The organism is Salinimicrobium flavum, assembly GCF_042684505.1.
GTDB classification, from domain to species: domain Bacteria; phylum Bacteroidota; class Bacteroidia; order Flavobacteriales; family Flavobacteriaceae; genus Salinimicrobium; species Salinimicrobium flavum.
Genome location: NZ_JBHULT010000006.1, coordinates 461,374 through 692,059 on the forward strand (window position 1 = coordinate 461,374; position 230,686 = coordinate 692,059).

At 42.0% G+C, this 230,686-nt stretch carries 209 protein-coding genes and 5 tRNA genes (2 of these 214 running past the window's edge); 125 read left to right on the forward strand and 89 right to left on the reverse strand.

What is annotated here, in order from left to right; translation table 11 throughout:
- The 7 genes from dusB to ACFSTG_RS05500 all read right to left on the reverse strand — a co-directional run.
- Positions 1–623: the 5' portion of a tRNA dihydrouridine synthase DusB gene (gene dusB, locus ACFSTG_RS05470; RefSeq protein WP_380749319.1), read on the reverse strand. 370 nt of this gene lie to the left of the window's left edge; 623 of the gene's 993 nt are visible here — the first part of the coding sequence; its start codon is at positions 621–623; the stop codon falls past the left edge of the window.
- Between the two features lie 664 nt (positions 624–1,287).
- The gene (locus ACFSTG_RS05475; RefSeq protein WP_380749322.1) at positions 1,288–3,714 is read right to left on the reverse strand and encodes an outer membrane beta-barrel protein; all 2,427 of its coding nucleotides are present in this window, start codon (positions 3,712–3,714) and stop codon (positions 1,288–1,290) included.
- Between the two features lie 125 nt (positions 3,715–3,839).
- Positions 3,840–6,806 (reverse strand): glycoside hydrolase family 3 N-terminal domain-containing protein, encoded by a 2,967-nt coding sequence (locus ACFSTG_RS05480; RefSeq protein WP_380749325.1) that lies wholly within the window; start codon positions 6,804–6,806, stop codon positions 3,840–3,842.
- A 22-nt stretch (positions 6,807–6,828) separates the two neighbouring features.
- Positions 6,829–8,073: a C40 family peptidase gene (locus ACFSTG_RS05485; RefSeq protein ID WP_380749328.1), complete on the reverse strand. Its 1,245-nt coding sequence runs from the start codon at positions 8,071–8,073 to the stop codon at positions 6,829–6,831.
- 37 nt (positions 8,074–8,110) lie between these two features.
- The gene (locus ACFSTG_RS05490) at positions 8,111–9,721 is read right to left on the reverse strand and encodes a glycoside hydrolase family 10 protein (RefSeq protein WP_380749331.1); all 1,611 of its coding nucleotides are present in this window, start codon (positions 9,719–9,721) and stop codon (positions 8,111–8,113) included.
- A gap of 78 nt (positions 9,722–9,799) precedes the next feature.
- On the reverse strand, positions 9,800–10,624 hold the full coding sequence (murQ, locus tag ACFSTG_RS05495; protein ID WP_380749334.1) for an N-acetylmuramic acid 6-phosphate etherase: 825 nt from the start codon (positions 10,622–10,624) through the stop codon (positions 9,800–9,802).
- A 5-nt stretch (positions 10,625–10,629) separates the two neighbouring features.
- Positions 10,630–11,901 carry a sugar MFS transporter gene (locus tag ACFSTG_RS05500; RefSeq protein WP_380749337.1) on the reverse strand — a complete coding sequence of 424 codons (1,272 nt, stop codon included), beginning with the start codon at positions 11,899–11,901 and terminating at the stop codon, positions 10,630–10,632.
- Positions 11,902–12,156: 255 nt separating this feature from the next.
- Here ACFSTG_RS05500 and lepA point away from each other — a divergent pair, with 255 nt between their 5' ends.
- The gene (gene lepA / locus ACFSTG_RS05505) at positions 12,157–13,953 is read left to right on the forward strand and encodes a translation elongation factor 4 (RefSeq protein WP_380749341.1); all 1,797 of its coding nucleotides are present in this window, start codon (positions 12,157–12,159) and stop codon (positions 13,951–13,953) included.
- Positions 13,954–14,025: 72 nt separating this feature from the next.
- Here the strand turns inward: lepA and ACFSTG_RS05510 are convergent, their stop codons facing one another.
- Both ACFSTG_RS05510 and ACFSTG_RS05515 read right to left on the reverse strand, forming a co-directional pair.
- Positions 14,026–15,957 carry a cation:proton antiporter gene (locus ACFSTG_RS05510; protein WP_380749344.1) on the reverse strand — a complete coding sequence of 644 codons (1,932 nt, stop codon included), beginning with the start codon at positions 15,955–15,957 and terminating at the stop codon, positions 14,026–14,028.
- Between the two features lie 115 nt (positions 15,958–16,072).
- The gene (locus tag ACFSTG_RS05515; RefSeq protein ID WP_380749347.1) at positions 16,073–18,100 is read right to left on the reverse strand and encodes a cation:proton antiporter; all 2,028 of its coding nucleotides are present in this window, start codon (positions 18,098–18,100) and stop codon (positions 16,073–16,075) included.
- A 158-nt stretch (positions 18,101–18,258) separates the two neighbouring features.
- On the opposite strand from ACFSTG_RS05515, the gene ACFSTG_RS05520 reads away from it, so the two are divergent.
- The 6 genes from ACFSTG_RS05520 to ACFSTG_RS05545 all read left to right on the forward strand — a co-directional run bounded on the left by ACFSTG_RS05520 (position 18,259) and on the right by ACFSTG_RS05545 (position 26,638).
- Positions 18,259–20,043, forward strand: coding sequence for a cation:proton antiporter (locus ACFSTG_RS05520; protein WP_380749350.1), 1,785 nt, complete (start codon positions 18,259–18,261; stop codon positions 20,041–20,043).
- Positions 20,044–20,148: 105 nt separating this feature from the next.
- A complete protein-coding gene (locus ACFSTG_RS05525) occupies positions 20,149–21,009 on the forward strand; it encodes an MBL fold metallo-hydrolase (protein WP_380749353.1) in 861 nt (286 codons plus the stop codon).
- A gap of 7 nt (positions 21,010–21,016) precedes the next feature.
- Entirely contained in the window at positions 21,017–22,696 is a 1,680-nt protein-coding gene (locus ACFSTG_RS05530; protein WP_380749356.1) for a S8 family peptidase, read from the forward strand.
- 2 nt (positions 22,697–22,698) lie between these two features.
- On the forward strand, positions 22,699–24,531 hold the full coding sequence (locus ACFSTG_RS05535) for a M1 family metallopeptidase (protein ID WP_380749359.1): 1,833 nt from the start codon (positions 22,699–22,701) through the stop codon (positions 24,529–24,531).
- A 92-nt stretch (positions 24,532–24,623) separates the two neighbouring features.
- Positions 24,624–25,007, forward strand: a complete 384-nt coding sequence (gene rnpA, locus ACFSTG_RS05540; protein WP_380749362.1) for a ribonuclease P protein component — start codon at positions 24,624–24,626, stop codon at positions 25,005–25,007.
- Positions 25,004–26,638 (forward strand): S41 family peptidase, encoded by a 1,635-nt coding sequence (locus ACFSTG_RS05545; RefSeq protein WP_380749365.1) that lies wholly within the window; start codon positions 25,004–25,006, stop codon positions 26,636–26,638. The genes rnpA and ACFSTG_RS05545 overlap by 4 nt, the downstream gene beginning before the upstream one ends.
- Here the strand turns inward: ACFSTG_RS05545 and ACFSTG_RS05550 are convergent, their stop codons facing one another.
- The 4 genes from ACFSTG_RS05550 to ACFSTG_RS05565 form a co-directional block, all read right to left on the reverse strand.
- Complete coding sequence (locus ACFSTG_RS05550) at positions 26,639–27,079, reverse strand: GNAT family N-acetyltransferase (protein ID WP_380750801.1); 441 nt, start codon at positions 27,077–27,079, stop codon at positions 26,639–26,641.
- An 8-nt stretch (positions 27,080–27,087) separates the two neighbouring features.
- On the reverse strand, positions 27,088–27,519 hold the full coding sequence (gene rpiB, locus ACFSTG_RS05555) for a ribose 5-phosphate isomerase B (RefSeq protein ID WP_380749368.1): 432 nt from the start codon (positions 27,517–27,519) through the stop codon (positions 27,088–27,090).
- 520 nt (positions 27,520–28,039) lie between these two features.
- A complete protein-coding gene (locus ACFSTG_RS05560) occupies positions 28,040–28,282 on the reverse strand; it encodes a DUF2007 domain-containing protein (protein ID WP_380749371.1) in 243 nt (80 codons plus the stop codon).
- 29 nt (positions 28,283–28,311) lie between these two features.
- Complete coding sequence (locus tag ACFSTG_RS05565; RefSeq protein WP_380749374.1) at positions 28,312–28,473, reverse strand: hypothetical protein; 162 nt, start codon at positions 28,471–28,473, stop codon at positions 28,312–28,314.
- Positions 28,474–28,687: 214 nt separating this feature from the next.
- Here ACFSTG_RS05565 and rnr point away from each other — a divergent pair, with 214 nt between their 5' ends.
- From rnr to ACFSTG_RS05585, 4 genes are all read left to right on the forward strand, one after another.
- Positions 28,688–30,892, forward strand: a complete 2,205-nt coding sequence (rnr, locus tag ACFSTG_RS05570; protein ID WP_380749377.1) for a ribonuclease R — start codon at positions 28,688–28,690, stop codon at positions 30,890–30,892.
- A complete protein-coding gene (locus ACFSTG_RS05575) occupies positions 30,870–31,559 on the forward strand; it encodes a head GIN domain-containing protein (RefSeq protein WP_380749380.1) in 690 nt (229 codons plus the stop codon). Before rnr ends, ACFSTG_RS05575 begins: the two co-directional genes overlap by 23 nt.
- 41 nt (positions 31,560–31,600) lie before the next feature.
- Positions 31,601–32,317 (forward strand): LysE family translocator, encoded by a 717-nt coding sequence (locus tag ACFSTG_RS05580; RefSeq protein WP_380749383.1) that lies wholly within the window; start codon positions 31,601–31,603, stop codon positions 32,315–32,317.
- A 129-nt stretch (positions 32,318–32,446) separates the two neighbouring features.
- The gene (locus ACFSTG_RS05585) at positions 32,447–33,211 is read left to right on the forward strand and encodes a hypothetical protein (protein ID WP_380749386.1); all 765 of its coding nucleotides are present in this window, start codon (positions 32,447–32,449) and stop codon (positions 33,209–33,211) included.
- 190 nt (positions 33,212–33,401) lie between these two features.
- On the opposite strand, the gene ACFSTG_RS05590 is transcribed toward ACFSTG_RS05585, so the two are convergent.
- Both ACFSTG_RS05590 and folB read right to left on the reverse strand, forming a co-directional pair.
- A tRNA-Cys gene (locus tag ACFSTG_RS05590) sits at positions 33,402–33,472 on the reverse strand.
- Between the two features lie 79 nt (positions 33,473–33,551).
- Positions 33,552–33,908 (reverse strand): dihydroneopterin aldolase, encoded by a 357-nt coding sequence (gene folB, locus ACFSTG_RS05595; RefSeq protein WP_380749389.1) that lies wholly within the window; start codon positions 33,906–33,908, stop codon positions 33,552–33,554.
- Positions 33,909–34,041: 133 nt separating this feature from the next.
- Between folB and ACFSTG_RS05600 the strand changes: the two genes are divergently transcribed.
- The 4 genes from ACFSTG_RS05600 (at position 34,042) to ACFSTG_RS05615 (ending at position 36,893) form a co-directional block, all read left to right on the forward strand.
- A complete protein-coding gene (locus ACFSTG_RS05600; protein ID WP_380749392.1) occupies positions 34,042–35,721 on the forward strand; it encodes a glutamine--tRNA ligase/YqeY domain fusion protein in 1,680 nt (559 codons plus the stop codon).
- 129 nt (positions 35,722–35,850) lie between these two features.
- Positions 35,851–36,222 (forward strand): YtxH domain-containing protein, encoded by a 372-nt coding sequence (locus ACFSTG_RS05605; protein WP_380749395.1) that lies wholly within the window; start codon positions 35,851–35,853, stop codon positions 36,220–36,222.
- A 7-nt stretch (positions 36,223–36,229) separates the two neighbouring features.
- Positions 36,230–36,673, forward strand: a complete 444-nt coding sequence (locus ACFSTG_RS05610; RefSeq protein ID WP_380749398.1) for a phage holin family protein — start codon at positions 36,230–36,232, stop codon at positions 36,671–36,673.
- Positions 36,660–36,893, forward strand: coding sequence for a DUF6327 family protein (locus tag ACFSTG_RS05615; RefSeq protein WP_380749401.1), 234 nt, complete (start codon positions 36,660–36,662; stop codon positions 36,891–36,893). Before ACFSTG_RS05610 ends, ACFSTG_RS05615 begins: the two co-directional genes overlap by 14 nt.
- On the opposite strand, the gene ACFSTG_RS05620 is transcribed toward ACFSTG_RS05615, so the two are convergent.
- The gene (locus ACFSTG_RS05620) at positions 36,890–37,912 is read right to left on the reverse strand and encodes an SPFH domain-containing protein (RefSeq protein WP_380749404.1); all 1,023 of its coding nucleotides are present in this window, start codon (positions 37,910–37,912) and stop codon (positions 36,890–36,892) included. The genes ACFSTG_RS05615 and ACFSTG_RS05620 overlap by 4 nt on opposite strands.
- A gap of 75 nt (positions 37,913–37,987) precedes the next feature.
- On the opposite strand from ACFSTG_RS05620, the gene ACFSTG_RS05625 reads away from it, so the two are divergent.
- A complete protein-coding gene (locus tag ACFSTG_RS05625; protein WP_380749407.1) occupies positions 37,988–38,665 on the forward strand; it encodes a hypothetical protein in 678 nt (225 codons plus the stop codon).
- A gap of 54 nt (positions 38,666–38,719) precedes the next feature.
- Here the strand turns inward: ACFSTG_RS05625 and gltX are convergent, their stop codons facing one another.
- Positions 38,720–40,243: a glutamate--tRNA ligase gene (gene gltX / locus ACFSTG_RS05630; protein WP_380749410.1), complete on the reverse strand. Its 1,524-nt coding sequence runs from the start codon at positions 40,241–40,243 to the stop codon at positions 38,720–38,722.
- A gap of 123 nt (positions 40,244–40,366) precedes the next feature.
- Between gltX and ACFSTG_RS05635 the strand changes: the two genes are divergently transcribed.
- The 5 genes from ACFSTG_RS05635 (at position 40,367) to ACFSTG_RS05655 (ending at position 47,595) form a co-directional block, all read left to right on the forward strand.
- Positions 40,367–43,636 (forward strand): hypothetical protein, encoded by a 3,270-nt coding sequence (locus tag ACFSTG_RS05635; protein ID WP_380749413.1) that lies wholly within the window; start codon positions 40,367–40,369, stop codon positions 43,634–43,636.
- On the forward strand, positions 43,617–44,048 hold the full coding sequence (gene ybeY, locus ACFSTG_RS05640) for an rRNA maturation RNase YbeY (protein WP_380749416.1): 432 nt from the start codon (positions 43,617–43,619) through the stop codon (positions 44,046–44,048). Before ACFSTG_RS05635 ends, ybeY begins: the two co-directional genes overlap by 20 nt.
- A 13-nt stretch (positions 44,049–44,061) precedes the next feature.
- Positions 44,062–45,933 carry a tRNA uridine-5-carboxymethylaminomethyl(34) synthesis enzyme MnmG gene (gene mnmG / locus ACFSTG_RS05645; RefSeq protein WP_380749419.1) on the forward strand — a complete coding sequence of 624 codons (1,872 nt, stop codon included), beginning with the start codon at positions 44,062–44,064 and terminating at the stop codon, positions 45,931–45,933.
- Positions 45,934–45,985: 52 nt separating this feature from the next.
- On the forward strand, positions 45,986–46,840 hold the full coding sequence (locus ACFSTG_RS05650; RefSeq protein ID WP_380749422.1) for a class I SAM-dependent methyltransferase: 855 nt from the start codon (positions 45,986–45,988) through the stop codon (positions 46,838–46,840).
- A gap of 230 nt (positions 46,841–47,070) precedes the next feature.
- Positions 47,071–47,595, forward strand: a complete 525-nt coding sequence (locus tag ACFSTG_RS05655) for an OmpH family outer membrane protein (RefSeq protein WP_380749425.1) — start codon at positions 47,071–47,073, stop codon at positions 47,593–47,595.
- Between the two features lie 49 nt (positions 47,596–47,644).
- Here the strand turns inward: ACFSTG_RS05655 and ACFSTG_RS05660 are convergent, their stop codons facing one another.
- Complete coding sequence (locus tag ACFSTG_RS05660; protein ID WP_380749428.1) at positions 47,645–48,043, reverse strand: DoxX family protein; 399 nt, start codon at positions 48,041–48,043, stop codon at positions 47,645–47,647.
- A 5-nt stretch (positions 48,044–48,048) separates the two neighbouring features.
- A complete protein-coding gene (locus ACFSTG_RS05665; RefSeq protein ID WP_380749431.1) occupies positions 48,049–49,197 on the reverse strand; it encodes a DNA polymerase III subunit in 1,149 nt (382 codons plus the stop codon).
- Between the two features lie 71 nt (positions 49,198–49,268).
- Between ACFSTG_RS05665 and ACFSTG_RS05670 the strand changes: the two genes are divergently transcribed.
- The 3 genes from ACFSTG_RS05670 to ACFSTG_RS05680 all read left to right on the forward strand — a co-directional run bounded on the left by ACFSTG_RS05670 (position 49,269) and on the right by ACFSTG_RS05680 (position 53,094).
- Complete coding sequence (locus ACFSTG_RS05670; RefSeq protein ID WP_380749434.1) at positions 49,269–50,453, forward strand: phosphoglycerate kinase; 1,185 nt, start codon at positions 49,269–49,271, stop codon at positions 50,451–50,453.
- Positions 50,454–50,514: 61 nt separating this feature from the next.
- Positions 50,515–52,092, forward strand: a complete 1,578-nt coding sequence (locus tag ACFSTG_RS05675) for a lytic transglycosylase domain-containing protein (RefSeq protein ID WP_380749437.1) — start codon at positions 50,515–50,517, stop codon at positions 52,090–52,092.
- A 24-nt stretch (positions 52,093–52,116) separates the two neighbouring features.
- Positions 52,117–53,094: a DUF4837 family protein gene (locus tag ACFSTG_RS05680; RefSeq protein WP_380749440.1), complete on the forward strand. Its 978-nt coding sequence runs from the start codon at positions 52,117–52,119 to the stop codon at positions 53,092–53,094.
- Positions 53,095–53,154: 60 nt separating this feature from the next.
- Here the strand turns inward: ACFSTG_RS05680 and tatA are convergent, their stop codons facing one another.
- Positions 53,155–53,355 carry a twin-arginine translocase TatA/TatE family subunit gene (tatA, locus tag ACFSTG_RS05685; RefSeq protein ID WP_380749443.1) on the reverse strand — a complete coding sequence of 67 codons (201 nt, stop codon included), beginning with the start codon at positions 53,353–53,355 and terminating at the stop codon, positions 53,155–53,157.
- Between the two features lie 113 nt (positions 53,356–53,468).
- Between tatA and ACFSTG_RS05690 the strand changes: the two genes are divergently transcribed.
- Genes ACFSTG_RS05690 through rfbD form a run of 7 tightly spaced genes read left to right on the forward strand, consistent with a single transcriptional unit; the run spans position 53,469 to position 60,876 of the window.
- Entirely contained in the window at positions 53,469–54,338 is an 870-nt protein-coding gene (locus ACFSTG_RS05690; protein ID WP_380749445.1) for a M23 family metallopeptidase, read from the forward strand.
- Between the two features lie 3 nt (positions 54,339–54,341).
- Positions 54,342–55,832 carry a GH3 auxin-responsive promoter family protein gene (locus ACFSTG_RS05695; RefSeq protein WP_380749448.1) on the forward strand — a complete coding sequence of 497 codons (1,491 nt, stop codon included), beginning with the start codon at positions 54,342–54,344 and terminating at the stop codon, positions 55,830–55,832.
- 17 nt (positions 55,833–55,849) lie between these two features.
- Entirely contained in the window at positions 55,850–57,619 is a 1,770-nt protein-coding gene (locus ACFSTG_RS05700; protein WP_380749451.1) for a DUF6909 family protein, read from the forward strand.
- Positions 57,606–58,628 carry a dTDP-glucose 4,6-dehydratase gene (gene rfbB, locus ACFSTG_RS05705; RefSeq protein ID WP_380749454.1) on the forward strand — a complete coding sequence of 341 codons (1,023 nt, stop codon included), beginning with the start codon at positions 57,606–57,608 and terminating at the stop codon, positions 58,626–58,628. Before ACFSTG_RS05700 ends, rfbB begins: the two co-directional genes overlap by 14 nt.
- Complete coding sequence (gene rfbA / locus ACFSTG_RS05710) at positions 58,625–59,482, forward strand: glucose-1-phosphate thymidylyltransferase RfbA (RefSeq protein ID WP_380749457.1); 858 nt, start codon at positions 58,625–58,627, stop codon at positions 59,480–59,482. Before rfbB ends, rfbA begins: the two co-directional genes overlap by 4 nt.
- Positions 59,483–60,031 carry a dTDP-4-dehydrorhamnose 3,5-epimerase gene (gene rfbC, locus ACFSTG_RS05715; RefSeq protein ID WP_380749460.1) on the forward strand — a complete coding sequence of 183 codons (549 nt, stop codon included), beginning with the start codon at positions 59,483–59,485 and terminating at the stop codon, positions 60,029–60,031.
- Positions 60,028–60,876 (forward strand): dTDP-4-dehydrorhamnose reductase, encoded by an 849-nt coding sequence (rfbD, locus tag ACFSTG_RS05720; RefSeq protein WP_380749463.1) that lies wholly within the window; start codon positions 60,028–60,030, stop codon positions 60,874–60,876. Before rfbC ends, rfbD begins: the two co-directional genes overlap by 4 nt.
- A 5-nt stretch (positions 60,877–60,881) precedes the next feature.
- On the opposite strand, the gene ACFSTG_RS05725 is transcribed toward rfbD, so the two are convergent.
- The gene (locus ACFSTG_RS05725) at positions 60,882–61,541 is read right to left on the reverse strand and encodes an SRPBCC family protein (RefSeq protein ID WP_380749466.1); all 660 of its coding nucleotides are present in this window, start codon (positions 61,539–61,541) and stop codon (positions 60,882–60,884) included.
- Positions 61,542–61,717: 176 nt separating this feature from the next.
- Here ACFSTG_RS05725 and ACFSTG_RS05730 point away from each other — a divergent pair, with 176 nt between their 5' ends.
- Together ACFSTG_RS05730 and ACFSTG_RS05735 are read left to right on the forward strand one after the other, a co-directional pair.
- Positions 61,718–62,707: a UDP-glucuronic acid decarboxylase family protein gene (locus ACFSTG_RS05730; protein WP_380749469.1), complete on the forward strand. Its 990-nt coding sequence runs from the start codon at positions 61,718–61,720 to the stop codon at positions 62,705–62,707.
- A gap of 75 nt (positions 62,708–62,782) precedes the next feature.
- A complete protein-coding gene (locus ACFSTG_RS05735; protein ID WP_380749472.1) occupies positions 62,783–63,556 on the forward strand; it encodes a glycosyltransferase family 2 protein in 774 nt (257 codons plus the stop codon).
- On the opposite strand, the gene ACFSTG_RS05740 is transcribed toward ACFSTG_RS05735, so the two are convergent.
- Positions 63,548–64,792, reverse strand: a complete 1,245-nt coding sequence (locus ACFSTG_RS05740) for a phenylacetate--CoA ligase family protein (RefSeq protein WP_380749474.1) — start codon at positions 64,790–64,792, stop codon at positions 63,548–63,550. The genes ACFSTG_RS05735 and ACFSTG_RS05740 overlap by 9 nt on opposite strands.
- A gap of 154 nt (positions 64,793–64,946) precedes the next feature.
- Between ACFSTG_RS05740 and purD the strand changes: the two genes are divergently transcribed.
- Positions 64,947–66,221 (forward strand): phosphoribosylamine--glycine ligase, encoded by a 1,275-nt coding sequence (gene purD, locus ACFSTG_RS05745; RefSeq protein WP_380749476.1) that lies wholly within the window; start codon positions 64,947–64,949, stop codon positions 66,219–66,221.
- Here the strand turns inward: purD and ACFSTG_RS05750 are convergent.
- Positions 66,213–66,443 carry a DUF6341 family protein gene (locus ACFSTG_RS05750; protein WP_380749479.1) on the reverse strand — a complete coding sequence of 77 codons (231 nt, stop codon included), beginning with the start codon at positions 66,441–66,443 and terminating at the stop codon, positions 66,213–66,215. The genes purD and ACFSTG_RS05750 overlap by 9 nt on opposite strands.
- A 40-nt stretch (positions 66,444–66,483) precedes the next feature.
- On the opposite strand from ACFSTG_RS05750, the gene ACFSTG_RS05755 reads away from it, so the two are divergent.
- The 3 genes from ACFSTG_RS05755 (at position 66,484) to ACFSTG_RS05765 (ending at position 69,198) form a co-directional block, all read left to right on the forward strand.
- Positions 66,484–67,407, forward strand: coding sequence for a DUF6427 family protein (locus ACFSTG_RS05755; RefSeq protein WP_380749482.1), 924 nt, complete (start codon positions 66,484–66,486; stop codon positions 67,405–67,407).
- A 132-nt stretch (positions 67,408–67,539) separates the two neighbouring features.
- Positions 67,540–68,151, forward strand: a complete 612-nt coding sequence (locus ACFSTG_RS05760) for a DUF4254 domain-containing protein (RefSeq protein WP_380749485.1) — start codon at positions 67,540–67,542, stop codon at positions 68,149–68,151.
- A 9-nt stretch (positions 68,152–68,160) separates the two neighbouring features.
- Positions 68,161–69,198 (forward strand): glycosyltransferase family 9 protein, encoded by a 1,038-nt coding sequence (locus tag ACFSTG_RS05765; protein WP_380749488.1) that lies wholly within the window; start codon positions 68,161–68,163, stop codon positions 69,196–69,198.
- Positions 69,199–69,221: 23 nt separating this feature from the next.
- On the opposite strand, the gene ACFSTG_RS05770 is transcribed toward ACFSTG_RS05765, so the two are convergent.
- Positions 69,222–70,274: a 2Fe-2S iron-sulfur cluster-binding protein gene (locus tag ACFSTG_RS05770; protein ID WP_380749491.1), complete on the reverse strand. Its 1,053-nt coding sequence runs from the start codon at positions 70,272–70,274 to the stop codon at positions 69,222–69,224.
- A 93-nt stretch (positions 70,275–70,367) separates the two neighbouring features.
- On the opposite strand from ACFSTG_RS05770, the gene ACFSTG_RS05775 reads away from it, so the two are divergent.
- The 20 genes from ACFSTG_RS05775 (at position 70,368) to ACFSTG_RS05870 (ending at position 88,946) form a co-directional block, all read left to right on the forward strand.
- Positions 70,368–71,852 carry a DUF5687 family protein gene (locus tag ACFSTG_RS05775; RefSeq protein ID WP_380749494.1) on the forward strand — a complete coding sequence of 495 codons (1,485 nt, stop codon included), beginning with the start codon at positions 70,368–70,370 and terminating at the stop codon, positions 71,850–71,852.
- 12 nt (positions 71,853–71,864) lie between these two features.
- Entirely contained in the window at positions 71,865–72,596 is a 732-nt protein-coding gene (locus ACFSTG_RS05780) for an ABC transporter ATP-binding protein (RefSeq protein WP_380749497.1), read from the forward strand.
- 150 nt (positions 72,597–72,746) lie between these two features.
- Positions 72,747–75,284, forward strand: coding sequence for a type IX secretion system periplasmic lipoprotein PorW/SprE (gene porW / locus ACFSTG_RS05785; RefSeq protein WP_380749500.1), 2,538 nt, complete (start codon positions 72,747–72,749; stop codon positions 75,282–75,284).
- An 18-nt stretch (positions 75,285–75,302) separates the two neighbouring features.
- Complete coding sequence (locus ACFSTG_RS05790) at positions 75,303–75,707, forward strand: bactofilin family protein (RefSeq protein WP_380749502.1); 405 nt, start codon at positions 75,303–75,305, stop codon at positions 75,705–75,707.
- The gene (locus tag ACFSTG_RS05795) at positions 75,661–75,897 is read left to right on the forward strand and encodes an AtpZ/AtpI family protein (protein WP_380749506.1); all 237 of its coding nucleotides are present in this window, start codon (positions 75,661–75,663) and stop codon (positions 75,895–75,897) included. Before ACFSTG_RS05790 ends, ACFSTG_RS05795 begins: the two co-directional genes overlap by 47 nt.
- Before the next feature lie 6 nt (positions 75,898–75,903).
- The gene (locus tag ACFSTG_RS05800) at positions 75,904–76,296 is read left to right on the forward strand and encodes a DUF6168 family protein (RefSeq protein WP_380749509.1); all 393 of its coding nucleotides are present in this window, start codon (positions 75,904–75,906) and stop codon (positions 76,294–76,296) included.
- A gap of 106 nt (positions 76,297–76,402) precedes the next feature.
- Positions 76,403–77,524, forward strand: coding sequence for a F0F1 ATP synthase subunit A (gene atpB / locus ACFSTG_RS05805; protein WP_380749512.1), 1,122 nt, complete (start codon positions 76,403–76,405; stop codon positions 77,522–77,524).
- A 58-nt stretch (positions 77,525–77,582) separates the two neighbouring features.
- On the forward strand, positions 77,583–77,759 hold the full coding sequence (gene atpE / locus ACFSTG_RS05810; protein WP_380749515.1) for an ATP synthase F0 subunit C: 177 nt from the start codon (positions 77,583–77,585) through the stop codon (positions 77,757–77,759).
- An 89-nt stretch (positions 77,760–77,848) separates the two neighbouring features.
- Positions 77,849–78,349, forward strand: a complete 501-nt coding sequence (locus tag ACFSTG_RS05815; RefSeq protein WP_380749518.1) for a F0F1 ATP synthase subunit B — start codon at positions 77,849–77,851, stop codon at positions 78,347–78,349.
- 4 nt (positions 78,350–78,353) lie between these two features.
- On the forward strand, positions 78,354–78,911 hold the full coding sequence (gene atpH / locus ACFSTG_RS05820; protein WP_380749521.1) for an ATP synthase F1 subunit delta: 558 nt from the start codon (positions 78,354–78,356) through the stop codon (positions 78,909–78,911).
- Positions 78,912–78,951: 40 nt separating this feature from the next.
- A complete protein-coding gene (atpA, locus tag ACFSTG_RS05825; RefSeq protein ID WP_380749525.1) occupies positions 78,952–80,532 on the forward strand; it encodes a F0F1 ATP synthase subunit alpha in 1,581 nt (526 codons plus the stop codon).
- Between the two features lie 30 nt (positions 80,533–80,562).
- Entirely contained in the window at positions 80,563–80,901 is a 339-nt protein-coding gene (locus ACFSTG_RS05830) for a four helix bundle protein (protein WP_380749528.1), read from the forward strand.
- 30 nt (positions 80,902–80,931) lie between these two features.
- A complete protein-coding gene (gene atpG, locus ACFSTG_RS05835; RefSeq protein ID WP_380749531.1) occupies positions 80,932–81,792 on the forward strand; it encodes an ATP synthase F1 subunit gamma in 861 nt (286 codons plus the stop codon).
- 134 nt (positions 81,793–81,926) lie between these two features.
- Positions 81,927–82,442, forward strand: coding sequence for a hypothetical protein (locus ACFSTG_RS05840; RefSeq protein ID WP_380749534.1), 516 nt, complete (start codon positions 81,927–81,929; stop codon positions 82,440–82,442).
- A gap of 35 nt (positions 82,443–82,477) precedes the next feature.
- Positions 82,478–83,932 (forward strand): oligosaccharide flippase family protein, encoded by a 1,455-nt coding sequence (locus ACFSTG_RS05845; protein WP_380749537.1) that lies wholly within the window; start codon positions 82,478–82,480, stop codon positions 83,930–83,932.
- Between the two features lie 31 nt (positions 83,933–83,963).
- Positions 83,964–84,398 (forward strand): dUTP diphosphatase, encoded by a 435-nt coding sequence (gene dut, locus ACFSTG_RS05850; protein WP_380749540.1) that lies wholly within the window; start codon positions 83,964–83,966, stop codon positions 84,396–84,398.
- Positions 84,399–84,548: 150 nt separating this feature from the next.
- Positions 84,549–85,559, forward strand: a complete 1,011-nt coding sequence (locus ACFSTG_RS05855; RefSeq protein WP_380749543.1) for a sugar phosphate nucleotidyltransferase — start codon at positions 84,549–84,551, stop codon at positions 85,557–85,559.
- Positions 85,560–85,576: 17 nt separating this feature from the next.
- Positions 85,577–86,947: a tetratricopeptide repeat protein gene (locus ACFSTG_RS05860; protein ID WP_380749546.1), complete on the forward strand. Its 1,371-nt coding sequence runs from the start codon at positions 85,577–85,579 to the stop codon at positions 86,945–86,947.
- Positions 86,947–87,726, forward strand: coding sequence for a DUF4292 domain-containing protein (locus ACFSTG_RS05865; RefSeq protein WP_380749548.1), 780 nt, complete (start codon positions 86,947–86,949; stop codon positions 87,724–87,726). The genes ACFSTG_RS05860 and ACFSTG_RS05865 overlap by 1 nt, the downstream gene beginning before the upstream one ends.
- Entirely contained in the window at positions 87,723–88,946 is a 1,224-nt protein-coding gene (locus ACFSTG_RS05870) for a murein hydrolase activator EnvC family protein (protein ID WP_380749550.1), read from the forward strand. Before ACFSTG_RS05865 ends, ACFSTG_RS05870 begins: the two co-directional genes overlap by 4 nt.
- 134 nt (positions 88,947–89,080) lie before the next feature.
- Here ACFSTG_RS05870 and ACFSTG_RS05875 read toward each other — a convergent pair whose 3' ends face one another.
- Both ACFSTG_RS05875 and ACFSTG_RS05880 read right to left on the reverse strand, forming a co-directional pair.
- Complete coding sequence (locus ACFSTG_RS05875) at positions 89,081–89,596, reverse strand: acyl-CoA thioesterase (RefSeq protein ID WP_380749553.1); 516 nt, start codon at positions 89,594–89,596, stop codon at positions 89,081–89,083.
- A gap of 219 nt (positions 89,597–89,815) precedes the next feature.
- Positions 89,816–90,748, reverse strand: coding sequence for an HU domain-containing protein (locus tag ACFSTG_RS05880; protein WP_380749555.1), 933 nt, complete (start codon positions 90,746–90,748; stop codon positions 89,816–89,818).
- A gap of 95 nt (positions 90,749–90,843) precedes the next feature.
- Here ACFSTG_RS05880 and dprA point away from each other — a divergent pair, with 95 nt between their 5' ends.
- Positions 90,844–91,944 (forward strand): DNA-processing protein DprA, encoded by a 1,101-nt coding sequence (gene dprA / locus ACFSTG_RS05885; protein ID WP_380749558.1) that lies wholly within the window; start codon positions 90,844–90,846, stop codon positions 91,942–91,944.
- Here the strand turns inward: dprA and trpS are convergent.
- A complete protein-coding gene (trpS, locus tag ACFSTG_RS05890; RefSeq protein ID WP_380749560.1) occupies positions 91,941–92,909 on the reverse strand; it encodes a tryptophan--tRNA ligase in 969 nt (322 codons plus the stop codon). The two genes, dprA and trpS, sit on opposite strands and share 4 nt — an antisense overlap.
- 74 nt (positions 92,910–92,983) lie before the next feature.
- Between trpS and ACFSTG_RS05895 the strand changes: the two genes are divergently transcribed.
- The gene (locus ACFSTG_RS05895; RefSeq protein WP_380749563.1) at positions 92,984–93,724 is read left to right on the forward strand and encodes a lysophospholipid acyltransferase family protein; all 741 of its coding nucleotides are present in this window, start codon (positions 92,984–92,986) and stop codon (positions 93,722–93,724) included.
- Here ACFSTG_RS05895 and ACFSTG_RS05900 read toward each other — a convergent pair.
- The 3 genes from ACFSTG_RS05900 to recA all read right to left on the reverse strand — a co-directional run bounded on the left by ACFSTG_RS05900 (position 93,721) and on the right by recA (position 96,895).
- On the reverse strand, positions 93,721–95,010 hold the full coding sequence (locus ACFSTG_RS05900) for a hypothetical protein (RefSeq protein ID WP_380749566.1): 1,290 nt from the start codon (positions 95,008–95,010) through the stop codon (positions 93,721–93,723). The genes ACFSTG_RS05895 and ACFSTG_RS05900 overlap by 4 nt on opposite strands.
- Position 95,011: 1 nt before the next feature.
- The gene (locus tag ACFSTG_RS05905) at positions 95,012–95,554 is read right to left on the reverse strand and encodes an RNA polymerase sigma factor (protein ID WP_380749569.1); all 543 of its coding nucleotides are present in this window, start codon (positions 95,552–95,554) and stop codon (positions 95,012–95,014) included.
- A 327-nt stretch (positions 95,555–95,881) separates the two neighbouring features.
- Positions 95,882–96,895, reverse strand: a complete 1,014-nt coding sequence (recA, locus tag ACFSTG_RS05910; protein WP_380749572.1) for a recombinase RecA — start codon at positions 96,893–96,895, stop codon at positions 95,882–95,884.
- Positions 96,896–97,263: 368 nt separating this feature from the next.
- Between recA and trhO the strand changes: the two genes are divergently transcribed.
- The 6 genes from trhO to ACFSTG_RS05940 all read left to right on the forward strand — a co-directional run bounded on the left by trhO (position 97,264) and on the right by ACFSTG_RS05940 (position 103,874).
- Positions 97,264–98,295 carry an oxygen-dependent tRNA uridine(34) hydroxylase TrhO gene (gene trhO, locus ACFSTG_RS05915; protein WP_380749575.1) on the forward strand — a complete coding sequence of 344 codons (1,032 nt, stop codon included), beginning with the start codon at positions 97,264–97,266 and terminating at the stop codon, positions 98,293–98,295.
- A gap of 122 nt (positions 98,296–98,417) precedes the next feature.
- Positions 98,418–99,572, forward strand: coding sequence for a PSP1 domain-containing protein (locus ACFSTG_RS05920; RefSeq protein ID WP_380749578.1), 1,155 nt, complete (start codon positions 98,418–98,420; stop codon positions 99,570–99,572).
- Positions 99,565–100,053 (forward strand): gliding motility lipoprotein GldH, encoded by a 489-nt coding sequence (locus tag ACFSTG_RS05925; protein WP_380749581.1) that lies wholly within the window; start codon positions 99,565–99,567, stop codon positions 100,051–100,053. Before ACFSTG_RS05920 ends, ACFSTG_RS05925 begins: the two co-directional genes overlap by 8 nt.
- A 13-nt stretch (positions 100,054–100,066) precedes the next feature.
- Positions 100,067–102,391: a penicillin-binding protein 1A gene (locus tag ACFSTG_RS05930; protein WP_380749584.1), complete on the forward strand. Its 2,325-nt coding sequence runs from the start codon at positions 100,067–100,069 to the stop codon at positions 102,389–102,391.
- A gap of 89 nt (positions 102,392–102,480) precedes the next feature.
- The gene (locus ACFSTG_RS05935; RefSeq protein WP_380749587.1) at positions 102,481–103,179 is read left to right on the forward strand and encodes a CoA transferase subunit A; all 699 of its coding nucleotides are present in this window, start codon (positions 102,481–102,483) and stop codon (positions 103,177–103,179) included.
- A gap of 41 nt (positions 103,180–103,220) precedes the next feature.
- On the forward strand, positions 103,221–103,874 hold the full coding sequence (locus ACFSTG_RS05940; protein WP_380749590.1) for a CoA transferase subunit B: 654 nt from the start codon (positions 103,221–103,223) through the stop codon (positions 103,872–103,874).
- A gap of 65 nt (positions 103,875–103,939) precedes the next feature.
- On the opposite strand, the gene ACFSTG_RS05945 is transcribed toward ACFSTG_RS05940, so the two are convergent.
- The 6 genes from ACFSTG_RS05945 to ACFSTG_RS05970 all read right to left on the reverse strand — a co-directional run bounded on the left by ACFSTG_RS05945 (position 103,940) and on the right by ACFSTG_RS05970 (position 108,914).
- Positions 103,940–104,302, reverse strand: a complete 363-nt coding sequence (locus ACFSTG_RS05945; protein ID WP_380749593.1) for a DUF6616 family protein — start codon at positions 104,300–104,302, stop codon at positions 103,940–103,942.
- A gap of 142 nt (positions 104,303–104,444) precedes the next feature.
- Positions 104,445–105,158, reverse strand: coding sequence for a 3'-5' exonuclease (locus tag ACFSTG_RS05950; protein ID WP_380749596.1), 714 nt, complete (start codon positions 105,156–105,158; stop codon positions 104,445–104,447).
- The gene (locus ACFSTG_RS05955) at positions 105,112–106,296 is read right to left on the reverse strand and encodes a serine hydrolase domain-containing protein (RefSeq protein WP_380749599.1); all 1,185 of its coding nucleotides are present in this window, start codon (positions 106,294–106,296) and stop codon (positions 105,112–105,114) included. Before ACFSTG_RS05955 ends, ACFSTG_RS05950 begins: the two co-directional genes overlap by 47 nt.
- 12 nt (positions 106,297–106,308) lie before the next feature.
- A complete protein-coding gene (locus ACFSTG_RS05960; protein WP_380749602.1) occupies positions 106,309–106,785 on the reverse strand; it encodes a methylated-DNA--[protein]-cysteine S-methyltransferase in 477 nt (158 codons plus the stop codon).
- Positions 106,778–107,854 carry a CNNM domain-containing protein gene (locus ACFSTG_RS05965; protein ID WP_380749605.1) on the reverse strand — a complete coding sequence of 359 codons (1,077 nt, stop codon included), beginning with the start codon at positions 107,852–107,854 and terminating at the stop codon, positions 106,778–106,780. The genes ACFSTG_RS05960 and ACFSTG_RS05965 overlap by 8 nt, the downstream gene beginning before the upstream one ends.
- 79 nt (positions 107,855–107,933) lie before the next feature.
- A complete protein-coding gene (locus ACFSTG_RS05970) occupies positions 107,934–108,914 on the reverse strand; it encodes a lipoate--protein ligase (RefSeq protein ID WP_380749607.1) in 981 nt (326 codons plus the stop codon).
- 184 nt (positions 108,915–109,098) lie between these two features.
- Here ACFSTG_RS05970 and ACFSTG_RS05975 point away from each other — a divergent pair, with 184 nt between their 5' ends.
- Positions 109,099–111,273 (forward strand): S9 family peptidase, encoded by a 2,175-nt coding sequence (locus ACFSTG_RS05975; protein WP_380749610.1) that lies wholly within the window; start codon positions 109,099–109,101, stop codon positions 111,271–111,273.
- 70 nt (positions 111,274–111,343) lie between these two features.
- Here ACFSTG_RS05975 and ACFSTG_RS05980 read toward each other — a convergent pair whose 3' ends face one another.
- The 10 genes from ACFSTG_RS05980 to hemA form a co-directional block, all read right to left on the reverse strand.
- The gene (locus ACFSTG_RS05980) at positions 111,344–111,811 is read right to left on the reverse strand and encodes a hypothetical protein (RefSeq protein WP_380749614.1); all 468 of its coding nucleotides are present in this window, start codon (positions 111,809–111,811) and stop codon (positions 111,344–111,346) included.
- Between the two features lie 76 nt (positions 111,812–111,887).
- Positions 111,888–112,208, reverse strand: a complete 321-nt coding sequence (locus ACFSTG_RS05985; RefSeq protein WP_380749617.1) for a hypothetical protein — start codon at positions 112,206–112,208, stop codon at positions 111,888–111,890.
- 69 nt (positions 112,209–112,277) lie between these two features.
- Positions 112,278–113,243: a porphobilinogen synthase gene (gene hemB / locus ACFSTG_RS05990; protein WP_380749620.1), complete on the reverse strand. Its 966-nt coding sequence runs from the start codon at positions 113,241–113,243 to the stop codon at positions 112,278–112,280.
- 56 nt (positions 113,244–113,299) lie between these two features.
- Positions 113,300–114,202, reverse strand: a complete 903-nt coding sequence (gene hemF, locus ACFSTG_RS05995) for an oxygen-dependent coproporphyrinogen oxidase (RefSeq protein ID WP_380749623.1) — start codon at positions 114,200–114,202, stop codon at positions 113,300–113,302.
- Entirely contained in the window at positions 114,199–114,699 is a 501-nt protein-coding gene (locus tag ACFSTG_RS06000) for a DUF6973 domain-containing protein (protein WP_380749625.1), read from the reverse strand. Before ACFSTG_RS06000 ends, hemF begins: the two co-directional genes overlap by 4 nt.
- A gap of 1 nt (position 114,700) precedes the next feature.
- Positions 114,701–115,729 (reverse strand): uroporphyrinogen decarboxylase, encoded by a 1,029-nt coding sequence (hemE, locus tag ACFSTG_RS06005; RefSeq protein ID WP_380749627.1) that lies wholly within the window; start codon positions 115,727–115,729, stop codon positions 114,701–114,703.
- A gap of 34 nt (positions 115,730–115,763) precedes the next feature.
- Positions 115,764–116,291, reverse strand: coding sequence for a transposase (locus ACFSTG_RS06010; RefSeq protein WP_380749629.1), 528 nt, complete (start codon positions 116,289–116,291; stop codon positions 115,764–115,766).
- Positions 116,292–116,401: 110 nt separating this feature from the next.
- Entirely contained in the window at positions 116,402–117,115 is a 714-nt protein-coding gene (locus tag ACFSTG_RS06015; RefSeq protein WP_380749631.1) for a uroporphyrinogen-III synthase, read from the reverse strand.
- 35 nt (positions 117,116–117,150) lie between these two features.
- Positions 117,151–118,071, reverse strand: coding sequence for a hydroxymethylbilane synthase (hemC, locus tag ACFSTG_RS06020; RefSeq protein WP_380749634.1), 921 nt, complete (start codon positions 118,069–118,071; stop codon positions 117,151–117,153).
- On the reverse strand, positions 118,068–119,327 hold the full coding sequence (gene hemA / locus ACFSTG_RS06025) for a glutamyl-tRNA reductase (protein WP_380749636.1): 1,260 nt from the start codon (positions 119,325–119,327) through the stop codon (positions 118,068–118,070). Before hemA ends, hemC begins: the two co-directional genes overlap by 4 nt.
- Before the next feature lie 200 nt (positions 119,328–119,527).
- Here hemA and ACFSTG_RS06030 point away from each other — a divergent pair, with 200 nt between their 5' ends.
- The 6 genes from ACFSTG_RS06030 (at position 119,528) to ACFSTG_RS06055 (ending at position 125,634) form a co-directional block, all read left to right on the forward strand.
- Positions 119,528–120,430, forward strand: a complete 903-nt coding sequence (locus ACFSTG_RS06030; protein WP_380750804.1) for an AraC family transcriptional regulator — start codon at positions 119,528–119,530, stop codon at positions 120,428–120,430.
- A 94-nt stretch (positions 120,431–120,524) separates the two neighbouring features.
- On the forward strand, positions 120,525–121,556 hold the full coding sequence (gene hemH, locus ACFSTG_RS06035; protein ID WP_380749639.1) for a ferrochelatase: 1,032 nt from the start codon (positions 120,525–120,527) through the stop codon (positions 121,554–121,556).
- Positions 121,557–121,669: 113 nt separating this feature from the next.
- Positions 121,670–122,218, forward strand: coding sequence for a CopD family protein (locus tag ACFSTG_RS06040; protein ID WP_380749641.1), 549 nt, complete (start codon positions 121,670–121,672; stop codon positions 122,216–122,218).
- A 44-nt stretch (positions 122,219–122,262) separates the two neighbouring features.
- Positions 122,263–123,717 carry a sensor histidine kinase gene (locus tag ACFSTG_RS06045; protein WP_380749644.1) on the forward strand — a complete coding sequence of 485 codons (1,455 nt, stop codon included), beginning with the start codon at positions 122,263–122,265 and terminating at the stop codon, positions 123,715–123,717.
- A gap of 6 nt (positions 123,718–123,723) precedes the next feature.
- Entirely contained in the window at positions 123,724–124,506 is a 783-nt protein-coding gene (locus ACFSTG_RS06050) for an enoyl-CoA hydratase/isomerase family protein (RefSeq protein WP_380749646.1), read from the forward strand.
- A gap of 54 nt (positions 124,507–124,560) precedes the next feature.
- On the forward strand, positions 124,561–125,634 hold the full coding sequence (locus ACFSTG_RS06055; protein WP_380749649.1) for a PA0069 family radical SAM protein: 1,074 nt from the start codon (positions 124,561–124,563) through the stop codon (positions 125,632–125,634).
- On the opposite strand, the gene ACFSTG_RS06060 is transcribed toward ACFSTG_RS06055, so the two are convergent.
- The 3 genes from ACFSTG_RS06060 to ACFSTG_RS06070 all read right to left on the reverse strand — a co-directional run bounded on the left by ACFSTG_RS06060 (position 125,631) and on the right by ACFSTG_RS06070 (position 127,599).
- Entirely contained in the window at positions 125,631–126,299 is a 669-nt protein-coding gene (locus ACFSTG_RS06060; RefSeq protein WP_380749652.1) for an HD domain-containing protein, read from the reverse strand. The genes ACFSTG_RS06055 and ACFSTG_RS06060 overlap by 4 nt on opposite strands.
- Positions 126,300–126,322: 23 nt before the next feature.
- The gene (locus tag ACFSTG_RS06065) at positions 126,323–127,054 is read right to left on the reverse strand and encodes a lysophospholipid acyltransferase family protein (RefSeq protein ID WP_380750807.1); all 732 of its coding nucleotides are present in this window, start codon (positions 127,052–127,054) and stop codon (positions 126,323–126,325) included.
- A 134-nt stretch (positions 127,055–127,188) separates the two neighbouring features.
- Entirely contained in the window at positions 127,189–127,599 is a 411-nt protein-coding gene (locus tag ACFSTG_RS06070; RefSeq protein WP_380749655.1) for a BrxA/BrxB family bacilliredoxin, read from the reverse strand.
- Between the two features lie 164 nt (positions 127,600–127,763).
- On the opposite strand from ACFSTG_RS06070, the gene ACFSTG_RS06075 reads away from it, so the two are divergent.
- Positions 127,764–128,498: a tellurite resistance TerB family protein gene (locus ACFSTG_RS06075; protein ID WP_380749658.1), complete on the forward strand. Its 735-nt coding sequence runs from the start codon at positions 127,764–127,766 to the stop codon at positions 128,496–128,498.
- A gap of 14 nt (positions 128,499–128,512) precedes the next feature.
- Here the strand turns inward: ACFSTG_RS06075 and ACFSTG_RS06080 are convergent, their stop codons facing one another.
- Positions 128,513–130,801, reverse strand: coding sequence for a TonB-dependent receptor (locus ACFSTG_RS06080; RefSeq protein ID WP_380749661.1), 2,289 nt, complete (start codon positions 130,799–130,801; stop codon positions 128,513–128,515).
- Positions 130,802–130,901: 100 nt separating this feature from the next.
- On the opposite strand from ACFSTG_RS06080, the gene ACFSTG_RS06085 reads away from it, so the two are divergent.
- Both ACFSTG_RS06085 and ACFSTG_RS06090 read left to right on the forward strand, forming a co-directional pair.
- The gene (locus ACFSTG_RS06085; RefSeq protein ID WP_380749664.1) at positions 130,902–131,555 is read left to right on the forward strand and encodes a metal-dependent transcriptional regulator; all 654 of its coding nucleotides are present in this window, start codon (positions 130,902–130,904) and stop codon (positions 131,553–131,555) included.
- Positions 131,556–131,561: 6 nt separating this feature from the next.
- Complete coding sequence (locus tag ACFSTG_RS06090; RefSeq protein WP_380749667.1) at positions 131,562–132,383, forward strand: ZIP family metal transporter; 822 nt, start codon at positions 131,562–131,564, stop codon at positions 132,381–132,383.
- 177 nt (positions 132,384–132,560) lie between these two features.
- On the opposite strand, the gene feoB is transcribed toward ACFSTG_RS06090, so the two are convergent.
- The 3 genes from feoB to ACFSTG_RS06105 all read right to left on the reverse strand — a co-directional run bounded on the left by feoB (position 132,561) and on the right by ACFSTG_RS06105 (position 135,695).
- Positions 132,561–134,660: a ferrous iron transport protein B gene (feoB, locus tag ACFSTG_RS06095; RefSeq protein ID WP_380749670.1), complete on the reverse strand. Its 2,100-nt coding sequence runs from the start codon at positions 134,658–134,660 to the stop codon at positions 132,561–132,563.
- A 3-nt stretch (positions 134,661–134,663) separates the two neighbouring features.
- Positions 134,664–134,894 (reverse strand): FeoA family protein, encoded by a 231-nt coding sequence (locus tag ACFSTG_RS06100; protein ID WP_380749673.1) that lies wholly within the window; start codon positions 134,892–134,894, stop codon positions 134,664–134,666.
- Between the two features lie 135 nt (positions 134,895–135,029).
- Positions 135,030–135,695 carry an SCO family protein gene (locus ACFSTG_RS06105; protein WP_380749676.1) on the reverse strand — a complete coding sequence of 222 codons (666 nt, stop codon included), beginning with the start codon at positions 135,693–135,695 and terminating at the stop codon, positions 135,030–135,032.
- Positions 135,696–135,848: 153 nt separating this feature from the next.
- Here ACFSTG_RS06105 and rseP point away from each other — a divergent pair, with 153 nt between their 5' ends.
- Positions 135,849–137,222, forward strand: a complete 1,374-nt coding sequence (gene rseP / locus ACFSTG_RS06110) for an RIP metalloprotease RseP (protein WP_380749679.1) — start codon at positions 135,849–135,851, stop codon at positions 137,220–137,222.
- Positions 137,223–137,541: 319 nt separating this feature from the next.
- Here rseP and ACFSTG_RS06115 read toward each other — a convergent pair whose 3' ends face one another.
- The 4 genes from ACFSTG_RS06115 to proC form a co-directional block, all read right to left on the reverse strand.
- Entirely contained in the window at positions 137,542–137,826 is a 285-nt protein-coding gene (locus tag ACFSTG_RS06115; protein WP_380749681.1) for a GIY-YIG nuclease family protein, read from the reverse strand.
- Between the two features lie 40 nt (positions 137,827–137,866).
- Positions 137,867–137,940, reverse strand: a tRNA-Asn gene (locus ACFSTG_RS06120).
- A 139-nt stretch (positions 137,941–138,079) separates the two neighbouring features.
- Positions 138,080–138,153 (reverse strand) — tRNA-Asn (locus ACFSTG_RS06125).
- Between the two features lie 173 nt (positions 138,154–138,326).
- A complete protein-coding gene (proC, locus tag ACFSTG_RS06130; RefSeq protein ID WP_380749684.1) occupies positions 138,327–139,133 on the reverse strand; it encodes a pyrroline-5-carboxylate reductase in 807 nt (268 codons plus the stop codon).
- 319 nt (positions 139,134–139,452) lie between these two features.
- On the opposite strand from proC, the gene ACFSTG_RS06135 reads away from it, so the two are divergent.
- Positions 139,453–141,006: a M20/M25/M40 family metallo-hydrolase gene (locus ACFSTG_RS06135; protein WP_380749687.1), complete on the forward strand. Its 1,554-nt coding sequence runs from the start codon at positions 139,453–139,455 to the stop codon at positions 141,004–141,006.
- 48 nt (positions 141,007–141,054) lie between these two features.
- Here ACFSTG_RS06135 and ACFSTG_RS06140 read toward each other — a convergent pair whose 3' ends face one another.
- From ACFSTG_RS06140 to ACFSTG_RS06150, 3 genes are all read right to left on the reverse strand, one after another.
- Entirely contained in the window at positions 141,055–141,591 is a 537-nt protein-coding gene (locus tag ACFSTG_RS06140) for an HD domain-containing protein (protein ID WP_380749690.1), read from the reverse strand.
- Between the two features lie 106 nt (positions 141,592–141,697).
- The gene (locus ACFSTG_RS06145; RefSeq protein WP_380749693.1) at positions 141,698–142,072 is read right to left on the reverse strand and encodes a hypothetical protein; all 375 of its coding nucleotides are present in this window, start codon (positions 142,070–142,072) and stop codon (positions 141,698–141,700) included.
- 13 nt (positions 142,073–142,085) lie between these two features.
- Positions 142,086–143,024 (reverse strand): DUF1028 domain-containing protein, encoded by a 939-nt coding sequence (locus ACFSTG_RS06150; RefSeq protein ID WP_380749697.1) that lies wholly within the window; start codon positions 143,022–143,024, stop codon positions 142,086–142,088.
- 168 nt (positions 143,025–143,192) lie between these two features.
- Between ACFSTG_RS06150 and ACFSTG_RS06155 the strand changes: the two genes are divergently transcribed.
- Positions 143,193–143,264: transfer RNA gene (locus tag ACFSTG_RS06155), tRNA-Arg, on the forward strand.
- 74 nt (positions 143,265–143,338) lie between these two features.
- Here the strand turns inward: ACFSTG_RS06155 and ACFSTG_RS06160 are convergent.
- From ACFSTG_RS06160 to ACFSTG_RS06180, 5 genes are all read right to left on the reverse strand, one after another.
- Positions 143,339–144,031, reverse strand: coding sequence for a potassium channel family protein (locus tag ACFSTG_RS06160; protein WP_380749700.1), 693 nt, complete (start codon positions 144,029–144,031; stop codon positions 143,339–143,341).
- Between the two features lie 4 nt (positions 144,032–144,035).
- Positions 144,036–145,817: a TrkH family potassium uptake protein gene (locus tag ACFSTG_RS06165; protein WP_380749703.1), complete on the reverse strand. Its 1,782-nt coding sequence runs from the start codon at positions 145,815–145,817 to the stop codon at positions 144,036–144,038.
- Positions 145,818–145,827: 10 nt separating this feature from the next.
- Entirely contained in the window at positions 145,828–145,980 is a 153-nt protein-coding gene (locus ACFSTG_RS06170) for a hypothetical protein (RefSeq protein ID WP_380749706.1), read from the reverse strand.
- 88 nt (positions 145,981–146,068) lie between these two features.
- Positions 146,069–146,746 carry a response regulator gene (locus tag ACFSTG_RS06175; protein WP_380749709.1) on the reverse strand — a complete coding sequence of 226 codons (678 nt, stop codon included), beginning with the start codon at positions 146,744–146,746 and terminating at the stop codon, positions 146,069–146,071.
- Positions 146,739–147,821 carry a sensor histidine kinase gene (locus ACFSTG_RS06180; RefSeq protein ID WP_380749712.1) on the reverse strand — a complete coding sequence of 361 codons (1,083 nt, stop codon included), beginning with the start codon at positions 147,819–147,821 and terminating at the stop codon, positions 146,739–146,741. Before ACFSTG_RS06180 ends, ACFSTG_RS06175 begins: the two co-directional genes overlap by 8 nt.
- 223 nt (positions 147,822–148,044) lie before the next feature.
- Here ACFSTG_RS06180 and ACFSTG_RS06185 point away from each other — a divergent pair, with 223 nt between their 5' ends.
- Genes ACFSTG_RS06185 through moaA form a run of 9 tightly spaced genes read left to right on the forward strand, consistent with a single transcriptional unit; the run spans position 148,045 to position 154,597 of the window.
- Positions 148,045–149,244 (forward strand): molybdopterin molybdotransferase MoeA, encoded by a 1,200-nt coding sequence (locus tag ACFSTG_RS06185; RefSeq protein WP_380749715.1) that lies wholly within the window; start codon positions 148,045–148,047, stop codon positions 149,242–149,244.
- 10 nt (positions 149,245–149,254) lie between these two features.
- On the forward strand, positions 149,255–149,593 hold the full coding sequence (locus ACFSTG_RS06190) for a winged helix-turn-helix domain-containing protein (protein WP_380749718.1): 339 nt from the start codon (positions 149,255–149,257) through the stop codon (positions 149,591–149,593).
- A gap of 9 nt (positions 149,594–149,602) precedes the next feature.
- Complete coding sequence (locus tag ACFSTG_RS06195) at positions 149,603–150,334, forward strand: sulfite exporter TauE/SafE family protein (protein WP_380749721.1); 732 nt, start codon at positions 149,603–149,605, stop codon at positions 150,332–150,334.
- A gap of 3 nt (positions 150,335–150,337) precedes the next feature.
- Positions 150,338–150,922, forward strand: a complete 585-nt coding sequence (gene mobA / locus ACFSTG_RS06200) for a molybdenum cofactor guanylyltransferase (RefSeq protein ID WP_380749724.1) — start codon at positions 150,338–150,340, stop codon at positions 150,920–150,922.
- Complete coding sequence (locus ACFSTG_RS06205; RefSeq protein ID WP_380749727.1) at positions 150,906–151,139, forward strand: MoaD/ThiS family protein; 234 nt, start codon at positions 150,906–150,908, stop codon at positions 151,137–151,139. Before mobA ends, ACFSTG_RS06205 begins: the two co-directional genes overlap by 17 nt.
- 3 nt (positions 151,140–151,142) lie before the next feature.
- Positions 151,143–152,237 carry a molybdopterin-synthase adenylyltransferase MoeB gene (gene moeB / locus ACFSTG_RS06210; RefSeq protein ID WP_380749729.1) on the forward strand — a complete coding sequence of 365 codons (1,095 nt, stop codon included), beginning with the start codon at positions 151,143–151,145 and terminating at the stop codon, positions 152,235–152,237.
- Positions 152,230–152,673, forward strand: a complete 444-nt coding sequence (locus ACFSTG_RS06215) for a molybdenum cofactor biosynthesis protein MoaE (RefSeq protein ID WP_380749731.1) — start codon at positions 152,230–152,232, stop codon at positions 152,671–152,673. The genes moeB and ACFSTG_RS06215 overlap by 8 nt, the downstream gene beginning before the upstream one ends.
- 3 nt (positions 152,674–152,676) lie before the next feature.
- On the forward strand, positions 152,677–153,588 hold the full coding sequence (gene moaCB, locus ACFSTG_RS06220) for a bifunctional molybdenum cofactor biosynthesis protein MoaC/MoaB (protein ID WP_380749734.1): 912 nt from the start codon (positions 152,677–152,679) through the stop codon (positions 153,586–153,588).
- Position 153,589: 1 nt separating this feature from the next.
- Positions 153,590–154,597, forward strand: coding sequence for a GTP 3',8-cyclase MoaA (gene moaA, locus ACFSTG_RS06225; RefSeq protein ID WP_380749737.1), 1,008 nt, complete (start codon positions 153,590–153,592; stop codon positions 154,595–154,597).
- 1 nt (position 154,598) lies between these two features.
- On the opposite strand, the gene ACFSTG_RS06230 is transcribed toward moaA, so the two are convergent.
- Positions 154,599–156,335, reverse strand: coding sequence for a hypothetical protein (locus ACFSTG_RS06230; protein WP_380749739.1), 1,737 nt, complete (start codon positions 156,333–156,335; stop codon positions 154,599–154,601).
- 335 nt (positions 156,336–156,670) lie between these two features.
- Between ACFSTG_RS06230 and ACFSTG_RS06235 the strand changes: the two genes are divergently transcribed.
- From ACFSTG_RS06235 to ACFSTG_RS06290, 12 genes are all read left to right on the forward strand, one after another.
- A complete protein-coding gene (locus tag ACFSTG_RS06235) occupies positions 156,671–158,914 on the forward strand; it encodes a molybdopterin-containing oxidoreductase family protein (protein ID WP_380749741.1) in 2,244 nt (747 codons plus the stop codon).
- Entirely contained in the window at positions 158,911–159,444 is a 534-nt protein-coding gene (locus ACFSTG_RS06240) for a 4Fe-4S dicluster domain-containing protein (protein ID WP_380749744.1), read from the forward strand. Before ACFSTG_RS06235 ends, ACFSTG_RS06240 begins: the two co-directional genes overlap by 4 nt.
- A gap of 12 nt (positions 159,445–159,456) precedes the next feature.
- Positions 159,457–160,416 carry an NrfD/PsrC family molybdoenzyme membrane anchor subunit gene (gene nrfD, locus ACFSTG_RS06245; RefSeq protein WP_380749747.1) on the forward strand — a complete coding sequence of 320 codons (960 nt, stop codon included), beginning with the start codon at positions 159,457–159,459 and terminating at the stop codon, positions 160,414–160,416.
- Positions 160,417–160,426: 10 nt separating this feature from the next.
- Entirely contained in the window at positions 160,427–160,957 is a 531-nt protein-coding gene (locus ACFSTG_RS06250; protein WP_380749749.1) for a YeeE/YedE thiosulfate transporter family protein, read from the forward strand.
- Between the two features lie 18 nt (positions 160,958–160,975).
- On the forward strand, positions 160,976–161,566 hold the full coding sequence (locus ACFSTG_RS06255; RefSeq protein ID WP_380749751.1) for a YeeE/YedE thiosulfate transporter family protein: 591 nt from the start codon (positions 160,976–160,978) through the stop codon (positions 161,564–161,566).
- 63 nt (positions 161,567–161,629) lie between these two features.
- A complete protein-coding gene (locus ACFSTG_RS06260; protein WP_380749754.1) occupies positions 161,630–162,244 on the forward strand; it encodes a rhodanese-like domain-containing protein in 615 nt (204 codons plus the stop codon).
- Positions 162,245–162,271: 27 nt separating this feature from the next.
- Positions 162,272–162,883, forward strand: coding sequence for a rhodanese-like domain-containing protein (locus ACFSTG_RS06265; protein ID WP_380749757.1), 612 nt, complete (start codon positions 162,272–162,274; stop codon positions 162,881–162,883).
- A 133-nt stretch (positions 162,884–163,016) separates the two neighbouring features.
- Positions 163,017–163,517: a RidA family protein gene (locus ACFSTG_RS06270; RefSeq protein WP_380749760.1), complete on the forward strand. Its 501-nt coding sequence runs from the start codon at positions 163,017–163,019 to the stop codon at positions 163,515–163,517.
- Positions 163,518–163,687: 170 nt separating this feature from the next.
- Positions 163,688–164,275: a lipid-binding SYLF domain-containing protein gene (locus ACFSTG_RS06275; RefSeq protein ID WP_380749763.1), complete on the forward strand. Its 588-nt coding sequence runs from the start codon at positions 163,688–163,690 to the stop codon at positions 164,273–164,275.
- A 963-nt stretch (positions 164,276–165,238) separates the two neighbouring features.
- Entirely contained in the window at positions 165,239–166,468 is a 1,230-nt protein-coding gene (gene sqr / locus ACFSTG_RS06280) for a type III sulfide quinone reductase, selenoprotein subtype (protein WP_380749766.1), read from the forward strand.
- A 25-nt stretch (positions 166,469–166,493) separates the two neighbouring features.
- Positions 166,494–166,799 (forward strand): TusE/DsrC/DsvC family sulfur relay protein, encoded by a 306-nt coding sequence (locus ACFSTG_RS06285; RefSeq protein WP_380749769.1) that lies wholly within the window; start codon positions 166,494–166,496, stop codon positions 166,797–166,799.
- 15 nt (positions 166,800–166,814) lie between these two features.
- Positions 166,815–167,291, forward strand: a complete 477-nt coding sequence (locus ACFSTG_RS06290) for a DsrE/DsrF/DrsH-like family protein (protein ID WP_380749772.1) — start codon at positions 166,815–166,817, stop codon at positions 167,289–167,291.
- A gap of 556 nt (positions 167,292–167,847) precedes the next feature.
- On the opposite strand, the gene ACFSTG_RS06295 is transcribed toward ACFSTG_RS06290, so the two are convergent.
- On the reverse strand, positions 167,848–168,624 hold the full coding sequence (locus tag ACFSTG_RS06295; RefSeq protein ID WP_380749775.1) for an SDR family NAD(P)-dependent oxidoreductase: 777 nt from the start codon (positions 168,622–168,624) through the stop codon (positions 167,848–167,850).
- An 89-nt stretch (positions 168,625–168,713) separates the two neighbouring features.
- Positions 168,714–172,286 carry a metallophosphatase gene (locus ACFSTG_RS06300; protein ID WP_380749778.1) on the reverse strand — a complete coding sequence of 1,191 codons (3,573 nt, stop codon included), beginning with the start codon at positions 172,284–172,286 and terminating at the stop codon, positions 168,714–168,716.
- Between the two features lie 165 nt (positions 172,287–172,451).
- Here ACFSTG_RS06300 and ACFSTG_RS06305 point away from each other — a divergent pair, with 165 nt between their 5' ends.
- The 11 genes from ACFSTG_RS06305 to ACFSTG_RS06355 all read left to right on the forward strand — a co-directional run bounded on the left by ACFSTG_RS06305 (position 172,452) and on the right by ACFSTG_RS06355 (position 191,664).
- Positions 172,452–175,238, forward strand: a complete 2,787-nt coding sequence (locus ACFSTG_RS06305; protein WP_380749781.1) for a helix-turn-helix and ligand-binding sensor domain-containing protein — start codon at positions 172,452–172,454, stop codon at positions 175,236–175,238.
- Positions 175,239–175,478: 240 nt separating this feature from the next.
- Positions 175,479–178,592 carry a SusC/RagA family TonB-linked outer membrane protein gene (locus tag ACFSTG_RS06310; RefSeq protein WP_380749785.1) on the forward strand — a complete coding sequence of 1,038 codons (3,114 nt, stop codon included), beginning with the start codon at positions 175,479–175,481 and terminating at the stop codon, positions 178,590–178,592.
- A gap of 11 nt (positions 178,593–178,603) precedes the next feature.
- Entirely contained in the window at positions 178,604–180,127 is a 1,524-nt protein-coding gene (locus ACFSTG_RS06315; protein ID WP_380749788.1) for a RagB/SusD family nutrient uptake outer membrane protein, read from the forward strand.
- Between the two features lie 11 nt (positions 180,128–180,138).
- On the forward strand, positions 180,139–182,316 hold the full coding sequence (locus ACFSTG_RS06320) for a hypothetical protein (protein ID WP_380749791.1): 2,178 nt from the start codon (positions 180,139–180,141) through the stop codon (positions 182,314–182,316).
- Between the two features lie 11 nt (positions 182,317–182,327).
- Positions 182,328–183,266 carry a hypothetical protein gene (locus ACFSTG_RS06325; protein ID WP_380749794.1) on the forward strand — a complete coding sequence of 313 codons (939 nt, stop codon included), beginning with the start codon at positions 182,328–182,330 and terminating at the stop codon, positions 183,264–183,266.
- Between the two features lie 83 nt (positions 183,267–183,349).
- Positions 183,350–184,432, forward strand: a complete 1,083-nt coding sequence (locus ACFSTG_RS06330; protein ID WP_380749796.1) for a glycoside hydrolase family 16 protein — start codon at positions 183,350–183,352, stop codon at positions 184,430–184,432.
- A 47-nt stretch (positions 184,433–184,479) separates the two neighbouring features.
- Entirely contained in the window at positions 184,480–185,919 is a 1,440-nt protein-coding gene (locus tag ACFSTG_RS06335) for a glycoside hydrolase family 30 protein (RefSeq protein WP_380749799.1), read from the forward strand.
- A 17-nt stretch (positions 185,920–185,936) separates the two neighbouring features.
- The gene (locus ACFSTG_RS06340; protein WP_380749801.1) at positions 185,937–187,682 is read left to right on the forward strand and encodes a cellulase family glycosylhydrolase; all 1,746 of its coding nucleotides are present in this window, start codon (positions 185,937–185,939) and stop codon (positions 187,680–187,682) included.
- A 53-nt stretch (positions 187,683–187,735) separates the two neighbouring features.
- Positions 187,736–190,024, forward strand: a complete 2,289-nt coding sequence (locus tag ACFSTG_RS06345) for a glycoside hydrolase family 3 N-terminal domain-containing protein (RefSeq protein WP_380749803.1) — start codon at positions 187,736–187,738, stop codon at positions 190,022–190,024.
- Between the two features lie 12 nt (positions 190,025–190,036).
- Positions 190,037–190,804, forward strand: a complete 768-nt coding sequence (locus ACFSTG_RS06350; RefSeq protein WP_380749806.1) for a glycoside hydrolase family 16 protein — start codon at positions 190,037–190,039, stop codon at positions 190,802–190,804.
- The gene (locus ACFSTG_RS06355) at positions 190,801–191,664 is read left to right on the forward strand and encodes a glycoside hydrolase family 16 protein (RefSeq protein WP_380749808.1); all 864 of its coding nucleotides are present in this window, start codon (positions 190,801–190,803) and stop codon (positions 191,662–191,664) included. Before ACFSTG_RS06350 ends, ACFSTG_RS06355 begins: the two co-directional genes overlap by 4 nt.
- A gap of 409 nt (positions 191,665–192,073) precedes the next feature.
- Here the strand turns inward: ACFSTG_RS06355 and ACFSTG_RS06360 are convergent, their stop codons facing one another.
- Positions 192,074–192,523, reverse strand: a complete 450-nt coding sequence (locus ACFSTG_RS06360; RefSeq protein ID WP_380749811.1) for a nucleoside deaminase — start codon at positions 192,521–192,523, stop codon at positions 192,074–192,076.
- Between the two features lie 38 nt (positions 192,524–192,561).
- Here ACFSTG_RS06360 and ACFSTG_RS06365 point away from each other — a divergent pair, with 38 nt between their 5' ends.
- Complete coding sequence (locus ACFSTG_RS06365) at positions 192,562–194,340, forward strand: 1-deoxy-D-xylulose-5-phosphate synthase (protein WP_380749813.1); 1,779 nt, start codon at positions 192,562–192,564, stop codon at positions 194,338–194,340.
- Between the two features lie 24 nt (positions 194,341–194,364).
- On the forward strand, positions 194,365–195,378 hold the full coding sequence (locus ACFSTG_RS06370) for a DUF3078 domain-containing protein (protein ID WP_380749816.1): 1,014 nt from the start codon (positions 194,365–194,367) through the stop codon (positions 195,376–195,378).
- A 34-nt stretch (positions 195,379–195,412) separates the two neighbouring features.
- Here the strand turns inward: ACFSTG_RS06370 and ACFSTG_RS06375 are convergent, their stop codons facing one another.
- From ACFSTG_RS06375 to ACFSTG_RS06405, 7 genes are all read right to left on the reverse strand, one after another.
- Positions 195,413–198,217, reverse strand: a complete 2,805-nt coding sequence (locus ACFSTG_RS06375) for a T9SS type A sorting domain-containing protein (RefSeq protein ID WP_380749819.1) — start codon at positions 198,215–198,217, stop codon at positions 195,413–195,415.
- 55 nt (positions 198,218–198,272) lie between these two features.
- Positions 198,273–199,613 (reverse strand): deoxyguanosinetriphosphate triphosphohydrolase, encoded by a 1,341-nt coding sequence (locus ACFSTG_RS06380; protein WP_380750810.1) that lies wholly within the window; start codon positions 199,611–199,613, stop codon positions 198,273–198,275.
- Positions 199,614–199,737: 124 nt separating this feature from the next.
- The gene (locus tag ACFSTG_RS06385) at positions 199,738–199,893 is read right to left on the reverse strand and encodes a hypothetical protein (protein WP_380749822.1); all 156 of its coding nucleotides are present in this window, start codon (positions 199,891–199,893) and stop codon (positions 199,738–199,740) included.
- Between the two features lie 19 nt (positions 199,894–199,912).
- Positions 199,913–202,339, reverse strand: coding sequence for a ribonucleoside-diphosphate reductase subunit alpha (locus tag ACFSTG_RS06390; protein WP_380749825.1), 2,427 nt, complete (start codon positions 202,337–202,339; stop codon positions 199,913–199,915).
- Positions 202,340–202,465: 126 nt separating this feature from the next.
- Positions 202,466–203,443: a ribonucleotide-diphosphate reductase subunit beta gene (locus ACFSTG_RS06395; RefSeq protein WP_380749828.1), complete on the reverse strand. Its 978-nt coding sequence runs from the start codon at positions 203,441–203,443 to the stop codon at positions 202,466–202,468.
- A gap of 391 nt (positions 203,444–203,834) precedes the next feature.
- Positions 203,835–205,094, reverse strand: coding sequence for an OmpA family protein (locus ACFSTG_RS06400; RefSeq protein WP_380749831.1), 1,260 nt, complete (start codon positions 205,092–205,094; stop codon positions 203,835–203,837).
- A gap of 177 nt (positions 205,095–205,271) precedes the next feature.
- Positions 205,272–205,841 (reverse strand): DUF3109 family protein, encoded by a 570-nt coding sequence (locus tag ACFSTG_RS06405; RefSeq protein WP_380749834.1) that lies wholly within the window; start codon positions 205,839–205,841, stop codon positions 205,272–205,274.
- 128 nt (positions 205,842–205,969) lie between these two features.
- Here ACFSTG_RS06405 and ACFSTG_RS06410 point away from each other — a divergent pair, with 128 nt between their 5' ends.
- A complete protein-coding gene (locus tag ACFSTG_RS06410) occupies positions 205,970–206,545 on the forward strand; it encodes a MarC family protein (protein ID WP_380749837.1) in 576 nt (191 codons plus the stop codon).
- On the forward strand, positions 206,542–206,739 hold the full coding sequence (locus ACFSTG_RS06415) for a hypothetical protein (protein WP_380749840.1): 198 nt from the start codon (positions 206,542–206,544) through the stop codon (positions 206,737–206,739). The genes ACFSTG_RS06410 and ACFSTG_RS06415 overlap by 4 nt, the downstream gene beginning before the upstream one ends.
- Positions 206,740–206,788: 49 nt before the next feature.
- On the opposite strand, the gene ACFSTG_RS06420 is transcribed toward ACFSTG_RS06415, so the two are convergent.
- The 6 genes from ACFSTG_RS06420 to nirK form a co-directional block, all read right to left on the reverse strand.
- Positions 206,789–208,381 carry a S41 family peptidase gene (locus ACFSTG_RS06420; RefSeq protein ID WP_380749843.1) on the reverse strand — a complete coding sequence of 531 codons (1,593 nt, stop codon included), beginning with the start codon at positions 208,379–208,381 and terminating at the stop codon, positions 206,789–206,791.
- A complete protein-coding gene (locus tag ACFSTG_RS06425; RefSeq protein WP_380749846.1) occupies positions 208,378–208,809 on the reverse strand; it encodes a deoxycytidylate deaminase in 432 nt (143 codons plus the stop codon). Before ACFSTG_RS06425 ends, ACFSTG_RS06420 begins: the two co-directional genes overlap by 4 nt.
- Positions 208,810–208,916: 107 nt before the next feature.
- Positions 208,917–209,507, reverse strand: coding sequence for a HupE/UreJ family protein (locus ACFSTG_RS06430; RefSeq protein WP_380749849.1), 591 nt, complete (start codon positions 209,505–209,507; stop codon positions 208,917–208,919).
- 428 nt (positions 209,508–209,935) lie between these two features.
- Positions 209,936–210,559, reverse strand: coding sequence for an SCO family protein (locus ACFSTG_RS06435; RefSeq protein WP_380749852.1), 624 nt, complete (start codon positions 210,557–210,559; stop codon positions 209,936–209,938).
- 3 nt (positions 210,560–210,562) lie between these two features.
- On the reverse strand, positions 210,563–211,345 hold the full coding sequence (locus ACFSTG_RS06440; RefSeq protein WP_380749855.1) for a formylglycine-generating enzyme family protein: 783 nt from the start codon (positions 211,343–211,345) through the stop codon (positions 210,563–210,565).
- A 19-nt stretch (positions 211,346–211,364) separates the two neighbouring features.
- Entirely contained in the window at positions 211,365–212,837 is a 1,473-nt protein-coding gene (gene nirK / locus ACFSTG_RS06445) for a copper-containing nitrite reductase (RefSeq protein WP_380749858.1), read from the reverse strand.
- Between the two features lie 483 nt (positions 212,838–213,320).
- Between nirK and ACFSTG_RS06450 the strand changes: the two genes are divergently transcribed.
- Complete coding sequence (locus ACFSTG_RS06450) at positions 213,321–214,349, forward strand: chemotaxis protein CheB (RefSeq protein WP_380749861.1); 1,029 nt, start codon at positions 213,321–213,323, stop codon at positions 214,347–214,349.
- Between the two features lie 8 nt (positions 214,350–214,357).
- Here the strand turns inward: ACFSTG_RS06450 and ACFSTG_RS06455 are convergent, their stop codons facing one another.
- From ACFSTG_RS06455 to ACFSTG_RS06465, 3 genes are all read right to left on the reverse strand, one after another.
- Complete coding sequence (locus ACFSTG_RS06455) at positions 214,358–214,726, reverse strand: response regulator transcription factor (protein ID WP_380749864.1); 369 nt, start codon at positions 214,724–214,726, stop codon at positions 214,358–214,360.
- A gap of 112 nt (positions 214,727–214,838) precedes the next feature.
- A complete protein-coding gene (locus ACFSTG_RS06460) occupies positions 214,839–215,969 on the reverse strand; it encodes an ATP-binding protein (RefSeq protein WP_380749867.1) in 1,131 nt (376 codons plus the stop codon).
- An 86-nt stretch (positions 215,970–216,055) separates the two neighbouring features.
- Positions 216,056–218,908, reverse strand: coding sequence for a CheR family methyltransferase (locus tag ACFSTG_RS06465; RefSeq protein WP_380749870.1), 2,853 nt, complete (start codon positions 218,906–218,908; stop codon positions 216,056–216,058).
- A gap of 476 nt (positions 218,909–219,384) precedes the next feature.
- On the opposite strand from ACFSTG_RS06465, the gene ACFSTG_RS06470 reads away from it, so the two are divergent.
- From ACFSTG_RS06470 to ACFSTG_RS06485, 4 genes are all read left to right on the forward strand, one after another.
- The gene (locus ACFSTG_RS06470) at positions 219,385–220,041 is read left to right on the forward strand and encodes a DUF4331 family protein (RefSeq protein WP_380750813.1); all 657 of its coding nucleotides are present in this window, start codon (positions 219,385–219,387) and stop codon (positions 220,039–220,041) included.
- Positions 220,042–220,066: 25 nt separating this feature from the next.
- Positions 220,067–220,618: a DUF4331 family protein gene (locus tag ACFSTG_RS06475; RefSeq protein ID WP_380749873.1), complete on the forward strand. Its 552-nt coding sequence runs from the start codon at positions 220,067–220,069 to the stop codon at positions 220,616–220,618.
- Between the two features lie 76 nt (positions 220,619–220,694).
- A complete protein-coding gene (locus tag ACFSTG_RS06480; protein WP_380749876.1) occupies positions 220,695–221,987 on the forward strand; it encodes a tetratricopeptide repeat protein in 1,293 nt (430 codons plus the stop codon).
- Positions 221,988–222,003: 16 nt separating this feature from the next.
- Positions 222,004–222,462, forward strand: a complete 459-nt coding sequence (locus tag ACFSTG_RS06485) for a hypothetical protein (RefSeq protein WP_380749879.1) — start codon at positions 222,004–222,006, stop codon at positions 222,460–222,462.
- Between the two features lie 91 nt (positions 222,463–222,553).
- Here ACFSTG_RS06485 and ACFSTG_RS06490 read toward each other — a convergent pair whose 3' ends face one another.
- The 4 genes from ACFSTG_RS06490 to ACFSTG_RS06505 all read right to left on the reverse strand — a co-directional run bounded on the left by ACFSTG_RS06490 (position 222,554) and on the right by ACFSTG_RS06505 (position 224,431).
- Positions 222,554–223,357, reverse strand: a complete 804-nt coding sequence (locus ACFSTG_RS06490; protein WP_380749882.1) for an anti-sigma factor — start codon at positions 223,355–223,357, stop codon at positions 222,554–222,556.
- A gap of 3 nt (positions 223,358–223,360) precedes the next feature.
- The gene (locus ACFSTG_RS06495) at positions 223,361–223,891 is read right to left on the reverse strand and encodes an RNA polymerase sigma factor (protein ID WP_380749884.1); all 531 of its coding nucleotides are present in this window, start codon (positions 223,889–223,891) and stop codon (positions 223,361–223,363) included.
- 208 nt (positions 223,892–224,099) lie between these two features.
- Positions 224,100–224,181: transfer RNA gene (locus tag ACFSTG_RS06500), tRNA-Leu, on the reverse strand.
- A 1-nt stretch (position 224,182) separates the two neighbouring features.
- The gene (locus tag ACFSTG_RS06505) at positions 224,183–224,431 is read right to left on the reverse strand and encodes a GIY-YIG nuclease family protein (RefSeq protein ID WP_380749887.1); all 249 of its coding nucleotides are present in this window, start codon (positions 224,429–224,431) and stop codon (positions 224,183–224,185) included.
- A gap of 238 nt (positions 224,432–224,669) precedes the next feature.
- Between ACFSTG_RS06505 and ACFSTG_RS06510 the strand changes: the two genes are divergently transcribed.
- The 6 genes from ACFSTG_RS06510 to serS form a co-directional block, all read left to right on the forward strand.
- A complete protein-coding gene (locus ACFSTG_RS06510) occupies positions 224,670–225,611 on the forward strand; it encodes a ribose-phosphate pyrophosphokinase (RefSeq protein WP_380749889.1) in 942 nt (313 codons plus the stop codon).
- A gap of 209 nt (positions 225,612–225,820) precedes the next feature.
- Positions 225,821–226,480 (forward strand): 50S ribosomal protein L25/general stress protein Ctc, encoded by a 660-nt coding sequence (locus ACFSTG_RS06515; protein ID WP_380749892.1) that lies wholly within the window; start codon positions 225,821–225,823, stop codon positions 226,478–226,480.
- 154 nt (positions 226,481–226,634) lie between these two features.
- Positions 226,635–227,270, forward strand: coding sequence for an aminoacyl-tRNA hydrolase (gene pth, locus ACFSTG_RS06520; protein WP_380749895.1), 636 nt, complete (start codon positions 226,635–226,637; stop codon positions 227,268–227,270).
- A gap of 9 nt (positions 227,271–227,279) precedes the next feature.
- Entirely contained in the window at positions 227,280–228,218 is a 939-nt protein-coding gene (locus ACFSTG_RS06525; RefSeq protein ID WP_380749898.1) for a bifunctional riboflavin kinase/FAD synthetase, read from the forward strand.
- Complete coding sequence (locus ACFSTG_RS06530; protein WP_380749901.1) at positions 228,208–229,527, forward strand: HTTM domain-containing protein; 1,320 nt, start codon at positions 228,208–228,210, stop codon at positions 229,525–229,527. Before ACFSTG_RS06525 ends, ACFSTG_RS06530 begins: the two co-directional genes overlap by 11 nt.
- A gap of 75 nt (positions 229,528–229,602) precedes the next feature.
- Positions 229,603–230,686, forward strand: partial view of a serine--tRNA ligase gene (gene serS, locus ACFSTG_RS06535; protein WP_380749904.1) — the 5' portion only. It continues 188 nt past the right edge of the window; only the first 1,084 of its 1,272 coding nucleotides appear in the window; the start codon lies at positions 229,603–229,605; its stop codon lies beyond the right edge, outside the window.

The following is a 230,686-nucleotide window of genomic DNA, read 5'->3' on the forward strand; positions in this document are numbered from 1 at the left end:
TCAACGTCTCCGTTCCCAAAAATGGGGATATGCATCCGCGGATTGTTCTTTACTTCGGAAATAGGCGTCCAATTGGCCTCCCCCTTGTACATCTGCACGCGGGTACGACCGTGAATGGAAATTGCGGCGGCTCCCACATCCTGAAGCCTTTCGGCAACCTCCACGATCTTTATAGAATCACTGTCCCAGCCCAGGCGGGTTTTTACCGTCACCGGAAGCTTGGTATGCTTTACCATGGCTTCGGTCAGGGAGACCATCAGCGGAATATCTTTTAAGATCCCGGCACCGGCACCTTTGGAAACCACTTTTTTCACGGGGCAACCAAAGTTTATATCAATGATATCTGGTCCCGACTTTTCGACGATCTCTACCGACTGCAACATGGATTCCAGGTTGGCCCCGAAGATCTGGATGCCCACGGGACGTTCTTTTTCGTAGATATCCAATTTCATGACACTTTTGGCGGCATCACGAATAAGCCCTTCCGAAGAAATAAACTCGGTATAAACAACATCAGCGCCGTGCTCCTTGCAAAGGGCGCGAAATGGCGGATCGCTCACGTCTTCCATTGGTGCCAGCAACAATGGAAATTCTCCTACATCTATGTTTCCTATTTTAGCCAATTCAATTGTTTTTAAGGCTGCAAAAATAATGAATTTCAGGGAACTACAAGAAAAGTAAGTTATCGAAAGAAAGTTATCTCAAAGAGGTGGTGATCAAAGATTTCAAACAGAGAGCAAAGAGATTAAAAATATTGTGTACTGTCATTGCGAGGAGGTTGGAAACCGACGAAGCAATCTCCTTCTTTATAAGCGAAAATAATTTCACGCAAAGGCCGCAAAGGTCTTTCGCAAAGAACGCAGAATTTTTCCGCCTCCCCCCGCCTAACGGCAGGCAGGCTTTTAGGGTTGGGGCAAAACGGAAAAATTTTGGTGCTTGGAATTTGGAATTTACTTTTTCCCGCAGATACCGCAGATTTTCACAGATCAATTTTTTAGCCTTATTTCATACAAAGGGACGCAGAGGTCATAGAATTACTGTATTCTGTCATTGCGAGGAGGTTGGAAACCGACGAAGCAATCTCCTTCATTACAAACGAAAAAATTTCACGTTAAGACCGCAAAAATTTTCCGCAGAGGGCACAGAAAGTGATTACAATTGGAATTTGGTGCTTGTAATTTGGAATTTACTATTTCCCGGAAATCCCGCGGATTTTCGCAGATCGCAAAACCTCAAAGAATCAGGTTATAAAATATATTATACAGTATACCTTATACCTTATTCATTTTAAAGCCTATCCCTCTCCTCTGCATTAATAGCCCTTTGATTATCGCTCAACCTGAAATTCCCGAAGTTGTATTTAAATCCTACGCGCACATAGCGGCTCTCGGGTTCGGCAAAAAAGCCATTATCCTGGTTGAGATAACGGGAAGTCATCCAGGTATTGGTTTGATCTAGGATGTCTTCAAGGTTTAGGGTGATCTCAGCGCGGTTGTCCCAAAGGGTCTTTCTGAAACCAATGGACAAAGTGGTCATGGGGTCTAAATTATAGGAACCGGTGATCCAGTCTGAAACATGAGTGAAAATGAGTTCTCCCGAAAAGGTCCCGTCCTTTGAAAGGATAAAACTGTTGTAGAGGCTTGCATAGTATGCATCGATCTCATTGGTGACCTCGGCATTATTACTTTCCAGAGCCAGGAATTTCTGCTCTTCATGAAATACAGAGCCGTAAAATGAGGCATACCACCAGTTGGCAACAGAGCGGCCATGGCTGATATCCAGTCCGTAGGAAGTGCTTTCCAGAAGGTTTACCGCTACCCGTCGCAGGGTGAAATTGTTATTGTCCTGGAAACTTAAGGTGTGCGGATAGCCGCCGTTATCCCTGTAATAAAGATCGAAGAAATACTGATTTTTAAGGCTGTAGCTTAAAGTGAAATTATCGCTGATGGCCGACTCCAGATCTGGATTACCCGAGTTGTAGTCATACTCATTAAGGAAATACCTGAACGGGTTGAGGCTTCCATAACGTGGGCGTTGTATCCTGCGGCTATAGTCAAATGACAGGCTGTGATCTTCAGAAATCGTATGCTGTAAATAGAATGTTGGAAACAGGTCAAAATAGTCGTAACTGTCTTCCTGCTGCATAGACCTGGAAAACCCTTTCCGGTCGGTTAGCTCTCCCCGTAATCCTGCCTTTACACTCCATTTTTCCCATTCACGGGCAAGACTTATATAACCTGCGTAAATATTTTCATCATAGGTGAACTGGTCAGAAAGCTGAGGATTGTAAACTGTCTCTCCTTCAGTGGAGTCAAAGAACTGTATTCCGCTGAGAGAACTGATTATTGAAGCCTTAGCTCCCGTTTCAAAACTTGTTTGTCCCAGAGGGGTCATATAATCAACCTGCCCGGTGAAGATGTTGATCTCCTGCATGGCATCTGTATAGAACCTGTTGGAATTAATAAAGATATCCCCTGTTTCGTAGTTTGAAGTGGCCACATCCTGAAGCCTGTCCTGTTCATACCTTGTAAAATGGGCTTTTGCAGAGATCTGTGCCCCCGGTTTCTCAAAGAGGTGTTTATACTCCAGGTCAAAAGCAAGGTTCATGAGATCTTCTTCCAGCTCACTTACGGTGGTAAAATAATCTGGAGAGAACTGCTCATTCCCCTGCCCCATTTTGGTAATAGTCGTATGTACATTATTATCAAAGGTCTTGTTCGGGGAAAGGGTGAAATTTGATGAAAAGCTCAGGATGTTCTTGTCATTAAGGTCGTAATCAAGGATCAGGTTTGCGTTATGAGCATCTGAGCGGGTGGTACGGTCAAAATCTGTTTCCCACCGGGAGATCATAGTCCCGTCATCATTTTTGAAGTTAATGTAGCTCTCATCTTCCTTGAACTCTTTCCTGGGGGAATAGCTGTAATTAGCAAATAGATTCAGTTTGTCTGTCTGGTGGTAATGGCTGGTCCCAAAAGTATATTTGGGATAAATTGCCTGGGTATAGGCCATATTGACATTCCCTTTATACCCGGTGGAAATAGCCTTGGAAGTGACAATGTTAAGGATGGCTCCCCCTTCGGCATCATACCGCGCCGGTGGAGTAGTAATTACTTCTATGGACTTTATATTTTCTGCGGAATAGTTCTCCAGCAGGGTTTTAAGATCTGAAGCTGATAGCTGCACCTTGCGGTCATTGATATATACCTGCACCCCCTGGTTCCTTACCTGAAGGTTGTCATTCGCCACGATCACTCCCGGCGTTTTTTTCAGGATGTCCCAGGTCTGGCCGCTGGAAAGACTGGTGTTCTCCACATTGAAAACAAGGCGGTCAACCTCTCTTTTGATCGATGGGTTCTTGTAGTTAATGGAGACCTCATTAAGACTGGCTGCTGTTTCCTTGAGCACCACAGCGGGGATCTTTTTGTTTGAAGGGACTTCAATTTTTCGTAGAAAATCTTCAAAACCTACAAAACTTACCTTGAGCAGATAAGGATCTTCCTGAACTTCTTCGAGCCTGAAGCGTCCATCTTCAGCTGAAACCGCTCCTTTATAAACGGTGGTGGAATCCTGAGCATTCAGAAGGATCACATTCGCGAAAGAAACCGGTTTACCGGCTGTATCTACTACCTTTCCTTCTACGGAATGTTGTGCAAATGCTGAAACTGAAAAAAGAAAGAACGCAATAAATATTGGGGGGCAGTAATATTTAATCATTTAATTGGTTGGTTAGTGCCTGATAATGTTAACAAAATCAAACAAATATAGGTTTTCTATAAATAATTAAAAATTTATCGGGAATTTCTGCTGCTCCTGCTGCTAATTTTTTATTCCCGTGTTTTCTAATGCGCCTCCTGTTTCTCCTTATGCGCTGCAATGGCATCATAGAGCACCTGTTGTATCTGGGTTCTGGTGTTAAGTTGGTAGAGACGTTTGTTCTCCCGGCTGGGATAAACCCTGTTGGATAAAAAGATATACAGTAAATTATATTCCGGGTCCATCCACACCATAGTACCGGTGAAACCGGTATGCCCAAAACTTGCGGGGCTGGCATCTTTTGCAGTATTGCTGTTCACCCCCTGGTATTCTAAATAGGGCTTATCAAACCCCAGAGCCCTTCGGTTCTCATTTTCGGGAAACTGCACTTTGGTGAATTCTTTGACGGTGGCTTCCCTGATATACCTCTTCCCGCCGTACTCGCCCCCGTTAAGGAACATTTGCAGCAGCTTTGCGAGGTCATTGGCGTTAGAGAACAGTCCCGCGTGGCCTGAAACCCCGTTCAGCATAATGGCTCCTTCGTCATGAACGGTACCGTGAATGGGTTCATGTCTGAAAAAAAAATCATTTTCTGTAGGAACTATTTCAGTTGCAGAAAATGAATTTGATGGATTGAAGGTAAGGCTCTTGGCACCCAGCGGATCGTAAAATTTGTCCCGCAGGTACACATCAAAATCCTCGTTGGTGATGTTCTTGATGACTTCAGGAGCGAGGATGAAGAAAAAATCTGAATACACATATTTTTTTTCCTCCTGTAAAGGAGATTTTCTGATGGCTTTCCTGATCTTTTTCGGGTAATTCCTGTGAAGGTACATCTCATCAGTGATCTTTATGGGATAACGTGCAGATGAATCTTTTTTAATGGTCCACCACCGGTAGCTGTTGTTCTTCCGAAGGGTGTTTTTCCAGAAGGGGATCCAGGGTTGCAGCCTTCCCTGGTGGGCCAGGATATCACGATAAGGGATTTCAGCCTTATTGGAACGCCTGAAGTCCCGTAAATGGTTGGCCAGGGTCTGGTCAAGTTCAAATTTATCCTCGTCATATAACTTCATGAGCACCGGCATGGTCGCCGCGATCTTGGTAACAGATGCCAGATCATAGAGATCCTCTTTCTTTACGGCAATGGTGTCGTGATAAACATGCTCTCCGTAAGCCTTGTAAAATACCACTTTTTGATCTTTAGCAACCAGTACTTGTCCCCCGGGAATAGCCTTCATTTCAATGGCCTGCTGCATTAGGGAATCAATTCCCGCGCTCAACACTTCGCTGTCCATGCCCGCTGCCTCCGGAAGGGTGTAGCTGAGCCTGTAACCTCCCGATACTTCTAACCCATCTCCCGACTTAAACTTCCCTCCCACGCTCACCGGAAGTTTCCCATTAGCACCTATACCTCCAAAAATAAGCTGTGCCACCTTTTTTTCAGTCATTTCTGAATTCTGGTAAGCCACAATAAGACCCGGTGCATTCTCGATATTATCGATTTGGTCAAGCACGTAAGGGTTCTTGAAAAATGCGATTATACTGTTCTCTTCATTGGAAAGGGAGGAAATTAATTGCAATACTTCCAGGGAGAACTTCATGGTATTCCTGGGATATTTGCTGTCATCATGGATCCCCGTGATCACCAGGTCATACTCCGTTAGATCTTCCTGCAGTTCTTTTATATCTGAAGAATCGGCTTCTGCCTTTAATTGGAAATGTTCGATGCGGGTATAAAGCCCAAGGGTCCTCTGAAATTCGGTTCGGGATTTCGCACCAATTGAAACCGAGGCGATCTTTAAAGGTTCCAGGTCCTTTACCGGCAGTAACCCCTGGTCATTTTTAAGTACAGTGAGTGAAGCTGCAACAAGTCTTTCGTATAGTTCCTCTGCCGCCGGGGAATTAAGCTTTTTTTCCAGCCTTTTGTCACTGGTTTCCGTGTATTCATTAAGGCCAACCCACTGCTTAACTGCAAGCACCTTTCTTACTTTTTCATCAAAAGCTGCCCTGGAAATTAATCCCTCTGAAATGGCTTTTTTTACCTCTTCGATCGTTCTGGGAACATCTTCGGTGAACTCCAGCAGGTCATTTCCCGCCAGTAACGCGTCTTTATCTACAACCCCCGGGAGATTCCCTTTGGTAACCCCCTTCATGTTCATGGCATCTGTCACGATAAGGCCTTCGAACTGCAGATTTTCCTTCAGCAGTGCGGTAATAATGGGTTTGGATAAGGTGGAAGGTACACCGGTAGGATCAAGTGCGGGAATATTCAAATGGGCCACCATCACTCCTCCTACTCCGGCTTCAATTATTCTTCGGAAAGGATACAGTTCCAAAGAATCGAGCCGTTCTACCGACTGGTTGATCTGCGGAAGGGCGTAATGGGAATCTGTATCTGTATCTCCATGCCCCGGAAAGTGCTTGGCAGTGGTAAAGACCTTGTGATCTTGCATCCCCTTCATATAAGCAATAGCCTTCCCTGAAACATTGTACTTATCTTCCCCGAAACTCCTGAAATTGATCACGGGATTAGCGGGATTATTGTTCACATCAACCACGGGTGCGAAATTTATATGCAACCCGGTAGTTTTTACCTGCTCTGCGACCTCAGCTCCCAGTTCATACAATAGTTTATCATCCTGGATCGCCCCCAAAGCCATCTGGAATGGGTAACTAATGGTATTCTTAAGGCGCATGCCAAGGCCCCATTCAGCATCAATAGCACCCAATAATGGCACTTTGGAAGCTTCCTGATATTCATTCATTAGCTTTACCTGGCTTTCAGGATCTCCCTGGAAAAAAATGAGTCCGCCTATCTTCTGCTCTTCGATAAGCTTCAATATCTCTTTTTTATGTTTATCACCCCTGTTGGAATAGGCGGCGACCATGATGAGCTGTCCTATTTTTTCTTCCAGGGTGAGGGTGTTCATTACAGAATCAACCCATACCCCATCCCGGTGTTCCAAAAATTCAGGTTGGGTAACACTCTGTGCCTGCAGCACTTCTAAGGTTGTTAAAGCTGTGAAAGCAAGAAAAAGGAACAGGTTTTTCATCTTAAACAAATGGGGGTTAATTTTACATTCTTGGGACGGCGGCAGTATCTTTCTCAGTTTTTGCAGCCATAAAAAGGTCGCTGCGCTTAAGTAAGGTCAGGTTGGGATCATCCACCCCCACAAGTCTCTTGGTCCTGAGGTAACGCTGGTAATTAAAGTCGTCATAATCTTCGGCATTTTTGTCTACACTGCTAATGTGAACATTGCCCGATGAATGGATGAACTTGTTATCCCCTATCCACATGCCCACATGAACCACTTTTTCCTTAGTGGAATCTGTAGCGGGTGTTCCAAAGAATAACAGATCCCCCGGTTTCAGATTTTCAAAGTTCCTTAGCGAATCAACTACCGTTCCCGTATGCACCTGCTGGGAAGCATCTCTGGGGATCACCATCCCGTTCATAAAGAAGATGGTCTTTGTAAAGCCACTGCAGTCCACTCCTTTTGGGGAAGTACCGCCCCATAAATACGGTAGGCCCATAAGCTTTTTGGAAGTCTGCACCAGGTCTTCCTCAGACTGGTCTACGGACTTGATCCATTCCTCATAAAGCTGTGCCTGTGCCTGCGGAATATATGCTGTTCTGCCATCAGGATATTTTATTTCAAAAAATCCGTTTTTGCGACCCGTCAGTTCAAATATGTTCCCGGCAACCACGTCTGATACGGTCCCTGATTGAGCCGAAGGAGCTTCATAAGCCTGCCCGAAGGGTTCAAGAAAGATCACTTTTTCAGCAGCTTTCCATGCGGCAAGTTCCTTTTGGGTCAATCGGGTGATTCCTCCGTGGTCTACCCATGCCAGGTATGCATCGGGGGTTTGTACCAGGTACCAGTCCCCGTCCTGCTTGAGCACCTTAAGCGGTGTGCCCAGGGTGGCCTGCGTAGCAAGCTCTGCAGAATGCGCAGGATTAGACCTTATGTTGGCCACAGAAGTTCGCACCAGGGCAACTGTCTTGTCTCCAAGGTCTTTTGAAGGGAGCATTTGAATACTGTCTGAATAATTAATTCCGGCAGATTCCAGTTTACTTTTCAGGGAAGCTACTGCCTCAGGTTGATTGGATTCTCCCCTCAGAACGTATTCCCCATCTCTTGCTATGCCTTCCACATTAAACAGAGCCACCCGTTTATCGGGGATCTGTTCCTGTTTTACTTCAGCAATAAAAATTTCGGTTTCATTTTCCTTTTCCGCTTCCTCTTGACCATTCTTACAACCGATGAGAGCTAGTGCTGTGAAGAGGGCTAAAAAAGCTGATTTTTGAAAGTTATTCATACTATATTATTTTTTTGAGGTCCACTAAACGAATCCGCTATAACGGCTTTTCGATAAATTCACTTTGGTTTCCCGACCTATCCACGGCAGTTACCCCTACATGGGTCAACCCGTCACCCGAAGGTTCCCTGGGTAAACTAAGGGTCCTGGCGTTCCTGCCAAGGATCCTGTATTTCCAGGCGCCTTTATATTTGTAATGTACCACCCACCGAAAGATATCCTGTTCCTCCTCATGGTCCCAGCTTAGATTCACCAGGTCTCTGGTCAATTCCAGCTCAACCTCAGGAGCTTTTGGAGGCACCGGGTTTAGCCACGGACTTTCAGGAATAAGGGCCTGTCTTTTATAGGCACCATCCAAAATTCCGGAGGAAAGTTTAGGATATTTCAACAACGGGCCTATGCTCCAGTGAATACTTCCTTTACTTTCAGGCAACATCCCCCGGGTGATCATGATCTGGCTGATGGTCTCAATTAGATTGGGGTCATCCCCGCCAAAATCAATGTTGATACCCGGCCATAAATGTCGCTGTTGATGGTTCTCATTTTCCCACCAGCCCAAAAGGACCGGGAAACTTTGAGCCGTTTGACTTATCTTCCAGTACAACTGCGGGGAATAATAATCAATCCAGCCTTCATTAAGCCACAGCCTCGCGTCTGCATACAATTCACTGTATTGGTCCATCCCGTTGATTGTTTGAGGATATCCCGGCCTGTATATCCCAAAAGGACTGATCCCAAACTTTACCTGGGGTTTTTCGGCCTTTATCTCTTTATAGATCCTTTCCACAAAGTGGTTCACACCTTCTCTTCGCCAGTCATCACGGGCAAGGGTACCCCCATTGTTTTTATACGTAGTGTAACTGGCGGCATCAGGGAAGTCTGCCCCTTTATTATAAGAAGCGTAAGGATAAAAATAGTCATCAAAATGTACGCCGTCTACATCATATCTCTTAACAATGTCCATTACCACAGCCGCGGTATGATCCTGGGTTTCCTTTTTGGAAGGGTCCATCCACCACATTCCGTTCTTCAGCTCCACTACAAGTTCAGGTTTATTGCGTACCGTAGAGGCCTCTGTAATTATTCCACCGGTGGAATGATGCGCCCGGTAAGGATTTAGCCATACGTGTAATTCCAGTCCGCGGTCGTGGGCTTCCCTGATCCAGAACTGTAAAGGGTCATAAAAAGGCTCGGGGGCTTTTCCCTGTTCTCCTGTCAAGAAATAGGACCAGGGTTCGAGCTCACTCGGATATAAGGCATCTGCCTGTGGCCGTACCTGGAAGATCACCGCATTGTAGTTATGCTGTTGCAGGAAATCAAGAAGGGCTATAGCTTCTCTTTGCTGTTCTCCCGCAGATAGACCGGGTTTACTGGGCCAGTTGATGTTTGCGACAGTAGCGATCCAGGCAGCCCTGAACTCCCTCATTACATAGGGCGTGTTGTTTTTACCTTTCTTACCCGGAATCTCTTCCTTTACCGGGGGTTCGGGTTCAATTACTTCGGGAGTGGCCGCGATCTCCTCCACAGGTGTGGTGGCCGTTTCAGTAATCGGTTTGCTTTCGGTGACCACAGGTTTAGAGGTAGAGCATCCACTCCAGTAAAGAGTGGAGACAAAAAACATTAAAAAAAGCAGCTTTCTTTTCAGCATAAATAATCGTTCTGTTGCAGGGGTTCTAAGTACCCGGAAGTATAACCTTTTCCCGCGGAAATTAGTATAGCTCAAATGTTAATCCCGGGAATTATTTTTATAGATCTCAAGGACCTTTCGCACACTTTTATATTCAGAAAGAAGGGTCTTTGCAAGATGTTCAGAAATATGGAGCTCTTCCATAAGCATTAGCTCTCCCCTGCTTACCAGTTTCTTATTGGAAAGCTGCATGTCTACCATTTTATTCCCTTTTACCCTGCCGAGCTTTATCATAACCGCAGTAGAGATCATATTCAATACGAGTTTTTGAGCGGTGCCCGATTTCATCCTGGTACTTCCGGTAACGAACTCGGGACCCACCACGATCTCAATGGGAAATTCGGCAGCCTCGCTAAGAGGGGAATTCTCGTTATTGGTGATACAGGCCGTTATGAGCCCGTTAGCCCGGGCATCCTTAATTCCACCTATCACATAAGGCGTGGTTCCCGAAGCGGCTATCCCAATAAGCACATCATTCTTTGAAATATTATATTCCCGGAGGTCTTTCCAGGCTCCCGACTCATCATCTTCGGCATTCTCAACTGCCTTTCTAAGGGCAACATCTCCCCCGGCTATGAGCCCAATTATAACATTATCAGAAACCCCGAAAGTGGGAGGACATTCTGAAGCATCCAAAACCCCTAACCTGCCGCTGGTGCCTGCACCAATATAAAAAAGCCGGCCGTTGTGAACAGCGATCTGCTCCACCACCTTCTCTACTACCTCTTCGATCCTTGGGATCACCTTTTCAATGGCCTCAGGTACTTTTTTATCCTCTTTATTAATATTTTCAAGCAATTCCCTGGTGCTCATCATTTCCAGATGATCATAAAGGGACGCCTGTTCTGTGGTTCTCTTGTTCATAGATTTTATAAAGATTTGATCTTGTAACCTTTCACCGCAAAAAACAAGATGTATAAATAACAGGGGATAAGAATCCAGTAAGCCTGCTGCGGATCCAGTATATCTGCAAGATAACCATAAACGGGCGGGATCAAAGCTCCTCCGGCAATAGCCATGATGAGAAATGAAGAACCTATTTTGGTGAACCTTCCCAATCCTGCAAGAGCCATGGGCCATATCGCAGGCCAAACAAGGGCGTTAGCCAACCCCAGTAACGCAATGGATAAAACAGATACAAAACCATCTGTGTAAATGGCGACGAGGCCAAAGACCAGTCCCAAAATAGCAGAGGTTTTTAATGCATTTTCCTGGGTGATAAAACGGGGAATGGTAAAGATCCCTACCACATATCCTATGATCATTGCAGAAAGGGTAATACTGGCGAAGAATTTTGCATCCACCAGTGGTATCCCGTGAGATTCATTTGCATAGGTGATAATTGTATCCCCGGCAATAACCTCAACCCCTACGTACAGGAACAGCGCCAGGGTTCCCAGAAAAATATGAGGGAACTGGAAGATACTGGTCTTGTTCAAATTTGACTTGGCCAGTTCTTCATCTTCTGCGTCTGCATCTACTTCAGGCAGGGAAGAGAAATATACCAGGCCGGCAAGAATAATAAGTATGGCCATCATAACCAGGTAAGGATCGATCACCCGTTGAGCCAATTCATCTAAAGCGGCAGATTTTTCAACCCCCGAAAGAGCCTCAATGGTCTCTCCAATATTATCCGCAGAACTAAAAAGAATTGCCCCAAGGACGATGGGTGCCAGTACTCCCGCCACTTTATTACAGATTCCCATAATACTGATCCTTTTGGCTGCACTTTCCGCAGGACCAAGAACCACCACATAAGGATTTGCTGCAGTTTGCAATAAGGCCAGGCCGGTACCCTGCACGAAAAGTCCTAACAGGAAGATCTCATAAGTTCGCGAATACGCTGCCGGAATAAATATCACGGCTCCTACAGCCATTACCAGCAGACCGAGAGACATTCCTTTCTTGTACCCGGTTTTCTGCAGCACCCATGCAGAAGGAAGGGCCATTACGAGGTAGGAAATATAAAAAGCCGTCACCACGAAATAGGATTGGAAATTGTTTAGTTCACAGGCGATCTTTAGATATGGGATAAGGACAGAGTTAAGCCAGGTGACAAAACCGAAAATAAAGAACAAAGCTCCAATAATGATGATGGATCGGTTTGTGCCCGATCTGGTGGTAGTCTGGGTATTTTCCATAAGCCCCGGGGGAGGAATTAAATGCTTAAAAAGCAGGTTCGTAAATCTGCTCCCAAGATATACAATTCTTAAATAAAGCATAAATGAAGATCGAATATTTTAGGCTTTGCGTATTTTATAGAAGCTCATTAAAAAAGCCCGAAGATGGAACTTTGGGACTAAAGAATATTTCCTTTAGCGCCCCTTAAAAAAAACTATATTTGTACCTTTTAAAATCTAATTTCCTTTATGGAAATTTTATCCTGGAATTGACTTATGAAGAACATTCGGAATTTTTGCATCATTGCCCATATTGACCACGGAAAAAGCACCCTGGCAGACAGATTACTGGACGCTACAGGATCTGTAACCGATCGTGAGAAACAGGAGCAACTGCTGGATAGTATGGATTTGGAGCGGGAAAGAGGTATCACCATCAAGAGTCATGCGATCCAGATGGACTATACCTATAAGGGAGAGCAATATATTCTGAACCTTATTGACACCCCGGGACACGTGGATTTCTCCTATGAGGTTTCACGTTCTATTGCCGCCTGTGAAGGCGCCCTGCTGGTGGTTGATGCGGCACAAAGCATACAGGCACAGACCATTTCAAACCTGTACCTGGCCCTTGAAAATGACCTTGAGATCATTCCGGTTCTTAATAAAGTCGACCTTCCCAGCGCCAATCCTGAAGAAGTGACAGATGATATCGTAGATCTTTTAGGATGTAACGCTGAAGATGTTATTCCTGCGAGTGCCAAGACCGGTCTTGGGATCGACGAGATCCTTGCCGCAATAATTGAAAGAATTCCTCCACCCACGGGGAAAGTTGATGCACCTTTAAGAGCTTTGATCTTTGATTCTGTTTATAATCCTTTCCGCGGAGTCGAGACTTACTTCAGGGTGATCAATGGTTCGATCAAGAAAGGCCAGAATATAAAATTTGTAGCTACAGGTAAAAATTATTTTGCAGATGAAGTTGGGACTTTAAGGCTGAAACAGTTTCCGAGACAGGAAATAAAGACCGGAGATGTAGGTTATCTCATCACCGGGATTAAAGAAGCTAAGGAGGTCAAAGTGGGAGATACCATTACCGATGCAAAACATCCTACCACCGAAGCTGTTCCTGGATTTGAAGACGTGAAGCCCATGGTTTTCGCGGGAATCTATCCCGTAGACACAGAAGATTACGAAGACCTTCGCGCCTCTATGGAGAAGCTGCAATTGAATGACGCTTCGCTGGTTTTCACTCCTGAAAGTTCTGCGGCACTGGGATTTGGATTCCGTTGCGGGTTTCTTGGAATGCTGCATTTGGAGATCATTCAGGAGCGATTGGAAAGGGAATTTGATATGACCGTTATTACCACGGTACCTAACGTTTCCTATCATGCCTTTACCCATAAGAACAGGGATCAGGTGATCCTGGTAAACAACCCTACAGATCTTCCAGAACCTTCAAGCCTGGACAGGGTGGAGGAACCATATATCAAGGCTACCATCATCACCAAATCTGATTTTGTAGGGCCTGTAATGTCCCTTTGTATTGAAAAACGCGGACAGATCACCAATCAAACCTACCTCACCACAGACCGGGTGGAATTGTCATTTGACATGCCCCTGGCAGAGATCGTATTTGACTTTTACGACAGATTAAAAACTGTTTCCAAGGGTTATGCTTCCTTTGATTATTCTCCAATAGGCATGCGTGCCTCTAAACTTGTGAAGGTAGACGTACTACTGAACGGAAACGTGGTTGATGCTCTTTCTGCACTTTTACACGTTGACAATGCCTACGATATTGGTAAGAAAATGTGTGAAAAGCTGAAGGAACTTATCCCAAGACAACAATTTGATATCCCTATTCAGGCAGCCATTGGTGCCAAGATCATCGCCCGGGAAACGGTTAAAGCGCTGCGTAAGGATGTTACTGCAAAATGTTACGGAGGAGATATTTCCCGTAAACGTAAGCTGCTTGAAAAGCAGAAAAAAGGGAAGAAGAGAATGAGACAGGTAGGGAACGTAGAAATCCCGCAGGAAGCTTTTATGGCCGTTCTTAAACTGAACGACTAATTTTTTAAGAAACAAGAGTAAAGAATCAGGAAGCAAGACTTTGGAACTGCTCAAAAACACCACTCAAAAATGTCATTTTTGAGTGGTGTTTTTGATTTCCCTCTTCTGCTTTTTATCTTCTTTTTCGGGCTCCAGGTTTTCTACTGCTTCGTCAAAATTTTCCTTGGTTTCTCCTTTATTTATTTCTTTAGTGATCTTTTTACCTAAATAAACGAGTTTGGAGCCGTCAGGGATCTCTACTTCGGCACTGTGGGAAGGTATGATCCTTAAACTTCCATCTGGGGTCTTAACGAAGAGGGGGATTATTTCGGGATCTGTCTTGGATATCTCCAGCAGACCCTGGTAATGTTCTTTACTGTTGAGCCTGGATTCATGGATCTCGGCATACTTACGGGCTACCTCAGAGAGTTTAATGTAATCATCTGTATGGGAGAATAAACCTTCTGCAGGGTTTACTTCAGGGTCGTTCATTTCATCTGAAGAAATGAGCCGGAAAGCTCCTTTTTCTCCGAATTGCTTCTGAAATTTTGCAATGGCTGTTCTGTTAATATCACTGTTACCAGTCATTGCCATTAGATAACCTACATCGTTCAACTCAATATTGTTCATTAGATCATCCTGGTATACACTGCCTTCTATGGCTTCCAAACCAAGATCTTTAGCCTTTTGGATATTATCTGAATTATTATCGACAAGTACTACGTGCCTTCCATTTTCGTGCAGGTACTTCCCTATAAGACGTGAACTGGAAGAAGCTCCAATAATGAGAATTCCTTCGGCATTTTTAATAAATACCCCCACCAGCCGGGCAAACAATCTGGCTGTAGTAGCGTTTAAAAGAACCGAGAGCAATACGATCATAAAAACCAGAGGAGTGATGTATTCTGCACCGGGAACACCCTCACGGGCGAGCTTTAATCCGAAGAGGGAAGCAATACCCGCGGCCACAATACCCCGGGGTCCAACCCAGCTGATAAAAGCTATTTCATTAACCTTCAACCCGGAATTTATGGAACTAAGTATGACCCCTACCGGCCTAATCACAAGTACAACCAATCCAAAAAGGATCAAAGACTTCCAGTTGAAGATAAGAAGCAGTTCATCAATTTCAATATTGGCTGCCAGTAATATAAACAGGATAGAAATTAAAAGTACACTCAGAGATTCCTTAAAATACAGAAGTTCCTTTATGTTCGGGAGTTTCTTGTTCCCCATAACCATTCCCATCACCACCACGGCAAGCAAGCCGCTTTCATGAGCAAAAATGTCTGCCAAAACAAAAACCCCTAACACGGTTGCAAGGGTAAATACGTTCAACAGGTAGTGAGGAATAATGTTCCTTTTTATGAGCAGCGCCAGGATATGGGCAAAGGTGAAACCAAAAGTAAACCCAAACAAAAGGATCTTACCGAATTCGATCAATGCCGTCCTGGTAAAGTCCTGCCCCCCTTCAACTCTTATGAACTCATACATAAGAACTGCTATAAGTGCACCAATAGGATCTATAAGGATTCCTTCCCATTTAAGGATGGAGGAAATGTCTTTTTTGAGAGGTATATTCCTGAGAATGGGAGAGATCACGGTAGGCCCGGTAACAATGATCAGGGAAGAAAATAAAAATGAAATTTGCCAGGTAAATCCATAGATAAAATGTGCAGCGAGCCCGGCCCCTAAAAAGGTCACAATCACTCCAACACTTATAAGTTTTACGATGACAGGTCCAATATTTGCCACTTCACTTCGGCGTAAGGTAAGGCCCCCTTCGAAAAGAATAACCGCAATGGCGAGGGAAACAAAGTAAAAAAGACTTTCACCCGGAAAGACACCTTCTGTACCATTCCAGATTGGCTCCAGCCATTTGGTGCCGTCATCTGAAATAAGTGTGGAAACAGGTCCAACAACAAGTCCGATTAAAATTAGGGGTAAGATGGCCGGGGTTTTGGTCTTCCATGCCACCCACTGGGCAAATATTCCTAAAATTACTAATCCTGCTAGTTCTAACATTCAACTCACTTCTAAAATGAGGGTGAAAGTTAGCCTTTTCTGAGATAAAAACCGTAAAGTGGCCTTAATAACTAACCTCACCTAATAAATCACCAGGACCTGAACTTTTAAGCACTTAAGGATAAACAATGATCCTGCTTTTGTCGAAGAAGTATTTTTCCAGTTTTGCGGGGATGGTAGGCAAAATGTGCTGAAAAGATGTTGAACCTTTACGAGCCGAGACTAAAACTACTATATCGTCCTCCAGCATATCCTTACCAAGGATAAGAAAATCTTCCCAGGCAGAGAACTTTTTATAGGTGACAGGAGAATCTGTTTTCAATTCTTTTAATTCCTTTTTTATTTCTTTTTCTGTCTCTGCCGTACAGTTGATCACTACCGGTACACTAAGTTCTTTTGACAACAGCTCGATCTTATGGATCCACAGGCGAAATCCCTCCTCCTTTTCAGCAAGTGGGGGGACAATCAAAAAGATCCTTTTATGGGTTCCCAGGGGCCGGCTGAAATAAGTTACAAAGGAAGTTTTTTTATTGGCAGAAATGATCTTTTCCATCTTTTTGCCAATGAGTTTATCCATTAGTCCCTTTTGTGTAGGCCAACCCAGAATGATGAGATCTGCAATGATCTCTTTTGACTTTCTGGCAATACCTGCAGCCACATTGTGATCTATGGCAGCAAGGACATTTACAGGGGTTTCTGAGGCAGAGGCCTGTCTAACGAAGTCTTCCAGCTTATCTGTTGCCCTGGCTATATTTACCTCGGCTTCTTCATTATTGGGAACTACAGAGAGAATAGAAATGGGGTTTGGAGAACTTTTATCCTTTATGAGAATTGCGAACTCGAGCAGCTTATCAAAGTTGAGAATATTTGCTATTGGAAGAAGTATAGCCTCGCTCTTATATGCGTCTGATTTTTTAACTTCAGCAGCATCGATTTCTGTTGACTCTGCCACCAGTTTCTTAGCTGCCCTCTCTGTGGCAAGAGTCGCCACTATTGAGGTTACCAGAATAAGAATAATTGTTCCGTTAAGAATGTTCTCGTCAATGATCCCCGCATTGTAACCTACAATGATCACTGCTAGTGTTGCTGCCGCGTGGCCACTACTTAATCCAAAGATCACTTTTCTTTGGGACGAGCTATACTTAAATACCAGCTGGGTAAAAAAAGCAGCCAGCCATTTTCCGAAGAGAGCCACAAGACTCAAAGTACCTGCAACAATAAGGGCCATGGGTCCGCTAAAGATCACGCTAATATCTACCAGCATCCCAACGCTTATTAGAAAGAACGGAATAAAAAGTGAATTCCCAATGAATTCTATCCTGTTCATAAGTGCAGAAGAGTGGGGTATAAGACGGTTAAGGCCAAGCCCGGCGAGGAAAGCCCCAATTATAGGTTCGACCCCTGCCAGTTCGGCCAGGAAAGCAGCAATAAAAACTACCGAAAGGACAAAAATATAATGGGAGTGTTTTTCATTTTCCATTCTGGTAAAGAACCACTTGGCGATCCTTGGAACGATAAGGAATATGATCGCCGAGAATATGGCAAGGGAGATGATTAGCCGCTGCCAAAAAGCCATATCCAAAGTACCTTCATGATTCCCCATGATTACCGCCAGGATAATAAGTACAGCAGTATCTGTTAGAATAGTACCTCCCACTGTTATGGCTACCGCTTCATTTTTTGAAACTTTCATCTTGCTTACGATAGGATATGTAAGAAGGGTATGGGTAGCGAACATACTGGCTGTTAAAAAGCTGGCGTTGAAGCCATATCCAAGCAGGTAGTAACAAACGGGGAAACCAATGCCCAGGGGTAAAATGAACGTAAAGAACCCAAAAAGAAAACTTTTGTTCCGGTTCGCCTTGAACTGATTCATATCCAGCTCCAACCCCGCGATAAACATAATATACAACAATCCTATGGTCGAGAAAAGATCTATAGCTGAGCTCTGTTCCAGAAGACCTACCCCATATGGCCCGATAACGATCCCGGAAATGATCAATACGATGATCCCGGGAATATTGAGCCGCCTTAAAACGATTGGAGATACAAGGATAATAAGAAGAATGAGAGCGAACACCAGAACAGGGTTGGACAATGGAAGTTCAAACTCATGATACAGTATATCTAAAAATTCGTTCATTCTTACTCCTTTTAAAATGTGATTCACAAAAATAAAAGAAATTGCATCTGAAAAGGATAAACTCTGAAAAATCTATTATTTTTAAGTAATTTTTATAAGATACACCAGCATTTAATTACTTCTGAAGAAGAATTCAGAATCACCTATTAGTCGTTTCCATGGAAGAATTCAACATTTTAAGCCTGCTCATTATCCTGGCGGGAGCATGGGTGGGAGGTACAACTGCAAAACGTTTAGGATATCCTCCCATTTTGGGGGAATTGGTAATAGGGATTATCCTGGGACCTGCCATTCTGGGTCTACTTGAAACTTCGGAAATGATATCGGTCCTGGCTGAAGTAGGTATCATTCTACTTATGGTTTACATTGGAATAGAGATCAACTTCAGGGACCTTGGAAAAGCATCCTGGCCCGGATTACTGGCTGCTATAGGAGGTTTTATTGTTCCTTTTGGGATGGGGTATTATACCATCAAGTACTTTGGCGGAACAGATCTGGCTGCCCTTTTTGTAGCTATAGCTGTAGGGGTCACCTCTCTCGCCACCAAAAGCCGGATACTGGTAGACCTTAAACTGCTAAACACCCGAATCGCATACGTTTTGATGGCCGGTGCCTTAATTTCTGATACCCTCGCCCTGGTCATTTTTGCAGGAATGCTGAGTTTCGTAGACGTGGGAAGTATAGATGCCCTGGGACTCATCTGGGTTGCCGGAAAAGCCCTTTTATTCTTCGCTTTTACCGCTCTTGCGGGTTATTTTCTCTTACCGGTACTGGGAAAGTTTTTAAGTGAAAATAAAATTAAGAACCGCACCTTTCATTTTACCTTGATCCTCATCATAGTATTTGGGTTCTGTGAACTTGCAGAATTGGCGGGTTTGCATAGTATTTTGGGGGCATTTATGGCCGGTCTGTTCATTAGAGACGGGGTTTTCAACAGACAAATATCAAAGGAGATCAACGATATTTTCCATGATATATCAATAGGATTTCTTGCTCCCATCTTCTTCGTTTCCGCAGGATTCCATGTAACTCTTGAAGTTTTTCAAACTGACCTGCTACTACTCACCACAATTGTCCTGGTCGCTATGGTGGGTAAAATTGTGGGAACTGCAGTATTTTACCTGCCCAGTGGTTTTGGATGGCGTGAAGGGATCACTGTGGGAACCGGAATGAATGGGAGAGGAGCGGTTGAGATCATCATAGCGGGAATAGGTTTGGAAATGGGTATAATCTCTGCTGAAATTTTTTCGATCCTGGTATTCATGGCTATCTTCACTACGCTTAGCGTACCTTTATTGCTAACCTGGACGACAAACTGGCTGCGTAAAAGAGGGGAGCTCATACACCAGGAAAGCAGGACCGGCATTTTAATTCTGGGAGCAAATCCTTTGGGACTTTATCTTGGGAAACATTTAAGGGACCAGGATGAGGTAACATTCGTAGATTCCAACAGAGATCTGGTAGAAGAAGCAAAAAGACAGGGATTTGAGAGCTTTTATGGAAATATCCTTAAGGAAGAGACACTGGAGACCGCAAAAGCCTATGAGAAAGGAACATTTATAGCTTTGACCGGAAATAACGAGATCAACTTACTTGCGGCCCAACTTGCGCATGATGCCTTTTTTATTCCACAAAATATCGTGCTCTTCGCTCCGCAGGAAGGAGGGGCAGGAGTAGAACTTCTTGATAAGATCAAGGCTTCTTCAATGTTTGCCAGTAAAACCGAACTTGCCCCGTGGATCTTTAAAATAAGAGCGGGGGATATTGAAGAACAAACAGAAAAGGTAGAGAAACTTATTACTACCAGGAAGTGGGTGAAACAACACCAGCTAGGAGCAGATAAGATCCTGCCGCTTTTGATCATGGATCCTGAGGAAAATAAACGCCCCTTCCATTACCACGATGAAATCCAGCCCGGCGAAAAAGTTATATATTTACGCTGAAACCTGTGAAATTGCTGAAAGTTTTGTTAAATGCAATTGTTGCGTCTAATAAGCGTCGCATTTTGAAAAAAGCTTTTAGTATTTTGCACCTTCAGAAAAAAAAGAATGACATTATATCCAATTGAAGCCGGGAATTTTAAGCTCGACGGGGGTGCCATGTTTGGAGTGGTACCAAAATCCATCTGGAATATAACCAATCCCGCAGATTCCAATAACATGATCGATATTGCTGCCACCTGTCTCCTGATTGAAGACGGCGAGCGTCTTATACTTATCGATACGGGAATGGGAGATAAACAAAGTGAAAAATTCTTTGGTTACTATTACCGGTGGGGTGATGATTCACTGGACAAGTCACTTCAAAAACATGGATTTCACCGTGATGACATCACAGATGTTTTCATGACCCATCTTCATTTTGATCATTGTGGTGGAAGCGTGCAGTGGAACAAAGACAGGACTGGTTATGAACCGGCTTTCAAAAATGCAAGGTTCTGGAGCAATCAGGAGCATTGGGAATGGGCAACAAAACCCAATGCCCGTGAGAAGGCTTCTTTTTTAAAAGAAAATATCCTGCCAATGCAGGAAAGCGGGCAGCTTCAATTCATAAACCGTACGGGGGCAACCTATCAGGACGAATCTGAACTTGGTTTCGGAATTCTTTACGTAGACGGGCATACCGACAAGCAGATGATTCCACATATCAATTTCAAAGGTAAAAAACTGGTTTTTATGGCCGATCTTTTACCAACGGCAGGACACATTCCCCTGCCATTTGTAATGGGATATGATACCAGGCCCTTATTAACCCTTTCTGAAAAAGATGCCTTTCTTAAGAGGGCAGCAGATGAGAATTTCTTTCTTTTCCTGGAGCATGATGCCCATAATAAAATAATTACCCTGAAACACACCGAAAAAGGAGTGAGATTGGATCAAATACACACTTTTAATGAACTTTTTAACTAGATAAATTATGAAGATCCCAGTTTTTAAACCATTCCTCATCGCCGGAATGGCCATGGCGGTAGCAGGTTGCAGCAGTTCTGCACCTACCATTGTATCTACCCCTATAGAAAATATAGATACCATGCCTCTCAAGGTCACAGATCTCACCGAAACCGAACTAAAAGGTTGGGGCGGAGCAGACCTTGTTGAAGACACCATTCCCGGAATGAGCGTTGAAAAGGCTTATACCGAGATAATAAAGAATACTAAAGGGAATAAGGTGATCGTCGCAGTGATTGACAGTGGAGTTGATATCACTCACGAAGACCTTGATGCGGTGATCTGGACCAACGAAGATGAGATCCCAAACAACAATAAGGATGATGACAGGAACGGCTATGTAGACGACATTCATGGCTGGAACTTTTTAGGAGATGCTGTTGAGGAGAACATGGAATATACAAGGATCCTTAAGAAGTTGAAACCCAAGTTTGACGGAGTTCCCGTAGCATCTGTAAAACCTGAAGATAAAAAGGAATTTGAGCTGTATAAAAGAGCCAAAGCCGAATATGACAAGGAATACAATGAAGCTCTGGGGATGAAGAACCAGTATGAAGGTATTCGCCAACAGTTAGAAATGGCACATAAAGCGGTTTCTGCCAAACTGGGTAAAGAAGATTATACCTTGGAAGAACTTCAGGCTATGGAAGCCAATACTGAAGAAATGCAGCAATATAAAGCATTCCTTACCCAGGTGATGACCAATATTAAAGGAAGTATTCCTGAGTCTATGGTCCAGCTTGATGAGGCCATTGATTATTTCTCCGGAAGACTTAATTCCCACTTCAATCTTGAACTTGATGGTAGGGCTGTTGTGGGTGATGACCCTGATGATATCAATGATACTAATTACGGAAACAATGATGTAACGGGACCTGATCCAAAGATGAAGGATATAAAACACGGTACCCATGTCGCAGGGATCATAGCTGCAGAGCGTGACAATAACATAGGTATCAAAGGAGTGGCTAAAAATGTTTTGATCATGCCTATTCGTGCAGTGCCTGACGGTGATGAATATGATAAGGATATTGCTCTGGCCATAAGATATGCAGTAGATAACGGAGCACAAATCATCAATACCAGCTTTGGAAAATATTTTTCTACCCATCCAGAATGGGTGAGAGATGCCATTAAATATGCTGAACAACATGATGTTCTCATCGTGAATGCAGGAGGTAATGAGGGTCTTGACCTTGATACCAATACAGTATATCCTAACGATCAGGATGTGGAGAATCCACAGGAATTTGCTGATAATTTCCTTACGGTAGGTGCTCTTAGCTTCACTTACGGATCAAATATGATCGCATCTTTCTCCAACTACGGAAAAAATAATGTGGATGTATTTGCACCGGGAACCCAGATCTGGTCAACTACCCCTAATAACGGATATGAGTTCCTTCAGGGTACCTCAATGGCTGCTCCCGCTGTTGCAGGTATTGCAGCACTAATACGTTCCTATTACCCAAAACTTTCCGCAGAACAGGTGAAAAAAGTGATCATGGACAGTGGTCTTAGCTCAAGTGCTACAGTGGTAATTGGAGGAGATTCCTCGAATACCAAAAAATTCAGTGAACTTTCTACCTCCGGAAAAATGGCAAACCTTTATAACGCCTTTATATTGGCAGATAAATTATCAAAATAATTATGAGATTAATACTGTTAACCCTAACCTTTCTATCAACCTTAATTGCCGGGGCTCAAGGCAATAATTCCTATTGGCAGCAACATGTAAAGTATGACATGAATGTGGATATGGATGTGAATAATTTCCGGTATACCGGGGATCAGGAACTGGTGTACACCAATAATTCACCTGACACCCTTCACCGTGTATTTTATCATCTTTACTTTAATGCTTTCCAACCCGGAAGCGAAATGGATGTTCGCTCCAGGACCATTCAGGATCCTGATTCAAGGGTAGGGGACCGTATCTCCAATCTCTCCCCTTCACAGCAGGGTTACCTTAAGGTAAATTCACTAACCCGGGAAGGAGAACTCCTGACTTATGAAGAAGAGGGTACCGTACTTGAGGTGGAACTTGATAAACCCATCTTACCCGGAGAAAAGGCCACTTTTAAAATGAAGTTTGCCGGACAGGTACCTGAGCAGATAAGACGTTCGGGAAGGAACAGTAGTGAAGGGGTTGCCCTTTCCATGGTACAGTGGTTCCCAAAAATGGCAGAATATGATTTTGAAGGCTGGCATGCAGACCCATACATTGGAAGGGAATTTCACGGAGTTTGGGGTGATTATGAAGTTAAAATAAGTATCGATAAGAACTATACTCTGGGAGCTACAGGAGTTCTTAAAAATGCCAATGAAATTGGCCATGGTTACCAGGATGAAGGAATGAAAGTACCCAACAAAAAAGGGGATAAACACACCTGGCATTTTAGTGCTGAACAGGTGCATGATTTTGCCTGGGCGGCAGATGATGAATATATTCACGACAAGATCACAGCAAAAGACGGAACAGTTCTTCACTTCCTGTACAAGGATAATCCGGAAATTAAAGAGAACTGGAAAAATTTGCAGTCAAAGACAGAAGATCTGTTACTTTACTTTAATGAGCACATTGGGCCATACCCCTGGCCTCAATACTCTGTGATCCAGGGAGGAGACGGAGGTATGGAATACGCTATGCTTACTCTTATTACCGGAGAAAGGAATTTTGGCAGCCTTGTTGGAGTGACTGCCCACGAAATGGCCCATGCCTGGTTTCAGCATTTAATGGCAACCAATGAAAGCAAGCACGAATGGATGGATGAAGGTTTCACCAGTTACATTTCAAGTCTGGCTATGAATGAGGTAATGGACCAGAATAAAGAAAACCCTCACGAGGGTTCTTACCGCGGTTATTTCCAGTTGGCCTCATCAGGAACAGAACAACCACAAACAACCCATGCTGACAGGTATACCTATAATTTCGCATACGGTGCAACCGCATATTCAAAAGGGGCGGTTTTCATGGCTCAGCTAGGATATATCATTGGCCAGGAAAACCTTAAGAAAACAATTAAGAGGTACTATAATGACTGGAAATTCAAACACCCTACCCCAAACGATTTCATAAGGGTGGCTGAAAAGGTTTCAGGGGCAGAACTTGATTGGTACCTAATGGACTGGACCCAAACAACCAACACCATTGATTATTCCATCATGGATGTGGAAGAAGAAGGAACCGGCACAAGGATCACCCTGGAAAGAAGAGGAGAAATGCCAATGCCTGTGGAAGTCGCTGTTAATTACAGTGATGGTTCCTCAGACCTGGTCTACATTCCGCTGCAAATGATGCGTTGGGAAAAACCGGCAGAAGAAGGTACAGAGAATAGGGTGGTAAAGAATGACTGGGCCTGGGCATATCCAACCTATTCCTTCACACTTGAAAAGGAAAAAGCCGGGATCACTTCCATAGAGATCGATCCTTCGGGCATTATGGCCGATGTGGACCGGGAAAATAACACTTATACTCCCTGATCTTTGAAAATTTGATTTTAAGGCCTCTTCTGTTTCAGAAGGGGCTTTTTTGTTTGGAAGAAATATACCCCTGAATTTTCTATTTTTACGACATGAACCAAAGCTTTGGAAAACAGGAAAGATTAAAGAGCAAGATCCTTATTGAAAAGCTCTTTTCAGAAGGAAGATCTATTAAAAAGTATCCTTTACTGCTCCTGTATCTGCCCATCAAAGATTCAGCGGAAGGTCAAAATCAAACAGGGGTATCTGTCTCTAAAAGGAATTTTAAACGAGCCGTTGACCGCATGCATTTAAAAAGGTTAATGCGTGAGGCTTTCAGAAAAAATAAGTATCTTGTTAACAGTAACTTGGAATCTTCATACGCTTTTATGTTCATTTATATCGGCAGGGAAAAGCTTACCTATTCCCAACTTTTTACCCGAACCGAAGAACTGTTGAAAAAGCTGGTACAAACCGAAAAAGATAGGCTGCAATGAAAAAGAAATATGTCAAAAAGATCGCAGTATTAGGTACCCTGCTGGTACTGTTTCTGGGAACGTCAGGATTTAAAACCGATTTTTTCGAGATCGCGAAACAAATAGAGATCTTCACAACCCTTTTCAAGGAACTCAACATGAACTATGTTGATGAGACCAATCCTGCCGAATTGATGGATACGGCAATAAACGCTATGCTGCAAGATCTTGATCCGTACACCCATTACTGGAACGAGCAGGAGGTACAGGCTGCCAGAATCAACAATGCCGGGGAATATACCGGGATAGGGGCCACTGTGGGTATTAAAGAGAACCAGATCACGATTGTAGAACCTTACAAGGATTACCCCGCAGATAAAGCCGGATTAAAAGCCGGAGATGAAATTATCAAAATAGGGGAGGTAACGGTAGCAGATTTTAATGAAGATGCAGGAGAACTCCTAAAAGGAGCTCCTAACACCAAGGTGCAACTCACTTATAAAAGACAGGGAGAAACAAAGACCACTGTCCTTACCCGCGGGGAGATCGAGATAAAAGCCGTTCCTTTTTACAAACTTCTGGAGAACAATACGGGCTATATTGTACTTTCTCAGTTCAACCGAAATGCTTCAGCTGAAACTTTACAGGCCTTAAAGGATCTTAAAGGACAGGGAGCTGAAAAGATCATCCTGGACCTACGCGGAAATCCCGGGGGATTACTTTCCGAAGCAATAAATGTTGCAAATATTTTCATTCCTGAAGGCGAACTTATCACCAGTACAAAATCTACTGTTGAAAAATACAATCAAACCTTCTTCACAACCCGGAAGGCAATAGATCAGGATATCCCAATTGCAGTTCTTATAAATGGCCGCAGTGCATCTGCAAGCGAGATCGTAGCAGGAGCACTGCAAGACCTGGATCGTGCGGTTGTTATAGGGGCGCGCAGTTTTGGAAAAGGTTTGGTTCAACGACCTAAAGACCTTACCTATGGTACACAGTTAAAGATCACCATTTCCCGGTATTACACTCCCAGCGGCAGGTGCATCCAGGCGTTGGATTACCAGAACAGGGATGAAGAAGGAAACGCGGTACGCTTTTCTACCAGCGATTATAATGAATTCATGACCCGTAACGGAAGAAAGGTCTATGACGGCGGTGGGATATCCCCAGATGTTCAAATGGAAACTTCAGAATTCAGCAACATCACCAACGCGATACTTCAGCAGAATGCCATTTTTGATTTTGCAACTAACTATTATTATTCACATGAGTTGGATTCTCCGGAAGATTTTACCTTTTCAGAAAAGGATTTTAACCAATTCAAGAAATTCCTTGCCTCGACAGGTTTTGAATATAAGACCTTTACCGAGAAGCAATTGGAAGAATTGAAAAAAGCAGCAAGTTATGATGGTTTTGAAGATGAGATTGCGGGAAGTTATGGAGAAATTCAAAAATCCATTGATGCCTCAAAAGAAAAAGCTATTAATACCAAGAGGGCAGAAATAACAGGTCTTTTAACCGATGAAATAATCAAACGTTATTTTTACAAAGAAGGTTTGTATGAGTATTACGTACAACACAATCCTGAGATAAGAACGGCTCATGAGTTACTTAACAATCAGCAGAAATACAGGGATATCCTTCGCTAATTAATTTTTCACCATAGCGATATGGGGAATACCATCTTCCAGATAGCCTTCCCCGGTTTGCATAAAACCGTGACTTTCGTAAAATTTGGTCAGATAGGTTTGAGCGGAAAGTTTGATCTTTCTGGTATCGAACCTTTTTTCTATTGCTTCTATGGAAGCCTTCAAAATTTCATGTCCAAACCTGTTTTTCCGGCTCTGGTTTTTAACTACCACGCGACCAATGGCAGCTTCAGAAAAATAGATCCCGGGAGGAAAGATCCGCGTGTAGGCAACAAGTTGATCACCTTCAAAACCCAGCACGTGCAGAGCTTTTTCATCTTTACCATCTATATCCTGGTAGACACAATCCTGTTCCACTACAAAGACTTCAGCCCTTAATTGTAAGAGTTGATAGAGTTCATGGAGGCTGAGCTCCTCAAAGGTCTTAATGCTTATTTGCATCATTAAGTTTACTTAGGGTCTATCTTACCTACTCTTCTTATATGTCTTCCACCATCAAAAGCGGTGTCAAGAAATACCTGCACCATTTCCAATACCTGGTGTTTGGAAGTATAACGAGCTGGTATACTTAAGATATTGGCATCGTTATGTTCCCTGGCTAATTGAGTGATCTCTTTATTCCAGCACAAGGCAGAACGCACCCCCTGATGCTTGTTTGCAGTCATATTGGCACCGTTCCCACTCCCGCAGACGATGATACCATAATCTACATCTTCGGAGACCACGTCCCTTGCTACCGGATGCACAAAATCTGGATAATCAACACTATCCTCTGAATCTGTACCGTGATTGATCACTTCATGACCCTGGGCTTTCAGATATTCTGTAATAGCAAATTTATATTCGGTTCCTGCGTGATCGTTGCCGATAGATATTTTCATAATGAGTGGTTTAAGATGTCCACAAAGGTAGAAAATAGGTATATCAACTTCAATTTTTACGATTGTTAATTAAATGTTACAAAACCTTAAAAATCAGGCCTTCTTAAAACTAACAATCCTGTTCATAAAATTGAACCAAAAATTAAAAATGAAATTTGGTTTATTCGTTTAAATTATCAATAGGCACTAATATCTGAGAGTATCAAATTTTTAAATCTTCTTTTTTGGAAAAGTTTTCAGCAGGCATATCCCGATTATGAACAGAACATTTTTGTTAAAATTTAACGTTTTAATATTCACATATCATTATGAACAGTTGTTAAGAAAGTCTTAATGTATTTTTAAAATCAGGCTCTTACGTATTGTACAACCTGTTCATAAATTGTGGTTGGGATCCTTATTCAATACGACCCAAAAATTATCCTGAAAAGTTATGCTACATATTAACAGACTATAATACATCACCATTTAATTTTTTAAATAAGAAAGAAAATGAAATAAATAATATAGCTGTTAACAACTATACGATCTTTAAAGGAGATGAGGTATCGTTAAGAGAGTCTAATATTTCTTTTGCCTGTTCAATGTCGCGGGAGTGAACTTTTAAGTGTATCCCCCCAATAGCATTTGAATAGAAGGGAAAAACCCCTACCATGGTTTCGTTCTGAAAGAAGTATTGTATTTCTGCCTGGTCCAGAAGAAGTTTGAGCACAGCATATTCATGTGGAAAAGTAAAAATGGCGATGGTAGTAAAATCTTTCATAGCAGGGCTGTTGCTATTAAAGATACTAATTATTCAGCAGAAAAACCGAAGGAAAGATCATCTTCAAAATGCTCAGAAGATTCTGAATAAGAAGGGTTATTAAGGCTGTAATTGATATAGGTGACAAAACTTAGTATCCCTATAACGAAAATCAGAACGAAGATCAATGTTATTTTAGTTGATTTCCTCATATCTTAGTTAAAGTCCGGTTTAGCTTCGGAACCTAAAATTATGAACTAAATTAATCTTTTTTTAAGAAATATGAGGTATTATGTTAAATTTTTCTAAATAAAATGGTGAAAATGATTTTTTGAAGGAACCTAAGGGTAGGTATTAAATGAAAAATAACATGTGAATTCAACAGATGTTATTATTATGCCTTAATTTTATAGCTTAATAGTTCAAATGACAAGAAAGAAAAAAACAAAGAAAACTCAAGTCCTGGAAAATGTTACCCAATCTATACTGGGAATACTTCGAAAGAATTCAGGAAAAACTTATAATTATAAACAAATCGCTTCCATTCTGGGAGTAGATGATCCATCCAACCGTAATAAGATCATTCGTACCCTTGCTCAGCTTGCCGCTAAGAAAAAGATTGAGGAAGTTGAAAAAGGAAAGTTCACCCTGGTTTCCAATGTAGATTATTATAAAGGTTTTCTGGATATGACCACCAAGGGAAGCGGGTATGTTGTTGTGAAAGACCTGGATGACGATGTTTTCATTCCTGCCAATAACCTTAACAAGGCCTTTGACGGGGACGAAGTGGAAATCTATGTCTACAAACGCAGACGAAATAAAAAACCTGAAGGTGAGGTTACCCAGGTTCTCAACCGTAAAAAAACCCGTTTTGTAGGAGTTTTACAACTCAAGGAAAATTTTGGTTTTGTTTCAATCCCCGAACCAAAAATGTATACCGATATTTTTGTTCAGAAGAATAAGATAGGAGAGGCTAAGAACGGCGATAAAGTGGTGGTAGAAATGGAAGAATGGCCTGAAAAAGCTGATTCCCCTTTCGGAAAAGTAGTTCAGGTTCTTGGTACTCCGGGTGAACACCATACCGAGATACATGCCATTTTGGCTCAATATGGACTTCCGCATGAATTCCCATCGGAAATTGAAGAATTTGCCGATAAACTCGATACTTCCATACAGGAGGAAGAGATCAAAAATCGTAGGGATATGAGAGATATTCTCACCTTCACTATTGATCCTCACGATGCCAAAGATTTTGATGATGCCCTTAGTTTTAGGGAACTTGAAGATGGAATTTTTGAAGTGGGTGTTCATATTGCCGATGTTTCTCATTATGTGAAACCAGGAACAATACTGGATGAAGAGGCTTTTAATCGCGCCACTTCAGTTTATCTGGTTGACCGGGTAGTTCCTATGTTACCTGAGGTGCTATCAAACAATGCCTGTTCTCTGCGCCCTAATGAAGAAAAATACACCTTTTCTGCGGTTTTTAAAATGAACGAAAAGGCTGAGATCCTAGATGAGTGGTTTGGGAGAACCGTAACTTATTCTGATGCACGGTTTGCCTATGAAGAAGCGCAGTATATCATTGAAACGACGGCAGGAGAAATCCCGGCCGATATTTCCCTTACCAATGAGCCCTACCAGGCCCAAGACTCAATAGTTACCGCTATTCTTCAAATGGACGATATGGCCAAGATCATGCGGAAGAGAAGGATGAAAGAAGGGGCTATTTCTTTTGATAAGGTGGAGGTGAAATTTGATCTTGATGAGGAGAATGAACCCGTTGGTGTGTTCTTCAAAACCTCGAAAGATGCCAATAAACTTATTGAAGAATTCATGTTGCTTGCTAATAAAAAAGTAGCAGAATTCATTGGAAAACAGAAACCTAAAAAGACCTTTGTCTACAGGTGTCATGATGATCCAGATGAGGAAAAATTGTTTGCGTTAAAGACCCTTGTAGGTAAATTTGGCCATGAACTTAACATAAAGGATCACAAATCTATTAGTAAATCCCTGAATAAACTTCTCGAGGATGTACAGGGAACCAAGGAGCAAAATTTAGTTGATACCCTCACTATTCGTACTATGAGCAAGGCGTACTATAGTACAGAGAACATTGGCCATTATGGACTGTCCTTTAGTCATTATTCCCACTTTACTTCTCCTATCAGAAGATATCCCGATGTAATGGTCCACCGACTTTTACAGCATTATCTGGAAGGAAAAAGTACGGTGAAAGAAGAAGAATATGAAGAAAAATGCCAGCACAGCAGTCAGATGGAAAGTCTTGCTACCAGTGCAGAACGGGATTCTATAAAATATATGCAGGTTAAATATATGCAGGAACACAATGACCGGGAGTTTCTCGGCGTTATTTCAGGTGTTACTGAATGGGGTATCTATGTGGAGATCATTTCCAACAAATGTGAAGGAATGGTCAGGCTGAGGGATATCAGGGAGGATCATTTTGATTTTGATGAAGAACAATTTGCCATTGTGGGCAGAAAGACGAAAAAGGTCTATCAGCTGGGCGATGAAGTCTATATCACGGTTAAAAATGCTGACCTGGTCAAACGCCACCTTGATTTTAATTTAATCGGAAGTAAAAATGAAGTTGAAGAACAGAACTAATCGCTTATTTTTTATAACTATAATTCTTACTGCTTTTGTTAGCCTGCAGGTTTCTGCGCAGGATGTGGTTAGGGAATTAAAGGATTTCAGAGAGGTAAAAACCTTTAACGGGGTAGAAGTAATTGTCATTCCTTCTGAAGAGAACAGGATTGAGATCAGCGGTCACAGCAAAGAGAAAGTGAAATTCGATGTTGTTGATTACCGTTTGGAATTAAGGTTAAGCCTGGACAATATCTGGTCAAAAGACAATACCGTGATCACCGTGTATGGGAAATCCATCGAGACCATTGATGCCAATGAAGGATCTATTGTAGAGACCAGGGGTGTTTTGGAGGGGAAGATTACCATCATAAGAGCTCAGGAAGGGGCTGCGGTTTTTGCTGAAGTAAATTCCGAAAATGTAAAATCCCGGGCAATTTCAGGCGGAAAAATAACCCTGAAGGGAAAAGCCAGGGAACAGGAGGTAGAGATTAACAGTGGCGGCCATGTTTATGCGCGCGACCTTAAAACCCAAAATACAACTGTGAGTGTTAGTACTGCCGGAAGAGGTGAAGTTTATGCCAGTGAATATGTAAAGGCAACAGCGAAACTGGGAGGTATTGTAGAGGTTTTTGGAAACCCTGCCGAAGTGGATCGCAAGACCAGCCTGGGAGGTAAAATTTTATAAGTGAAGTAAAATATTACCTTTGTGAAAATTCAAATTTCCTGATGTTTCAAGATATACTGGCTGCCATACCCCTGGGATTTTTCCTTGCTTTCTTATTGGGCCCGGTATTCTTCGTTCTTTTGGAAACGGCTGCTATAAAGGGCTTCAGAGCTGCTCTTTCATTTGATGCCGGAGTCATTTTTGCCGATATTATTTTCCTGATAATCGCCTATTTAAGTACCACAAAATTGCTTAACAGCATCAAGGATGACCCGTCACTTTTTATTTTTGGGGGAGGTATCCTGGTTACTTACGGAATCATCCAGTTCATCCAAACCAAACCTGTCTTACAGCATGAGGAAGTACCCGAAATTCAGAAGCTGAATAAACGGGATTACCTGGGGCTGGCTGCAAAAGGTTTTTTATTAAACTTTATAAATATTGGGGTTTTAGGTTTCTGGCTGGGGCTTATCATTGTCTTTGGACCTCAAATGGAAATGGAGACCAACCGTATTTCGATATTTTTTGGAAGCGTGTTAGGTACTTATCTGGTGGTGGATATTTTCAAGATCCTGGCTGCCAAAAAGTTGAATCGTAAACTTACACCTACCCGTATCTACAGGGTTAAAAAAGGCATCAGTATAATTTTAATGGTCTTTGGGATATTCCTTGTGGGACAGGGATTGGTTCCCCAGGAAATTAATCAGTTACAGGAGCAGATAGACAATATTACCCCCGAGAATTCTTCTAACGGAGTTTCTACATCAATATGGAAGTAGATTCATTCAAGGGTAATCCTTCCGGTCATTCCAAGAAATAATGGGATTGCTCTCAATACTTATGTAAGTCTCTTCTTACACTATTTCAATCTTTTTTCTATCTTTCCGAAGAAATTATAATACAAAAAGATGCTCCTCAATAATAAATTCCTGCTACTGTTAGGGTTCTTTTTCTTTTCCCTGCAATCGTATTCTCAAAAAGATATTCTCGACTACATAGTTAAGGATAAAGATACGTTCTATGGGGCGATAAGGACTAACGGGACCCAGAACAGATTATGGTTTTATCACAGGGTTACCGGGGAGGACGGAAAATCATTTATAAAGGAAGAGAAAATTTCAAAGAAAAAAATCAGGACCTTTAGAAGGAATGGGAAGATATTTCATTACCGGGAGGGAGAATATCAAACCCTGGTACGGGTCATCCCCGATTATATAGTGACCAAAGAAAATGACACGGTATATGGAGAGATAAAAACCAGTTTTTTTATGCAAAAAAGATTCCTGTTGGATAAAAAAGGGGAAAAGCATCCAATAAAATCAGATGTGGTTTCAGCCTACTCAGTAGACAACAAAGTTTACAAGCTGATAAACGGCAGTTTCTGCAGGTTGATCCTTGAGGGACCGGTATCCCTTTATTACTTTATTCAGGGCAATACAGGCTCAGGGTTAGAAATGAGCTTTAATGCAGATCTTTCGGGAGTTTATATTCATAAAGGGGAAGAATTTCAACGGGTCTTTAATTCCGGTTTTTATCCGGTGACCGAAGCTTTATTCGGAGATAACCTGGAGCTTATGAAAAGGATCGAGGAAAGGGAGTTTACGATAGATAATATTTACCTGGTTACCCAGATATATAACAGGTATCTGGAGGAGAAAAAGGCATCTTTATAGATAAATCGAGGGAGCGTGGCGATAAATAGTACTGTCTCAAAAGCTTATTCACATCAACCTGTCCCGACGCTTCGGGATTTTAAGGTTCTCATTGAAAAGGAAATTCTAAGGAATCAAATCTCAAAACGTTTCCCGAATCAAGGTACCTGGTATATTAAATAAAAAAAGCCCCTTAATAAGGAGCTTTTAGAGGCATCGAGCGGATTCGAACCGCTGTACAAGCTTTTGCAGAGCTCTGCCTAGCCACTCGGCCACGATGCCATTATTTCAACGGAAGGCAAATGTAATAAAATTTCTTTTTTCAGGCTATCTTTTTCAGGAGCATTGAAAAAATTGAGTATTAACGGCTCTTAGACCTTCTTACAGTGACCATTTCCACATTTCCGCCAATTGGTGGATTGATCTTCGAAACATCTACCGTTACTTTCTGTACGATAAGCAATTCATTCATGACCCGGTCCAGTATCCTTTCTGCTACTGTTTCCAGTAATTTTGAGCGTATTGCCATTTCCTCCTTCACGATCTTGTTAAGGTGAACATAGTCAATGGTATCTTTTAAAAGATCTGTCTTCGCAGATCTTGAAAGGTCGCCCTGCACTTTCAGGTCTACCCGGTAATCACTGCCTATTCTACCTTCTTCATCAAGACAACCGTGGTAGGCAAAAACCTTGATATTTTTAAGTCTGATACTTCCCATGTTCAAATTTTATGCGAAGATAAAAACAATTAAGGACAGAAAGGGAAGAGGCGGGCCATTAATGATGTATTTAGACAGCCAATTGATCTTTATTTTCTTTAATTTTGGACCCTTAAAAGTATAACCGGTTATTATGGCGGAAGAAAAGAAATCTCTCAATTTCATTGAGCAGTTAATAGAGGAAGATCTTAGAAAAGATTTTAAAAGGGAGGAACTGCAGTTTCGTTTCCCACCGGAGCCAAACGGATATCTCCATATTGGTCATGCAAAATCTATTTGTCTCAATTTTGGGCTTGGATTGAAGTACGATGCCCCGGTAAACCTTAGGTTTGATGATACCAATCCAATCAAGGAGGAGCAGGAGTATGTAGATGCCATCAAGGAAGATGTGAAATGGCTGGGTTTTGAATGGTCTAAAGAATGCTATGCCTCAGATTATTTTCAACAGCTGTATAACTGGTCGGTAGAGATGATAAGAAACGGGGATGCTTATGTAGACAGTCAACCTTCCGCAGCAATAGCCGAACAAAAAGGAACCCCCACCACTCCGGGAAAGAACAGTCCTTACCGTGACAGATCAATTGAGGAAAATCTGGAACTTTTCAGGAAGATGAAAGATGGAGAGACTACTGAAGGGGCCCATGTTTTAAGAGCTAAGATTGATATGGCTTCCAAAAATATGCTTATGAGAGATCCTATAATGTACAGGAGCCTTCACAAAAAGCATCACCGTACAGGGAGTGATTGGATGATATATCCACTTTATGACTGGGCACACGGTCAAAGTGATTACATAGAAGGCGTGACACATTCATTCTGCACCCTGGAGTTTGTAATGCACCGGGAGCTATATGAGTGGTTTTTAGAGAAGGTTTATGAAGCTGGCAGGGTGAAACCTAAGCAGCGGGAATTTGCACGCTTAAATCTCAGCTATACCATTATGAGCAAGCGAAAACTTGCTGAACTGGTGAACAAGAAGATCGTTTCTTCCTGGGATGACCCCAGGATGCCCACTATAAGCGGATTGAGGAGAAGGGGATATACCCCTGCCTCGATAAGGAAATTCGCTGAGACCATTGGGGTCGCAAAAAGGGAAAATGTAATTGATGTTTCCCTGCTTGAATTCTTTATCAGGGAAGATCTTAATAAAACTGCCCCCAGGGTTATGGCGGTATTGGATCCTGTAAAACTTGTGATCACCAACTATCCTGAAGGGGAAGAAGAGTGGCTGCAGGCTGAGAACAATCCCGAGGATGAATCTGCCGGTTCCAGGGAAATTCCTTTTTCCAGGGAACTTTATATTGAAAAAGAAGATTTTAAAGAAGAAGCGAATCGTAAATTCTTCAGGCTCACCCTCGGAAAAGAAGTCCGGCTAAAGAATGCATTCATCATTAAGGGTGAGAGTGTGGTGAAGAATGCAGACGGTGAGATCACAGAAATACATTGTACCTACGATCCAAAAAGCCGAAGCGGCAGTGGTACCGAAGAGTCAATGCGAAAGGTGAAAGGTACCCTTCACTGGGTTTCTGCAAAACACGCCATTGAAGCAGAAGTGAGGTTATATGACCGCCTGTTTAACGTGGAGGCACCTGATGCCGACAAGGAAAAGGATTATATGGAATTCTTAAATCCTGATTCCCTTAATGTGGTTACAGGTTACCTGGAACCGGGCCTTAAGGAGGCAAAACCCCTGGATCTTTTTCAATTTCAGAGATTGGGATATTTTAACGTAGACAAAGACAGTAATCCAGACCATCTTATCTTTAACAGAACAGTTGGCTTGCGGGATTCTTGGGGTTCTAAGAATAAATAGTTAAGGCCAAATTTTCCCTGTTAAGAATACTTTAGCATTGGAAAATGGATATTAACCGGTTATTAACAGCCCGGCAAAGGGCATTATTCTATATTTGATTATAGTATTAATCTAAACAACCAATATATCATGGCAAATTCAGGAAGTACCTTTTTAGCATTATTGACCGGGGCAGCAATAGGAGCGGGCCTTGGACTGTTATATGCACCTGACAGCGGAGAGGAAACAAGAAGAAAACTTGGAGAGAATGCAAAAAAAACACAGGATGACCTTAACCGTCGTTACCGTGAAACTTCTTCCAATCTAAGTCAAAAGGCCAAACAGGCCAAAATGGATTTTGAAGACAGGCTTGAAGAAACTTTATCTTCTGCCAGTTTTAAAGCTGATGAAATTTTAAGCAGCCTGGAAACTAAGCTGGAAGAGCTTAGGAAACAAAATGCTAAATTTCAGAAGGATAAAAAAGGTGGGGTAGAATCATCTTCTGATAATGCTGTAGTCTAAATACAACATGGCATTCGAAAGAATATCAGACAACTTACACAGGTTAAACGAAAACATTCGCTCCTTCGCTGAAAGCAGTGCGGAGTATTATAAACTGGATTTGTTTAACAAGACTATGAAAGGGGCTACTGCCGCAGTTAAAGGTGCGGCAATAGCTTTTTTTGTACTCTTTGCGATCCTGTTCCTTTCTATTGCCGTTTCTGTGGCCCTTAGCAACTGGTTGGATTCTCCAAGCAGCGGATTTTTTATTGTGGGTGGCATTTACCTGCTGGTTGGGCTTATAATCGCCTTCTTTGGCAGTTCAGTGATCAATAAAATGATGCTGAAACCTGCTTCCAGGAAATTTTTCGGAGAACCGGAAAAACCAAGCATGAATCATCCGGAGTACGAAGCTACCGCCGATTATAAGACAGATGAGATCATAATTAAGGAAGAAGATGAGAGAATATAAGAACTTTGATGAAATAGACAGAGATCTCACCCTGCTTAAATTGCAGAAAGAGATCGATAAAGAAAAGATCATTTTAAGTTATCACCAGACCAAAGAAAGCCTGGCTCCCAAAAGATTGCTTAAAAACGCTGCAGGAAGCATCTTCAAGAATGCCCTCATCTTAAAAGGAGCCACCTCTGTCCTTGGATTTATTGGTGATAAATTCGGGGAGAAGGATTAAACCTCATCCTGTCCCTCTTCATTTCCCGGTTCTTCGGTTTTTGGATAATTACGGGTCCTGTTATCTTTTTGATTTTCCTTTTTCTTTCGCTTTTGTTCCCTTAAAGCATTATCCTTTTTCATAGCTTCCCCTATTTGATTTGAAGCCGTAAAAGACGCGATCATGTTATTGAGCATGTCACTTCCTGTTTGAGGAGAATTTGGCAGTAGTATAAGGTTGCTTTGGGTTTCCTCCCCTAGTGACTGCAGGGTATCGTAATGCTGGGTAACCACGATAAGAGCAGATGCTTCCTGGGAATTGATCCCTACATTATTTAAAACATCTACGCTTTCTTCAAGACCACGGGCGATCTCCCGTCGCTGGTCTGCAATACCCTGGCCCTGCAGGCGCTTACTTTCGGCCTCGGCACGAGCTTTAGCAACGATCTTAATACGTTCTGCCTCAGCTTCATATTCTGCAGCAACTTTTTCCCTTTCTGATGCATTGATACGGTTCATGGCCGCTTTCACCTGTATATCAGGATCAATATCTGTAACCAGGGTTTTAATGATATCATAGCCATAATCCTGCATGGCTTCATTAAGTTCCCTTTTTACCGCTATCGCAATATCATCCTTTCTTTCAAAGACATCATCAAGTTTCATTTTTGGTACTTCTGCCCGCACCACATCAAAAACATAGGAGGTGATCTGGTCATGAGAATTCTCGAGCTTATAGAAGGCATCATAAATGCGGGTGCTAATAACCTGGAATTGAACAGAGATCTTCAGTTTTACAAAAACATCATCTTTTGTCTTGGTTTCTACCAACACGTCAAGCTGCTGGACCTTCAGGTTTATCCTTCCGGCGATCTGGTCAATAACCGGGACTTTGAAGTGTAAACCACTATTACTAATCCTCTGAAATTTTCCGAAGCGCTCAATAGCGGCGGCCGTTTGTTGTTTTACAGTAAAAATTCCTGAGAAGAGGATAATGAATCCCAGGATAATAACAAAGGCGGTCAAAACTGTTGTGATCATAGATATTGTAAGTTTATTTTAACGGTTAAGATAGAAAATAAACCCCTACATTTGGCCTTTTAAAAGAACCTACTTATGAATTTGAAGCATTTTTTTCTTATTACTGGTCTGTTTTTTCTTTCTTTTCATGGCACCGCACAACAGTTATGGGACGGTCAATATAACAGGCTTGGATTACAGGCCGGTGCTAACCGCTTTGATATTGTTACCAATAATCTGCCGGTAAACCCGGGCATAAGCTGGACTGCCGGTTTCACCACCAGGGCTTCCTTTTACGAAGATTTTCAATTCGTTTACGGGATCAATTTCTATGATTTCAAAATGACCATGGACGGGCGGGAGAAGATCGAGCTTAGCTCCCCGGCAGCCGAGATCGAATATACAATGATTGGTGTTCAGGCTAATTTCTTCGGAAGTTATAAACTTTACGACCATTACTTAAGTGTGGAGGCGGGGCCGGTACTTCAGGTGAACGGAAAAATGGATGCGAGACAGGATAAGGAATACTACTACGTTGGAAACTACGATGTTAATGCGATAGACCTTGAAAAGGTTGGAACAGTGAACTTCAATCTTGCATTTGGATTGAGTGGAGGATTTGAGACCTTCAAATTCTGGGCTCAATACCAGTACGGGCTAAACAACATTCTTGGAAAACTCAATGATCAGGGACTAAAAGAGAAGGACGGAAGTTTTCCTACTTTAAAAGGGCATATGAGCATGATCTCAGGAGGCATAGTGATTTTCCTGTAGAACGAAATTCTATAAAACAGGAAGCCCCGAAATGTCAATTTCGGGGCTTTTTTTTTAAAGGGTGGCCTGGGCTTTCTTCAGGCGTTCAATGGTTTCTTCTTTTCCTATCAGGGAAGCTATCTCAAAGACATCTGGTCCCTGCATTGCACCAACAAGAGATAACCTGAAAGGCTGCATGACCTTTCCAAAACCTATACTTTCTGAAGTGATCCAGGATTTCACCCTGTCCTGGATATTAGAGGTATTAAAATCCTCTGTTTCTTCCAGAATGACAACTACCTTATCCAATATATCTGAGGTATCTTCTTTCCAGGCTTTTTTAGAGGCCTTTGGGTCGTATTCTGATGGTGCTGTAAAGAAATAGCTGCCTAATTCCCAGAAGTCCTTTAAAAACGAAGCACGCTCCTTTAGAAGGCTAATGACCTTGATAATATATTCCTGAGGAAATTCCAGCCCTTTATTTTTAAGAAAAACATCAAATTCAGCTGCGAGTTTCTCATCATTTGCCAGTTGCATGTAGTGGTGCTGGAACCATTTGGTCTTTTCAGGATCGAACTTCGAACCTCCTTTTGAGACATGTTCCAGGGAAAACGCCTTTACAAGCTCCTCCAGGGAATAGATCTCCTGTTCACTTCCTCCTCCCTGATTCCATCCTAAGAGAGCCAGCATATTTACCACTGCACCGGGGAAATATCCGTCTTCACGGTACCCTGAAGAAACTTCGCCCGATTTAGGATCTCTCCATTCTATAGGAAAAACGGGAAATCCCAGTTTATCACCATCTCTTTTACTCAGTTTACCTTTCCCCTGTGGTTTCAGGATAAGTGGTAAATGGGCGAATTTGGGGACAATCCAGCCAAATGCCCGGTATAAGAGAACGTGGAGGGCAAGGCTGGGAAGCCATTCCTCTCCGCGAATTACGTGGGTGATCTTCATTAAGTGATCATCCACGATATTGGCAAGGTGATAGGTGGGCATCCCGTCACTCTTGAAAAGAACTTTATCATCAAGGATCTGGCTTTCAATCACCATTTCCCCGCGTATTTCATCTTCGAAGTGGAGGGATTCCTTTTTGGGGACTTTAAACCTGATCACGTATGGTTCGCCTGCTTCAAGCTTCTGTTTTACCTCTGCTTCGGAAAGGGAAAGGGAATTATTAAGTTTTTGACGGTTATGCCAGTTGTAGATAAAGGTTTTCCCTTTTGCTTCATGATCTTGCCGGTGACCATCTAATTCTTCTGAAGTATCAAATGCATAATACGCGTCACCCGAGGCTAAAAGTTTTTGGGCATAATCACGGTACAGATACTGGCGTTCACTTTGTCGGTATGGACCATACCCACCATCTTTTCCCGGGCCTTCATCAAAGGGAATATTCAGCCAGTTTAAAGATTCTACGATATAATCTTCAGCGCCCTCCACATATCTTGCCTGGTCTGTATCTTCGATCCTAAGAATAAAATCTCCCTCATGTTTCTTGGCAAACAAGTAGTTGAAAAGAGCTGTTCTTACTCCTCCAATATGTAAAGGTCCCGTGGGACTTGGTGCAAAACGCACCCTCACTTTTTCTGTAGACATAGCTGCTGGTTTAGGAGGGCAAAGATAAGGGTTTCTTTAGGTTTAAGAAATTTGGAACCAAAAGGAAAGTTCAGATAATTTTTAAAATAAAATCGTAATTTTAGGAGATTGAAAGGTGGGGGCATGGATAATTTCGAGATATTAAGAAAAAAACTGGAGGCTTTTATCAAACGCTTCTATGTGAACGAGCTTTTAAAGGGGCTGATTTTTTTTGTGGCAATTGGCCTTCTTTATTTTCTGGTCACCCTTTTTATTGAATATCTTTTTTGGTTAGATAGCCGGGGAAGGACGCTGTTGTTCTGGAGTTTTGTTCTGGTGGAAACCTTTCTTTTCCTGCGTTTCATTATTTATCCCTTGCTCAAACTTTTTAAGCTTTCCAGAGGGATAGATTATACTCAGGCCTCCATCATTATTGGTAAACATTTTCCCGAGGTTAATGACAAACTCCTGAATGTTCTTCAACTTAAGAGCAGCCGGCACCAGACAGAACTGCTTTTGGCCGGAATCGATCAAAAATCCCGGGAATTGAAGCCGGTTCCTTTTTCCATGGCCGTAGATTTCCGGAAGAACCTGCCTTACTTAAAATATGCAGCCATACCAATCATCATAATTCTCCTGATCCTGATCTCGGGCAGGACAGAGATCTTTTCCAGTAGTTATGAGCGGGTGGTGAATTATAAAGTGGCTTATGAAGCCCCCGCACCTTTTACATTTCTGCTGGGAAATGATTCCTTAAAGATTCGCGAAAATGAAGTTTTAGAGCTTGAGATATTTACCGAAGGTAAGATCATTCCTGAACAAGCTTCTATACATTATGGTGGCCAGTCTTATTACCTCAATCAAATATCTCCGGGTCTCTTCCGTTACCGGTTCGAACCCTTAACCGGGTCCTTTAATTTTACCCTCTCCGGAAATAAAGTGGTTTCAAGGGAGTATAAGGTTGAGGTCATAAAAGTACCACGACTTACAAATTTACAAATGCAGCTTTATTTTCCGAAGCATACGGGCATGAGGGATGAAGTCATCGAGGGAACAGGAAATGCGACCATACCTGAAGGCACAAAGGTCAATTGGAACATGGAAACCAATGCTACAGATGAAGTGAAACTTGTTTCAAAAGATACTACGGAAATTTTCCGGAAAGAGGGAAATACGTTTTCTGCCCAAAAGCAACTAAGGAATTCCCTAAACTATCAAATAAGTACCTCAAACCGGGAGGTCGTCAACTATGAGAATCTCTCTTTTTACCTGAAGGTGGTCAAGGATGAATATCCCCGATTGACCCTTGAACATAAAAAGGACACCCTCGAAGGGGAGACGCATTATTTCAGCGGAAAAGCAACCGATGATCACGGTATCTCCCGTGTGCGGCTGGTTGTAGAGCCTACGGAGACTTCTAATGAAAAGATCATCAGAAATCTTGATGTGGGAACAGGTACCGTTGCCGAATTTTTAAGTGTTTTTCCTGATACTTTGGAATTGGAAAAGGGAAAATTCTATCAGTTTTACTTTGAAGTATTTGATAATGACGCACTTAATGGTTATAAAAGGGTAAAAAGCAACACCTTTACCTACAGAAGGAATACAGATGACGAAGAGAGAGAACAAAGGCTGGAGCAACAAAAAGATGCCCTCAATACCCTTGACGGCTCTCTGAAGGAAATGAAACTTTCCGAAAAGGAACTTTTGGAATTTTCAAGATTGAACAAAGAGAGGTCAGAGCTCAATTTTAACGAGCGAAAGAAACTTGAAAACTTTTTAAAGAGGCAAAAGGATCAGAACGAGATCATGAAATCGTATTCTGAAAAACTGGAGGAAACCCTTGAGAAAGAGGAAGAATCCTTTAATGAAGATCTTAAAAAAGATCTGGAAGAAAAATTGAAGCAGAGGCAGGAAGAACTCAAGAAGAATGAGGAGTTACTGGAGGAGCTTGAAAAATATTCTCAAAAGATCCAGGAGGAAGGGCTTTCTGAAAAACTGGAGGAGCTATCTAAAAATGCCAAACAAAGTGAACGGAGCCTGGAACAGCTTTTAGAGCTTACTAGAAAATATTATGTTCAGGAGAAATTACAAAAACTGGCTTCTGAGATGGAGCAATTGGGCGAGGACCAGGAGGAACTCTCGAATGCAGAGGAAGAGAAAAATACACCCACCGCACAAGACAGTCTTCAGCAAGAGACCGAGGAAGTTCTCGGGGATCTTAAAGAGCTGGGAAAGGAGAACAAAGGACTGAAAACCCCGGTTGATCTCGGCCGGGACGAGAAGAAGGAACAGGAAATTCAACAAGACCAGAACAAAGCCCTGGAAGAACTGGAGCAGGGAAATAAGAAGGAGGCCAAAAAGGAGCAAAAGAAAGCAGCAGATAAGATGAAGCAAATGGCTGCAAAAATGAAGAAACAAATGCAAATGGGGGAAATGGAACAGATGCAGGAAGATGCAGATATGCTTCGACAGATCCTGGACAACCTTATCACCTTTTCCTTTGAACAGGAAGACCTGATGGAGGTCTTTAAAAAATCCGGCAGGAACAGTCCTTCTTTTTCCGGAAACCTCAAGAGACAGAATGTTCTCAGGGAAAATTTTCATCATATAGATGACAGTCTTTATGCTTTATCCCTTCGTAATCCCATGATCTCTGAAGTGATCACAAAAAGACTTATTGATGTTGATTATGATCTTGACAAATCTTTGGAACGTCTTGCACAAAATGAGATCCCTCAGGGATTGGCCAGTCAGCAATACGTCATTACCGGTGTGAATGATCTCGCCTATTTCCTTAGTGATGCCCTCAATAGGATGGAACAGATGTTGAACCAGGCTTCCGGGGCCGGAAAAGGAGGGAGCGGTCAGGGAATGCAGTTGCCTGATATCATTCAAAAGCAGGGAGAATTAAAGGAAAAGCTGGGAGAGGGTATGAAAGAAGGACAGAAGGAGGGAAAAGGCCTTAAGGGAAATGAAGGTGGGAACGGAGAGGATGAAAATCAGAGCGAGAAACTGTTCGAGATTTATAAGGAACAACAAATGCTGAGGAGGGCACTTGAAGAATATTTAAAGAAAAATGGGGAACGTCCGGGTGGCAACAAGCTTCAAAAGGAAATGGAGCAGATAGAGAAGGAAATACTTGAAAAAGGGTTCAATAATCGCACCCGGGAAAAAATGGAGCAATTGGAACACAAATTGATGGAACTGGAAGAGGCTGAAATGGAACAAGGACAAAGACCTGAGAGGGAATCTGAGACCGGAAAAGAAACCCCGAATAACAGAAGCAACCAGCAGATTCTCAAGGCAAAAGAATATTTTCCTGCCACTGAAATATTAAATAGACAAACCTTACCTTTGCGGCAAATTTACAAACAGAAAGTAAAAGAGTATTTTGAACGAGGAGACGATTAACTTTTATTCAGAAAACAATTTTTCCCTTCAGGAAGAATCGCTCTACGAGAGCTGGCTTAAAAAGGTAATTTCTTCGGAAGGGAAGAAGACCGGCGAAATCAGTTTTATTTTTTGCGATGATGAATATCTGCTTAATATAAATCGTGAATATCTTGACCACGATACCTATACAGATATTATCAGCTTTGATAATACTGTGGGTAACATTTTAAACGGAGATATATTTATTAGCAGCGAAAGAGTAACTGAGAATGCTGAAGCTTTTGTGGTCCCTTTTGAAGAAGAACTCCGAAGAGTAATGGTTCACGGGATCCTTCACTTTTGTGGTTATTCAGATAAATCTGAAAAGGAGAAGGGCCAGATGAGAAAGAAAGAAGAAGAAAAAATGGAAATGTTCCACGTGGAACAATAGAAGCAGAACGTGTATGTTTGAAAGGAAATATGATGTTATTGTAGTAGGGGCCGGACACGCCGGTAGCGAAGCTGCTGCGGCTGCGGCCAACATGGGATGCAGCACTTTGCTTATCACCATGAATCTGCAAAATATCGCACAAATGAGTTGTAATCCCGCAATGGGGGGTATCGCTAAAGGGCAAATCGTTCGTGAGATTGATGCCCTTGGAGGGTACAGCGGTTTAGTAAGTGATACCAGTGCAATTCAGTTTAAGATGCTTAATAAATCCAAAGGGCCCGCAATGTGGAGTCCGAGGGTGCAAAGTGACAGGATGATGTTCGCTGAGCACTGGAGACAGCGATTAGAGAACACCCCTAATCTTGATTTTTATCAGGAAATGGTCTCCGGTTTATTGATAGAAAATGATCGTGTGGTGGGGGTGAAAACCTCCCTTGGAATCGAAGTGAAAGCACAGTCTGTCATTCTTACCAACGGAACATTCCTGAATGGTCTTATACATATTGGAGATAAACAATTTGGTGGTGGTCGTGCTGGGGAGAGAGCGGCGACGGGAATTACAGAGGAGCTGGTTAAAATAGGGTTTGAGTCAGGAAGAATGAAGACGGGAACTCCCCCGAGAGTAGACGGGAGGTCTCTCGATTATTCCAAAATGGTGGAGCAGCCGGGGGATGACATACCCTCCAAATTCTCTTATCTTGACGAAACAGTACCACTTTCAAAACAGAGGTCCTGTTACATGTCTTATACCTCTCCTGAAGTACATGAGTTGCTCAAAGAAGGTTTCGACAGGTCTCCCATGTTCAATGGAAGAATAAAAAGTGTTGGTCCCCGATATTGCCCTTCAATAGAAGATAAAATAAACCGGTTTGCCGATAAGGACAGGCATCAGTTATTTATAGAACCGGAGGGATGGAATACTGTGGAGATGTATATCAACGGATTCTCTACTTCGCTTCCTGAAGATGTGCAGTTTCGTGCCCTGAGTTCTGTTGCCGGCTTTGAAAAAGTGAAATTCTTTAGGCCAGGTTATGCCATAGAATATGATTATTTCCCTCCAACACAATTAAAACATACCTTAGAAACTAAACTTGTTGAAGGTCTTTATTTCGCCGGACAAATAAATGGAACCACCGGGTATGAGGAGGCAGCTTCCCAAGGTCTTATGGCAGGTATAAACGCGGCTTTAAAAGTTAAGGAACGTGAGGAATTCGTTCTGCAACGAAGTGAGGCTTATATTGGAGTTTTAATAGATGATCTTATTACAAAGGGAACTGAAGAGCCTTATCGAATGTTTACCTCCCGTGCTGAATACAGGACTCTCTTAAGACAGGATAATGCAGATTTCAGATTGACCGGGAAGTCCCACGAAATAGGTTTGGCTTCAGAAGAACGAGTCCGGAAAATGGAATCCAAACAAAAAAAATCGCATGGATTTGTCAACTATTTGAAAGAAACGAGCGTGATTCCTGAAGAAGCGAATGAAGTCCTTGAAGAAAAAGGATCTTCCCCAATGAGACAGAGCGATAAGATCTTCAAAGTATTTTCCAGGCCAAATATCACTATGGATGATGTTAGGAAATTTAGCGGAGTGAATGATTACATTCTGCAGAATAACCTGAATGAAGAAGAACTGGAACAGACCGAGATTCAGGTAAAATATTCCGGCTACATTGAGAAGGAAAAGAATAATGCTGATAAATTGCACCGATTAGAGGGGATCAAGATCCCTTCAACATTTGATTATTCCAGGATCAAATCCATGTCTTACGAAGCCAGGGAAAAATTAAAGAAGATAAGACCAACTTCGGTGTCCCAGGCCTCGAGGATCAGCGGGGTAAGCCCCAATGATATTTCGGTTTTATTGGTATACATGGGCAGATAAATAAAATAGTTCCACGTGGAACAACTGCTTCAAAAATCAAATTGTTTATAGAATGCCATCAACAAATTATGAGGAAAAACCATTTTTGATCTGTAAAGATCACACCGTTAGTGGTCGTTTCTTTGAACTAAAAAAGGATGAGGATCTGGATCTTTTAGTGACCCACCCTCGCCCTGAAATTGAAAAACTTCCCGAATATTATAAAAGCGAGAATTACATTTCCCACACAGATTCAAAGAAAACGTTTTTTGATAAGATCTATCACTTGATTAGATCATACATGCTTCGGAAAAAACTTTCCTGGATCAAAAAAGCAAAAAAAGAAAAAGGGAATCTCCTGGATATAGGAGCAGGAACCGGTGATTTTTTAAAAGAGGCAAAAGAACAGGACTGGAAGATTTCGGGAGTGGAACCAAATACGGGAGCCCGGGAGATTGCGTATAAAAAAGGCGTTCATTTAAAAGCGGATACTTCATCTTTTCCTTCAGATCATTTCGATGTGATCACTATGTGGCATGTTCTTGAACATGTGCCCGATCTTGATATACAAATCGCTGAACTGGATCGTCTTCTTAAAAGGGACGGACTTCTTGTAATAGCTGTTCCTAATTACAACAGTTACGACGCAATATTATATAAAGAATTTTGGGCGGCCTATGATGTTCCCCGTCACCTTTATCATTTTTCAAGGCACTCTATTAGAAAAGTCTTTCGTAAGTTTTCATTTAAGGTATGTTCAGAAAAGGGATTACCTTTTGATGCCTTTTATGTTAGTTTGCTTTCAGAAAAAAACAGGTATGGGAAATCCCATCCTCTAAAAGCATTCTTCAACGGACTTAGATCAAATCTCGAAGCAAGGTGGACAAAGGAGTATTCTTCTATTGCTTACTTTATTAAAAAATCCTGAAAATGCCTTTTTTAGGCCATTACAGCCATTTTACGGCGTAAGGAAAGGATAAGCTATTCCCTTTCCGGGTTAAAGCGCATACAAGCCTTTATTTGGATCCAAAATTCATAGAATTTTACTATAGATAAATTCCTGTGGTATCAAAAATTTTGATAACGCCACTTTTCAGGAGATTCCCTATCATAGTTCAATTCCTTTCTTATTTTTGCTCAAACTAAATTTTATAGAAAATGAAAAAAATTCTTGCTGTTATTTTATTAGGATCTTTCCTGGTAGGATGTAATGATCAGAAAACGGCTTATGTGGATACCACCAAATTGATTCAGGAATATTCTGAAATGAAAGAAGTGGAAGCCAGTTTCACTCAAAAGTCTGAAAAAATGAAAGCTGAGCTTGATTCTGTAGCCACCGGGTTCCAGAATGAAGTGAGGGAATACCAGGAGAATATGGCTACCATGTCTCAGGCCGAAAGACAGGCAGCTGAACAGGAACTTAGACAAAAGCAACAAATGCTTCAGCAACAGCAACAAATGAGAAGCGGGCTGTTAAGACAGGAAAGTGATGTGGTAATTGATTCTTTGGTTACAAAGGTGAAGGATTTTGTAAAGGCTTATGGAGAAGAACATGACTACACATACATATTTGGATCGAACGAATCTGCTAACATTATGTACGCAAAAGAAGGTCTTGATATTACGGAAGAGATCCTGGAAGAATTAAATTCCGGTAAAACTTCTGTTGAAACTGAAGAATAAGTCCAAACGATTTGCATAAAAAAAGGGTTCCTGATCAGGAACCCTTTTTTTATGCAGTTATAAGATAAATACCAAATACAACCACCATAAAATATCCGGTTATTGTAAATGCACCGGCATAATCTTTTGCCACTCTTTGCCCAAACAGCAACATTAATAAAGTTACTGCCCCAAGGACCAGAGACCAGAGAGCCAGGGTGAGATCATCATTTACCAGCAAAGTATAGATTCCGCCTATTGCCATTAGACCTACGATAACCTCAAGTACCAGAATGGTACCTACTAATAACGGCACCATACCTCCAAGAAAAGTTTTTCCGAAATGGCCTTTTAACCAGCCAATATTTCCTCCCCAATCGAAAAGTTTGTCAAGACCAGATTGAAGAAAAGTGATAAGGGTGAAGATAAGGATTAAGAGAATTGGAATATTGATTGAAAAGTTTTCCATGAATTTTAATTGTTATGTAATAGTCTGGTGAGTTTAATTGACAGATCTGTAAGAATGATCTTTGCATTCCCATTTCGTTCTATGTGATAAAAGGCATCTTCCAGTTCTGCTGTGATACCTTTAATATTATTTCCGCTTACAAAGGGCGCGAATTTTTCAAGAGTGAACCCCGGGGTTTGAGGCTTCAAAAATACCAGGGTTTCAGTTTTATAATTTTGTAACAATGCCTGTCTGAAAAAGTCCATACAGAACAGGAGAAATTTCTTTTGGGTCTCCCTTCCGGTTGCGGCGATCATCTCACTCCAGCTTATGAGATCCTGAATGGCAGATTTGTTTCCTTTGGCTTTGAAAGCGCTTCTTACCCAGGTAATGAACCATTCTTCGAATTGTTCCTCACCCGAATTTTGCAGCAAGATATGGAGGGCATTTGTGTAATTTCCGTTTGCCCTGTGTGCTATAGTCATCGCTTGTTGCCGGTCGCAGTTTTCATTTTTCATGAGTCCTTCGGCAATCACACTTTCATTAAGCGGCGGAAAATGGAGGGTTTGACATCTTGACCTGATGGTTTGAATGATATCTTCTTCCTCTTCAGTAATCAAAATAAATAGAGTATTCTCTGGTGGTTCTTCGATCAACTTCAAAAGCTTATTCGCAGAGGCAGTATTCATTTTTTCTGCAGCCCAAATGATCATGATCTTAAATCCTCCTTCGTAGGATTTGAGGGAGAGTGATTTTACGATGTCCTGAGCTTCATAAACTCCAATTTGTCCTTGTTTATTTTCTATTTCCAGCTTTTTGTACCAGTCAAAAAGGCTTCCGTAGGGTTCCCCACTGATAAACTGACGCCATTCTTCAAGAAAATTAGCCGAAACGGGGTTCTTTTTAACCTTGTCATTGGCTGCTACGGGAAAAGCAAAATGAAGATCGGGATGGGAGAACTTGTTAATTTTGATGTTACAGGCTTCATTTCCTGTATTGTTCTCTGCACCAGTATTTTTACAAAGCACGTACTGAGCATAGGCTATAGCCATGGGTAAGGTTCCGCTCCCAGAAGGCCCTACAAATAACTGGGCGTGGGGAATACGGCCCCTGTCAGCCGTTGTGGTTAAATGGTTCTTTATGTGGGCTAGACCTAATACTTCAGAAAATAGCATAAGCAAAGATAGAATTTATCTACACTTTTATATCTTAGAGAAAAATTTTCTTTGAGTATAAAAACACGACCATGAGAACCATAGACGACTACAATTTTCAAAATAAAATCGCATTAATCAGGGTAGATTTCAATGTTCCTTTAAACGATGATCTTGAGGTGACCGATGCCAGCAGAATTGAAGCTGCAAAACCAACTATAACCAAGATCCTTGAAGATGGAGGAAGCGCCATATTGATGTCCCACCTGGGTAGACCGGAGGGGGTAGAGCAAAAATTCTCCCTTGAGAATATTGCAGGAAAGGTTTCAGAGATCATTGGGGTTAGGGTCAAGTTCGTTCCTGCATGTGTGGGAGAAGTGGCCAAGGAAGCTGCCGTTGAGCTGCAACCGGGGGAGGTATTGCTTTTGGAGAACCTGCGGTTCCATCCAGAAGAGAAAAAAGGAGACGAAGAATTCGCAAAAGATCTCGCCTCATTGGGTGATATCTATGTGAATGATGCTTTTGGTACGGCTCATCGTGCACATGCTTCCACAACTGTTGTTGCCAAATACTTTGATGATAAGTGCTTCGGCTATCTCATGGCAAAAGAAATCGAGAGTCTTGAAAAAGTTCTTGGAAATTCAGAAAAACCTGTTACGGCTATTCTGGGTGGCGCGAAGGTCTCTACAAAGATCACTGTGATAGAGAATATACTGGATAAAATAGACCATCTATTAATTGGTGGGGGAATGACTTATACTTTTATAAAAGCCAGGGGAGGAGAAATTGGAAGCTCCCTGATTGAAGATGACAAACAGGAACTTGCTTTAAAGATCCTGAAATCTGCAGAGAATAAGGGTGTGAAGGTTCATTTACCGGTGGATTCTGTAATTGCCGACAGTTTTTCTGAGCTGGCGAGTACAGAAGTGGTTCCTGTTGATGAGATTCCTGAGGGTTGGATGGGACTGGATATAGGACCTGAAACCATTAAAAATTTCGGCCATGTGATCGAAGAATCAAAAACCATACTCTGGAACGGTCCACTTGGAGTTTTCGAAATGAAACCTTTTGCAAAGGGAACAATAGCCATAGGGGAGTATATTGCCAGTGCGACCAAAAGCGGAGCTTTTTCCCTGGTGGGGGGCGGAGACTCTGTTGCCGCGGTTAAAAAGTATAATCTTGAAGATAAAGTGAGCTACGTATCAACAGGAGGCGGAGCCATGCTTGAAATGTTGGAAGGGAAAAGTCTGCCGGGAATTGAAGCAATGAAGAAGTAAAGGGGTACGATAATTGCATCCTCTACGTTTTGTTATTAATGAAAATTAATAAAACCCTGTTATGAAAAGAATTCTGCCTTTTATCTTGCTGCTGATGTCCATGAGCGCTTTTGCGCAGCAAAAAGAATCAGAAGCGAAAAATGAAAGTGGAGAAGAAAAAGAAAGTACGGCAGATACCGTGCGTTTACCTGAACAGGATTTCTTCATGTTGTTGGACAGTGATGATGTAGAACTTGCAAATAATGTACCGGTTCATAAGATCATTAAAGACTCCGTCGTGTTTGCCCTGTTGGATGATCCCGAGGCCGCATTGATCGATTCGTTATGGCAGAAAGAACTGTTTAAATCCAGCCTTTACAGTAATTTACAGGACTCCCTTATTAACATTGATTACCGCGAGGTAGTTTTCAATGAACTGCCCACAGATACTCTTAAAAAACGTCTTGAGAGGTTAAATGCCCGCACCCCATTTAATGTGGAATATAATCCGCTGCTGGAAAATGTAATTAAATCCTACCTTAAAAGGAACAAGAAGTCCATGGAAAACCTCATGGCTCTGAGTTCTTACTATTTCCCCCTTTTTGAACAAAAACTTGACAAGCATAATATCCCGCTGGAAGTTAAATACCTTGCCATTGTCGAATCAGCTCTTAATCCCAGGGCACGCTCAAGGGTGGGTGCCACAGGTTTATGGCAGTTCATGTTTGCGACCGGAAAAATGCATGGTCTGGACGTGAGTTCTTATGTTGACGAACGCATGGATCCTGTAAGATCTACGGAAGCCGCGGCAGAATATCTGTCAACCTTATACCGTGTCTTTAAAGACTGGGACCTTGTGCTGGCATCTTACAATTCTGGCCCCGGGAATGTTTCCAAGGCTATAAGAAGAAGCGGGGGGTCAACCAATTACTGGAACCTGCGCCCTTTCTTGCCCCGTGAAACCGCCGGTTATGTACCTGCCTTCCTGGCGACACTGTACATTTTTGAGTATGCTGAAGAACACGGATTCCAACCACCTCATCCCAGAACCACTTATTTTGAGACAGATACTGTTCAAACAAAAAGAATGCTTTCTTTTGATCAGATCGCTGAAGTAACCGGGGTGGAAAAAGAACTGCTGCAGTTCTTAAATCCCAGTTATAAGATCGACGTCATCCCATATATCGAAGACAAGAAGTACACTTTAAGGCTGCCCAGTAACAGAACCGGCTTCTTTGTTAACAACGAAGAGGCAATATACCGTTACGCTGATTCAAAACTGTCTGAGAAAGAAAAGCCTTTACCACAACTGGTGAATTCTGAGAGCAGAATAAGGTATCGGGTGAGGAAGGGAGATTATCTGGGTAAAATAGCCGAAAGACATGGAGTTGGTGTAAGCCAGATCAAGCGATGGAATAATTTGCGCAGCAATAATCTCAGGGTGGGCCAAAGTCTTACGATTTACCCCCGTAATCCTGTAGCTTCCAATTCAGCTTCAGCAAAATCTTCCCCCAGTACCTATACTGTTAAGAAAGGGGATTCCTTGTGGAGTATCTCCAAAAAATTTCCCGGAGTCACTGTCCAGAAGATAAAAACGCTGAATAATATGAACGGCAGCAGCCTTAAACCTGGTATGAAACTTAAACTTTCCGAAGGATAGAAAAACCTTCAAAATATAATTTTTATGAAAAAACTAACCGTACTATTCCTCAGTTTATTTGTACTTCAAGCCTGTAATGACGATCCAAAGGATGATAAGGCAATACTCCAGCCCTCTTCGGGAAATATCAACAATTTATCAGTTATAGTTGAGAATGATCTTTGGAACGGGGAAGTGGGGGAAGTGATACGAAGATTATTCGCAGCACCTGTAGATGGATTACCACAGGAGGAACCCTTGTTTTCTATGAATCAAATGCCTCCGGAAGCTTTTACAGGCTTTGTAAGAAAGAACAGACTATTCCTGTCAATTCAGGAAGGAAAAGAGGCTGATGTGCAGGTTGCAAATGATCCCTTTGCCCGGCCGCAGACGGGAATTTTTGTGACAGGAGAGAACAGGGAAGAAATTATTGCCCAGCTGGAAAAGCACGCAGACAGTATCATCAAGGCACTTAAAGCGACCGAAATAAAAGAAAAACAAAGAAGAATTCAAAAATCTTTAAAAGATGATGCCAAGCTGGAAAAAGACCTGGGGGTTTCACTTAAATTCCCAACAGCTTACCGGTATGCCAAAGAAGGTGACGATTTTTTCTGGATAAGAAAGGATATTACTAATGGCAGTATGGAGATCCTTGTTTACGAAGTGCCGGTGAATACCATTCAAAAAGACACCAACATCATTGGCAACATTATGGCCATGCGTGATTCCATAGGGAAAAAACATATTCCCGGTCCGTTAGATGGTACTTATATGATCACTGAAGAGGCTTATGCTCCTTATATCTTTGAATCGGAAATCGACGGCAAGTTTGCCTGGGAAACCAAAGGTACCTGGGAAGTAAAAGGTGCGTTTATGGCCGGTCCTTTTTTAAATTATGCTGTATTTGACGAAAAGAATGATCGTTTTGTGATCCTTGAAGGATTTGCTTTTGCACCTTCTGCCCGGAAACGGGATAATATGCAGGAGCTTGAAGCCATCCTGAAATCGGCCAGGATCAAATAGGCAGGAAAATAAAAAAACCCAACGAAAGTTGGGTTTTTGAATATTAATAAAGACATTGAATTACAGTCTTTTATTGTCTTCTTCAGGTTTTGTTGTAGGTGCCTCGTCCTCTTTGGAAGCATCTTTGAATTCCTTAATTCCGCTCCCAAGGCCTCTCATTAATTCAGGAATTTTCCTTCCGCCAAACAACAACAACACGATCACCACAATAAGTATGATTTGTGGCGCCCCTATAGCTAATGGTAAAAAAATTGCGTTCATAACGATATATTTTAAGTTGCAAAGTTAGCAATAAAACTTTAAATCAATGGTTTCTGTATGCATAAAACCGGTATAAATTAAGTTTATCCTATCTTTGCCCAAGGTCTTTAAAAATGGATGAAAAGAGAGAACATAAAAGGAATTTAGCCCAAAAACTGGTGGATAAATACCGGCTGGTTATTCTTAATGAGGATACCTTTGAGGAAAAAGTATCTTTAAGACTTACCCGGCTCAACGTTTTTGTGGTAGTAGGCGTATCGGTAATCCTCCTCATTATCATGACGACGGTCTTAATAGCATTTACAGGCTTAAGGGAGTATATACCGGGGTATTCCTCAACTACGCTTAAGCAGCAGGCAGTAGGCCTCGCCTATAAAGCAGACTCATTACAAACCATCGTTGACCTAAACAACCAGTACCTGAATTCTATTAAAAGGGTTTTGTCCGGTGACGTAAAATCAGTAGAGTTTAACAGGGATTCTATACTGGAAAATCAGAGACTGAATACAGATGATGTTGATCTTAGCCCTTCCAAAGAAGATTCCCTGCTTCGGGACATGGTGGTTCAGGAAGACAAATACAATTTTTTGGAGACAGCTACCTCGAGAGCAAACTACGCACTTTTCCCCCCTATTAAAGGACCACTTTCTGAAGGATATAACCTGAAAGAAAAACATTTTGGAGTAGACATAGTCGCCACCCCAAATGCCCCGGTAAAATCTGTGTCTGACGGTACCGTAATTTTTACGGGCTGGACCTCAGAGACCGGCAATGTGATCATTGTAGAGCACAGCTATGGACTGGTATCCGTTTATAAGCATAATGCCTCCCTTACCAAGGAACAAGGGGAACGTGTTAGACGGGGAGAAGTCATCGCAACAGCAGGATCTACCGGTGAATTTTCTACCGGGCCGCATTTACATTTTGAACTGTGGAGTGAAGGCCACTCAGTTAACCCAACAGATTTTATCGATTTCCAGTAAATTATGTCCATAAAGTCATTTTCAGCAAAAATATTCGCAGCTATTATCCGCCGAAAGATCGATTCCTGGGCGGCAAAACCCGAAGAAACCCAACAAAAGGTTTTCAGGGACCTGATCAGGAAGGCACGAAATACTCAATTCGGAAAAGACCATTCCTTTGATACGATATCGAATCCGAAGGAATTTGCAGGAAGGGTACCGGTGCGTGATTATGAAGAATTAAAACCTTATGTAGATAGAGTGGTGGCAGGAGAAGAAAACATCCTTTGGCCGGGGAAACCACTGTATTTTGCCAAAACATCGGGTACCACAAGTGGAGCCAAATATATCCCGTTGACCAAAGAATCTATGCCCACACATATTGAGGCAGCGAGAAATGCCATTCTGTGCTACATTTCAGATTCAGGAAAAGCGGAATTTGTAGATGGGAAAATGATCTTTTTACAGGGTAGTCCCGAGCTCGATGAAAAGAATGGCATTAAACTCGGAAGGCTCTCGGGAATTGTAGCACATTTTGTTCCTGGATATCTTCAGCGCAACCGTATGCCTAGTTGGGAGACGAATTGTATTGAAGATTGGGAAACCAAAGTGGAGGCTGTGGTAAATGAGACCGTCAAGGAGGACATGACCGTAATAAGCGGGATTCCTTCATGGGTACAGATGTATTTTGAACGCCTCATTGCAAAAACCGGTAAAAAAGTGGGGGAAATTTTTCCTAATTTTGAATTGTTCATTTATGGGGGAGTAAATTTTGAGCCTTACCGGGCCAAATTTGAAAGCCTCATCGGCAGGCGGGTGGACAGCATTGAATTGTTCCCTGCTTCCGAAGGATTCTTTGCATTTCAGGACAAACAAGGAGTAAAAGGCATGTTGCTCCAATTGGATTCGGGGATCTTCTACGAGTTTATCAGGGCTGAGGAATTTTATTCTGAAGAGCCACAAAGACTTACCATTGGAGAGGTAGAGTTAGATACAAACTATGTTATGATCATCTCTTCCAGCGCGGGCCTTTGGGCATATAATCTTGGTGATACGGTACAGTTCACTTCCCTGAAGCCTTACAGGGTGATCGTTTCGGGGAGAATAAAGCATTTTATATCGGCTTTTGGTGAACATGTTATTGCTAAAGAAGTTGAACAGGCCATGCAGGAAGCTACTGCGGGTACAGATGTTCAGATATCAGAATTTACTGTTGCTCCTCAGATAACCCCCGTGGGAGAGCAGCTACCGTACCATGAATGGTTCATTGAATTTGAACAGGAACCCCGGGAAATAGATTCTTTCGCAGATGCCCTTGATCGATCCCTGCAGGAGCAGAATTCGTATTACAAAGATCTAATTGAAGGGAAGATCCTGCAACGACTAAAAATAACTAAAATACCGTCTAACGGTTTTCAAAAGTATATGAAATCTATTGGAAAACTGGGAGGCCAAAATAAACTACCAAGGCTTTCGAACGACCGCAAGATCGCCGAAGTACTTGAAAAACTTTAAAAATTCGAAAATAATATATGGGTAATTTAAAATTGGAAGGACGCACACGTGCACAGGAAAGTTCAAATGCTATTGAGCGAATGTACATTACGATGCGCCATCTTTTCAACCGGGGCTTCTACAAACCTATGGGCGTTTCGGGGGAAACACTTCGGGAAGCTCTTTTGATCCTGAGGCCGGAAATTTATGGCTCTGTTGCCGGAGAAAAAGTGGAATTAAACGGACTTTTGTACGTGATCGACAGGCTTCCGATAGGTCTTGAACAATGTCGGTTCATTAATCTTACAAGTGATGAAGGATATGGGAATTCTCATTTCAAACCAATAATTCCGCCTAAAAGACGCAGGAACTGCTACCGTATTGATGATGAGCAAATGAATATTGAGATCACCAGGGGCAGGTCTGAGATATATGATATTTTAACTCACCTTACCTTTCTCTTTATTGAGTCCCATAAGATTATGCGCCGGGTTTTGATAGATGAAGAAGGGGGAGTATCACGTGACTGGCAAAAGCTGGAAAATGCGGTCCTTTCTAAAGAGCCTCTTTCGCAGGCTGAAAAAGAAGTAGCATTGACCCATACAGCCAATATTTTGGGAAGGACTTTTAGAGAGGTGAACACCATTTACCCCATGTTCAGCACGGCAGATAATCATGAGCGTTTCCTTCATATTGTTTACTGGCTGGGAAAACTGGCGCTTGATGAAATGCTGAATAATAACAAACGCATCGTCACCTTTAGTCCGGTCCTTAGGGAGCGACTGGGTCACCATATTCATGGGGAGATATGGGCAAACAAGATAAAAGAGGTGCTTCTTGAAAAAAACCTTTTAAGCCGACCGTTACACATCATAAGTGCCAATATGCACAGTGTGATGAATACGCTGTATGCCCCGGAGGCTTTAAAACCTGAATTGAAGAAAAAACCTGTTTCAGGGATCTACGAAGATCTAAGTAACAATGCCAATGGAAAACTGAGGATGAGGGTAATGAAAGCGGCTCGTGAAGAAGGAATGACATTTATCGAGGACACGAGTGGGACTAATATTGATGTACAAATATTTGATACCGCAAAAATAAAGACCAATGGTTCTAAATTTAAGCTCAAAGCTGATCTGAAGGACGAAGAAAAACCGGTAATAATGGTAATGGATTATGCCTTTGGAGAGCAGGCGTATGAAACCATGGATGAAATGTTGAAACCTTATCAAAGCGAGCAGGGAAATATTCACTTGAATGTAGCCTCTATTTCCATAATGGGAAAAGCCGGGATACTGGTGGGTGGAAAAGGGGATATCATGATCCCCACTGCACACCTTTTTGAGGGAACGGCAGATAACTATCCTTTTAAAAATGAGCTAAAAAAGGAGGATCTTGATGGCCACGGCATTCACGTATGTGACGGAGCTATGATCACTGTACTGGGAACTTCCCTTCAAAATAAGGATATCCTTAAATTCTTTCACGAATCTTCCTGGAACGTGGTAGGTCTTGAGATGGAAGGGGCTCACTATCAAAAGGCCATACAAGCGGCTTCTAAGTTAAGGGGCAACATCAGCGACCAGGTGAAGGTGAGATATGCCTACTATGCATCAGATAATCCCCTGGAAACAGGGAGTACCCTTGCATCCGGTGGTCTGGGTACTACAGGGGTCAAACCCACCTATTTGATCACTGAAAAGATCCTGGAACAAATTTTTGAAGTTCCAGCTGTTTCGGAAGGAGAAAAAACGGAACAGCCTAAAACACTAAAAAAACAACCGAAAAAGCAACATGTTGAAAAATAATAATTTTATACTGGTTACCGGAGGAGCAGGATTCATAGGCTCCAATTATATCAATTTATTTTTGGATGATGACGAGGTGCACATTGTGAACCTTGACAAGTTAACTTATGCCGGGAACCTTGACAACCTTAATGTGGATGGGCGGGAGAATTACACTTTTGTACAAGGGGATATCAACGACAAAGACCTGGTAAAGGAACTCTTTGAAAAATACCAGTTTCAGACTGTGGTAAATTTTGCTGCGGAATCTCACGTGGACAATTCAATTCTTGATCCTGAAGCTTTTATTGAAACCAATATTTCCGGGACCTTCAAACTGCTGAACAACGCTTATAAACTATGGATGGAAGGACCTTTTCATCTAAAGCCGGAGTTCAAAAATGCCAGATTTTTACATGTTTCCACAGATGAAGTCTATGGTACACTTGGTACTGAAGGTCTTTTCACCGAAGAAACTGCTTATGCTCCCAACAGTCCGTATTCGGCTTCTAAAGCATCTTCAGATTTCCTGGTGCGCAGTTATTTTCACACTTTCGGCCTTCCGGTTATAACAACCAACTGCTCGAACAATTACGGACCAAACCAGCACGACGAGAAATTGATCCCCACCATTATCAGAACTGCCCTTGGTCTTCAGCCCATTCCTATTTACGGCGACGGAAAAAATGTGAGGGACTGGTTATATGTAACAGATCATTGTAAAGGGATCAAACTGGTACTGGACAAAGGAAAATTTGGGGAAACATATAATATTGGTGGTCGCAATGAGCGTGAAAACATTTATATTGCTCAAAAGATCTGTGAGATACTGGATTTCATAAATCCCCGGGAGGACGGGAAGAGTTATTCAGATCTTATTACTTATGTCAAGGACAGGCCTGGTCATGACAAAAGATATGCGATAGATGCCAGTAAGATCGAAAATGAACTGGACTGGAAGGCCGATGAAAATTTTGAATCGGGTATTGAAAAGACCGTAAAATGGTATCTTCAAAAATATAATAAATGAAAGGAATAATCCTGGCAGGAGGATCGGGTACCAGGCTTCACCCATTGACACTTGCAGTGAGCAAGCAGTTGATGCCGGTATATGATAAGCCAATGATCTATTATCCCCTTTCAACATTAATGATGGCAGGGATACAGGAAATCCTTATCATTTCTACCCCCAAAGACCTTCCCTTATTCAGGGATCTTTTGGGCGACGGCAGTAAATATGGCTGTTCCTTCTCCTATGCGGTGCAGGATGAACCCAAAGGACTTGCAGAAGCCTTTACCATAGGGGAGGACTTTATAGGAAAGGAGAAGGTGGCGCTTATTCTTGGGGATAATATCTTCTATGGTTCGGGACTCGATGCTTTATTACAGAGCAATAGTGATCCCGATGGAGGATTGATCTTTGCTTATCACGTAAAAGACCCCAAACGATACGGAGTCGTTGATTTTGATGACAAAGGGAAAGTGCGATCAATTGAAGAAAAACCGGAACATCCAAAATCGAATTACGCGGTTCCCGGGATTTATTTTTACGACAATAATGTGGCAGAGATCGCCAGAAATATAAAACCTTCTAATCGGGGGGAGATGGAGATCACAGATATTAATAATGAGTATCTGAAAAATCAAAAACTTCAGGTAAGCATACTTGATAAAGGCACAGCCTGGCTTGACACTGGAACCTTTGATTCCCTGATGAAGGCTGCCCAGTTTGTACAGGTCATTGAAGAACGACAGGGCCTCAAGATTGGTGCGATAGAAGAGACCGCCTATAACATGGGATATATTACAAAAGAACAACTTCACCGCCTGGCACAACCTTTATTAAAAAGCGGCTACGGTGAATATTTATTAGAATTGGAATAAATGCTTAAACTGGAAACTACACCCTTAAAAGATTGTTTTATCCTCAAACCTTCGGTCTTTGAAGACCACAGGGGAACTTTCCAGGAGAGTTTCAGCCAAAGAAGATTTGAGGAGGTTACAGGGCTGCATATTAATTTTGTACAGGATAATCAATCTACCTCTACCAAGGGGGTTTTAAGAGGTCTGCATTTTCAGAAGGGACCTTTTGCACAGGCTAAACTGGTGAGAATAGTTTTGGGAAAAGTGCTTGACGTGGTTGTGGACCTGCGACCCGGATCCCCCACCTTCAAAAGATCTTTTAAAACGATCTTAAGCAGCGAAAATCATCACCAATTGTTTGTTCCGGCAGGATTTGCACATGGATTTCTAACCCTCTCCGAAACATCGGTTTTCGCATATAAATGTGACCGATATTACCATCAGGAAGCAGATGCCGGCGTTTTTTGGAAGGATCCTGATCTTAATATCGACTGGGAATTCCCGGAGGAGAAATTGATTCTTTCTGAAAAAGATGCACAGCTACCTCATTTAAAAGATCTGGGATTATGAAGAAAGTATTAGTAACGGGAGCTTCGGGCCAGCTGGGGCAGTGTATTAAAAGGATCTCTTCCAGGTATCAGGAATTTGTATTCACCTATGCCACTTCAGATGACCTTGATCTTTCGCTTTTTGCGGTCGTAAATGCATATCTTAGAAAACATGATTTCGATTACTGCGTCAACTGTGCAGCGTACACAAAGGTGGAGCAGGCAGAGAAGGAGCAGGAAATGGCTTATTTAATAAATGCCGAGTCTGTCAGGAATCTTGCGGTAGCCTGTAAAGACAATAACATCACCCTTATCCACTTTTCCACAGACTATGTTTTTGACGGAAAAAAAGATACACCTTATACCGAAGAAGATGAAACATCACCCTTGAATGTTTATGGAGCCTCGAAATGCCTGGGAGAGGAATACATCAGGCAACATATGGATAAATACTTCATTTTTAGAACCTCCTGGCTGTACTCAGATATTGGTCATAATTTCTTCAACACTATAAGGGATAAAGCTGCGAAAGGAGAAGAACTCAATATTACCACAAATCAAAAAGGCTCCCCTACCAACGCTTATGACCTGGCAGAATTTATCCTTGAACTCCTTGCATCAAAAAGTGATAGTTATGGCACCTATCATTACAGCAATCTGGGAGAAGCCACCTGGTATGACTTTGCCGAAGAGATCCTCAGGCTCTCTAAGGAAAAGACGATCCTTAACGAATCAAATGATTTTCAAACCCTCGCCATTAGGCCGGCCAACAGTGTTATGAGCAAGGAAAGAACCCTTTCTACCTTTAACATCCCAATTCCTGACTGGAAAGTGAGCCTGGAGAAGCTTATGCAAGATCTTAAATAAGTTAATTAATGCAGGTATTCCCGTTCAATAAACCATTTAAAGTTTTCTACATCCTGTCTTATCATATCTTCAAAAACCGGATTTATAAGCCGGGCAGCACCCTCACCGGGTAATCCTCCGGGTGCATGATAAGATATCACCACGTGAACTTCGGTTCCTTCTCCCATATCCCTGAATTCGACTTTTCCGGCGTTTTCAACAGCAGAACCCGGAAGGGAATGCCAGCCAATTAACTCGTTGGGCCGGTCTTTTACGATCTCGCTTTTCCAGCGTATCTTACCCAAACCTCCGGGTAAATTTGCTTCCCAGACTGAGATATCATCATTCAGGTATACTACATTTTCAAGATGTTCCATGAACAACGGCAGGTTTTCAAAATCCTTCCAGAATTGATAGACTTCTTCACGGGGTTTATTGACGATCTGCCGTATCTGGATATTTACATTGCGGCTGTGATTATCGGGTTTGGTTTTTCCCATTGCACTGTATGCTGCGCAATTTCCTGTGGCGCCTCTGTATAGCAGGTAGCCGGCAATGACGGTTTCCAAAACGCTTTTTTTATCTTTTCCGAGGCCATCATAGAGAAACCACGCGCCGGCCAGTAAAGAAACCGCACGTTCTGTAGGACTTACGTTGATATGGAAGTGGGGTATCAAATTTTTCATTTTCATACTCTTTTCTATTTATGATTATTAAATTAAGGAATATCAGCTGAACTGAATGTTTCTTGAGGAACCAATTGGGTTAAATTATTCTTAAATCCTCAATACCACTGCACCTCTAGAGGAAAAGGGTTGCAGAACAACAAAAAATACTTAATTTCATATCGTTAAAATCAACTATGAAGAAACGGATCCTTATAACCGGAGCTGCCGGATTCCTTGGCTCTCATCTCTGTGATAAATTCATCAAGGAAGGTTACCATGTATTGGGAATGGATAATCTTATTACCGGGGACCGTAGAAATATTGAACATCTTTTTAAGCTTGAAGATTTTGAATTCTATCACCATGATGTTTCCACTTTTGTGCACGTAGCGGGACAGCTTGATTATATCCTTCATTTTGCTTCCCCCGCAAGTCCCATAGATTATTTAAAGATCCCGATCCAAACTTTAAAGGTTGGTTCCCTTGGAACTCATAACCTGTTAGGGCTTGCCAAAGAAAAGAATGCCAGGATCCTTATAGCCTCTACTTCTGAAGTGTATGGAGATCCCCTGGTGCATCCCCAAAATGAGGATTATTATGGAAATGTGAATACAATTGGACCTCGTGGGGTATATGATGAGGCCAAAAGGTTCCAGGAATCTATTACTATGGCCTATCACCGGTATCATGGACTGGAAACCAGGATCGTGCGGATATTCAACACTTATGGCCCGCGCATGCGTTTGAATGACGGGAGGGTAATTCCGGCTTTTATTGGACAGGCTTTGAGAGGAGAGGATTTGACGGTGTTTGGCGACGGATCTCAAACACGTTCCTTTTGTTATGTTGATGACCAGATCGAGGGCATTTACCGGCTTTTGTTGAGTGATTACGTGTATCCTGTTAATATTGGTAATCCGCATGAGATCACTATAAAGGATTTTGCCGAAGAGATCATTAAGCTTACCGGTACCACTCAAAAGATCATTTATAAAGCTCTCCCAGAGGATGACCCCATGCAGCGTCAACCCGATATTACACGTGCAAAGGAGATCCTTGGATGGGAACCAAAAGTTTCCCGTAGTGAAGGTATGGAAAAGACCTACCGGTACTTTCAAAGCCTAAGTGAGGAAGAACTCTACAGGAGTGCACACAAAGATTTTTCCAAACACATAAGAAGATAAAATGGCCTTCTTACCTCAGATAAATTGCCTTTCAAAAGGGGTTCTTCAGAGGTGGCTCCTAAAATTGATCTGGTGATGAGAGATCCTTTGATATCTGTCATAATGCCGGCTTACAATGCTTCGGAATTTATTGCTGAAAGCATTCGATCCGTTCAGCAGCAAACATACGGGAACTGGGAGCTATTGGTCATAGATGACGCCTCAACAGATACTACACCTGAAATTGCAGAAGAGATCATAGCCCTGGATCCCAGGATCAAACTTCACAGATTACCCGCCAACCAGGGCGCCGGATTCGCCCGAAATATCGGGATCAAGGCTTCACAGGGAGATTATATTTCCTTTCTGGACGCTGATGACCTATGGATGCCCGAAAAGCTTAAAACTCAGCTGGATTTTATGATGAGGCATAATGCAACGGTGTGTTATTCAAGTTATGAGCTTATAGATGAAAAAGGTAATTCTTTGCACCAAAAGATCGAAGCCCTGGAAGATCTTAGCTTTAAAAAACTGCTAAGGGCAAATTATATTGGGAATCTTACCGGGATATATAACGCTCAAAAGCTTGGGAAGATCTACTGTCCGTTGATAAGGAAACGGCAGGACTGGGGGCTGTGGTTGCTGGCTACCAGGAAAGCAGGTCAGGCAAAAGGTATAAAGACATGTCTCGCGAAGTACAGGATCAGGAAGAATTCAATCTCGAACAACAAGTTTGAAATGTTGAGATACAACTATTCTATTTATCGTAAGGTGCTAAAATTCTCGGCTGCAAAAAGTGGATTTTGGATGCTTTTATTTCTTTTGGAACAGTTCTTTGTAAAAAGCAGGCAAAAAGCAGATCTAGAATAAAGATTCAAATTGCTTTAATTTTCCCCGCTTACTCCTGTTGAGGGTAGTTTGGTGATCAAAATTCACCTTCAGGCCATCTTCAAGGTACTTGGTCATCGCCGCTTTGATTTTTTCCCGTTTATTTTCATTGAGTTCCTTTTCAGAAACGTAGATAATCCTAAAACTTCCCGGCTCCGTTTGCTGCACGATGAATTCCTTGATCTGTGCGTCGTTCTCGATAATGGTCTTGGTTACATAGTAAAAAGTAAGGCCGGGAACCACTTTGCCACTAGGAAGGACCGCCACATCATTGGTGCGACCTAAAAGCTCTTTTAAAACCGGCTTTTTCAACGTACTGTTTTCTGCCAGGGCACCGGTATCTCCAATGTCATAACGAATAAACGGCTGGGCCCGGTTGTATAGGGATGTGATCACAATTTTTCCCTGTTCGCCATTTGGCACATTTTTTCCCTCATCATCTACCACCTCGACGAACATGGTCTCACTATTAAGGATCCATTCGTCTTCCGGGTTCTGAAATGCCAGTAACCCCAATTCACTAGCCCCATATTCGTTCACCACCGGCACCCCGAATTGTTCCTCCAATAGTTTTTTATCTTCTTCAAAGAACATCTCACTGGTCACTATACAAAGCTTCAGATGTGGACATACCTTTTTCAACAGAATATTTCTTTTCTGAAGGAATTTGGCAAAAAGCACGATAGAACTGGTGTACCCGTTGATATAATCAAATTTCTTTTTCTGAAAATCCTGCAGGAATTCTTCCATTTTCGCCTCACTGAGATCAAAAATGGGGAACCTGTACCTAAATCCGAACCGATCCTTCAGGCGTTCTTTATAATATCCGAATCTATCCAGAGGTATTCCGTAGAAACGGGCCTGCACAGATCTATCCAGATCTATCCCATACCACCGGTAGCGGTCATTGAATTCTGCCCACGAAAGCGCATGGCAAAACCGGTCTTTCGCAAATATAAAAGGATGGCCACTGCTCCCCGAGGTCTTCCCTACATAAACGTTCTTGGAAGTATACCCCTTACTGAACCGGTCTTCCATAGGCCGTTGAAGGTCAGATTTTTTCATGATGGGAATACTTTCCCAGGCTGAAAATTCTTTCTTTCCGAAAAAATTGCGGTAAAATGGGGTATTTTTTAGGTGATAAGTAACTATCTCTTCCTTCTTTTTCTCAACATAACTGTGGTATTCGCTTTCCGGAATAAGCTGTATCTCCTCCAAAACATTCTTTGCTTTGTTTATGGGGTATCTGTTAAGCTGTAATGAGAGGCTAAACCAGTTCAATTGTGCTAAGATAGTTGTTTTTTATGCCAATTAGTTGGTGCTTCAATTTACAAACAATTATTTTTGACACAAGAAATAAAACCATACCAAAATGAATATCCTTATCCTGGGCTCTGGCGGCCGTGAACATACCTTTGCGTACAAGATCGCTCAAAGCTCAAAATGCCGTAAACTATTTGTTGCTCCGGGTAATGCCGGTACTTCAAAAATAGCAACAAATGTGGCAATTGGAGTAACAGATTTTGAAGCCATCAGGGAGTTTGTCATTAAGGAACAAATCGAGATGTTGATTGTAGGTCCTGAAGACCCGCTGGTGCAAGGAATCAGTGATTTCTTTATGCAGGATAAACAGCTTAAAAATGTTGCGGTAATAGGTCCTTCCAAAAGAGGTGCGTTGTTGGAAGGTAGCAAAGAAAGGGCAAAGGAATTCATGGCGATAAACATGATTCCCACTGCGGCTTATGAAAGCTTTAAAAAAGAGAGTCTCGAAGCCGGTAAAAAGTTCCTGGAGACACTAAAGCCGCCCTATGTATTAAAAGCTGATGGGTTGGCTGCAGGAAAAGGGGTTTTGATTCTTAACGACCTTGAGGAAGCTAAAACTGAACTTGAAAATATGCTTGCGCATGACAAGTTTGGGAAGGCCGGAACTACGGTTGTCATTGAGGAATTCCTTGACGGTATTGAACTGAGTGTTTTTGTTCTTACAGATGGTCGAAATTATATCACCCTTCCCACCGCCAAAGACTATAAAAGAATCGGGGAAGGTGATACCGGGCTCAATACCGGGGGAATGGGGGCAATTTCTCCTGTGCCTTTCGCTGACCAAACCTTCATGAATAAAATCGAGGAGAGGATCATAAAACCTAGTATTGAGGGACTGGCCAAAGAAGATATTGACTACAAAGGCTTCCTGTTCATTGGCTTGATAAAAGTAGGAGATGACCCTTATGTCATCGAATACAATGTGCGAATGGGAGACCCTGAAACTGAGGTGGTTCTTCCAAGAATAGAATCAGATTTGGTGGAAGTGTTCCAAAAAGTTTCTGCGGGTAAACTAGACGAAGTGAAGTTGAAAGTGAGTGAGCAGACAGCCGCCACAGTAATGTTGGTTTCGGGAGGGTATCCTGAAGCTTACGAAAAAGGCAAGGAGATCACCGGATTTGAAAATATCCAGGATTCTTTAGTTTTTCACGCCGGTACCAGTGAGGAGAGCGGAAAAGTTGTGACCAGCGGTGGAAGAGTTTTGGCGATTACCTCGTTCGGGAATGACTACAAACAGGCACTAAAAAAATCTTACCAAAATGCAGATAAACTTCATTTCGATAAGATGTATTTTAGAAAAGACCTTGGGTTTGACCTAGCCTAGAAAAGAATGTGCAGTTGAATCTTTTCTTTCGTCTCCACGGTCGTTGACATCTTTTAATTGTTTCATCCAGTAAAGGAAAGCTAAAAATCCAATGATCATGAACAGCCAGTTCACAATGTTTGCGAGGAACCAGCTGTCAAGTTCTACGCTACGCATATAGTCAAGAGGAGCAAACGCGAAATCTTCAAAAAACGACTGTATCCCTTCAAAAAAATCCCTCATAGTAGTTATATTTAGAACCACAAAAATAGAAAAAACCATAATGTTAACAAGCTTTTTTAGCAAATCACGGCCAATTAACTTTGTTGTGGTTGCCGTATACATGTCGGTTTTTTATCTAATCGCTAATTTTCCTGATCTCATAACCTCATCTTTTCTCATCATTCTTAAGGAGATGGGGGTGCTGTTGCTATTCCTGGTGACCGTTTTACTTTTAAATTTTATCTCAAAGCGAAACGAGCTAACCAGCAGGAACGCTTATAAAACCGTCCTTTTTGCAGCTTTCTGCTGCATGTTCTTCGCTGCTCTTAAAAATGATGCTGCCATTGTAGCCAATCTTCTTGTGCTGCTAGCCCTAAGACGCATCATTAGCTTGAAGTCACAACGGGAGACCGTGCAAAAGATCTTTGATGCTACCTTTTGGATAGGGATTGCATCGCTGTTCTATTTTTGGAGCATTTTGTTTCTTTTCATCGTCTACTTCGGGATACTGGTGCATGTAGGTTACAGGTTTAAGAACTGGCTGGTGCCGCCGGTAGCAGTGCTGACTCTTTTATCATTGGTAACAGCGACAGATCTCTTGATAACCGATACCTTCTACACTTTTTCGGAATGGTTCCAGGACAGTAATTTTGATTTCACGGCTTACAGGGAACCGGGAATTTTGATTCCGGTGGCGTTTTTATTCGCGCTCACTATATGGGCGTCATTTTTCTATATGGGGATCATTCAAAAAGCCAGTGCTAATACCAAGACCTCTTTGTTCATCATTCTTTTGTTCACTGCCCTTTCACTAGGTGTGGCGGTTCTGGCCCCAACTAAAGACAGCAGCGAACTCATATTTTTCTTTGCCCCGCTGGCCATCATCGTGACCAATTACTTCCAGGTTTCAGACGATAAGTGGTTCAGGGAGATCATCCTGGGGGTGGTTATCCTGCTTCCGGTGCTGCTACTTCTGTTTTTCTAGTAGATCTTTTCCTGCGGAAAGCTCTGGGTTCAGAGTCTGTGTAAAACCTAAAAATCTAATACCTTTGCAAATAATATGAAGAGATGAATTTTTTTCAGGAGTAAATATTTTAAGCAATAAAAAGAGCAAATTATGTTTTCAGATAAAGCCAACAAGATCTTCCAGGAAGTGATCAAAAAATACCACGAGATCAATACTGTGGGACAGGATTTCCATAACCCTTATGACGAGAAAGACCAGCTATTGGAGCACCTTCTTTTCAGAAAATGTTGGATCGACACGGTACAATGGCATTACGAGGACATAATTCGCGACCCGAATATCGATCCTGTTGCAGCCCTTAAACTTAAACGCCAAATAGACGCTTCCAACCAGGATAGGACAGATATGGTGGAGTATATTGACAGCTATTTCCTTGACAAATACAAGGATGTGCAACCAAAAGAAAATGCCACGATCAATTCCGAGAGTCCGGCATGGGCTATTGACCGTCTTTCCATCCTTGCCCTTAAGATCTACCACATGAACGAAGAAGCCAACCGGGCAGACGCTTCACAGGAGCACATGATGAAATGCCAGGCCAAACTTGATATCCTGCTTGAGCAACGTGTTGATCTTTCTACGGCTATTAACCAGTTGCTGGAAGACATTGAAAAGGGAAATAAATATATGAAGGTGTACAAACAGATGAAAATGTACAACGACGATGAATTGAACCCGGTTCTAAGAGGAACTAGAAAATAATCTTTTTTGATGGCATTACCTGCACATATTCTGGTGATCAGGCTTTCTGCAATGGGAGATGTCGCTATGACGGTGCCGGTGTTAAAATTACTTTCTGAAGAATATCCCCACCTGAAAATTACAGTGCTTACCCGTGCCTTCTTCACACCTGTTTTTCAGGGTCTTAAGAACGTTGAGGTCTATGCTGCTGAGGTCAAAGGCCGCCACAAAGGCCCCGCCGGATTAAAGAAACTGGCAGGAGAGTTACAGGATCTTGAAATAGATGCAGTAGCCGATCTTCATAATGTTTTAAGATCAAATGTCCTCAGGATCTTTTTTAAAATGAAAGGGATCCCGGTAAAACAAATTGAGAAGGGCAGAAGCGAAAAAAAAGCTCTTACCAGAAGAAATAAAAAAGTTTTTGAGCCATTAAAGACAACACACCAACGCTATGCAGATGTTTTTGCCGCTCTTGGATACCCCGTTGATCTTTCCAAAGAATCTGTAATGCCAAAGCGTATCCTTTCAGAAAAAGTGAAGGAACTTACGGGGGAGGAGCCGAAGAAATGGTTGGGGATCGCACCTTTTGCCATGCACACATCCAAAACTTATCCCCTGGATCTTATGCAGGAAGTGCTCCAGGAGCTTCAAAAAGAGAAAAACCTTAAGGTATTTTTGTTTGGGGGAGGACCTGAAGAAACCGGTATACTTAACCGCTGGGAAAAGAAATATCTAAATACAGTTAGTGTTGCGGGAAAATTGACTTTTGAAGAAGAATTGGCCCTTATTTCCCATCTCGATGGCATGGTTTCCATGGATAGTGGAAATGGACATCTTGCAGCAAATTTCGGGGTTCCTGTAATTTCGTTATGGGGCCTAACCCATCCTTTTGCAGGCTTTGCCCCCTATAAGCAGCCAGCTTCCAATTCCCTGCTCCCCGATCTTACCAAATATCCGGACATCCCAACTTCAGTTTACGGAAAAGAAATTCCGCAGGGATATGAGGAGGTGATGAGAACAATTCCACCCATGAAAGTAATAGAGAAGATCAGGGAGATCCTGTTCTAGAATTTTTTAAAATCCTGTGACTGCTATACATCATCATAATTCACTTTTAATACAGGAGTGGTAGGATGTGCCTGGCAGGTTAACACAAGACCTTCTTCAATCTCGCTGTCAACCAGGATAGAATTTTTCGCCATCTCTGCTTTACCTTCGGTTATACGGGCAACACAACTACTGCATATCCCTCCCTGACAGGAATAAGGAACATCCAGCCCGTAATCAAGAGCCGCATCCAGCACCGTAGCATTCTTTTCCATGGTGAAGGTGGTTTCCTCGTCATCAAAAATTACGGTTAACTCTGTAGCTCCTGAAAGGTCAGATTTCAGCTCCCCTTCAACTTCGGTACTGAAAAGTTCAAAAAGGATCTTTTCTCTTTCGACCGAATTCTCCAGAAGGACCTCAGTCACATTATTGATCATTTCTTCTGGACCACAGAGGAAAAATTTGGTAAAGGTGGTATTCTGAAATTTATTTTTAAGTACGAAATTTACTGTGCTGGCATCTATCCTTCCGTAGTGAGAGTCGTCTTCTTTGGTCTGGCTATAGACGAATTCAATGAACAACCTGTCAGGATGCTCCAGCTGTAGCTTCAGCAATTCCTTGAAGAAGATCGTTTCATCAGGTGTTTTATTTCCATAAACAAGTACAAAGCGACTGTATTTTTCCTGCTCCAGGGCGGTCTTTAAAATGGAAAGTATGGGGGTTATCCCACTTCCTGCCGCAAAGGCCGCATAAGTGTGAGGATGGTTATCATTTATGGGTTCGAAGATGAACTTTCCTTCCGGAGGATGCACCTCCAGCACATCGCCGGCTTTTAATTTATTATTTGCGATCACCGAAAAGGCACCACCGGGTACTTCTTTTACAGTGACCTTAAAACTTTCGTTGGTTGGAGGAGTGCAAAGAGAGTAAGCTCTTCTTACTTCTTTCCCATCAATTTCTGTTTTAACGGTGATATATTGTCCTGCTTTAAAGGAGAATTCCTTTTTCAGTGTCTCAGGAATTTCAAATTCAAGGCTCACGGCCTGTGAGGTTTCTCTAATTACGTTTTTGATCGTTAGAGGAAAAAACTTACTCATTATTTTGGGTCTTTAGGCGCAAAAGTACAAAGTATGCTATTTAAAATCTGTAACAAAATTGTAAATTTCCCTACTTGTAAACAAACCGGTTGTATGTTTAAACATTTTATTTCCCTTCAGTGGAAAGCCTTCTTCAGGTCTTCGAGTTTTGGAAAAAGCCTGGGGCTTAAAATTTTCATGGGTTTTTTGGCCATCTACTTTTCAATAGTCTTTCTGCTTCTGGGGTTAGGTTTATACCCGTTAATGAAGAATTTTTTTCCTGAAGAGTCGCCTCTTTCAGCTGTTAACCATCTTCTTCTGGCCTGGTTTGCCATTGATCTGGGGGTGAGGTTCATGCTGCAGACCCTGCCGGTAATAAACATAAAACCTTTACTCACAGCTCCAATAAAGAAGAGAAAAGTGGTGAATTACGTTCTGGTGAAATCCCTGTTCTCTTTTTTTAATTTCCTGCCACTCCTTGTGATCATACCTTTTGGAATTACCAATTATATTAAAGGTGAGGCCGGGCTATGGCCGGTACTGGGGTGGATGGTCGCGGTTTTTGCTGTTGATCTTTGTGTGAACTATGCAAACTTCCTGTTGAAAAAAAGATTCGCAGAAAACCTGAAGGCTCTAATTCCATATTTAGTGGCTGCAGTAGGATTTATTGCTCTTGAATACTACGGAGTTTTCAGTATCTCTGATGCCTTTGGCAGTGCATTAGATTTTATAGTGCTACACCCGTGGCTTGCAATTATCCCAATATTACTGGTGTTTTCACTTTACAAGTGGAACCAGAAAATACTGGAAAGCAGATTCTATCTTGATGAATCCCTTCGCGGAAAGGTGGAACAGGCCAATACTCAGGATTTTGGTTGGACCAGGAAATTCGGGGATATAGCTCCTTTTCTTCAACTGGATCTTAAATTGATCTGGAGGAACAAACGCCCCAGGACAACTATCTTTTTATCACTCATAATTATGGGCTACGGAATGATCTTTTACCCGCAGGAAATCTACCAGAGTATGCCGGCTTTATTCGTATTTGTGGGGATCTTCATGACCGGGATCTTTATGATCAATTTTGGACAATTCATTCCCTCATGGGATGCTTCTTATTATTCCATGATAATGTCACAGAACATTCCGCTAAAGAAATACCTTGCCTCGAAAGCAGGTTTGATGACTTTTAGTATAGTGGTACTTACCGTTCTCACCACACCATACGTGTATTTTGGTTGGAATATCCTGCTTATCAATATTTCATGTGCGATCTATAATATTGGGGTTAATGTTCCCATGTTATTGTATGCTGGATCATATAACAGGAAAAGGATCGAACTTGAAAAAAGTCCTTTCATGAACTACCAGGGTACAGGGGCTACGCAATGGATCATTGGTCTGCCTCTTATGCTAATTCCAATCCTCATTTTTTGGCTGGTAAACAAATTCGTTTCCTTTCAGGTAGGGATAAGTGTACTGGTGGGGCTTGGTATCCTGGGAATGCTGTTGAGGGTACCTTTGATGAACTTTATTGAACAGTCTTATAAAAATAGTAAATATGCCATGATCAATGGCTTTAAACAAACAGGGGATTAAACAACAGAAGTTATGATTACAGTAACAAATCTTTCAAAAGTATATAATGGGGTGGAGGTTTTAAACATTCCACACCTTGAGATCCCAAGAGGGCAGAGCTTTGGACTGGTTGGAAATAACGGAGCCGGGAAAACTACTTTTTTCAGTCTTCTGTTAGACCTCATTCAGCCTTCTACCGGAAATGTCTTCAATAAGGATATTACCGTGAGCCAAAGTGAAACCTGGAAACCATTTACCTCTTCTTTCATTGATGAAAGTTTCCTTATAGGGTATCTTACGCCCGAAGAATATTTCAATTTCATAGGGGAATTGCGCAACCGCAATAAGGCAGATGTTGCCGCTTTTCTCAAGGACTTTGAGGAACTCTTCAACGGGGAGATCATGGGGAGAAGAAAGTACCTGAGGGACCTCTCCAAGGGAAATCAAAAGAAGGTGGGAATAGTGGCAGCGCTTATTGGAGATCCTGAAGTGGTGATCCTTGATGAACCTTTTGCCAATCTTGATCCAACAACCCAAATAAAACTCAAAGCCCTGATCAGGGATCTTTCTGAAAATTCTGAAACCACCATCCTTATCTCCAGCCATGATCTTATTCATGTAACTGAAGTTTGTGAACGAATCGTGGTGCTCGACAAAGGGCATGTGGTCAACGACATCAAGACTTCCGAAGCTACCCTGAAAGAATTGGAGCAGTATTTCGCAGGGGAAGCCATAAAAGTCAAGGCCGAACAGGAAGGGGTGTAAGATCGGAAACTATATTATCTCCGGGAATTTCGGTACCGGACGTTTTCATTTTTATCCCCTGCACTTCCCCAATTTTTTTACCTATTTTTACTACCTTCAATAATAATATTGGGGGTAGAGCTGTTATTCTTAATAAGAAGAATCATTGATTTGAAAGCATTTACAAAAGGCATTTTATTGCTGCTTCTGGTTGCTGCAATAGCGGGTTGTTCAAGAAAGAAAAACACCTTTTTGAACCGGAACTGGCATGCAGTTACTGCTGAATATAATACCTTATACAACGGAAACCTGGCCCTTGAATTGGGAAAAGAGGAGCTGAACCAGAACTATGCAGATAACTACTGGGAAATCCTGCCGGTTGAGCCTCTGTATGTTAGCGATGAGGTAATGGCTCCGGGGGAGAACACCAATCCAAATTTTGCCGTTGCCGAAGAAAAGGCGGTAAAGGCCATCCAAAGACATTCTATGCTCATTGAAGACCGGGAGAAAAATCCGCAGATAGATGAAGCCTATTTACTGCTGGGAAAGGCCCGGTATTATGATCAACGTTTTGTGCCGGCCCTGGAGGCTTTTAATTATGTACTTCATAAATATCCCTTAAGTAACACCATCAATGAAGCCAGGATATGGCGTGAAAAGACCAACCTTAGGCTGGAGTTCAATGAAGTGGCTATCAAGAACCTTAAAAAGATCCTTAAGGAAGAGAAATTAAAAGAGCAGGACCGGGCACATGCTTCAGCAATGCTGGCACAGGCTTATATAAATACAGGAGCTCAGGACAGCGCCGTGTCCCATATCAGGACCGCAGCAGAACTTTCAGACAATAAAGATGATCAAGGCAGGTATTATTTTATCACCGGGCAGTTGTACAATAATCTCGGTAAGGTGGACAGTGCAGACATCGCTTTTCAGGAGGTGATCAACCTTAACAGAAAGACTCCCCGAATCTATCATATCAACGCCCATATCGCCAGGATAAACAACATGGATGTTGGCGATGCCGAAAAAGCTGCTGCTTTCGCTATGCTTACCGATCTTGAGAAGGACAGGGAGAACCGGCCTTACCTGGACAGAATATATTTCCAACTGGCCGAATTTCATTATCAGAATGATTCCGTACAGCTGGCAGTAGATTACTATAACAGGTCGTTACGGTCACCTTCTTCAGACCTTTATCTTCAGGCATTAGATTATGAGACCCTGGGAAACATCAATTTTGATGCTGCCCAATTTGAAACGGCAGGAACTTATTACGACAGCACTCTTCAGAAACTTGCAGAGAATTCGAGAGAATTCCGGTTAATTAAGAAGAAAAGGGATAACCTTAATGATGTGATCTATTACGAGGATCTGGCCAGGACTACAGACAGTATTTTGTACCTCGCCTCTCTTTCAGACGAGGAACAACTTGAATATTTTACCACCTACACCAATAAGCTTAAAGAAAGGGCAGAAAGTCAACTTCCCGGGGAAGATGAAACCGAGAATGTGGCAGAAAATTATTTTGAGAAAAAGAGGACCGGAATGCCCGGGGTTCCTAACCCGGGGTCAGCGTTTTATTTTTATAATCCAACCACCGTTGCTTATGGGAAACAGGAATTTTTCAGGATCTGGGGCCAAAGGGAGTTAACCGACAATTGGAGGACCGGGGGCAGTACAGGTTTTGCCGGGGGAGGGGATGTTGAGGTGAGTGAAGAAATGCTGGCCAATGACCCTGTGTTTGACCCACAAACATACGTAGCTTCCATTCCACGTGATGAAGCACAAATAGACAGCCTTTTCAATGAAAGGAATTTTGCCAATTACCAACTAGGATTGATCTACCGTGAGAAGTTCAGGGAAAATGAACTTGCTGCGGAAAAACTCGAATTCCTTCTTGCTCATGATCCAGAAGAGCGACTGGAAGTGCCGACACGGTACAACCTGTATAAGATCTATTCTGAAATGGGTGAAATGGCAAAGGCAGAAGCTTTAAAAAATGACATCCTCTTCCGTTTCCCTGAATCGCGATATGCGGCCATTCTTCAAAACCCTGAAAGCCTGCTGCAGGATGAGAATAACCCAACGGCTTTATATGAAAATTTATATAGGCTTTACGAGCAGCAACAGTACGGGGAAGTGATCAAACAGAGCAAAGAATTGAGCCAGCAATTCGCGGGTGATGAGATCGTTCCCAAACTGGAACTTTTAAAAGCCATGGCCGAAGGTAGGCTGAACGGTTTTGAGAGCTACAGGGAGAACCTCAATTATGTCGCATTGAATTACCCCCAAACAGCCGAAGGAGTTAAAGCGCAGGAACTTTTGACTACTGCACTTCCTTCTCTAAGCCAGAATGAATTCCAGAGTGATAGTGTAGCCAATACTTTTAAACTGGTCTTTCCTTTTGAAAAAGGGCAGGCAGGAGAAGCAGAAGCTTTAAAGGAAAAGATCGAAAAAATTCTTTTGGAATTGAATTATTCGGACCTGAGGGTATCCCTTGATGTTTATGATCCACAGGAAATGTTCGTAGTTGTGCACGGGTTCAGATCTTCTGAAAGGGCAAATGGCCTTGCAGAATTATTTTCTGTCAACAAGAAGTACCAGATCAATCAAAAATCTTTTTATATTTCCACTCCAAATTACCGGATCGCCCAGATCCATAAAAACATAGATACCTACTTAGAATCTTTACAAACACCCCCAAATTAAATGTTTAAACAAGAAAAATTGGCAAAAAACACCTCGGAATTCAGCAAAGAACAGAACAAGGTCTCCCAGGGAACCACAATCAACGGAAATATCGAAGCAAAAGGAGGTTTCCGTATAGACGGTACTGTGGAAGGGACCGTTAAAACTCCCGGTAAGGTTGTGATAGGAAAAGACGGTCACGTGAACGGCGACCTTGAATGTGAAAATGCAGATATTGAGGGAAAATTTTCCGGAAAATTAAAGATCACCGGAACCCTTAGCCTTAGAAGCACCGCCGTAATTGAAGGAGAAGCTATTGTAGCTAAACTGGCCGTAGAACCGGGTGCCACTTTTAATGCTACCTGCACCATGCGGGGTGGAATGAAAGCTATAAACAATGAAAAACGAGGAGAACGACAGCAACAAGAAGAGAAGTCAGCTTAAGAATTGGGCTATTTTTTCGGGTATTGCCTTTCAAATGGGCGCCACCATTTTTGTATGCGCCTGGATTGGCAAAAAACTCGATGAGCGTTATCCTTCAGGTAAGAACTGGTTCACTATAGGATTTGTCCTTTTTGGACTGGTGGCTTCGGTATATGTTGTTCTCAAGCAATTAAAGCGGTTCAATAATTAGATTTTCATGTTGAAACACCTCTTCAGGTTTTCCCTGATGTTATTCCTGGTTGCAGGAATAACCTATGCACTCCATTACGCGGTACTAAACTATTTCTTTCCGAAGCAATCCATGGACCTTGTGAACTTTGCCTACAAGTTCAATATTGGTATTACTTTTTTATTTACCAGCTCTATAATAGCAGTAAGTGATCGTTTAAAGGAACAACTTGGTTTTATTTACCTGGTAACCGGTTTTGTCAAAATCGGACTTTTTCTTTTCCTTATTAAAACTTCGGATTACAGTATTGATAAATCTGTATTTCTGCATTTTTTCATTCCTTATGTGGTGTGTGTGGTGGTCGAAATTATTTATGTTATACGGCTTCTCAATGCCGCTAACTTTACTAAAGACAAGTAATTGCAGGTTTTTAGAGGGTAAAAAACAATTCGGGCCGGTAGGGTATTTATTTTTATTTAATTATGTACATTTGCAGCCGAATTAAAGGACTGAAATTTACCTGATAATGCAAAAGGAAAACATTGCGAAATTTTTTTTAGCCTGCCTTTTAATGTTTGTGACCCTTAGCACACAAGCGACAACTTTAAAAGCAGGGGCCGATCCTCAGCAAGAAGGAGACGCCAAGGTCAATACTGAGGAAGAGATCACAGACTATATTGATCATCACCTTGCAGACGCTCACTATGTGAATTTCCTGTCTGATGGGGAAACCGGCGCTCATTACGGTTTTTCGCTACCGGTCATTTTATGGGATAACGGTTTAAAAATATTTTCTTCGGGAAAATTCCACCACGGGGAAGATCTTGTGGAAATAGATGGGCAGCATTACCGCATGTACCACTCAAAAATTTATAAAACGGATGCTGAAGGAACCATAACCTACAACGAGGATGGTTTCCCTGCAAATGAAAGACCTCTGGATTTCTCAATTACCAAGAATGTTCTTTATATGTTGTTGGTTTCTGTTCTAATGTTCTTTATGTTCACCTCCCTGGCCAGATCTTATAAGAAGGGGCCGCTTCCAAGAAAATTTGGAAGGGTGCTTGAGCCACTTGTGCTTTATGTTCGTGATGAGATCGCAAAACCAAACATTGGTAAGAACTATAGAAAATATACAGGTTTCCTTTTAACGGTTTTCTTCTTTATCTGGATCCTGAACCTGCTGGGAATGACTCCGCTGGGCGTGAATGTTACCGGGAATATTGCGGTAACCATGGCCCTTGCCTTGATCACTTTCTTTATCGTTCAGTTTAGCGGTAACAAAGACTACTGGAAACACATTTTCTGGATGCCGGGGGTGCCGTGGCCAATGAAGATCATTCTTGCACCAATCGAGGTGTTGGGAATGTTCACAAAGCCATTCGCTCTTATGATCCGACTTTTTGCCAACATGACGGCTGGCCACGTGATCGTAATGACCCTTTTGGGATTGATCGTGGTTTTCCAGAACTGGATCGCAGGACCTGCTTTCTTTGGGTTCACGATTTTTATATCTGTAATTGAATTACTGGTAGCTTTTCTACAGGCGTATATCTTCACCCTTCTAAGTGCCCTTTATATTGGAATGGCGGTAGAAGAGCATGATGATCACCACCCTGCAGATAACGAAGACATTCCGGTATTATAATAGTTTAGTAAGTAAGTTTAATTTTTAATAAATAAGTATGGAAGCCTTAAATTTAGACATGATTGGAGCTGGTTTAATCATTATTGGAGCCGGTTTCGGTCTTGGTAAGATTGGTAGCGCCGCAATGGAAGGAATTGCACGTCAGCCGGAAGCAGCCGGAAAGATCCAAACTGCGATGATCATCATCGCGGCACTTTTGGAAGGTGTTGCTTTTGCTGCCCTTTTCGCAGTGTAACCGATCAAACAGAACTTCAAGCTTTGCAGCGGTTGGCTGCAAGGCTTGAATTATTACAAAATTAAACGATAGAAGAAATTATATAGAATATGGAAAAGTTAGTCAACGATTTTTCTTTTGGATTATTTTTCTGGCAGATATTGATCCTGGTAGTACTTGTATTACTGCTGAGTAAATTTGCCTGGAAACCCATTTTGAACGCCCTTAACGAAAGAGAAAAAGGGATTCAGGATGCTCTTGAATCTGCTGAAAATGCTCGTAAGGAGATGCAAAACCTGCAGGCAGACAATGAAAAACTTCTTAATGAAGCGCGTATGGAACGCGATAGCATGTTAAGGGAAGCAAGAGAGATCAAAGAAAAGATGATCTCAGAAGCGAAGGAAGAGGCTCAGAAAGAAGGAGAGAAAATGATCGTGCAGGCCAAAGCCTCTATTCAAAATGAAAAGAATGCAGCTCTTGCAGATATCAAGAACCAGGTAGCTACCCTTTCAGTTCAGATCGCTGAAAAAATGGTTCGCCAGGAACTTTCTTCGCCTGCAAAACAGGAGAAGCTTGTTGAAGATATGCTTGACGACGTTACCTTAAACTAATATTATGCAGGGAAGCAAAGCAGCTTTAAGATATGCCAAAGCGGTTTTAAGCCTGGCAAAAGATAATAATCTTACAAATGAGGTCAATAAGGATATGATCCTTATCAATGATACCATTTCGAATAATGAGGAACTTCAGGGATTTCTTAAAAGTCCGGTTGTTAAGGACAACATGAAGAAAAATGCCCTTTTGGAGATCTTTAAGGATGTTCAGGGTGTTACTACCGGTCTTTTTGGGATCTTGATTGAGAACAACAGGATCGACATCCTTGACAGGGTAGCTTCAACTTATCGCGAACTTTACAATGAACTTAACGGGGTGCAGGTGGCAAAGGTCACTACAGCTTTTCCGTTAACACCAGCCCTGGAAACAATGATCCAGGCCAAAGTGAAAGAGTTGACCGGGAATGAAGCCCAGATAAATAATGTTATCGATGAAAGCATTATTGGCGGGTTTATTCTGAGAGTGGGAGATATCCAATACAATGGCAGTGTTAAAGCACAGCTAAACAACCTGAAAAGGGAATTTAAAAACAATACATACGTTTCAAAATTTAATTAAAACCGTTGCGCCCTGGCGCAGCTTTTTATTCTAAATAATTATGGCAGAAATAAATCCGGCTGAAGTATCAGCAATATTAAAAAAACAACTTTCCGGGTTCGAAGCAAAAGCTTCATTGGATGAAGTTGGTACTGTTTTAAACGTGGGTGATGGTATCGCCAACGTTTACGGTCTTGCGAACGCACAGTACGGGGAGTTGGTTGAATTCGAAAGCGGATTGGAAGGAATTGTACTTAACCTTGAGGAAGACAATGTTGGGGTGGTACTTTTAGGTCCATACAAAGATGTGAAAGAAGGTGCGACTGTAAAAAGAACTCAGCGTATTGCTTCTATCAATGTAGGAGAAGGGATTGTAGGTCGTGTGGTAGATACCCTGGGTGCTCCAATCGACGGAAAAGGTCCTATTGAAGGTGAGACATTCGAGATGCCATTGGAACGTAAGGCTCCCGGAGTAATCTTCCGTCAGCCGGTAACAGAACCTCTGCAAACCGGTATTAAGGCAATTGACGCCATGGTGCCAATTGGAAGGGGGCAAAGGGAGTTGGTGATTGGTGACCGTCAGACAGGTAAGACTGCCGTGGTTATCGATACTATTCTTAATCAAAAAGAATTTTATGATGCAGGGGAACCTGTATATTGTATATATGTAGCTATTGGGCAGAAAGCCTCTACAGTTGCCGGTATTGCCAAGACCCTTGAAGATAAGGGAGCTTTGGCCTATACCACAATTGTTGCCGCTAACGCGTCAGATCCTGCTCCAATGCAGGTTTATGCTCCGTTTGCAGGTGCTGCTATCGGGGAGTATTTCAGGGACACCGGTCGTCCTGCTTTGATCGTTTATGATGATCTTTCCAAGCAGGCGGTAGCTTACCGTGAGGTATCCTTGCTGCTTCGTCGTCCACCGGGACGTGAGGCGTATCCGGGAGATGTTTTCTTCCTTCACTCAAGATTACTGGAGCGTGCTGCAAAAGTGATAGCTGATGACAATATTGCGAAACAAATGAACGATCTTCCTGATGTTCTTAAGGATAAAGTAAAAGGTGGTGGGTCATTGACTGCATTGCCACTTATTGAGACCCAGGCAGGTGACGTTTCGGCTTATATTCCAACCAACGTGATTTCGATCACCGATGGACAGATCTTCTTAACATCAGACTTGTTTAACTCGGGGGTTCGTCCTGCAATTAACGTAGGTATCTCGGTATCACGTGTAGGTGGTGCCGCTCAGATCAAGTCTATGAAAAAGGTTGCCGGTACTTTGAAGCTTGACCAGGCTCAGTACCGTGAATTGGAAGCTTTCGCCAAGTTTGGTTCAGATCTTGACCCGGCTACCCTTAGCGTAATTGAAAAAGGTAAGCGTAACGTGGAGATCCTGAAACAGGCTCAAAACAACCCTTATCCTGTAGAAGAGCAGATCGCGATCATTTACGCCGGTGCCAAGAACCTGTTGAGAAATGTTCCGGTTGATAAGATCAGGGAATTTGAAAAAGATTACCTGGAATTCCTTAATGCCAAGCACAGAGATGTCCTTGACACTTTAAAGGCAGGTAAACTTACAGATGAAGTTACAGATACGTTGACAAACGTAATCAAAGAACTTTCAGCGAAATATAAGGCATAAATGCCAGTGCGGAGTTAAGAGTTATGAGTTATGAGCAAACTTGAAAACAGCCCGATAAGGATCAAAAGTTTTCAATTTGCCTGTGATATTGTTCTCTTTACCCGTTCTTTGAAGAAACAAAATGAATTTGAGCTGGCTTCTCAGCTTTTAAAAAGTGGAACTAGCATTGGAGCCAATGTTAGGGAAGCACAAAGGGGGGTAAGCACAAAAGATTTTAAAAATAAGTTTGGAATTGCTTTAAAAGAGGCCGATGAAACCAAATATTGGTTAGAGCTGATTGAAGCAACATCAAATAATGATTGTAGAATTTTAATTGCTAAGTGTGACGAGTTAATGAAGATTATGGTTTCCATTATTAAGAACTCATAACTCATAACTCCAAACTCATAACTACAAAAAATGGCCAACTTAAAAGAATTACGAAGCAGGATCACCTCGGTTTCCTCAACCATGCAGATCACCAGTGCCATGAAAATGGTATCGGCGGCTAAGTTGAGTAAGGCTCAGGATGCTATTACTGCGATGAGACCGTACGCCGAAAAGCTTTCTGAATTACTGCAGAATCTCAGTGCCACCCTTGACAGTGACAAGAGCAGCAAGTATGCAGAGCAACGTGAGGTGAACAACGTACTCATTGTATCTATATCCTCCAACAGAGGTTTAGCAGGAGCATTTAACTCCAATATCGTTAAAGGGTCAAAGTATTTGGCAAAACGGGATTTTAGTGGTAAAAATGTTGAGTTTCTAACCATTGGAAAGAAAGCGAACGACATTCTTAAAAAGACCCATAGCATCTACAAAACCGAAACTGCCATCTATGATGATCTAAGTTTTGAAAATGCCTCTGCTATTGCAGAAGAGCTTATGCAGTTGTTTGTAGAGGGTAAATATGACAAGATCCTAATAATTTATAACCAATTCAAAAACGCTGCTACCCAGGAAGTGAAAATAGAGCAGTTCCTGCCTATTGTTCCTGTGGAGAAAGATGAGGAAGTGGTTTTGGATTACCTTTTTGAACCCTCTAAAGAAGAGATCGTTCTTGAGTTGATCCCAAAATCATTGAAGATGCAGATATTCAAGTCGCTAAGGGATTCATTCGCTTCTGAACACGGTGCACGTATGACTGCCATGCATAAAGCAACAGATAACGCGACCGAATTGCGTGATTCTCTTAAACTTTCCTATAACAAGGCACGCCAGGCGTCCATTACCAATGAGATCTTAGAGATCGTAGGTGGAGCGGAAGCTTTGAATAAATAAAATAAATAAGTTACATAGTTGATATTCAACTTTTTGAAACTCCATACCCTCAGGTATGGAGTTTTCTTTTTTAGGAGAGGCTTTAATTGGTACTAAATTTGTCTTTAACTTTAAGAACCATAAAATCTCCTGTCATGAAGATCTTTTTGAAAACCATACCGGCCTTGCTTGTCCTGTTCAGTTTTAGTAACTGTGCCAACGGCAAAAAACTGCAGGAGGAGCCTCCTTTAGCTATAAAAGAAGCTTATTATACCAGTTGGGTGGGAGGTGTGAAAGGTGCCGGCTCGGGGATCAATCTCTATATCCCTGCAGAAGAGGATGCAGAGATCAGCCTGGACAGCGTTTACTTCCGCGGAAGGAAAGCGGTTCTTGAAAAAGACCCTGCTGAGCCCGGATTATATGTGGCCACCTTTAAAATAAGATCTGATGAAGGCAAAGCCGCCGATATTATAATGCACCGTGATCCTAAAAAGGAGTACGGCAATAAACCACCCGTCATTCTTGAGAAGATACCTTTTGAGCTTGAACAGGATGAAGCAGTGGTGAGATACACCAGGAACGGAAAAGAAAAATACTTCAGGATCACCGGGATCAAAAAGAAGGAAACGGGGGAGGTGATCTTAAAAAATCCGCAAAACATTCAGCATTAATAGTACATTTGTGGGGTAACCAATCAAAATTCTAATTGGGCCTCTTTCAGAAGCTATTTAAACAAACCTTTATTTATGGCATAGCCACAGTGGTGCCCAGGATGTTGTCCTTCCTGCTGGTGCCGCTCTACACCTATTACCTCCCTACAGAAGGTTTTGGGGAAGTAGCCATTGTCTTTGCATGGATGGCCGTATTCAATGTGGTTCTTGCCTACGGGATGGAAACAGCTTTTTTCAGATTTTTTCATCAGGAAAAGTTTTCAAAAGAGGTCACGGCTACTTCAGCCATTTCTTTAATGGGTTCAACAGCCACCTTCCTGGTGCTTGGTTTGTATTTCAAAGATGAAATTTCCAGTGCATTGGTCATTGCCCCTCATTATATTCTGTATGTACTGCTTATTCTTGCGCTGGATGCCCTGTCAACCATTCCCTTCGCTTGGCTGCGGGCAAAAGAAAAGCCAATGGTCTTCGCAGGGATCAAAATAGGGAACGTCGCCGTCAACCTGGGGCTGAATATTTTCTTCATTGTCTTCCTGCCGGAACTGGCTTCAAAAAATGCCCTTTTTGAGAGCATTTATATTGCCGATTTTGAAATTGCCTATATCTTCATTGCCAATCTCGTAGCCAGTGCACTTACGCTGCTGGTGATGTTGCCGTTCTACTTTAAACTTCCGTACACTTTCAACGGCAGGTTATGGAAAAAGATGCTGAACTATGGTTTTCCCATCTTAATTGCCGGAATTGGCTTTGTGATCAATGAAGTTTTCGATAAAATTCTGTTGGGATGGCTTCTTCCGGAGGATATAGCAAAGTCTGAAGTTGGGGCCTATGCCGCCTGTTACCGTCTAGCCCTGTTCATGACCCTGTTTGCCACGGCATTTCGCATGGGTATTGAACCTTTTTTCTTTAGTCATGCAAAAGAAAAAGACGCAACACAAACCTATGCTTTAATCACAAGATATTTTGTGGTTTTTGGAGCAGTGATCCTGGTAACAGTTACGATCTTCTTAGACCTTCTGAAAGTGATACTCATTCAGGACACCTCCTATTGGGAAGCAATGGTAGTGGTGCCTATGATCCTTATTGCAAATCTCTTTTTAGGGATCTATCACAACCTTTCAGTTTGGTATAAAGTGAGTGATCGTACAAGATTTGCCGGTTATATTTCCATTTTCGGGGCGGTAGTGACGCTGGTGCTCAACTTCTGGCTAATTCCGTATTACAGTTATGTTGGCTCGGCTATCGCGACTATGGCAGCTTACGGGAGTATGATGCTGTTGTCTCTTTACTTCGGAAGAAAATATTATCCCATACCCTATGACCTGAAACGCATTGGCGGATATCTTTTGGTCTCGATCAGCTTTTCGGTAGTTTACTTCTACCTTTTTAGGGAAAATTATTACCTCGGAAGTATATTAATCCTTATCTTTTTTGCCCTTATTTATTACGCTGAAAAGGACCAGTTAAAACAACTTTTGAAGAAGTCATGATCCAGATTCTTCCGAAGAAATATTAAAGAAAATGAACGTAAAAATAATCAACAAATCCGGGCATGAATTGCCGGCATACGAAACCGGCTCTTCTGCCGGAATGGACCTTAGAGCCAATATTTCTGCTCCTGTAACGTTAAAGCCTCTGGAAAGAGCTATAATCAAAACCGGACTTTTTATTGAGCTTCCGGTAGGATATGAAGCCCAGGTGCGACCACGAAGTGGATTGGCTGCCAAAAAAGGTATTACCGTGCTCAATTCTCCCGGGACCATAGATGCAGATTACCGTGGGGAAATCGGGGTGATCCTGGTCAACCTTTCCAATGAGGAATTCATAGTTCAAAATGGAGAACGAGTGGCCCAGATGGTCATCTCCCGCCACGAACATATTACCTGGAAAGAAGTTGATACTCTTGAAGAATCAAGCCGGGGAGCAGGTGGCTTCGGAAGTACGGGAGTGCAGTAAACAAAGCTCAATTATCAAAGATCATTTGATTTTGCACTCTTCATTTAAATCGTCGGTGAACTAAAAACAATAAACAAATTTAAAAGTGTGAGTACGGGATCTCAGCTCTTACATCCCAATACTCACTACTAAATACTCAATACTTAAAACATGAAAATCATAGTTCCTATGGCGGGTCGTGGTTCGCGGCTTCGTCCACATACCTTAACAGTACCCAAACCATTAATTCCCATTGCAGGGAAACCCATTGTTCACAGGCTGGTAGAAGATATTGCCAAAGTTCTTGATGAAAAAGTCGATGAGATCGCTTTTATCATCGGCGAAGATTTTGGCGAAAAAGTAGAAAAGGATCTTAAGGAGATCGCAAAAGCCCTGGGCGCTCAGGGTACCATCTATTATCAGGACAAACCTCTGGGAACCGGTCACGCCATCATGTGTGCAAAAGATTCGCTGCAAGGTCCTGCAGTGATCGCCTATGCTGATACACTTTTTAAAGCCGATTTTACGTTAGATAAGGAAGCTGATGGAGTGATATGGGTAAAACAGGTAGAAAATCCTTCAGCATACGGGGTGGTGCAGTTGAATGAAAATCGGGAGATCGTTGACCTGGTGGAGAAACCCAAGGACTTTGTTTCAGACCTTGCGGTTATAGGTATTTACTATTTCAAAGATGTAGCCGTTCTAAAGAATGAACTTCAGGAAGTGCTCGACCAGAACATAATTCGTGGAGGAGAATACCAGATCAATGACGGGATCGAGGCCATGAGACGCAAGGGAGCAAAGTTTGTTCCTGGTAAAGTAGATGAATGGATGGACTGCGGAAACAAACAAGTGACGGTTGAGACCAATACCAGGATGTTGGCATTTCTTCAGGATGATGGAGAAGAACTGGTTGCCGGGGATGTAGAAATGGAAAATTCAGAGATCATTGAACCCTGCTTTATCGGGGAGAATGTGGTACTGAAAAATGCCAAAATTGGACCGAATGTTTCTATAGGGAACGGAAGTAAAATCACTAATTCAACTATAAAGAACAGCCTGATCCAAACTTTTGCCGAAGTTGAAAATGCGAATTTAAACAACGCCATGATCGGAAATTTTGCGAAATTTAATGGAGAATTTAAAGAAATAAGCATCGGCGATTATTCGGTGCTTGAATAAAAAAAGCAGGGCCATAAATGAAAAAATATTCTTACATATTATCTTTTTTGGCCCTGCTGCTTACTTCGGTAACCGTTTTAGCACAAGAAAAGGAGAAGCCGTTGGTAGAGATGGCCCAGGATGATCTGGGTAATGTTAGTGATTCATTTCAGGAATACTTTTTTGAGGCTTTAAAGCAAAAGGCCATTGAAAATTATGAAAAGGCTATCGATGCCCTGGTGCAATGTCTGGCAATAGATCCGCAGCCGGTGGTGTACCTGGAATTAGGGAAGAACTACAATGCCCTTCAGAAACATACTCAGGCAGCCGTTTATTTGCAAAAAGCCAGAGAGACAGTCCCGGGCAATCCGGCAGTACTTGAAGAACTGTATAAAGCCTATTTCCTTAATAATGAATTTGGCCGGGCCCTGGAAGTGGTAAAATCGCTTTCAAATATACATTCCGGCTTTTCTGAAGACCTTGTGAACCTTTACATTCTCAATGAGCAATATGAGGAGGCAATAAAACTACTGGACTCCCTGGATGCAAAGAAAGGATCCAGCACCGCCAGGGATGGCCTAAGACGGCAGGTGTATGCCCGCACCAATAATGTGGAGGCACAGGTGGAGGATCTAAAGGCAGCTATCTTACAAGATCCCACTGACGAAAAAAGCTACCTCAACCTCATTTTTGTGTACAGCGAAAACAACCGTGTGGAAGAAGCTTTTGAAACGGCCAGGCAGCTTCTGGCTGTAAATCCTGATTCTGAATTGGTTCACCTGGCATTATATAAGTTTTATATTTCCGAAGAAAATTCAGATGAAGCAGTCCGTTCCATGAAGATCTTACTGGGTAGCGATCAGATCGAGGAAATCACAAAATACCAGGCCCTGAATGATTTTTTAATTTACGTTACCCAAAATCCATCTTTGGAAGAAGATTTGATAGAGCTGGTACAGGTCTTTTCAAAAGATGAAAATAATAACAAGGTCTTCGGACAATTGGGAACTTTTTTTCTCGAAAAAGGTCAAAAGGAACAGGCTCTCGAATATTTTGTGAGGGCACTGGAAGCAGAAAGCGGAAACTTTGGCTTGTACAGGGATGTCCTTAACCTGCAGCTGGAATTTGAACAGTTTGAAGCTGCCAAAGACCTCAGCGAAAAGGCCCTGGAGATCTTTCCATCTCAGCCCTTGCTTTACCTGCTCAAAGGAATGGCTTTATCGGGAATGGAGAACCATAAAGAAGCTGAAGAAACCCTCTTAACAGGGCTTGATTATCTTATAGATGATCCCAAAATCGAAATAAGGTTTTACCGGCAGCTTTCTGCCACTTATGAAAAAATGAATAATGATGAAAAGGCCACAGAATTTCTGAAAAAGGCCGGTGAACTTGAAAAACTACTGAATTAATGAGCAAAAGACTCTATTTCCCCCTGCTGCTACTTTCCTTTATATTCTTACAATCCTGCGGAGCCAGAAAAGCCAGAATGGGAGCCGTTGCTCCCGAAGATGCCGCTGTTGCCTCTGTGGTTGCCAGCCACTACAGCAATGAAGCGAAATTCAATACCCTTCAGGGAAAACTCAACGTACGTTATAAAACCGAGGAAAGAGACCAGAGCGTTACCGTTAGCTTCAGGATGAAAAAGGACGATACTATCTGGATGAGCGGACAACTTTTAGGAATTCCGCTGGCAAAGGTGATGATCACTCCAAATTCGGTTCAATTCTATGAAAAGATCACACGTACTTATTTTGACGGCGACTTTAGCTTGTTAAGTGACCTGTTAGGAACTCCCCTCGACTATCAAAAGGTTCAGAACCTTCTGTTAGGGCAAACCATCTATGACCTTAGGGATGAAAGGTATAAACTTTCCGAATCCACCAGGGGTTACCAGTTGGAGCCATATGCAGAGAGTTTTTTGAAGAGGTTGTTTTTGCTGGATGCCGGGAACTTCAAAGCTGTAGCCCAGCAAATAGGGGAGGAAAAGAGCAATAGAAGTGTTACTGTCACCTATCCTGAATATCGGAAAATAGGAAGCCAGGTCCTCCCCGGGCAAATCAATATTCTGGCCAACGAAGGTCCTTCCAATACCAGGATCGATATGGCTTTTAGGTCTGTTGAACTTGACGTGCCGGTTTCTTTTCCTTTTTCAATACCTTCGGGCTATTCAGAAATTTCAATCGAATGATGAGAGTTAATCTTCCAAAACAGCTTCTTTTTATAGTTTTTTTAATGGTAGGTATTCAGGTCTTTTCCCAGGAAGATAAACGGGAAGAGCTGGAACAGCGAAGGGTTGAACTGCAGCAGGAGATCAAAAGAATTAACTCGCTGCGTACCTCCAACCTTAAACAGGAAAAATCCATTCTTACCGAGGTTGAAGACCTTGACCGGCAGATCAGGACTACAGAGAACCTCATTAGGGTGACCAACCAACAGGCAAACCTGTTAACGCGGGAGATCAGTACCAACCAGAATAAGATAGGCGAACTTCGTAAGGAATTGGAAAAGCTGAAGGAGGACTACGGTAAAATGATCAGTAAATCCTATAAAAGCAAATCCCAGCAAAGCAGGATCATGTTCCTTCTTTCCGCAGAAAATTTCCTGCAGGCGTACAAAAGGCTGCAATACATGAAACAATACGCTAATTACCGCAAGCAACAGGGAGACGAGATCCAGATACGCGCCTTAGAACTTCAGAAACTAAATGAAAGTCTTGCTGAGCAGAAAAAATCTAAAGACAAACTAATTGCTGAGAACCGGGTAACCCGTGCAGAGTTGGAGAAGAACCGAAAGTCTCAACAATCACTTATTGCTTCCATTAGAAAAAAAGAAGGTCAGTTTGCTTCTCAACTCAGGCAAAAGCAACAGGAGATCAACTCGATAGACCGGGAGATAGAAAGGATCATTGCAGCTGCGATCGCAGCCAATAACAAGGAAGAAGGTTCCACTTCCAGGGAGGTTTTCAAATTAACCCCTGAAGCAAAGGCCCTGGCGGCCAACTTCGCCAGCAACAAAGGAAAGCTGCCCTGGCCGGTAAAGTCGGGGGTGGTTTCCATGCGCTTTGGTAATCAGCCGCATCCGGTAGTGAGATCCATCACGGTGAACAGTAATGGCGTGCGTATAGATACAGAAAAGGGTGGAAAAGCAAAAGCTGTTTTTGGCGGTACCGTTAGTGAGGTCCAGGCGGTGAAAGGTGCCAATAAAGCTGTAATGGTAAGGCATGGGGATTATATTACCATTTATAACAACCTTGATAAGATCTACGTGAGGAAGGGTGATGAGGTAAGTATAGGACAGGAACTTGGAGAGATAGCCACAAGCAGTACCTCAGGGAAAACGACCCTCCACTTTCTCCTTTACCAGAACTCCACCAAGCTAAATCCTGAACATTGGATCTACCAGATGTAAAGTTTTAATTGTTCGGGAAAACATTAATAAAAAAGTCTGGAGTTAAGAGCCAAATCTAAGTGCCAGAACTGAGTCACAAAGCTAAGTTCCAACAGCCATGCCTGCAGCCTCTCCTTTAAAAATACATTTAAGTCTTAGGAATTAACAAACAATGCTTTAAGTTCTGTCGCGTCTCCAGGTTTCATTTTTCCGGCAAGAACCAGGGCGAGTTGCTTTCTTCTTAGCGCCGCAGCAAAACGCTCTTTTTCGAGGTCAGTTTCCGGTTCAATAGGTGGGATCTTAACAGGAGTTCCGGTTTCATCTACCGCCACGAAAGTGTAAATAGCTTCATTTGCCTTGCTCCTTGTGCCGCTTTCGCGGTCTTCTACCCACACATCAATAAAGATCTCCATAGAGGTCTTAAAAGCGCGGGAAACGGCAGCTTCTACGGTCACAACACTTCCCAGGGGAACTGCCTTGTTGAATGCTACGTGGTTGACAGATGCGGTGACTACGATCCTGCGGCTGTGGCGCCGGGCAGCAATGCTGGCGGCACGATCCATCCTGGCCAGGAGTTCTCCACCAAAAAGGTTATTTAGGGGATTGGTTTCACTGGGTAAGACCAGATCGGTCATAATAGTTCGGGAATCTTCAGGTGTTTTTGCCTGCATGGAATGAATTTTCGGCAAAGGTAAGCTGCTTAGTATTAAAAAAGGCTTAAGAGCTTATTAAAAAATATGCTGTGAACAGTGATCAGAAGGCAGGACTGAGTCTTCAGTCATCAGGGAAGTATTATTTCTTTAAGGCAGAAAAAACACGGAAGATTATATTTTATCTAAGAATTGGAATTCGGAATTCGGTGCCGGGAATTTCTTTTACTGCTTACTGATCTACAGTTCTTCCACCAATAACCACGCACCGGGATTGGTCTTTTTCACCCTGTACAACTCATTAATTGCATCTCTGCGAGACTCATGACTACTGGAAAGTACCTGGTGTAATCCAAAGCGGTTAGCACCAATTTGTCTGGCTTTAAAGCCCTCTGCCTTAAGTTCTTCTACTGCTTTGGCGGCGTTTTCTTCTTCCCTGAAAGCTCCGGCGACAATATGATAATTTCCGGTTTGCTTAGCAACGTTTAAGGTAACGGCGGGAAGAGGATTGGTAATAACGAAAGTGGCCTGTTGTATCTGACTTTCAAGCTGGGTTGCGGCTTTTTGCTGTTCCGCAATATTGTGTTCGTCAATTTGATTGCTATACAGGTTGAAACCTGCGGCACCACTTAACCCTAATGCTAAGATCCCTACGGCGGCATACTTTATCCAATTGGAACCTGATCTTCTTTCAGGAGTAAAGGCTACCGGTGCTTTTTCTTCCAAAGCGACCGCCTGTTTCTTATAAGTTTCCCGGAGGATCTCTGCAGAGGTGAAGTTACTTAAACCAAAAGCTTCTTTAAGAAAATTTGTTTCTGTGGCAGGTTCAAATTGCAGTTTTTCATCTTTGGTAAGTGTGAATGCACCAATCTTCTCGAAAGTGATCATCCTGTTGTTTTCAAGAACAGAGTTGAGTTCCTGAACAAAGGAATCCATTTTTTGAACTGCTGTGGTGTACGGGATATTCTCCACCTCCCTGATGTAATTAGCCAAAAGACCATCGTTCTTAACCAATTGACGGTTAAAGGAGATCGTCTTCTTTGGAGGATAAAACTCGTTGGTGGTGGAATCAATATGGGCCGAATGCTGTTGCGTAATGAAGGCCCCGAAGCCCGGAAGAATCACACATTCATACCGGTACAAAAGATCGTGGATATAATTTTCTACTGCCATGTTAACAAATGTAAAACATTTTAATTTCAGAAAAAATACTGAGGATCGATTTTATTAACAAATTTTTCTATTAATTTTCTGACCTTAATTTTGCTATGTATCCATCTGATTTACAATTTATTCTGGCTCTTCAACATGTGCCCAATCTGGGAGATGCTACGGCGAAAAAACTCATTCGTCATGCGGGTTCCCCTGAAGCTGTTTTTAAGGAGAAAATAGCTACTCTGCTCAAAATTGATGGAATTGGGAATTCAAAGATATCAGAACTTCACGACCCGGAGCATTTAAGAGCTGCTGAAAAAGAATTGGAATTTATCAACTCAACGGGAATTAAACCTCTTTATTTTTTAGACAAGGATTATCCTGAAAGATTGAAACATTGTTTTGACGGCCCACTTCTTCTTTTCCAAAAAGGAAATATTGACCTCAAAAATAAAAAGGTCATTAGTATCGTAGGTACCCGTAAAGCAACAAATCATGGGATAGCGTTTTGTGAAGAGCTTGTGGCCGAACTAAGCCCGTTAAACCCTGTGATCATCTCCGGATTTGCTTATGGTATTGATATCTGTGCCCAGAAAGCAGCGGTTAATCATAAACTTCAAACCATAGGATGCCTGGCACACGGACTTAACCAGATCTATCCCAGGGTGCATTCAAAATATGTAAAGAGCGTTGAAGAAAATGGAGGCTTTTACACTGATTTCTGGAGTACAGATGCCTTTGATCGTAACAATTTCCTTAAAAGGAACCGTATCATTGCCGGCCTCAGTGAGGCTACCATTGTTATTGAAAGTGCCGAAAAAGGTGGTTCCCTGGTCACGGCAGATATTGCCAATTCCTATAATCGCGAAGTTTTTGCAGTTCCCGGCAGACCATTAGACAGTCAAAGCAAGGGATGTAATATGCTTATCAAATCTCAGCAAGCCCATGTGCTTACGGGAGCTGCCGATATTATTTATATGCTTAACTGGCAGCTGGAAGAAAAAATGAAACCGGTCCAGAAACAACTTTTTGTAGAGCTTGAAGAAGAGGAGAAAAAGCTTTATGGATTTCTTAAAGAGAACGGCAAGGAACAACTTGACCTGATCGCTCTCAACTGTAGCATTCCTACCTTCAAAGCTGCCACCCTTTTACTCAACATGGAATTAAAGGGAGTGGTGAGGCCACTCCCCGGTAAACTGTTCGAGGTGGTTTAATAACCTAATTTTTCACGGACCCTGGCAAGCACATCATCTGCTGTTTTATGTGCTTTTCGGGCACCTATTGACAGGGCTTCTTCGATCTTTTGTGGATTCTGCATATAGAAATCATAAAGCTCCCTTTCCTTTTTAAAACGTTGGGTCATCAATTCATACAAAGCCTGTTTCGCGTGCCCGTATCCATAATTGCCACCCTCATAATTCTTGCGCATTTCGGTAACCTGTTCTTTGGAAGCCATGAGCTTAAAAATGTTGAAAACATTACAGCTATCAGGATCTTTGGGTTCTTCCATTGGTGTGCTGTCTGTCTGGATTCCCATGATCTCCTTGCGCAGCTTTTTATCTGGCTGAAAAATGTTGATGATGTTGCCTTTTGATTTACTCATTTTTGCACCATCTGTTCCCGGAACGTACATTGTCTCTTCTGAAACTCCGGCTTCGGGGACTACAAATGTTTCGCCCATCTTTGTGTGGAACCTTGAAGCCACATCCCGGGTCATTTCAATATGCTGTAACTGGTCTTTCCCTACCGGAACTATTTCTGCATCATATAAGAGAATATCAGCAGCCATTAACATAGGGTAAGAGAATAAGCCCGAATTCACATCTTCCAGCCTGTCTGCCTTGTCCTTAAATGAGTGTGCAAGGGTAAGTCTTTGATACGGAAAGAAACAGCTGAGGTACCAGCTTAATTCGGTCACCTGCGGGATATCACTTTGACGATAAAAAACAGATTTTTCAATATCGAGCCCAAAGGCTAGCCAGGTTGCTGCCGTAGAAAGAGTATTCTCTTTCATCAATGCGGCATCCTTGATCTGGGTTAGCGTATGAAGGTTGGCGATGAAAAGAAAAGATTCATTTTCAGGGTTGTTGGCCATTTCTATAGCCGGAATGATAGCTCCTAATATATTACCCAGGTGAGGGGTTCCTGTGCTTTGAATTCCTGTAAGTACTCTGGACATCTGCTTTTTCTAATTTTCCACAAAGATATCTTTTTAACGGAAATCCTTCAATTCAATTACCTATTTTTGAACCTATGCAAATCCTCCGGTCTTTCCTGATTGCTGTTTGGCGAGTTTGGTTCTATATCTTAATGACCATTCCCATCATCATTTTTTTTCCGTTGTTACTACTGTTTACCTCCCGCACCAAATTCTATCCGCAATTCTTTATCCTGGCCCGCTGGTGGGCATGGTTCATATTGGTGGGAATGGGATTTTTTCCGAAGATAAAAAAAGAACAAAGACTCGAAAAAGGGAAAAGTTATATGTTGGTAGCCAATCACACCTCCATGACAGATATTATGCTCATGCTGGCCGTCGTTAAAAACCCCTTCGTGTTCGTGGGGAAAAAAGAATTGGTCAAAATCCCCCTTTTTGGCTATTTCTACAAACGCACCTGTATTCTGGTAGACCGCGAAAACCAGCGGAGTCGGAAAGAGGTCTTTGACAGTGCCCAGCGAAGGCTGAATAATGGTACCAGTATCTGCATTTTCCCTGAAGGTGGGGTGCCCGATGATGTTGACATGATCCTTGACACTTTTAAGGACGGTGCTTTTAGACTGGCCATTGACCACCAGATTCCCGTAGTCCCCATTGTTTTTTACGACAACAAAAAGCGGTTTCCCTATATCTTTTCAAAAGGTGGTCCGGGAAGAATGAGGGTAAAGTTTAAAAAATTCCTTTGTACAAAGGGAAAGTCCCAGGATGACAAAAAATTTCTGAGAGAGGAAACGCGGGAGGTATTCTTAAAAGAACTTCAGGAAGAAAATTTCTAGAACTTAAAGCTGAAGCCTGAATAAATTCCGAAGTAATAAGGTTGAGAATCAGATGAAGCCGAATTGAAAGTGTTGATCTGGTATTTCAACATAGGTTCCAGGTTAAGCTTGAACTTCTCAGACAAATTATAATCCAGCCCCAAACCAATATTGGTACTGAAGCTGATGTCGTTGAGATTGTTGGCCTTTCCTGTTGCCGAGAGTTCACCGCTGTCGAGGGAAACTTTGTTTTCATCCAGGAATAATGTACTGGCACCCCCTATGATATTAAGTTCAAAACGCTTGTCAATGACATTATACATCATCTCTACAGGCACCTCAATAAATCCCATTTTTTGATTCAACAGTCCCCCATTAAGGCTTTCTGCCGCCGTTTTATTAGTGCTGGGTGCAGGTTGTGCTGGGGTTCCTATCGCGACAGGTTGGGTTACCATCATTTCTCCACCTTTTTCATTAAGGGTCACTGCACTAATGGCCATTGGACCCACTACAGCATTGTATTGGATTCCACGGGTATTATAGCTCATATTGACCTTGTTCACCCCAGATCTTATCTTGATTTTATCTGAGATCGAGTAGGCGATATTAATCCCATAAGAATAAGATACTTCCCCCTCACTGCTGTAATTATTGAAACGCGGATCGATAAAATTCCCTTTTCCAAAGTTTCCATAGTAGATAGGGGCGGCATGAGTGGAGATCTCAAATGTGTTTTTCGGCAAAGAACTTACGACCTCTTCTTCTGCTTCCTTTAGAAGCTCCTCAATTATTGACGGATCTTTAATAAGGAGGGATTTCTCTTTTTCCGGCTTTTCTCCTGTTTCTGTTGTGGCGACCTCATTATCCTTTACAGAAATAGCTTGTTTGGCCGAAGGGGTATTGAGGGACACGACCTGCTCCTCTGTTTTTCCAGCAGTGATTTTTTCTCGTGTTGTTTCTACGGTAGCTTTTTCATCCTGTTCATCTGCCCCTTCTCCAAAATCAAAGAAATTGTTTGCCAGTGGAAACCTGAACCCATTCTCGTTCCCTGTATTTTCCTCGACCTCTTCACTGGCTACAATAGGGGTGGATTGAAAGGGTAAGATCCATTGGCTTATCATAAGAAGTATGGAAAGTACGGCTGCAACCCCGGCGATTCTTGACCATAATGGAAGTACTATTGGTTTTCTTCTTTCCTGCTCCTGCAGTTTGGCAGAAATCGATCTCCAGACTGCTTCATTGGGAGTTGCCTCAAAATCCCGGAATTTCTCCTGGTACAATCTGTCTATGTGCTTCTTCTCTTTCATTTTAAACTGACCGGGCAGTAGATTTTAATAGACTTGTTTCGATTTTTTCTTTTAAAATTACCCGGGCTCTGGCCAGGTTTGATTTTGATGTCCCCGTTGAAATGTGCATGATCTCTGCGATCTCCTTATGAGAAAAACCGTCAAGCACGTACAAATTGAAAACCTGCCGGTACCTGTCCGGAAGCTGCTGAATGATCTCCAGTAAAAAATCTACGGAAACGGTGTCTTCATCAATTTCAATTTCGGGCTCTTTGAGGTGGTCTTCCCTTATTAGTTCAAAAACCGTTTGTTTACGGTATTTCTGAAGGGCAGTATTAATAACTATTCGTTTGAGCCAGCCTTCGAAGGAACCTTTATTCTTATACTGAGGCATCTTTTTAAAGATCATTAGGAACGCATCCTGCAAGTTGTCTTCTGCCTGTTGGTAACTGGCTGAGTATTTTAGACAAACAGGAAATAACTTATGCGCATAGAGCCGGTAAAGCTGCTCCTGCGCCTTTATATCCTGTTTTTTACATTTTTGGATGAGTTGTTTTATGCTCAAATTTGATGTGTTAGGTACTATTCTTCCACCGGAACCTTACTGTTAAAAAAAGGTTTTCTTCCTGCCAGAATTTAAATATATAAAATTCCTGCTGTTCTGCAACAATCTCAAACTCAGCTTTTACCGTTGTTTCGAACGGCTGGCAGTTTTGACCCATTTTAGGCTATAGACCTAACCAGAATTGCCTCATTCTCTCCATCAAATTCTTTCCCCACGATTGGTTTGCAATCCAGGGAGATGGGCAAGGTCTCTTTATATGAGATGCTACTTTCTGCTAATGGTTGCGCTGAAAAAGAAAAAATCCCGAGAATTTCGGGATTTTTAAGTTTATGCCTTTGCGATCTTGATCGCTTCCTTGATCCTGGTTTCAAGTTCCTCCATGAGATCTGGATTATCCTTAAGCAGCAGTTTTACCGCATCACGACCCTGCCCCAGTTTGGTGTCTTCATAGCTAAACCAGGAACCACTCTTTTTGATGATCTCGTAATCAACTCCCACATCAATGATCTCTCCAATTTTGGAGATTCCTTCGCCATACATGATGTCGAATTCTGCTGTTTTGAAGGGTGGAGCAACTTTGTTCTTCACCACTTTGACCCTGGTCTTGTTCCCCTGTACTTCACTGTTGGCATCTTTGATCTGTGTAGACCTTCTAATATCCAAACGAATGGAAGCATAGAATTTAAGTGCATTACCTCCTGTAGTGGTTTCCGGGTTCCCAAACATTACCCCAATCTTCTCCCTTAACTGGTTAATGAAGATAACAGTACAGTTGGTCTTACTAATAGAACCGGTAAGTTTTCTAAGTGCCTGAGACATTAACCGGGCATGAAGACCCATTTTTGAATCTCCCATTTCTCCTTCGATCTCACTTTTTGGGGTCAAAGCGGCAACTGAATCCACTACGATAATGTCAATCGCTCCCGAACGGATCAGGTTATCTGCGATCTCCAAAGCCTGCTCCCCATTGTCGGGTTGAGAAATGATCAGGTTTTCAAGATCGATCCCTAGTTTTTCAGCATAAAAACGGTCAAACGCATGTTCCGCATCTATAAAAGCTGCGATCCCACCCGTTTTTTGAGCTTCTGCAATAGCATGTAAGGTAAGTGTTGTTTTTCCTGAAGATTCAGGACCATATATTTCAATTACCCTTCCGCGGGGATATCCTCCAACTCCAAGAGCCAGGTCCAGTCCTAACGACCCGCTTGAAATAGCATCTACATCCATCACCGCCTGGTCGCTCATTTTCATTACAGTTCCCTTGCCATAGGTCTTATCCATCTTGTCAAGAGTGAGCTTGAGGGCCTTTAATTTTGCTTCTTTTTCTTTCTCGTTACTCATTATTTCGGCTTCTGTTTTATATGATATTGCTGCTAAAGTAATATAAGTTTTTAATTCGTCACAACATTAATACGCAACCTTTTTGCCTTTCCTGCATCTATTAGGTAAAGCAACACATTACTACATGAAATTTTTAAGAAGGAATATTATTATAAGTATTTCCGGTGGTGCTGCAGTAGTCAATCTCAATTGCAGCTGCCGGGTGGACGGTGGCTAACGTTATTTTTATTTTTAGTTGAAGAATTAAAAAATATTAATAACGAATTAGCCGTTCGAAAAAAAATGCCCCGATGCAACATCCGGGCATTTTTTCATTTAAAGCCTTATCTTTGCAGCAAATTTTCTTTAACCTTATAAATTAGTATAGCATGCAACTGTACAATAAATTAAGTGCTAAAGAAAGAGCAGCCCTTCTTGACGAGGCCGGGGAAGACCGGCTTACGCTCTCTTTCTATCAGTATGCAAAAATCGGGAATCCCGATTTATTCAGAAACCATCTTTTTATAACCTGGGACCAAATGGAGGTACTTGGACGCATTTATGTCGCCCATGAGGGGATCAACGCCCAACTTTCTTTGCCGGCAAAAAGATTTGATGAATTCAAGAATTTCCTTGACGGGATCTGGTTTCTGGAAAACGTAAGACTTAACATTGCCATAGAACACGATGTCAAATCTTTCTTGAAACTCAAAGTGAAGGTAAGGGACAAGATCCTTGCAGACGGGTTGAACGATGCTACCTTTGATGTTACCAACAAAGGGGTTCATGTTGATGCAGAGAAATTCAATAAACTTCTGGAGGACCCCAATACTGTGCTTGTGGATATGCGGAATCACTATGAAAGCGAAATTGGCCATTTTCAAGGAGCGGTAACCCCTGATGTTGATACCTTTAGAGACAGTCTTTCAATTATTGAAGAAGATCTCAAAGACCACAAGGAAGATAAAAATCTTGTGATGTACTGTACAGGAGGAATACGATGTGAAAAGGCAAGTGCATATTACAAACATAAAGGTTTTAAAAACGTTTTTCAACTGGAAGGAGGGATCATTGAATACGCCCGGCAGGTTCAAAATCTCAACCTGGAAAATAAGTTTGTAGGTAAAAATTTTGTGTTTGACCATCGCAGAGGGGAACGCATAAGCGAAGACGTTATCTCTAGTTGCCACCAATGTGGAAAACCTTGCGATACACATGTGAACTGTGCCAATGAAGCCTGTCACCTGTTGTTCATCCAGTGTGGGGAATGCTCTGAAAAAATGAATGAGTGTTGTTCAAATAATTGTCGTGACATCGCCGCGCTGCCCTATGAAGAGCAAAAAGCACTGCGAAAAGGGAAGGGAAACAGCAATAAAATCTTTAAAAAAGGTAGGTCTGAGGTGCTTACCTATAAACGCTGACAATTAGTAGGGCAGGAAACGCGTTCCATAAATAATGGTATATTTACCTCAGCAGTTTTATAATTAAAATTCAATCCGGAAGCAGGTACGCCTGGCTTTCAGGATTACAATATATAAAGAGTATGGGATGTAACAGTTGTGCCACCGGCAAAGACGGTCAGCCAAAGGGATGTCAAAACAACGGTACCTGTGGAACAGACGGATGCAACAAATTATCGGTCTTTGACTGGTTGGCAAATATGTCACTTCCGCAGGGTATGGAGCCCTTCAGTTTCGTGGAGGTAAGATTTAAAAACGGTCGTAAGCATTTCTATAAAAATACAGAGAATCTAAGCCTTAGCATGGGAGATGTGGTTGCTACCGAAGCAGCCCCCGGCCATGATGTAGGTGTGGTTGCTCTCACGGGAGAGCTCGTAAGGGTTCAGATGAAAAAGAAGAAGATTAAACCCGATTCAAGTGAGATCCTGCGAGTTTACCGCAAAGCTTCTCAGCGGGATATAGATATATGGCAGGAAGCCCGTGAAAAGGAGGAGAAAATGAAGGTTCGTGCCAGGGAGATCGCCATAAGACTTAATCTTCAAATGAAGATAAGCGATATAGAATTCCAGGGAGATGCCTCAAAAGCCACTTTTTATTACACTGCTGAAGAAAGAGTAGATTTCAGACAGCTTATCAAGGAGTTTGCCCGGGAGTTCAATACCAGGATCGAAATGCGCCAGATAGGCTTCCGTCAGGAGGCTTCAAGACTGGGGGGAATCGGTTCCTGCGGAAGGGAATTATGCTGTTCCACCTGGTTAACCGATTTCAGGAGCGTGAACACTTCCGCAGCAAGATATCAGCAACTTTCGCTGAATCCTCAGAAGCTGGCAGGCCAGTGTGGTAAGCTGAAATGTTGTCTCAACTACGAACTGGATACTTATCTGGATGCCCTTAAAGATTTCCCTAAGTCTGAGGTAAAACTGCAGACCAAAAAAGGAACGGCAGTTTGTCAAAAAATAGATATTTTCCAGGGTCTTCTCTGGTATGCCTACGAAGGTGACTGGAGCAACTGGCATACCTTGACGGTAGCACAGGCCAATAAGATCATTCAAGCCAACGGCAATAAGGAACAGGTGGCAAGTCTGGAAGAGTTTGCCGTAGAAATACAGCAAGAATCTAAACCCGATTTCAACAACGTAGTAGGGCAGGATAGTCTTACACGTTTTGATAATAAGGGCAGTGGGAAGAAAAAGAGAAAGAACAAACGCAAAAAGAGAAAACCTCAGAGGAATGGGTAAGATCGTACCTTTTTTTATCTTTTTGAGTTTATTGTTATTGGTTTCCTGTGATAAAACACGGGTTTACGATGAATATCAAAGTTTGCCGAATACCTGGCACAAGGATTCGGTCGTTGGTTTTAAACTGGAGGCCCCCGATACTCTGAAAAACTATAATCTGTTTATCAATCTTCGGAATAATTCAGATTACAAATACAGCAACCTGTTCCTTATTACTGAGATCAATTTTCCCTACGGAAAAGTTATTTCTGATACGCTGCAATATGAGATGGCGAAGCCTTCCGGAGAATGGCTTGGCACAGGCTTTGGAGAGGTAAAAGAGAACAAGCTTTGGTACAAGGAGAATTTTAGGTTTCCTGAAGCCGGGGAATATACCGTGAACATTCAGCAGGCAATGCGCAAGAGAGACAGTATTACAGGCATAGAAAGTCTTGAAGGTGTTACAGAGGTTGGATTTCGAATAGAGCATTCCGTTAATTAATTTATTATAGCCCATGGCTAAAACAACAGCAAAGGCAAAAAAAGAAGAGGCCACCGAAAAAAGAAAATTCAACAGGTATAAAGTCTGGTTCTGGTCACTCTTCGCCGCAGGGATTTCCCTTATCTTACTATTATTCTTATTGGCCGGTTGGGGCTTATTTGGGCCTATGCCTACCTTTGAGGAACTCGAGAACCCGGAGACCAACCTGGCGACAGAGATCTTCTCATCAGACGGGGAGACACTGGGGAAATATTATAACGAGAACCGTACCCCAATAAAATATGAAGACTTACCTCCACATCTCATAGAAGCTTTTGTTGCTACAGAAGATGAACGATTTTACGATCATTCCGGCATAGATATAAGAGCCACGTTACGTGCCGCGGTTTATTTAGGAAAAAAAGGAGGGGGTAGTACTATCACCCAGCAGTTGGCAAAACAACTTTTTACAGAAAATGCCTCGAGAAATCCGGCTGCAAGGGTACTTCAAAAATTTAAGGAGTGGATCATCGCAACGCGATTAGAACGGCAATATACCAAGGAAGAGATCATTACCATGTACCTTAACAAATATGATTTTATTTATCAGGCGGTGGGGATACGGTCAGCAGCAAAGATCTATTTTGATAAAGAGCCAAGAGACCTTAAACCCGAGGAGTCTGCTGTCCTGGTTGGAATGCTTGTGAACTCTGCTTACTACAATCCGGTAAGGAGACCTGAATTAGTGGAGCAGAGAAGAAATACTGTATTGGGTCAAATGGCTAAGAATGATTATATCACTCAGGAAGAGAAGGATTCTCTGCAGCAGATTCCAATGAAGATAACTTTCACCCCGCAAGGGCATGATGAAGGGGTGGCCACTTATTTCAGGGTATACCTGCAGGGATTCATGAAAGACTGGATCGAAAAGAACCCGAAGCCTGATGGTACCAGTTATAACATTTACCGTGACGGACTTAAAATATACACCAGCATTGACTCACGCATGCAACAGTATGCAGAAGAAGCTGTAAAAATGCATATTCCAAATCTTCAAAAGGAATTTGACCGCCAGAACAAGAATAACAAAACAGCTCCCTTTAGAGATATCACTTCTGAACAAAGGGAGAAATTAATAACCGATGCGATGCGCCGTAGCGAAAGATGGCGTATCCTACAAAGGCAGGGAAAATCTGACGAAGAGATAGCGGCATCTTTCAAAGAAAAAACCCGCATGAGTATCTTCACCTGGAATGGGATCAAGGATACGGTAATGACACCCCGTGATTCAATTTTACACTACAAAGGGCATTTACAGACCGGTATGATGTCCATGACTCCGCAAACCGGAGAGGTGAAAGCCTGGGTAGGTGGTATAAATTTCAAGCACTTTAAATATGATCACGTAAAACAGTCCAAACGCCAGGTGGGTTCTACCTTTAAACCTTTTGTTTATGCCACGGCCATTGACCAGCTGCATTTGTCTCCATGTGATACTTTACCACAAAGCTTGCACACTATTGAAGCGGGAAGACACGGGACTCAGAATGACTGGACTCCTCGCAACAGTAACAATGAATACAACGGAATGTTAAGTTTAAAAAAAGGTCTGGCCGAATCGGTCAATACGGTTACCGCGAGATTAATTGATCGTACCGGGCCCAAACCCGTTATTGAGCTTATTGGCAAACTGGGGATTGACACCAGGGATATCCCTGAAGTTCCATCTATTGCTTTAGGTACCGCAGATCTTAGTGTTTTTGAAATGGTCTCGGCCTATAGTGCCTTTGTGAATGAAGGGGTTTATGTAAAGCCGGTTATCGTGAGCAGGATAGAAGACAAGAATGGAACCATTCTTTACCAGCACCTACCAGAGACGAGAGACGTATTGAGTAATGAAACAGCATATGTTACAGTGAATCTTATGGAAGGGGTTACCCGGTATGGTTCAGGAACCAGATTAAGAGGGGATTGGGCTGTGAACGATCCATACTATAAAAGCGTGGTTACAGGCTATCCTTATAATTTCACCAATGCAATTGCCGGTAAAACAGGTACCACTCAAAACCAGAGTGATGGTTGGTTCATGGGTATGGTGCCAAATCTTGTAACCGGGGTATGGGTTGGAGCTGAGGACAGGGCCGTCCATTTTCCAGGTATCAGGTATGGGCAGGGAGCTGCCATGGCACTTCCTATTTGGGGGATCTATATGAAGAAAGTATATGCAGACAGCCAGTTGGATGTTTCAAAAGAAGATTTTCCCAAACCTGACACCATTACTATCCATACAGATTGTGATACCTACGGAAAAAGAGATTATGAGGAGGAAGATTATATTCCTGATGAATTGGATTTCTAAAAAGGTAAATTCTGAAAAATTTATTAGTGGGCCTGAAGCATTGCGACAGGCCCTTTATTTTTGTATTTTTCGGAATAAAATAATACATAATGATCAAGAAAACTGTAGAAGATGTTTCTAAAGCCCTGGAAGGAGTTCATGACGGAATGACTTTTATGCTTGGTGGATTTGGATTAAGCGGAATTCCCGAAAATGCCATTTCTGAACTGGTGCGTCTTAACCTGAAAAATCTAACCTGTATCTCCAATAATGCCGGAGTTGATGACTTCGGATTAGGTTTATTACTCCAAAAGAAACAGATCGATAAAATGGTTTCTTCCTATGTGGGGGAGAATGCTGAATTTGAGCGACAAATGCTCAGCGGGGAACTGGAGGTGGAACTCACCCCTCAGGGCACTCTAGCCGCGAAATGTCAGGCAGCTCAACAGGGCTTCCCGGCCATTTATACTCCGGCAGGATATGGAACTGAGGTAGCTGAAGGAAAAGAAACCCGTGAATTCGATGGAAAGATGTATGTCCTTGAGGAAGCCTATAAAGCCGATTTCGCTTTTGTAAAAGCCTGGAAAGGAGATGAGGCTGGAAACCTCATTTTTAAAGGGACAGCACGAAACTTTAATCCCGTGATGTGTGGTGCTGCTACAATTACCGTAGCCGAAGTGGAAGAACTGGTAAAACCGGGAGAACTTGATCCTAACCAGATCCATATCCCCGGAATTTTTGTGCAGCGAATTTTTCAGGGGAAAGATTATGAAAAACGCATTGAGCAGAGAACAGTTCGGAAAAAATAATCTTCAAATTTTCAAATCCACCAATCTTCAAATTATAGAAAATGTTAGATAAAGAAGGAATCGCAAAGCGAATCGCAAAAGAAGTAAAGGACGGGTATTATGTCAACCTGGGGATTGGTATCCCTACTTTGGTTGCTAATTTTGTTCGCGACGACATACAGGTAGAATTTCAAAGCGAGAATGGGATCCTGGGAATGGGGCCTTTTCCTTTTGAAGGAGAAGAGGATGCCGATCTTATCAATGCCGGGAAACAAACCATCACGGCCTTGCCGGGAGCCAGCTTTTTTGACTCGGCAATGAGCTTCGGAATGATTCGCGGGCAGCATGTGGATCTCACAATTCTGGGAGCCATGGAAGTCGCCGAGAACGGTGATATCGCTAACTGGAAAATTCCGGGGAAGATGGTTAAAGGAATGGGTGGTGCCATGGATCTTGTGGCAAGTGCTGAAAATATTATTGTCGCAATGATGCACACTAATCGGGCGGGCGAATCAAAACTTTTGAAAAGATGTACCTTGCCTCTTACAGGGGTTGGTTGTGTTAAAAAAGTGGTGACCAATCTTGCAGTTCTTGAAATTACTGAAGGCGGTTTTAAACTCCTGGAAAGAGCTCCCGGAGTAAGCGTGGAAGATATTAAAAATGCGACGGAAGGGACCCTTATCGTCGAAGGGGAAATTCCCGAAATGACATTATAACAGCTATTATAGAAGAACAAAAGGTCCCTGAAATTTACTTTTCAGGGACCTTTTTTTTATGAGGTTTAATCAATGATCGAAGTTGAATGTTCTTCCAGGTTGACCAGAAAATCGATTGCTTCATTAAGTGGCATGATCTTTCCCCGGGAATTGACCTGTGAAAAATATTTATGCCATTTGGCTTCTTCAATACCTTTTTCAAATCTTTCCACATCGTCCAGAGAAGGGATCTTCCAGATGGCCATATACCGGTAATCACTTCTGTAGGGAGTATGTTCATCATTCATAGCCCATCCCAGGTTCTCAACACCGGCTTTGGAAAGATCGTTTATCGCTTCCCCCACTTTGTTCATGTAGTTTCGGCGCTCCTCCTTGGAAAGATCCATCCATTTTTGGGTGACATTCCATTGTTCAACGTATAGATACATAATTTTTAATTTTTGGTTACAGTTGGTTTAAGAACGGCTGATTTTCATAAGAAAAACCGATCTGTACTTAAATATACCAATTTATTGAAAAACAGCGGTAAGCGATAACAAAGGATTAATAAAACAGGAAGGACGAAAGAGGTTATACAGAAAGTATCTCTTCCTCATTTAATAACTCTTCCTGCCGAAGTCTAAGAACTACCTGGGCAATTGCCACCACATCTTTTTCGCAATAAAGAATGATGCGGTCCAGATTCCCTTCTTTGTAATATACGTCCCTAACCTCGCTGCCTTCAATATCATCTTTGGGGGAAGGTATTCTCAATACATTACATAATAACCTAAGGGAGGTGTAATGTTTGTAATCACCAAATTTCCATAATTCGAGAGTGTCCAGGTGCGGTACTTCCCATGGTTTTTTCCCGAAAAGATCCAGCTTTACCGGCAACTCTATATTGTGAATCAGCATTCTTCGGGCTATGTAGGGAAAATCGAATTCTTTCCCGTTATGGGCACAGAGGAGATGCTGCGGTCTTCCAAAATGGTCCTCCAGCAGGGTCTTGAATTCCCCGAGCAATTTCTTTTCCTCTCCATGGAAGGTGGTTATCCTGAAGGTTCTCATTTCACCTTTCAGCGCGAAATACCCAACAGAGATACAAATGATCTTTCCAAATTCTGCCCATATGCCGGCACGATCGTAGAATTCTTCAGGGGTGAAATCTTCTTTTCGCTGGTATTGGGTTTTTAGCTCCCAAAGCTTCTTTTTTTCTTCGGAAAGTGCTTCGAAGGTTTCGTTTTCAGGAACCGTTTCAATGTCCAGGAATAACAGGTTCTTTAATGATATCTTTTTGATCATATTGGCCGGTCATTTTTAATACCTCCTCAATATAAACATAAAAATCGTCATGATGAGCCTGCTTTTCAGGCTTGGAAATATGTTCCCTGCCCAGTCTAACAATGATGAGATCATCTTCAGGAATAACAATCACATATTGACCAAAGAGGCCACGCATATAAAAGATATTTTTCCCCATCTTCTCTGCGAGCCAAATTCCGTAGCCAAAATGTGGGGAATCCTCAAACCTGGGTCTTATGGAAGTAGCTATAAATGCAGAGTCGAGGAGCTGTTCTCCATTCCATTTCCCGAAATCTTTGTAAAGTTTTCCAAAACGCGCCAAATCGCGGGCGTTGGAGGCTATGCAACAGTAAGCTTTTTCAAGTCCGCTCTCTTTGCTGTCCAGCTGCCATAGGGCATCGCTCCTCATCCCCATGGGTTTCCAGAAGCTTTCGCTGAGGTAGTTGGAAAGTTTTTTCCCCGTTGCTTTTTCCAGAATCATAGCTAACAGGCTGGTGTTTCCACTCAGGTATTCGAATTCTTCCCCCGGGCCTTGAACCACCTTCAGCGAAAGGACCTGCTCCCTGATGTCCTCCCCAAAATAAGCCCGGGCATTCATGGAAAACGGATTAAAATAATTCTCATCCCAGTTGAGTCCCGAAGACATAGAGGCAAGATCGCCTACCGTAAGCCGCCGATCGAACTGCGGAAAGTAATCTGCCACCGGCTGCTCCAGGCTGTCAATATATCCTTCAGAAATTGCCTTACCCAAAAGAGCTGCTGTAACACTTTTTGCGATTGAAAAGGAATTAGTCCGTGAGTCGGGTCCATATTCCTCGCGGTATTCTTCAAACCATATACTGTCATTCTTAATGATGAGAAAGGCAACGGTTTGTAGCTCTCTGTTGATCTTTTCCAGCTCCGGGGTAGGTGTCACCTGATTGTAATTCTGGTGCAAAGGCCATGGTTGGGGGTCTCCCGCTTCTATTTTACGGGTTTCAAATTCTGTATGATCGTCAATATGGGCGGTGGCATGCCCACTCAACCAGGTGGTTTTTATCGCTTTAAAAATATAGTCATAGTTGAAAGCATAGATCAACAACACGGCTGCGACCAGAAAAAGGAGTATTCCCGTAAATATTTTTTTGAAGGTCTTCATGCTTCCCGAAACTTAAATGAAAAGTACCTGTTGCTTCTCGGGTCTTTCATGCTCTAACAGCCACTTTTTCCTCCACAAGCCGCCGGCATAACCCGTGAGGGAACCATCACTTCCAATAACCCGGTGGCAGGGAATAAGGATCCATAACGGGTTTTTTCCGTTTGCTGCAGCCACCGCTCTTATCGCCAACGGATTCCCGAATTCATTGGTTAGCTCTTTATAGGTACTTGTCTTTCCATAGGGAATGTTTTGTAGCAGCTTCCAGATTTTCTTCTGAAAATCTGTTCCTTCGGGGTTAAGTGTGAGATCAAAAATAGTCCGTTTTCCTGCGAAATATTCCTGCAATTGCTTTACGGCTGGTGCAAGTTCTTTGGGTACTTCAAGAGAAACCTCTGTATTATCTTGGGTAATAGATACCCGGGAGATCCCGTTCTTATCTCCTTCAATAGTGGCAGTTCCCAATGGAGTTTTCAAAAAGGTCTTATTCATTTTTTTCTTCGTCTTTTTTTAAAAGTCCCATTTTTCGCGCTCGGCGTTCCCAGTTCTGCCTTGCCAGTACCTGCATATCTTCAACATTGTCACTTTCGTCCATGATCTCCAGCCCAAGCAAGGTTTCAATAATATCCTCCATAGTGACCAGCCCAATATTATTTCCGTATTCATCTACGACAATGGCAAGATGGGTTCTTTTTTGCAGAAACCGGTCAAAAAGCTCAGGGACTGGCATTTCCTCAGAAATGATATGAATATCACGCTTTAAAGAAGCCAGGGGTTCAGGCCCTTTCTCGTCAATCATCTCCTCAAGTACCTCATCTTTTAGTATGAAGCCGGTAATATTAGCGGGGCGTTTGTTAAAGACAGGTATCCTTGAAAACTTCAGGTTCTTATGTGTTCTGTGGAATTCCTCTATTGTAGTGTTCTCATCTTCGGTTACAGCTACAGAAAATGGAGTCATCACGTCTTTAGCGGTGACATTTTTAAAAACCAGCATATTTTTTATGACTGTGGTCTCCTGTTCCTCAAAAATACCTTCTTCTTCGGCGACATCTGTAATTGCCATAAATTCTTCCCGGCTCATAGTGCTCACATGCGCCGATTTTCCAATAAGTTTCGTCGTGAGCATCATTAGCCACAGGATCCCTGTATACTTCAGGAGAAAAACAAAGATCTTCAAGGTTTTTGCTGTGAAGTTCCCCAATGACTTCCAGTAGGTGGCTCCAATGGTCTTCGGGATTATTTCAGAGAGGACTAAAATAGCCAGGGTCATTAATGCTGAAACGATCCCAACCATGTTACCGCCATCACCAAATACTTTCTCGGCCTGAACCCCCACGAGGATAGCTCCAACAGTATGGGCAACTGTATTGACGGTAAGGATGGCGATCAAAGGTTTATCTATATCCTGTTTAAAATGGGTAAGGGTTCGGGCATATTTTTTACCTTCCCTTGATTTCATTCTGATGTAGGAAGGGGTGATGCTCAAAAACGCTGCTTCCAGTATGGAACATAGAAATGAAAAGAAGATCGAAATAAAAGCATACGTCAATAATAATCCCATAGTAACCTGCAGGTTTGGAAATCAAGATAACAAAAGTTATCAGGAAAAATGGCAGCGTTGATTTAAACTTAACGTAGTACTAGAACATGATTGAAATCAGGTCATCTTCAGAGATCTTGTTGAAGTATTCTTTTAAGTTAAAGGGTTCGAGTTTTGCCCTTATTTCTTCTTCCTCGTGTTTGGTATTCTCCAGGGCCTTTTCTATGGGATGAATGTCCCTTATATGAAAGAAATCTCCCGTAATCTTTACGTCCTTTATGATTCCGTGAACCACATTCATGTTCATTTCGATGGTGCCACCCTCGGTACGGGCTCCCTGCTTAAAATTATATTCGGGGGAGTAGCCAAAATTCCATTCCCAGGTGCTGTATTTTTCATCCCTTATCTCCTGTATTTTGTTGAGGTCATCTTCAGTGAACTCATACAGACGGGCGTCCTTAAACTGGTTAATAATATACTGCATTATTTTATCGGTAAATTCATCCAGGCTTATCTTTACCGGTAGATGGTCACTAATGTTGGTGACCCGGTTGGGAACAGAACGAACGCCGCGGTCTTTATACTTGAGTGGATTTACCTTCAAAGCGCCACTTATATCTGTCATTTCTGAAGAAAACAGCAGGGTTCCGTGATGCAGGACTTTGTTTTTGAAGACGTGCTCTGCATTACCCGAAAATTTCTTTCCTTCTATGGTTAGATCATTCCGGCCCTCAAATTTTGCGTTCACCCCCAGTTCTTTTAAAACTTCAATAATTGGTTTGGTATATCTCTGGAAATCGATCATTTCATAGCTGTCCCCGGTACGGGTAAACGAAAAGTTGAGGTTGCCCAGGTCATGATAGACCGCTCCACCACCAGAGAGACGTCGCACCACTTTGATCCCGCGCTCTTTGACATATTCATGGTTGATCTCGGCCAGGGTGTTTTGATGTTTTCCAACAATTATCGCATTGTCATTACGCCAAAGCATGAAACAATCTTCCTTAATGTGTTTGAATATATATTCATCTGTGGCTATGTTGAAATAAGGGTCGGTGGAATGGTGTTTTATGCAGAGCATGAGCGGTGTTTTGTGGTTTTCCTTCAAAAATAAGAAAGCTTGCGCTGAAAGCCGGAAAATTACGGTTATTTCTCAGCTCCAATTCATATGTGCCCTTGATCCAAAGAAAAAGGAAATGTTTATCTTGGGCTAAATTCTTTACCGGATTTTTCTTTCGAATTTATAACTGTTTAATCATCTTCATATGAAAAAATCTTTTTTATCCATTTTAATGATCGTGCTGATATTCCATTCAGTACAGGCGCAGGATACCCGAAAGGAAGTCACTGCCGAAGATTATGAACAGGCCGTGAAATTCCTCAGGTTCAATACGAATCCCTTAATAGAAAGAGCTAATGTGAGACCTACCTGGCTGAAAGACGGGCGCTTCTGGTACCAGGTGTCAACTGCAGAAGGAACTGAATATGTACTGGTGGACCCAAAAACAGGAAAAAAGAGAACGGCATCTTCAAAAAATGAGCTTCTGGAGGGAATTCCTTCAGAAAGTAAAGCTGATGTTAAAGGGTCTGAAGTGGTCTCACCTGACCGAAAGAAGGTAGCTTTCATTCGTGACTGGAACCTTTGGATGAGAGATCTTGAAACCAACGAAGAAACTCAGCTAACTACAGACGGGGAGGAGAATTTTGGATATGCTACAGATAATGCCGGATGGAGAAAAAGTGATAAACCTATTCTTCTCTGGTCACCAGATTCAAAGAAGATCGCCACCTACAGGCAAGACCAGCGACATGTAAGTGATATGTACCTGGTGGAAACCACAGTGGGAGCACCAAAGCTCCAGGCATGGAAATATCCGCTTCCCCAAGATGAGGAAGTCATCAAAATTCACCGTGTAATTATAGAGGTTGAGGAGCCAAAGGTGATCCCCTTACAGGTGAAGGCAGACCCGCGTCGCGGAACCCTTTGTGATGATATATCATGTTCGGGCGCATTTGATGATAATTACTGGAATGAAGATGCCACACAATTGGCTTTTGTTTCCACCTCAAGAGACCATAAGGAGGCGAAACTGCGTATTGCCGATGCTAAAACCGGGGAAGTACGGGAGATTTTTGAGGAAGTAGTGGAGACCCAATATGAATCCGGGCAGGGGAGTATCAACTGGAAGTATCTGCCAAAGAGCAATGAGATTATCTGGTATTCTGAAAGGGATGGCTGGGGCCATCTTTACCTTTATGATCTAAAAACCGGAGACCTGAAACATCAGATCACGAAGGGTAATTTTGTAGTGACCCAGCTGGTGCATGTGGATGAAAAGAACCGCACCTTATATTTCGAGGCAAACGGAATGGAGAAGAGTAGAGATCCATATTTTTCACATTTGTACAAAGTGGATTTCAGCGGAAAGAACCTGAAAGTCTTAACTCCGGAAAATGCCAATCATCGTATCTCTTTTTCTCCCGATCATCAATTTTTCGTAGATAATTATTCCACCCCTAATACCCCTCCTGTGGCCGTGCTGCGCAACAGGAATGGAAAAGAGATTGCGGTGTTGGAAAAGGCTGATATTTCCCGTCTCGAGGCTTCGGGTTGGAAAGCTCCGGAACCAATTACTGTAAAATCTGCAGATGGTCAATGGGATCTTCAAGGCTTGATGTTTACCCCTACCCATCTGGATGAGAATAAAAAATATCCGGTGGTGAATTACGTCTATCCCGGTCCGCAAGGGGGAAGTGTTGGAAGCCGGAACTTTTCAGCGGCCCGAAGCGATCATCAGGCTTTAGCCGAACTGGGTTTTGTAGTTATTCTTATAGATGGCTCCTGTAATCCAGGCCGTTCCAAGGCATTCCATGATGCCTGTTACGGAGATATTTCAGGTAATACCCTGGAGGATCAAAAGGCCGGAATTCGGCAACTTGCTGAAGAACATCCTTTTATAGATGCTGAAAAAGTAGGGATCTGGGGTCATTCCGGTGGTGGTTATGCAGCCGCCGCAGCGATGTTCAGGCATGGGGATTTCTATTCCGTAGGAATTGCAGAATCGGGTAATCATGATAACCGAAATTATGAAGATGACTGGGGAGAAAGATATATTGGTTTAATGACGATGGGCGCAGATGGAGTTGATAATTATAACGAGCAGGCGAATCAGGTATACGCAGAAAACCTGAAAGGAAAACTATTGCTCGCCCACGGCGGACTCGATGATAATGTGCCTCCCTATAATACTTATTTGGTTGTTGACGCGCTCATAAAAGCCAATAAAGATTTCGATCTTATTATTTTTCCCAACGCCCGTCATGGTTTTGGAGAGGATTCTTACTATATGATGCGCCGCCGCTGGGATTATTTCGTGGAGCACCTGCTTGGAGCTACCCCGCCGGCGAATTTCGAGATAGAACCGCCACAACGAAATTGAAATTAATTAACAAAGATGTATAAATAAAAACAGGAGTGAGACTCCTGTTTTAGAAAAAAATGAGGGACGCTTATTTCGCCGAAACTATCTTCTGCCATTTTATGGCTGTCTGAAGTAGTTTCTCCTTTTCGGTTACGGCGTTTTTTCCTTCCCTGTAGAAGATCACTTTTTCATAAGGCTCTTTTCCATTCTTCAGGGTAAGAGAGATCTCCTCCACATCATCAAGCAGGGTGGTGGTATGATTAAGATGGTACTTTTTAACCACTTCTGCCGAGGTGACTTTATGTAAGTCAATTAGGTGGGTCTTTTTGTTTTCCGGGGTTAAAACCAGGAGTTTTTCCGCAGTTTTATCCAATCCCAGAGCGAGTAAGGGGAGAAGATCAAGCTGTGAAAGATTCATGCCAACATTGGCCGCGGTTATTCTCATTTGTTTGGCAGTCTTTTTTTCCTGCATGGACTGGTTATATATGAGGTAACCAATAGGAGTTATAAACAACAGTAATAACCCAATACCCAAAAGGGTGGATCCTGTATCCATTTTCTTTAATTATTTGTTTATGTATTTTTTAAATTGATCCTGAAAATAGTTGCTTAGAAGACAACCGGGTGTTCTATCAGGTAAAAAAATGAGTGGGAAAGATGTATGCGGTTAATTCTGATCTTAAGTCTCTTCGGAAGAAGTACGCAGATGTTGTATTCTTCGGGATACTTTCAGACACAATGCTGTCAGAAACTGAAGAAAAGCTTCCGGAGAAATAATTTTCAGAAGGATCTGAGATCTTTTGGAAAGGATTCTCCATGATAGCCCAGGTTGGACCCACGGGAATTGCGAAATTCGTTTCGGAAAACGGATCATCAGAACGGAATTCTTCTGAAGTAAAGCCATAAGAGAACTCCCCACCTAAACTCAGGAATATGAGCAGGAGAATCAACATTTTACCCGGGATATGGGAAGCTTTTTTCACCCTCTAAAATTACGAAGAAAAAGGTTTCCTGCTGCTGCCCTATAATAATTTAACGGCGTCTTTGGCAAAGTAACTGGCGATCACATTCGCCCCGGCTCTTTTAATGGCCGTGAGCTGCTCCAACATCACGGCATCATGGTCAAGCCATCCTTTTTCTGAAGCTGCCTTGAGCATGGAATATTCACCACTCACCTGGTAAACCGCCACGGGTACTTGTACAGCCTCCCGAATGTCTCTCACAATGTCAAGGTAACATAAACCGGGTTTCACCATAACGATATCTGCTCCCTCTTCAATGTCCATCAGTGTTTCCCTGAGCGCTTCTTTGCGGTTGGAAGGATCCATCTGGTAAGTCTTCTTGTCCCCAAAACCCGGTGCAGAATCCAGTGCATCCCTGAAAGGACCATAAAAAGCCGAAGCGTATTTTGCGCTATAGCTCATAATACCCGCGTTGACATAATTCTCTCTTTCCAATAGTTCGCGTATGCATTTTATCCTTCCATCCATCATATCGCTGGGGGCCACAAAATCTGCTCCGGCCTTAACATGGGAAAGTGACATTTTTGCCAACACTTCTGTAGTGGCATCGTTCACGATCTCTCCTTTTTCCACGATCCCGTCATGCCCGTAGGAGGAATAAGGATCTAGAGCAACATCTGTCATCACCAGCATCCCCGGTACAGAATCCTTGATGGTCTTAACGGCGCGTTGCATAAGTCCGTTTGGGTTTAATGCTTCAGTACCTTTGTTGTCTTTCAACTCATCGGGTACTTTCACGAAAACAAGTACAGATTTAAGTCCCAGGTCCCAAAGTTCCTTTACCTCATGTTTTAAAAGGTCAAGGCTGTAGCGATAATAGTTGGGCATAGAGGCGATCTCTTCCTTCACATTGGTACCTTCCACTACAAAGAGAGGAACGATAAAATCATCGGGAGTGAGGGAGTTTTCGCGCACAATGCTCCTTAAGGCTTCAGTGGTTCTTAATCTTCGGTTTCGTATTAGCATAATTCAAAGTTCAAAATTCAAGAATATTAATTTTTATATTTTTCTGACCACTGGACCTAAACCCACTCCCTGGGATCTTTTAAGACCTGCAATAATCTTTCTTCCTCGGTTCCTTTTTCCGGAAGATGGTCATACACCCATTGTACATGTGGCGGAAGGCTCATCAATATACTTTCAATACGGCCATTGGTCTTTAGCCCGAAAAGGGTGCCTTTGTCATGTACCAAATTGAATTCTACATACCTGCCGCGGCGTATCTCCTGCCACTCTCTCTGATGATCGTCATAAGACAGGTTCATTCTTCGCTGAACAATGGGAGCATAAGCCTCTAAAAAGCTATTTCCCACATCGGTTACAAAGTTATACCATTCTTCTGCACTTTTTTCTTCGGAAGGTTTCAGGTAATCAAAGAACAATCCTCCTATGCCGCGTGCTTCATTCCGGTGAGAATTATAAAAATATTCATCGCATTTCTTCTTAAAATCCGGATAGAATTGTGGATCATGCCTGTCACAGGCCGCTTTACAAACCTGATGAAAATGCTTTGCATCCTCTTCAAAAAGATAATAGGGGGTAAGATCCTGTCCTCCTCCAAACCAACTGTCTACAACAGACCCTTGTTTGTCATACATCTCGAAATAGCGCCAGTTGGCATGTACGGTGGGAACCATTGGATTTTTAGGATGTAATACCAGACTAATTCCGCAGGCGAAAAAATCAACGTCCCCTACGCCAAAATGCACTTGCATTGCCGGCGCTAAAGGTCCGTGGACTTTTGAGATATTCACACCGCCCTTTTCAAAGACGGCCCCGTTCTCAATCACCCGGGTACGACCACCGCCACCTTCTTTCCGGTTCCAGAGATCCTCCCGAAATTTGGCTTTGCCATCAATTTCTTCCAGGGCACCGGTTATGCTATCCTGCAGTTGCTCGATGTAGCTGTAAAACTTTGATTTCATAATGGCGTTTCGAGTTTGTCGATAAAAATTAATTTTTCCTTCACTTCTTCAATTTCTGCCAGACTCTGAACTTTTACTGCTTCCGCTGTCATATGTTGTAGAACCGGTATGATCTCCAATTTTTTTCCGAAGGAATTATAAAACAGTTCTCTTCCTATCCTGTTATTGTGGATATCCATGTTTTTTGCAAGTTCGTCATTTGGCGAGAGCCGCTCATGAAGATCGGTTATCTTTTTGCTCCAGCTCATGGTTTTTTCAGGGGATTTGGAAACCGGTAAACAGTATTGACAGATCAAATAGTTCCACAGCGCGTGACGAAATGCGTTGGTCCTGTTGTCTTCATGGTGCAAATCTTTATAAAGATGATCGCACATAGCTACTGTTTTCCGGGTAGCTTTATAAGTGGGAAGGAGGTATAAAGGATACCTTAAAAAGACACCCGAAAGAACCACGAGTTCCCTGGGATTAAGGCTCGCTATTCTTCTACCTAATACCACTTTAATTTGCTTTATATTCTTTAACCGCTTCTACGAAGGCTTTAGCATTTTCAACAGGAATGTCTGGCAGGATACCATGCCCAAGGTTAACGATATATTTGTCTTTGCCGAATTCATTGATCATAGTATGTACCATAGTCCTAATTTCGGAAGGTGGCGAATAGAGTCTGCTGGGGTCAAAGTTGCCCTGTAGGGTGATCTCTCCTCCGCTTAGCTTTCTTGCCATTTTCGGGGAACAAGTCCAGTCTACACCCAATGCAGCCGCTCCTGAAACCGCCATCTTGTCAAGCGCGAACCAGCATCCTTTTCCAAAGGCAATCACATGGGTATCGCCTTTGAGGGCATCTATGATCTGCTGGATATATTTCCATGAGAATTCTTCGTAATCTGTGGGGGAAAGCATCCCGCCCCAGGAATCAAAGATCTGCACGGCGTCAACTCCGGCTTCCACCTTTGCCTTAAGATAACTTATCGTGGTATCGGTTATTTTTTGAAGCAGAGTATGGGCCGCCTGGGGATTGGTAAAACAAAATTTCTTTGCAATATCAAAATTCTTGGATCCCTGCCCTTGTACCGCATAACAAAGTATGGTCCAAGGGGAGCCGGCAAAACCTATAAGAGGTACTTCATCATTTAGTTCTTTCTTGGTCATTTTGATCGCCTCCATGACGTAACCAAGAGTTTCATGAACATCTGGCACGATCACCTTGTGAACATCTTCCATAGTCCTAATGGGATTGGGAAGCCAGGGACCTACCCCAGGTCTCATCTCCACCTCAATATTCATCGCTTGAGGCACTACAAGAATATCACTGAAAAGTATCGCTGCATCTGTACCAATCTGGTGTATTGGCATAACGGTGATCTCTGTGGCCAGTTCAGGGGTACGGCACCGGGTGAAAAAATCATATTTTTCCTTTAGCTTGATGAAATCGGGCAGGTACCTTCCTGCCTGTCTCATCATCCACACCGGCGGACGTTCTACGGTCTCACCTTTTAAAGCTCTAAGAAACAGATCGTTTTTTATCATAAATATATTATTATTCTAAAGTTAATATTTCAGACTAAGAAAGTCTGCGGATGTCATGAACTTCCTGGAAATTCACTTTATCTCCAAAAATATTAAGAATTTCTTCTGTCTTCAAAATGCTAAAAGAACCATTCATTACTTCCTTATAGGATGAATAAGAATAGTTTTTAAAATCTTCCCCAAAGTGGATTTGAGGATTTAAATTTACGTAGATAATTAGTTGTTTGAGGTACTTCTCGCTATCTACTTTTATTTTTCTGAAACGCTTTTCGAATAAACTGCCGCTTCTGTCTTCAGCCTTATTAAAGGCTTTTGCATAGGAATTAAAGAAATTTGAAAAGCTTTGGGTAACCTCTTTTGATTCCCCTTCAACCCTTACCACAAAATGAAAGTGGTTTTGGAGAAGACAATAAGCAAAAGTTGATACTTTACCTGATAAATATTTTCTGTACTGTTTAAGGAAGTATTCCCTGTTTTGTGCATTAGAAAAGATGTTCGATCTATTAATCCCTCTGTTATAGATGTGGTAATAACAATCTTTTTCTAATGTTTCTAGTTTCATTTTTTTCTTCAACAGACCTGCAAGGTCTTTTTTTGACCTTGTAGGTCTTCATGGAATCTACTTCAAAAAACCTACAAGGTTTTGGAAACCTTGCAGGTCAGTAGTTGTTTTTACTTAAATTTCTTTACCGCCTGTACGATCAGGTTCTCAGTGGTTGGTTTGTTGGCAACCACGATATTCCCGGTGTATTTTTCAGCTTCAGAAGCGGTTGTTTTTCCTATACAGAAAGCAATACTTTCTTCGGCAGTATTTTCCGAATAAAAGCTTTGCACTGCACTGGGGCTAAAAAAAAGCACTCCATCAAAGATACGATCTATTTTTTTCGGCTCCAGGAGAGTATCGTAAACTTCGATCTCGATAAGTCTTACTCCGTTCGCCTTTAATGTATCGGGAAGTGCAGGATGTCTATTCTTTCCGCAAAAAAACAGGAAATCCTCCTTCTGGTAGTTTTTTACAATAGCATCTGCCAGGATATTTCCATAGTCAGCAGCTTTCACTACTGTGAAATCATTCTCTTTAAGAAGAGCTGCGGTTTTTTCACCCACGCAAAATACATTTCTGGTCCTTAACTGGGAAACAGCGGGATGATCAAGTATTGCCTTTACCGCATTTTTACTGGTAAAAATTATATTTTCAGGAATGCTGTTTAACTGAAAATTGAGGGAAACTATAGAAATGAATTCCTTTTCTACCAGTCCAATTCCTGCATTAAGAATCAACTCCTTTTGAGCGGGTGTAAGTGTTTTGGTAGAAAGAAGGCTTTTAGTTCCTGCAACATGCGTTGCTGGCGAAGGTTTTACTTCCGGATTGGTTTTATTTTTCAAAATGTTAATTTGGTAAGGGGAACGGATAATATTTTTTAGCCTTTGGTGTTAATGAGCTTTTTGATCTCTTTCATCAATTCGGCACCACCTGCTGCAAGAACTTCCTCAGCACAGGCTTTTCCAAAACCTTCATTTTCTGTAACCGGGATCGTTTTTTCAGTTCCTATCTTTTTGCTTCCGTCAAGGCTGAAAAGGGCACCTTTAAAATGAATGTTGTCTCCTTCAATCACGGCAAGAGCACCAATAGGGGCAGTACAGCCTCCCTCAAGAGTACGTAAAAATTCCCGTTCTATATGGACGCAGATCTCAGATTCTTCATGGTTTAGGGCAGAAAGTGCCTTGCGGCAAAATTCATCCTCTTCCTTTGCCACTACCAGCATTGCTCCCTGCGCGGGGGCCGGAATCATCCATTTTAAATCTGAATATGATTCAGGTTTGAGGTTTATTCTTTCAAGTCCGGCAGCAGCAAAAATGGCTCCGTTCCATTCATTGTCTTCCAGTTTCTGCATGCGGGTATTCACATTTCCGCGGAGGTCTACCACTTCGTGATTGGGGTATTTGTGCAGCCACTGAGCTTTTCTCCTAAGACTTCCCGTAGCGATTATTCCTTCAGTGTTAAGAAAATCGGTTCCTTTGTGAACTAAAATATCCTGTGTATGTGCCCTTTTAAGTACCGCAGCTTCCACGATCCCTTTGGGAAGGGCAGTAGGGACATCTTTCATGGAATGCACGGCAATATCGATCGTGTTGGTCAACATCGCCACATCCAGGGTCTTGGTAAAGATCCCGGTGATCCCGAATTCATATAAAGGTTTGTCTAAGACCAGATCTCCCTGAGATTTGACGGGAACAAGTTCGGTTTGATATCCTAATTTTTCGAGGGCCTGCTTTACGGTGTTAGCCTGCCACATGGCAAGTTCACTGTCACGTGTTCCTATTCGGATCGTTTTTTTCATTTTCTTACCGGGTCTTCCAGTTGAAACATTCTCTGGATAAGCTCCAGACTTTCATCGGTAGTATTGGAATCCCCTTTTAGATGATTGGCAAAATGATTCATTATTTTCTGAATGATCCTGTCGCTTATGATCTCTGCCTGCTGGTCATTGAAATCAGATATTTTTCTACGCTGAAAATCTATCTCAGCATCTTTCATATCCTTGAATTTTTTCTTCAGGGCCTTGATCGTTGGGGCAAATTTTCTGGTCTCCAGCCAGGAAATGAACTCTGATTCTATTTCTGAAATAATGGTTTTCGCCTGCGGAATAGATTCCTTTCTGCGCTCCAGGGTTTCATCTGTCATTTGCGACAAATGGTCCAGGTGGATCAATTTCACTCCTGAAAGCTCCTGCACATCATCTGCCACGTTCTTCGGAATAGAAAGATCCAGGATCAACAATTCTTTTTTGTTGTAGATAAGTTCCCGGGTGATAGTGGGATTCTGAGCTCCTGTAGCCACAATAAGGATATCTGCCTGCCTTATCTCTGCCTGCAGGTCTGCATAGTCCTTAACGGTGAGGTCAAATTTGCCGGCGATCTTTTCGGCTTTGTTCTTGGTGCGGTTGATCAAAGTGATCTTATGGTTGCCGGTATGCTTCACCAGGTTCTCACAAGTGTTCCTTCCTATTTTTCCTGTTCCGAAGAGTAAAATATTCTTCTCTGCGGGATTCTCATAATTCTGAAGAATATATTGTACAGAAGCAAAACTCACCGAAGTAGCCCCCGATGAGATCTGGGTTTCGTTCTTTATCCTTTTGCTTGCTTGTATCACCGCATTGATAAGACGTTCAAAGAAAGGATTGGCAACTCCTGCATCGCGGGACTGTATAAAAGCCGTCTTTAGCTGGCTAATGATCTCGAAATCCCCCAGGATCTGGCTGTCAAGACCGGTCCCCACCCTAAACATATGGGAAATGGCCTCCTTGTTTTTGTATACATAGGCAACCTTTTCAAATTCTTCTACAGTACCATGTGTATGTTCGCAAAGTAGCTTTATCAATTGAAAAGGGTGCTGGGCAAAACCGTAGATTTCGGTCCTGTTGCAGGTTGAGGTCACGATTAATCCATCAATGCCTTCCTCTTTGGCCTGTAGTAACAGGTTCTTTTTGCCCTGATCATCCAGGCTAAAGTGGCCTCTTATTTCCGCATCGGCTTTCTTGTAGCTTAAACCAATGGTGTAAAAATGTTTTCCTCTCGAAATATTATAATCTTCCATGTACCTGATTAGGAATTCAAACAGCAAAATTAAGACAAGACTAAACCAAAAAACAACGCTAAAAGTACTATTTTTATCGCTTCACGTGATTTTAGGGTAAAAACTGACATTGATCATATTTTTCAGTAATTTTACCTATGTAAAGGGCATGTACCGGAAATTAGGTCAAAACTGTCCCTAATAATATGATTCAGGTCAGGATGGAGAACATGGAAAAAAATATCGCTGGAGGGATTTTTGAAAAGACAAAACTTGAAGAAGGGTTCTATCTTTTGAAGTTCCAGAATGAGCAGAAGCAGCCGGTAAAGGTGCTTCGCAATATCAATAGCAAGTTCATTCAATTCCATTTTTCAGGTAAAGGGGAAAGCAGGTTTTTCTTTAATAACGGAAGTTATAAGATCCCTCTTTCCGAAGAGAATTCACTTCTGCTTTACAATCCTAAAAGAGACCTACCCATAGATATGGAACTTCAGCCCAACAGTTGGTTGATCTCCATTGTAATCTCTATTAAGAAATTCCATTCACTATTTTCGGAAGAAGCAGGTTACATTAGTTTCCTGCAGCTGGAAAACCGGGATAAACAGTATTACAAGGAAGTTCCGCTGTCACCGGGAATGGTCATCGTATTGAACCAGGTGGCGAATTACAATATTGTTCCCACTATTAAAAACCTTTACTATAAAGCCAAAGCCTACGAGTTGCTTAGTCTCTACTTTAACCGTTCTGAAGATCCTGATGTTGAGCAGTGCCCGTTCCTGAGTGATGAAGAGAATGTTCTTAAAATAAGGAAAGCAAAGGATATCATTATCGCCAATATGGCCGAACCTCCTTCGCTACAGGAGCTTTCCAACCAAATTGGTCTTAGTCTTAAAAAATTAAAAGAAGGATTTAAACAAATCTATGGGGACTCAGTCTATAGTTTTTTATTCGACTATAAAATGGAATATGCCAGGAAATTGCTGGACACCGGGGAATATAATGTAAACGAGGTGGGCTTAAAGGTTGGCTACAGTACTTCGAGCCACTTTATTGCCGCCTTTAAAAAGAAATTCGGGACCACTCCAAAGAAATACCTGATGTCGCTTACCTCAGACTCGGGTTAGATAAATCAAAGCAATGGGGTTATAAGACTATAATCTCCGGAAACCTTTTTTGTCACTATTTATTAATTGTATTTTTGGAAACAAATTACGGGCTATGAGTAAAGGTGTTTTGCTGGTCAATCTTGGATCACCGGACAGTACAGATCCAAAAGATGTTAAAAAATATCTGGATGAATTCCTGATGGATGAACGGGTGATCGATGTTCCTTACTGGGCACGAACCCTTTTGGTTAGAGGGATCATCCTTAACACCCGCCCCAAAAAGTCTGCAGAGGCTTACGAAAAGATCTGGTGGGAGGAAGGATCTCCATTAATTGTGCTTTCAGAAAGATTACAGGAAAAAGTTGATGCCCTCACCTCTGTTCCAATCGCTTTGGCCATGCGTTATGGAAAACCGAATATTTTGAGCGGTTTACAGGAACTGCACGACAAAGGGGTGGATGAGGTATTGGTTTTCCCGCTGTACCCTCAGTTTGCCATGGCCACTACGGAAACTATTCTGGTACTGGCAGAAGAACTTCGGAAAAAACATTTTCCGGAAATGCAATTCACTTCAGTTCCTGCCTTTTACAATCACGCCGATTATATTCGTGTCCTTTCCAACAGTATTTCAGAAAGCCTGAAAGATGTTGAATTTGAACATCTGCTTTTCTCCTATCACGGAGTTCCGGAAAGGCACATCAGGAAAAGTGATATTACCAAATCCCACTGTAAGATCAATGATACTTGTTGCCAGACACCTTCAGCAGCTCATCAATTCTGCTACAGGCACCAGTGTTATGAGTCTACAAGATTGGTAGCAGAAACCCTGGGACTCGAAAAAGACAAATATTCGGTATCCTTTCAATCGAGACTGGGATTTGATCCATGGTTGAAACCTTATACAGACAGGACCATTGAAAGATTGGGTCTTGAAGGGACCAGGAAACTGGCGATCGTGACCCCGGCCTTTGTATCAGATTGTCTTGAGACCCTTGAAGAGATCGCCATGGAAGGGAAGGAGATCTTTGAAGAGGTGGGAGGAAAGGAATTTACGGTGGTTCCCTGTCTGAATGATCGTGATGAATGGGTTAAGGTTCTGGCGAGATGGATCGATGAATGGGCCATGCAACCTGTTACGGCTTAAAAAATGATTAAAAAGGAGGTGGTTTTAGACAGGAACTTTCCGAAGAAACCATTTTAGAAAAGTTACATTTGTTGAGGAAGAGCTAAAAAACAGTATTGAATAAAACCTGAGAGGTGGAATATTACAGCTACATCAAAGCTTTACATCTTATTTTCGTGATCACCTGGTTTGCCGGCCTTTTTTACATTCCCAGGCTTTTTATTTACCATATCGAGGCTAACGAAAAAGCAGAACCCGAGAGATCCATTTTAATTGCCCAGTTCAAGATAATGACTCAAAGGTTGTGGTATATTATTACCTGGCCTTCTGCAATTCTGGCGAGCCTATTTGCTTTTTGGCTGCTCTACCTTTTCCCTTCCTGGCTTAAAATGGACTGGATGCTTATAAAACTTGGTTTTGTGGTGCTTCTTTACCTGTACCACTGGAAGTCGCACCTCATTTTTAAAGAACTTCAGAATAACGTGGTTAAATGGACCTCTAACCAAATGAGGATGTGGAATGAAGGGTCTACCCTTATACTTTTTGCCGTGGTCTTTCTTGTTATTGTCAGAGATGCGGTGAACTGGATCTATGGGGTAATAGGCATTTTCCTTTTGGCGGTAATATTAATGCTTGGAATAAAGCTGTATAAAAGGTTACGCACCAGGAACGGTGAACTTTGAAAATGGTTTGATAATTGTTTATCAATAATGAGTAACAAAATTCAATGAGGCTTTTAAAATTCTCCTTACGTACGCGAATCTTCCTCTCCATGATCCTATTGGTGTTGCTCGCTTCGATTCTGATTGGGGGAATTACCATTTACCAGTATAAAGAAGAGGCGAAGGAATATCATAGGGACCGGCTGGAACGTAAGGAAGAAGCCATAAGGGAGCACATTAAATTCGTTATTGAAAGTACCACCTATGAGGTGAAGGAAGAAAACGTGATCCTCATTCTGAAGGAAAGGGGGAAGATCCACGAGATCGCCCAGGTGCATAATATGCCTATTAACGTTTACAGTCTTGACGGTGAACTTATCCTGAAATCCAATCAGTCCTTTTTCAGGGACACTACAGACTTTCAGCTTGATACAGAGATCACAGATAAATTAAGCAGTTCCTCAAAAAAACGTGTGGTAAGGCATACCGTAAAAAACGAGAAGAGATTCCAGTCTTCCTACACCTATATTTCCGATAACAAATTCAAGCCCCTGGCTATCCTTAATCTGCCTTATCTGGAAGATGATTATTTCATTACGAGAGATCTGGAGAATTTCCTGATAAGGCTGCTTGAGGTCTATCTCTTCATGCTGATGATCGCCATTGGTCTGGCTTATTTTCTCTCTAAATATATCACAAGGAGCCTAAAGACGATCTCAGATAAGATAAACCAGACCCGTTTGGATAAAAGAAATAAGAAGATTGAGATCGAGAACGTAAGTGAAGAGATCTTTACCCTGGTGAACGCTTATAACAGTATGATCGACGAGCTGGAGGAAAGTGCGGTAAAACTGGCCACCAGTGAACGGGAACAGGCCTGGCGGGAAATGGCCAAACAGGTTGCGCATGAGATCAAGAACCCTCTTACGCCTATGCGCCTGAGCGTTCAGAATTTCCAAAGAAAATTTGATCCCTATGATCCAGAAATGCCTCAAAAAGTAGAGGAATTCAGTCAAACTTTGATCAACCAGATAGATACCATGAGTTCCATAGCCTCGGCTTTTTCGAATTTTGCGAAAATGCCGGCACAGCAGAATGAGACCTTAAATGTTCCCAAGATCGTAAAGCTGGCCCTTGATATATTCAATGAAGATTATATTATTTTCTCTGCGGAAAAGGAGGAGATCCTGGCAAAATTCGATAGAACCCAATTAATACGTGTGGTGACTAACCTGGTCAAAAATGCTATTCAGGCTACCGAAGCTGTAGGGAACCCGGCAATCCTTGTTGCCGTGACCGAGGAAGCAGATTTTGCCTGTCTCACGGTTTCAGATAATGGGCTGGGAATTTCTGAAGAGAATAAAGAAAAAATATTTGAGCCTAAGTTTACCACCAAATCGAGTGGAATGGGCCTTGGGCTTGCCATGGTCAAGAACCTGGTTGAAAGTTGCGGGGGCAGTATCAGCTTTAGCTCCAAATTAAATAAAGGAACTATCTTTAAAGTATGTTTACCAAAATAAATCAACATGGAATTTGAAAATATCTTACTGGAGAACAATGAGGGCATAGCCTATATTACCATAAACAGGCCTACCAAACTGAACGCCTTGAACAAAGCCACTATCGGGGAGCTTCATGATGCCTTCAGTGCAGCAGAAGAAGACCGGGAGGTAAAGGTCATTATTCTTACCGGAATTGGTGAAAAGGCCTTTGTAGCGGGAGCAGATATTAGTGAATTTGCAGATTTTTCAACTCAGGAAGGTCAACGTCTTGCAGCAGAAGGACAGAAAAAACTCTTTGATTTTGTAGAGAATATGTCCAAACCCGTGATCGCTGCTGTCAACGGGTTCGCGCTTGGTGGTGGACTTGAGCTGGCCATGGCGGCTCATTTCAGGATTGCCAGTGAGAACGCTAAAATGGGATTACCTGAGGTTTCCCTGGGAGTGATCCCAGGATATGGCGGTACTCAAAGATTGCCACAACTGGTGGGTAAAGGTCGTGCCATGGAAATGATCATGACTGCAGGAATGATAGATGCAAGGCAGGCGCTGGAATATAACCTGGTCAACCATGTGACCACCTTAGAGGAGCTGCTTCCCATGGCAGAGAAGATCGCTTCCAGGATCATGAATAACTCAACTGTGGCCATTTCAGCAGCGATAAGAGCTGTTAATGCTGCCTTTGACAAAGAGGTGAATGGTTTTGAGGTGGAGATCGAAGAATTTGGGAACGCCTTTGGAACCGAAGATTTTAAAGAAGGAACTTCAGCATTCCTGGCCAAACGTAAAGCAGATTTTCCCGGGAAATAAATCAGGTTAAGGAATTATTCCAAATTAATGGAATAATTCCTATATTTGTTCCCCATGGAGAGGAACGAAATTATTAAAGGAAGAGGAGCACAACATCAGGTCGCCAATAAATTCTCATTGCATTCGTATGAGATGCGTGATGATTTTCTGAATTATTGCGCAGCAGAAGGAGAAGAGGCTACAGATCCCAGGACTTCCTTTATTGATACTTTCCCGAAGACCATAGTTAACAAGGTCAGCAGCCCCGATGTAGGGATGGAATATTCCCTTAATCCTTACCAGGGGTGTGAACATGGCTGTGTATACTGTTATGCCCGGAATTCTCACGAATACTGGGGATATGGAGCAGGCCTAGATTTTGAACAAAAGATCCTGGTTAAAAGAAATTCTGTGGAGCTTTTAGAGAAAAAACTGCGCAGTAAGACCTGGAAAGCCGCCCCAATCATTCTCTCCGGAAATACAGATTGTTATCAACCTGTTGAGAGAAAACTGGAGATCACCCGGCAATTGCTCCAGGTGTTCCTGAAATACAAACATCCGGTAGGCATCATCACTAAAAATGCCCTTATCCAGAGAGATCTTGATCTATTGGAAGAACTGGCAAAAGACAACCTTGTAAGGGTAAACCTTTCCATCACCACCCTGGAAGAAAAGATCAGACAGTTACTGGAACCGCGTACTGCCAGTATCAAGAAACGTTTGGAAACCGTTGAAAAACTTCATGAGAAGGGGATTCCTGTAAACGTTATGATGGCACCTATCATTCCTTCGATTAACAGCCATGAGATCCTGCCACTTGTGAAAGCGGTTGCCGAAAGGGGCGCCTGCGGGGTTGGTTATACCGTGGTGCGACTTAATGGGGCCATTGGCGAGGTTTTTTCAACCTGGATCAGAAAAACTATGCCCGACAGGGCAGAGAAGGTTTTGCACCAGATCGCTGAATGCCACAATGGAAATCTCAATGACAGCCGTTTTGGAACAAGAATGAAAGGTGATGGTAAAATTGCAGATCAGGTAGCACAGCAGTTCGCGATCGCGCGGAAAAGATATTTACCGGGAAATGAAAGACCCATGCTCAATTGTTCTTTGCATGAACAATACAAAGACGGTCAAATGAAGCTTTTTTAAGGTGTTTCCCAGTCGGGGGTATGGCCCCATTCGCGATAGAATTCTTGCAGAAATTGTTTCATGAAGCTATGTCGCTCTTCCGCTAATTTCCTGCCGGTTGGGGTATTCATGCGATCCTTTAGAAGGAATAGCTTTTCATAAAAATGGTTTATGGTGGGAGCGGTAGAATTCTTATACTCTTCCTTGCTCATGTTGAGGTTGGGTTCGATCTGCGGATCAAAAAGCGCCCTTCCCCGGTAGCCTCCATAGTTGAAAGTGCGCGCTATTCCTATTGCGCCCAGTGCATCCAACCTGTCAGCATCCTGCACTACAGACAGTTCAATCGAGGAAAATTCCTGTTCCTCATTTCCTCCTTTGAAGGAAACCCATTTAATGATATTTTCAACATGGTTTATGATGGACACGGGAACCAACTGGGACTGCAGGAATTCACGGGCTATTTTTGGGCCTTTTGATTCATCCCCGTTATGGAATTTATAGTCGGCGATGTCGTGAAGTAAGGCACCGAGTTCCACAACAAAATGATCAACCTCTTCCCCTGCAGCTATTTCTCTGGCATTTTTTAAAACCCTCTCAATATGGAACCAATCATGGCCGCCTTCTGCATTGCGTAGAGTTTCCCGGACAAAATACCGTGTTTTTAATATGATTTGCTCCTTTTCCATTTAGTGTGAATTTAAAAACCGGGTCATTTAATGTCGGCCGTAATGGTTCGCTCTACTAGCGCCACCAGGTTTTCGGGAGCGTCAGATTTTACCGGAATTGGTTCGTGGATCTTGAACATGATATGAGTACCTATACCCAGAGGAAAATGACCGTATTTAAATAATTTCCAGGAATTATTGATGGTAACGGGAACAATGACCGCTTCCGGCATCTTTTTAAATAAAAGTTGAAGCCCCTGAACGGCGAATTTTTTTGGAGCACCGGTACGGCTCCGGGTTCCCTCAGGAAAGATAACGGCAGAGCGGTTGTTCTGGTTAAGATAGTCAGCAAATTTTGACATTTTCACCAGGGCTTCCCTTCCATTTTTTCTGTCAATTAAGACACTTCCACCATGTCTAAGGTTAAAGGAAATGCTTGGAATTCCTTTGCCGAGTTCCTTTTTGCTGACAAATTTAGGATGATGTTCCCTGAAGTGCCATATGAGGGGGGGAATATCATAAATTCCCTGATGGTTTGCCACAAAGATACAGGGACGGTCTGTGGGCAAGTTGTATTTATTGTCAATTGAATAGCGGGTGCCCAGGACATTCAGGCTCCTCAGTAAAAAGAAATTAAAGAGATCCACACTTTTTTTATGCGCTTCATATCCTCCCAATTTCAGGCTTACCCATTGAATGGGATGAAAGATCAGCAGGGTGAGAAAGAAAAAAATATAGAAAATAACAGATAACGGGTAGGAGAGGATCTTCTTAATTTTTTCCATCTGAAAACAGTAGCATAATTGGGCTGCAATTTCTAATTTTATTCAGTGCAGGTCAAGCCTGCAGGAGCAAAAAAAACTGTGCAAGGAAAATTTCCCGGCACAGCCCTTTCAGTAATTTTAAGGTCTTAACAAAACTCGTTGTAAGCCTCAGTAAGGTTTTCTGCGATCATTTCTGCAGGACGGCCTTCAATGTGGTGCCTCTCCAGCATATGAACCAGTTCTCCATCTTTAAAAAGAGCCATAGAAGGCGAAGAAGGAGGGAATGGCACCATATAATCACGTGCTTTTTCTGTAGCCTCTTTATCTACTCCCGCGAAAACCGTTACCAGGTGATCGGGCCTTTTGGTGTTCTGTAAAGACATTCTGGCAGCAGGGCGAGCGTTGGCGGCAGCACAACCACAAACAGAATTTACCACAACAAGCGTGGTACCTTTCTGAGCTATGGCTTCATCAACCTGAGATTCTGTATGTAATTCTTGAAAGCCAATGCTGGTCAAATCCTCGCGCATTGGTTTTACTAATTCTGGTGGATACATATATTTAAATTTTTATAGATCTGTAAAGGTGCAAAGATACCAAATAAAGTTAAGGTGGCTAAATTTCTATGACATAAAGGGTTAAGGCTAAAGTTCTTATTGACAGGGGGTCAATTCTGTGAATAGGGTTTTAAATGTTATCTTTGCCCCGAAAAATTATTCGCATGATCAAATGGATTGCCGCCCTGTTGGGTTTTATGTTCTATGGATTCCGGGGAGCAATTTTAGGCTTCATATTAGGTAGCATTATTGACAGTCTTACCTCTTCTTCCAGAGGAGGCTTCAAGGTTTTTTCTGAAGAGAAACAGGGGCCTGTGACCCCGGGTGATTTTGAACTTCACCTGTTATCCCTTTCGGCGATCGTCATAAAATCTGATGGCAGGATCAGCCAGCAGGAGATGGATTATGTGCGTATGTATTTTGTACAGTCTTATGGAAAAGAACGGGCAAATGCTATTTTCAGGACCTTTAATGAGGTAGCTAAGAAAAGGGAACTTTCTGAAGCCAGAATAGCCGAATTCCTGGTGCCCAGAACAAAATATGCTGCCAGATTACAGATCATTCATTTTCTTTTTAGCATTGCCAATGCAGATGGGCATGTTAGCCAGGGAGAAGCACAAAAGATAAGGGAGATTGCGGGCTATCTTAGGATAGGTGTCAAAGATTATGAGAGCATCATGGCCATGTTCTTTAAAACCACAGACAATGCGTACAAGATCCTTGAGATCGAAAAATCGGCTACAGATGCTGATGTGAAAAAGGCATTTCGCACCATGGCCAAAAAATACCACCCCGATAGGATACAACATATGGATGAAGCCTATATCAAAGGGGCTGAAGAAAAATTCAGGAAAGTTCAGGAAGCCTACGAACAGATCCAAAAAGAACGAGGCTTCTAGGACACTGAAGACTCTTACCGAAGCAATTTGTTGCCCAATTTCAAACCAATGAAAAAAGTCCTGGGCCTGGAGGGGCCATAAACGTAATTTGCATCCCGTTCTACCCCTTTGTCAAAATCATTCTGGAATTGGTCGAATAAGTTCTGAATACCGGTATTCAGTTCCAGCTGGAAACTTCCGGACAGGTCAAAAATATAGGCTGTTTTAAAATTGATTTCTGTAAAACCTTTAGTTGTTTCCAAACGGTCATTTTCAATATAACCGGCAAGATGAGGTACATACATGCTGCCGGTATATACACCTGAAAAATTGTTCTGCCAGTTCTTTACCGGCGCGTAGGTTAAAATGAAGTTTCCGTAGATGTTTGGAGATTTAAAGAAGTTCCGTGCATTATCAAGAGAAACGGCAGGATCATCGCTATACTGCACCGCAGTATCATACCTGGCCCTCTGCAGGGTGCCTCCCATTTGTAAGATCCAGTCTTGGTTTGGCGCATATACAACGTCTAAGTTCATACCGTAGACATCTGCACCTTCCCCATTCCTTTTTTCAAATATCGTTTCTGAAATTCGCTCAAGAATAAAAGGGTTTTGGAGGCGGATATAAAAAGCTTCAAGAGTCAGCCTGTAATCTGTATCCAGGGTGGTTTTATTCCATTCTGCGGAAGCCAGATAACTATGAGAGGTTTCAGACCGCAGATCATCTGAGAAGGTAACAAGGCTGACTTCCCCTGCCGCGATACGGGCATGAATATCTTCAGTAAATACCTGGGGAGCCCTGAAACCTTTAGCATAACTGGTTCGAAACTGAAGTTGGTCACTTGCCGCATAAAGTAAATTCAAGCGCGGATTGAACACAATGTTTTCATCTGCTACATTGTGGAGGTCTGCACGTAATCCCCCTAAAACCTTTAATTTTTTAGTTGCCTGCCACTCCTGCTGAACGTAGATCCCTAAAATATTCAGGTTTTGATCGATCTTAGCGTTATATCCCGGTTTCCGGTCACGCATGAGGTTATTTTTGAATTCACTTCCGGCTGTAAATGTTGCTGTTGACCCTAAAAAGTTTTCCTGGGGAAAAGAAAACTGAGCCCCCAATACATAAGTGTGATCAAGGGAATTTCCGAAGCCTTTTATGCTTTCCTCATATGTGAGGCCTTTTCCTCCATAGAAATTCTTATTTTTTGAAAGTTGTGCCGTACCATATACAGAATACCTTACATCCTTACTGCCTGAGAAGACTTCATAGGTAAGGCCGCCGCCAATTACCTCACTCTCTATTTGTTCTGTGATATCTGCTTCAAAAGGTAAAAGATTGAGCTTGTTTCCGCCACGACGAAATTCCTGAATTGCGTGAAAATCAAGTTTCAATTCACTTACGTCATCCGGTTTGAAAAATGATTTAAATCCGAAGGTTTTATTTTCCACCTGGGTAATTTCGGTAAAACCATCATCATTATGATCATAAGGATTACGATCTCTAAACATTCCATAGACATTGAGCCCGGTGGTGTAATCATCAGACAATATGGTCCCGTTCACCGTCACCGCCTTGTCACCGGCATCTCCGTTGACGAGGGCGGTATTCCCGGCAATTTCAAAATAATCTTCAGTAGGTACTTTAGTGATAATATTAATGGTGCCGGCAATGGCATTAGAGCCGTAAAGCGCAGAACCCCCACCGCGGACTACCTCTATTCTTTCAATGGAATTGGCCGGGATCTGGTCCAGACCATAGACGCCGTTCAATGCACTAAAAACCGGACGGCTATCGATCAAAATTTGAGTATAGGCACCATCAAGACCATTCATGCGGACCTGTGAAAATCCGCAGTTCTGGCAATTGGTTTCCATTCTAATTCCGGGTTGAAAATTTAAACCTTCACTTAAGCTGATAGATTGGGTAGCCTGGAGATCCTGAGAGGAGGTAACGGAAACGATTACGGGAGCGGTCTGTCGAAGTTGTCCTGTTCGGCTGGCAGAAATGACTACCTGATCCAAACCGGTAATGTCTTCTTGCAGGGCAAAGTCTATTGTTTGAGGGTCAGATGTTAAAAGGTCCAGGTGCCTTTTTATTGTTTTATAACCAATAGCCTGCAGGATAATTTCATGATGCCCCAGGGGTGCCTCCAAGATGTATTTTCCTTTTTTATTGGTAGTGGCCCCAATTTCAGTTCCTTCCAGGTAAATATTTACATATGCAACCGGTTCGTCATTTGAGGTAACAGTTCCCGATACCCTGGCAGTCTGTGCATTGATATTGAAGATAATGAAGCTTGTGAACAAGGTAAGAAGTGATTTCAAAACAGTTATTTTATGCAAAGGTATAAACAATTTTTAGACAAGTCTAAAAATTGTTTATGAATTATAAAAACTGTAGTTTTGGATTCTTGAAATAAGAAGTATGTTCAGTTTTTCAGAAGAAAATTATTTAAAAGCCATCTTTCACCTCGAAAGAAAGTATCCACGGGGGGTGAGTACAAATGCTCTGGCAGAGGAAATGGAAACCAAGGCATCCTCAGTAACCGATATGGTTAAAAAGCTGTCAGAAAAAGATCTGGTAGACTATAAAAAGTACCAGGGAGTGAGGCTGAGTTCTGAAGGAAAGGAAGCTGCAGTTCAGGTGATCAGGAAACACCGGCTTTGGGAAGTTTTCCTGGTAGAAAAGCTGGATTTTTCATGGGATGAGGTGCATGACGTTGCAGAGCAGTTGGAGCATATTAAATCTGAAAAGCTTACCAATGAACTCGACCGTTTTCTGGGTCATCCAGAGCGCGACCCACACGGGGATCCTATTCCTGATGCTAAAGGAAAATTTAGTGTGTCCAATAAATTACTGTTGACAGAGCTGGAAAAGGGGCAAACCGGAGTTTGTGTTGGGGTAAAGGATTCCTCCCCTGATTTTCTTCGGTACCTGGATAAGAACAAGATCGCCCTGGGGAGAGAGATCCGGGTGATAGATAAAGAAGCTTTTGATAATTCTATGATAATAAAGATCGACGGAGAGGAATTAAGTATATCTCATGCAATCTCCAGTAATCTATTTATAAAAACATAATTAACTATGAATGCGGTAATTGACTATTTTGAAAGCATTGATCCTGTTTTAGCGGCTTTGTATGCCACCTTATTCACCTGGGGATTAACAGCACTTGGGGCATCTCTGGTATTCTTTTTCAAGAAAATGCACCGGGCATTATTTGATGGGATGCTGGGATTCACGGGAGGTGTAATGGTAGCCGCCAGTTTCTGGAGTTTGTTGGCTCCCGGAATTGAAATGAGTGAAGGAGAAGGATTCGTAAAAGTGATCCCGGCAGTTGTGGGATTTGGACTTGGGGCACTTTTCATCTTCGGGCTGGATAAAGTTCTGCCTCACTTGCATGTAAACTTCAGGATGAGTGAAAAGGAAGGGGTGAAGACGCCATGGCATAAATCTGTTCTTTTAACATTGGCCATTACTATGCATAACATTCCCGAAGGGCTCGCTATAGGAGTACTTTTTGGTGGGGCCGCAATGGGTCTGGAGGGGGCAAGTATTGGGGGAGCTGTTGCTTTGGCCATGGGAATTGGTCTTCAAAACTTTCCAGAAGGCTTTGCGGTGGCCATGCCTCTCAGAGGGCTGGGAATGGGCAGGTGGAAAAGCTTTAATTATGGACAACTTTCGGCTATAGTGGAGCCTGTCGCTGCGGTGTTGGGGGCATGGGCGGTAATGACCTTTGAACCTATCCTGCCATACGCTTTATGTTTTGCGGCGGGAGCCATGATCTTCGTGGTTGTGGAAGAGGTTATCCCCGAGGCTCAGCAAGACAGATACACTGATATCGCTACGATGGGGTTTATTGGCGGATTCATTGTGATGATGACGCTAGATGTTGGCTTGGGCTAAGATGAGATCAATGGCAGCTACCACATTCCACTCCACATGATTTGGTGTTCTTGCCGTGGGCAAAAAGGAATTTTGGTTTGTATACAAACTTGGTGAACATATATCCCACTGCTATGAAAAAAGTGATAAAGACTAATATTTCCTGAATTAACTCCATATTCTTTTCTTATTTCGTTATTAACTTAAAGCCTGGAAAGCTGCAAGTGCAGCTATATAGGCAATTGCGGTCATGGCTACCAGTTGTACTACCGGCCATTTCCAGGTATTTGTTTCGCGCTTTACAATGGCAAGGGTACTCATACACTGCATTGCAAAAGCATAAAACAACAATAAACTTATTCCGCTTGCAAAGGTGAAAAGAGGTCCTCCCAGGACTTCATTTGTTTCTGAAGCCATCCTGCTTTTGATGGTCTCTTCTTCATCACTCCCTACACTGTATATGGTCGCAAGAGTGCCTACAAAAACCTCTCTTGCTGCAAAAGAACTTACAATTGCTATACCAATCTTCCAGTCATAACCCAATGGGGTTACAGCCGGTTCAATGAATTTACCCACATTTCCTATGTAAGAGTGCTGAAGCTTATATGAGGCAATCTGGTTGTCCAGCTCGGTCTGGGGTAAGAACGTTTCACTGTATTTGGAAGTGACTATCTCTTCAGCATTTTCAAATTTTTCCCCCGGTCCGTAACTCGCCAGAACCCATAATATTATTGAGATCGCCAAAATGATCTTACCTGCACCCAGTACGAAAGCTTTTGTTTTTTCCACTACGTTAAGGCCAACATTTTTGAAAATAGGCATCTTGTAGTTGGGCATTTCAATGACGAAATAGGACTTGCTTTTTATTTTAAGGATCTTATGCAATACCCACGCAGAGAATATGGCCATTACAAAACCTAAAAGATAAAGCAACATAAGAGTAATACCCTGAAGATTAAAACCGAGGAAAGATTTTTCGGGAATCACGAGAGCAATAATTATGAGGTAAACCGGAAGCCGTGCAGAACATGTGGTAAAGGGAACCACCAGAATGGTAATGAGTCTTTCCTTCCAGTTCTCGATATTCCGGGTGGCCATTACTGCCGGAATGGCACAGGCTGTGCCCGATACCAGGGGCACTACACTTTTTCCACTGAGCCCGAACTTTCGCATACTTCGGTCCATCAGGAACACTACTCTGCTCATATAGCCACTCTCTTCCAGGATCGAAATGAACAGGAAGAGAAAGGCAATTTGGGGAATAAAAATAACGATACCGCCCAAACCGGGGATGACGCCTTCGGCTATCAAATTGGTAAATGATCCTGCAGGTAAATGTTGTTTAGCCAGCTCACTGAATAATACAAAAGTGCTGTCTATAAAATCCATAGGGTAGCTTGACCAGTCATAGATGGCCTGGAAGATCAAAAGTAGGATTCCGAAGAAGATCACATACCCCCAAACCTTGTGGGTAAGTATCCTGTCAAAAGAAGCACGTAGACCTTTAGCGGCATTTACATCAATGGTCAGTGCCTTTTTAAGCACTCCATTTATGAATTGGTACCGAAGAATAGTTTCCTTCTGCTGCATCCGCTTCAGGGTACCTTCATCTTTGGTTACAAAATCCTGATTATTGAGGATATTGTTCCGGTTCACATTTCCAAAGTTCACATCCTGGGTGATCACCAGCCATAACTTGTAGAGAGACTGATTAGGAAACGCATTACGCAACCTGTCAAAATAAGGAGGATCCATGACAGACGCATTGAGACATGGCTCTGTAGAGATGTGCCGGTAATTGAGAATATGCTCTTTAAGTTCTTCTATTCCCTGCTTTTTCCTGGCACTTACCAGTGCTATACGGGTATTTAATTCTTTCTCGAGCTGCTTGATATCAAGGGAGATCCCTTTTCTCTTCATCCTGTCGGCCATGTTAATCACCAGGATGGTGGGAATTTCCAGGTCCTTGATCTGGGTAAAGAGCAATAAATTTCTTTTCAGGTTCTCAACATCACTTACCACCACGGCAACATCGGGATAATCCTTGTCATTTTTGTTAAGCAACAATTCAATGACCACATTCTCATCTAGGGAAGAGGCGTTAAGGCTATAGGTTCCCGGCAGATCAAGAATATGGGCTTTCACATTGTTGGGCAGCTTGCAGATTCCCTCTTTTTTCTCCACAGTAATACCCGGGTAATTTCCTACCTGTTGGTTGAGCCCGGTTAACTGGTTAAAAACGGAAGTTTTCCCTGTGTTTGGATTCCCAATAAGCGCAACATTGATCTGTTTGCCCATGATTTACGGGATAATATCTATTTGTATATTCTGGGCAGTCTCCTTGCGTATGGCAAGGTGGCTGCCATTAATGTTAAGGTAAATGGGGTCTTTGAAGGGGGCGGTCTGCACCAGCTCCACTTCATTTCCCGGCAAGCAGCCCATCTCGAGTAATTTCAGAGGTATGATATCTACTGAAAACTCTTTGATAATGCCCCGTTGGCCCCTTTTAAGATCGGCGATCGTGCTACTCAATGTTTATTTAGATTGATTTTAAACAAGGCAAAAATAAGGCAAAATTCAGGATTAGAAAAACTTGTGTGTAGAAAAGAGAAAATAATTCGTCTAAAGATGATCCTTATCAGAAAATAAGGCTTCAGGGGAACATTTTCAGTCCTTTTTTAATACCTTAATGTCGTGCAGCAGGTCCTGGATAGCTTCGGGATCTGTACCGTCATAAAACCCCCTTATCCTTTTCTTTTTATCCACCAGAACGAAATTCTCGGTGTGAATGAGATCAAAAGGTCCGGCATCCCCTTCGCTCTTAGCTGCCAGGTAAGACTTACGGGCGAGTTCGTAGATTTGTTTCTTATCGCCCGTCACCAGGTTCCACTTATCATCGTTCACCCCTTTTTCAACCGCGTATTTTTTAAGCTGCGGCACGCTGTCAGCTTGCGGGATCACAGTATGGGACAGTAACAGCACCTCAGGATCATTTTTTAACTCCTCCTGTATCTGCAGCATGTGATCTGTCATTATAGGACAAATAGTAGTGCAGGTGGTGAAAAAGAAATCGGCGACATAGATCTTGTCATTATAGAATTCCTGGGTGATCGTATCGCCATTTTGATTGTACAGTTCAAAATCTGCAATGGTGTGGTATTTTCTCACTTCCTGTACTGTGGAATCCACCAATTCATTCGTGACCATATTGGGCTGATAGACCGGCAGGCGTTCTTTTGGGTTGAGGATGTTGTAAATAATAATAATAATGATCACGGAAAGGACAAAAAGGAAAATTCCGAAGAACTTATATTTAGCAAAGAACCGAACCATCTTGTAGGATTTGTGGCAAAATTACATCCTAATAATCAATTTTTAAGACCAAACCTTACAAATTTCAAGCGGTTTTTTTCTGCGGGCCCATTTCACTTTTTTGGCAACCTTTAAAAGGTTACTTTTGTGCGATTTTAATTTACGCGTTTGAGTATGGATCCGTTTTTTATAAAAGCTTTACAGTTAATATTAAGTTTATCAATCCTTATCGTGCTGCACGAACTTGGGCACTTTATTCCGGCAAAGATGTTTGGGATAAAAGTGGAGAAGTTCTTCCTCTTTTTTGATGTAAAATTTGCCCTTTTTAAGAAAAAGATCGGTGATACCGTTTACGGGGTGGGATGGCTGCCTTTAGGTGGATATGTTAAGATCGCCGGGATGATAGATGAGAGTATGGACAAGGAGCAGATGGCGCAACCGCCCAAGCCCTGGGAGTTCCGGAGCAAACCTGCATGGCAACGTTTAATCGTGATGGTTGGTGGGGTGACGGTAAATATTGTTTTAGGTTTCGTAATATACATGATGGTGGTCTTCGTTTGGGGGAGCCCGTACATCACACCCCAGGACATGCCAAACGGTTTTGCAGTAGATGATTCTTTTAAAGAATATGGGTTTAGAGACGGCGATAAGGTCCTTCGTGTAAATGGAGAGAATCTGCAGAATAGTATTGATATCAACAAATACCTTTTTCTGCGTGATGTAAATAATATTACTGTGGAACATCAGGATGGTACTTCTGAAACCATTGCAATACCTGAAGATATTGGTTCTGAAATGTTTGAACAAGGGGTGATGCAACCGTTCATTCCTATGACTATTCCGGTACTGGATTCTGTAGTTTCTGGTAGTCCTGCAGATCTTGCGGGCTTGAGAAAAGGTGACAGGATCATTTCAATTAATGATATTGAAATAGGATACTGGCATCAGGTGACCAGGAAAGTAGATGAAAGTGAGGGAAGGGAGTTAACACTGGTTTACAGCCGTGACGGGGAATTGGAGAGCGTGGAAATGGATCAGGATAAATCTGAAGTTCTTAAAAATAATTTGAAGACCGTCTCTCTTACCCCCGATGAGGAGGGGAATTTGGGAGTATATGTAGATCCAAAGGCTTCTATTAAGATCAGCAGGGAGCACTATTCCTTTTCTGAAAGTATAGAAAAAGGTTTTGACCTGGCGTATTGGACCCTTCATGATTATGTAGCGCAGTTTAAATATGTCTTTACCAAGAAAGGAGCAACGCAAGTGGGAGGCTTCGGGGCAATTGGCGGACTTTTCCCCGATGCGTGGAACTGGCAGGCCTTCTGGATGACTACCGCATTTATATCGATCATCCTGGCCTTTATGAACATTTTGCCAATTCCGGCGCTTGATGGTGGCCATGTGGTATTCCTGTTGTATGAGATGGTAACCGGTAGAAAACCAAATGAGAAATTTATGGAATATGCCCAGCTCGTAGGATTCGTGATCCTCATTGCTTTGGTGCTGTTCGCTAACGGGAATGATATCTACAGGTGGTTATTTGAATAATTTCCTGAATATATTCTGAACAATAAGGCTGGAAAATGGTATTTTTCAGCCTTTATTTTTTCTTAAAATGTGTAAGGTTCTTGCCTTTATTCTGCTTCGGAAGCTCTTCGGAAAATGGCATTTTTGAGAGGAGTTCTTTTGACTGTTTCCTTATTACAGAGAGGAGGTGCATGATCCAAATCATGCCTGAAGTTATGCCGGAAGCTGAGAACATTCGTTAATATATAACAACAAAAAAAGCCAACCTTACGGCTGGCTTAATATGCTCCTCCTCTTGGGCTCGAACCAACCCCGATAGCTATCGGGGCTCTGATAACGATCAGGAATATTTCTTTTTTAGGTTCTCTACCATTTCAGGATACCTCTTTAGGTTTTGAATATACTTTCTGCTCTTCATTTTCTTAATATGCTTCTCAATGTTAACTGCCTGTTTTTTATCTGCACAATCTGATTTGAAGAACAACTGCCAATCAGCTGCTTTTCCAGTAAACTTATATCCCGGTGAAGAATGATGGAATGCCATCCTTAATCCTAGATTGGAAGATGACCCAACATAAAATCTGTCTAATTTTATCGAATAAAGAATATATACAACGTATCCCATAGAAAACAAAAAAGCCACCTCATGGGTGGCTTAAATTTTGCTCCTCCTCTTGGGCTCGAACCAAGGACCCTCTGATTAACAGTCAGATGCTCTAACCAACTGAGCTAAGGAGGAATTTCAATATGTCTTCAGTGATATTAAGGGCACTAAAACCCTTTCAAAATTTGCTCCTCCTCTTGGGCTCCCCTCGTCTCCGTTCCACTTCGCTCGGGACAGGCTTCTCGCCCAACAGAATTACATCTTCCAAAATTTGCTCCTCCTCTTGGGCTCGAACCAAGGACCCTCTGATTAACAGTCAGATGCTCTAACCAACTGAGCTAAGGAGGAATGTTGCAAACAATTTTGCGGTTGCAAATATAATGTTATTTTTATTTTCCGCTAAATAATCTGGCAAAAATTAAAAAGAATTTTGACCGTTTAAAACCGAAAGAACCTTTTAAATTTCACTAAGAAAACCCGGATGATTTTCCGGGTTTTTATTTCCAGGAAATGGATTGAGATTACTCCCCTTCTCCCAATTCTACTGCCCTGTTAAAAGCCGCGTAGGCTGCTTCCTTGATCAGCTCCTTGACGTTATTGTCGTCCATGGAGTCGAGAGCTGCTCTCGTTGTACCTCCCTTTGAAGCTACACGGTCCATCCATAAAGTAGGTGAAAGGTCATTTCTATTGAAAAGTTCTACCGCACCTTCAAAGGTTTTACTAACCAACACCCGGGAATCGTTATCAGAAAAGCCCATTTTTTTTGCTGCTTCCAGCATTGAGTTCATAAAGTAAAAAACATAAGCGGGACCGCTACCCGAAATCCCTGTAGAAGCATCAATATAGTTCTGGTTCTCTACATGTATGGATTCACCTGTAGTATCCAGCAGATTCCTGATCATTAAAAGCTCCACCCTTGAAACCTCTTTTGATTCGGTGAAGGATGTCACACCTTTTCCAACCTGTGCCGGAAGATTGGGCATGGTTCGAATTACCTTTTTGATGCCCAGGCCTTCCTGAATGGTCTCAATGGTAACCCCGGCCATAAGGGAAACAGCGATTTGCTCATCATTCATCATTGGTTTCATTCTTTCGAACAATTCATCACTGTGAAAAGGTTTAACTGCCAGGAAGATCACGTCTGCCGTGGGTAAAGCATCCTCCAGCTTTTCGTGCACATCAAAGATCTCCATTTCCTTCAGGGAAATGATCTTATCTGGTGATACATCATACACCATAAGCTTGCGACGGTTCAAAATGGGGGAGGAGGCCATCCCTTCCGCATACGTTAAACCCATATTTCCTGCTCCAATAACTAAAACTTTCATGTATTCACTTTTTGATTTTGCCTGTCTTCAATAGAAGACGACACTATAATTTAATAATTTAATTTCAGGTAGTTATGTGCAAAGACTGTACGGGAGAGGCTTTATTTTAAATGAATATTCAGGATATAGCCATGGAAACAGTGCAGGGTGTTGGTTTTAAAGGGTTTCCGGGGTAATAGTTTTCTTGGGATGTAATGAACCTTTATCCGCAATACCCGTATTTTCCTGAAATTATGTCAGGAAAATGCATTTTATGCTGAAAATAGTTACCTGAAAATTAATAGTATATTTGAAAACCTTGATTTTTAAAACAGTACTTATGAAAAAAATATCCTTACTCCTATTCGGTTTGTTATTGACTTCCAACCTGGTCATCGCACAGGAAAACGAGGTGATCGAAAATATAATGGAGGAAGCTGAAGAGAATTCCCATTTGGAAGAACTTGCTCATGAACTTCTGGATAAAGTTGGACCCAGATTGGTGGGAACCCCGCAAATGAATAACGCACATGACTGGGCGGTAGAAAAGTTCAGGAGCTGGGATATTTCCGCAGAAAAACAGAAATGGGGTGAATGGCGCGGTTGGGAACGCGGTATAACCCACATTGATATGGTGCATCCCCGGGTCCAGTCTCTGGCAGGGAGACAACTTGCCTGGAGCCCTTCAACCGGTAAAAAAGGGGTGACTGCAGAAGTTATTGTCCTTCCTGAAGTTGAAGATTCTATTGCTTTCCAAAAGTGGCTGCCTTCGGTAAAAGGAAAAATGGTGATGATCTCCATGAACCAACCCACGGGTCGACCAGATTATAACTGGGAAGAATTCGCAACCGAAGCTTCTTTTAAGAAGATGAAAGAAGAGCGTGAGAAGCAAAGTGATGCCTGGAGGTCAAATATGGAAAAAACCGGTTATAACCATCGCACTTTACCAGGGGCACTGGAAAAAGCAGGGGCTGCGGGGATCGTGAGCTCCAACTGGTCTCGCGGGTTTGGTGCCAATAAGGTTTTTGGCGCTTCTACCAAAAAGATCCCTGTCGTTGACCTTAACCTGGAGGACTACGGAATGTTATACAGGCTTGCCGAAAGTGGCAGTAAACCACAGATCAAAGTGGTGGCAGAATCTAAAGAAAATGGGATGGTGCCTACTTTCAACACCATTGCCGAGATCAAAGGGACTGAAAAACCTGAAGAATACATCATCCTTTCTGCTCACTTTGATTCCTGGGATGGTGCAACCGGGGCCACAGATAACGGTACCGGTACCATTGTAATGATGGAGGCGGCAAGGATCCTTAAGAAAATGTATCCCAACCCAAAAAGAACCATTCTGGTGGGGCTTTGGGGAAGCGAAGAGCAGGGCCTCAACGGTTCGCGTGCTTTTGTAGAAGATAATCCGCAGATTGTGGAGAATATTCAGGCGGTTTTCAACCAGGATAACGGTACCGGTAGAGTAGTGAGAATTTCAGGTAATGGTTTCTTACATTCCTATGACTATCTGGGAAGCTGGCTTGATAAAGTACCTGATACCATCTCACAACATATTGAAACGAATTTCCCTGGAAGCCCGGGACGTGGAGGATCAGATTATGCTTCTTTTGTGGCAGCCGGTGCTCCCGCATTCAACCTTAGCGCCCTTAACTGGTCGTACTGGAATTATACCTGGCATACCAACCTTGATACCTATGACAAGATAGTATTTGACGATGTGCGCAACAATGTTATCCTGACTGCTGTATTAGCTTATATGGCCAGTGAGGACCCTGAAAAGACCTCAAGGGAGCAGATCAAACTTAGGAATCATCCTAGAACGGGGGAACCTCAGGAATGGCCCGAGCCGAGATCGCCTACAAGAAAAGGTGGGGTTGACGAAGACTAATTTTTATTGAACATTATTTAATAACGGGTGCCTGCCACAGGTAACCCGTTATTTCTTTTCACTTATCTCCTCTAACACCTCTTTTGCCTTTTTTATTTCTTTCCTGGCAAGTTCCAGGAGCTCACTGTCTCCCTGAAGCAAAACCTCTGTTAGCGCTTCCAACTCAGGAATATAGCGGCGGGCAAAATTCCTGTCATTTTTGATAATGTCCCGGGTGTTGTCTATTATATCTGCCAACTTAATGGTTTGCGCCTGCGGACTGATGTTGGCCTGTCGTCTCACCTCCAGATCTTTGCGCCGCCTCCTGTTCAGGTGTGGATAGTTCACTTTTAAATATTCATCTGTAAGTTCCTCTACCAGTAGGGCGATCTTTTTTCCGAATTTCTCCCGGATATCCTCCACGGAAATTGGGGTGTCTTCCACCACGTCGTGCAGGTAAGCCGCGCAGATCATCTGAGAGTTGTGAGGAACCCTTCTCACCATTTCGGCTACCCGTTTGGGATGTTCAATGTACGGCTCTTCAATGTATTTACGCAGCTGACCCTCATGAGCATTACGGGCAAATTCTAAAGCTTCCTCTTCCATTTTTATTATTAAAATAAGGAATTTTCTCGAAGAGATAGAAACTTCCGGAAAGTGGGAAAAAGAAAAGGCTGCCCCGGGCAGCCTTTTAAAAATATGTTTGAAAATTTTATTTATTATCCAGTTTTGCACCCACCGGTACAGAGCAGTCATGACCGGGTTCCCCGTGTGGAGGATTCACATCTGGAGTTTGATCAATACGAACGGGTGAAACGTTACCTGACTGGGTTTGGGTAGTGGTAGCAGAGGTTTGTTGTGTGGCAGCTGTGCCATCAAGAGGAGCACCAACAGGGAGGTCACATCTGTGTCCCGGCAATCCGTGAGCGGGATTAACCTTTACCGCCTCATTATCTGTTGTCTTTGCTGCTGCTTCATTTTCAGTTTGTGCAGGAGCAGGAGTGGTTTCTTTTTCTTCGTCCTTACAGGATACGAAAACCCCAATGGTCATTGCTAGTAATACTAACTTAACAGTTCTTAATTTCATAACTTCTTTTTTGCTAATTTACAATTTCTTCTAATTCTTTCTCTGAAACATTCAATAATCCTGAAGCCGGAAGTCTTCGGGTCATTTCCCGCCAGTTCTCATCTTCTGCGAAGATACCTTCGAATAACGGGATGGCTTCCTCTAGTCGATCACTATTGGCGAGGGCCACAGCAGTCCAGTATTTCATTTCGAGATTGTCTGGAAACATTTCCATTGCAAGGCCATATTGTTCCAATGCTTCCTCTACATCCTCTTCTTCCATTGCAAGATCTCCACGATTCATGTGCTCATAGGCGCGGGCAACTTTCAGGAGCCGGTCCAGTTCCTCCAAAGGTTCTGCATGATCATCTACCCTCAGATCTATTTTCTTGTCTTCCCAGGAATTCTCAACCTTTGTTGGTCCTACCACCAGGAGAGCGGCCGACTGTTTCCCTCTAATATCCCCTCCGGCTTCCTGAGCGGCTTGAAGAACCTTTACAACCCTTTCTGCAAGGGGAAGGTCTGCGTGATCCTTGAAAGCCTTTTCCATGGCCGGTACGACCGCATCGTTAAGCATCATATTAGCCTGCACAGAAAAGTTGGTGTCGTTGATATGAGAAGCAGCTTCTACGCATTTCTCCCCTGTATGGGCAGCAGTCCTGCCCTCAGTATCCAAAAAAGCAACCTGCCTGTAATCTTTTCCATCATCCAGTGCGACGAGAGAATCGAGGGCTTCAGAAGCCGTATATCCGGCTGCCATAAGATCAAGTCCACGGGGACCATAGGCAGGATTGACAAAGGATTGGGTGGCCACCACTCCCACACCTGATCTTCCCCAGGCAACCACTGAACCCACCGAGAACCAGTGGCTTTGCACCCCCACGGCCATTTCACCCGTAGCAGTATCGCGTGCAACAATTGAAAAAGTATGTGCAAATGCATCTTTCTGGATCTCATAGTTTTGTGCTTTCATACTCGAGAGACTTAGAAAACAGCAAATGGCGAGAAAAGGTATACCTGGTTTCATGATTTTTCTTTCCTTAAAAATAGGAAAAATTCGACATTTTTTAATTCCGGAGAAAAAATAGGAGCTTAGGCGATGAAACTACAGGGAAGTTTTTAAATTTGCATTCGCAGTTTTGGCCTCGTAGTTCAATGGATAGAATAGTAGTTTCCTAAACTGTAGATCCAAGTTCGATTCTTGGCGAGGCTACTTTAACATATTAAAAACCCTGTTAATCTATTGATTTTCAGGGTTTTTGTTTTTAGCCAGCGAAAAATTATTGATCACCTTTTCAGATCCTCCAATAACTTCTTGATATTCTTGTTATGTCCATAAAGGACCATGATGTCTCCCTGATAAAGGACGGTCTCTGCTGAAGCGACCCCCTGAACATTAGAAACATTCCTTTCTGCACCTAATTGGTTTTTTTCATGGGTGATTTTGATCGTAGACAAAACAATGATATCGTAATTGCGCTTTAACCCTATTTCCTGTAGGGTTTTGCCATCGTACTCTTTTGGAATGGTCGCCTCGACGATGCTAAATTCCCAGTTCACTTCAAAAGAATCTACTACACCGTGAAGATTTAGTTTTTTGGACCAACGTTCTGCGGTCTCTTCTTCGGGATGTATGATTTCGTCTACACCCATTGCTTCCAATACCATTTCCTGTAAGGAGGATACCGCCCGGCTTATCAAACGTTTTACGTGAAGTTGTTTCATGAGTGCAGTAGTCATAATATTCGCACCAAGATCTTCTCCAATACCTACTATGACCACATCTGTATCCTTAAGTGGGAGACTTGAGACAGCGCTTATATCTGTAGAATCAAGGTTTACAGCATGTGTGATCTTATTTTTTATCGTTTCGACCTTGCTCATGTTTACATCTACTCCAATAACCTCATTACCCATTTCTGTAAGTTTTTCGGCGAGTGAAGCTCCAAAATTTCCGAGACCTATAATTATATATTTCATCTTTCTAGTTCATTAAAATATCCTCCTGAGGATATTTGTAATTTAGGTATTTAACCTTTCGTAAAAGGGCAATAAGTATGGTAAGCATGCTCACTCTTCCAATGAACATGGTGGCGATAATTACAAGTTTTGCAGCTGAACTCAAATCAGGAGTGATTCCCACACTTAATCCAACTGTACTATAGGCCGAAAAACACTCAAAAGCAATACTCAATAAGGTCTTTTCCCGGTCAAATGAGGCAATCAGAAATACAGCAGTTCCTATGACCATCAAAGATAAGGCGATAATAGCAAAGGCTCTTCGAATTGAGAATTCTGAAATTTCCCTTCTGAATACTTCCACCCTGTCTTTTCCTCTCGCGAGACTGAAAAAGTTAAGTGCGGCCAGGGCAAATGCGCTCGTTTTAATTCCACCTCCTGTCGATCCGGGAGAGGCCCCAATCCACATTAAAAGGAAAATGATCATCACTGTGGAAAAATTAAGAGCCGACGTGTCTACTGAATTAAATCCTGCTGTTCTTGGAGTTGCAGCTCCAAAGAATGAAACAACTAATTTTCCGAAGGCAGAATGCTCTGCAAGGGTATTGTTATATTCAAAAAAATAGAATAAAACAGAACCAACCACTAACAATATTGAAGTGGTAACCAGAACTATTCGGGTGTTGAGGTTAATCACCCAGGGTGTATAAACAGATTTTCGGGGATGACTAAGTTTCAGGAATTGATTCTTGATATAATATGCAAAGTACTTGTAAAGGTTAAAAAGAATGGGGAAACCAATCCCGCCGAGTATAAAAAGGGATACAATAATAAGTTGGAGGGGGTAGTTGAACCTGAATTCGGGTTCGTAAAGACTATTTTCAAGGGTAGAAAAACCGGCATTGCAGAATCCTGAGATGCTGTGAAAAACAGAAAAGAAGAGCCTGTTTCCAAGGCCTTTGATAACTCCGCCTTGTACGCTAAAAAATATTAGAACTGCTCCCACAAGTTCAATAATAAAGGTAACCAGAACGATCTTTTTCAAAACACTGAATACTTCCCCTATTTTTTCTGAATTGGTCATGTCCTTCAGCATGATCTGGTTTTCGTAGGAGCTTTTTCCTCTAAAAAAGTAGCTAAAATAACTGGCAAAGGTCATGATTCCAATTCCCCCAAGCTGAATAAGAATGAGGATTATGATCTGACCGAACTGGGTAAAATAAGTTCCTGTATCAACTACGATCAGGCCGGTAACGCATACAGCGCTGGTTGCCGTAAAAAGAGCATCAAGCGCTGATATTCCTTCATGGGTTGCCTTCGGCAACAGTAGGAGCAGGGTACCCAGTAGGATCAGGGTTAAGAAACTGGCAATGAAAAGCTGGGCCGGATTGAGTAGTCTACTGCTAAAATGGATTTGAAGGGTTGAGAATTCTCTGAAAAAATATAAAAAGAGGGCAAGGTATACCCAGCCCATATTGTTTAAAAATTCTAAAAAACGAAAGGTTTGGAGCAGCCTGTCTACCAGCACAGCTGCCAGTAATAAAAATAATAAAAAGATAATGGAATCAAAGATCCTTACTTTTAGTGGAAACTGTTCCGATGACAGGAAATAGCGTGTTCCAATACTTAATGTTCCGGCCAAAAGCACTAGCAGGTAAAACTCTTCCAGGTACAGTTCTGTAGAGCTGCGGTGAGTGAAACCCAGATCAAAAATTATGGTGAGTACTGTTACCAAACTCAGCCAAAAAGAAATTTTCGTGATGTATTTCAGCAACCTTTCCCGGTCTTTCAGTTTCCCGTTTTTCAATGAAAAATTTTTAAATTTGGTCTGTTCTTGAACAGTGATCGAGAAGGATCACCAGCGCCAGAATAAGGACACCCAGTATAATGGCCGGCCATTTCAAATGATGGAATCCCGATTTTTGGGAACCTCTGGTCTTAAGATTTCTTTCTCTTTTCCTACTGTCCACAGGTGTACTGTTTATTAACACAAAGTTACGCTTCATGATATAAGGAGAATATAAAGATTCTCTTCAAGGTATAAAGATTTTATAAAGATTACAGAAAACGATATCCAACACCACTCTCAGTAATAAAATGACAGGGTTGATTCGGGTCCTTTTCGAGTTTTTTGCGAAGTTGAGCAACAAATACCCTTAGGTACTGGGTTTCGTTCTGGGAGCCAAGGCCCCAAATTTCCTTCAAAATGTATTGATGGGTCAATACTTTTCCCAGGTTGACTGCCAGGAGTTTTAACAGGTTATACTCAGTAGCGGTTAGTTTAACAGGAGTTCCTTCGCGGGTAACGGTTCGGGAAGTAAGGTCCACCTCCAGGTCACCTGTCGATATCACCGGCTCAAACTCCGTTTTTTGGTGTGCTCTTATAGAAGATCTTATTCTTGCAAGCAGTTCCCCGGTTCTAAAAGGTTTGGCTAAATAATCACTTGCCCCATTATCCAACGCTTTGACAATGTCTTCTTCGCTGTTTTGAACAGAAAGCATAACAATTGCCTTTTCATACCAGGTCCTTAAATCCAGCAAAATTTCATGTCCGCTTTTATCCGGTAAGCCAATATCCAGGATGATCACTTCCGGAGAATGGTTGGCGGCCAGGGTAAGTCCTTCGGCTCCTGTAGAAGCCTCAATGATTTTGTAATCATTGCTCTCCAGGGAGATCTTTAAAAGTTTCCTTATTTGCGGCTCGTCGTCGATTATGAGAATTTCTCCTTTAGTCATCTTTATAAATACTTAAAAAGGTTGTTTCAGCCGGAATAGAAATGGTGAATTTAGCACCTTTTTCAGGTAAATTTTCAAGTTTGATGGTACCATTGTGGGCAAGGACAAAACCTTTAGCAATAGAGAGTCCAAGCCCTGTACCACCGGCAGCAGTCTTGGGAAGACGGTAAAACTTTTCGAAAACCAGGTCCAGTTTATCGTCAGGAAAACCTTTGCCCCGGTCACTAATAATAATTTGAAAAAATTCTGAAATGTACCTTGTTTCTACTTTTATACAGGTTCCCGGGGTAGTATATTGAAGTGCGTTGTGTATGATGTTATGGATTACCTGTTCAATTAAAATACCATCAATTTTGAAAAGAGGCAGATCCTCTTGGGGAATAAAACTAATTGGATGACCTGGAGATTCAGTCTGATTTTTCTGAATTACAGAATGAATAATTTCATTGATGTCATACCAGTCTAATTTCAAAGTTAAAAAATCGGATTCCAGGCGGCTCATGCTGAGAAGATTTTCGACCTGTCGGTTAAGTCGGTTTCCGGCAATATCAATTTCAGAAAAAAGCTCGTGGATATTATCCTGACTCAGTTTGTCGGAATTAATTTTGAGAGTGTCAACTGCCCCTATTATAGTGGCGATGGGGGTTTTTAACTCGTGAGAAAGCGAGCTAAATAAAGTATTATAAAGTTGGAGAGTTTTTTCCCGTTCTTTTCTTTGTCTGGCTATATTTTCAACTTTTCGAATTTTTGAAGTAAAAACAGCATTCATTACCGCAATGACGAAATACATCAGGAATAGCAGAGCGTCCTGTGGAGTGTTGATATTAAAAGTAGCCTTAGGTTGAATGAAAAGAAAATTCCAGGTAAGAGCACTTAGAATAGCAACTGTAACGATAGGGTAAATATCGAGAAACATAGCTAAAATTGATACTGCCAACAGAAGAATGAGAGCTACTACATGATATCCTATAATATCAATAAAAAGAAAGCAGATCAAAGAAATAAGAAAGATGCTGCCAATCCCGAGAAGGTATTGCAGCCATAAATTTTTCTCAATTTTTTTTATAAAGCCCAATATTTTTCTTCAAATATAGGTTACAACACCTTTTGCTCACTACCATTAGAGAGAAAATGAAGAATTAGAGTATTGCATAGCGGGTCTTTTTGAGAAAAATGATGCTTAATTAAGCTGATGTAAAAGTTTTGTGGCCATAATATTTACCGCCCCCGGAAGCTACTACAACAAAGCTATAACCCTGACCAATATCATATTTTTATAGGATGCCAATTCGTTATGTTTGTTTAGACATAACGGGAATAAAATGGTTAGCATTGATGAGGCTATAAAAGCAGTTCTTGAACACAGTAACACAATTTCTCTTGAAATTAATTTGCCCCTTGAAAGTGCCGGTAATTCTATTCTCTTCAAAGATGTAATTGCTCCCATTCATATGCCTCCTTTCAGGCAATCTGCAATGGATGGTTACGCCCTTAACTTACACGAAGACACAACATATTCTTTAATTGGAGAAGTAAAAGCAGGAGATAGTCAACAGCCCCTCTTAAGCAGGGGAGAAGCTACTAGAATATTTACCGGTGCCCCTGTTCCTGATTCTGCAAATGCAGTTGTCGTACAGGAAAAGGTGGTTTTAAAAGGTGAAAATATTGTTGTTGAAAGGAACCCGGTAAAAGAACAGAACGTTCGCCCGATTGCTGAGCAGGTAAAAAAAGGGGAAGTAGCTTTAAAGAAAGGAACCAGGTTGACCCCTGCTGCTATTGGCTATTTAAGCTCTTTGGGGGTGACAGAAATTTCTGTTTATAAAAAACCATCTGTGGCGATAGTGGCAACAGGGAATGAACTTATTGAAGCCGGAAAGGCTTTGACATATGGTAAAATATATGAAAGTAATTCGGTCATGCTTAAAAGCGCATTATTGAGCTGTGGTTTTGACGCTATTTCTATTCATAAGGTCAAAGACAACTATAATGAAACGCGTGAAAAAATCAGAAATGTTATTGCCGGAAACGATGTGGTATTGATTTCAGGAGGTATATCGGTTGGAGATTATGATTTTGTTGGAAAGGCATTAAAAGAATTAGGCATAGATCAAGTTTTCTACAAGGTAAATCAGAAACCTGGAAAGCCGCTTTTCTTCGGAAAGAATGAGGATACCATCTTATTTGCACTCCCGGGTAACCCTGCAGCTGCTTTGACTTGTTTTTACATGTATGTATATGCTTCTTTACAAAAAATGACCGGGGCAGATAATACCTTAACAAAAGTCACAGCAACTTCTACATCATATTTTCAAAAGAAAGGGGACAGGCCTCAGTTTTTAAAGGCCATTTTTAAAGATGGGAAGGTCACTATTTCGGAAGGTCAAAGTTCAGCTATGTTACAAACTTTTGCGGTAGCAAATGCTTTGGTGCAAATGCCTGGAGAATTGGAAGAGATCAAAATTAATGATACAGTGGAAGTGCTTTTGCTTCCTGTTTAAGGATATATAGATGAACTGTAAGGTCAAAAGTAGGATCTGGATCGAATTGGATGGTAAAGAATTTTTAGGAGAAGGAAAAGTTCAATTATTAAAAGCCATAGATGAAACAGGTTCATTGTCTAAGGCAGCCAGATCGATTGGTATTTCCTATAAAAAGGCCTGGCACCTTATAGATTCTGTCAATAATACAGCAAAAAGGCCTGTGACTCTAAACAGCATAGGCGGTAAGGGTGGCGGAGGCACAGAACTAACAGCTTACGGAAGATCATTAGTCAATTCTTTTGAAGAAATGAACCGGGAATGCTGGCATTTTTTAGACGTCCAACTTGAAAAGATAAAAAGTTTATAAACCATGCAAATGGAGAACATGTATATATTCCTGCTGATATTGCCTGTAATATCTTTTCTGTATTCCAGTGTAGGTCACGGTGGTGCCAGCGGGTACTTGGCATTAATGGCATTGTTTTCATTTGCACCCGAAACCATGAAACCCACAGCTCTTTTACTTAATTTATTCGTGGCTGGTATTTCATTTTTCTATTACTATAAAGGAGGTTTTTTCAATAAAAATCTCTTTATGTCTTTGGCAATTTCTTCCATTCCCTTTGCTTTTTTAGGAGGGACTATAGAGATAGACGCCTCTATATATAAGAAAATACTGGCTGTTTTATTGGTATTTGCTATTCTTAAAATGATGAATGTTTTTGGGAAAGAAGTTCATACCGTCCAAAAAATAAAACTTTGGCAAGGGCTCCTTATTGGTGGGATCATTGGATTTTTATCGGGCCTAATTGGTATTGGTGGCGGGATTATACTAACCCCAATTATTTTATTGCTCCACTGGGGCCAAATGAAAGAAGCAGCTGCAGTTTCAGCCTTATTTATCTGGGTGAATTCGGCTTCAGGTTTAATAGGGCAATTGAGTACAGGAATCAGTTTAAGTTGGGAGTCTTTTATGTTAGTTGCTATAGCACTTATTGGTGGTTTTTTTGGAGCCTATTTGGGCAGCAAAAAATTAAACAACCAGAGGCTGCGATATATTTTGGCCGTGGTATTGGTCATTGCTTGTATCAAACTTTTTTCTACTTAAAATATGATTGATAAAAAGGACATAACAGGTATAATTCTGGCTGGAGGGAAAAGTTCCCGTATGGGAAAAGAAAAAGGTCTGATAAATTTTAATGGAAAGCCATTTGTACAATACATTATTTCTGCTTTAAGGCCTCTGGTGTCTAAAACATTAATTATTTCAGGTAATTCAGATTATGATGTTTTTAAGTTAGAAAGGTTTGAAGATATAATTAAAGATGCTGGTCCTCTGGCAGGAATATATACCGGATTAATACAGTCTAAAACCGATTTTAATTTGGTGTTAAGTTGTGATATTCCTTTGATCAGAACTGAAGTACTGGAATTACTGATTAAGGCTCAGGACGGTAAGTCAGATGTGTTTCAAATAGTTGGTAACGGTAAACATATGCCTTTAATAGCATTATATCACAGGCGTTGTGAAAGGATATTTTATGAGCTTTTGCAGAATGATGAGCGCCGGTTATATGTTGCCCTGAATCAATGTAAAGTGAAAAATGTAGTGTTGAATTCTGAAAAAGATCTATTAACCACAAATATTAATACTCCTGAAGAATTAAAAACAATTGCTCATGGAAGTAACAATTAAATATTTTGGATCTCTGGCGGAAGTGACCCGATGTGAGGAAGAAAATCTCTTTTTCTCCGGAAGCTATATTTCTGAATTGTTGGATTTCCTATACACGAAATATTCCGGCTTGAAAGATAAGGAGTTTCAAGTGGCACAAAATACGGAATTAGTGTCCTTGATAGATAAATTGACGGGTAATCAAATTGTACTGCTGCCTCCTTTTGCCGGTGGATAAAAAATGAACAGGTATAACAGACATATCATTCTTTCAGAAATTGGCCAGGAAGGTCAGGACAGACTTTCAGAAGCCAGGGTCTTAGTGGTGGGAGCCGGCGGACTGGGTTGTCCAATTTTGCAATATTTAGCTGCCGCTGGTGTTGGTACCATTGGTATTATAGATTACGATGTTGTTGACATATCAAATCTTCAGCGTCAAATATTATATGGTTCGGCTTCAATAGGACAAAACAAAGCTTTTGCGGCTAAAAGCAGATTGACCGATTTGAATAATACTATAACCATAAACGCGTATCCACAGGAATTAACGTTTCAAAATGCTATTGGACTATTCAATCAATATGATATTATCGTTGATGGCACTGATAATTTTGAAACGCGTTATCTAATTAATGATGCTTCTCTTTTATCTAATAAACCCTTAGTTTTTGGTGCTATTTATAAGTTCCAGGGACATGTTTCTGTTTTTAATTATAATAGTGGTCCAACCTATAGATGTGCTTTTCCAAAGAAACCAAAAAAAGATGCTGTTCCTAATTGTTCAGAAGTTGGTGTTTTGGGGGTTCTGCCAGGTATTATTGGAACCATACAAGCTAATGAAGTGCTTAAAATTATTTTAGGTATTGGGGAGGTGCTTTCGGGCAAATTATACTGCTATAATGCACTTACAAATCAGGCTACCACATTAACTGTAAAAAGGAATGAGAGTGAAATTCAGAAGGTATTATTGAATAAAAACGAATTCAATAGACAATTTTTAAATATCCGATGTAAAGTGGATATGGAAGAGATTTCCATTAGAGACCTTTTACACAAGCCAGAGATTCGACTTATTGATGTTAGAGAACAGCAAGAGCAGCCAAGAGTTGAAGATCCCCGGGTAATTAGGATTCCTTTAAGAGAAATAGAACAACATCTTGATAAGATAGATGATGATAAGGTGAAAGCGGTCTTCTGCCAGTCAGGAATCAGAAGCAGGGAGGCAATCTCTATTTTTAAGGGCTACCATATTTACAACTGCTACAATTTAAGGGAAGGTGCTGCAGACATAATCAGGCATCTAAAAGAATCGTCTAAACAGCTTACAAATGAGTGAGAAGCAGCATAAAAATGTTTTTGTGAAGGGGGCTATTTCTTCTGAATTTATAGGAGAGTCAATAGCTAAACATCAAAGCAAAACAAGTATAGGGGCCCATAATATTTTTCTGGGTCAGGTACGGGCAGATGTTGTTGATGGAAAGACTGTAAAGGCCATTGAGTATACCGCCTATGAAGAAATGGCAAACAAAAAGTTTCACCAAATACGGGAAGCAGCTTTTGAAAGGTTTGATCTTACCTGTATGCATATTTATCACAGCCTGGGTACCGTGAATGCGGGAGAGATTTGCTTGTTTGTATTTGTCTCCTCACCAAGAAGAAAAGATGTATCTCAAGCTCTGGAATTTATTGTAGAAGAAATTAAAGCCCGGGTACCCATTTTTGGTAAAGAGATTTTTAAAGATAGTACTCATCAATGGAAAGTAAATAGTTGAATAATGGTCGATATCACACATAAAAGCACCACCTTAAGAACAGCAGTTGCACAGGCAATTGTAAAAGTTAGCAAACAAGAAACTATTACAGCTATTCAAAATGATACCGTTCCAAAAGGGAATGTGTTTGCAATGAGTAAAGCAGCAGGTTTATTAGGAGTTAAGCGAACACCAGATATTTTGCCCGATTGTCATCCACTCCCTATTGAATTTGCAAGTGTTGAATATGAGATCAATGGACTGGACATCACTGTGTTATTTACAGTGAAAACCATTTATAAAACAGGCGTAGAAGTAGAGGCGATGCATGGTGCCAGTGTGGTGGCTCTCAATATGTATGATATGCTAAAACCTATTGATAAAGGCATTGAAATACATCACATAAAACTGCTTAACAAAAAGGGTGGCAAATCAGATTTCACAGATCGTTTTAGAGAAGATCTTACAGCCGCTGTAATCGTGTGTTCAGATACTATTTCAGCAGGAAAAAAGGAAGACAAAGCAGGTAAGGCAATCGTTGAAAAATTAAAAGACTGTAATGTCCAAATTTCCCATTATCTCGTTATTCCTGATGAAAAAGAGATCATTCGGGAAAAAGCCAGATTATTTCAGGAACAAGGAATCGATCTCGTAATATATACCGGAGGAACCGGTTTGTCAAAACGCGACGTTACCCCTGAAGCCCTTGAGCCATTACTGGATAGGCGTATACCCGGTATTGAAGAAGCAATTCGTAATTACGGACAGGACAGAACACCATTTTCCATGCTTTCCAGAAGTATTGCGGGTACTTTAAAAAATACATTAATCTTGGGATTACCCGGTTCAACAAACGGGGCCAAAGAATCTATGGAAGCTATTTTTCCATCGGTTCTGCATATTTTCAGAATCTTAAAAGGTGCAAGACACGATTAAAATGGTAAACCCTAATAATATATTACAAGATTCCCACGACAGAGATCATACGTATTTACGTATTTCTTTGGTGGAGCGCTGTAACCTGCGTTGTTTTTATTGCATGCCGGCAGAAGGGGTTCCGCTAACTCCAAAATGTGATATTATGACCTATGAGGAGATCTATGAAATAGCAAAAACATTTGTAGATCATGGTGTCACTAAAATCAGACTTACCGGCGGAGAACCTTTGATAAGAAAAGATATTTCTTTTGTTTTAGAAAAATTGGCCTCATTACCTGTGGAACTCTCTATGACGACAAATGCGGTCATCATACACAAATTTATTGATACCCTTAGATCGACCGGAGTCCATAATATTAATGTCAGTTTAGATTCTTTACAGAAAGAGAAGTTTTATAGAATAACGCTTCGGGATTATTTCGAAACCGTATACAGCAATATTTTACTTTTAGTGAAAGAAGGATTCAATGTGAAGATAAATGCGGTGTTGATGCGTGGCGTTAATGATGACGAGGTTATTGATTTTATTAACCTTACAAAAGAGTTACCGGTTTCTGTACGTTTCATTGAATTTATGCCTTTTGATGGTAATAAATGGGAAATGACAAAAATGGTTTCTTTCGAAGAAGTGATGAGTACTGTAAATACTTCTTTTGCGGAGAACGAAATTGAACGCTTACAAGATGCCCCAAATGATACTGCTAAGAATTATAGGATTAAAGGTTATAAAGGCAGTTTTGCCATTATAAGTTCGGTGACCAACCCGTTCTGTGATTCCTGCAACAGGCTAAGGCTAACCGCCAACGGACAATTGAAAAACTGTTTGTTCTCAAGAAGCGAATCAGATTTGTTGACCACACTTCGTGAAGGAAGATCTTTGGATCCCATAATTCAAAAGGCAGTTCAGGGTAAATTAAAGGTTAGGGGCGGCATGGATACTTTAGAGAAATTACAGGAACCCAAACTGCACGGTCAAAACAGAAGTATGACCACCATTGGAGGATAGTTTATTTTTCAGGTAATATACAGGCTTCAGTCACCTTTTTTAAAACCGGTTGTAATCCCAGTTCCAAAGTTTGCCGCATTACCTTTGAATCATCTTTATGACATTGAAGACAGGCACCTACGAACAGCATCCGTTTTTGTTCTTCTACATTAAAGGGCCTGAAATTGGTTCTGGTCGAATTCACTACATTCTTGTCAACAGCTTTTAAAAAAGGGATCCAGGCATCTTCAGGTAAGTTGTCATTACTGTTTAGGGCATAATCCGGGTTAAAAATCCAGGAGCCTTTATTGTTTTTAGTCTTGTAAACTAAAGAACCCATTCCGTAACCCAGGGTGGCAGAGTTGGAATGACAGGATTTACAGTCCCTTACCCCTTTTGTTGTGGTGTGAGGTGAATTAGGCGCATAAAGCCTGTGAAAGGAAATATCCTCACCGGGATTACCTTTAAAACTTCCTTTATCAATAGTAAGGATCATTCCGGGAATAGCAGGTTCAATCACATCTTCCCCATCATGTTCCCTAACACCCAATGCCGGTTTGGATGATGAAAATTCAGCAACGTATTCTTCCCATTGTCCTGTAACATATTTCTTATCAAGTAGATCAAAAGCTTTCGGTTTGTCCTTATCAAATTGATTGTGGCATCCTATACAACGAGATGTCCAGGAAGAATGACACGCACTGCAACTTACCCGTTGATGAGCGCTGTCTTTTGAACATACCTCAGATTGAGGTTTTAATGGATGTATTTTACCATTGTTTTTACTTATTAAGAATGCATTCCCGGTGGAATCTACATAAGTATTCACTAAGGGGTGGCCATCGTCTTTAACTGCTATGATCTCTCTATCTGAATGTGTGTACTCACGATGTAGATATACCAATAGACTTTCCCTGTCTAATGAATCATAGGGAATTGTATTTGGTTTTTCTTTAAAATGGCAATCGCTGCAATTCAGAGAGACAGCATTTTCCTGGTGCAAATACCTTTTACCATCACCCATCACCTCATGTGATGAGTGACAATCAATACACAGCAAGCCTTTTGTATGGTGAACATCTGCTTCCAGATGTTTATAGACACGTTTATCTTCCAGCACAGAATAATCATTAAAATTGGGTACCTCGTTTTCATTTAATAAGGTTTCCTGCAAGCCTATATAATTGGTCGAGATCCTACTGGAACGACTATGGCAACCAAAGCAATGGGTATTATTTACAAAAATGTCTGTTGAAGGATGAAACCGTGGTAATTCCTTTTTGTCGGAGGCAATGTATTTTTCTAAATCAGATTTAGCTTCATCAGAATAGTTCAAATGGCAGGCGATACAGCCACCACCTCTGCTTAGTTGATTTATTTCACCGTAACCCGGTTTTTCTGCACCTAAATGACAATTGGCACACAAATCCCTTATGTGTTTATCTGCGGCAGAATTTTCAATATCCTTTATATGATAATGATAGTCCGGACTATCGGCTTCACCAAAAATAAATTTGTCCACAGCAACTAATCCGCTATTGGTAGTCATTAAAGAATTGGTGACTTTTTTTAACTCTTCAGAATGACATTTTCCGCAGGTCTCTTTAGCGTCAGATAAGTTGCCGGGGATCAAGACCATACCTTGATGAGCTTCGGTTTTGTCTAATGAAGAAATATCTCCTAAATGACAACTTGAACAACCTATAAGTTCCGGGTTATGATAATTGGAATATCCTTTAGTGTTTTGATGGCATTGCAAACAAGATTCAGCATTACCAATTTCAATTTTTGTATAGGGGTTATCAGTCTTTGTGAACGAATTTGAAAAGTCAAAATTCCTATTTAATAATAGGAAAACAATCACTAAAAAACCTACTGAAAGAACCCCGATTTCGAAGCGTTTTATTTTCATTTTCTGAAGAGTTATTCAAAATTACGACATTTTGTATTGCGCTTTCCTACCCATATTGGAGTTTTAAACTTTAACATTCTATATGTAACCTTAGTCACATATAAAATCCTGGAAACATGATTTTTGTCATGCTAATAACTTCCATTTCCAAATAAGTTTACCCTTGAAAAACAATTAAAGTTATGACCACTTCAAGACGAAAATTTATAAAAATTTCTGCCTTAGGTTTTGGAGGTTTGGCAACCTCTTCAAGTGCATTTAGTCTGTTTGGTGTAAACCCGTTTTTAGACGCAGCTGTTAAAGAATCTATAGCCAGGAAATTCACAAGATCTGCTACCTATTGCGAAGTGTGCTTTTGGAAATGTGCGGCGTGGGTTTATACCAATGAACAAGGTAATATCGAAAAAATCATAGGTAATGAAGAGGACACGCATTGTAATGGAAGACTTTGTCCCAGAGGAACCGGTGGTGTGGGTATGTATACTGATGAAGACAGACTTAAAACACCTCTAATAAGAACCACTATTGATGGTGAAGAAACATTTAGAGAAGCAAGTTGGGAGGAGGCTCTTGATTTGATCGCTTCAAAATTTGAAGATATAAAGGACAAGTATGGGCCAGAATCCTTTGCATTACTCAAACATGGATCTCCGGGAAGTCATTTAGAACATTTGTTTAAAGCCTATGGATCAGACACCATTGCAGAGCCTGCATATGCACAATGTAGAGGCCCAAGAGAGACAGGATTTGGATTAACCTTTGGATCCTGGGTAGGATCTCCGGAACCTACAGATATTAGAGATACCAAATGCCTGGTGCTCATTGGTTCCCATATTGGCGAGAATATGCATAATTCCCAGGTTCAGGAAATGTCTGATGCCATTGATAATGGAGCAAAAATTATAACAGTAGATCCAAGGTTTTCAACTGCGGCCAGTAAGTCTGACCACTGGTTAGCAATTAAACCGGCTACAGACATGGCTTTATTGTTATCATGGATGCACGTGTTGATTGAAGAAGGTTTGTACAATAAAAAATATGTTGAACAATATACTCTCGGGTTTGATCAATTAAAGGCACATGTAAAAACATTTACACCGGAGTGGGCTTATGGTATTACAACCATAAAACCGGATGAAATTAGAAAAACAGCCCGTATTATGGCAGCTGCTGCACCTTCAGTAATTGTTCATCCTGGAAGACACGTGACCTGGTATGGAGATGATTCACAAAGAGGACGCGCTGTGGCTATCCTGAACGGGTTATTAGGATCATGGGGAAACAGGGGTGGTTTTTATTTTAAAGAAAGTCTTAAAGTGCCAAAATATCCACATCCCGAATATCCGAAACCAAAATGGGGGTGGGAAGAAATTGGAGAAAAATATCCGTTTGCTCAAATGGGAATTACTTCTGAATTAGTAAAAGCAACCATAGATAGTGAACATAATGAACATCCCATAAAAGCCTGGATGATTGCCGGGACTAATTTAGTACAAACACTGCCTCAACGAGAGAAAACCATTGAAGCTATTAATGCACTTGACTTCCTGGTGGTTATTGATACAATGCCAATGGAAGTCACTGGTTATGCTGATGTGGTTCTCCCGGAGTGTACTTATTTAGAACGTTATGATGGAATACGATCGGCTACAAATAGAACGCCATCAATTGCTGTCAGGATCCCTGCGGTTAAACCAAAATATGATTCCAAGCCTGCCTGGTGGATAAGTAAACAGATAGGAGAGCGTATTGGTTTGAGTGAGTATTTCAATTATAATGATTTTGAAGAAGTAATTGAATGGCAACTAAATAAACTGGGAACTTCTTTAGAGGAGATGAAAAAGATAGGCGTCAAGAATTTTGAAAGAACTTCCGGGCCATTATACTTAGAGGAGGGACAAGAGTATCGTTTTTGGACACCTAGTGGAAAAATAGAATTCTATTCACAACAATTGGCAGACAAAGGTTTTGATCCTATGCCTGTTTATACAAAGCATCCGGAACCTCCTCAGGGTTTTTACAGACTAAATTATGGCAGATCTCCTATGCACACCTTTAGTAGAACCATTAATAACCCCAATTTAAGTGATTTAAAAAGTGAAAATACGCTTTGGGTAAATCCGAAAGTGGCCAGAATACTCGGATTAAAAAAATATCAGGAGGTCTGGCTGAAAAATCAGGATGGTATTGTCTCCTCATTTTCAATAAAAGTTAGAATAACTGAAAGAATAAGATGGGATTCTGTGTATATGTATCATGGTTTTGGGCATAATAACAAAAAGCTGTCAAGAGCCTTTGGTAAAGGGATAAGTGATACCGAATTAATTTCACAAACGGTCATAGACCCGCTTATGGGTGGAACAGGACTTAGAGGCAACTTTGTTTCAATTTTAACTGAAAATCCACATAAAAATTCAGAGATATGAGATATGCAATGGTAATAGACACTTTAAAATGTGTTGGGTGTAGCGATTGTGTGGTGGCTTGTCAAACAGAAAATAACGTGCCACACGGGTACTGCAGAGACTGGATAACAGAAGCTGTGAGTGGATCATATCCCAATGTAGAGTTAGAATTGAGATCAGAAAGATGTAATCATTGTGATACCGCGCCATGTGTAAGATGTTGTCCAACCGGAGCAAGTCATATAGTGGATGGGGGTGTTGTACTTGTAACAGCTGATGAATGTATTGGTTGTGGAGCTTGTATAGAGTCCTGTCCTTATGATGCCCGTTATCAACATCCGGATGGTCATGTTGATAAATGTACCTTCTGTCATCACAGATTAGAAAAAGGACAACTCCCTGCCTGTGTATCTGTTTGTCCTACTAAGTGCATGTATTTTGGGGATCTGGATAACCCAAATAGCGAGGTTTCACAACTCCTGAAAAACAGAAAGTACAAAACATTAGCACCTGAGGCAGGAACTAACCCTCATGTATTCTATTTAATTTAAAGTATTAATGTTATGCAAGAAGAATTATTTACAAGTGGACGAAATATTCCCAATATTGATCCTTCACTCGAAGTTTGGCATTGGCCAATTGCGCTCTATTTATTTTTGGGTGGGTTAGCAGCAGGGATCTTATTTTTTGCAGCTTTATTTTATGTATTGGGCAAGGATAAAGAGTATCCTGCAGCTGTGAAAATGGCTTCTTTCATTCCTCCCATAGCTTTGTCCTTAGGATTACTGGCATTAGTCTATGACTTAACACACCCTCTGTACACATGGCAGTTATATACAAATTTTAGAATCGAATCTCCAATGTCCTGGGGGGCATGGGTCTTAATGATTGTTACGCCCCTGTCATTTCTCTGGGCATTTAGTTATTACCGGGAAGCTTATGCAAATATGGAGGCCAAACTAAAACTGTTCAGTCGTTTTAAATTCTTAAACGATTTTGAAAAGTTTGTCATCAAAAACAGAAGGAATATCGCCTATGTTCTTATTCCTTTATCACTGATCCTGGGGGTCTATACAGGTATTTTGTTATCAGCTTTCAATGCAAGACCTCTCTGGAACAATGCTATCCTTGGCCCTTTATTCCTGACATCAGGTCTTTCTACAGGAGCCGCAGCAATCATTATACTCTCGAAAAGTGCTACGGAAAAACATTTATTTGGTAGGATAGACCTGGGGTTGATCATTATAGAACTTGCTTTGATCGCTCATATGATTATGGGGTATTATGCAGGTTCTCAGGTACAACTTGAAGCTGTAGAATTAATTGTAGGCGGGGAATTTACCTTAATGTTCTTTGGTTTTGTAGTGCTGCTGGGCTTGCTGGTACCGGCGACATTAGAATTAATAGAAATTATAGGTTATAAAGTACCTGTTATAGTACCAGCAATCCTGGTGATTATTGGCGGACTTGTTTTCAGGTTTGTCATGGTAGAAGCGGGACAATTAACCCGATATCTATATTAAATTATAAATTATGAAAACAAAGAAAAACAAAAACAGGCATGTGTATTGGAATCCATATTTCGGCGGATTTTTACTGGGGCTTATAATCATTTTCACCTTTTATTTAACTGGTAGAGGTTTGGGGGCAAGTGGTGCCATGAAAAGCAGTGTGGTAGCCCTTGTAGACGGAGTAGCCCCAACACATGCCGAGAACAATGCCTATTATAGTATGTTCCTTAGTGATGATGATACCCCTTTGAACACCTGGTTGGTTTTTGAAGCATTGGGTGTTTTAATAGGTGCATTTATCTCCGGTGGATTAGCTGGTCGAATTGGGTGGCGCGTCCAACATTCTCCAAAAATAACAAGTAAAAGAAGGCTGGCCTTTGCTCTGGGCGGTGGACTTCTTTTTGGACTGGGAGCTCAAATTGCCCGGGGTTGTACCAGCGGTGCTGCCTTGAGTGGTATGGCCGTATTGTCAGTAGGTGGCTTTATAACCATGTTGGCCATTTTTGGCTCCGCTTATGCTGCGGCCTATTTCTTTAGAAAAAATTGGATTTAACTTAATAATCAACAAAATATGGGACCATTAATTCCTAACGATTTAATCCCTGTTGAATGGGATAGTATCATTGCCATTTTTATTGGTATTTGCTTTGGATTTGTGTTAGAATCATCTGGATTTTCTTCGTCAAGGAAATTGGCGGGCGTCTTTTACGGCTATGATTTTGCAGTTTTAAAAGTATTCTTTACAGCTGCAGTAGTTTCTGTAATTGGTATATACTATATGGATTATCTGGGCTATTTAGAGGTTGCCCAACTATATGTACACCCAACATTTTTATGGGGAGCTATTATTGGGGGTGTTATTATGGGGATTGGTTTTGTTGCGGGAGGATTTTGCCCGGGAACCAGTTTGTGTGCTGTAGCCATTGGCAAACTGGATGCCTGGGTATATGTTGCGGGTATTATGATAGGCGTACTTCTGTTTTCAGAACTGTTCACCTACTTTGAGCCTATATACGATGGTTTCTTCATGGGTAATATCACTTTAATGGATTCCTTTGGCTGGAATCCCTATTGGGTAATATTTATTTTTTCCATAGTAGCTATCGCTGCTTTTGCCTTTGCCGATGTGGTAAGGAAAAGGGTGAAAAAAGTGTTTTATTAAATAAAGAACAACATGATGGTTAAAAAAAAGATAGCAAAGTTTTTGTCATTCAGGTATAAAATTTTGGCATTGATCCTCCTGGTATTATCCGGAGGTCTGCTTTTATTACCAAAAGCTTCAAAGCAGGAGGGTATTAATGCAGAACAATTACTGGGTAGGGTAATTAGCCCCGAAAGATATATTTCGACAGATCAAATTGCTGATAAAATTATAGGCCAGGACCCTTCTTTTATTTTAATTGACGTGAGGGATGCTGAAAACTATAAAAACTATTCGCTTCCTAATGCCCTCCATATTCCTCTTAAAAATTTGTTGGATGAAGAACATGAACCTTATTTGAATCAGTCCCAGTATGACGTTGTATTCTTTTCTAATGATAATTTTTATGCCGACCAGGCATGGGTATTGGGTAACCGATTGGGATATAAAAACCTGCGGGTTTTAAGGGGAGGTTTGAATGAGTGGTACGCAACCATCATCAACCCATCTATTCCTGATGAAAACATGTCTGCGGAAGCTTTTGAACTGTATTCTACAAGAAAAGCTGCAAGCATGTTTTTTGGTGTAATGTATCCGGAGCAAGGTAAGGTTGAAGATGTGGTTGTTCAAAAACCCGCTCCAAAACAAATAATCCCGGTTAAAAAGAAAAAGAAAAGACCGGCAGAAGGGGGTTGTTGATTTTCAAATGTTATAAGCACTTGTATTATGAAAGAATTAGAAAAAGTTAAACGGATATCAATTTCTTCAACTCTTTTTATTTTAGCAGTACTCATTGGACTTCTCACCTATGAACGTCCCGAGAATATTTATGCTATGGATACCAGGAGAACACTGGAAAATTTAACCGATGCAGATTATCTTATTTCTCTTAGTGAAATAAATAACCCCGAGGTTGCTTTAATTGATATTAGAAGCCAATATGAATTCGAAAAGGGGCACCTGGAAAAGGCGATCAATATTCCTACAGCAGAAATATTAAGAGAAGAAAATAAGGCCATTTTTCAGGAATTAAAAGATTCACAAAAACTTACGGTCCTGTATGGTAAAGACCTGGAGGAAGCAAACCTTCCTTTTCTTTTGCTTTATCAAATGGGATATGATAACCTGAAATTATTGAGCACAAACAACAAGTATTTGTATAACGAATTAATTACTCAACCGGATGATATCGAAAAACCAATAGCCGATATTCAGGCTTTTATAGATGAATCGGTTAAAAAGGCAAATGCCAAAGTTGAGGTGAAAAAAGTCCCTGTCCCTAAGCAAGTTGTACCCATCAAAAAGAAAAAGAAAAGACCTGTAGAGGGAGGCTGTTAGGTATATCATATTAGTTATGGTGAAGAACCTGTCGATCTGGCGATCGGCAGGTTTTTTTATAGTACCTGCTGTCCCCGAGAACTTCCTTCAAACTTTGTATCTTAGGTAAATGGTTATTCCTAAGTGAAATATTATGAAGCATCTTACTTTTCTTTTTCTTTTCCTCATTTCAGGTTTGTCTCTTCAGGCACAGACTCCCGAAGAACGAATTTCTCAATTGGGAATTGACCTTCCGGAAGTGAAGAGACCCTTAGCCAATTTCGTAAAATGGAGGCAGGTGGGTAACCTGCTCTTTCTTTCAGGCATTGGAAGTGATCAAAAAGGGAGATTAGGTGAAGATCTTAATGTGGAGCAGGGGTATGAGGCTTCGCGGGCAACCGGTATAATGATCCTGGCAACCCTGAAAGCTGCGACAGGAGATTTAAACCGGATCAAAAATTTCGTGAAGGTTCGTGGGATGGTAAATTCGGCACCAGATTTTTATGAACAACCACAAGTTATCAACGGATTTTCAGATCTCATGGTTGAAGTATTTGGGGAGAAAGGGAAGCACGCACGAGCCGCGGTAGGACATGTGAGCCTGCCATTCAATATCGCTGTCGAAATAGAAGTGGTGGTTGAGCTGGAAGAGTAATCACCGTGGATCTTCTTCAAGCAGGTTGACACTAAAAGAACAATTATTTTTTATAGTTTCTTTTAATATTGGTCTTTAAAAACCTAATCTTTAGTGAAATAACTATCAATTAACAATGTTCGGGTTATTATTGGTTAAATTAATGTTTCTAATCAAAAAAATAATTCGTTATGAAGATTAAAAATAATTTGAATGGAATGTTCACGGGAATCCTGGCTTTAATGCTAATGTTTTCTACAGGAACCATTTTAGCTCAGGATGATGACGTAAATGACAAGGAGATCGTGGACCAGGATGAAAGGGCTAAACTTCAAAGCGATGCTGAGGAGGCTAAACAGGCTTTCATAGCAGAAGATCCACGAATAAAGGAACATCTTGGTAATGCTGCGGGTTATGCGATCTTTCCAAACGTAGGTAAAGGCGCATGGATCCTTGGTGGGGCTGCAGGAAACGGAGTGGTCTACGAAAAAGGTCAACTTGTGGGCTGGACCGAATTAAGACAGGTGGATATTGGTTTCCAGATTGGAGGCCAAGCCTTCAGGGAAATTATCATTTTCGAGACACAAGCCGCTCTCGACCGTTTTAAGGAGGGAAATTTTGAATTTGAAGGAAGTGCTTCCGCAGTAATTTGGGACAAAGGAAAAGGTGAAAGTATCCAGTTTCAGGACGGGGTTGGAGTTGCTTTAATGCCTAAAGCAGGTGCCATGGTAGGTATTTCTGTGGGAGGTCAGGAATTTGACTACCGGGATAATCAATAGATTGTGCTATAAATAGGTTGAAAGTTTTTAGATATAATTTTTAATACACCTGTGGAGTTTTCTTCACAGGTTTTTTTATGAATAAAGTTAGGTGTTTCCATTTGAAGACTCAAGTGGGGTCTTGCTTTATAATAGCTTATGGGTACCCAACCTGGGCATTTTCCTGTGGATCTCATAGACCATGGATTTAACAACAGCCAGTTCTTTTGCTCTTCTCTCAGAACTTATCTGTTCTGATAAATAGCTTGTCTGTCTATCCCAAAAAATCGACAATCGAGAGGGCTTACCTGCTTTTGTTGTATGATGCGCCAGATTGTTTGGGAGATTATTTTTCCGAAGGGAATTTCCTATTGACGATTCCAGATATCTATCATTTTGTTGAGGATCTCATTTTTCAACTTCTCATCAGAAAGCTCCCTTTCCAATCTCTTAATTTTCTGGGCTGGTGACTCTTTTGATTTAGGCATGATGATTTGACTTGGTTGGCTCCAGTCCAAGGTTCCATGTTTTCTTAAGCAAACCAATAACGTACTTTTTCCTTGTATCCCATAGGCCTTTGAGCTTGCTTATAGGTCATCCCCTTTTTCTCCCAGGGATTTTACTGTCAATATAATGCCTAAGTGGTATTCTTTCTGTGTCCTGTTTACCTGTTTTGTTTGTTGAAGATTTCATAATTAAGTCGATTTGTTGTCCATTTATTCAGGAGGATCATATCAAAAAGAAAAAGCAGATCTCATTCCGACTTTTTTAAAATTAGTTCGTCCAAAACTGATATTGGTCATAGCTTATTCATAAATATATCATTATGTGAATATCAACAAAATAGTGTCAAAAATGGTTATTTTATATCCTAAACCTGATCTTAATCACGAAACAGCAATAAAAAAGGGAGAATGTGACTAATGTTACATTAGCGCGAAACGTTGGACAGTATCTTTACACAAGAGTTAAAAAACAGAGATCATGAAAAATTTAGTAATCCTCGGAGCTGGTACTTCTGGTACAATGATGGCCAACCATCTTAGGCCCAAATTAAGCAAATCTGATTGGAATATCACTATTGTAGACCAATACAAGACTCACTATTATCAACCTGGATTTTTATTTCTTCCTTTTGATATGTATACAGAAGATCAAGTAAAAAAAGTAGGTAAAAAATTTATTCCCAAGGGAGTGAACTATGTTCAGAAAAGGATTGAACAGATCTTTCCAAACGAGAGTAAGGTAATGCTAGAAGATGAAACCCTTCACTATGACCTGCTCATCATTGCTACAGGTTCAAAGATCGCCCCAGAGGAGGTGGAAGGTATGAAAGGGAAGAACTGGCACAAAAATGTCTTTGATTTCTACACCTATGAAGGAGCTCTGGCCCTTCGGAACAAATTAAGGACCTGGGAAGGCGGCCATATGGTAGTTCATCTAACCGAAATGCCTATTAAATGTCCTGTGGCACCATTAGAATTCGCATTTCTTGCAGATTCCTATTTTCATAAGAAAGGGCTCAGGGATAAGGTAAAACTCACTTATGTGACCCCACTTTCAGGAGCCTTTACTAAAGAAAAATGTTCAAAATCTTTGGGACATCTTCTTAAAGAAAAGAACATCAATCTGGAGATCGATTTTGCCATTGAACGGGTGGATAATGAGAACAACAAGATCATTGATTACGCAGAAAAAGAAATTCCTTTTGACCTTTTAGTGACAGTACCTACAAATATGGGAGATGATGTCATTGCACGTTCGGGAATGGGCGATGATCTCAACTTTGTGCCTACAGACCACAATACCCTGCAGTCAAAGGAATATGACAACGTTTTTGTAATTGGAGACGCTACAAATGTGCCAGCTTCAAAAGCTGGGTCTGTTGCACATTTTGAAGCAGAAACCCTTACAGACAATATTCTGCTACATATTGAAGGCAAACCTTTAAAACCTGAATTTGACGGACATGCTAACTGTTTTATTGAAACCGGAAAGAACAAAGCGCTCCTTATTGATTTCAACTACAAACAGGAGCCGGTAGAAGGAACTTTTCCCGTACCAGGAATAGGACCATTAAAGCTGCTTAAGGAAAGTGTCTTTAATCACTGGGGGAAACTAGCCTTTAGGTGGATCTACTGGAACATGCTGCTAAAAGGAATTCCGATTCCGTTGGTAAGCCGAAATATGAGTACAAAAGGAAAAAAACTTTAGAAATAACAATTAAAAATAGAATATCATGGAAACTTTAACAGGAACAAACGTAAAAGTAAACGAAGAAGGTTATTTACTGGATTTCTCTCAGTGGAACCGTGAGGTGGGAGAGGAAATAGCACAGGGCGAAGGAATTACTATGACCCCACGTCATTGGGAGGTGATCGAGTGGCTTCAGGGTCAGGTAAAGGCAGACAAGGCTTTATCTATCAGGGGAATCAAAAAAAGCGGGGTCCTCGATATTAAGGAATTCTACGCATTATTCCCTGGTGGACCACTTAAGATCTCTACCAAAATAGCGGGAGTACCAAAACCGAAGAGCTGTATATAATTAAAACCTACTAAAATGAGCAAGACAAAGGTAAAAAAGATGCTCTTCATCTTATCGAAGGCGACCCTTGAGAACGTATATGCCGCTTTTATAATGGCCAACGGAGCAAGGATGGAAGGGATTGATTCTGAAATATTCTTCACGTTCTTCGGACTTGAAGCCATACAAAAGAAAAAACTTAACGGCTTACATGTTGCCACGGTTGGAAACCCTGCTATGCACATCCCAACTATGGTTGGAGGTCTTCCAGGAATGGAAGCCCTGGCCACCAAGATGATGAAAAAGGAAATGGATAAACTGGATATGCCGCCGGTAGACGAATTTCTGGAGATATTGTCAGCATCGGGAGTGAAATTATGGGCCTGCAAATTAGCAGTAGATATGTTCCATCTTAAAGAAAAAGATCTTATAGACGACCTGGACGGGATATTGACTATTGGGGATTTTTATAATCAGGCTGATGTGGAAGGAACTCAAATCTTATTTATATAGGATTAAAAATAAGCCTCTGGATAAAGTTTGATTTCTGTTCTTTATTTTTGATGGAGGATGGTGGTAGGAGCCGACTGTAACAGTCGGCTCCTTTAATTTAAGGGCAATATTTGAAATTCACCGTAAAGGTTAGGCGGTTTTCATCTCCGCCGTTGTAACCAATATTTGCAGTAAGGGCTTAGAAACCATCTAACCACACTGACCTTCCGTAGTTGTTGTGCCACTTATTGGTGTCATCATCCTCGGTATCAAAGCGGCTTTCATGACTAGCGATCGAAAGATTCGGTTTTTTTATTAAATATTTAAAGGCTGTGATATAAATGTGTACCCTTAAAAGTTATAAACGGACATAATTTTAAAGGATGTAAAAAAAATCACCTGGAGTGTAACTGCTGTTACCGATGCTCCCGAAAAAGGAAAGTATTTTTATTGGTGTTTAATTAATATAATCCTTTCCTCTATAAGTTTAAAGTCTTAACTGTGATTTCTGTTTTTTCATGAGAAGAGGATGGTGTGAAGAGCCGGCTGTTTAACAGCCGGTTTCTTTTTTAGAATCCTATGCACCCTGGCCCATACTTCGCATCAAACCACCGTCCATGACATACGTGGAGCCGGTAACGTAATCTGCATCTGCAGAAGCCAGGAAAACAGCAAGCTTTGCGATCTCCCCGGGCTTACCGGCACGTTTCATAGGTATATGCTGCACTTGCTCTCTTCGGGTAGCTTTGTCTTCAATGGCCTCCTGATTCATGGGGGTAAGGATCATTCCGGGGGCGATATTGTTCACGTTGATGCCTTCCCCGGCCAATTCAAGGGCGAGTACACGGGTAAAATTGCGAACGGCACCTTTAGAAGCACAATATTCAGCTGTTCCGGGGGCCGGAATCTCTTCATGCACAGAAGTTACATTAATGATCTTTCCCTTTTCTTTCTGGTTACGCACTTCATTAATAAATCTTCTGGTGCAAAAAAAAGTCCCGTATAGATTGGTTTTGATGGCTTTGTCCCAATTCTCTGTAGGCATATCGGCTACTTTTAAACCTTGCCCGTCAATGGCTGCATTATTTAAAAGGATATTGACCCGTCCGAATTTTTCCAGGACTTGATCGAACATGTTTTCCACCTCTTTTTCTTTTGAAATATCCACCTGTAGCACTAGTCCTTTTCCCCCTGCGCCTTCAACCTTTTGTAGCGTCTCCCTGCCACCGTCTTCGTCTGTGTGATAAGTAATGACCACATGAGCGCCTTCCTTAGCGAATGCAATTGCCGTTGCCTGCCCTATCCCCGAATCAGATCCGGTAATAAGCGCTACCTTTCCTTCCAACTTCCCCATAACCCATTTATTTTATTGATTGTCAATATGTTATCAAGCTAATGAGGAAAATTGAAACAGGGCGTTAAGGAAAATGTAATTTGGTTGTTCTAATATTTGAAATTAAGAATTACGCTTATCCGGTTGCCATCCCCGCCACGATACAAACCTATGTTGGCTGTTAGTGCATAAAATCCATTGATCCATACAGAGCCTCCGTAGTTATTGTGCCATTTGTGAGTGTCATCATCCTCTGTCCACACTCTACCGTAGTCAAAACCAGCACTCACTCCAACAATAAGGGGAATGAAATCTGTTTTGATCAATCCCAGCGCGGTGCGTAAATCGGTACTATGATAAAGGGAATATTTCCCATTGAAGCGATGGTTTCGATAACCCCGAAGACTTTGGATTCCGCCCAAAGTGGCCGCATGATAGAATTCATAGTCATCCCCAATAATGGCTGTTCCCCCCACTTTGGTGGCAATAACGGCAAATCCGCTGGGGATCAATGTATAATTTATCGAAAAGGAAGGCTTCACGTAACCAAATTGATTAGTGTGCTCATCGATGTTTTGTTTATACCCGGCTAGGAGGTCAAACCTGCTTCCCAGGCTGGGGTAGGAGGGATTGTTCTTGTTCTCATATGAATATTTCATTTCGGTACCCGCATATATTTGTTGATCAAAAATGTCATCTTCAGCAGAAAAATTATCAGCTAAAAATGAATCGTCCCGATATCCAACCCTGACCGTCTCCAGATTTGGGCCTATAGAAAAAAAAGCGCCTGCCTCACTCCTCCAGACAATGGAGGGCTTGAATTCACTTTGTTCCAGTTTTACCCGATTGTAAATTCTCTCTACTTTATCGCGGTCATATTGCGAATTATTTCCTGTCCCAAAATAGTTAATGAAATAATTGGGGCTGGAATAGCGACCTTCCAGCTTCAGGTTCCACTTGTAGAACATGTGCGCGAATTCTGCCGAGGCATTCAATTCATACCCGTTGCTGGCAAAAAAATACTGCGCGCTCAGCATGTATTGGGTGGTAAAGGGATTGGTCACGAGGCCATAGGTGGTATAAATATCTTTGATCCCCAAAGTAAACCCGGCATCTGGAATGTAATCTGCCATGGGCATAATTTTATTTTCGGTGTACTTTCTCTTCAAATAATGGTATTGATTAATTTCGTAGGAATCAACCAGCCATTTTTTTGAAGCCGGGTTTTTGATCACACTTTCGGTGCTCTTATGATCATAAATCTTAACTTTTCGGGAATTTCTAAAATCATAAATATCCTCCTCTTCGCCTCCAATAACTTTTAATTCGATGAGATTATCCCCATTTCCCTCTATGAAAAATTCATCATCGCCATCGAGTCCGTACAGCCAAATCTCGTCGGTTTCTTCGGAAGAATATGATTTTGAGAAGATTTCCTGTTCGTCCTTCAGAATGCTTACTGCTGTCACGCCGTTTTCATTTCTGGTGATCCTGAAAAAGTCATCTTCATCTGTTCCCGTCACGGTCTGGAATTCCTGAAGGTGATCCAGATACTCACGGGTTATTTTAGGAAGATTTTCTCTTCGCTTTTTGAGGTTTTGTATTATGTTTTCGATATCCTTATTGCCGCTCACTTCCTTCGGAAGATCTGCAAATGCCGCTTCGATCACCTCATCTGACAAATTCTTCCGGATAAAATCCACCTGTTCCTGCCACTTCTCCCAATCGGTCTCATTTATGAACCGAAGATCAAGAGGATAACCTGACCAGTTGAACCATTTTACATTTTTCAGGTCTTTATCGTAACCCTGCATTTTCCGAAGCGATGGTACGGCTGCTTTAATAAGCGGTAAGAGGGCACCGTCATATTTTGAAAAAGCATGATCCCGGTCGCGGGGAATGGGTTCATAACGGGTTTTTCCGTTTTCCTCATAACCCGCCCAGCGCCACTGGTCCTGGTGTCTATCCCAATCCCCTATGAGCATGTCAAAGATCCGGGCTTTAATATAAGCCGCCTGGTCAACATAAACTTCCTTGGACTCCCGCAGTTTGAGAAGAAGGTCAGCAGTGCTGATGATATTATCTGGTTTTCCAAAAGTCTTGAATTCCTTGTTTTCCTCCCCCACATGTTCTTCCAGCATAAAAAGCGAATTCCCGTAATCTTCATTGTAAATACCAAGGCTTTTTTGTTTGGGCACGTAGTAGATCTCGGGATTGGCGTGATGAATATTAAGGACAGTAGAAAGGTCATTAACCGCAAAAGGCGCATAGGGATGGGCAGTAGTGAAAAAGTCGGAAATAAATCTTTGTGCAATAGTGTTTTCAAGGAATTCCCCAACAAAATTGGTCTGGACCACATCTGCCTGCAGATATTGAATGGGGTCTTTGCGCATGGCGCGAAGGGTGTATTCATTTTCATTGTTATTGATGAGCCTGAGGCTTCTGGATTGCTGACCGCCGCCTTCAGAAATGGGTTTCAATGAATCAAGTAGCAGCACGGGGGCTTCAATGGGATGGCTGTATACACTTCTGTAGCGTTTACCCCATAACCATTCATAGAGATCGCTTTTTTCTGTTTCTTCGGAAGTATAAATTGAGGTGATTTCCTTTTTAGAAATTGCCGGATACTCAATATCCAGCCCTTCCATGGTGGGTCTTTCCCGTGGAATGGAATGGGCATAAACCAGTTGGGGTTTTCCCTTTTTTAATTCGAAGAACTGCACCGCTGATGACCCGTCTTCAAAAACGGTTAATTTTGCATAACCCCTTTCTTTTGAAGTGAACAAGCCGTCCTTTTTTGTTTTCACCGGTTGAGTATTGGCAGCAGCCCCACTTATTATCTGCGGATTACGGCCGTTGTGCAGGAACTGAAGGTTTCTGTGGTTTCCCGAAACGAAAATGACATCTTCAAAAAGACTGGCCAGGGTTTCCAGTTTCCCCCTTAATTCCTTTTGCTGATTGCTTTCATAATGATCTGGCGAAGCTCCAGTGATCCTGTGCAAAAAGGGGATTTTACTGTTGCTCATTACCGGATGATGTACCGCTACAATGATGACCTTACCGTGACTGTCCTTAAGGTCGTCTTTGAATTCTGTAAAGAATTCTTCCCGTGTTTTGTAATCGCATTGAGAATTCATCCTGGGATGTTTATCCCAATCTTCCAGGAACCACTGGGAGTCTACACTCACAAGTTCTATGAGATCATTAATAGATTCTCTTTCTATAGGGCAGCCATCATCGGGCCAGAATTCAGAATTACTGTTTTCCTGCAAGAAAGTTTCAAGGTCATCGATACTTCCGGGGGCTTCGGGATTCCATTCATTCTCACCGGGAGTGAAAAAAACCTTCCCGCGGAAATTTTTAAGCGGTTGCAGAAGATCTTTCCGAAGGAATTCTTCAACATTTTTCCGGTCTTTCTCATCATTAGGATAACCCCTGTAATCTGTTGCATTCCCCAAAAGAAGCATGCTTGAAGATGTGTCTTGATCTGAAGCCTTAGAAATGGCGTCCAGGATATCTGTTTTTGAACTTTTGCCGGTATTCGAGGTGATATAAAAACTATGGGATATTTTTCTTCCTTTATAGATACTGTCCTGTCCAAAAACAAGAGTAGTTTTTGCAAGAAAGAAGCAGAAGATCAGGAGGGACCGTAAAAAGATCTTTTTAACCCGTAGGAGATACATGTGAGCCGATGGAATTTATTTTATCTTTTATCGCAAAATTTTAAGTTCAACAAATTTGTGTGATTAGAAGAAAATTTAACTCAAAATAACAAATGCTAAAAGCTTTCCCTAAAAGTTTTCATAAAGTTAAATTGCATCTATATTTGTAAAGTACCTAATATCGCTATGGGCTTTCCAATTACCTATTATTACCAGTGGATCCTTCTTTTCCTGCTTCTCATCTCACATGCAGCGATAGGACAGGAACTCCCTCCGGTTGTCAATTTCACTCCCAGTCAATATGAGGGTGGGAATCAAAACTGGATGATCTCTCAAGGGGAGAACGCCCACATTTTTGTAGCCAATAACTCAGGACTGCTACAGTTTGATGGCGAACATTGGAACCTGTATGAAGTTACCGGGGGTGCAGCGGTACGATCTGTACTTGCTTCAGAAGAAATGGTGTACACCGGGTCCTATATGGATTTTGGATACTGGCAGGCCAACGCCACCGGCAGGCTTCAATATACTTCCCTTAAGGATTCAGTGAATGTAGGGATGATGGATGGGGAACAATTCTGGGACATAAAAGAGGTGGGTGATTATGTGATCTTTCAAAGCCACCAGCGTCTTTACAGTTTTAATAAAAAGACCGGAAAAGTTCAGGCCATAGTTACAGAGACCAACATTTCCAATCTTTTCACTGTAAACGATAAAATTTATTATCAGGTAGCCGAAAAGGGTCTATTTGTAATTGAGAAGGGAGCCGGAAATCTTTTCATATCCAATGAAAAGATCGGTAATAAACCAATTATTGGTCTATTCCCTTTTGCCGAAAATAAAATGTTAGCCATAACCCGGGATGATGGCCTGTTCATGATCACTGGGAATCAATGGGAAGTGTTCCCTGTTGAAAATTATCCTTCGGCGGTTAGTTTCTTTTCTGCCCTTTACCTGGAAGACGGTACCCTGGCCTTAGGAAGTATAGGAAGTGGACTTTACCTTATTAATCTTAATGGCTCTTCAGATTATCAACTATCTCAACCAACCCTCCAGAATAACACCGTGCTCTCTGTTATGGAAGATAAGGAAGGAAATATTTGGGGAGGACTGGATAATGGAATTACGCTTATCAACAAGAAAAGTCCTTTCAGGCTTTTTGTGGATACCTTCGGTGAGATAGGAACAGTATACTGCAGTTCTGTGATTGACGGGATTAGGTATCTGGGAACCAATCAGGGTTTGTATTATAAACAAGCTAATGACGAAGAAGGCTACAGACTTGTTCCGGGTACTACCGGCCAGGTGTGGAGTATTAATTACCTCGATGGGAAAATATTTATTGGGCATGACCGGGGTACCTTCCTGGTGGAAGGTACTTCTGCTAACCTTATATGGGACGGTCTTGGAACCTGGGTTGTTAAAAGATTTGGAGAGGGGATCTTGCAGGGTCATTACAACGGGCTTTCCTATCGGGCAGATGAAGGGTATGATTCCGCCGCTCATTATTTGAAAGATTTTGACCTTTCTTCAAGAAATATCATTGTAGAGAACGACTCTGTTATCTGGTTAAGCCATTACCATAAAGGAATTTTTAAGTTGGAATTGGATCAGGAATATTCCCGGGTTTTAAAAGCAGAGAATTATCTCATTAAACCTGATACCGGGCTGGGCCCCCAGATATTCACCTTTAACAACGAGATCTATTACTCTACTGAAACGGCTATTTACCGGTATGACAGGGATGAGAATGTATTCTCTGGAAAGAATGAATTAAATGAATTGACAGAGGGGTATGAGAGGATAAGTGGGGTTTCACAGGTATTGGAGGACGGTAGCTGGTGGAGCTTTGGAAGGGATAAGCTGTATTTCGTGACCCGTGACCCTTTTGAACAGAGGCTTGTGTTGGGTACCGTGCCATTACCCCTGGAAAACAGGAATATCACCAAAGGTTTTGAGAACATTTCACTAATTGGAAAGAACCGATACCTCGTAGGGTCCAATGTGGGTTATATTGAGTTTTCCCTGCCCCTGGGAAAGATCACTTCAGGTGAACTTTCCATCAACGCCGTGGAAACCGGCGCCAAAGGAGCAAATTTTGAATATCAGCCACTGGATGGTTCCGGTTTGGAACTTGAGAATAAAATCAATACTATAAAATTTCATTTCAGTGTGCCTGGCTTTCAGAAGTTGACAAGTATACAATACAGTTACAGGATACTTAATTATTCCTCTTCCTGGAGTAAGTGGAGCGAAACCGGGATTGCCGAATTTGAAAATTTACCTGCCGGTTCCTATACTTTTCAGGTTAAAGGAAGAAGTAATGAGAATGAAACAGAAGTCTTGAGTTACCAGTTTGTTATTGCCCGTCCCTGGTATCTCACTAACCTGGCCATAGCCGGATATTTTTTACTTTTTTTATTGGGCCTTCTTGTTATTCATTTTGTTTACAGAAGACATCATGAAAAAGTTATAAGGGAGAGGGAAAAGAATCTGAGGATGCAAGCCCTGGAGGCGGAACAGAAGGTCATTAAGCTTCAAAAGGAACATCTGGAGAAGGATATGGCGGACAAGAACGAACAGCTGGCTGCTTCTACCATGTCGCTTATTCGGAAAAATGAATTTTTATCTATTCTTAAGGAAGAGTTGAAGGATACCGAAACTACCAAAGTTAAGGGCGTTATCAAAACCATTGATAAAGAGATAAGCGAGGAGGATAACTGGAAGATGTTCAAAGAGGCCTTTAAAAATGCCGATAAAGAATTCTTTGATAAAATTAAATCGAAACACCCCGAACTTACCTCCAATGATCTTCGCCTTTGTGCCTATCTAAGATTAAATCTTTCCTCAAAAGAGATTGCACCTCTTATAAACATCTCAGTAAAAAGTGTGGAGATAAAGCGATATCGATTGAGAAAAAAAATGGGATTGCCTCGTGAAGTCAATTTAACAGATTATATTATGAATCTGTAACCTTTACAAAACTACTTTCCACCTTTACAACACCTCTACATTTTATCATAAAAACACTTTTTAGTCCTTTTTTATATCAGGGTGCTTGTCAGATTATTGGACTTGAAACCTAGTCTATTATAGAGATCACAGGTTACTTTACAAAGCACTTTCTTGGTGTAGGTTTTTTGTAAAGGTGCTTTTCATCCCATCTTCTTTTTTAGTTAATATATTGGTAACATAATTTTAACAACTAATCAGATGAAGAAAATCACATTTTTCTTAATTGCCCTTTTTGGCGGTTTCTTTTCGATTTATGCGCAAACGATATCGGTGCAAGGAAAAGTGACTGATCAGAATGATTTACCCTTATTAGGAGTGAATGTTTTGGTCAAAGACGCAACAAGGGGTACAACTACAGATTTTGACGGGAACTATTCAATAGATGTTTCCCAAAATGACATTTTGGTATTTTCTTATGTGGGCTACCAAACTAAAGAATTTCAAATAACCGAATCACAAACCTTAAATGTGGTGCTTCAGGAGGATGCTGATGCCCTTGAGGAAGTGGTGGTCGTTGGGTATGGTACACAGAAGAAAAGTGTCAATACCGGTGCGATCTCCTCTGTAAAGGCAGAAGAGCTGGAAGCAGTTCCTAACGGAAGGATCGAACAAACATTACAAGGTAGGGTTTCGGGAGTTACTATAGCTTCCAACTCAGGACAACCGGGATCTTCTTCAACCGTTAGGGTAAGGGGACTTACCACTTTTGACACCTATGGAGGTAACACTCCGCTTTGGGTTGTTGACGGGGTGATCGTAGACGCCGGAGGTATTGGTTATCTTAACCAACAGGATATTGAATCTATTGAAGTTCTTAAGGATGCAGCCTCTCTTGCAATATATGGTGCCCGTGCGGCATCTGGTGTTATCCTGGTAACTACCAAAAAAGGTAAAGAAGGGAAGTTCAATGTGAACTACACCGGTACTTATGGTTTCTCTTCTCCTGAGAATACAGTAGAACTATTAAATGCCACCCAGTATGCTGCCATAATGAATGAAAAATCTGTGGCTGCAGGCGGTGAAATTTTATATCCAGATCTTTCCCTACTTGGAGAGGGAACAGACTGGCAGAAGGCGATCTTTGAGGATAACGCCAAAAGAGAATCTCATGAGTTCAGTTTAAGTGGAGGAAACGATGTCTCTACCTTTTATGCTTCCTTTGGTCTTTTAGATAATGAAGGGATAGTAACCCCAGAGATCTCTCAGTACCAGAAGAAGAGTATGCGTTTAAACTCTACTCACGAACTATCAGACATGTTTAAAGTAGGACAGACCTTTGGTTACACCCATCAAAAATATGTGGGGCTTGGAAATACCAACAGTGAATACGGTGGTCCACTAAGTTCTGCCCTCAACCTGGATCCTATTACTCCTATAGTAGTTACAGATCCTGCCCTGGCGAACACTAATTTATATACTTCAAATCCTGTTTTCAGGGATGCCAATGGGAATCCTTACGGGATCTCAACTATCGTAGGTCAGGAAATGACAAACCCGGTAGCGTATACTCTTACCAGGTTAGGTAACTCTGATTATGCTGATGACTTCGTTGGAAACGCTTATGTTGAATTCACACCCATAGAGCAGTTAACATTCAGAACGAGTATCGGTGGTAACCTTGCTTATTGGGGAGGGGATTTTTATACTCCGGAATATTTCCTGAGCCCTACTGTGGGAACCTCCCAGAACAGTTTAAGCCGTAATACCAATAAAGGTTTCGGCTGGAATATAGAAAACACATTGTCGTATGGAGATACTTACGGAAAACATGATTTCACCTTGTTATTAGGACAGGGAACCTATGTGAACGGTATCAACAGCGGAACTTATACAAACTATCAAAATCTTCCAGTAACCAGTTACAGGGACGCCTCATTTAACTATGAGATCCCGGTTTCCCAGAGACTTGGAGGTGCTTATACCGGAAACGAGCACAGGGTGATCTCTCTGTTCTCTCGTTTGAACTATAACTACGATGAGAAATATCTCTTTACCGGGATTATTCGTAGGGATGGATCTTCGAATTTCGGACCCAACAACAAATTCGGAATTTTCCCGTCTTTCTCAGCAGGATGGAATGTCTCAAATGAAGAATTCTGGAATGACAATGAAATAATTAATTCCCTTAAACTTAGAGCGGGTTACGGGGTAACCGGTAATGACGCCATTGCGCCAAACGGTTACCTTGCCCTTATTAGCGGGGGACGAAACTATACTTTTGGAAGAACAGGAGATCAGATCTCAATTGGATACAGCCCAAATGCGCCTGCAAACCCTGATCTAAAATGGGAGGAAACTTCTCAGCTTAACATTGGAGCAGATGCCAGGATTTTCCAAAACCTTACCATGACCCTTGAATATTATAAAAAGAAAACCTCAGGGATTCTTCAGTATTTCGAACTTCCGGGATATGTGGGAGCAACAGGAAGCCCTCTTGGCAACGTTGCCGATATGGAAAACCGCGGGGTTGAACTTGAGTTAGGTTATAACAAACTTTTTGGAGATTTCAACTTCTCTGCAAATGCCAATGCTTCTTATCTTGAGAATGAAGTTACATTCCTGGGAGAGGAAAAGGACTTTATCACCAACGGAGCAGCCGGTTTCCAATCTATGGGAGATATTACCAGGACTCAGGTGGGTGAAGCTTATAACTCTTTCTACGGATACAGGACTGCAGGTATCTTCCAGACAAGGGAAGAGATCAACTCTTATACAGATGGGAATGGAAATGTTATTCAGCCAAACGCAGTTCCCGGAGATTTCAGATGGGTAGACACAAACGGTGACGGAACCATTAGTGATGATGACAAGCAGTTTTTAGGTAGTCCGCTGCCAAAATATACCTTCGGTTTGACTCTAAACATGGATTATAAAGGTTTTGACTTCATGGTTTTCGCTCAGGGAGCTGCCGGTAACAAGATCTTCCAGGGACTAAGACGTCTCGATATCCAGAACGCCAACTACTCTACAGAGGTGCTGAGCCGATGGACAGGACCGGGAACATCAAATGATTACCCAAGGTTGACAAATAACGATGCAAATGGTAACTTTAGTAAAGCTTCAGATTTTTATCTGGAAGACGGAGATTATCTAAGGATCAAGATTGCTCAGTTAGGTTACAGCCTTCCATCAGAATGGATCAACCATATGGGGGCACAGAAACTTAGACTATATGTTACGGGAGAGAACCTTTTCACCTTTACAGACTATACGGGATATGATCCTGAAATTGGAGGAAATGTACTGGGAATTGATCGTGGTTACTACCCGCAGGCGAGATCCTTCCTTTTTGGAGCTAACTTACAATTTTAAAAAACAAGACTATGAAGACACACAATTTCAAGTTGGTATTAGCTGCATTGGCAGTAATATTCACGATGAATTCCTGTAGTGAGGATTTTCTTGAGGTGCCCGTTAAAGGTACTAACCTGGAGTCCAACTACTATAGAAATGAAAGCGAAGCTTTTGCAGGCCTGGTATCCGTTTATGACGTGATGAGGAAGTATGGTGGAGGATTTGAGAACATGATCACTTTCATGAACGCAGGATCAGATGACTTTAGAGCCGGTGGTGGTAACGCCTCAGATGGGATAGGTATCCAGAGCTTTGATGATTTTGATATTACCCCCACCACTATGCCTCAAAGCTACTGGAGTGATTATTACCAGGGAATTTTCAGAGCAAACTTTTTGCTTACCAAATTACCTGAGGTTCCCATGGATGAGGCTTCAAAAACCAGGTTTACAGCCGAGACCAAAGCTCTTCGTGCCATGTACTATTTCGAGTTGGTAAGACTTTTTGAGAATATTCCTTTGATCACAACTCCGCTTGAAAAAGATCAATTCAATAATATTCCTCAGGCAGCCCCATCTGATGTTTATGACGTGATAGTTGCGGATCTTATCGATGCTATAGCTGATCTGCCTCCTACAGTTCCTGCCGAACAGGCCGGGCGTTTGAATAAAGGTGCAGCACAGGCATTGCTTGGAAAAGTTTACCTGTACATGGGATTAGATTCTCAGGCCGCTGCCCAACTAAGGGAGGTTAACGGTACTCCCGGAGAGACCAACCAATATGGAAATAAACTTCTTGAGAATTTCGATGATCTTTGGGAAGTAGATAATAAATTCAATACAGAATCTATCATTGAAGCGGCTCACACCAATGCTTCCAGTTCTCACTGGGGCAACTGGGGGAGTGGTGCAGATGAAGGAAACTCGGTCAACACTATGGTGGGACCAAGATCCTACGCGCAGTTGACCGAGGAAGCACCAGATTTGCCTTCAGGATGGAGTTTCAACCCGGTTGAACCTGAATTATATGACCTTTTAAAAGACGATCCGCGTTTTGAAGCTACCATTCTTGATATGGAAGCTCTTGTCGCTGCGGGTGCTGCAGATTATCTGCCGGGTTACGAAGACACGGGTTACTTCCTCAACAAATTCATCCCTACACAGGATGATGTTACAACAGGAACCGGGGAACCAATCCTTAACTACAGACAGAATGTCTATGTGATTAGACTGGCCGATACCTACCTTATGGAGGCAGAAGCCCTTTTTAATGCAGGAGAAGATAGAGATAGAGCCAAGGCTTTATTAAATGCTGTAAGGGAAAGGGTAGGTCTAACCGCACTCGAGGAGGTCTCATTGACTGCTATTTATGCAGAGCGCAGGCTGGAACTTGCGGGTGAAGGTCACAGGTTCTTTGACCTGGTAAGGACCGATAGAGCTGCCCAGGCATTGGGTGACGAAGGTTACCAGGCCGGGGTGCACTACAGGTTGCCAATTCCTTACAGGGAAACTCAAAATACCATTATTGAACAGAATTCAGGTTATATAGAATAAACAAAGATATTATGAAAAAACTTAGAATTATAGCGGGTTTCCTATTACTTCTGGCAGTTACTGTGGGTTGTAGTGTGGAAGACGGCATGGATAGCGACACGTCCTTTATAGATTCCGCGAATATCGAAAATATTGATGCGGTTTTTGAGATCACTAATGATAATTCCGGAACTGTGACAATTACTCCAACGGGAGAAGGTGCCATCTTTTTCGTGGTAGATTTTGGAGATGGAACCTCGACCTCTGGTGAAATTAAAGCGGGAGAGTCAGTTCAACATGAATATGAAGAAGGAGATTATGATGTTGTAATAACCGGTAAGAACCTTGCGGGAGAAACCGCACAGAGTACTGAGCCACTTACCGTATCCTTCAGAGCTCCTGAGAATCTTGAAGTGGCTATTGACTTAGATGTTGATGGATACACTGTTTCAGTTTCTGCAACTGCAGAGTATGCTGCCTTGTTCCATGTGTATTTCGGCGAGACTGCTGACGAGGAACCAACTCCGCTTATGCTGGGAGAAAGTGTCGCTCATACCTATGGAACCAGTGGGGCCTATGACATTAGAGTTGTTGCCCTGAGTGGTGGTGAAGCGACTATTGAGTACACTGAAACTACAGACATTACAGGTCCAACAGATCCAATGAGCCTTCCGCTAACCTTTGATGATCATACCATTCAATATGTTCCTCAGGGAGAAGGTGCGATTTTCAATGGAGCTAGTTTTGATATAGTTCCAGTTTCTGAAGTAAATGCTACCAAGACTGATGAGGATAGAGTAGGTGCCCTTACTAACAGTGGGAGCCAATGGGAAGGAATTACCTTTACTTTAGACCCACCGGTTGATTTTAGCACTGAAAATAAAACAGTGACCATGAAAATGTATTCAGAGGTGGCTGTTCCCGTTCTCCTCAAATTTGAGGGTGGTATGAATGGAGAACGTCAAAATGAGGTTACGGTCAACCACAGCGGTACCGGCTGGGAAGAGCTAAGTTTTGATTTTAATAATGCAACTAAGAGTTATATTGACGGAAACCAGGGGGTGGGTGAACCCTTTGTTCCAACAGGTCAGTACTCTAAAATGACAATTTTTGTGGATGGTCCCGGTACAACTGCGGGTACATTCTACTTTGATGATATTAATCTTGTAATGGAGGTTTTACCTAATCCAGAGTTTCCGATTAATCTGGAGGAGAGCGATATTGACTATACCTGGAATGGATTTGGGGCTTCTGATTATTCTTCAATCCCTGCAGAGCTTGTGGACAACCCTGATCCTTCAGGAATTAACACTAGTTCTACCGTATTGGAAATCCATAAACTTTCCGGTGCATGGGACTGGGCCGGGGCAAGCATGAACCTGGCAGGACCTGTGGACTTTACGAAAGGAAATATGGTCACTATAAAAGTTTGGTCGCCAAGAGAAGGTACTACTATTCGATTTAAAATGGAAGACTCTAATTCTCCAAAGGACGGTAATGGAAACCCAACGGTTTTTGTGGAAGTAGATGCCACTACGACTGTTGCAGGAGTCTGGGAGGAGTTGAGCTTTGATCTTACGAGTGATGCTTCCTTTAATTCAAGTACTCCTTACGACAGAGTAATTATTTTCCCGGATTTTGGTAAAGCTGGAAATGATGAGTTATTCTATTTCGATGATCTGGTCCTAAGTTTCCCTAAGCCCGAATTCCCAATCACTTTTGAAGCGAGTGGTATGGATTACACCTGGAGTGGATTTGGTAGGTTAGACTATGGAGGGATACCCGCAGAGCTTGTGGACAACCCTGATCCTTCAGGTGTTAATACCAGTGCAACTGTTTTAGAAGTTAATAAGCTCACTGATGCCTGGGAATGGGCCGGGGCAAGTATGAACCTGGCAGGACCGGTAGATTTTTCATCAGGGACCACAGTTACAGTTCAGGTATGGTCGCCAAGAGTTGGGACTCCTATCATGTTTAAGATGGAAGACTCTAATTCTCCTAAGGATGGTAACGGAAACCCCACTGTCTTTGTAGAGGTACAGGCTACATCCACCGTTGCGGGAGCCTGGGAGGAACTTACCTTTGACCTTACCAGTTATAATGATTTTAGCACTGATAAACCGTATGACAGGGTGATTTTATTCCCTGATTTCGGAAGCAGAGGTAAGGGAGAGATATTCTATTTTGACAATCTTCAACTCACAAATTAAAAGTAATAATTATGAAAAATAATATAATTAATGTAGCGCTTTCAGTCTTTATGCTGGTATTTTATACCAGCTGTTCTGATCCCGATTATAGTTTTGGTGATTTACAGGCCCCCTCAAACGTAGTTGTAAATACTGAAATTGTAGGACAGAGTGAGGATAATCCCTACGGTGACGGCTCTGGCGTAGTTCATATCTCTGTGGATGCCGACGGTGCTTTGGCCTATAAAATTGATTTTGGAGGTTCTTCTACAGTCAATCTTGTACCCTTTAACGGGGAGATCACGAGACAGTTTACCAAAACCGGAATCAATGATTATAAGCTTACGGTGGTTGTTTACGGTGCAGGTGGTGCGGCTACTACAGTCGTTAAAGAAATCACGGTAGAAAGCGAGTTCAATCCTGAGCCGGAATTGGTAACCAATCTTATTGGAGACGGTTCCAAAACCTGGATGGTCGATAAATCTGTTTCCGGTCACTTTGGAGTTGGACCATGGGATGATGCTTCAACATGGCCTGAATGGTGGTCTGCAGGAATAAATGAAAAAGTTGGTTCTGCCGATTGCTTATATAGCGCAACGTTTACCTTTAGCCAAACTGGAGGTGAATATACCTTAACTGTTGACGCTCCTCAAGGTGCTTTTACCAAAACCGGAGCTCTTACTTCTCTTCCGGAAATTCCAGATTCAGGGGCGGAAGGTTGTTACTCCGAATACACTGGTGGAAGCTCATCTTTCTCTTTTGTTCCTTCAAGTACGGGAATTCCCGCGTCTACACCATCAACTAAGACGAGTATAGAATTGGCCGGGAACGACACTTACATAGGTTATGGTGCGGTGCAAAAGGAATACGAGATTTTAGAGATCACTTCAAGCTATCTGTACTTAAGAGTACAAGGATATGGTGATGAAAGTGGAAATGCCTGGTATATAAAATTGATCCCTGCACAATAAATTTGTGAATTAGCATAAAGTCCCGGAGCGGTATCAGCTCCGGGTTCTTTAGGGTTATCCCAACCTTTTACCACAAAATAAAAATGAACTATCAAAAGCTTTTTGATCAGTTAAGGCCATTCTATTGCCTTTTGGTCACCCTTACCCTTCTTGGTTGCAGCAGTTCTTCCCCTGATGAGGAGGTGCCTTCCGGCCCCTCAGATCTTTCAATGACTGTTGACATAGTAGGAGCAACTTCCGCAGCACCCAACGGGGATGGCAGCGGAGAGGTAGTGGTCAGTTTTTCTGCAAAGAATGCCACTTCCTATAAGGTCAACTTTGGAAACGGGGATACCAAAGAAACCACTTCCAACAGCGTTTCCTATAAATATGTGGGAAATGGAACCCATACCTATAAAATATTTGTTTCGGCCTACAAGGGGCCTGATTTTGTGTCTGCCAGTGAATCTCTCACCATCTATGTGGCACCGGGATTGGTATGGTCAGATGAATTTGATGAGAATGGTGCACCCGATAGTTCCAAATGGGGATACGATACCGGAGCAGGGGGTTGGGGAAATAATGAACCGCAGTTTTACACTTCCCGTTCAGAAAATGTTAAGGTGGAAAACGGTCTTTTAAAGATCACAGCTAAGAAGGAAACATATGAAGGAGCACCTTATACTTCAGCCAGAATAAAGACACAGGGTAAATTCAGTTTTAAATATGGTAAAGTTGAGGTGAGGGCAAAACTACCTGAAGGCGGTGGGACCTGGCCTGCGATATGGATGCTCGGCTCAAATTTTCAAACAGTGGGATGGCCTGCCTGTGGGGAGATAGATATTATGGAGCATAAGGGGAATGACCCCGGAGTGATCCATAGTGCGCTTCACACACCCTCCAGTTATGGGGCTACCAACAACCACGGCACCAAAACAGTGGCGAATGTTAGCAGTGAATTTCATGTTTATGGCGTAGAATGGACCTCTCAGAAAATAGCATTTTCTGTAGATGGCAATGTATTTTATACCTACATGCCTGCAAATAAGAACGGCAGCACCTGGCCTTTTGATGCTAACCAGTTCATCATTTTAAATGTTGCCATGGGTGGGGTTTTTGGAGGTGATATTGATCCTGATTTTACTTCGGGAACAATGGAGATAGATTACGTGAGGGTTTACCAGTAAAGAGATCTGAAATATTTAAATCCATGGTAATTAAAACCGGAAAGAAAATGAAAACTTTCGTAATAATGATCATGCTTGCCATGGTCAGCAGCAATTGCAGTACCAATAACAATGATGAAGATCCCCCGGCAAAACCGGAAGTTCCAAAAGTGGAAAATGAAGTAGATTTTTACCTAACCAAGACCGATGAATCTCAAAAATTAAAAAAGCAGTCAGAAGTCCTTGTCTTTGGAAATTCATATAATGAATATTCCACTATCAAGGTAAATGCTTCGGAAACTTTCCAGACAGTAGATGGCTTCGGGTTCTCCCTTACCGGCGGAAGCGCAGAGGTGATCAATCAGCTTTCGGCCTCCAAAAAGGAAGAATTGCGTCAGCAGCTCTTCGGAAAAGGGGAAAATAATATATCGATTAATTACCTGAGGATTAGCATAGGGGCGTCAGATCTTGACAGTTCAACCTTCTCGTATAATGATCTGCCTGAAGGTGAGACCGATGAAGACCTTTCAGAATTCAGTCTGGAGCCTGATATGGATGATCTAATCCCATTATTACAGAAGATTCTGGAAATAAATCCTGATATCAAAATAATGGGTACTCCCTGGTCGCCACCTGTGTGGATGAAAGATAATAACAGCACCATTGGAGGCAGTCTCCAACCTCAATACTATGAAGTTTATGCAAACTACCTGGTGAAGTATATTCAGGAAATGAGTGCTCTGGGTATTAAGATAGATGCCATAACTCCGCAGAATGAACCTTTACATCCCGGGAATAACCCGAGTATGCTTATGCTCGCGGCACAACAGGCCGATTTTATAAGGGATCATCTGGGTCCTGCTTTTAAAGCAGCAAATATTGATACAAAGATCATTATCTATGATCACAATGCAGATAAACCTGAATATCCTCTTGCCATTTTAAATGATGCCGGGGCGAGGCAATATATTGCCGGTTCTGCCTTCCATTTATATGCGGGTGACATTAGTGCCCTTTCAACGGTTCACGCAGCGTATCCTGACAAAGACATTTATTTCACCGAACAGTATACAGCTTCCACCGGAGAATTTGGAGGGGATCTTAACTGGCACCTTAGAAATGTCATTATTGGCTCCATGAGAAACTGGAGTAAGAACGCCCTGGAGTGGAACCTGGCAAATAATACTTCTTTTGGACCGCATACAGATGGTGGTTGTACTACCTGTAAAGGAGCCATCACGATAAAAGGAAGTTCTTCTTACGAAGAGAACGTGGGATTTTACATCATTGGCCACGCATCAAAATTTATCCCGGCCGGTTCGGTAAGAATAGGGAGTAATACTACAGGGAATCTTCAAAATGTAGCTTTTAAAACCCCTGAAGGGAAAAAAGTTCTTATTGTACTTAATGACGGGAAGGATTTTGAGATGTTCAATATCGAGTACAATGGGAAATGGATCACCGCCTCTTTGGACGCGGGCTCTGTGGCAACCTTCGTTTGGGAATAAAACAAAAACCGGAAATTATGAAAAAATATATACTACTCATCCTGCTAACATTCACGTTTTTAGGGTATTCTCAGGGGCAAAGCTCTGTACCTGGATTCCTTCGTGCTGAAGGGAAAAAGATCGTGGATGCCAACGGTGAAAATGTGATCCTTAGAGGTATTGGCCTGGGAGGTCATATGCTCCAGGAAGGATATATGCTGAAAGTTCCTTTTTCGGGACAGCAGTACGTCTTCAAAGAGCACATGCAGGAATTGATAGGGGAGGAAAGAACAGAGGAATTCTACGAAGCCTGGCTTTCCAATTTCACTCAGAAAAAGGATATCGACAGTCTTAAGAGCTGGGGTTTTAATTCTGTAAGATTACCCATGCATTATAACCTGTACACCCTCCCGGTAGACCAGGAGCCAGTGCCGGGTGAAAATACCTGGCTTGAAAAAGGCTTTGAAATGACCGACCAGATGGTGGAGTGGTGCAGGGACAATGGGATGTACCTTATCCTGGACATGCATGCAGCTCCTGGCGGCCAAGGTCATGATGTGAATATTTCTGACCGTGACCCTTCTAAACCGTCACTTTGGGAAAGCGAGGCAAATCAGGAGAAATTAGTCCAACTCTGGAAGAAACTGGCCGAAAGATATAAAGACGAGCCGGTAATAGGCGCTTATGATCTTATCAATGAACCTAACTGGAGCTTTGAAGAAGGTAAGAACCTTAACGGGATTGAGGATACAGAAAACACCCTTATCCGCGATCTGCAGGTGAGGATCACCGAGGCCATTCGGGAAGTGGATAACAACCATATCGTCATCATGGAAGGAAACGGTTGGGGAAATAACTACAACGGAATTCTACCTCCATGGGATGACAACATGGTTTTAAGCTTTCACAAGTATTGGAGTTATAATGACCAGGCCTCTATCCAGCAGTTCCTTGATTTCAGGGAAGAATACAACATCCCGATCTGGCTGGGGGAATCTGGTGAGAATTCCAATGCCTGGTTTGCAGATGCCATTGGCTTAATGGAAGAAAATAACATTGGCTGGTGCTGGTGGCCATTGAAGAAGCTGGGCTTCAACAATCCGGTGGAAATAAAAGTTAATCCTGGTTACCGCGATATCCTAGAATACTGGGCCGGGGAAGGTGAAAAACCTTCTGAAGAGGAAGCTTATGAAGCTTTCATGCAATTGGCTGAAAATACCAAAATAGAGAACGGGATCATTCATTATGACGTGATAGACGCCATGATACGGCAACCTCATTCCGAAGAGACCATACCGTTTAAAAATATTACCGTTTCAGAAAAAACCAAAATTCCTGCAGCCCATTATGACATGGGGAACGACGGTCACGCCTATAAAGACAATGTTTCTGGAAATTACTGGGTATCAACAGGGGGAGACAGGGAGAGCTGGAATAACGGACGTGTTTACCGAAATGACGGTGTTGATCTTTTCCTTGAAAATGATGAAGTGCATTTAGGGGATACTGAAGCAGGAGAATGGCTTCAATATACTTTTCAAGCTGAAGATGCAGGCGGCTACAAACTTTCGTTCAGGGTAGCTTCCTCAAAGGATTCCGGAAAAGCCGCTGTAGATATCAATGGTAAAGAAGCGGGAGAAATGGAGATCCCGAACACCGCAGGGGAATGGCAGTGGCAGCAACTTGGCGATATTGAATTCCAAAAAGGGGAAAATAAACTGAAGTTCAGGATCCTTGAAGGAGGTTTTGACCTGCAGACCATCAAATTTGAAAAAACGAAATAAATACAAATTTTTAAACACCGTCCCGAAAAGGGATATACCCTAATACTTTTAAAATGAGAAAAATATTATTTCTTAGCGTGTTGTTTTTAACAGCTGCACTTAGCCAGGCGCAGGAGCAGACGAAGATCGATTCGATCCTTTCCTTAATGACCCTGGAGGAAAAGGTAGGGCAAATGACCCAGGTTACATTAGATGTAATAGGGGAAGGTGAAAACCGCTTTTCCAGCTATGAACCTTTCAACCTTGACAAAAAACTTTTGACCAAAGCCGTTAAGGAATACCATGTAGGTTCTTTCCTGAACACAGCTAACAACAGAGCCTTGACTCCGCAGAAATGGTATTCCATTATTAGTGAGATTCAAAACACGGTAAAAGAAGAAAGCCGACTCAACATTCCGGTGATCTATGGGGTAGACGAGATCCATGGAGCCACTTATACTGCCGGAGCTACAATGTTTCCGCAGCAGATAGGACAGGCGGCAAGCCGAAACCCCGAAATGGTTAAAAGAGGCGCTGAGATCACTGCTTATGAAACACGTGCCAGCGGAATTTCCTGGAACTTTTCGCCGGTGCTTGACCTGGGTCTTGATCCGCGTTTCTCAAGAATGTGGGAATCATTCGGGGAAGACCCTTACCTGGCTTCGGTAATGGGTGTAGCCATGATAGACGGTTATGAAGGAGAAGACAATAATATTGGCCATCCTGAACATGTTGCCTCCACCATGAAACACTTTTTGGGTTACCATGCAGTGACTTCCGGAAAAGACAGGACGCCGTCTTACATTCCGCAGGACGTGCTCAGGGAATACCATCTGCCTCCGTTCAAAGCTGCTGTAGATGCCGGTTCTCATACAATAATGGTGAACTCAGGGATCATTAACGGTGTTCCCGTACATGCCAATTATGATCTTTTAACCACCTTGCTTAAGGAAGAATTAGGTTTTGAAGGTCTGGTGGTTACAGACTGGGCAGATATCGAAAACCTGCACAGAAGGGACCGTGTTGCCGAAAATGATAAAGAAGCCATCAAAATGGCCATCAATGCCGGGGTAGATATGTCAATGGTGCCGTATGAATATGAGCGCTTTTTTGACAATCTTGTTGAGTTGGTAAAAGAAGGAGAAGTAAAGGAATCAAGGATTGATGATGCCGTTCGCCGCATCCTTAAAGTGAAACTGGCCCTCAACCTTTTTGAGACCCCGGTGACCCATTATAAAGATTACCCAAAGTTTGGCAGCAAGGAATTTGAACGAGCTGCTTATGACATGGCTGCAGAATCTATCACCCTTCTTAAGAATGAGGAAAACATCCTGCCGCTGCAAAAGAACGTAAAAGTACTGGTAACAGGCCCCAACGCAAATTCTATGCGTACCCTTAACGGAGCATGGACCTATTCCTGGCAGGGAGAAAAAACCCCTGAATTCAGTGAGCAGTACAATACTGTTCTGGAAGCCGTTCAGAATAAAATAGGGGAGGGGAATGTGAAATATGTCCCCGGTGTAAAATACATTGAAGAAGGCAAATATTACGAAGAGGAAAAAGCAGAGTTTGATGAAGCTATTGCCGCTGCAAGTGAGGTAGACTACATTCTCCTGGTTCTTGGTGAGAATACCTATACCGAAAAACCGGGGGATCTTAATGACCTGTACCTTTCAGATCTTCAAACCGAGCTGGCGCAGAAGCTTGCCGCAACAGGAAAACCTGTGATCCTAATACTGAATGAAGGCCGTCCAAGGATCATCAGCAAATTCGAAAAAGACATGCAGGCCGTGGTGCAAACCTATTTGCCCGGAAATTACGGAGGTGACGCCCTTGCCGATGTTATTTTTGGGGATGTGAACCCTTCGGGGAAACTGCCTTATAACTATCCGCGTTATCCTAATGCTTTGATCCCATACATTCACAAACATTCTGAAGAACAGACAAAGGCCGAAGGTGTATATAATTATGAGGCAGATTACAGTCCGCAGTTCTCTTTTGGCGACGGGTTAAGTTATACTACTTTCGAGTATTCAGATCTGCAGCTTGATAAAACTTCCGGAAAAGAAGGAGATAAGATCGTCGTTAAAGTAAATGTGACCAATACCGGGAAAAGGGCAGGTAAGGAAACAGTTGAAGTTTACACTTCAGACCTGTATGCCTCAGAGATCACCCCCGATGTAAAACGTCTGAGAAGGTTCGAAAAGATATCCCTTGAACCGGGAGAGACTAAAACGGTTGAATTTGAGTTGGATTCTCAGGACCTCGGATATTTTAATCCTAATGGAGAGTTCAGGATCGAGGCCGGGGAATTTGAGTTCCTTGTAAAAGACCTTAAACAAACCTATCTTTTAACCGAATAAACTTTAAACTGAATGAACTACACCAAAAAGCTTGTTTTTATTTCGATCGCTCTTGCTTTTCCATTTTTCGGTCACAGCCAGGAAGTCATTTTTGAAGAGAATTTCGAAGGTGATACCTTGAACATGGACCACTGGAACTACGAAGAAGGTGACGGCTGCCCCGACCTTTGCGGCTGGGGGAACAATGAACGGCAGATCTATGACCGCAACTATGTTGAGGTAAAGGATGGAAACCTTGTAATCACCGCCGTTAAAGAGGGGGACAAATATCTTTCCGGAAAGATCAACACCAAAGACAAGGTTGAGATCCGGTACGGCGAGATCGAGGTTAGGGCAAAACTCGCTGAAGGTAAAGGTCTATGGCCTGCCGTGTGGATGCTGGGCCATGATATTAGTGAAGTGGGATGGCCGGCCTCCGGAGAGATCGACATTATGGAATACGTTGGCCGTGAACCCCAAAGGGTTTTCACTTCCCTGCACACCCCTGCCAGCCACGGTAATACCATCAACACTAAAAAAGTATTTATCGAGGACATAGAAGAAGGCTTTCACACCTACAAGGCGGTGTGGACCGAAGATTATATCGAATTCTTCATCGACGAAAATTCAGTGTACAAATTCGTACCTGAAAAATATGACGATGACCACTACCCTTACCGTAAACCATTTTACTTCCTTATCAATATGGCCGTAGGCGGTAATTTTGGAGGTCATGATGTGGATGACTCTATTTTTCCAAAGAAATTTTATGTTGATTATATTAAAGTAACCAAATTATGAAAACCCCTTTAAAAATATCTTTTTTGACGCTTGCGTTGCTGATTTCCGGAATTTCACATTCACAGGAATTTCAGCCAAAAAGCTCTGACACTCTGTTCTTTGATGATTTCTCCGGAAGTTCCCTTGACCGTGAAAAATGGAATGTCCAGGGCACCGATTTCTGGGTGAATAACGAGCAGCAGATCTATGTAGATTCTTCTGCGACTGTTTTCGCTGTGAAAGGTGATGACGCCAAGGGAGTCGACAATGCACTGATACTTAAAGCCCACTACAGCCCCGACTTTATAAATTACCGGGATTATGATTTTGATTTTATCTCCGGAAGGATCAATACCCGCGATAAGGTCATGTTCACTTACGGCACAGCCGCAGCACGCATGAAACTGCCTGAAGGTTCGGGGTATTGGCCGGCATTCTGGGCCCTGGGTGGCGGTGACTGGCCCGATACCGGGGAGATCGACATTATGGAATATGTGGGAGAGACAGATTGGATCGGGGTTGCCTTACACGGTCCCGGCTATTCGGGAGAAACCCCGCTGGTCAACAAGTATTTCTTTCCGGAAGGCGAAGATGTCACCGACTGGCATGTATATTCTGTAGACTGGACTCCGGAAGGATTCGATTTCAGAGTAGACGGCAGACTGATCTACAGGGTTACAAAACCCATGGTGGAACACTATGGAAAATGGGCTTTTGACAACCCGAAATACCTTATTCTGAACCTGGCTTTAGGCGGGGCGTATCCATTCAAAACCAACGGAATCAAAGAACCTTATAACGGGCTTCCTGCATCAACTGTCGACCTTATTAAAGAAGGAAAAGCAGAAGTGCTGGTAGACTGGGTTCTGATTACAAAGTAATTATTTAAGAATTAGCCAAAGATCCTCTTCAAAAAATACAATTTTTGGGGAGGATCTTTTTTTGGTTTAAACGAAATCCTCTCAACCCATTCAGGGTACCGAACCCTGAAAGGGTTCTAATCTTGCGGTTTCTGTGATACTGGAAATAATGACCCTAAAAGGGTCTTATATTCATAGAAGAATTGAGATGATATATGTGCGACCCCTACGGGGTCGAATATTCCGGGAATGTATTTTTCTATAGATATGTAATCCCTTCGGGATTTAGATCTCTTTTAATAAATAATCTTTTTCATTCCACGTTACTCAACCCTTTCAGGGTTCCAAACCCCTGAAAGGGTTATTCAAAAAAAGTCTTGTCCCTTGATTCTTGGTTCTTGATTCTAAAAGCGCAGCGGTCTTTTGTTTTTTAGTTGAGGTTCCTTCTTTCAATAAAAAACCGTTTCAAAAGCTCCGAGGCTTCCCCTTCCAAAATGCCACTTTTCACCTTCGTCTTTGGATGAAGTTTGGCGCCCATTTTTCGGTAACCACGTTCAGGGTCTTCGGCGGCGAAGACCAGGTTGGAGATCTGGCTCCAGTAGAGCGCTCCGGCGCACATCTGGCAGGGTTCGAGCGTCACATACATCGTGCAGTCTAACAGGTATTTTCCGCCTAGGAAATTGGCCGCAGCAGTAATCGCCTGCATCTCAGCATGGGCGGTCACATCGTTGAGTAACTCGGTGAGGTTATGGCCACGGGCAATGATCTGTTGGTTGGCTACCACCACTACTCCCACAGGTATTTCCCCTTTTTCGTAAGCCAGCTCTGCTTCTTCCAGGGCTTTACGCATAAAATAGCTGTCGTCAAAAACTAATTGCATATTCAAAAATACAATTTCAAAATGTACCTTTGCGATTCATGGCCGAAAGTATTCTAAATTCCATTAATTCCCCCGTTGACCTGAGGCAGCTTCCCGCGGAAAAACTGACACAGTTGGCTGCGGAATTGCGCCGGTTCATCATTGAGATCGTCGCCACCAAAGAAGGCCATTTGGGCGCCAGTTTGGGGGTGGTAGAACTGACTATCGCCCTGCATTATGTTTTCAACACGCCCAAAGATCTGCTGGTGTGGGATGTGGGCCATCAGGCCTACGGACATAAGATCCTCACGGGAAGAAGGGACGTTTTTCACACCAACCGGCAGCTTCATGGCATTAGCGGGTTTCCGAAGAGAAGCGAAAGCGAATACGACACTTTTGGAGTAGGCCATTCTTCCACGGCTATTTCTGCGGCTCTGGGAATGGCGATCGCCTCCAACTTGAAAGGAGAAACCGAAAAGCAGCATATAGCCGTGGTGGGAGATGCTTCTATCGCCAGCGGAATGGCCTTTGAAGGCCTTAATCACGCCGGGGTGACCAAAGCAAACCTTTTGATCGTACTGAATGATAATGCTATAGGGATCGATCCCAGCGTGGGCGCTCTTAAAAATTACCTTACCAAAGCACGGGTTGGGTACAGGCCAAGGCAGGCTAATATTATTGAAGCCTTAAATTTCAAATATTATGGTCCGGTAGACGGGCATGACCTGGAAGGGCTTTTAAAAGCTTTTGAAGCTCTTAAAAAAATCAAAGGACCAAAGTTCCTACACGTGATCACCCGAAAGGGTAAGGGTTTGAAAAAAGCAGAAGAAGACCAGGTAAAATATCACGCTCCGGGAAAATTTATCCCTGATACGGGAGAACTTTTACCTTATGAGACCAAAGATCTATCCCTGAAATTTCAGGACGTTTTTGGCCTTACCCTTGTGGAACTTGCAGAGAAGAATGAAAATATCATTGGGATCACTCCGGCCATGCCCACGGGAAGTTCCCTTAAATATATGATGGATGCCTTTCCGGAAAGGGCTTTTGACGTGGGAATTGCCGAGCAGCATGCCGTAACGCTGGCCGCCGGAATGGCTACCCGGGGTTTTACCGTTTTTTGCGCCATTTATTCCACTTTCCTTCAACGGGCATATGACCAGGTGATCCACGATGTGGCCCTTCAAAATTTACCCGTGATCTTCTGCCTGGACCGTGCAGGTTTGGTGGGGGAAGATGGAGCTACACATCATGGAATTTTTGACATTGCTTACCTTAGGTGTATCCCAAATATGATCATTTTTGCCCCCCTGGATGAAGTAGAACTTCGGAATATGATGTTCACCGTCCAACAGGATGTACCTGCTCACCCTGTGGTTATAAGATATCCAAGGGGGAGAGGCTCCAGGAAAGAGTGGCAACTTCCGTTTGAAACCCTTGAATTCGGAAAAGCGAAGTGCCTCAAAGAAGGATCAGAAATTGCCGTTTTAAGCCTGGGGTCAATAGGGATAAATGTTCATAAAGCTATTAGGGAGCTTTCAAAAGATAGCAGGATTGGCCATTATGATATGAGGTTCGCAAAACCTCTTGATGAAGAGCTTCTTCATGTGATCTTTAAAAAATACAAAAAGATCATCACCATTGAAGATGGGGTGATCGCCGGCGGCTTCGGTTCTGCGGTGGTTGAGTTCGCTCAAAAGAACGGGTTTTTTGTTCCCATTGAAGTCCTTGGGATCCCCGATCAATTTATTGACCACGGAAAAGTGGAAGAATTACAAGAAATCGCAAATTTAAGCGTTGAGAGTATAGTAAGTTGCCTTACTTCTCAGCTGGATTAACACAGAATTTTTCAGAATAAGAACATGTTGAAATACCTCCCTGCCCTCCTCTTACTATTTTTTTCAATCCATTCTTTTGGTAAAGTAAGGGATACGATCATAGCAGATACCATTGTGGTGGATACCACAGCGGTTGACACCGTAGCTGCCGATACCACCACTGTTATCAGGGAAAAGATCAAATACTGGAAAAACACGAATAAGGCCGGGGTGAACATGAATGAAGTGGCTTTTGTCAACTGGAATTCAGGGGGGAACAACTCCATTTCTGCTTTGATGCACGCTTTCTTCGGAAGGAAATACAAAAAACAGTTGCTAAACTGGAATTCTACACTTTCAGTAAAATATGGACTAAATGCCCAGGAAGGTCGGGAAATAAGAAAGACTGAAGACAACCTGGAGCTCAATTCCAATTTTGGATACCGCCGGGATTCGGTTTCCAATTTCTATTACTCTGCAAAATTCAACTTTAATACCCAGTTTACCTACGGGTACAGATACCCGAATACAGATAACCCGATCTCCAAGTTCATGGCTCCGGGGTACGCTTTTATAGGTGTCGGTACCGAATATTCTTCCCCTACAGAAGACCTTACCGTTTACGTGTCACCGGTGACAGAGAAATCAACTTTCGTCCTCGATCAGCAGCTGGCAAATGAAGGTATGTTCGGGGTAACTCCGGCCATTAAGGATGAGGAGGGAAATATCATCCAGGAAGGGGAGAAGGTACGAACCGAGTTTGGTTTCCTCATTAGCAGCGGGTTCAGTAAAGAGATCTTTGATAATATAGGATTGAACAATCAGTTGCGGCTGTACTCAGATTACCTGAACAAATTCGGAAATATTGATGTTGACTGGGAGCTTAACGTGAAACTTAAGGTGAATGAGTATGTGCAGGCCAATGTGGGTTCCCACCTTAAATATGATGATGACGTAAAATTCAAGAAGGACCTCGACGGCGACGGTACCCTTGAAACCACCGGCCCAAGAATTCAGTTCAAGCAGTTACTGGGAGTAGGGGTGGTATATGAGTTTTAGTTAAACTGAAATTCGGAAGAATCAGATCTGGGAGTTACTTCTTTACGATCTTTTGAATATGTGAGATGCTGGAGGATTCTACTTTCAAAAAATAGATTCCTGAAGCTTCTTTTGCCAGATCTATCTCAACGGGAAGGTTAAGGCTTAGTTCAACCTTACTCATCTGCACCAGTCTTCCACGATGGTCAAAGACCAGAACCTCTGCAGGCCCGGGCTCATAAAGGCTTAAAATACCGAATTTCTGATCTGAAATAGTAGGAAAGACGACGACTTCATCATTTTCTGAACCTGTTTCTTCTTCTTCTATAACTGAAGTGGTGAATTGGCCTGAGAAGATCCCACGGCCATAGGAAGCGGCATAAACAACATTGTTCCCTTTTTTCAGGTCAAGATCGGTGACCTTGACGTCACTCATTCCATTGTATGCCTGTATCCACTTTGGCTGGTCATTCCGGAAATTATTGCACACCCATATTCCGAGTTCTGTACCTAAGATCACCTCCTGGGTGTTCAAAGGATTGGGTAAAATGCTGAGTACCGGTAGGTCTGGCAAGTCACCTTCTTTATTTACCCACACCGGTCTTTCATCTTTTCCGTTCGAGGTGTACCAGATGCTCTTAACTCCGTAGTTATAGAAAGTAACAAAGATCTCTGCTTCACTGCTCCCGAACTCGATATCTGATATGCTTCCCAGGAATTGAGATCCTGATATGTTTTTCCAAACGGCAGCTCCCGGTTCCCCGTGAGCCTTCTCTATTTTTAAGAGTCTGCCATTGGTAAGACCCACCAGTACAGTACTACTCTCTTTGGTATAGGGAGAGACACTCAGGGAACTAATTGATGTATTTAAGAGGGAATTGCTCAAGGTTTTGCGATCAGCAATAATACCCTCACCTATTCTTCCCGGTTTTAAACTGGTAAGGTTCTCATACCGGTACAGTTTACCTTCAGGACCATTGGAAAATAACAAATCCAGGTTTGAATCAAGCGCCTGCGGATTTATGAAAAAGCCATCCTGGTCTTCATTATCGGCAATTATTTTCCATTCCCGGTCACTGTAGTCAAAAAGTACGATGAGGTCGTTGTAGACAAGGTTGGCTACCAGGTAATCTGTATCCACCTGGTCGAAAAAAGAATGGGCGCCATCTCCCCCCAGTATTCCCACAGAAGCCCGTTTGCTGTTCTCGTGGAGCTGTGTTCCGTTATCCTGGGTTCCACCAAGAAAATAATCTCCGGTTGCAAATGAGCCCGGAGCTACGGCAACCGAGTAGAACTGGGTAGTAATATAATTCTCCTGCGGGGTTATGAAAACTTTTGAGGCAGCCGCTGAGCTTAGATCCCGGGCAAAAGACACTCCGCCATCATGTCCAAAGACCGCCTGGTTGCTGTTACCCGGCCGAAATTTCATCACGTGATGGTCTGCATGCACTATAGAAACCGGCAGTTTGTCAAGACCTGCATTAAGATTTGTCCACCTGGAAATTTGTTTCCAGGTATTCCCGCTGTCTGTACTTCTAAAGAGGTTTATTCCCCCCACATACACAATGGCATCATTGCTGGGATCAGATTCTATCATGAGGTTATAAAAAGCCTGATCCCGGGCAAAATCTGAAGCGGAAATATCATTATCTGCATCCTTTGGCTCATTCAGGGGCTCGAGGGTTTCAAAAGCGTTTGTGGTAACCCACATTTCGGCTTCTTCAGTAGTATAATCTTCTGCCACTACATAGAATTTTTGTGGATCCTGTGATGAGGCTTCGATCTCGGTCCTGGTCACATCGGGAACTGTGGTCACAAATCTGAAATCGGTATCCTCTCCCTTTTCTCTTTTATAAATTCTTCCGCCGCGGGAACCGCTTTCCCCGGGGGAATAAGTTGTAGCCACCCAGAGATTTCCGGCGGCATCAGTTTCAAAGTCGTTGAAGGAGAGTTCTTCAATGTAATTATTCCAGGTAGCACCTCCGTCTTTACTTCCGTATAAACCCTTGTCGAGATAACCCAGATAGTTCCCCGGATTTTTTGCATTGGCGTACAAATGAGTGGAAACGCCAATGAAGACCTCTGTAGAGGTGCCGTTATCCCAGGCTTCAATATCATTGATATAATACACGCCTCCTACTATCAGGGCATTTTGACCTGATCCTCCTGTGGAGAACTGCTGTACATCAAGTACCTTTTCCCAGTTCAGGCCCCCGTTCACAGATTTGTACACCCCTGTTCCTACCACATCTCCTCCTGTATACTGCTCACCGGTGCCGGCGTACCATATTTTTGGATCACGGGGGTCAACAGTAAGGCAGGAAACGTTGAGATTGGCCGGAAGCCCAGCCACCTGTTTCCAGGGAGAGGTCTCCCGTGTAATATCATCATTGATCCAGAGGCCGCCACTTATGGCACCTGCAAAAACTCTTTTCCCGGAGGGATCTGCCGGGTCAAACAGTAACACCCTTGTGCGGCCTCCCACATTATTGGGACCGCGTGACACCCACCTATTATTTTCAGTCTCCCCGGGAGCTTTATAATTATTTCTTTTTTTCCGAAGAAGATTCAGGCGCTCCTGCAGGGCCTTAAGCTTATAGGGTTCAGGATAACCCAATGCCGGATTCATCGTCAAATAATTCATGAGCTCATAATAGGCATTAGGAGGAATTCCTTTCTGGATCTTCTCCAGCCTGGTAAATCCTGCATCTTTCTTAGGAGCAGCTTTTTTTAGAAATTCTGAATGCTTTTCCTGTATATCTGAAATGTTTTCATCAGGGATACCATCCGAAATCTGGAAATAGCAAAAAAGTGCCATAAAAACCAGCACCGGAAGTATAAAAGATAATTTTCTATTCATTAAAGGGATATATCGCTATCAAAATGGGACAGCTATCGTGGCAAAATACGAAAAATTAAATTTTAAGACCCTTGAATTTTTTGAAAGAAGCTACAATATTACTGTCTGTAAGTGAGGAGATATAGCTGCAAATCTTGATAAGTTTCCCATAGGTTGAAAGTTGGTCATATTCCTCTGCATTCGGGATCATTTTCAACACCAGTTTGTGGTAATTGCTTGAAATTCCTTCAGCCGGCAATAAAGCCTGGGTATAGGTATCCAGCAGGTGAGAAAGCATCTGGTACCCGGCTATTTCTTTTCCAATGACCTCGTCGCTCTGGTAGATCTTGTCAATACTTATCTTTATAATATCACTTATTTGAGCCTCGTATTTGCTTTTGTCGAACAAGGCATGGTGGAATTCCCCTTTTAAGATGGCTTCTTCATTTGCCAGAAAGATCTCAACTGCCTCTGTAAGCAGCGTGTTGATAGCAAGAGCCCTCAGGTAACTCACCCGGTCTGCCCGGGTTTGTAGATTATGATATTTTTTGGTGTTTATGGAATCCTTCACCAGCTTGATTAGATACTCCAGTGCATATTCTTCCTGAATAAGCCCCAGGTTTATCCCATCTTCAAAATCTATGATGGTGTAACAAATATCATCTGCAGCTTCCACCAGGAAAGCCAGAGGATGACGGCAATAACTAATGTTCTTTCCTGTTCCCGTGGGCATTAGTCCTAATTCATCTGCTACTTCCTGGAAAAATGCTTTTTCAGACTGGAAGACGCCGAATTTTTTATCTGCTATCTTATTCGTGGGTTTATGCGGAAGGGATTCCTTGGGATACTTTATAAAGGCACCCAAAGTAGCATAGGAGAGACGAACCCCTCCGGGTATTCCCGGCCTGTCTTCAGTAAGGATCTTAAAACCGTTGGCATTCCCTTCAAATTTTACCAGGTCCTGATATTCTTCAGGAGTGAGGTGATCCTTAAACCTTTTTCCATTCCCGTTGCTGAAGTATTCTCCTATTGCTTTCTCTCCGGAATGCCCGAAAGGAGGATTTCCAATATCATGTGCCAAAGCAGCGGCGGCTACAATGGCCCCAAAATCATTCATTTGATAACCGTGAATATTCCGAAGGTGGGGATGTTTATCGAGGATCTTTTGACCGGCCAGCCTTCCAAGGGAGCGTCCTACTACAGATACTTCCAGGCTGTGGGTGAGGCGGGTATGAACAAAATCTGTTTTGGAAAGGGGGATGACCTGGGTTTTATCCTGCAGGCTCCTGAAGGCCGAAGAGAATATGATCCTGTCATAATCAACCTCAAACCCCAGGCGGGTTTCATTCTGCTCCTGTCTTAATCTTTTATTTGTATCTCCTCCCTTTCGAAGGGAAAGGAGCTGTTCCCAGTTCATCATTTTAAAATGCAGTTTAACAGATGGATCATTTCATCTGCTCCAAAAATAACAAAAAAGGGAAGTTAACTTTTAGAACTTCCCTTTTTGTTGGCTGTCGGCAGTGATCACTGAAAATTCTATTTCAGGAATTTACTATGAAATACTGGAATTCTTCCTCCATTCCAAGGTAGTGATCTTCACAGGTTTTTCCTGTGGTAATGTAGATCTGGCCGGGTTCACTGACAAGATCTGAAATTGTTTGTTCTTCTACTTCTGATAATAATGTTTCTGGTGTCATTGATGGTTTTAGGTTTATATTAAGATCCGCACATTAAACAATCGTCCCCCTCGGCTTCCTTAGACTGAACTATAAGAGCGCGAAGTTCCTCGGGAGACATGGAAGTTCCCTCTGCAATGGGCAAAGGGGTGGTTTTTGGTATTTCAGTCGCCTTTTCCATGGGCTCCTGTACCTTTTCTTCTTTGGAAAGGGTGAATTTTATGGCATCTACGGCACTTTTGGTTCGCAGGTAATACATTCCGGTTTTAAGTCCGCTTTTCCAGGCGTAAAAATGCATGGACGTAAGCTTACTGTAATTCGCGTTTTCCATGAACAGGTTAAGGGACTGTGACTGGTCAATAAAATAACCGCGGTGGCGTGACATGTCTATAATATCTTTCATGCTCAGTTCCCAAACGGTCTTGTATAGTTCTTTAAGGTCCTGCGGAATTATATCGATATTCTGAACAGAACCATTGGCTCGCAAAATGGCATTTTTGACCTCGTCGTTCCAAAGATTGCGTTCCACCAGGTCTTCCAGCAGGTGCTTGTTGACCACGATAAATTCCCCTGAAAGTACCCTGCGGGTATAGATGTTCGAGGTGTAGGGTTCAAACGCTTCATTATTCCCAAGAATTTGTGAAGTGGAAGCCGTGGGCATGGGAGCAACCAAAAGGGAATTCCTTACCCCGTTCTTTAGCACCTGTTTTCTCAGTTTAGCCCAATCCCACCTACCGCTTAGGTCGTCATCATTCAGACCCCAAAGGTTGAATTGGAATTGCCCTTTGCTCATTGGGGAGCCTACATAGGAAGAATAAGGTCCTTCCTCTTTGGCCATTTCCATAGATGCTGAAACCGCTGCAAAATAAAGGGTTTCAAAGATCTCCTGGTTTAACTTCTTTGCTTCATCACTGGTAAACGGCATTCTCAGTTTGATAAAAGTATCTGCCAGTCCCTGGATTCCAAGCCCAACAGGGCGGTGCCTGAAATTCGAATTCTCAGCTTCTTTTACAGGATAGAAGTTGCGGTCAATAACCTTGTTCAGGTTTCGGGTCACCTGTTTGGTGATTCTGAAGAGTTCTTTGTGATCAAACTCCTTTCCTTTAATGAACATGGGCAGGGCAATGGAAGCCAGGTTACAAACGGCTACTTCATCTTCGCTGGTGTATTCAAGTATTTCGGTACAAAGGTTTGAAGATCTTATGGTACCCAGGTTCTGCTGATTTGATTTTCGGTTAGCCGAGTCTTTATAAAGCATGTAAGGTGTACCGGTTTCTATCTGCGATTCCAGGATCTTCTCCCAAAGTTCACGGGCTTTAATGGTTCTCCTTCCTTTGTTTTTTGTCTCGTACTGAAGGTAAAGGGTTTCAAATTCTTCCCCGTGTCTATTATAAAGATCCGGGCATTCATGAGGACACATTAAAGTCCAGTTGGAGTCTTCTTCCACACGTTTCATGAACAGGTCTGGGATCCACATGGCGTAGAAAAGGTCACGCGCCCGCATTTCTTCTTTTCCGTGGTTCTTTTTCAGGTCCAGGAAATCAAAGATATCTGCATGCCATGGTTCTACGTAAATAGCAAATGAACCTTTCCTCTTTCCGCCGCCCTGGTCAACATATCTTGCCGTGTCGTTGAACACCCGCAGCATGGGGACGATCCCGTTTGAAGTTCCGTTCGTTCCGGAGATATAAGATCCGGTTGCCCGCACGTTATGAATAGACAAACCAATTCCACCGGCAGATTGGCTGATCTTTGCAGTTTGCTTTAAGGTATCGTAGATCCCGTCAATGCTGTCATCCTGCATGGTTAAAAGAAAACAGGAAGACATCTGGGGTTTTGGCGTACCTGAATTAAAAAGTGTAGGGGTGGCATGGGTAAAGTATTTTTTAGACATCAGCTCATAGGTTTCTATGGCTGCGTCAAGATCATCATGGTGAATTCCTACGGAAACGCGCATCAGCATGTGTTGAGGGCGTTCGGCGATCTTTCCGTTCAGTTTTAAAAGATAGGATCTTTCCAGGGTCTTGAATCCGAAGTAGTCATACTGGAAATCCCTGTTGTAAATAATGGTCGAATCCAGCCTTTCACTATTTTCCTGGATCACTTTGTAAACATCATCGGCAAGAAGGGGGGCTTTCTCACCGGTGCGGGGATTGACATACTCATATAAGTCTGTCATCACCTCAGAAAAGGTCTTTTTGGTGTTTTTATGTAAGTTGGAAACAGAGATGCGGGCTGCAAGTTTTGCATAATCTGGATGAGCTGTGGTCATGGTGGCTGCGATCTCTGCCGCCAGGTTATCCAGTTCGCTTGTGGTGACTCCGTCATACAGGCCTTCAATAACCCTCATGGCCACTTTTACAGGATCAACCAGTTCATTGAGCCCGTAGCACAATTTTCTGATCCTTGCCGTTATTTTGTCAAACATGATTGGCTCTTTGCGGCCATCCCTTTTTTCTACAAACATGGATTATCAGGTATAAGATTTTTGCAATAGTATCCCAGCGGCCGTTTAGGCGCAGGAAATTTCACTCATAATTATCTTGAAAAAACAACACCACGCTGGGGGACGCGGCATTGTTTATATGGTCTTCTAGAAATCTGCGTCGAAACTGATCTTATCAGATTCTTTATCTTTATTCATCACGCCGGCCTTCTGATATTCTCCAACCCGCTTCTCGAAGAAATTTGTTTTCCCCTGCAGGTTGATCATATCCATAAAGTCAAAGGGATTAGCCGTACCGTATTCTTTCTCGCATTCAAGTTCCACCAGCAAACGGTCAGCCACAAACTCCAGGTATTGGGTCATTAATTTTGAATTCATACCAATAAGGCTCACGGGAAGTGATTCTGTAATAAACTCCCGTTCAATATTCAGTGCGTCGACAATGATCTCCCTAATTCGCTCTTTTGATACTTTGTTTACCAGGTGGTTGTTGTGCAGGTGAACAGCGAAGTCGCAGTGCACGCCTTCATCTCTGGAAATTAGTTCATTCGAAAAAGTAAGTCCGGGCATCAATCCGCGTTTCTTCAGCCAGAAGATCGAGCAGAAAGCTCCCGAAAAGAAGATCCCTTCAACGGCAGCAAAAGCAATAAGTCTTTCAGCAAAAGAATCAGATTCTATCCATTTTAAAGCCCACTTCGCTTTTTTCTGAATGGCAGGAAAAAATTCAATAGCCTTGAAGAGCTTGTTTTTTTCCTTTTCGTCCTTTACGTAAGTGTCAATTAACAGGGAGTAGGTTTCAGAATGGATGTTCTCCATCATGATCTGAAAACCATAAAAGAATTTTGCTTCTGAATACTGTACCTCATTTACAAAATTTTCAGCCAGGTTCTCATTTACTATCCCGTCTGAAGCCGCAAAAAAAGCGAGGATATGCTTGATGAAATAACGTTCATCTGAAGTCAGCTTTTGCTGCCAGTCAGTAAGGTCCTGGTGCAGGTCAATTTCTTCTGCAGTCCAGAAGCTTGCTTCCATTTTTTTGTACCAGTCCCAGATGTCGTGATGTTTAATGGGGAAGATCACAAATCTGTCTTTATTTTCCTGCAAAATAGGTTCTAACTGGCTCATTTATTTTTAGTTGGTTTGGTCGTTATAACAAATATTGGAAAATCAGGCAGATATATGGCAGCAGCAGCAGAAAGCTTTTCAACAAAGTTTTCAACACGGCATGAGCCCATTGTTATTGACGTTGTGTTAATCTGTGACTTTAAGGTATTGGGTTGTAGTAAGTTATAACCTGTTAATAAAATTAAGAACAGGAAAATGAACAATTGGAATGACGTGAGGCACAAGAAGAATTTTTAGAGCCAACAAAGTGGGAAAAATCCCGGGAAAAGAATCAAGCCTTAAAGAAATCAATTCCGGGGTAAAGAAAGAGCCGGTTAAAGATAACCGGTTCTTTCAAAAAATCTGAATAATCCTGTATTAAGGTGCCATTGGGTAATACAGAAGATCAGAATTATAATTTCACAAATTCCACTCTGCGATTATTGGCCTTACCTTCGGGACTCTTATTGTCTGAAACGGGAACGGTTTCTCCCAGACCTTTGGTTTGCATTCTCGCTGCATCTATACCCAGTTCTGCGAGAGCTTCCTTGACTGCCTGGGCTCTTTGTTCACTAAGTTGCAGGTTGTATTGATTATCCCCGTCACTGTCTGTATGGCCTTCAATACTGAACTTCATTTCGGGATGTTCTTTCATCATTTTTGCAATTTCATTAAGCACTCCCATCGATTCAGGTTTCAGGCTTGCCTGGTTAGTATCGAACAAGATCCCGCGGGTAACGAATTTACCTTCTTTCATAACCCGGTCGTAAAGGTCCTTTCCTCCTTTGGCTATCCTTACATTTCGTATCGCTCTTACTTGATTCTCATCTTGATGTGTATACGCTTCGATACTTACCATCTCAGGATACAGTTCAATATTCGGGATGTTCAGGATGCGGTCTTCATCGATAAATACTTTTAAGGCACGTTGGTTATAGGAGATCGCAACATGCTTCCAACCGGGCAAGCCCTCATCTCGTCCTGCTCCAAAGTTATTATAGGTCTTATTTTCTCTGTTCGGTCCTTTTATGACCTGAATGTTAGCGCCGTTAGACCTTATCTGTAAAGGGTGTAGTATATCCCCATCTATCTTGGCAGAACCATTTGGGCCAGGATAAAACCGAAGGTTATACTGCTGCCAGCTGGTATAATTATCATTGAAATATGCATCAAATTCAATGGTAAACACATCAGGAAGGTATTTGGATTCTTTCATCAAAGGTGCTATGATCGCATTTTTTTCGAAAAGGATCACTGGTTTGCCTTCCAGGGATGCATTTTCTGCACTTCCTTTCAGCAGGTCCCACCTGGAGGGAAATTCGCCGTTTTCTTCCCGTATGAGGTCATCTTCAAAGATGATTTCATCACCGGGCACAAAATTATATTTCGACCAGGGTTTTACTTTTTTGCCATCCGGAGTTCCAGCAGGGGTCGTTGATTTTTCATTAGACGGGCTGGGGTTTGTTTCTGTTGAGACGGGCTGCCCCTTTTCATTAAAAAGGGTATCCAAGGCCTTATTGGTCTCTTTCGTAACCTTTTGATCAGTTTTTTTTAAGACCGCTTTTTCAGCAGCTTTTTCTGCTTTCTTGGAGATCTTTTTTAAGATCTGAGCTTCTGCGGAAGTTGAAAAACACATGCAGAGAGCCATTAAAAGATAGAATAAATGTTTCATGATTTCCCGTATTAATAGCGTTGTGTTAGGGCACTAATGGCGACAGGGGAAAAGGGGAGTGGGGGTTCGATCATCCAATACTTTTTTGGATGAAATTTAATTGCATAAAGTTAGAGAAAAACTTTAATTTATTATGTGGACGGGAGATATTTTAACGTATATGTTATTGAAAGTGAGCTACTTCGTTATTTTTTCTGCCACTTTTTCGAGTTCGGCATACCAGTCTTCGCCAAACTTCCTTATAAGGGCATCTTTTACGAATTTATATACCGGAACCTGCAGCTCTTTCCCCAGGGTACAGGCATCATCGCAGATGTACCAATGATGATAGTTTACGGCAGAGAATTCAGAATAATCCTGCACGCGTACCGGATAAAGATGACATGAAACGGGCTTTTTCCAGGTTATTTCCCCCTGGTTGTAGGCTTCTTCAATTCCGCAGAGGGCCGTTCCTTTTTTATCAAAGGTCACATAGGCGCAGTCGGCTCCGTTGATAAGCGGGGTCTCGTATTCTCCGTCAGCTCCAATCACAGAAGTTCCCTGCTCCTCAATGGCCTTGATGCCTTTTTCGCGCAGGAAAGGTTTGACCTTAGGATAGATCTCCTCAAGAATGTGCGTCTCCTCCTCTTCCAGAGGGGCACCAGCATCACCTGCGATACAGCAGGCCCCTTTGCAGGCCGAAAGGTTACACACAAAGTCCTTTTCCAGGACCTCTTCACTTACAATGGTCTTTCCTAATTGAAACATGCGGCAAAGATACTTTTTAAAGACGTGAATTTAAACTCCGGACATTCATTTAAGTTAAATTTTTCTATTCAAAAGAATTTTCTTCTCGATTTTCCCTGTACTTTTGCAGCCTCACTAAGCAGATCGTCATGAAACTGGATTTTAGGGAAATAGCTACGGCCAGTATGATCCTTTTTGCCGTAATTGATATCATAGGGAGTATTCCTATAATTATCGATCTACGGAAGAAGGTGGGTCATATTCAAAGTGAAAAAGCTACCGTGGTTGCCGGGATACTTATGATCGCTTTCCTCTTCGTGGGAAAAGAGATCCTGAATCTCATTGGGATCGATGTGAATTCGTTTGCTGTTGCAGGTTCCCTTATTCTGTTCTTCCTGGCCCTGGAAATGATCCTGGGGATCACGCTTTATAAAGATGAAGCTCCCGAAACTGCTGCCGTAGTACCACTTGCATTTCCTCTAATAGCGGGAGCAGGGACTATGACCTCCATACTTTCTTTAAGAGCGGAATACGAGACTGTTAATATCATTGCAGCCATTATTATTAATATTATTTTTGTCTACATAGTCCTTAAATCTTCCGGGAAGATCGAGAATTTTCTTGGTAAACAGGGGATAAATGTGGTCCGTAAAATCTTTGGCGTCATCCTGCTGGCTATAGCAGTCAAACTGTTCGCCACCAACATCAAGAGCTTATTTATATGAAAATCTTTATTTACGTACTTATTGCCCTCGCCAGCGGGCTTATTATATACAACTTTACCTTTCTTGATCTTGAGAATGTAATGGCAGGTGAAAGCGCGACTGCATTAATTGGGATTCTTGCAGCCAGTTGCGTGGTAGTGTTGATGGTAATTTTGCTAATGTCGCGGGCTATTTCTGAAAAAGCCGGGGAATAATTTTTATTTCAGGCAAACCGGGTGAAGTGTCTTTTTACAGAATCCCTGATCACTTTTCTTTTGAAAGTTCGATCACCTTCTCTATCATTGGATCTTCCTCATTCACGATCTGTTCAAAAGCATTGCTTCCAAAAAGTTGTTGAGCCATTGTGGCTTTTAAGTACCTCTTAAGAACAGGTTTGTATTGTGATACTTTTATCTGGAAATTTTCCCTTCTGGTGAATTCTCTGAACTGCTGAAGGATACTTTCGTCAACTATTGCGGTGTTACGGAAATCTTCAAAACTGAGACTGTTATAGTAACTTCTGTTATTTTCAAGGGTTTCAAAAATAAAGCGGTCCATATATCCCATGCGCAGCATTAGGTTAAGGCTTTCTTTTTCAAAGTTGGTATCCTTCGGCACAAAGATATCGGGAATAATACCTCCGCCGCCATACACGGTCCTTCCACCCGGAGTAGTATATTTGAGAGAGTCGTCCACACTGATATTATCAGCGTTCACTAATTCTCCATTCTTATAACGATTCAAGTAATCCTTGAAATATTCCTCATTTCCGTGATCGTAGGGCTTCTGAATAGATCTACCTGTAGGAGTGTAATACCGGGCTATGGTAAGCCTCACTGCACTACCGTCACCAAGGGCCATTTCCCTTTGCACCAAACCTTTCCCATAAGACCTGCGTCCTACAATAGTGCCTTTATCATTGTCCTGCAGGGCTCCCGCTACTATTTCACTGGCTGAAGCCGAATTCTCATTGATCAAAACGTATAATTCCCCTTTTTCAAATATCCCGTCTTTTGTGGAAAAAGTCTTTTCAATAGCCCCTTTTTTATTCTTCGTAAGCAGGATAAGTTTATTATCATCCAGGAATTCATCCACGATCTGGGTGGCTTCAGCAAGATAACCTCCCGGGTTATCCCTCAAATCAAGTGCGATCTGTTTGGCTCCCTGTTTCTTCAGCAGAATAAGTTTTTCCCGAAATTCCTTGTAAGTTGATTCAGCGAACCTGTTGATCTTAATATATCCAAGCTCATCAGTTAGCATGTAAGCGGCATCCACACTTTTAAGAGGAACCTTTCCACGATTAACATTGAATTCAAGTAGCTCGGGTACCCCCTTACGGTATATTTTCAGAACAACTTTTGTGTTTTCTTCCCCTTTGAGATGTTCGGTGATAGAATCATTGCTTATTTGCTTATTGAACAGCGGCTGGCCATTGGCATATAATATTCTGTCGCCACCCTGGATCCCTACTTTTTCACTGGGGCCTCCCTCAAGGGTTTGTATAACAGCAATGGTATCATTTACATTGTAAAAACTTACCCCAATACCTACAAAATCACCTTTCATGCTTTCGCTGAGGTTGGCGTATTCTGCTTGCGGAATATATACGGAATGTGGATCAAGGTCTGTTAGAATACCATTAACGGTGACATCCACAATACTGTCCATGTTCACCTCGTCAACATATTCATATTCTATATAATCAATAAGCCTGGCTAGTTTCTCTTTCTTTTTATTGGTAGAAAGCAGGGAGGAAGAGGTGTAATTAGAAAAATCAAGGGCTGCACCTAAGAGTACTCCAAGAGCACAGGCTAATCCCAATAGCAGTGGCAAGTATTTTTTCGAATAACCTTTCAATCGTCCAGATGATCAATTTGTTGAAGTTCAACCCCGGCTTTTTTTAAAAATTTGAGTCCGGCGTTGTCCTTATAATCTATATTATACACCAGCCTTTTAATGCCGGCCTGATGTATTAATTTGCTGCATTCCTTGCAGGGGGACATGGTAATATATAAAGTTGCTCCCTCACAAGATTGCGTTGACCCCGCTACCTTAAGTATGGCATTGGCCTCGGCATGCAGTACATACCATTTGGTATATCCTTCTTCATCCTCACACGGATTTTCGAATCCTGTAGGGGTTCCATTATATCCGTCGGAAATTATCATTCTATCTTTCACAATAAGTGCGCCAACCTGTTTGCGCTTGCAGTGGGAAAGTTTACTCCATTCCCTGGCTATCCGGAGATAGGCTTTATCGTACTTTTTTTGCTTGGTTTTCTGCATAGTATAAATTACGTGCAATTTATAAAGCTTTTAAGTGTGGTAAAAAACTTTCCACTTTACAAAAATATTACTGGTGCAAAGTTAAAACAATTTGGTGGCCTTAATTTTTAAAAAAGTGCCAGATAATTCTCTCTTAATATGGGCAGGATCACCCCTATTACTATAGAAGAAATTATCAAAATCCAATCACGTCGATTTACCTTTAGTACATTTTGCAGCAGGAAAGCCAGTATGAGTACACTCAACACCACAATGATTTGTGCTGCTTCTATACCCAGGGCGAATTCCAGAAGGGGAAGGAATTTGCTTTCGGTCCCTGCAGCGATCATTTTAAAATAGCTGGAAAAACCCAACCCGTGAACTATCCCAAAGAAAGCCGTGGTAAAATAGAGCACGCCTACATTATTTTTGTTCTCTCTGGTCTTAGCATAGACAATATTAAAAAGAGCGGTAACAAGAATGGTGACGGGGATCAAAAATTCTACCCAGTTGCTGTTTACCTGCACCACTTTGTAGACAGACAGGAACAGGGAAACGGTGTGGCCAAGAGTAAAAATAGTGACCAGCCAAAAAACCCGTTTCCAGCTTTGAAAACTGTAAGAGGCTACCAGTACAATGAGGAAAAGAATATGATCATAGGCATTCCAGTCCAGAACGTGTTCCAGGCCCAATTTAAAATACAACCAGAATTGTGACATAATGAGGGGGAAATGATAAGCTCCGAAAGTACAATTTCTATTAAAAACAGCAAAGGTTAGCCTTGATCGAAACTTTTCTTCTCTTATTACAGTCCCGGGATTTTACTAACCTGTAAGTCTTGCAACAATAAAGATTACCAGAAGCAGACTGCATACCAGGAAAAGGAATTGTAAAACCTTGATCAATGTGTCATCTCTCATAACGGTGGAATAATTAACCGGGGGGAATAACATTGGGAGGTTGCTTAAAATTAAAAATTTTTTTGATAACAAAGGGAATACTTTGAAAAAACAGGAAAACTATTTTTCTGATCGTCAGGAATTTGAGTGGGTGGCGGGTTTATGGCTTACTGCTCTTTTCAAACAGAAACCGGAGCTGTAAAAATGCTGTTTTAAAAGTATCTTTTTCGATAGGGTCCACAATTTTCTTAATTGGAAATTTCAGTTTTAATAGCCTCTACAGTTTCCGTGTTATCTACTCCCAATCCTTCCTGCTGGTGAACCAGTACCCCTTCTTCGTCAAAAACGCTTATGATGTTGGAGTGGGAAAAATCTATGGGGGAGATCTTCTTATAACTTACCGCAAGAACGGTCGCAAATTCCCGGGTATCTTCTGGCGTACCGCGAAGGAACACCCAATGGTCTTCTTCCATTTCATTTTCTTTTGCAAAAGCCTCCAGCCGCTGCGGGGTGTCAGTTTCAGGATCAATGCTTACCATTATAAATTTGGTCTTACCAAGATATTTCCCGGGTACCTGTTTTTCAATGTTGCGCATATCTGCAATTAAACGAGGACAGGCAGCTTTACAGGAAGTATAGATCATTACCATAACCAGCACATTTCCCCGAAGATCTTCAAGTTGAATATACTCGTTATTCTGAGTGGTCCATGTTGCCGGTAGGTGGTAGATGGAAAGTTCAGGCAGCTCTGTGTTTTCTGCGGAATTTTCTGTCGCAGCGACTTCTTTTTCTGCCATATCCTGCTTTTTATCAGACTGATTACAAGCTGAAAAAAGTAATAAAACAAATAATATAAAAACCGCCTTTTTCATGAATTATAAATTTTGTTTTTCAATATCCTGAACACATCGGAAGCCGAGGTTCTTGATCGAATACCTGGCTTTCATACTTCCGCGGAAGGCATACCTCATAAATGCAGCGTAATTCATAAGATCTGTAGCGCCAATAGCGGCAGCTCCGCAAAATAAATTATTGTCTCCCGCGCTATCCTTTCGGGATTCCCCTCCTATCATAACCGAATTAAAATCTGAAGTCCATTCCCAAACAAGGCCATGAAGATCATAGATCCCCCAGTAATTTTTGAAAGTTTGGCCTATTGGTTTACTATAGGTGTTTGGAGTTTCATACCAGCTTAAGATGAATTGGTTGTAGGATTTCTCTGTGCGGGCATCGGGCTGTCTCTCGCTTGCCATGGCTACATATTCCCATTCATCTACAGTGGGCAATCTCTTGCCCTGACACTCGCAGTAATTTTTGGCTGCATACCAGGAAACATTAGTGACCGGAGCATTGGGTAACATATTATCGGCTAAAGTATAATCATCTTTCCAATTGCGAAGGTAATTGTCATCGGCAAATAATTGTTTGACCTCTGACTTTCTCCACCGGGGATTCTCTTCTACGAATTTTAAAAACTCTGAATTAGTGACAGGATATATATCCATGAGAAAATCACCTACGGGAATTTCGGTTTTGGTTCCGTAGAGGGGAATGAATTCCCCTCCGCGAATCTCTTCCATTGAACCAGACTGGCTATATGCCTGGCATTGAAATAACCCGATGCAAAATATCAGTCTTACGAGTATTCTCATTTTCATTGTTAAGCGGGTACTGCTTCTAATTTGATCTTCTTTGGGCCTTCACCATTTCTTCGGTGACTTCAGTTCCATTATTGCCCCAGTTGTTGTAAATATAAGTCAGAACGGCAGCAGCTTCCCTGTCTGTTATATTTTGGGCGGTCATGACGCTGTTATAAGTTTCTCCATTGACTTCGATCTCTCCTGTCAAACCATGAAGCACGATATCAATCGCACGATTAACATCTTCATTCAGGTAGTCAGCACTGGCAAGTGGAGGAAATGCATTGGGTATTCCCTGCCCCGCCGTCTGGTGACAGGCGACACAGGTCCTTCCGTATACATTTTTACCCATTTCGATCTTTTCTTGTTTAGATAGGTTTGCAGGGGGTTGTGATGCGGCAATTTCTTCTTCAGAAATTGGCATACTCTGTACCTCTCCTCCTTCCGGAAGATAAATTCCTTCCTGGGTTTTCCCCGCAAATACTAAATCATTTTCGGGTCCTGTAGCTTCAAGGACACCCAGAGCTCCCTTGTTGAACGCCCTGAAGATGGAGTGATCTACTAAAATATATTCCCCCGGCACCTCCACTTCAAATTCCACGATAGCGGCTCCGCCGGAAGGTATTAATGTTGTCTGTACGTTTTCATTTAATAAAGACCCGCCTTCCATATAAACTTTGTCAAAGATCTCTCCTATTACGTGAAAGGAAGAAACAAGGTTAGGGCCACCATTTCCAACGTAAAGTCTTACGGTCTCCCCAACTTCGGCATGAAGTTTTCCATCCCCGGTCAATGCACCAACACGCCCGTTGAAAACCACATAATCAGCATCTTCTTCAATGGCTTTTTTCATGTCAAAGGGTTGCAGTCCTGGTTCTCCAAAATCTCCTTTAGTATAGAAATCCCCCTGCATTACGTAATATTCTTTGTCTACCGGCGGTAAACCTTCTTCTGGCTCAACCAGGATCAACCCATACATCCCATTAGCAACATGCATTCCTACCGGGGCAGTTGCACAGTGATAGACGTATAGACCGGGATTCAAAACCTTGAAATTGAAAACTACCTCATGCCCGGGGGCTACAAAAGAGGATTCTGCTCCTCCTCCGGGCCCGTTTACTGCATGCAGATCAATATTATGAGGCAATTTACTATCAGGGTGATTTTTAAGGTGGAACTCTACTTCATCTCCCACCTTGGTTCTTATGAAACTTCCAGGTACTGTACCATCAAAGGTCCAGTACATATAGGAGACCCCATCTGTCATTTCCATTTCCTTTTCTATCACTTCCATTTCTACCACAAGTTTCTTGGCTGCTCTTTTTGCTGTGGGTTTGGGAACCAGCGGAGGTCGGGTAAGTTCGGCTTCCATAGTTTGAGTAACCTTGATTTCTTCGGCCGGTTTTCGTTCTTTTTCTTCCGCCCTGAATTCGCATGCTGATATAGGGTATAACAGGATAGAAATAAAAGAAAAATAAAGTGTTTTTTTGACTGAGTTAAGAATTTTCATAGGTAAGTTGGTTCAGTGATTATTTTAAAATCGTCTCTGAAGTTTATGAAAATTTGTGCATTTATAAAAATATTAACGAATATTAAAAGTTTTATTAACATTTTTTTAAAATTTAATTCATTAAAAAAAAGGCTCTTACATAGAAAGGAAATTGTCGCTGTCAATGGTGAAAACGAATTTAACGACCGGTTACCCATCACTCTCTTAATTAGTGCTATGGACTAATAATGTTTTCGTCGTAAAAGATGCCGATATAATGGTGGGGGCCATCAAAAAGAATAATGATGACAAGCCGTAATTGAAGCGATAGGTCAATAATTAATATTGAGACGTTTTGGGAAATACAATTGGGGTAAAGAACGCTTAGTTAAAAGCGAAATAAAACGTATGGTATCCTGTAAAACATTGCTTAAATTAGTCTCAAATCGAGGCTGGCCTGGTTGCTAAACCTGATTTTCCTTTCACCTTCACTAACTAAAAGAGATGACAAAAGGCAATAAAACAGAGGGGCCCAAAAAAAATTCTCAGGTGGTTGTCATAGGTACCTCTGCAGGGGGACTGAAGGCTTTAAAAGAATTAATTAGCCAACTGCCAAAAGGTTTTCCTATTCCCGTATTAGTTGTCAGGCATGTTTCTCCTGATGCCACGGGGAATGTGATCTTAGATGAACTCAATAAGCTAAATACCCTAAAATGTCAACATGCAAAAAACGGAAACAGCCTGAAACCCGGATATTTGTACCTGGCACCCTCAGATCATCACCTGTTGATAGGGGGAGATCTGAAAATGCTGGTGACCAAAGGAGCCCATGAAAACAGGTCCCGTCCTGCCATTGATCCGTTATTTCGGTCAGCTGCCGTAGCTTTTGGAACAGGAGTCATCGGAATATTGCTCACCGGTTATCTTGATGATGGAACAGCAGGAATGAAAGCTATTAATAAATGCGGAGGAATATGTATTGTACAGGATCCTGATGAAGCCGAGTATCCGGATATGCCACGAAATGCCCTGAATAACGTAAAGGTAGATCATTGCCTGCCTATTTCTGAAATGGGGGCACTCCTTCTCAAAATTTCTCCGCGGAAATTACTGAAAAGTAAACCTGTTCCAGCAGATGTTTTAATAGAGGCTAAAATAGCCGAACGGGTATTAAGCGATTTGTCATCAGTAAATAAACTGGGCGACCAGGTCCCTTTTAATTGTCCGGGTTGCGGTGGTGTTTTATGGCAGATAGGAAAGGATACAGACTTACGGTTTCGTTGCCATATTGGGCACGCATATACAGCAGCCTACCTTTTAGCCGAACAGACCAACAAGATTGAAGAAACGATGTGGACTGCCCTGCGGATGTTCGAGGAGCGTAAAAACCTGCTTACTACATTGGCCCGGGAAAAAGGTGTTGGTTCTCAAACAGCACTTGAAAGGGCAGAAATGTCACAAGTTCATATTGATCGTATAAGAGCGATTTTGAAAACAACTGAGAATGAGGGCGGGAATGATATGCCTACCTAAATAAGTGACTAAATAGTAGTTTTTTCAAGGAGCTCCTGCACTTTATCCTGAAACACTTTCATTTCAAAAGGTTTATAAATAAAATCTGTAGCCCCTGCTTTTAAACAAATTGTTCGTGATTCGTGGAGTGCAGACATCATAAGAACAGGTTTGTTCGCAGTAGCTTTTGTGTTTCGAATCTTCATACAAACATCTGTACCGTCAACTCCATAGATGAGTTTATCAAGGAGAATTAAATCTACATCGTTCTCAATGATATCCTTAATAGTATTCTCAGGCTTTCTGGATAAAATTATATCATAACCTTTAAATTCCAGGATGTCTCTTATCATAAGTCCTAAGTTATGATCATCTTCAACTAATAAAATCTTTGCCATTATACTTTCAGTTTGGTTTAATCGTCTTATCAAAAATTTCCCGATGAAGGTGATGTAATGTAATGCTGTGGAGGCCGTTTAATAAGAAATCAGGTGTAACTACTTTTCAAGATCAGGATTCTTTTATTTTCTCCAGAGGAAGTGAGAAAGTAAATAATGAACCTTTTCCTTTCTCACTTTTAACCCTGATATCCCCATTGTGGCGGGTCATAATTTCTTTAGCCAAATATAATCCAATCCCCAGACCCGAATAGGTTTGTTCATCTTTGCCCGAGACCCGAAAAAACCTCTCGAAAATATTTTGTTGGTCCTTCAGGTTGATTCCTATTCCATGATCTCTTACACTTACACAGGCCTTATCTTTCCCCTCCTGAAAAACTTTAACTTCAATATTTTTGTTATTGGGAGAATATTTAATTGCATTAGTGATCAAATTGATGAGTACCTGACTAATTCTATCCCTATCCCCATGGACAAAGAGTTGGTCTTTATGATCTATTTTAACTCTCGCTGTCGTACTGGAATATTGAATATCCTGTACACTTTCCTCCACCATACGGTTTAGACTGAAGCTTACCTTCTGTAATGTCAGTTTGCTTTCCTGTACCCTGGAGAGGTCCAACATCTCAGAGATCAACCTGGTTAATCTTGTGATTTGGCTGTCAATACGTTCCAGGGACGGAATAATAGGAATAGATTTCGGCAGGACCTCTTTAGTTTCCTTAAGCCTTTCCAGAAGTAATTGGGTATATCCCTTTATTGAGGTTATAGGAGTTTTAAGTTCGTGACTTGCCAGTTTAAGGAAACTCTCTTTTCGTTCTTCTTCTTCCTTTAACTTATGAATTTGAGTAATCGCACCAATCCACATTTTTATCTTGCCATCCTCGTCCTTAACCGGTACGGCACGACTCAAATGCCATTTATAATCTCCATTTTTATCCCTTAAACGAAGTTCCTTTTCAAAAACATTTCCAGATTTAATAGCCTGGTTCCATTTACGGCGGGTAGAATTTAATTCCTCCGGATGCATGAAATCTTCCCAACCTTTTTTTATTAGTGACTCCAGGTTTAACCCGGTAAAATCTAACCAGCTTTTATTGAAATAATATATTTTCCCCGATGTATCTGCACATATGATTTTTTCAGGAGTAAGATCTGCCATTTGGTGAAAGCGGGTTTCGCTTTCTTTTATTGTTTTATTCAATTCGGCCTGGGCAGTCACTTCATTCGCTAGAATTGCCACGCCTTCAATATCCCCTTTAGAATTACGCTGGGCCTGATAACCAAAGTTATAATAGAAGAGTTCCTCTTTTCCATTGCGTTTTATCTTTACAGCATTTCATGTACATATTTGGGTTTACCGGTTTTATACACTTTCCTTAAGATTTCTCCCAAGCCCTGATCTGCCAATTCAGGGACGGCCTCTAAATAAGAAGTACCTATTACATTCTCCCCTTTTCCTAATTGATTTAAGAATGGTTCATTTGCAATAGATATAATAAATGCAGGGCCTTCTAAAATAGCAATTAGCGATGGTGAAGAATATATCATCTCTTTATAACGATGCATGGTGTCTTCCAGCTTCCTTGCCATCGCCTTACGTTCGGTAATATCTTCTATGGATAGAAGGATCAAATTATTCTTTCTGGTTTCATCCCCTATTTCCATAGCGTTCAATATCATGGAACGTTCTCCCATGGTTTTGAAATTATGGATGACTTCAAAATTTTCAACCCTTTTATCTTTTGGTAAAATCGATTCCAACAATTTACGCACCTTGGGAATATCCCACTGATTATTGTTAAGCTCATATAACTTTTTACCTTCTGTATAATCTGACCTTTCACAAAAGGTTTCATGAAAAGCTTTATTGGAAGTGATCACCTCAAGTTTACCGTTTAATACAATTAAAGGCTCACGCGTGGTGTTTATAATAGCACGTGCAAAATTACGTTCTTCGGTAAGCTGATAATTTAAAGTGCCAAGTTCCTGATTAGTTACCGTTAATTCTTCATTGGTGCTTTGCAATTCTTCTTTACTGGTTTCAAGCTCTTCATTGACGCTTTGCAATTCTTCGCTTCCACTCATAAATTCTTCATTGGCGCTTTGCAATTCCTCATTCACCGCCTCCTGCTCCTGGGTAATGCGGAGCATATCTTCCCGGCTTTGTGCCAACTCATCTTCCAGCTCCTTTATACGCAAATCCTTCTCATCCTTTTTACCAGGACCTTTGGATTTATTTGGTTTTTTAGGTTTGGAAACTGAAGGCTGAAAAATTATTAAATAATGTGGGTCCACCAGCTTAGGCAAGATCATGGCTTCTACCGTAATCGTTTGTCGGTTTCCATTCTGTTCAGTGTAAATAATATTCTTTTTAACAGGCTTCCCATCTTTTTTTACTTTGTGAATTATATTTCGCAATTCAAAAGCCAAGCCCGTCTTTGCCATCTTCATTAAGTTATGGCTGGGTGCACCACTTTCCTGTTCCAGATAATTTGAAGTGCTGCCCCTGAAAAGCACAATATCCATTGCTTCGTTTATAACAACGCTGGCAGCAGTATATTTTTTTAAAAGAATTTCATCTGCAGTACCCTGAAAATCGGTTCGCTTAACAGTAGTAGGTTCATGTACCTTGAACTCAGGTTTTTTCAGGTGATTTTTTCCAGTGGGAATATTAAAGGATTCAGGAATATTATTCTTTTTGAAAAGTTTTTCTTTTTTACCAGTGGGTGTAAAATATCCCGGTACACTCCCTACATTTTCAGATTTCCCCAATAAAAGATATCCATCTGGTTTTAAGGAATAATGAAAAGCGGTGAGGGCTTTTTTCTGAAGGTAGGGTTGTAAATAAATGAGAACGTTTCGGCAGCTAATTAAGTCCATGTTTCCAAAGGGAGGATCTTTCAAAAAATTATGTATTGCAAATACACAACTTTCTCTTATCTCCTTTTTTATTTGATAACCCTCGTTATATTTATTGAAATAATCCTGCAAGCGTTTAGGACTAATATTTTCGACCTCTCCCTTTTTATATATTCCCTTGCGGGCATATGAAATTGCAGGCTCACTAATATCAGAAGCAAAAATTTGCACATTGCTGCTAAATCCATTCAGATTGCTGATCTTTTTAGATTTAGGAGAACTGTGCTCCTTCAACTGTTCGTGAATACAAATTGCCAGGGAATAGGCTTCCTGACCGGTGCTGCACCCGGCAATCCAGACCCGAATTGGTTCACTTTCCTTTTTTTTCTTAATTAAAAGCGGCAAAACCGATTGGCTTAAGTTTTCAAACACAAGGGGATCCCTAAAAAAGCTGGTGACGGGGATTAACAAATCCTGGTACAAAACATCAATTTCATTGGGGTTTTCCTTTAAAAAATTAAGATAGGATTGAGCACTTGTGTATTTATTAAGGACCATTCTACGAAGAATTCTTCGCTTTATGGTACTTTCTTTATAATAGGTAAAATCAGTATTTCGGCGCATTCGTATCAACGAAAGGATCTGCTGAAAAGTTTCTTCAACTTCGTCTGTAACCTCCGGTTGTCCCTCAGTTTTGGAATTTTTATTCTTAATTAATTCTAATATTTTATTTGGGATTTTCGAAGGTGGAAGAATATAATCTACAACTCCGGCATTAACTGCATTGTTTGGCATCTGCGGCCATTCAGCAGAGTCTTCATCCTGGGCAAATGTAATCCCTCCTTTACTTTTAATATCCTTGAGACCCTGGGTCCCGTCGCTGGCGGTACCCGAAAGAACTACGCCCAGGCTATGGGATCCATGAATAATTGCCAGGGATTTAAAGAAAAGATCTATTGGTAGATTTTTTTTATTTTTTTCTGGTGCTGGTCGTTTGCTCAGCATTAATACCCCATCACTGGCTATAAGCATCTTGTTGCTGGGGATAATATAAATATGATCTGGCTTTACTTTTAGGTCATCAGTGATCTCATGCACTGGCAACCCGGTAGATTTCTGCAAAATTTCAGATAGCAAACTTTCATGGTTTGGATCTAAATGCTGCACCAGTACATATGCCATACCTGAATTTTCAGGAATTCCTCCTACAAATTCCTTAAAAGCGGAAAGACCGCCAGCTGAAGCTCCAACCCCTACTACTGGAAACTTGTTTTCGGAGAGTTCCAGGATTTGGCTGTTATCAGGTAATTTTTTATCCATTTATTAATTTTGATACCTTGGAAAGATACAGTTATTACGGCACATCTTTTAGAAGAAAACGTTAATAAGGGGTCAGTGAAAAGACCTTTAGGTAGGGTCTACATGATTGAGTTGCACTAAATAATTATATATGGATCCTTAGCTATCCAATTATTCACAAAATATTTAAGGGGATTTTATTGAGGCGGCAACTGAAACTACAAGTCATAATTCAAAAGAACCTGTTGTTGTCCCCAAACAAAAAAAGTTTTTCCATGTAATATACCGAAGAGACAACTTAATTTCCTGTACGGGATAATAGAAAAACTATCTTTCATTTCCTGACATTTAGCCCTAAACGGAGCCCTTTATCCATCTTCTCCAGATGATGTTATGAGTCCAAATTCTTTCCTTAACAAAACTTTAGTAAAACCCCCTTCCCGATTCCTTCGTAGGTATAAGTGAAATCAAACTTTATTAATTAAAACTTTTCAATGATGAAAAAAGGTAAACACATTTTAGCGGTCGGCTTCTTAATCGTAGCTGGTCTAATTTTAATCTCTGCAGATCACATAGATGCACCGGCAGTACAGGGTGGGTCAAGTGATATCACAGATTTCTATGCTTTCCAGGGGGAAAACACAGATAACATTGTGTTTGTTGCCAATGTACAGGGTCTTTTAAGCCCGGCAGCAACTTCAGAAGCTTCCTTTGATGAAAGCGTAATGATCGAGTTCAACATTGACAACGATGGGGACTTTGTTGAAGACCTGGTCATCCAGGCAGTGCCAAGAAATGGAAAGATGTACATCCTGGGGCCGGTAGCACCACTCCAAACAGGCCTTTCCAGTACACTGACTGCAGAAAGTGCAAAGGATGTCCATTCTGTAAACATTACAGCTTATGGAGAAGAGGCGCAAATCTCTTCTAAAAAAGGAATATCTGCCTTTGCAGGGCCTCGTGATGATCCCTTCTTCTTTGACTTTGCTCAATACAGCGCGATCATAGCAGGAGAAGCTTCAGGATTCAACGATCCCGGTAGCGACACTTTTGCCGGTACAAATGTTATGTCTGTAGTGGTAGAAGTACCCAAGTCCATGATCGGGGGGTCAGGAACCATCAATGCATGGGTAGAATCAAAAAGGAAACAATAATTCAACATTAAAAACATAGACTATTATGAAAATTTCAAATAAGATCTTAGGATTAGCTTTAGTAGCAGGAACCCTAATGAGTTGTCAAACAGATGAAATGCCCGGAGACGGGATGGGGGTAGATAATAACCCGAATCTTGCAGGTACATACATGCAGGAGGACCAAATGGGGAGACCGGCAATTAACACCGTATTCGTTTCCTCAGGCAGTAAGGATGAATTTAATGTCACCACTCCTTCTGAACAAAATGCGGCATTCCAACCCATGTTCGAGTCCACTTTACTGGCTCTGAATCCCGGTTATACCACAAATGCTTTAGGTATGGACGCCTCTACGTTCACCGGTGCTCTGGCAACAGATGTTTTAAATGTTTCCCTTGATGGAACGACCACCTTTTATGACGGTACCAACGTCTTGACGGGTCGTGCCCTGGCTGATGACGTTATCACGGTTGAACTGTTACTGATCTTTGGAGGGCCGGATTTTTCTGAAAACCCGGATTTTTCTGATGACCATGTCGATTCCAATGACAAGGAGTTTTTGACTTCTTTCCCCTACCTGGCATCGCCACATTAGACCCTCCTCTATTAGGGCACGTTTCCCCCCGGCGTGTTCTAATATTATTTAACCTTCTAACTTAAAAATACCAATCATGTTCAATAAATTTTATTTAAGCCTTTCCTTTTTAATCCTTGTATTAGCGAGCTGTGATAAGGTCCCGGACCAGGTAACTCAAAAAGAAGATTACGAAAAGTTTCTTCAGGAAGATGCAGCATTGACAGTCGAAAAGATCAAAAGTGATCATGATTTTTGGGAAGAAAAGCTGACAAAAGAACCCTCCCAGTTTCCTTATTTGTTACAACTGGCATCGGCACAATCTCAGATGTTTAAAGTGACAGGGGAGATCGAACATCTTACCAGGGCCGAAAAAAATCTCCTGGCGGCTAATCAGAAAACCGGCTATAAAAATGCTTCTTACTTGAAAAGCCTTGCCAGAAATTACATTTCCCAGCACCGCTTTAGTGAAGCTCTTTCTCTGCTGAATTCTGCTGAAGCAATTGGCGAAAAGATCAATGGCACTCACAAAATGCTGTTCGATGTACATATGGAAATTGGAAATTATGAAGCAGCTGAAGCCTATCTTACCAAAATAGAAGACCGGAGCGATTTCGATTTTCTTTTGCGTTATGCAAAATGGAGTGATCACCAGGGGGATTTAAGTACAGCCATAACCTACATGGAAAAAGCGACCGAGAAGGCGGAAATGGCCAACCTGAAAGGTCTAAAGCAATGGTCGTATACCAATCTGGCAGATTTCTTCGGGCACAATGGAGAAATTGAAAGATCCTACGAGCATTATTTAAAGGCCCTGGAATTAGATCCCAATGATGCCTATGCAAAAAAGGGAATCGCCTGGATCGTTTATTCTCATGAACGTAACCCGAAAGAAGCGTTGCGCATTCTCAATTCCGTAACAAAGCAATTTCAGTCGCCCGATTATTATTTACTCAAGGCAGAGATTGCAGAATATATGAATGACAGCTCTTCAAAAAAGCAAAATCTGGAAAACTATTTTACAGCGGTTTCAGATGAGAATTACGGCGTGATGTACAATACCAGTAGTGCAATTCTTTATGCCGAGGAATTTTCGAGAACCCGGGAGGCCATGAATCTGGCACAAATGGAGATCAGTGAAAGACCTACTCCTCAATCTTACGACCTGTTGGCCTGGACCTACTATAATGAGGGTGATTATAAAAGAGCTCTTAAGATAGCGGAAGAACATGTTGCAGGCAAAACTTACGAACCAGAAGCATTGTTCCACCTTGCCAAAATATATAAGGCCACAGGGAAAACCAAAGAAGCCCGGGTACTGAAAAAGGAATTAATGGAGAGCATATACGAACTGGGACCTGTTACAGAGCAGGAGATAAGGCGGATATAATTAAAGGAGCGAACTCATGAAAGGACATTATCTAACATACTTCTTTTTTATGATCTGCATGGGCACTTCTTTTTCTCAGCACCAAATAAAAAATGTTCACGTTGAAATAGAGTATTATGGAGAAAATGAGACCTCTTTCCGGTTTTTTGAAGCTTCGGAAGATTTATACCAGGTAAATCTTTTTTCAGGAAAACAGAACGACCTCGATCTTTCGATAAAGTTCAGAATGGAAGATGAATTGAGCAGTGAGGAAAGATATGCTGTGGTTTCTGAAGTAGCCTATTTCGATCTGGAGTTCAATCACAGGTTAGGTCCCTTCGGGATGACCTGGGCCATAGAGAACCTGCTGAACTTTAACAGTCCCGGCTTTGATATTGAAGGATCCCTGGAGAGAGATTCAGTAGTTATGGATACTGTAACTTTTGCACATGAAGCCGACTTCATGTTAAGCTCAAGACTTACCTACAATTTTTGATGGGTATTTGACTCCTATTTGCGTGGTTGGCAGGGCGTCTGTCAGTCCCTTTGACAGGCGCTTTGTTTTTGCTCAAAAGGAGCAGGGATGATTAGGATGAAGCCTCTACCACCCCGATAGTGTAGAGTTGCTCCAGCGTAGGAGTTTCACTTCCGCCGGCCGGCTCCAGAGTAATTCCGAAAGCTTCAGACTCGTTTGGATTTGCAATACTGAAGATCTTATTGTCATCTGTAGAAAAATCATCCAGAGTTCCCAAACTCGTCGGAGTTAATGGAGACATCTTTAATGACCAAACCTGGTAGACCTTCCCGCGTGGAGGTTCAGGTAAGCCCTGGGCATCTAAATAAATATTTTCTGCTTTTTTATTCCAGTAAACCTTGGCATAGGCTTCGGGATAAACCGGTTGCCCTTCCAGGGGAACAGTGACAATATTTTTATCTCGGAGAATAGCAACCAGATTTTCTGCTTCAGCAAGATCGGAATTAGCTTTTTCTATTTGTTCTTCCAGAATATCATTGTTGGTTTCCACCATTTGTATCTGCTCTTCTAAACTGTCAAGTTCATTAAACGTATACAACAGAGCAATACCTGCTATAAGGGCCGCTGCCCAGCCAGAATAGGTTATCCAGGAAGAACGGGTTCTCTTTATGGGTATCACCGGTGTATCGTCCTGTTTATGAAGTCGTGACTTTATGGAAGGAAAGAATCTTTTGGAATCTGAAGGCGAAGCGGCGGCAGTCAAAGAAACGATCGAAGATTCTATCTTCAATACCTCGTCGTGCACTTCAGGATATTGCAGCATCATGTTGTGGACCTCCTCATTTTCTTTTTCAGAAAGGGCCCCTGCAACATACAGTTCAAGTATTCCGGATGCTATGTATTCGTTTATATCCATTGATTATACGCCAAGCATTTGACGTAACTCATTTATACAATTTCTATTCCTTGTTTTTATGGTTCCGATAGGCATATTGAGGGTTTCGGAAGCTTCTTTCTGGGTAAATCCTTTAAAATACAGGAGTTCGATGATTTCAGTGCACTTGGTGGCAAGTTTACTTACAAAAGATTTGACTCCTATTCCATCTGTAGCGCTACTATAGTTATCCTTGGTTTCTAATATATCTACGAAAATTTGACTGTCAAGGTTTTTTTGGGAGTTTTTAAAATCCTTTGAGCGGGTTTTATCAATAGCCGCGTTTCTTGCAATATTTAGTAACCAGGTGAAAAAGCGACCTTTTGTGTGGGAATAAGATTCTGCATTATGCCATGCCTTCAAGAAGACATCCTGCATTACTTCCTCGGCAATATCGTGATCCCGCACAATATTATAAATTACGCCATGCATACTTTCACTGTACATCGCATACAGGGATTCGAAAGCTTTTCCGTCTTTCTGTTGAAATTTTGATACGAGGGCGTTGAGCTCCATAAAATATTTTACGGAACTAATGTAGGAATTTAATCTTAACCGGGCATGCGGTTCAGAAGGATTCAAAAAAGTTGACGAAAATTTCTAAAAACTGAATTTTCCAGATAGAATTTCTGTTACTCCCTGTATGATAGAGTGGAACTGTTACTTATTGAATACTCTGAAATAGAAAAACCCTGTAGAATAAGACTCTACAGGGTTTTGAAAGTACCTTGGGCGGGAATCGAACCCGCACGTCCGAGGACACTGGATTTTGAATCCAGCGCGTCTACCAGTTCCGCCACCAAGGCATTATTTTAATTTGTTCCGAAGATCTTTTAATTTCTCCTTGCCTATACCAGATTTCCAGTACTTTTCTCTAGTTCTGGCCTCTGTTCGGGAACTACAAATCTCGGAAAAAATTATTTCAAAAGGTCTATAATTCCTTGTGGTTTTCTCTTTCCCTGAATTATGCTGTTCAAATCTTCTGTCCAGATTTGAAGTAAAGCCTACATAAATGTAATTCTTCTCAAAACTCGAGATGGCATAAACGTAGAACATATAAAGAACTTTTTTCCAGCGCGCCTACCTGCCGGCAGGTCTACCAGTTCCGCCACCAAGGCAAGTGGACGGCAAAAATATGAATAATTTCTTTTTGCAAAGGCATATTCCTGATTTTTTATCGCCGGTTTTATCTTTTGAGAAAGGCCTGTTCATTTTGTGAGAAACCGGTTGGTCTGAACCAGTTAAAAGGAATTAATTTCTAAATTTGCAGGGCAACAACACAAACCACACAACCATGCCTAATGTAATTACTGAAGCTAAATTATTCTCATGTGCACAAAGCCGTGATCTGGCTGCCAAAATAGCCGAATCATACGGAACAAAGCTGGGAAGCGTGATCACTTCCACCTACAGTGACGGGGAATTCCAACCCTCATTTGAGGAATCTGTTCGTGGCTCAAGGGTCTTCATAATTGGTTCTACCCACCCGGGATCAGATCATCTTATGGAATTATTGCTTATGCTCGATGCGGCCAAAAGAGCTTCGGCCAGGCATATTACAGCTGTTATACCTTATTATGGCTGGGCGCGACAGGACAGAAAGGATAAACCCCGGGTTCCTATCGCCGCTAAACTAATCGCCAAAATGCTGGAAACAGCGGGAGCGACCCGTATCATTACAATGGACCTTCACGCAGACCAGATACAGGGGTTCTTTGAAAAACCTGTGGATCATCTTTTTGCGTCCACGGTCTTTTTGCCTTACCTGAGAAGCCTGAATCTTGAAAACCTAACCATTGCTTCTCCAGATATGGGAGGATCTAAAAGGGCGTATGCTTACTCCAAGACCATGGAAAGTGACGTGGTAATTTGCTATAAACAACGGGCAAAAGCCAATGTGATTTCTCATATGGAACTAATTGGTAATGTGGAAGGAAAGAATGTGGTGCTGGTTGATGATATGGTGGATACCGCAGGTACGCTTACAAAGGCAGCAGATGTGATGATGGAGAGAGGAGCGCTTAGCGTAAGGGCAATTTGTACACATCCGGTTCTTTCCGGAGAGGCTTACGAGCGGGTCGAAAATTCAAAACTTCTTGAACTTATTGTAACAGATTCAATTCCGTTGAAAAAAGAAAGCAAGAAAATCCGCGTGGTTAGCTGTGCAGAACTTTTTGCCGATGTAATGAACAGGGTTCACAACAACAGGTCCATCAGTTCAAAATTTATAATGTAATATGCATCAGGAGGTTAGAGGTTAGAAGTACAATTGAGAATTTTAACCTGTACACTTCTTGTGGAAGAATTTATCCTGGTTCTTGATTCTTGTAGCGAAGCGGTCCTGACTCTTTTCCAGGGTAGTCCTTCTATGCTATAAATATTTAGGTTCGAAGCTTTTAATAGCTCAAAAAAAAGATATACTTTTGCAGCCTAAAATTTTTAACAATGAAATCAATTACGATCAACGGATCTAAAAGAGAAAGCGTAGGCAAGAAAGCTACAAAAGCCTTACGTAATGCTGGACAGGTTCCTTGCGTATTATACGGGGGAGATCAGCCATTACACTTTGCAGCAGATGAAATTGCCTTCAAAGACTTAGTGTATACACCAGATGTGCATACAGTAAGTATTGAATTAAAAGGAGGAGAAAAGTTTGATGCTGTTCTTCAGGATATCCAATTCCACCCGGTAACCGATGCCATTTTGCACATCGATTTCTACCAGATCTTCGAAGACAAAGAGATCTCTATGGAAATCCCTGTACATACAACTGGTGTTGCCCGTGGAGTTAAAAATGGTGGGGTGTTGCGTTTCAACCTTCGTCGTATGAGGGTAAAAGGTCTTCCGGGGAATCTTCCAGATTTCATCGAAGCCGATATTACTCCGCTTAAAATTGGCAACAAATTGTATGTAACTGCCTTACAAAGCGATGAATTTAAGATCATGCACCCGGAAAACACCGTGGTTTGTCAGGTTAGAACTTCTCGTAACGTTGTTGCTCTTGAAGATGAAGAGGAAGAAGAAGTTCCGGCAGGTGAAGTTCCTGCAACAGAAGGTTCAGCCGAAGGCGGGTCTCAGGAAGGAGCATCTGAAGCTAAAGAATAACATATTCTTTTATAATTCTATAAAACATCCCATTCCGAAAGGTCTGGGATGTTTTTTGTTAAGCGGTTTTTGTACTCGAGAGAGGACACTATGTTAAGCCTTGAAAAGTTGAGAGAAAGGTTTTATTAATTTTATCTTTACCAAAACTTAAGTTATGCTTCGCTTCTTCGGAAGAATTCTCGGTAAAAAAGAAATTGAAAAAGAAAAAGAAGAAATTCCCCCTATGAAAAAATTTCTGATAGTCGGGCTGGGAAATATTGGCCCCAAATATCACCATACCCGTCATAATATAGGTTTTAAGATCCTGGATTTTATGGCCCTTCAGGAAGAACTCAGTTTCGAGACACAGAAACTGGGAGATGTGGCCACCTACAAATTCAAAGGTCGCACCTTTATACTCCTTAAACCGTCTACCTATATGAACCTTAGTGGTAAAGCGGTGAATTACTGGCTCCAGAAGGAAAAGGTGCCACTGAAGAACCTGCTTGTGATCACAGATGATCTTAACCTGCCTTTCGGAACCCTGAGGGTGAAGACCAAAGGGAGTGATGGAGGTCATAACGGACTAAAAGATATTCAGAACCAGTTGGGTACCACCAACTATAACAGGTTTAGATTTGGGATAAGCGATGAATTCTCTAAAGGCCGGCAGGTAGATTATGTGCTGGGAGAGTGGGATGAAGAGGAAAAAAAGAAATTGCCCGAACGTCTTAAGAAATCTGTGGAGCTCATAAAATCTTTTGGCACCGCTGGAATTAATAATACAATGAATACCTTTAACGGAAAATAGTCGGTAGCCTTGAAAGAACATAAAGGAGCTCACTCATTTTATAGTGACCATCATACAGTGGTGACCATAGGTACCTTTGACGGGGTGCATGTGGGCCATCAAAAGATAATTGAGAGGCTGGTAAATACCGCCCGCGCCGGAAACCTGGAATCGGCCATACTTACCTTTTTTCCGCATCCCAGGATGGTTCTGCAAAAAGATGCTGATATCAAGCTCATCAATACCATAGAAGAACGAAAAAAGATCCTGGAGAAAACTGGAGTAGACCATCTTATCGTTCATCCCTTTACCCGGCAGTTTTCCAGATTAAGTGCCCGGGAATTCGTTAGGGATATCCTGGTGCATAAACTCAAAGCCAAAAAAGTAATTATTGGCTATGACCACAGGTTTGGTCGTAACAGGACAGCCGATATAGATGATCTTCGTGAGTTCGGAAAAGAATATGATTTTGATGTTGAGGAGATCTCTAAGCAGGACATCGAGGAAGTGGCAGTGAGTTCAACCAAGATAAGGCAGGCCCTTCTGGAAGGACGGGTAGAAAAGGCAAACCGTTACCTCAGCTATCCGTTTTCTTTGGCAGGAACGGTCGTAAAAGGTAAAGGTCTTGGAAAAGAATTCAGTTATCCTACAGCAAACCTTCATATTAAAGAGGATTATAAGCTCATTCCAAAGAACGGGGTGTATGTGGTACATGCTGAGATAGACGGGAAATCGTATTTTGGGATGATGAGCATAGGTACTAATCCAACTGTGGGGGGAACCCACAAAACCATAGAGACTTATTTCTTTAACCTGGATAGGGATCTTTACGGCCAGTTTCTAAGTATCGAACTGCTCACCAGAATAAGGGACGAGAAAAAATTTGACAGTATAGAAAGTCTGAAGACGGCCATGCGACAGGATGAAGCCTTCTCAAAGCAGTACATACGAGATAATTATGCTGAATAAATGGCTTTTTACCCGCATTGATAATTCTGCCCTGATCGTTTTCAGGATCATTTTTGGGGCCTTGCTTGCAATTGAAGCATTTGGGGCCATTTTTACCGGGTGGGTGCGGCGGGTAATGATCGAGCCAGATTTTACTTTTAATTTTATTGGTTTTGAATTCCTCCAACCCCTTCCGGGAAATGGGATGATATGGTATTATGCCATTATGGGTCTCTTCGGAATCTTTGTCATGCTGGGGTTCAAATACAGAATAAGTATCTTGGTTTACACGCTAATGTGGGCAGGTGTTTACCTAATGCAAAAATCATCCTACAATAACCATTATTATTTATTGATGCTGCTGTGTTTTTTGATGTTCCTGTTGCCGGCCCACCGGTACGCATCAATAGACGTGTGGAGAAACCCCGAAAAGAAAAAAATCAGTATGCCCAGATGGGTATGGCTGCTGCTGGTGGGGCAGATGTTGATCGTTTACACTTACGCCGCTATTGCAAAACTTTACCCGGACTGGTTTAACGGTACGTTGCCGGGACTCCTTATGAATGCCAGGAAAGATTACTGGCTGGTTGGGGATTTCCTGCAGCAGGAATGGGTGCATTATTCTATCGCCTATTTCGGATTCTTTTTCGACCTCTTGATCATCCCATTACTCCTCTGGAAAAGAACCCGGCTTTTTGCATTTCTGGCAGCTATATTTTTTCACCTTTTCAACAGTTTTATCTTTCACATAGGGATCTTCCCCTATCTGGCACTGGCATTTACCCTTTTCTTTTTTTCTTCGGAAAGGATCAACCGCTATTTTTTATGGAAGAAACCTTACTATAATAAACAGGAAATTAAAGTACCCAATTACCGGAAACCACTGCTCCTCTTTTTAGGCATCTGGTTTTTTGTGCAGCTGGCACTGCCGGTAAGACATTGGTTCTTCCAGGATGATGTGCTTTGGACAGAAGAAGGTCACCGCCTAAGCTGGCGAATGATGCTGCGTTCAAAAAGCGGAATAATTGAATTCAAAGTTGTTGACAAGGCAAACCGGCAGGATACCATAAAGGTCAAAACTGAAGATTATTTGTCTGCCAAACAATTGCGGGCCATGCCTTCCAAACCTGATATGATCTGGCAATTCGCCCAAAGACTTGAAAAAGGGTACGCTGAGCAGGGAAAAGAGGTGGAGATCTATGTTGATAGTAAAGTAAGTGTGAACGCGCGGCCCTATGAGCTATTTATTGATCCTTCTGTCGACCTTGCTGCAGTCAAATGGGATCATTTTCATCATGCCCCCTGGATTTTACCCTCCTCAATAGACTGATGTTTTAAGGCTTTTGCTATTTTTGTTCCTTTAACTGAAGAATTCATTTCAGTAAAATTTCAAAAAGCAGAACTTATGTTACAGGTAGCCAATATTCGGGCGAATAAAGAGGCGTATATCGAGGCCTTGAAAAAGAGAAATTTTGATGCCCAACAGCTCTTTTCCGAAGTGCTGGATCTTGACGAGACCCGTCGATCCACACAGGCTGAACTTGATGATACCCTGGCGGAATCAAATAAACTTTCCAAAGAGATCGGGCTGCTGTTCAAAACCGGAGAACACCAGAAGGCAAACCGCCTGAAGGAGGAAACTTCCGAATTAAAAGAGAGATCCAAAACCCTTTCAGAAAAGCTAACAGAAACAACAGCTGCCCTGGAAAAGCACCTGTACAACATTCCTAACATTCCCAACCCCCTTGTTCCTGCAGGAGCTTCAGAAGAAGATAATGAAGAGATCTTCAGGGAGGGAGAAGTGCCGCAACTGGCCGAAGGTTCGCTGCCACACTGGGAACTTGCAAAGAAATATGATATAATCGATTTTGAGCTGGGAAATAAGATCACCGGGGCCGGATTTCCGGTTTATAAAGGAAAAGGAGCCAGGTTACAAAGGGCGCTGATTTCCTATTTTCTGGATAAAAATGTGGCCGCCGGCTATACAGAATACCAGATGCCACTCATGGTAAATGAAGCGTCAGGTTTCGGTACCGGACAGCTACCCGATAAGGAAGGGCAGATGTACCACGTTACCGAAGATAATTTGTACCTGATCCCAACCGCCGAAGTGCCTGTGACCAACATGTTCAGGGATGAGCTGCTTTCTGATAGTGATCTTCCCATTGCCTGTACCGGATATACCCCTTGTTTCAGGAGAGAAGCGGGATCTTACGGAGCGCACGTGCGCGGGTTGAACCGCCTGCACCAGTTTGACAAGGTGGAGATCGTACGTATCGAAAAACCTGGAGATTCCTATAAAGCTCTTGATGGCATGGTGGAACAGGTGAAAGATATTCTGAGAGAACTTAAATTGCCTTATCGAATATTGAGGTTATGCGGAGGAGACCTTGGGTTCACCTCGGCGCTCACCTACGACTTTGAAGTGTTCTCAACCGCACAGGACCGCTGGCTGGAGATCAGTTCCTGTTCAAACTTTGAAACATTCC

Bases quoted from the DNA above. Each gene is read 5' to 3' on its own strand.
- ACFSTG_RS05475 (WP_380749322.1), bottom strand. From the start codon at position 3,714: ATGATTAAATATTACTGCCCCCCAATATTTATTGCGTTCTTTCTTTTT.
- ACFSTG_RS05480 (WP_380749325.1), bottom strand. From the start codon at position 6,806: ATGAAAAACCTGTTCCTTTTTCTTGCTTTCACAGCTTTAACAACCTTA.
- ACFSTG_RS05485 (WP_380749328.1), bottom strand. From the start codon at position 8,073: ATGAATAACTTTCAAAAATCAGCTTTTTTAGCCCTCTTCACAGCACTA.
- ACFSTG_RS05490 (WP_380749331.1), bottom strand. From the start codon at position 9,721: ATGCTGAAAAGAAAGCTGCTTTTTTTAATGTTTTTTGTCTCCACTCTT.
- murQ (WP_380749334.1), bottom strand. From the start codon at position 10,624: ATGAACAAGAGAACCACAGAACAGGCGTCCCTTTATGATCATCTGGAA.
- ACFSTG_RS05500 (WP_380749337.1), bottom strand. From the start codon at position 11,901: ATGGAAAATACCCAGACTACCACCAGATCGGGCACAAACCGATCCATC.
- lepA (WP_380749341.1), top strand. From the start codon at position 12,157: ATGAAGAACATTCGGAATTTTTGCATCATTGCCCATATTGACCACGGA.
- ACFSTG_RS05510 (WP_380749344.1), bottom strand. From the start codon at position 15,957: ATGTTAGAACTAGCAGGATTAGTAATTTTAGGAATATTTGCCCAGTGG.
- ACFSTG_RS05515 (WP_380749347.1), bottom strand. From the start codon at position 18,100: ATGAACGAATTTTTAGATATACTGTATCATGAGTTTGAACTTCCATTG.
- ACFSTG_RS05520 (WP_380749350.1), top strand. From the start codon at position 18,259: ATGGAAGAATTCAACATTTTAAGCCTGCTCATTATCCTGGCGGGAGCA.
- ACFSTG_RS05525 (WP_380749353.1), top strand. From the start codon at position 20,149: ATGACATTATATCCAATTGAAGCCGGGAATTTTAAGCTCGACGGGGGT.
- ACFSTG_RS05530 (WP_380749356.1), top strand. From the start codon at position 21,017: ATGAAGATCCCAGTTTTTAAACCATTCCTCATCGCCGGAATGGCCATG.
- ACFSTG_RS05535 (WP_380749359.1), top strand. From the start codon at position 22,699: ATGAGATTAATACTGTTAACCCTAACCTTTCTATCAACCTTAATTGCC.
- rnpA (WP_380749362.1), top strand. From the start codon at position 24,624: ATGAACCAAAGCTTTGGAAAACAGGAAAGATTAAAGAGCAAGATCCTT.
- ACFSTG_RS05545 (WP_380749365.1), top strand. From the start codon at position 25,004: ATGAAAAAGAAATATGTCAAAAAGATCGCAGTATTAGGTACCCTGCTG.
- ACFSTG_RS05550 (WP_380750801.1), bottom strand. From the start codon at position 27,079: ATGCAAATAAGCATTAAGACCTTTGAGGAGCTCAGCCTCCATGAACTC.
- rpiB (WP_380749368.1), bottom strand. From the start codon at position 27,519: ATGAAAATATCTATCGGCAACGATCACGCAGGAACCGAATATAAATTT.
- ACFSTG_RS05560 (WP_380749371.1), bottom strand. From the start codon at position 28,282: ATGAAAGATTTTACTACCATCGCCATTTTTACTTTTCCACATGAATAT.
- ACFSTG_RS05565 (WP_380749374.1), bottom strand. From the start codon at position 28,473: ATGAGGAAATCAACTAAAATAACATTGATCTTCGTTCTGATTTTCGTT.
- rnr (WP_380749377.1), top strand. From the start codon at position 28,688: ATGACAAGAAAGAAAAAAACAAAGAAAACTCAAGTCCTGGAAAATGTT.
- ACFSTG_RS05575 (WP_380749380.1), top strand. From the start codon at position 30,870: ATGAAGTTGAAGAACAGAACTAATCGCTTATTTTTTATAACTATAATT.
- ACFSTG_RS05580 (WP_380749383.1), top strand. From the start codon at position 31,601: ATGTTTCAAGATATACTGGCTGCCATACCCCTGGGATTTTTCCTTGCT.
- ACFSTG_RS05585 (WP_380749386.1), top strand. From the start codon at position 32,447: ATGCTCCTCAATAATAAATTCCTGCTACTGTTAGGGTTCTTTTTCTTT.
- folB (WP_380749389.1), bottom strand. From the start codon at position 33,908: ATGGGAAGTATCAGACTTAAAAATATCAAGGTTTTTGCCTACCACGGT.
- ACFSTG_RS05600 (WP_380749392.1), top strand. From the start codon at position 34,042: ATGGCGGAAGAAAAGAAATCTCTCAATTTCATTGAGCAGTTAATAGAG.
- ACFSTG_RS05605 (WP_380749395.1), top strand. From the start codon at position 35,851: ATGGCAAATTCAGGAAGTACCTTTTTAGCATTATTGACCGGGGCAGCA.
- ACFSTG_RS05610 (WP_380749398.1), top strand. From the start codon at position 36,230: ATGGCATTCGAAAGAATATCAGACAACTTACACAGGTTAAACGAAAAC.
- ACFSTG_RS05615 (WP_380749401.1), top strand. From the start codon at position 36,660: ATGAGAGAATATAAGAACTTTGATGAAATAGACAGAGATCTCACCCTG.
- ACFSTG_RS05620 (WP_380749404.1), bottom strand. From the start codon at position 37,912: ATGATCACAACAGTTTTGACCGCCTTTGTTATTATCCTGGGATTCATT.
- ACFSTG_RS05625 (WP_380749407.1), top strand. From the start codon at position 37,988: ATGAATTTGAAGCATTTTTTTCTTATTACTGGTCTGTTTTTTCTTTCT.
- gltX (WP_380749410.1), bottom strand. From the start codon at position 40,243: ATGTCTACAGAAAAAGTGAGGGTGCGTTTTGCACCAAGTCCCACGGGA.
- ACFSTG_RS05635 (WP_380749413.1), top strand. From the start codon at position 40,367: ATGGATAATTTCGAGATATTAAGAAAAAAACTGGAGGCTTTTATCAAA.
- mnmG (WP_380749419.1), top strand. From the start codon at position 44,062: ATGTTTGAAAGGAAATATGATGTTATTGTAGTAGGGGCCGGACACGCC.
- ACFSTG_RS05650 (WP_380749422.1), top strand. From the start codon at position 45,986: ATGCCATCAACAAATTATGAGGAAAAACCATTTTTGATCTGTAAAGAT.
- ACFSTG_RS05655 (WP_380749425.1), top strand. From the start codon at position 47,071: ATGAAAAAAATTCTTGCTGTTATTTTATTAGGATCTTTCCTGGTAGGA.
- ACFSTG_RS05660 (WP_380749428.1), bottom strand. From the start codon at position 48,043: ATGGAAAACTTTTCAATCAATATTCCAATTCTCTTAATCCTTATCTTC.
- ACFSTG_RS05665 (WP_380749431.1), bottom strand. From the start codon at position 49,197: ATGCTATTTTCTGAAGTATTAGGTCTAGCCCACATAAAGAACCATTTA.
- ACFSTG_RS05670 (WP_380749434.1), top strand. From the start codon at position 49,269: ATGAGAACCATAGACGACTACAATTTTCAAAATAAAATCGCATTAATC.
- ACFSTG_RS05675 (WP_380749437.1), top strand. From the start codon at position 50,515: ATGAAAAGAATTCTGCCTTTTATCTTGCTGCTGATGTCCATGAGCGCT.
- ACFSTG_RS05680 (WP_380749440.1), top strand. From the start codon at position 52,117: ATGAAAAAACTAACCGTACTATTCCTCAGTTTATTTGTACTTCAAGCC.
- tatA (WP_380749443.1), bottom strand. From the start codon at position 53,355: ATGAACGCAATTTTTTTACCATTAGCTATAGGGGCGCCACAAATCATA.
- ACFSTG_RS05690 (WP_380749445.1), top strand. From the start codon at position 53,469: ATGGATGAAAAGAGAGAACATAAAAGGAATTTAGCCCAAAAACTGGTG.
- ACFSTG_RS05695 (WP_380749448.1), top strand. From the start codon at position 54,342: ATGTCCATAAAGTCATTTTCAGCAAAAATATTCGCAGCTATTATCCGC.
- ACFSTG_RS05700 (WP_380749451.1), top strand. From the start codon at position 55,850: ATGGGTAATTTAAAATTGGAAGGACGCACACGTGCACAGGAAAGTTCA.
- rfbB (WP_380749454.1), top strand. From the start codon at position 57,606: ATGTTGAAAAATAATAATTTTATACTGGTTACCGGAGGAGCAGGATTC.
- rfbA (WP_380749457.1), top strand. From the start codon at position 58,625: ATGAAAGGAATAATCCTGGCAGGAGGATCGGGTACCAGGCTTCACCCA.
- rfbC (WP_380749460.1), top strand. From the start codon at position 59,483: ATGCTTAAACTGGAAACTACACCCTTAAAAGATTGTTTTATCCTCAAA.
- rfbD (WP_380749463.1), top strand. From the start codon at position 60,028: ATGAAGAAAGTATTAGTAACGGGAGCTTCGGGCCAGCTGGGGCAGTGT.
- ACFSTG_RS05725 (WP_380749466.1), bottom strand. From the start codon at position 61,541: ATGAAAAATTTGATACCCCACTTCCATATCAACGTAAGTCCTACAGAA.
- ACFSTG_RS05730 (WP_380749469.1), top strand. From the start codon at position 61,718: ATGAAGAAACGGATCCTTATAACCGGAGCTGCCGGATTCCTTGGCTCT.
- ACFSTG_RS05735 (WP_380749472.1), top strand. From the start codon at position 62,783: ATGAGAGATCCTTTGATATCTGTCATAATGCCGGCTTACAATGCTTCG.
- purD (WP_380749476.1), top strand. From the start codon at position 64,947: ATGAATATCCTTATCCTGGGCTCTGGCGGCCGTGAACATACCTTTGCG.
- ACFSTG_RS05750 (WP_380749479.1), bottom strand. From the start codon at position 66,443: ATGAGGGATTTTTTTGAAGGGATACAGTCGTTTTTTGAAGATTTCGCG.
- ACFSTG_RS05755 (WP_380749482.1), top strand. From the start codon at position 66,484: ATGTTAACAAGCTTTTTTAGCAAATCACGGCCAATTAACTTTGTTGTG.
- ACFSTG_RS05760 (WP_380749485.1), top strand. From the start codon at position 67,540: ATGTTTTCAGATAAAGCCAACAAGATCTTCCAGGAAGTGATCAAAAAA.
- ACFSTG_RS05765 (WP_380749488.1), top strand. From the start codon at position 68,161: ATGGCATTACCTGCACATATTCTGGTGATCAGGCTTTCTGCAATGGGA.
- ACFSTG_RS05770 (WP_380749491.1), bottom strand. From the start codon at position 70,274: ATGAGTAAGTTTTTTCCTCTAACGATCAAAAACGTAATTAGAGAAACC.
- ACFSTG_RS05775 (WP_380749494.1), top strand. From the start codon at position 70,368: ATGTTTAAACATTTTATTTCCCTTCAGTGGAAAGCCTTCTTCAGGTCT.
- ACFSTG_RS05780 (WP_380749497.1), top strand. From the start codon at position 71,865: ATGATTACAGTAACAAATCTTTCAAAAGTATATAATGGGGTGGAGGTT.
- ACFSTG_RS05795 (WP_380749506.1), top strand. From the start codon at position 75,661: ATGAAAAACGAGGAGAACGACAGCAACAAGAAGAGAAGTCAGCTTAAG.
- ACFSTG_RS05800 (WP_380749509.1), top strand. From the start codon at position 75,904: ATGTTGAAACACCTCTTCAGGTTTTCCCTGATGTTATTCCTGGTTGCA.
- atpB (WP_380749512.1), top strand. From the start codon at position 76,403: ATGCAAAAGGAAAACATTGCGAAATTTTTTTTAGCCTGCCTTTTAATG.
- atpE (WP_380749515.1), top strand. From the start codon at position 77,583: ATGATTGGAGCTGGTTTAATCATTATTGGAGCCGGTTTCGGTCTTGGT.
- ACFSTG_RS05815 (WP_380749518.1), top strand. From the start codon at position 77,849: ATGGAAAAGTTAGTCAACGATTTTTCTTTTGGATTATTTTTCTGGCAG.
- atpH (WP_380749521.1), top strand. From the start codon at position 78,354: ATGCAGGGAAGCAAAGCAGCTTTAAGATATGCCAAAGCGGTTTTAAGC.
- atpA (WP_380749525.1), top strand. From the start codon at position 78,952: ATGGCAGAAATAAATCCGGCTGAAGTATCAGCAATATTAAAAAAACAA.
- ACFSTG_RS05830 (WP_380749528.1), top strand. From the start codon at position 80,563: ATGAGCAAACTTGAAAACAGCCCGATAAGGATCAAAAGTTTTCAATTT.
- atpG (WP_380749531.1), top strand. From the start codon at position 80,932: ATGGCCAACTTAAAAGAATTACGAAGCAGGATCACCTCGGTTTCCTCA.
- ACFSTG_RS05840 (WP_380749534.1), top strand. From the start codon at position 81,927: ATGAAGATCTTTTTGAAAACCATACCGGCCTTGCTTGTCCTGTTCAGT.
- dut (WP_380749540.1), top strand. From the start codon at position 83,964: ATGAACGTAAAAATAATCAACAAATCCGGGCATGAATTGCCGGCATAC.
- ACFSTG_RS05855 (WP_380749543.1), top strand. From the start codon at position 84,549: ATGAAAATCATAGTTCCTATGGCGGGTCGTGGTTCGCGGCTTCGTCCA.
- ACFSTG_RS05860 (WP_380749546.1), top strand. From the start codon at position 85,577: ATGAAAAAATATTCTTACATATTATCTTTTTTGGCCCTGCTGCTTACT.
- ACFSTG_RS05865 (WP_380749548.1), top strand. From the start codon at position 86,947: ATGAGCAAAAGACTCTATTTCCCCCTGCTGCTACTTTCCTTTATATTC.
- ACFSTG_RS05870 (WP_380749550.1), top strand. From the start codon at position 87,723: ATGATGAGAGTTAATCTTCCAAAACAGCTTCTTTTTATAGTTTTTTTA.
- ACFSTG_RS05875 (WP_380749553.1), bottom strand. From the start codon at position 89,596: ATGCAGGCAAAAACACCTGAAGATTCCCGAACTATTATGACCGATCTG.
- ACFSTG_RS05880 (WP_380749555.1), bottom strand. From the start codon at position 90,748: ATGGCAGTAGAAAATTATATCCACGATCTTTTGTACCGGTATGAATGT.
- dprA (WP_380749558.1), top strand. From the start codon at position 90,844: ATGTATCCATCTGATTTACAATTTATTCTGGCTCTTCAACATGTGCCC.
- trpS (WP_380749560.1), bottom strand. From the start codon at position 92,909: ATGTCCAGAGTACTTACAGGAATTCAAAGCACAGGAACCCCTCACCTG.
- ACFSTG_RS05895 (WP_380749563.1), top strand. From the start codon at position 92,984: ATGCAAATCCTCCGGTCTTTCCTGATTGCTGTTTGGCGAGTTTGGTTC.
- ACFSTG_RS05900 (WP_380749566.1), bottom strand. From the start codon at position 95,010: ATGAAAGAGAAGAAGCACATAGACAGATTGTACCAGGAGAAATTCCGG.
- recA (WP_380749572.1), bottom strand. From the start codon at position 96,895: ATGAGTAACGAGAAAGAAAAAGAAGCAAAATTAAAGGCCCTCAAGCTC.
- trhO (WP_380749575.1), top strand. From the start codon at position 97,264: ATGCAACTGTACAATAAATTAAGTGCTAAAGAAAGAGCAGCCCTTCTT.
- ACFSTG_RS05920 (WP_380749578.1), top strand. From the start codon at position 98,418: ATGGGATGTAACAGTTGTGCCACCGGCAAAGACGGTCAGCCAAAGGGA.
- ACFSTG_RS05925 (WP_380749581.1), top strand. From the start codon at position 99,565: ATGGGTAAGATCGTACCTTTTTTTATCTTTTTGAGTTTATTGTTATTG.
- ACFSTG_RS05930 (WP_380749584.1), top strand. From the start codon at position 100,067: ATGGCTAAAACAACAGCAAAGGCAAAAAAAGAAGAGGCCACCGAAAAA.
- ACFSTG_RS05935 (WP_380749587.1), top strand. From the start codon at position 102,481: ATGATCAAGAAAACTGTAGAAGATGTTTCTAAAGCCCTGGAAGGAGTT.
- ACFSTG_RS05940 (WP_380749590.1), top strand. From the start codon at position 103,221: ATGTTAGATAAAGAAGGAATCGCAAAGCGAATCGCAAAAGAAGTAAAG.
- ACFSTG_RS05945 (WP_380749593.1), bottom strand. From the start codon at position 104,302: ATGTATCTATACGTTGAACAATGGAATGTCACCCAAAAATGGATGGAT.
- ACFSTG_RS05950 (WP_380749596.1), bottom strand. From the start codon at position 105,158: ATGATCAAAAAGATATCATTAAAGAACCTGTTATTCCTGGACATTGAA.
- ACFSTG_RS05955 (WP_380749599.1), bottom strand. From the start codon at position 106,296: ATGAAGACCTTCAAAAAAATATTTACGGGAATACTCCTTTTTCTGGTC.
- ACFSTG_RS05960 (WP_380749602.1), bottom strand. From the start codon at position 106,785: ATGAATAAGACCTTTTTGAAAACTCCATTGGGAACTGCCACTATTGAA.
- ACFSTG_RS05965 (WP_380749605.1), bottom strand. From the start codon at position 107,854: ATGGGATTATTATTGACGTATGCTTTTATTTCGATCTTCTTTTCATTT.
- ACFSTG_RS05970 (WP_380749607.1), bottom strand. From the start codon at position 108,914: ATGCTCTGCATAAAACACCATTCCACCGACCCTTATTTCAACATAGCC.
- ACFSTG_RS05975 (WP_380749610.1), top strand. From the start codon at position 109,099: ATGAAAAAATCTTTTTTATCCATTTTAATGATCGTGCTGATATTCCAT.
- ACFSTG_RS05980 (WP_380749614.1), bottom strand. From the start codon at position 111,811: ATGGATACAGGATCCACCCTTTTGGGTATTGGGTTATTACTGTTGTTT.
- ACFSTG_RS05985 (WP_380749617.1), bottom strand. From the start codon at position 112,208: ATGTTGATTCTCCTGCTCATATTCCTGAGTTTAGGTGGGGAGTTCTCT.
- hemB (WP_380749620.1), bottom strand. From the start codon at position 113,243: ATGCTAATACGAAACCGAAGATTAAGAACCACTGAAGCCTTAAGGAGC.
- hemF (WP_380749623.1), bottom strand. From the start codon at position 114,202: ATGAAATCAAAGTTTTACAGCTACATCGAGCAACTGCAGGATAGCATA.
- hemE (WP_380749627.1), bottom strand. From the start codon at position 115,729: ATGATAAAAAACGATCTGTTTCTTAGAGCTTTAAAAGGTGAGACCGTA.
- ACFSTG_RS06010 (WP_380749629.1), bottom strand. From the start codon at position 116,291: ATGAAACTAGAAACATTAGAAAAAGATTGTTATTACCACATCTATAAC.
- hemC (WP_380749634.1), bottom strand. From the start codon at position 118,071: ATGAAAAAAACGATCCGAATAGGAACACGTGACAGTGAACTTGCCATG.
- hemA (WP_380749636.1), bottom strand. From the start codon at position 119,327: ATGGAAGATTATAATATTTCGAGAGGAAAACATTTTTACACCATTGGT.
- ACFSTG_RS06030 (WP_380750804.1), top strand. From the start codon at position 119,528: ATGGAGAACATGGAAAAAAATATCGCTGGAGGGATTTTTGAAAAGACA.
- hemH (WP_380749639.1), top strand. From the start codon at position 120,525: ATGAGTAAAGGTGTTTTGCTGGTCAATCTTGGATCACCGGACAGTACA.
- ACFSTG_RS06045 (WP_380749644.1), top strand. From the start codon at position 122,263: ATGAGGCTTTTAAAATTCTCCTTACGTACGCGAATCTTCCTCTCCATG.
- ACFSTG_RS06050 (WP_380749646.1), top strand. From the start codon at position 123,724: ATGGAATTTGAAAATATCTTACTGGAGAACAATGAGGGCATAGCCTAT.
- ACFSTG_RS06055 (WP_380749649.1), top strand. From the start codon at position 124,561: ATGGAGAGGAACGAAATTATTAAAGGAAGAGGAGCACAACATCAGGTC.
- ACFSTG_RS06060 (WP_380749652.1), bottom strand. From the start codon at position 126,299: ATGGAAAAGGAGCAAATCATATTAAAAACACGGTATTTTGTCCGGGAA.
- ACFSTG_RS06070 (WP_380749655.1), bottom strand. From the start codon at position 127,599: ATGTATCCACCAGAATTAGTAAAACCAATGCGCGAGGATTTGACCAGC.
- ACFSTG_RS06075 (WP_380749658.1), top strand. From the start codon at position 127,764: ATGATCAAATGGATTGCCGCCCTGTTGGGTTTTATGTTCTATGGATTC.
- ACFSTG_RS06085 (WP_380749664.1), top strand. From the start codon at position 130,902: ATGTTCAGTTTTTCAGAAGAAAATTATTTAAAAGCCATCTTTCACCTC.
- ACFSTG_RS06090 (WP_380749667.1), top strand. From the start codon at position 131,562: ATGAATGCGGTAATTGACTATTTTGAAAGCATTGATCCTGTTTTAGCG.
- feoB (WP_380749670.1), bottom strand. From the start codon at position 134,660: ATGGGCAAACAGATCAATGTTGCGCTTATTGGGAATCCAAACACAGGG.
- ACFSTG_RS06105 (WP_380749676.1), bottom strand. From the start codon at position 135,695: ATGGTTCGGTTCTTTGCTAAATATAAGTTCTTCGGAATTTTCCTTTTT.
- rseP (WP_380749679.1), top strand. From the start codon at position 135,849: ATGGATCCGTTTTTTATAAAAGCTTTACAGTTAATATTAAGTTTATCA.
- ACFSTG_RS06115 (WP_380749681.1), bottom strand. From the start codon at position 137,826: ATGGGATACGTTGTATATATTCTTTATTCGATAAAATTAGACAGATTT.
- proC (WP_380749684.1), bottom strand. From the start codon at position 139,133: ATGAAAGTTTTAGTTATTGGAGCAGGAAATATGGGTTTAACGTATGCG.
- ACFSTG_RS06135 (WP_380749687.1), top strand. From the start codon at position 139,453: ATGAAAAAAATATCCTTACTCCTATTCGGTTTGTTATTGACTTCCAAC.
- ACFSTG_RS06140 (WP_380749690.1), bottom strand. From the start codon at position 141,591: ATGGAAGAGGAAGCTTTAGAATTTGCCCGTAATGCTCATGAGGGTCAG.
- ACFSTG_RS06145 (WP_380749693.1), bottom strand. From the start codon at position 142,072: ATGAAATTAAGAACTGTTAAGTTAGTATTACTAGCAATGACCATTGGG.
- ACFSTG_RS06150 (WP_380749697.1), bottom strand. From the start codon at position 143,024: ATGAAAGCACAAAACTATGAGATCCAGAAAGATGCATTTGCACATACT.
- ACFSTG_RS06160 (WP_380749700.1), bottom strand. From the start codon at position 144,031: ATGAAATATATAATTATAGGTCTCGGAAATTTTGGAGCTTCACTCGCC.
- ACFSTG_RS06175 (WP_380749709.1), bottom strand. From the start codon at position 146,746: ATGACTAAAGGAGAAATTCTCATAATCGACGACGAGCCGCAAATAAGG.
- ACFSTG_RS06190 (WP_380749718.1), top strand. From the start codon at position 149,255: ATGAACTGTAAGGTCAAAAGTAGGATCTGGATCGAATTGGATGGTAAA.
- ACFSTG_RS06195 (WP_380749721.1), top strand. From the start codon at position 149,603: ATGGAGAACATGTATATATTCCTGCTGATATTGCCTGTAATATCTTTT.
- mobA (WP_380749724.1), top strand. From the start codon at position 150,338: ATGATTGATAAAAAGGACATAACAGGTATAATTCTGGCTGGAGGGAAA.
- ACFSTG_RS06205 (WP_380749727.1), top strand. From the start codon at position 150,906: ATGGAAGTAACAATTAAATATTTTGGATCTCTGGCGGAAGTGACCCGA.
- moeB (WP_380749729.1), top strand. From the start codon at position 151,143: ATGAACAGGTATAACAGACATATCATTCTTTCAGAAATTGGCCAGGAA.
- ACFSTG_RS06215 (WP_380749731.1), top strand. From the start codon at position 152,230: ATGAGTGAGAAGCAGCATAAAAATGTTTTTGTGAAGGGGGCTATTTCT.
- moaCB (WP_380749734.1), top strand. From the start codon at position 152,677: ATGGTCGATATCACACATAAAAGCACCACCTTAAGAACAGCAGTTGCA.
- moaA (WP_380749737.1), top strand. From the start codon at position 153,590: ATGGTAAACCCTAATAATATATTACAAGATTCCCACGACAGAGATCAT.
- ACFSTG_RS06235 (WP_380749741.1), top strand. From the start codon at position 156,671: ATGACCACTTCAAGACGAAAATTTATAAAAATTTCTGCCTTAGGTTTT.
- ACFSTG_RS06240 (WP_380749744.1), top strand. From the start codon at position 158,911: ATGAGATATGCAATGGTAATAGACACTTTAAAATGTGTTGGGTGTAGC.
- nrfD (WP_380749747.1), top strand. From the start codon at position 159,457: ATGCAAGAAGAATTATTTACAAGTGGACGAAATATTCCCAATATTGAT.
- ACFSTG_RS06250 (WP_380749749.1), top strand. From the start codon at position 160,427: ATGAAAACAAAGAAAAACAAAAACAGGCATGTGTATTGGAATCCATAT.
- ACFSTG_RS06255 (WP_380749751.1), top strand. From the start codon at position 160,976: ATGGGACCATTAATTCCTAACGATTTAATCCCTGTTGAATGGGATAGT.
- ACFSTG_RS06265 (WP_380749757.1), top strand. From the start codon at position 162,272: ATGAAAGAATTAGAAAAAGTTAAACGGATATCAATTTCTTCAACTCTT.
- ACFSTG_RS06270 (WP_380749760.1), top strand. From the start codon at position 163,017: ATGAAGCATCTTACTTTTCTTTTTCTTTTCCTCATTTCAGGTTTGTCT.
- ACFSTG_RS06275 (WP_380749763.1), top strand. From the start codon at position 163,688: ATGAAGATTAAAAATAATTTGAATGGAATGTTCACGGGAATCCTGGCT.
- sqr (WP_380749766.1), top strand. From the start codon at position 165,239: ATGAAAAATTTAGTAATCCTCGGAGCTGGTACTTCTGGTACAATGATG.
- ACFSTG_RS06285 (WP_380749769.1), top strand. From the start codon at position 166,494: ATGGAAACTTTAACAGGAACAAACGTAAAAGTAAACGAAGAAGGTTAT.
- ACFSTG_RS06290 (WP_380749772.1), top strand. From the start codon at position 166,815: ATGAGCAAGACAAAGGTAAAAAAGATGCTCTTCATCTTATCGAAGGCG.
- ACFSTG_RS06295 (WP_380749775.1), bottom strand. From the start codon at position 168,624: ATGGGGAAGTTGGAAGGAAAGGTAGCGCTTATTACCGGATCTGATTCG.
- ACFSTG_RS06300 (WP_380749778.1), bottom strand. From the start codon at position 172,286: ATGTATCTCCTACGGGTTAAAAAGATCTTTTTACGGTCCCTCCTGATC.
- ACFSTG_RS06305 (WP_380749781.1), top strand. From the start codon at position 172,452: ATGGGCTTTCCAATTACCTATTATTACCAGTGGATCCTTCTTTTCCTG.
- ACFSTG_RS06310 (WP_380749785.1), top strand. From the start codon at position 175,479: ATGAAGAAAATCACATTTTTCTTAATTGCCCTTTTTGGCGGTTTCTTT.
- ACFSTG_RS06315 (WP_380749788.1), top strand. From the start codon at position 178,604: ATGAAGACACACAATTTCAAGTTGGTATTAGCTGCATTGGCAGTAATA.
- ACFSTG_RS06320 (WP_380749791.1), top strand. From the start codon at position 180,139: ATGAAAAAACTTAGAATTATAGCGGGTTTCCTATTACTTCTGGCAGTT.
- ACFSTG_RS06325 (WP_380749794.1), top strand. From the start codon at position 182,328: ATGAAAAATAATATAATTAATGTAGCGCTTTCAGTCTTTATGCTGGTA.
- ACFSTG_RS06330 (WP_380749796.1), top strand. From the start codon at position 183,350: ATGAACTATCAAAAGCTTTTTGATCAGTTAAGGCCATTCTATTGCCTT.
- ACFSTG_RS06335 (WP_380749799.1), top strand. From the start codon at position 184,480: ATGAAAACTTTCGTAATAATGATCATGCTTGCCATGGTCAGCAGCAAT.
- ACFSTG_RS06340 (WP_380749801.1), top strand. From the start codon at position 185,937: ATGAAAAAATATATACTACTCATCCTGCTAACATTCACGTTTTTAGGG.
- ACFSTG_RS06345 (WP_380749803.1), top strand. From the start codon at position 187,736: ATGAGAAAAATATTATTTCTTAGCGTGTTGTTTTTAACAGCTGCACTT.
- ACFSTG_RS06350 (WP_380749806.1), top strand. From the start codon at position 190,037: ATGAACTACACCAAAAAGCTTGTTTTTATTTCGATCGCTCTTGCTTTT.
- ACFSTG_RS06355 (WP_380749808.1), top strand. From the start codon at position 190,801: ATGAAAACCCCTTTAAAAATATCTTTTTTGACGCTTGCGTTGCTGATT.
- ACFSTG_RS06360 (WP_380749811.1), bottom strand. From the start codon at position 192,523: ATGCAATTAGTTTTTGACGACAGCTATTTTATGCGTAAAGCCCTGGAA.
- ACFSTG_RS06365 (WP_380749813.1), top strand. From the start codon at position 192,562: ATGGCCGAAAGTATTCTAAATTCCATTAATTCCCCCGTTGACCTGAGG.
- ACFSTG_RS06370 (WP_380749816.1), top strand. From the start codon at position 194,365: ATGTTGAAATACCTCCCTGCCCTCCTCTTACTATTTTTTTCAATCCAT.
- ACFSTG_RS06375 (WP_380749819.1), bottom strand. From the start codon at position 198,217: ATGAATAGAAAATTATCTTTTATACTTCCGGTGCTGGTTTTTATGGCA.
- ACFSTG_RS06380 (WP_380750810.1), bottom strand. From the start codon at position 199,613: ATGAACTGGGAACAGCTCCTTTCCCTTCGAAAGGGAGGAGATACAAAT.
- ACFSTG_RS06385 (WP_380749822.1), bottom strand. From the start codon at position 199,893: ATGACACCAGAAACATTATTATCAGAAGTAGAAGAACAAACAATTTCA.
- ACFSTG_RS06390 (WP_380749825.1), bottom strand. From the start codon at position 202,339: ATGTTTGTAGAAAAAAGGGATGGCCGCAAAGAGCCAATCATGTTTGAC.
- ACFSTG_RS06395 (WP_380749828.1), bottom strand. From the start codon at position 203,443: ATGAGCCAGTTAGAACCTATTTTGCAGGAAAATAAAGACAGATTTGTG.
- ACFSTG_RS06400 (WP_380749831.1), bottom strand. From the start codon at position 205,094: ATGAAACATTTATTCTATCTTTTAATGGCTCTCTGCATGTGTTTTTCA.
- ACFSTG_RS06405 (WP_380749834.1), bottom strand. From the start codon at position 205,841: ATGTTTCAATTAGGAAAGACCATTGTAAGTGAAGAGGTCCTGGAAAAG.
- ACFSTG_RS06410 (WP_380749837.1), top strand. From the start codon at position 205,970: ATGAAACTGGATTTTAGGGAAATAGCTACGGCCAGTATGATCCTTTTT.
- ACFSTG_RS06415 (WP_380749840.1), top strand. From the start codon at position 206,542: ATGAAAATCTTTATTTACGTACTTATTGCCCTCGCCAGCGGGCTTATT.
- ACFSTG_RS06425 (WP_380749846.1), bottom strand. From the start codon at position 208,809: ATGCAGAAAACCAAGCAAAAAAAGTACGATAAAGCCTATCTCCGGATA.
- ACFSTG_RS06430 (WP_380749849.1), bottom strand. From the start codon at position 209,507: ATGTCACAATTCTGGTTGTATTTTAAATTGGGCCTGGAACACGTTCTG.
- ACFSTG_RS06435 (WP_380749852.1), bottom strand. From the start codon at position 210,559: ATGAAAAAGGCGGTTTTTATATTATTTGTTTTATTACTTTTTTCAGCT.
- ACFSTG_RS06440 (WP_380749855.1), bottom strand. From the start codon at position 211,345: ATGAAAATGAGAATACTCGTAAGACTGATATTTTGCATCGGGTTATTT.
- nirK (WP_380749858.1), bottom strand. From the start codon at position 212,837: ATGAAAATTCTTAACTCAGTCAAAAAAACACTTTATTTTTCTTTTATT.
- ACFSTG_RS06450 (WP_380749861.1), top strand. From the start codon at position 213,321: ATGACAAAAGGCAATAAAACAGAGGGGCCCAAAAAAAATTCTCAGGTG.
- ACFSTG_RS06455 (WP_380749864.1), bottom strand. From the start codon at position 214,726: ATGGCAAAGATTTTATTAGTTGAAGATGATCATAACTTAGGACTTATG.
- ACFSTG_RS06465 (WP_380749870.1), bottom strand. From the start codon at position 218,908: ATGGATAAAAAATTACCTGATAACAGCCAAATCCTGGAACTCTCCGAA.
- ACFSTG_RS06470 (WP_380750813.1), top strand. From the start codon at position 219,385: ATGAAAAAAGGTAAACACATTTTAGCGGTCGGCTTCTTAATCGTAGCT.
- ACFSTG_RS06475 (WP_380749873.1), top strand. From the start codon at position 220,067: ATGAAAATTTCAAATAAGATCTTAGGATTAGCTTTAGTAGCAGGAACC.
- ACFSTG_RS06480 (WP_380749876.1), top strand. From the start codon at position 220,695: ATGTTCAATAAATTTTATTTAAGCCTTTCCTTTTTAATCCTTGTATTA.
- ACFSTG_RS06485 (WP_380749879.1), top strand. From the start codon at position 222,004: ATGAAAGGACATTATCTAACATACTTCTTTTTTATGATCTGCATGGGC.
- ACFSTG_RS06490 (WP_380749882.1), bottom strand. From the start codon at position 223,357: ATGGATATAAACGAATACATAGCATCCGGAATACTTGAACTGTATGTT.
- ACFSTG_RS06495 (WP_380749884.1), bottom strand. From the start codon at position 223,891: ATGGAGCTCAACGCCCTCGTATCAAAATTTCAACAGAAAGACGGAAAA.
- ACFSTG_RS06505 (WP_380749887.1), bottom strand. From the start codon at position 224,431: ATGTTCTACGTTTATGCCATCTCGAGTTTTGAGAAGAATTACATTTAT.
- ACFSTG_RS06510 (WP_380749889.1), top strand. From the start codon at position 224,670: ATGCCTAATGTAATTACTGAAGCTAAATTATTCTCATGTGCACAAAGC.
- ACFSTG_RS06515 (WP_380749892.1), top strand. From the start codon at position 225,821: ATGAAATCAATTACGATCAACGGATCTAAAAGAGAAAGCGTAGGCAAG.
- pth (WP_380749895.1), top strand. From the start codon at position 226,635: ATGCTTCGCTTCTTCGGAAGAATTCTCGGTAAAAAAGAAATTGAAAAA.
- ACFSTG_RS06530 (WP_380749901.1), top strand. From the start codon at position 228,208: ATGCTGAATAAATGGCTTTTTACCCGCATTGATAATTCTGCCCTGATC.